Origin of the sequence: Demequina sp. TMPB413, from assembly GCF_020447105.2 — a bacterium.
Classification (GTDB): Bacteria; Actinomycetota; Actinomycetes; order Actinomycetales; family Demequinaceae; genus Demequina.
In genome coordinates, this window is record NZ_CP096184.1 from 1,246,732 (window position 1) to 1,472,300 (window position 225,569).

A 225,569-nucleotide genomic window follows, 5' to 3' on the forward strand; every position below is an offset into this window, starting at 1 on the left:
CGTCTCGGTCTGACGCTGGGACGTGATCGTGCCGTGCGCGTCGAGGACCTTGTCGAGCAGCGAGCGGAAGTTGTCGACCCTGTCGCCGACGCGGACGACGTGGCCTTGCAGGTCCCGAAAGAGTCGCTTCAGTTCGAGGTCCTCGTCGCTTTCGTCGAGGTTGTCCCGCACCTCTTGGAGCACGTCAACGAGCGGGCTCACTGTGCGCTGAAAGGCGATGATCTGACGGTGCAGTTCGTAGATGCGCCGCGAAACTTCTACAGCGGGCTGGTACGAGAAGACCTCGGCCTCGATCTCGTCGATGTCGTTCTCGAGTCCGTCGAGGACCGGATCGTAGGTCTGAACCACATGGTTGAGCACGGCCCATAACACTGCGCGGGATCCCCGTGCCAAGAGCTCCCTTCTGTCCTCAATCTCGCGGCGTACTTCGCCAAGGTCGGGCTCGTGGGTACGGCGCACGGTGAGCACGGCCTTGTCGCTGACGACGATATAGACGCTGTCGAATTCGACCGTCTCTTTTTCCTCGTTGTAGTGAGCAGCATGCACCACCAGCACCAAATCTTCGCCGAACTCTTCGACTTTGGTGCGCGCCCTGCGCCTGCCCATGGCGTCGACAACGAGGTGGTGGACGCCAAACTGGTCCCCGATGCGCTGAAGCTCGTCAGCGTCTGGCCGCTCGAGGTCGATCCACGCAAAGGAGGGGCCTCGCTTGGAAGCGCGGCTCAAGGCCTGCTCCACGGTCAGGTCATCACTAACACGCTCGCCCTTGACGTAATACGCGGAGTCCACAACGCTCATTCACTCAGCGTATGCCGACTCGGCTCCCGGCCGCATCGCCTGGAGCAGCGCCCAGTATCAGGCGAGCGCGGCCGTCACGTAGTCGGTGGTCTCCGCAACGGAGGGCACGCGTCCGCTGACCACGACGGCGCCGTCAATTACGAGCCCCGGCGTCGACATGATGCCGTACGCCGCAATGTCGGCATAGTCGGTGACCTTGACGACGGTGGCGTCGGCGATGCCTGTTGCGGCGAGCGCCTCCTTGACGTTCGCTTCGAGGCGGGTGCAGTTGGCGCAGCCTGGGCCAAGAACCTTGATTTCCATGATGTCTCTCCCTTTACGTGAGGATGGCGTTGAACAAGTAACCGACGGCGACGATGCCCACGGCTACGACGCCCACGAAGGCGCCCAGCAGCGGCAGTTTGAGCACGCGCTTGAGCAGCACCATCTCTGGCAGCGACAGCGCGACGACGCTCATCATGAATGCGAGCAGGGTGCCCATGGGCACGCCCTTGTCCGCGAGCGCCTCGACGAGCGGCAGTGCGCCGGCGGCGTTCGAGTACAGCGGCACACCGAGCACGACGGCCACGAGCACGCCAACGGGGTTCTCTGGGCCAGCATGCTCAGCGAAGAAGTCCGAGGGAACCCAGCCGTGGATGACGGCGCCGATGCCGACGCCGACGAGCAGGTATGGCCACACCTTGCCGAGGATGTCTCTCACCTCTTGGATCCCGATGCGCACCCTCAGGCGCGGCGATGGGCGGGTGTCGACGCCTGCCGCACCGGCGCCGGGGGTGCCTGGGCCGGGCGACCCGGCGGCGCTCGTCGCGCTGACGAGCAGGTTCTGCTTGAGCACGAACGGCTCGACCCAGCGCTCGACGCCCATGCGTCCTAGCACCCAGCCGGCGGTGATCGCGATGAGCAGCCCCGCCGCGACGTAAAGCAGCGCGATCTGCCAGCCGAACGCGGTCCACAAGAGGCCGACGGCAATCTCGTTGACCAGGGGCGAAGCGATCAGGAAGCTGAGCGTCACACCGATGGGCACCCCAGCCCCCACGAAGCCGATGAAGGCCGGCACCGCCGAGCACGAACAAAATGGCGTGGCGACGCCGAGCCCGGCCGCCATCACGTTTCCGACGCCCTCGCGCCTGCCGCCCAACAGAGCGCGAGTGCGCTCGATCGTGATGAAGGTGCGCAGCACGCCCACCGCGAAGATGATCCCGGTGAGCAGCAGCGCGATCTTGACGGTGTCGTAGAGGAAGAAGTGCAGCGCCGACGCTGGACGGGCGTCCGGATCGAGGCCAAGGCCGTCGAACAGAAGCCAGTCCCACATGCGTTCGTTGAGTTGGTACGCGCCGAGCCACACGAGCGCAGCGCCGACGCTGACGGCGCCGATGCCGCGCTTGGTCTCCGGCAAGTGGCCAACGAGCGTCATGGCGTCGCCTCTGCGGACGCGCCTGGCAGCGCGGTGGGAAGCGCACGAGCGAGACGGGAGGCCGCGTCGTCCGCCAGGGTGTAGTCGATCCACCGGCCGCGGCGCTTGCCCGTGACGAGGCCAGCCTCCTTGAGCGCCTTCAGGTGGTAGCTGAGCACGTTCGCCGCGACGCCCGCGACGGGCTCAAGTTCGCAAGCGCACTGCGTGCCTGCTGAGGCGAGGCTGGCGAGCACGCGCCAGCGCGCAGGCTCGGCCACGACGGCAAGGAGCGCCACGGCGTCAGCGTCCACCTGCGGCGCCCAGCGAGGCATCGTCATTTCGATCACCATCGAAGTATCAGTCTGCAAGAGCGGCTCGGCAAAGGACCGAAGTCCCTGGCGATTCGGCCGCAAGGCGCCGCCTTGCGCGGAATGCGCGCATTGAGGCTCGCTCAGTCACATCACGCCACGCTGCATCATGACACGCTATATCGCACTGTGATACATTGCCGGCATGGCAGACCTCAGGGAAGAACTCAGCGAGACGATGTATTGCATCTTGCTCGCGCTGCGCGAAGAGCGACACGGGTATGGCGTGATTCAGCACGTCACCGACTTCACTGCCGGCTACGTGCAGTTGGGTGCCGGGACGGTGTACACGAGCCTCAAGAAGCTTGAACGGGCGGGCTGGATCGACCGCACTCGCACTGAGGATCGCCGCCACTACTACGTGCTGACCGAGCGCGGGCGTCAGGCGCTCGCCGACCAGACGCGCCGCATCGAGCGCCTCCACGCCTACGGAAAGGGCATCGCATGACCATCAAGAATGCCTGGCTTGCACCATTCACCCACCCAACACCCGCGCGGCTTGAGGCGTGGCTGGAACGAGAGGCCGCCCAAGGCTGGGAGCCGCGAGAGCTTGGCGACATGAGCGCGATCCGGCTGCGCCTGCACAGCACCAAGGCCGTCACCATGCGCTACGTGGTCGACCCGCAGCGCAGCATTGACGCCGATTACCTCGAGACCTATAGAGACGCCGGCTGGGACTACGTGGGCGAACTGTCGAGCCTGCACGTATGGCGTCGCCGGTACCGCGGGGACCGCCCCGAAGCCTTTACGGACGGCGCGAGCCGACATGCGCGGGACCGGCGCCTCGCGTGGGTCACCGGGGCCGTTGCGGCCCTCGCACTCATCGGGATGACGATCCGAGTGGGACTCGGCCTCACGGGCACGGGCGCATCCTCAGAGGACTGGGTGCTGGAGGCGGGAGTCCTCGCACTGATCGGTATCCCCTTGGCCGCCGTGACGGCAGTGCTCTTGCGACGTGGGAGCGCCCGCTAGCCAGCTCCGGGCGACTGCGCGACGCGCGCCGCCCGATTGCCCGCCGCACCCCACCGTGATATTGTCTCAATCGTGGTTGAGATAACTCGAGCCGATGTACACGCCGCCCTGGCAGAGCCGCACCGGCTCGCGATCATCGACGCCCTCGCACTCGAGGACCTTTCCCCTGGCGAACTCGGCGAGCGAACTGGCCAAACCTCCAACTTGCTCGCCCACCACCTTGGCGCACTCGCACAGGCCGGCGTGATCCACCGGAGGCGCTCAGACGCTGACGGCCGACGCTCGTACCTCACGCTCAACTGGGACAATCCCGTGGTCGCCGCGACGGCCCTCGCTGGCCCCGCACCCACCGGCAGCCGCGTCGTCTTCGTGTGTTCAGCCAATTCCGCCAGGTCCCAATTCGCGGCCAGCCTCTTGGCAGGTCACAGCGTCGGCGAGGTGGCCTCGGCCGGAACAGAGCCTGCCTCGGCCATTCACCCGCTCGCCCTCGCGGAGCTGCACGCGCGAGGTCTGGAACCCATCGCACCGCGCCCCACGTCGGCGCTGGAGGTCCTGCGTCCCCACGACGTAGTGGTCGCCGTGTGCGACAACGCCTTCGAGGGACTCGGTCGCGATCGCGTCGATCTCCACTGGTCCATCCCGGACCCCGCCGCCGGCGACGCCGACGACTTCCGCCACGCCTTTGACAACCTCACCCCCCGCGTCGGCCGCTTGGCCGAGGCCCTCAGCAAGGGATAGCACCATGGAAGAAAACCTGCACAGGGAACACACCCTCACGATCGACCAGACGGTCGCTCTTCAGACAACGGCCGCGCGCCTCGAGGGTGAGTTCGAAGGAGTCTTCGGCCGGGAGACCATCGAGCACTTCTTGGTGAGTTCTTACGACCAGTTCGCGGCCAAGGCGACCGTGACGACGTTCCTGCCGCTGCTGGCGGAACGCTTCGCGCGCCAGCGACTGCACGCCTTCAGCCGTGTCGAAGGCTTCGTGGCCGACGGCAAGCCGGTGGTGCTCTTCCTGTGCGTCCACAACGCTGGCAAGTCGCAAATGGCGCTCGGCCTTTTCGACAAGCTGGCCGCGGGCCGTGCCGTCGCCTGGTCCGGCGGCTCGGAACCGGGAACGTCGCTCAACCGCTACTCCGTCGAGGCGATGGCGGAGATCGGGATCGACATCACTCAGGAGTTCCCCAAGCCGTGGACGGAAGAAACGCTGCGCGCGGCGGACGTCATTGTCACCATGGGATGCGGAGACTCGTGCCCCGTCTACCCCGGCAAGCGCTACCTCGACTGGACGTTCGACGCCCCTCCGGGGGACTCGCTTGAGAACGTCCGCCCCGTACGGGACGCGATCGAGGCGAAGGTTCGTGGACTACTCGCCGAGTTGGGCGTCGAGGTCGACGAAGGCGCACTGGCGTCGCAGGCCTAAGCTCGCGAGTGCCAGCGGCCGCGCGGTCGGTCGGCCTCAGCGGACCCGCCTCAGGCGGCGGCCACGAGGGAATCAAACGCATCCGTAGCCGCGTCGGGACCCATCGGTAGGCCAGCGTCAAGCCACCAACTCACGAAGGTCATGAGCGAACCCGCCAAGAACGCTGCTCTCATGTCCGCACTCACCGGATGGTGAATGCCCGCCGCCTCGCGCTCCCTGATCGTCTGCAAGGCGCGATCGGCGAGCATCTCCCGCGCCGCTCGCGTCACCAGATCGATGCCGCTCGTTCCGAACAGTGCCCCGAACACCGGGTGATGCTCGGCCACGTGATGGAACAATCCCCGTACCGGAAGGACCGGACCCTCAAGCCCCGACTCGTCCTCTAAGAACCTGTCGATGTCAGCGGTGAGCCGCTCCATCGACGACAACAAGAGGTCATCCTTCGTGTCGTAATGCGCGTAAAACGTCGAGCGCCCCACGTCCGCGCGGTCGATGATGTCTTGGACAGTGACCTTGTCGTAGCGCTTGGTCTGAATGAGACCAAACAGCGCCTGTTGAAGCGACCGCTGGGTACGCGCCACTCGCCTGTCGTGCACTTGAGACATCAGACTCCTTGGTGATCCCTCGCCCACGCGGACTACGCGCCGCTTCCGGGCAATCTGGCGATTCTGTGCGGTTGCGCACATTGCTGAGTTTCTGTCGATTGAAGCGGCGGCCTGAGTGGGCTTTCCTTGAGTGAAAGCAATCGAACACCCTGTTCGGTATCGAACTCACTGTAGGGGAAACACCTCATGACTGTCACCTCTCTTGACACAGCCGTCGTCGCCCTCGACGGTGCCGCTCGCCGCTACCCCACGCCGGACGGCAGCCTCGCGGGGATCACGGACGCCAGCCTCACCATCTACCCAGGGCAGTTCGTAGGAGTGGTCGGAACGTCAGGCTCAGGCAAGTCGACCCTGCTGAACCTGGTCACTGGCATCGACCGTCCAACGTCAGGACGCGTCCACGTCGCCGGGCGCGACGTGACGGAACTTGACGAAGACCAACTGGCCAGGTGGCGCGGCGCGCACATCGGCGTCGTCTTCCAGTTCCCTCAACTCATTCCGACGCTCACCGTGGCGGAGAACGTCATGCTTCCCATGGATTTCCTAGGGGCCGTCCCCCGCAAAGAACGGCTCGACACCGCGCGCGACCTGCTCGACTCCGTCGGCCTGGCCGATCACACGCACAAGCCACCTGGCGCCCTCTCCGGGGGGCAGCAGCAACGCGTGGCCGTAGCCAGAGCCCTCGCCAATGGGCCAGCGCTCATCGCGGCGGACGAGCCGACAGGCAACCTCGACAGTCACACCGGCGAGATGATCCTTCAACTTCTCAAGGACCTCACCGGCACTGGTACGTCGGTTTTGATGGTCACCCACGAGCGCGGGCTCTCCCACGTCCTGGACCGCGTCGTCACCATCGCCGATGGCCGGATTGCGAGTGACGCGTGAGCGCGCGTACGGCGCTGATCAGAGGCATCCTGCGGTCGCAAGCCGGACGCACGAGGCTCATGATCGCCGCCGTCGCCTTGGGCGTGGGCGCGGTGGGCGCAATTCTCGGCTCCTACACGGTGATCGACCGAACGATCGATCAGAGCTACGAGTCGACACGGCCCGCCTCAGCGACACTTGCGCTCGCAGGCGACGCGACCTCCGCTGAGGGAATCGCCACCAGCGTGCCGGGGGTGACTGATGCCGAGGCACGCCGCGAGGTCGTCGTACGCATGGCCTCGGCCGACGGTTGGCAGCCGCTGACTCTGGTGGCAGTTCGCGACTTCGCAGCGTGGAACGTTGGCATTGCTCTTGCAGAAAGCGGCGACTGGCCGCCGCGAGACGGCGAGGTGGTCATCGAGCGCGCGTCGCTCCGTGAGATTGACGTTGCGGTGGGAGACGTGATCACGGCGGAGTCGGCAGGCGGCAGCGCCGAACTTGCCGTGGTGGGGCTAGCCCATGATCCCGGGCGCACCCCTGCATGGATGAACGGGGTCGTCATCGGATTCGTTAGCCCTGCCACGCTCGCCGACATTGGCGTGGGCGACGAACTGAGCAGCCTGGCATTGCGCACCGAGCCGGGCCTCGACAGGGATGCCAACAGGGACATCGCCGACGCCGTAGCGCTGGCTCTGGCCGACCAAGGCTTTGCCGTCACGCACATCGCCGTGCCAGAACCGGGCGAGCATCCCGCGGCGGGAGTCATGGGCACGCTGCTGTACCTCTTGCAGGCATTCGGCGTGGTCGCCTTCATCGCCGCAGTAGCGCTGGTGTCCACCCTGGTGGTCGCAGAAGTGAAGCGCTCGACTGGCGCGATCGCCGTGATGAAGACTGGCGGCGCCACGTCGGGCCAGGTCACCGGCGTGTACCTGGCGGCCCTCGCGGTCGTGGCCGGCGCCGGGCTTGTGCTTGGCATCGGCGCGTCCATGGCGGGGACATGGGCGCTGAGCAGCTTTGCCTTCATGCTTCTGAATCTCGACGCATCGTCAATGTGGGCGGCGTGGTGGGTGATTCCGGTGCAGGCCGCGGTTGCCCTTGCCGTACCTCTGGTCGCAGTGGGGCTACCTGTACGCAGGCTGAGTCGCATCCCCGTGCGCGAGTCCATCATCACGGGCTCCACGGCACCCGCTCGAGCACCCAGAAGAACAGTCGTGGGGCCGCGCTGGGGTCGCGCCGCCTCCATGGGCGCGCGCAACGCACTGCGTCAGCCCTCTCGCCTCGCCCTGACCGCTGCATCTCTCGGTGTCGGCGCGGCGGCCGTCATCACGGCACTCAACACCGGCGCCGCATGGGACCGCATTGTCAGCGATGAGTTTCGGGCCCAAGACTTCGACGTGCAGGCCACTTTGACCGAACCGATTCCGCGCGGCTCGCTCGACGCAGCGGCGGCTCGGGAGGGTCTTGACCGGATCGAGTACTGGAACGTTGCCGTGGCGACGGCAACAAGCGCCGACGGCCAGGTCGGGGACGCGGTCACGGTGCTCGCGCCTCCCGCTGACTCAACGAGCGCCTCCTTTCCACTCGTGGAAGGCCGCCGCATCGCAGACGGCGACCGTCACACCGTGGTGATCACGCAATCGCTGACTGACCCCTCGGTCACCGTGGGCGATTCCCTGACGCTGGAGGGCGACGACTCCACGTGGCGCGTGGTCGGGGTGGTGCGCGAGTTGAGCGGCGGCCAGGACGGCGCCGTGTGGGTCTCGCAGCCACTCGCCACGATGGATCCTGGCTCCGCCAACGTGGTAAAGGTCTCCGGCCTCGGAGAAGCCGCGTCCCTCGCGGCACTCGAACGCATCGTGAGCGACGCCGGAGCGAGCATCGCCAACGCGAGCACGGCGACCGATGCCAAACAGGCGCTTGACGATCACCTCTACATCATCACTGGGCTGCTGTTGGTCATGTCGCTTGGACTAGGCGCGGTGGGACTGCTCGCACTGGTGGAGGCGATGTCGACCGCAGTCGGAGAGCGGCGGGGCGAGATCGGTCTGATGAAGTCAGTTGGCGCCGCATCGTCAACGGTGATTCGCATGGTGGTGGTGGAGGCGCTGGTGGTGGTCGTTCTGGCCGTCGCCACTGGTGTGGTCCTCGCGCTTGCCCTCACAGGAGTCGTGGAAGCCGCCGTCGGCTCGATCTTTGTGGGCGCGGCGCTGCCATACACCTGGTGGCTGCCAGGGATCGGTATCACTGCGCTCGTCATGGCTGCCGTAGCGGCGGCCTCCAGCATCGTCCCTGCATTTGAAGCAGCGGATATGCCCATTCGCGAAGCTCTCGCGAGGGCCTGAACACAAAGAAAGGAACACAACCATGGCAGAGAGGACGCAGCGAGCCAGGCGACTCATGAGCATCGCGACAACAGCGCTGATTTCCATCGCAGTGGTGGGACTCGGGGTACTCGCGGTGGTGATGCACACATGACCAGGACGGCCTTGAGGAATCACCTATTGGTGGTAGGCGGGGTGCTCTTGGTGCTGGCGTTGGTGGGCACGCACCTCGGGCTCAACGAGGGAACATGGTGGCTCTTCGCGGCGGTGATGGTGACGCTGCACCTCGGCGTCTTCGCCGCGCTGGCCACCTGGGTGATCAGGCGGGTGCGAAGGCACGGGAGAGGCGGGGAAAACGGCGTGACGGTGAGTGAGGCGGCGCCAACCAACGAGTCGGGAAGCTAGCGCGACGGTGGTCTCCATTCGGTGACAGGCCGCCGTGGTGACGGGCCAACCGAGCGGCTGGGCGCGTAGCCTCTGCTCATGGCAGGCGAAGAACCCCTGATGTTGCGCACTCAACGACCGCTGTCCCCGCCCGAACTCGCTGAGGTGTTGGCGCCACTCGGCACCGTGACTGCTCACCGTGCCCTAGCGGGAGGAACCTTCAGCGCGGTGCAGGCTGCCGACCTTGCCGACGGCTCGACCGTGGTCATCAAGACATCAGTGCCTGACCATGCACTCGCAGACGGGCGTGTTCCGCTCCTCACCTATGAGCGGGACATGCTCGCGACTGAGCGCGACGTGCTGGAGATCCTTACCCGCGTGGACGGAGTCCCGAGCCCCCGGGTACTCCTGAGCGACTTCACGCGGTCGATCGCTGGTGTGGACATTCTGGTGATGGAGTTCCTCACCGGAGTGCCGTGGGACACCGTCGAGGCGTCGATGTCGCCCGCCGCGAACGCCTACGCGTGGGAGCAGGTCGGCGCCATCATGGCTGCCGTCCAATCCGTCGAAGGCGCCCTCTTCGGATATCCGGCTCAAGACTTTGCCCTGGCTGCGGCCACGTGGCCCGCGTTCTTCGCCCGCCTGATCGACGCCACGATCGACGATGCGGACCGGTGGGGTGTCGACATCGAGGCAGACCGCATGGTCGACGCGCTCGCCGTATGCGCGCAAGGCCTCGCCGGTGTCTCGCAGCCCGCCCTGGTTCACAACGACTTGTGGCCAGGGAACGTGTTGCTCGACCCCGCTACGGGAACGGTGCGAGGGGTGGTCGACTTTGAGCGAGCCCTGTTCGGGGATCCGCTCCAGGACTTCTGCGGCTCACAGTCCATGAACACCGGGCGGGTCACCCCCGAACTGTTGCGCGGTTACGAGGGTGCCCGCTCGGCGTTGCGGCATGACGCGACGCCCACGGGACTGGAGGAGGACGCAAACCTCCGCCTCACGCTGTACCGCCTGTGGAGCCTCGCGGTACAACTCATCGAAATCGTGCCGCGCGGGTTTAGCGGAGACTGGGTGACGCGACACCAAGCCACTATCAACACGAACCGCGCCGCGCTCTTCGCTCAACTAGGCGTGTAGCGGCGCGAACCCGCTCCCGCCTAGAACAGGGCGGGAATCGGCCCGGCCCCGGCGTCGGCCGTACTCGCCACTGACTTTCGCCACTCGCCGTTCGCATCGCGGGCCTCCGCCCTGGTGGTGGCGCTGCCCGTCGCCTCGTCGGTAGCGGCCTTGGTCAGCCCGTGGGCTTCCATCAGCGGCCGCATCGTGTCAGCCAGCCGACGCCGATACGACTTGGGGGCGTAGGCGCCGTCGCCGTAGAGCGCGCGATACCTCGGCACCAGATCGGGCCGGTGCCGATGCAGCCACGCCGCGTACCACTCCTTGACGCCAGGGCGGAGGTGAAGACCCGTGTAACTCACCTGGGTAGCGCCAGCCTCCTTGATGCGCCCCAAAGCGGCATCGAGATGCTCAGGACTGTCGGTCAGAAAGGGCAGGATCGGCATCATAAACACGGCGACCTCAAAGCCTGCCTCTGAGGCCGCAGCGACCGTCGCTAGCCGTGCCGCCGTGGTGGGAGTGCCCGGCTCCATGGTCGACTGCAGATCGTCGTCAAAGATCGCGATCGACATCGCGAGTTGCACGTCAACCACCGTGGCCGCGTCAGCAAGGAGCGGCAGATCCCGCCGCATGAGGGTTCCCTTGGTCAGAATCGAGAACGGCGTGTGCGCCTGTGCCAAGGCTTCGATGATGCCTGGCATGAGCCGGTACTTGCCCTCCGCCCGCTGATAGGGATCGGTGTTGGTGCCAAGCGCGACGTGTTCGCCCGTCCATGACGGGCGTGCGAGGTCGCGCCGCAGCGCCTCTGCCACATTGACCTTCACGATCACCTGGGAATCGAAATCGCGCCCCGCGTCCAGCTCCAGGTAGCGATGACTTGGCCGCGCGAAGCAGTACACACACGCGTGTGAGCAGCCGCGATAGGGGTTGATGGTCCAGCCAAAAGGAACGGCGCTGCCCGGACCTACCCGATTCAACGCGCTCTTGGCTGCCACTTCGTGAAACGTCACGCCCGCGAATTCGGGCGTGCGAACGGAGCGGATGAGGTTGCTGATCTTGGCGAGGCCGGGCAGGGCGTCACCGGCCTCCGATTCGAGCTTCTGTCCCTGCCAGCGCATGGCCTCATTCGAACACGTGTTCGATGCGGGGTCAAGCGAGCCCCGCTAGCGGCACATACAAGCTACGGGCGCCCTTACCGACCCTTGGCGTCGTCGACGTCGTCAGAACCAGGGGCGTCGTGACTATCCGTGGCGCCCAGGGCGTCGTCCGCATCCTTGGAGGCGGGGGCTTCCTCGTCCTTCTCGATGGAAGGCGTTTGCCCTGCGTCGCGTCCCGCGCGGGCGGCGCCATACAGCTGCCAGCCGAAGTACCCCACGGCAAGAAGAGCGGCGCAGAACAGGAAGATGCCAGTAGGCGTCAGGTCAATGGTTCCGAGGATGGGCAGGTCCATGACTTCAGTATGTCAGCGCAGTCCCGGTCGTCACGTCAGCGGGCCCCCACTCGACCCGCGTCCTTATCCGCGCTATTATCTGAACATCTGCTCAGATATTCAGGAGTGACATGACAGAGCCCCACCTTCACAGCCCGCTCCCCCGCGGCATTGACGCCGATCAAGCGGAAAGCCTCGCCGCGCCGTTTGCGTTGCTCGCGGATCCGTCTCGGTTGCGCATCGTCTACGCGCTCGTGGAAGGCGGGCCCATGTGCGTGTCGGACATCGCGGCGGTCGCTGGCAGCGGCGATTCCGCCACGAGCCACCAACTGGCGAAGCTCAAGGCGGCAGGAGTGGTGCGCGCTGAGCGCAAGGGCCGGGAGATCTGGTACCAAGTCGCCGACGCTCACATTCGCCTCTTGCTCGACGTCGCAGCGCAGCACTACTTGGCCGAGCGGCGGGAAGGCCCGGTCTCATGAGCGCAAGCCACGACCAAGCGTCTGCTTCAGCTGGTGGAAAGCACCGCCGCGCCCTGGCATGGGTACTCGGGCTCGTTCTCGCGTTTGTCGGAGTCGAAGTGGTCGCGGGATTGCTCACCGGCTCTCTCACCCTGTTGGCCGACGCCGGCCACATGGCAACCGACGCCCTGGGCGTCGGCATGGCGCTCGCCGCAGTGACCGCGGCCCGGCGTGCCGCCCGCAACCCCCGCCACACTTTCGGCCACTACCGCTGGGAGGTGCTGGCCGCACTTGCCAATGCCGCGCTTCTGCTCGGCGTGGCCGTCTACGTCGCTGTCGAGGGCGTCGGCCGCTTGCGCGAACCTGTCGACGTGGACGCGTGGCCGGTCCTTGTGGTCGCCATCGGCGGGCTCGCCGTGAACCTGGTGAGCTTCCGGCTGCTCCACGCTGGTTCCAAGGAAAGCCTCAACGTGCGCGGCGCCTACCTGGAGGTGATGGCCGATGCCATCGGCTCGGTGGGCGTCATGGTGTCGGCGATCGTGATTCTTACCACCGGGTGGCCCTACACGGACGCGGTCGTGGCACTTGCCCTCGCCGCATTCATCGTGCCGCGCGCCGTGTCGCTGGGAAGGGAGGCACTACGGATCGTGGTGCAGTCGGCGCCTGCCTCTGTCGACGTCGATGCGCTCACCGGAGAACTGGCGACGCTGGCGTCCGTCACGGATGTGCATGACGTCCACGTCTGGACCCTAACATCAGGTATGGACGTGGCGAGCGTGCACCTGGTGAGCGAGGAGGCGCACACGGCCGAGGTGGTGCGGGCCGCGCAGTCGGTACTGCGGGAGCACGGCCTCGCCCACGCGACCGTGCAGGTTGAGGACGGCGCGGGGCAGCGGTGCGGGTCGGAGTGGTGACGCCAGCGGGGGGCTACCCAAACAGGTCGACAGCTCACCGGGACCAGCGTCGTCCCCCACGGCCCGCGGCGTGGGCGAGGATAGGGGTAGCGACCGTGAGAAAGGCCCTCCCATGACCGACGCCATCTGGCGCGAGCGCAAGAACGAGCGCCCCCAGGAAGACCCGACCAGGACGGAACTCGAAAAACTCCGCGCCGACGAATGGTTCAAGTACCGCGCCGGACCAGAGTTGCCTGAACTCCAACGAGAGACACTCGAGGTCTGCCGCGAGGTGTCTACGAAGTACTTCGCGGACCCGGCCGCCATGACAGACGCGTTCGCGGGCGCAATCGACTCCTGCGGACCGGGCCTAGACATCCGCCCGCCCATCTCCGTCGAGTACGGCGAGCGCGTCTCGATCGGTGCGAACGTCTTCATCAATAGTGACTTCATGGTGATCGGCTCTGGCCGCATCACCATTGGCAATAACGTCCTCATCGGGCCCGGTACACGCCTTTACACGCCCAACCACTCCTTGGACGTCGAGTTGCGCAGGCAGGGATGGGAGATCGGCCTGCCCATCACCATCGAGGACGACGCGTGGCTGGGCGGTTCGGTCGTGGTGTGCCCCGGCGTGACCATCGGCGCGCGCGCCGTCGTGGGGGCCGGTTCCGTTGTCACCAAGGACGTCCCGCCCGACGTCGTGGTTGCGGGCAACCCCGCGCGGGTGGTGCGCGAGCTCTAGTCGGGTTGTGCCGGCGTCGGCTTTGACTGCGTCGTCTCCCCCTGCGTCGTCTCCCCCGGCGTCAGCTGGCCCGGCATCGGCGTCGTCTCCCCCACCGCCGCCGTCGGCGACGTTGCTTTGCCGAGCCGACGCGTCCCACTCCAAGCCGCGATCCATGCGCCGAGCACGATCAGCACGTCCCCCACACTGAACGTGTTCGCGAGCGGGAGCGGTGCCGGCCAGGCGAAAACGTCGCCGAGCCACGGAAGCACGGGGCTGTCGAGCACGGCCGAGTTGGCAAACGCGCCATCGGTGTCGATGCCCGCGGCCTCGCTCGCCGATCGACTCGCAGGGAGCGTGCCACCGTTGAGTGCAATGACGATGCCATTGAGGGCGGCGCCGGAGCCCACCCACCACACACCGGGTGCGCTCCTGTTGAACCAGAGGAACGTGACGGCCACGGCGTAGGTGAGGATGTGCAGCACGGACGCGAGCGTGTGCGGCATGGGCACCTCGAGCGCCACGAGTTGCAGCGCGAGGGCCGCCCAAATGAGGAGCGGCCACCGCCACCGCCTCAGCAGAAGCCCGGCAGGCCAGCGCCACAAGATCAAGGGCGACACCACGGCCAGGGCGCACAAGACGAGAACGAGCATTGTTAGCGGGCCGCCTGCCTGGCCGCTGCCGCCGTCTGCGCCTCGCCGCGCAAGCGCGCCTCCATCTGCTCGGCGGAGTTCGGTTCGCCAAGGTGATAGCCCTGACCGATGACGCGGCCCATGGCTCGCAGCGTCGTCGCGGTGGGCTCATCCTCGATGCCCTCGGCGACCACACGCAGGCCGAGCGCGAGGGCGAGTTCGATCGTGGAGCGCACGATGATGAGGTCGTGATCGTCGCTGCGGATATCGCACACAAAGGAACGGTCGATCTTGAGCTCGTCGATCTCGAGCCGCTTGAGGTAACTGAGGGACGCATTGCCAGTGCCGTAGTCGTCGATCGAGATCTCGACGCCCATAGCGCGCAGTGCGCGGATCACCACATCGGCGCGAGCGGGGTCGGACAGAATGCCGGTCTCCGTCACCTCGAGCACCAGGGAGTTCAGCGGCACGCCGTGCAGTTTCGCGGCCTGGGCGACCTGATCGGGCAGGCCGAGATCGGACAGGTGGCGCGCGGACAGGTTGACGGCGAGGCGAAGCTTGTAGCCGAGGGCTCGCCATGAGGCGAGTTGGCCAAGCGCGGTGTCGAGCACGAACGCCGTCAAGGGGAAGATCAGGCCGGAGTTCTCCGCCAAGGGGACAAACTCGTCAGGCGCCACCAGCCCGCGGCGCGGGTGGTACCAGCGCACAAGGACCTCGACGCCGACCGTGCGGTGGTCCATCAGGTCAACTTGCGGCTGGTACGCGACGTGAAGTTCGCGCTTGTCGATCGCGGTGCGGAGGTCGGCGAGCAGTTGGAGGCGCTCGACGGTGTTGACGTCCAGGTCGGGCGAGTAGGTGCTGATGCGGTCGCGCTCGAGTTTGGCGTGGTACAGCGCGATATCGGCGTTCTTCATGAGGGTCTCGCCGTCCTCGCCGTGTTCGGGGGCGACGGCAACGCCGACGCTGGCACGCACCAGCAGTTCGAGTTCGCCGACGGGCACGGCGTTGTCGAAGGACGCGAGGAGTTCGCGGGCCATCTGGCGAGCTTCGAGCAGTCCGCCGCGGACAACGACTGCGAACTCGTCGCCACCCAAGCGGTGGACAGAGGCGTTGTCTGGTGCGGCGGCCACGAGTTGTCCCGCGACGTGGCGCAGGATCTGGTCGCCGACGGGGTGGCCAAGAGTGTCGTTGATGTCCTTGAAGTGGTCGAGGTCGAACAGGACGAGGCTGGGGCCGGCGGTGTCCGTGTCGTCAGCGGCCTCAAATCCTCTCTCGAGTTCACGGTGGAGTTGTCCCCTGTTACCTAGCCCCGTGAGTGAATCATGCGTTGCGTCGTATGCGTGACGGGCCGACGCGGAGACGAAAAGATGCGCTGCGATCACAGGGGCACCCAAGAGGGCCAAGGCACCCACGCCATCGTCCGCGACGATCGCGGCGATGCCACCGACGCAAAGCAACACGACGTTGCTCACCAGAAGGTCTCGCAAGTCGTCTCGCAACACGAGTTGCAGGGACTGACCTGTGGAGAGAGAAATCACGCCAGCAACGAGTATCCAGTTGACGAGAAACATGCACGCACCCGCGATAACCAACGGAACTATCTGGCCCGGCGAAACCGTCGATGGTCCACCAAAAATGGGGACGCCAGCCAGCCAGGAGTAGATCGCTCGGCCAGCGACGACGCTCAGCGCGTACTGCGCAGTGTTGAACAGCGACTTGGTCCACGCTCGGCGCTGGTGCAGGTCGTCGACGACGCTGGCGACAGCTTGCACCACAACCGCAATCCCCAAGCCCCCGACCGCGATGAGCGCCAGCACGAACGGAGCAGATGTCGAAAGGGTGCGCTCCTGCGCTCTCGATCCGATCAACAGGGGCTTCACCTCGCCCGCGACGGCCGCAACGACGAGAAATAGCGTGGGCCACAAAAGCAGTTCGGGGAGCACTTGCGACCATGGTGTGAACACCACGGCCGCGGCGATGACTGCAAGCCCCGACAACCCCACAGTCGCGAGATATGCGAAAAGACGCGAGGGTGGCGCGGGCGAGAACCTCGCCGCGCCACCCTCGCTAATGGATGGTGTCAATTCCACTTCCAGCCGGCACCAACCGTCGCGGCAACTGCGATGAGCGTGCCAGCGCTCACGCTGATCTGCGCGATCTTGCTGTCCTTGATGATCTTCCACTTGTCCATGAGGACTCCTCGTACTTGAGGGGCGCAGACGAGCCTCGCCTCCGGACCTGGCGCGCTGAGTGCGTCAGGACGATCCGGTTACGTGGATCTCGCCTCTCGTCCCTAGTCATATCGGCCGCCGGTCGGCGTCCGTAACTCATCCTGTCGCAATTCCGGTAATGATGCGCAGTGCGAAACGCAGCACAAGAGTTTTCGATACGCGGAACATGCGCCGACGCGGCACGGCGGAGATGTGGTTTCGCGTCGCCCTTCGCTACCAGGAGCGTCGGCGGCACGGACGAACGAGGCCGTGTGCCAACGAGCATAAGTAGTTGCTCCGCTAGTAATCAGTCGTCGCTCGCGTCGAGTGGCACCAAAGGGATATCCGAATGAGCCCGCTCAAATGACCTCACATGCCAGATGTCGCGGAACAGCGCCAGCCACGCGCCGTCGCGTCGGCGCACGATCTCAATCGCGGACGACGCGCCCACGGCAGCAAGATCGGCAGGCCTGACCACCCGCGCGAGCGAAAAGCCCATCCGGTCGAGCCGAATGGGTGCGGAGAACTCGTGCTCCATGCGGAACTCGGCCACCTCGAATTGCAGCGGTCCCACGGCCGCGAGGATCGGGTTCGCGTCGCCACGATTCTCAGAAATGAGCACCTGCACCACGCCCTCTTGCTCGAGCTGTGCAATCGCCTTGCGGAACTGCTTCGACCGCCCAGGGTCACGCACGGAAGCCACCGCGAAGTGCTCCGGCGCAAAGGCAGGCATAGGGGGAAAGCACACGACCGCGCCGGCGGGATCAAAGATCGTATCGCCAACGCTCAGATTGCTGGCGTTGACCAGGCCGACGACGTCGCCAGGAAACGCCTCTTCCATCGTCTCGCGTTCGCGCCCAAACACCGACAGGGCGTACTTGGTCGCGAAGGGTCGCCCTGAAGGCTCGTGCGTGACGACCATGCCGCGTTCAAACCGCCCAGAGCACACGCGGATGTAGGCCAGGTGGTCGCGGTGTTGGCGGTCCATGCCCGCCTGGATCTTGAAGACGAAACCACTGAATGGCTCGTCGATCTGCCTGGCGGCTGACCCTGCGCCGGCCGCTGGCCGTGCGCGCGGCGGCGGCGCCAGGGCGACGACGGCGTCGAGAAGCTGCCTCACGCCGATGTTGGCGAGCGCCGCTCCAAAAAGCATGGGGGTGGTCTTTCCTTGGAGGAAGGACTCTCGGTCGACCGATTCGAGCAAGTGAGCCTCGTCGTACGCGACCTCGTACGCGTCGCCCAACTGCTGCACAGCGTCGGCCGCTGGAAGGTAGTGCTCTTCGGCAACGTCGGCGCCACCGGGGCTCTTGACGTAGGTGCGGACGCTCAGGTCCTCGCGGTCGAGCAGTCCCTCGAAGCGACCCGCCTCGCCAACGGGCCACGTGATGGGCGTGGCGCGCAGGCCGATGCGCTGTTCGAGTTCGTCGCACAGGTCAAGCACGGCGCGGCCCGGCCTGTCCCACTTATTGACGAACGTGATGACGGGCACTCCGCGCCTGCGACACACGTCGAACAGCTTGAGGGTCTGCGGCTCAAGACCCTTGGCGGCGTCGAGAAGCATCACTGCGGCGTCGACGGCGGTGAGCACGCGGTAGGTGTCCTCGGAGAAGTCCGCGTGGCCTGGGGTGTCCAGGAGGTTGATGATGTGGTCGCCGTATTCGAACTGCAACGCTGCGGAGGTGATGGAGATGCCGCGCTTGCGCTCCACCTCAAGCCAGTCGGACACGGTGCCGGAGCGCCCGCCCTTTCCGTGCACGGCGCCGGCGCGGTCGATCGCGTGGGCGTGCAGCGCTAATGCTTCGGTGAGGGTCGACTTGCCAGCGTCGGGGTGGGAGATGACGGCGATGCTGCGGCGACGCGCGGCCTCTTTGGTCACTGTCGCGGCCAGTGCTGGGCGCGGTGGTGCGTCGGTCACTTCTTCTCCCGTGTCGCGGCTCTCGAAAACGGCCGGCGGTGCGGCAGAGGCTTCACTTCTAGCCTACCTGGGCCGCAGTGAGAGTTCTCCCCTGCGCGTGAGCGGGACTAGGGCTGGCCATCCTCGGCAAATACCTCCGCGAAGAAGGGCAGCATCACGTCCGGCAGGCGCTGCGCGAAGAGGCTCGTGTGGTTTCCCTCGTGCAGCGTGTACACGTGAGGTACCTCGAGCTCGGTCAGCTCTGCATCGATGAACTCGCAGCCCTCCACGATCCACGTCAGTTCGTCGTTGACCCCGCAGTCCAGCCCCAGTGCGACGAGCGACTGGAGGTCATCGCGGTGCCGCGCAAGCTCGACCTCCGTGTTGCCAAAGCCTGCCTGCCACTGGGCCCACACCGCGTCGTCGCGCACAATCTCGCCGTTTGCCAGGGAGTATGGGTACCGAAAGTAGGGAGGCTCTGGCGAGGGCGCGAAAGCCGTGCCATACGAGAACTCGAAGTTGGCCTGTGACGTCACCATCTCGTCAAGCAGCGCCTCGCCGTCGAGCCCGTCAAGCGACTCCATGGACGCCAGCACGGACCGCGCCCGCGACTCAGACCCGAACAGTTGGGGCACGTCGATCCCCTGTTCCCCCGCCATGGCTGGCGCAAGCGCGAAGACCGAACCGAAAACGTCGGCGTGCTTCATCCCGATCGTCAAGGCGCCGTAGCCGCCCATTGAGTGACCCGCAAGACCGCGCGCCTCGCGAGACTCGACCGTTCGATAGTGGTCGTCGATGTACGGCACGATCTCCGCGACCAACGCCTGCTCCCAACGGCCGGTCGCGCTCGAGTCGGTGTACCAGCCACCCCCAAGTTCATTGGCTCCCGTCACGGTGACGACGATCATGGGCTCGGTCGCGTTCAGGGCCTCGCCGATGACGTCGGGCATGTCGGCGGCCGTCTGGGTGGCGGTGTACCCGGGCAGGAAGTACAGCACGGGAAGCGGGTCGTCTGACTCGAAGTAGGCATCCGGCAGCAACACTCCTACCGTGATCTGGGAGGAGACTCCCAAATCATTGCCCGCCAACTCCTCTGACTCGAACTGGAACACGGTGTTCGTCACGGACGGCCGTGCCGCCGCGGTCTCCGTGGGACTCGCCGACTCAAAGGCGGACTCCGTGGCCGGCGGAGTGGTCGACGTGCAACCCCCGACCGCCAGCGTCGTCGCCGCCACCGTGAGCAACCATGCGCGCCGCGCTCTTCGATTCCGTCCCATCAGGCGGCCACGTCGAAGACCACGAGGCGCTCTGCCCACCGCCCGATGACCTCGGCCACGGGAGTGTGGGCCGGGTGGTCGAGATAGCCGTCGCGAGCGCCGACGCTGGCAAAGGTCACCACGAGCGCCCACTCAAAGCCAGCCTCGAGCCCTTCGACGCTCGCGCTCGAACCCTCGACCACGTCAACGACACCCGGGATTTCGCCTACAAAACGGCCGACGTCGGCGCGCATCTTTTCGAGAACCTCGGCAGGGGCGTCGTCGCGCCATTCGGTCAGGACAACGTGGACGATGCTTCCGGGAGCGCTCATGCATCGATCCTGGCACGCGGGTCCATGACGCGACAGTCAGCCGGGCCGTCAGGCGTGCTGAATGTCGATCACCACACTCTTGCCGTCCACTGTTCTGAACACCCGGAACGGCTGATCGGAGGAGAGCCCGATGTAGATCTCGGCTTGACCCTCGAACACGCCGCCATAGACGACTTCCTCGATGATGCTTGCGGAGGAGGGCTGGAACCGTTCCTGCCCCACGTACTCGATGGCGCCAGGCTCGGTCGGGTAGACCACACCGTCGACGCTGACCTGCAGGAAAGCATCGCCCGCGATATCCACGGGGTTCCCGGAGCCAGCCATGCGGGGATCACTCACGTACTCGCCGAGCCAGCCCGGCTCGCCAGTGCCCCTGAGATCCAGCACCACGCGGTCGTAGCCGTCGTGGGCGCCAAAGCGCAGGATCTCTGGGCTCAGACTCGCGTTGGCGCTCGCTTGCCCCCTGTCTGCGGCACGGTCCGCAGGGAAGGGGGCCTCTTCACCCGGCGGCTCTTCGTCGGTGGGTGGCGATGCGGTGATCGTGGGAGTCACCGTCGATTCCGCCGTGGCGGTCGTCGTGGTGGTCGGTTCGACGGTGGTGGTGGGTTCAATCGTGGTCTCCGTGGCCTCCACGGTCACATCAGGGGCCTCGGTGTTGCAACCCGCAAGCAACAGCGCACCTGCGGCGGCACTGGCCGATACTCGGGTGGGGGAAAGTCGCATGGCATCGCTCCTTACGTTGAAGGGGCCGACGTCGCAACGCCGGCATGGGCGTGCGCTTCCATGGTCACTCAGACGCTTGGATCATGCAAAACGTGGGCCTGCTAGGACTGCGTGTCGGGCTCCTCAGGGTCGGCCAGCGCCTCAATGGGCTCCCACACGGTCGCGGCCTGTTGCACCACCTGCGTAGCGACCACCTCGACCCCCGCGGCCTCGAGCCGCCGGTGGATGCGTCGCGTGATCTGATCCTTCACCGTGCGGGCACTGCGCACCGGCACCACAAAGCGCACAGCCAGGCGCATGTAGGTCTCGTCGGCGGCGGCGAACACGCGGGGCTCCACCTCGGTATCCGGTACAGGGAAGCGCTGGCGCACGGTCGCCATGGCCTCGCGGGCGCCCTCCGCCGTCGCCTGCCGCCTCGCCTCCTCTTCCAACACGAGCGAGGCGCCCCGCCAATCCTCGTGATGCGGAATGGCCACCTCGATCTCTTCCCAGATGTATTCGAAGAAGCTGCTGTAGTTGTAGACGGGTTCGGTGAACGTGGCCTTGTTGGACACCGTTACCACGCGCCCGGTGTACTGCCTGCCGCCCACCCAAGTGGTCTCGGCGTCGTCGCCTATCTCCATCAGCCTCGTCTTCAGCAGCGAGATGTCGATGACGTCGCCTTGGACGCCGCCCATCTGCACCCTGTCGCCCACCCGGAAGATCGACCCGAAGGTGATGTTGAACCACCCAGCGATCGCGCCAATCGCCTCCTGCATGGCGAAGGCGAGACCCGCGGTCGCCAGGCCCAGCGTCGGCGCGAGGCTGCCGCCCAGCGGCTGCCAAATCACGATGAGCCCAAACACCGCAACAAACCAGATGATCGCGCGCACGATGCGCCGCACGTTGAAGCGCTGATCCGTGTCGCCGAAGACGCGCGTGGCCACGCGGTTGACGATGAGCGACACCACCACCAGGCCGACGAACAGGATCGCCGTGCGCGCCGCCCCTCCCACGCTCGAGTCCCATTCGAAGTCCGCCACGAGCGTCATCATCTCTCCAGGTTACGTGGCCTCCGCTGTGGTCGCCCTCGTGCCGCCCTGGCTTTGCGGGACGCGTGCGCTACGTTCTGTCACATGGACGAGTACGCGTACGGCAGCACCCGCGACGCCGCTGCCAGGGCTTTGGGACAGGAAGCTGCTCGCTCGTTCGCGAGCAACCCCGTCGAGGGCGCCACGATGGAATCCTTCGTACTTGGCGACGTGACGGCCGACGTGATTCGCCTCACGCGCGAGTTTCAACAGACGCAGCAGAGCAAGATCAAGGCGTGGCGCAGACGGCATTTCTTGGCGCCCATCGGCCTCGCCGTGGCCGGCCTGGTCATCGCCATCACGACCACGCCGCGCCAAGGCACCGATGACTCTTCACTGGTTCCGGGCCTCGGCGCCGTGGGCATGCTCGCCGGTGTCATTTGGTTCATTGTGATCGCGGTGCGCGCGAGTTCTCGATTTGCCGACGCTCAGCGTGCTCGGGAGGTCGAGACGGGGCGGCTCTTGGAGATTGCACGCCACGCCGCCGCGGAGACGTACGCAGATGCGGGCACTACCCCCGTGGCAAAGGCCGACGCGGACACGGAGGATCACGCCGACGCGCCGACCGCCCCGAGCGCCCCGAGCGCGGACGCAGCCTCCCCCACCGCCGCTGCCCGCGCTCCACTGGCCACCGCCAGCCACTTCACGGGCGCCCCCGCGCCGGCCGGCCAACCCTTCGGCGTCACGCAAGGCGGCGCGGGTCAGCTCGTGGCGGCCTGGATGCGCCACCTGGGCGAGGCCGACGCTGCGGCCGCTCCTCACTCGCCCGGTGCGGTGGTCGGTGCCATGGGCGCACGGCATGTGGCGCGAGTCGTCAACGATGACGGCACTGTCGATGCGGAAGCCGTGCGTGAACTGGCGGCGCTTGCGGCGGCCGACGGGCGCGGAGGCTTGTTCTTCACCGCGGGTTCGTACGACGCGGAGGCGCTTGAGGTCGCTGAGCAATCGCGGGTGGCCCTCTTCACGTACGACGCGGTGGCTGGCACTCTTCAGGGCGCAAACCCGCTCGGCGAGACGGCGATGACGGACGGGCTGTAGCGAAGCCCGTCTCCCAGGCGTTGCACGTCTTTCCTCGGCGCGCCCATCGCCGATTGGATATCGTTATCGCACCGGGCCAACGGAGGCCTCCCCCGCGCGTCGTCTGTGTCGAGCGCGACGGCCTCTTCTGACCACCTCACTCAAGGAGAAGCGCATGTCCCCCGACCAGCTCACCTTTGACAACCCCGTCGAGCGCCACTCGCACATCGTGCCCCACGCCTCCTGGCAGCCAGTGCCAGGGTTGGACGCAAAGCTCGATCCCAAGGCAGACCACGGCGAAACCTCCTACCGCGGCACCGGCAGGCTCATCGGCCGCAAGGCACTCATCACGGGCGGCGACTCCGGCATCGGCGCTGCCGTGGCCATCGCGTTTGCGCGCGAAGGTGCCGACGTGGCCATCAACTACTTGCCGGAGGAGCAGGTGGACGCCGACGCCATTGCGGAGGTGGTCCGCGCTGAGGGTCGGCAGATCGTTCTCCTACCAGGTGATATTCGCGACAGGGAGTTCTGCCGCACCCTGGTGGCCGACGCGGTGGAGGGGCTCGGAGGGCTCGACATCCTGATCAACAACGCCGCTCACCAGGTGTATCACCAGTCCTTCGACGACCTGGACGAGGATGACCTGGAGCGCACCATCAAGACCAACTTGTACGCGATGAACTGGATCACCAAGGACGCTCTCCCCCACCTGGGCCCTGGCTCCACGATCATCAACAGCACCTCGGTGCAGGGCTACAACCCGTCGCCGATGATCATCAACTACGCGTCCACCAAGTTCGCCATCAACGGCTTCACGAAGGCGCTGGCTCAAGACTTGGCACCGCGCGGTATTCGCGTGAACGCGGTCGCGCCCGGCCCGGTGTGGACTCCCCTGCAGGTGTCCGACGGTCAGCCGGAGGAGAAGCTCAACGGCTTTGGCGACAGTTCGTGGCTGGGCCGCACCAGCCAACCGGTGGAGCAGGCGCCCGCGTACGTGTTCCTCGCCTCACCTGAGTCGAGCTTTGTGGTGGGCGAGGTCATCAACGTCAACGGCGGGGCCAACGTGCCGTAACAGTCGCCTCGCCGACGGTGGGGATGGGTGCGCGGAATTGCGCGCTTGGGGGCGGTGCGCTGCGTCAAAGCCGAGGGTCCATCGGTTCGCTCTCCAAGGCGAGCACGGCGAAGGCGCACTCGTGGACGCGCCACAACGGCTCCCCCGCGGCTGCGCGACGCAGGCCCTCGATACCCAGCGCGTACTCGCGCGAGGCAAGGGAGCGCTTGCGCCCCACCGTTCGCCTCTTGAGCGTCGCGAGATGGTCCGCTTCGAGGTAGTCGGGACCGTAAATGATGCGCAAGTACTCGGGCCCGCGCACCTTGAGTCCCGGCTGCGTCGGCTGGGCTCGTGACGTGTCAAGGTTGAGCGCGGGCTTGACCACCATGCCCTCTCCCCCGGCGCCTGTCAGTTCTTCCCACCACGCCGTCGCCGCCGCGCACTCCTCCTCGGAGTCGAGCGAGGCGTAGGTGCGGCGCGTGGTGCGGAAGAGCTCTCCGTTCGCGGCCACCAGACGGTCCGCGACGTCCATGTGCCAGGCGTGTTCCCGTTCCCCGAAGGTTCTGCCCTCGGAAGCGAGCACCTGGAACACGGCCAACTGCGCGCCGTCCAGGCCGTCGACCGGCCAGCAGTAGCGACGGTAGGCGTCCACGAAGCGCTGGGCGTTAGCGTCGCGCGAGGCGAACCGCTCCCGCAGCGCGGCCACGTCCACTCCCCGCGCCGATGCCGCATCCAAGGCGTTGAGCGCGACGGGCATCGATGCGCGCGCTGCGGCGCCCACCTGGGCGTACTGGGCGCGCAACAGCCCTTGCGCCTTGGCGCTCCAGGGCAATAGCTCCGCGTCGAGAGCAAGCCAGTCCGTGCCGAGCTCGTCAAAGAGCCCTGCGCGCTCCACGGCGGTCGTGATGCGCCGCACAAGCTCAGCGCCCAGCTCCCCCGCGAAGAACTCGCGGCCCGTGCGCGTATAGACCACTCCCGTGCGCTCACCCCGCTCATCAAAGCGACGCCTCGCGGCCTCCAGGTCGCGCGCGATCACCACGACCGCGCGGGAACCCATGTGCTTCTCTTCGCACACCACTCGCTCGACCTTGTGCTTGCGGAACGCGGCAAAGGCTTCCGCCGGGTGTTCCAAGACCCCGTCGACGGCCGACGCTTCCACCGGCGCCATCGTGGGCGGCAGGTACATGAGCCACGAGGGGGCGACGGCGAACCTGCTCATGACTTCGAGGGCAGGCGCGGCGTTTTCCGGGCGTACCGAGACCCGGCCTGCGAGCGCGGTGTCGACGCCGGAGGTACCCAGCACGTCGTCGATGTCCAGCAAGCCTGGCTCGCGCTCGTCGACCGGCTCCACCAAGGGGCGGGCGGGCTCGTAGTACATCCGCTCGGCGGGGACGGACACGACCTCGCGTTCGGGATAGCGCAGGGCGGTGAGCGACCCGCCGAACACACAACCGGTGTCCAGGCACATCGTGTTGTTGATCCATTCGGCGGTGGGCACCGGCGTGTGGCCGTAGAGCACCATCGCCTTGCCGCGGTACTCGTTGGCCCACGGGTAGCGCACGGGAAGCCCGTACTCGTCGGTCTCGCCCGTGGTGTCGCCGTAGAGGCAGAACGCCCTCACCCGTCCCGATGCCCGACCGTGGTACTTCTCAATCAGGCCCGCGTGCGAGACCACCAGGCGCCCGCCGTCCAGCACGTAGTGAGAGATGAGCCCGTCCATCCACTCGCGCACTTCGGCCACGAACTCCTCTGGCTGCTGCGCGAGCTGGTCGAGCGAGCCCTGCAGCCCGTGAGAGACAGTCACGTCCTTGCGCGACAGCGCGCGCACCAGCTTGGCCTCGTGGTTGCCGGAGACCACCAAAGCGTGGCCCGCGCGCACCATCCCCATGGCGAGCCGGAGCACCCCAGGCGTGTCTGGCCCGCGGTCCACGAGGTCGCCCACCAGGATGGCACGCCTTCCGTCGGGGTGCGCCGCATCGATCGCGCGGCCCTCGCCGTCCCTGCTGATGGCGTAACCGAGCGTCTCCAGCAGCGTCTCGAGCTCTGCGCGGCAGCCGTGCACGTCGCCGATCACGTCAAACGGACCCGACTCGTGGCGCAAGTCGTTGTAGAGCTTGGTGCGCACCACCTCGACGTCGTCGATCTCGCCAGCCGTGAGGGTGTGCGTAACCCTGATGCCCTCGCGGCCCAGCCCCTTGAGGTGTCGGCGCATCGTCGCCGCCTGACGCTTGATGACCTCGGCGCCAAAGTCGCGGTCTTCGCGCACTTGGTTGCGTTCCACGCAGGTCTTTTCTGGCACGTCGAAGATGATCGCGACTGGTAGCACGTCGTGCTCGCGCGCGACTGCCACGAGGGACTGGCGCGCTGCCGGTTGGATGTTGGTGGCGTCGATCACGGCGATCTTGCCTCGCGCCAGGCGCTTGCCCGCGAGGTAGTGCACCACGTCGAAAGCATCGGCGGTGGCGCTCTGGTCGTTCTCATCGTCGCTCACCAGGCCGCGGGCGGTGTCCGAACTGATCACCTCGGTGCCCAAGAAGTGGCGCGTGGCGAACGTGGACTTGCCCGAGCCGGAAATGCCGATCAGCAACACAAGCGCGAGCTCCGGGATCTCGATGCGGCGCGTCATGCTGCCACCCCATCCTGAGCGTCGTCCGCTGAATCGACCCTGCTAAAGACCGCCATCTGCGTGGGTGAACCCAGTACAGCGTCGGCGTCGCCGATGCCGCTGATACTGACGCGGTAACCATAGTTTTGCCACACCGACGTGGCCCACGTGGTGAACTCGTCTCGCGTGAACTCCCACCGGTGGTCGGGGTGCCGCAGCACGCCCTCGGCCATCCCGTCGTAGCGGACGTTGAACTCGCGATTGGGGGTGCTCACGATCACGTGATGCGGCCGCGCGTGTCCAAAGATCGCGGACTCGAGCGCGGGCAGCCTGTCGATGTCGAGGTGCTCGATGACCTCCATCAGCACCACCGCGTCCAGGCCTTCGAGTCGCTTGTCCCGGTAGGTCGCACTCGACTGGATCAACGCGAGGCGCTGGGCTTGACGTTCGCTCATGCCGTCAACGTGGAGCCTGCGGGCCCCACGCGCGAGCGCGGTTGCGGACACGTCGGTGCCGATGACGCGGTTGAAGGACGGGTCGGCAAGCAGTGGGCGCAGCAGCGCACCGTCGCCACAGCCGACGTCGGCCACGCTGCGTACTCCCAGGGCTTTGAGTTCGGCCACGATCGCGTCCCTGCGGGTCCACGCGAGCCGCGCCCGGGGCTGCGGCAGTTCCTCTGCGGGAGTGGATTCCGGGGGCAGAGCGTCGGGGTCCTCCCCTCCCGACTCCACGAGCCGGTCGAGTGCTTGGTTAACGAGCCCCTTCTGGTGGGCCAAATACCGCCGCGCGATGGCGTCGCGCAACGGGTGCTCGCCCAGCCAACCCTCGCCGTGTCGCACCAACTTGTCGATCTCGTCGTCGCCTACCCAGTAGTGCTTGGCGTCGTCAAGCACGGGCAGCAGCACGTAGAGCTGGCGCAGAGCGTCGGCGAGGCGAAGGGTGCCACTCAGCGTGAGGTCCAGGTAGCGCGAATCGCCCCACTCGGGGAACTCGGGGTCGAGTTGCACGGCGTGCGCCGCGACGTCCCAGCCGAGCGGCTCAAACAGTTCGCGCGCGAACTCACTGCTACCCCGGCATGGGAGCGCGGGGATGCGAATCTCGAGCGGGATGGCGGAGTCCGCGAGCGCCTGGTTGGACTTCAGGGTGCCGGCGGCGGCGGTGGAGAACACCCGCTTCATGGCCGACGCGAGCAGGGACGACGCCGCATAGGGGCGGTCGTTGACGTACTGGCCGAGCGTGAACTCGTCCATGGTGGTGCGGCCCGAGTTGCGGGCGAGTTCCAGCGCGTCGACCTCCAGCAGGAGCACCACGGTGCAACGTTCGTCGGTGGCCTCTGGGTAGAACACGTGGGCCGTGCCTACGGAGAGGTCAAAGGACTGCGCTCGCTCGGGGTGCTTGTGCAGCAGGAAGCCCAGGTCCGTGGCCGGCGTGTGCGTGGTGGTGATGGTGAGGATCACGTTGCGAGCCTAGCTGGGGCGTCGGGAAGGGTTGGAGGCGCGGCCCGCGTTCAGCCGCCCCAGCAGTCGCCGCTTGAGAGAGACACGAGGCCACCTCGACGCAGCACGATCGACCTGATCAACAGCCCCGCCTGGACAGCAATCAGCAGACCCGCCTCGGACCAGTACTGCCTGATATCCGAAGAGGTGATCCCTGACTCTCCCCAGCCGCTATTCGCGAAAGCGGACACAAGGAGGAGGTGGAGGGCAAAGAAGAGACTGAGCAGCGCCGCCCCCAATGTGAGCCAATCGAAGTGCCCTTTGCGGCTGATGGGTTCGCTCATCACGACCGCACGATCGACATCGTTCCGGTGTACGCCATTATCGGAACACCTGCCTTGCTCGGCCAGGCAAGCTCATCCGAGACAGTTACGGCCTCGACAGTTGCCGCAACTCCTCAAGACTGATGCGCGTCACCGTTCCTGAAGCGCCCGTTGCAGACGAGACCGCCTCATCACCGCGCAAGACCAACACACCTTGGTCTGGATTCAGCGCCGTGTAGTGCCCCTCAGGCCACCTGTCCAGCAACAGCACCAGTTGATCTACACGTCGCTCCTTGACAATATCGCCGAGAAGCGGCGCGCCGACCTCAACAACCATCACTCCGTTGTCGGGGCCGCCCAGTTGCTGCACTTCGAGCGTCTGCCCCACCTCAACCTTGCCAGAGAACACCTCCGTGACAACCACCTGAGAGACAACCACCGGAACGCCCATGGCCGTCAGGTCAATGTCGTCTTGGTCGATCCCGGCCTGCGGGTTGCGCGCAGGGTCTTTGATGGAAGTATCGACGTCAGGGTAGAGCGTGTCGAACCAGGAATCCACGTACTCGACGGCCACTACCGCCTCGGCGGCGTCGAGAGCCTTCGCGGACGTCTCATAGGTTGGGTAGTCCGCGTTTACATATGCGACGGGCAGGGCGGAAGCCGTGCCGCCCAGCGGAATCCGCGGAACGACAATTGCTGCCACAAGCAAGATCAAGACGACCAGCGCCACGAAGGTGAGTGGGTGCCGACCTATCATCCGCAGGCGAGTCTTCATCGCACATCCTCTCTGTGTCAGTCGAAGCACGCGATCGTGTACGCCTTGTCGTAGGACGTGGGCGATACCACGGTGTCGCGGTTGCGGCTGTAGTTCATGAGCGAGCCGTTGGGGTTCGACGTCAGCGGGTTGTCCTTCAACATGCGCGCGTGGCCGAACTCGTGAGTTGTGGTCCCCTTTGCCCACGTGGCCAGTTGCGCGGTCGACGAGGTGTTCTCGTCAAGCACTCGTGCATTCACCTGGATGCGATATCGGTTGCTGTACCGCGTGTAGTACCCGTACCACGACGAACTGTAGCGGCCCGCGGTGACGTAGGGCTTTGTCGAAGTGGGCAGTGTTGTGAGCTGTATGTTTGCGCCGACGCCAGCGTTGTTCCACCGCGAACGAGCGGTGTCGAAGTAGCCGGACCAGGTTGAGTTCACACCTTCGTAGTAGACAACGTGGGACTCGTGGGGCCAACCATAGGCATAGCAAGAGTAGGTCACTGCTTTCGCTTGGACGTTACCCGTGAATGCCAGGACCAGTGCGACCGCAACCGTCAGGTACGCCAGCGTCCACCGAGCTCCCGTGTTCGATCTGGTGCTCATCCCGCTTCACTTCCCCTCTTTGCCCGATGAAGGACGTGTACTCACGGGGTGAGGAGCGTGTTCTCAGCCCGTGAGACGCCTCGAATCCTATGACCATGTGCGTGACGTCGAAAGCCCCCAATCGGGTGGCCCCAGAAGTGGTCTCGCACGGAAGGAATGTCGGCCGGGACGAAGAGCGGGACGTAGACTGGAGCCTCTCGGTGCGATCCTGCCAGTCGAGATCCTCCAGCTCGCCGTCGAGAGCGGCGTCTCGGGTGACGCGGAGGCGCGCACGCCGCCGCGTCACCACGAGCCCCAGCCACCGGTGGCGCCAAAGCCATTCACCGGCGTCGGCGCTTCGCGCTTGGGGGTGCGGCTCGCCTCGGAGACGTCGCCGACAGCGTCGGCCGTCTTGCGAGGCACACCGCGTTTGGGGGGTCCCGCGCCGGGGGCGTAGAAGCCCTCGTCGGAGCCCCTGGCCAGTAAGGCCTTGAGGTTGAGCGTGAACATGATCCTTTTCTTTCTGTGATCCGGGACAGGGGTTCCTGGCCCGGGGTGGGATGTGGGTGGTGCATGGAAGGTGAGCGAGCAGGCGGGGGCGGACGCCCTTGGAGGGCGCGCGAAGCCGCGAAACGGTCGGCGACAGGGGTCGCCGACGCAGTTTCGGCTCGCTTTGAGGCCTTGGCTCCTGGACGGGGCCGGGAGCGAAGGAATGCCGCGTGGCGGGCGTGTCGCCCTACCTCGAGGCAGGCTGGGTGGCGCGGCTAGGAGCGCGCGGTCGGCTGGCCCTCAGGCCCGCCGAGGCAGTCACCGCGGACGGACGTGAGGTGCTCCGACGCAATGGCTGTGAAGCCGCGCCGCAAGGTCATCTGATCTACCAAGGTGCACCCCTTTCTGTCGTCTCGTCGGTGGCCGATGCTGTGCCCATCGGTGGGCACAAGCGACGACGTTAGGGCTGGCACCAGGGGCGGCGCAAGGGTCTTTGCCAAACCGTGATGTGCGGGGCGTTGGCTGGCTCACGCGTGTCAGCGATGCCCAGGTGCCGTTTCGGAACCGTTCACAATCCTGGAAAGCCCGGCCCCAAAGTCGTCAAGGTCTCGTTCCACGGTCGCCGCGATGACGTCGCGGCTGACGAAGGCGTACCCGTGCGTGATGCGGTTCCGAGTCGACCACATCGCGGGCCACTTTGCGCCAAACACCCGAAGCCTGGCCGTCTCGCCGATACGCGATGCATCTTCGATAGCAGCCGCGAGTCGCATGCAGATCGCATCGAACTGGAGGGTCTCCTCGGCGCCCGCGGAGGCCGCGTGACTCTTCAGAACTGCCAAGTGCTCGAGCGCCGCCAGAGCGTAACTTGCGTCGTCCTTACTCACAGAGCAACTGCTTCGGCGAGAATCTGGTCACGCGAGTGGGGTCGCAGGCCGTCGTCGGGGACGAGGTCGATCCTCTCCCCCAGCAACGCGGCGAGTTCCCCCTCCAGGACCCCGATGTCGAACAGCGAGGCATCGCGAGGAAAAGTCACAAGGAGGTCGATGTCGGACCCGGGCCCGTCCTCGCCGCGAGCGACCGAACCGAACACGCGCACGTTGCGGAAGCCGTGCTGTTCGGCGAGATCGATCACCTCGCGCCGATGCTTGGCGAGTGCCCTCCCCCGCTCGCTCGTGGGGAAGAAGCGCAACAGACGAGCGACCTCGGGCTGGCTGCGATTCACCGCGCGGGCGATCTCGCGCTGGCTCATGCCCGCAGCCGCGCCTCGCCTGACAGCACCCACGAGCTTGGCGCGCGCCTCGATGCGCAACCGCTCGGCCGCAAGCGCGTCCGCGAACATCTGCTCCGCAAGCGATTCAGACATGGCCACCTCCACTGATAGGTCATGCTATCAGCGACGTCCGACATGCGGCTGCGTCTCCTAGAACGCGAGCACTCGCCTACCCTCCGAGGCAGTCCCCCGAACCGCTGTAACACACCGGTCGATGCTGCTCGGGAGCCTCACGGTCGGCTGGCGCAGCGGACTCGTGGAACGGCGAGATCAGCACAGACGTCATCACGATCGCCGCGAGCAACGCAAACGATCCGATCACTCCCACTGGCGCGGACCGGAACTTCCACGCCACCGCGAGCAAGCCCAGTTGGATGCCCCACAGCACTACTGCGGCCGTCCAGAAGTGTCTCTGCTCCGAGCCCGTCATCTCGGGAGGCCCTTCGTCCCAAGGCCCCCGAATCGTGGGCATCACCATCATCGATGTCGCGATCACCGACGCAATCACGCCGCCGATCACCAGCAGTGTGGCGCGGAGTCCACCAAGCCGTTTTCGCTCCCCCTCGTTCATGCTCCTCATCCTGCCCCATGCGTCGGATGGGTGCGGAATACGCGTCGATTGGCAACTCAGCCGATCCCCGAGTGACCCAACACTTCCGTCACCGCGACGTACAGCGCTCTGCTTTGCTTCTCGATGTCGGCGAGGCTGTAGGACTCCCCTAGCCACGCCACCGCATCGGGGGAGGTCCGGAGTGACTCGATATCGCTGCGATTGATCAACTTGCCGGTGACTGGGTCCGTGTTGCGCCGCGAGTCATTTGCGAGCGCGTAGTTGTCGTAATGCATCAACACATCGCGAAGATTCTTCAGCCTGGGGAAGGCCGTGTCGTAGGTGGCGAGAGCCTCAACGATGCGCTCATCGTTGCTGCTGAGCGTGGCGCACATTCCAGCGGCCATGCGGAGTCGCCATAGAGCAACTACCAGGTATTGGGCGTCGGCCTCGCGCTGGGCATTCACGAACGCATCGTGCATGTCGAATATCCGGAGTCGTTTGAGTTGAACGTCGACACCGTAGGCGGTGTCGAACGCGAACCGGGCGCAACTGCGGCGTTGCGCCTCAACCAACTGCTTATCCGCCACGGAAACACTGTGGCGCACCGGGGCACAGTCCGCAACGGCCCGTGCATGGCGTGCAACCCGGTTGCTGTTCCACTCAGCACCTGTTCCACATCGCGCGGAACAGCGGCCTAAACGGAACGGTTGCCCACAGCCACCAGCTCCAGCCGCGAGCCTGTCGCCGCCGCGATGCGCGCCAGCGTGGCCACCGTCGGATTGGCGTGGCCGCGCTCGATGCGGCTGACCTCGGCCTGCTGGACGGATGCGGCCTGCGCGAGTTGCACCTGCGTGAGTCCGGAGGCCTTGCGGGCTCGCGCGACGGCGGCGCCGACGGCCCGGCGCGCGGCCACCTCGGCGGCGAACTCGCGCGAGACAGCCTCGTGGACGCGGCGAGCATCCTCGCTCCAGCCCTGCCGCAACTCGGCAGAGAGCGACTCGTACGAGCGGGTCATGTCAACCTCCTTGAGAACTCAGTATGTGCTTTGTGACATACTCCGTCAAGGCCCCTGCTTTCGGTTCTATTCAGCGAGCACGCGGCGCGCAGCGGCAATCTCGCGTTGTTGACGGCTCCCCGACGAGTCCTTGTCCTTGTCGTACCAGCCCAGCAGGAGCACCACCCGCCCTCTCTCAAAGGCACAGAACACGCGCAGGAGTACCGGCCGCTTCCCGCCTCGCGCCTGCGCCACGCCACGGGCCTGCAGAATCGCGTCGAGGCTCTTGCGAATGCGGAACTCGTACAGCCCGCGGCCAAGAGCCTTGCCCCATTCCGACTCGCAGATGGCGGGGCCTTCGACGGCGAGCACTTTGGTGATGGCCGCATCAAGGACTACTTGCTCGTACTCGCGGAGGGAACGTGCGAAGCGCGCGAAGTCGCCGCTCGCCGCCTCGACCTGCCAAGGGGCCTCCATCCTGCCGATGCTTGCACAAGCCGACGTGGTGGTCGGCGTTCTCCACAATTTGGCGCTTCGCGATCAGTCCTCCACCGTGTCATACCTGGCAATCTGACGGATTCGGCCGACGATGGGCGCGTTGAATTCCTCAAGCTCCTCCGCAGGTACCCACAGTTCGAGCACGTCTCGGCCACCCACCCGCTGCACAGGGAAGCGCTCCAGGTACGCAGCATCCACGTCGAACTCCATCACGTACCCCACCCCCGCGTGCGGCACGTTCCACTCACGCGCGATCTTGGTGGCGTACCACTCATTCGGCACGGGGTAGAAGATCGGCTGCTCCGGCAGACGCGGCGGCCACGCACGCCAGCCTGACTCCTCCACGAATGCCAACTCCGCAGGCCTCGTGGGAGGTACAAACGGACGACGCTCGGGTCGGATTCGGTGGTCGTGGCACGAGGGTAGCGGGCACGCAACGCCCTAGCATGTCGCTATGGCGCAGCTCATTTTCGACCTTGCGGGCCACATCGAGGGAGTCGATCCGGATGCCACGCTCCTCGCGCGGTCGTTGGGTGCCGACTCCGTGGTCACGACGCTTTGGGCTCAACCTCGGGATGTGGCGGCAGACACCTCCACCACCGCGCATCCAGACGAGGCCATCTTCCCCACAACGTCGACGACAGAACCCCTGAGAGTCACCGCCCACGTCTGGACACCGAGGGCCCAAGAAGTCAGCATCCTCGGCGCCTGCTTCGCGACGTTTCCCCAGGTCGCTCGATTCGCCGATACGGGCGAGATCCTTGTGGTGGGGTCGCGATGCACGTTCACCGAAGGGGTCGCTGAGCAGAACGCCTACCTCTACGCGCCGGACGGCTCGCTCGTCCGACGCGGCGTTATCGGCGATGGGATTGAACATATCCAGATCGACGACGACGGCAATGTGTGGGTCGGGTACTTTGACGAGGGAGTGTTCGGCAACCTCGGTTGGGGCCTCCGCAACGTTCCGATCGGAGCTCCTGGAATCGTCTGCTTTGACCGCGACTTCGAGGTCACGTGGGCCATGACCGAGTCCACCGACTATGCCATCGCCGACTGCTACGCGCTCACCACGGACGGCTCCGATGTGTACGCCTGCACCTATACCGACTTCCCGATCCTCAGAATTCGCGAAGGCTTGGTCACCGCCTTTCGCGGCCTGGGCTCGTCGACCGACGCAATCCTCGTTCGAGATGGCAAGGTCGCCGTACTCGGGACTGACGTGCAGCACGCGCGGAGTCCCTACGTGGTCAACCTCAACAACGGCGCGCGGGAGCCTCTGAACCTGCGAATCGGCGACAACCCCATCGCAAGGCTTCCTGGTGTTGCCAACCGTGGCGACACCGCATTGTTACTCCAGGATCGCGACGTGCTCCTTGCGCGGCTCCAGGCACGGTAGCGGGCCGACGTGCTGCGCGCCGCGCGAGACGAGTCGCCGGTCGCGGTGATCGCGCCAGACTCGTGCTATCCGAGGGCACCGTGCGCAATCACTTGCCATCCGCGATCGGCAAGACCGGCGCCGCCAACCGCGAGGGGGCTGTCGTGGTCGCCCCGAACAACGGGTGGTTGTAGGACGGGCAGTAAGGCGACAAGATGAACGCATGAGACGTGCGGTTGTCGCGGCGGCAGCGCTGGTGGCACTCACCACGGGCTGCAGTACCGATGGAGCCAACGGAACGGTCAACCTTGATGTCGCGACGTGGGTGAATACCGATGAGAGCGGCATGTTCAGTTCAGCCTTACTCGAGGGCACCTTCGTCATCGAGAAGAACTGCCTGGTCTTTGAGTCCGATGGCGAGCGGTTCATTCCCGTATTCCCCCGTACCCCGGTGGATATCCGGGCCTTTGCCAGGGACGATGACTACGGCCTAGGCGGCATGGGAGGACTCCCCTCCGCGGCCGAGTACGACGTTCCGGCCTCGTGCAAGCAACTCGGATACGACTACTGGCTCGTCGGCCCGTAGGTAGCGCAGCTGTTTGCTGACGGAGGGTCGACGGACGCGCATGCCTCGGCAGCGAACGAGGCCCTGAACTCAGCGGTGCCCACGCGGGTTGTGGACGGCTCCTCGAGCTCCTCCGCAGGAACCCACAGTTCGAGCACGTCTCGACCGCCCACCTGCTGCACGGCAAAGCGCTCCAGGTACGCGGCATCCACGTCGAACTCCATCACGCACCCCACCCCCGCGTGCGGCACGTTCCACTCACGCGCGATCTTGGTGGCGTACCACTCATTCAGCACCGGGTAGAAGATCGGCTGCTCCGGCAGACGCGGCGGCCACGCCAGCCAGCCCGACGCTTGCACCAGGTCGCATTCCGCCGAGCCCGTGGGGCGGTAGAGACGGACGACGCTCGGGTCGGGTTCGACGGTCATGGAACGAGGCTAGCGGGAGCCGTGCGCATGGACCGAGAAAGACGACTGATCGTCCCGGATAGTCGGGGCGAACTAGCAGCGTGGTACTTTGCGGTGGAAGCAGAGCCTTCCTGCGGATCGAGGGCGAACTCTTGCGGAGAAGCGGGACTCAGCCCCGGGAAGCGAGACGGAGGGGGATCACGAAGATGCCACGAGACTCAGATGCCGAAGGCGTCGATAGTCCACTAAGCGCCGAACGCCCCCTCCGGTGGGAGGTGAGCGAACCGGGTTTTCCAGACCACAGGCGATCCGACGATCCGTTCGAGATCTTGATGCCGCGACGAGTCTCAGGAGCATCAGCGCGAACCCAGACGGCCCAGAGTCCCGACCTCGCGACCCACTTGGCACGCACCGAGAAGAACTGGATGGCAGTTGTTGCTCTGGTGTGCTCGCTGCTCGTCGCCGCCCCGTTGGGTATCTTGTTCGGACACCTTGCACTGAATGCCTCATCCCGCGGCCAGGCGCAGAATGATGGGGTCGCCCTCGCGGCACTCGCGATCGGCTACCTCACTCTAGTGTTCGGCGTCGCCTGGGTTCTCTTCTCCTAGTGAGTCGGCGCGTTGGCCCTCTGAGTACTCTCCGCGGCCAACTTCGTGGCGATCTTGGGTGCAAGCGACGCTCGCAGACGGTGGGCACGGCACCGGAAGTCAAGATGGCGGACCACCCAACGCCTACGACGACAGTCAGTACATGCGCGAGACGGCCCGCGAAACTCCGCAGGAGACGGCTGATGGAAGAATGCCGCTGTGACACTGCCTCCGGAAGTTGCCAACCGCTCGAGACGAAGACTTCGCAAGTTTCTTGCCCGCTCTGGGTCGGAACTCGGCCAGCCAATCGTCGCCCTCCGGCATGAGGACGGAGATATTCCATTAGCCGAGCTCACGTGGACCGCTACTGACGGCGACAACTGGAAGCTCACCGGGATCGAGTCGATGGTCCTGGACAAGCGCATGGTGGACTCCACTATCGTCGAATGCCGAGTATTCTTCGCGGAGAGAGAGGACTGCTACCTGCCCGGCGTCGTCGACGCGTTGCGAACACTGCTCACAGACGAACAGCGGGGGGCTCGCCAACCGCTGAAGGACCTAGTCGCGTCCGTCGTGACCGGAGGTCGTATCGGTGCGTCGGGGCCCATCTTCCACGCGGGTCGCCTGGAGATGGACAATGGGTTCGGCCCAGGCAAGTTACTCGGAAGCGACGTCATCGCGATGGACTACATCTACGGCGTCGCACTCCACGAAGATGACGACAGGCTTGCGCGTGTCAAGAACGTCGGCATGGAGACCGCGCTCCAGGCAGTTGTGTACCACTTCAACGACCTGCTCCATGCAGTGACCTACGTGAGAGAACAACTCGTCCACGATCTCGCGCAGGGCTACCTTGCGATCGAGGCGGAGTGATTGGCGATCCAGCGGCTCGTCCCGCGATTGCTCGCTGAACGCCTCGCCTTAGGTCAACGCTTCGACCCAGTCGTTCATGTCAGTACGCGCGACGTCGCCCTGGTAGACCGCATCCAGACCCGTGGCATTGCGCTGCGTCAGGAGGCGCGTGTTGTCGTCCTTCAGGTTCTGGCCGGAGACGCCGTCGACGAAACTCGGCGGAGTCCAATTCCGGCCTGCCTCATGCGCCAAGTGCGCCGCTCGATTGACGACGTCGCCCATGTAGATCACGTCATTGATCCAGCTACGACTGTAGCCAGCCTTGATCATAAGGACACGACCGTATTCAACGCCACTACCGACTCAGACGCTTGACCCCCATTGAGTACGAGGCCATCGTGAACACACCAATGGCGCTCGCGGCCCAAACCCGAACTGACCAGTTCATGCATCAGCCCCCCACTCGTCACAACGTCGGGTAGCGCGCCAGACCCGTAGTGGTTCGGCACGGGTCTTTGACTAACAGCGTGCCTGGCCCTCGCCCCTGACCGCCTCCAGATGCTGGGTCCCAGCGACATTCAGACCGACTACTTGGCCCGTTTCGACGTTGTACTGCACGACGGCCACCGGAGCCACGTCGGCGAACTCCGAGCCCGCAGCGGTGAGGGTTCCAGAGGTCCACAACACCGCGGCCTTCCCGTCCACCGCAGCAACCGCGAAGATCTCTCGGACTTCCTCCACGGGTACGAAATGGGCGTAGTGCTTCACTGACACCAAGAAGTCATCGCACACCACGTCTACGCCACCGTCATCGGTTTGCTGGGTCGCCTCGGCCTCAACTGCCCCAAGATGCCGCAGGAAGTCCCGTACCCAGAGTTCCGCGCCTCGGGGAGATACCCCATACGCGTGTACGCCGGGATGTGGAAAGCCCACCTCCGCTCGCAACTGTCGTCTCTCGGCAGCCTCTTGTGCTTCGGCTTCAGCAATCTCCTGGTTCGCGTCGTCCACGAGGGTGTTGGCAGCTTCCACGATCGGGTCGATCAGGATCGCTATCGCCGCAGCAGCACGATGAGTTGCGTGAGCCTGGACCGTCGCCCGCCTTTCTATCTCGACCGCGCGCTCTGCTAGCCCATCCGGCAGCGGTGCACCCAGAGCCTTCGCTGCAAGGTACTTGGGCTGAGTGACTGTTGCGCTCTGTCGCAGGCGCTCACCGCACGCGGCAGCGAGGTCAATGCTCCACAACGGTCGGAATTGGGAGAGACGAACGTCGAATGCGGTATTGGAGTGCAAGAGGACAGAGAGGGAGTGAGTCAAGTCGTCGATGGACCGCAATATTCTTTCAGGCAGTTCTGTCGGGAAACCCGACGGCGCGAGCGGCACCCCTAGCCGACCGATGTCCGCATAGAGGCACTTGAGTTCGTCTTCTGTTGTTGCCGCTGCCCCGCCATCGCTGACACGGTCGACGAATCTGCGTACCGCCAACGAGGGCTGGAACCACCTATCGTCAGCAGCGTCGGTCGTGTCGGCGACGTCGGCTGTCGCCTCGCGGATGCGTGCCTGGACGAGATGCGTGTCAAGCTGCTCCGTGCTTGCTCCTTGACCAAAGACGGCCCGATTGCCCTCAACAGCGCGGTCGTACTCCGCAATCAGTGATTCGATCTCGGACGCGTCTTGGTCGACGAGTAGCGTCGCGACTTCGTCGAGAAAAACCTGTCTGTGAGCAACGAGTGCCCCGGGCATGACCGGGTCGTAGTCGTACCAGCAAGACCCGACAAGAGATCCCTCTTGAGCAAACAGCGACTCAAGCTCGTCCAACGTCAACAATCCCATGGCGCGCCTTTCTGAACCGTCTCCGGTTTCTTGCCGCTTCTATGCGGGTGCCAGCACCGGTGGTGTTGGCGTGGTGATGTCAGCGTAGTAGGCGGCCTCGAACTCGTCTGGCGGGGTGTCTCCGAGGCGGGAGTGCAGGCGGTGTTGGTTGTACCAATCGACCCAGGCCATCGTGACCCACTCGACGTCCTCGAGACGCTTCAGTGGGCCATCCCGAAACGGCGAGTCGTCACGGATTGCTTCGTTCTTGAACAGCCCGATGGTGGACTCCGCCAGGGCATTGTCATACGCGTCCCCGATAGAACCGATCGATGCTGCGACGCCCTCGAGCGCGAGGGTTTCGGCGAACGCCACGGAGGTGAACTGGCTGCCTGCGTCCGAATGGTGCACGAGGCCGTCGCCGACGGGGTGGTCGGCATGGTTGCGTCGCCATAGTCCCATCCGTAGCGCGGTCGTTACCAGCGGCGTGGTCTTCGTCATTGATGCGTGCCAGCCGACGATGGCGCGCGAGTAGCAGTCGATGACGAACGACACGTAGGCGAAGCCGGCCCAGGTCCTGACATAGGTGAAGTCCGCGACCCACCGCCGGTTTGGTGCAGGGGCGGTGAAGTCACGATCCAGCAGATCCGGAGCACGGGTGGCGTTCTTGTCGGGCACGGTGGTGCGGATCCCACGACCGCGGGTCCGACCGTTCATGCCCAGTTCACGCATCAGCCTGTCGACTTGCCGGGCGCCGACGTCGAGCCCGTTGCGACGCAGATGCGAGACCATCTTGCGCCGCCCATACATCCCCTCCGGAGTCCCCGTGAGTTCGAGCAGCATGTCGATCACGACCGCGTCGCCGCGATCACGCAGCGACGCGTCACGGCTTTTCATGGCCCGATATGTTCGTGCGGCAACCTGTACGCCCTGCTCACGCAGGACGGCACAGATCGACCCGACCGCACGACCCTTGGCCCGCTGCTCATCGATGAACGCGACAATCAACGGCGTCGGGGGTCGAGTTCCCCGGCGAAGAAAACCGCAGCGTCCTTGAGAATCGCGTTGGCCTCACGGAGTTCACGGTTCTCTCGCTGGAGCGCACGAATGCGTTCCGACTCGCTTGAGCTGACACCGTGACGCTCGCCGGCATCGACCTGCGCTTGGCGCACCCAACGACGCAACGACTCAGCACCGAAGCCGAGCCGACCAGCGACGCTCTGACATGCGACGGTGAGATTCGGATACTCATCGAGGTGGTCAAGGACCAACCGCACAGCACGCTGCTTGGTGTCCTCTGGGATCCTCTTGGGCATGGTGTCTATCTTCCTTCCAGACTCGAAAGGAAGCGGCATCAAACCGGGGACGGTTCATTCTCTCTGGTGAAGCATAGGGGGCTGGTGCAGTGATTGGTGACAACTGACTTCTGGGATCCGGGCGGGTCCTGGTGGAAGGATGTTGTCATGTCTAGAGCTTTTCCTGAGGAGTTTCGCCGTGACGTGGTCGCGGTCGCGCGGCGCCGTGAGGCGCCGCAGAAACAGATCGCCGAGGACTTCGGGATCTCTCATGCGACGTTGTCGAACTGGTTGCGTCAAGCCGATGTCGAAGACGGTGAGAAGCCAGGGGTGACCCGTGAGCAGGCGCAAGAGGTGCGGGAGCTGCGTCGGCGGAACCGGCTTCTCGAGCAAGAGAATGAGGTGTTGCGTCGTGCGGCAGCGTACTTGTCGCAGGCCAACCTCAGGCTCGGTGGCCACCCAAAATGATCTACCCGCTCGTCCGCGAGTTGGCCGTGGACGGCGTGCCCGTCACGGTGACGTGCCGGGTGCTCAAGATCGCACGTCAACCGTACTACCGGTGGCTCAGTGACCCGGTGACAGCGCTGGAGTGGGTGCAGGCGCATCGGATGAATGCGCTCGTTGATGCTCACCGCGAGGACCCTGAGTTTGGTTACCGGTTCCTTGGCGACGAGGCCGAGGTCGCGGGGTGGCCGATGGCGCGCAGAACCGCGTGGTCACTGTCCGCTCAGGCGGGCCTGGTGTCGGCCACACAGCGACGCAAACGGGGCAAGGCCACCAAGGCCGGCCCGCCCGTGTTCGACGACTTCGTGAGGCGCATCTTCAGGGCCGACCGCCCGAACCAGGTGTGGCTCACGGACATCACGGAACACCAAACGGGTGAAGGCAAGCTCTACCTTTGCGCGGTCAAAGACCTGTATTCCAACCGCATCGTGGGCTACTCGATCGGTGACCGCATGCCAGCCCAGTTGGCCGTGAGCGCCCTGAACAACGCCGTCGCTTCCCGCGGCGACGTCACCGGATGCGTCCTGCATGCCGACCGTGGATCCCAATTCAGGTCCCGGAAGATGGGCCACGCACTGAACCGTCACCACATGGTCGGATCCATGGGTCGCGTCGGCGCTGCCGGGGATAACGCCGCAATGGAATCGTTCTTCAGCCTGCTCCAAAAGAACGTGCTGAACAGGCAACGGTGGGACACCCGCCAAGAGCTCCGCATCGCGATCGTGACCTGGATCGAACGGACCTACCACCGGCGCCGCCGCCAAGACCGGCTCGGACGCTTGACCCCCATCGAGTACGAGACCATCATGAACACACCACTGGCCCTCGCGGCCTAAACCGAACTGTCACCAGTTCCTGCACCAGCCCCTAGTGACAACAACCGGGCCAATCTGTGCGATTTTGGCCACACCTCCTCGGGGTTGATGCCGTGGACTGGGGTGAGCCTGCAGCGGGCGAGGACTTCGAGTCCGAGGCAGCGTTTGGTCTCTGCCCATTCGTCTGATTGCTCGGCGAGGACTGCTCCGACGAGACGGATGATGGCATCCCTGTTGGGGAAGATCCCGAAGGCGTCGGTGCAACGTCGGATCACTTTCTTCAGTCGCTCAGCGGGTTGTGGACCAAATCTGGGACCAGACGTCCTTGGCGAGTCCGGCGAAGGCAAGGAGGTCGTCGCAGGCGGTCTCGAGGTGCTCGGCGACGGCGGGCAGCCGTTCGGCCACATCGTCCAGGAGGCGGTCGAACTGGGCGCGCACTGACGGCCCGTCGGGTTGGTCGTAGACGGAGTGGAGCATAGAGCCTTGACGGCTGGCCACATCGCTCTCGGTGTAATGGACATCAGGTTCGCTGCGTAGTGGGTGCGGCAGCGTTGCCAGGCAGCTCCTGGCAGGTTCGCTGCGATCGCCTCGACCAGACCGGCGTCAGCGTCGCTGGTGACGAGGCGAACACCGGGCAGGCCGCGGGCCACCAGGTCCGCTAGAAACATGTTCCGGGCACTCTTGGTTTCACTGGAGGCGACCTGGAGGCCGGTCACTTCGCGATGCCCATCACCGTTCACGCCCGTCGCGACGAGCACGACAGCGTTGATGACGACGCGTCTTGCTTCGCGGACGTTCATCGCCAGCGCGTCGGCGGCGACGAGCGTGAACTGACCAGCCTCGCCGAGCGGTCGGTGACGGGACGCGGCGACGTGCTCAGCAAGCTCTTCAGCCATGCGGGACACCTGGGACTTCGCTAGGCGGTCGATCCCGAGGGTCTTGACCAACTCCTCCGTGCGATCGGTCGACACCCCGGCGAGGTAACAATCCGCAACCACGGTGATCAACACAGACTCGGCCCGTTCGCGTCGCTCTAGGAGCCACTGCGAGGCGGCCCTGCAATGAGCCACAGTCCTGGGGCTAGGCAAGCTTCTGATCAAGCCATCGCGGCGATCGGGTCGGCGCTGACCCGACGCTTGAACGGGCACGCCACAGATAAGACACCCCGCGGTCGCGGACGTCAGGGGCACTTTGAGCCACGCTCAAGGGTCGGGACCAGCATCCTCCCGACGGCCGACCACTGGCCTGCCGATCACCACACTTGCAGGGGCATAACTGCCCGGAAGGCGGTGTCGAGTGCCAGACAGATTATGCGACGCTTTGACAGTTGAGGTCGGCGAGATCGTTCGGGTTGCCTCATCCGAGGGGTGTCGCTCGGTTCAGTAGCAGTTGGCCTCAGTAAGGGAGAAAGAGTCGCCTGACGCGGTCACCATCTCAAATACGCCAGCAGCGGTACCTCCCGGCGCGAGCCCCGCGAAGGAGTCGTTGGTCCATCCGACTTGGGTGCTGCCCGACATGATTGCTGCTTCGAGGTAGATGCCGCTCGGGCAGCCATCTGCGGCGACCACAGAAAAGCCAGCGCAATCCCAGTTGCCACACGAGTATTCGCTCGACTCAAGCCAGCGAAAGTAGACATTGTTTCCAACGTTTTCGAAGCCCTCGTCGGCGAAGTATGAGTCCTGCCAGGCCTGTGCTTCGCGTTCTACCTCTCTCTTCCGTTCCTCACGAGCGCGAGCATCTGCTGCCTCACGCTCGGCTTTGACACGGTCGTCGTAACCCGCCTGCGCCCCGTCTCGCGCTTCTTGTGCCTGCGCTAGGCCCTCTTTCGCGGAAGCGTAGGAAGCCTCTGAGTCGCCCGAGTAGACGAAGGCCCACGCAGCGAACGCTCCCGCCCCAAGCGCCAACAAGACGGCCGAGCCGATCACCATAGACGCCCGGGCCGCTGACCAACGCTTAGCTGGCATCGAGCTCATCGGTTTCCTCCTGGAGGGTGCCGGTCTGGTTGTTGACCACCGTCGTCCTGTCCTGGAACTTCTGGGCAACCGAGAGATTCCATATCCCCAAGCCGGATGTGGCCGCAGCGACAGCGACGGCGATTCCAGCGATCCACAACACAAGGGATCTGCGCATTCCCGGTGGCCTACTTGGAGTTGGTTTCAGAGATGTCGCAGCTGTCTTCTCAGTCCACTCGGAGCCGCCCCAATACCGGAGCGCAGCCCCGGTCCGGTTCTGCGGGTCCGCGTACCATCCGGCAGGCAGAGGAGTCGGCGGGGCTTCTGGAAGCCCGTCGTTGGCCTCGGTGCTATCGCTCTGCTCGTTCATCGTCTTCTCAACCTATCGGGCACGGGTGACAATGGCCGACGCGGGACTCGACCCCCGACGCGGACAGCGCGGCCGAATCACGCTCCGGGCAGCGCTGCGGCAGTAGCGTCAATGATCGGACTTCTTCGCTTGGCACTCGTCAGCGGAAGCCCCCCGCTTTTCCCGGACGGGGTTTGTGTTGATCATGTCGCGTCAGCGGCGCCTGCTAAGAATAGGCTCATGAAAACAAAGGGAACCGAGAGCCCCTTCACAGATGTGTTGGCGCAAGCCCGGCACCTGCTCGCATTCGCGGTCGTCGAGTCTTTGGCCGAGGGCCTTCGCAAGGGATTTCACGACCCGGTGACGCTGAAGGAAGTGTTTCCAAGTGGTCCAATCGCGATCAGCGCCTCCGACGCTGATCTGGTACTACTCGCCGACTTGTGCCAGGCGGACCTAGGGCAGATCAAGCGTCGGCTAGAGGCCTGCATGGAAGATACTCCTGAGAACCAAGTGGCCCTACCAAGCGCCTTCGAGAACGAGGTTGCTAACCGCGCCATGCGGATCGTGCGTGGGACGTCAACGGTGACCTCGGCGACACGGGGTCTGGCATCCAAGTTCGACCAGTCGCCAGTCGTCGTCAAGACATTGCTCGAGCGCAAGGTCGCGGCAGTTGGTCTCTCTGTACTCGCTGCGCGCGTGCGCGCTCACGCCCAAGATAGCCAAGTTTTGTATTGGTCGACGGTCGACGAGAGCCGCGAAACCGTCCAAGATTTGGCTTCCGAGTTCGCCGCTGTCGCGGAGGAATACAAGAAGGCGCTGACTCGTGTGGAGCCCCTCGTTGACGCCCTGAACAACAGTCGTGCCCGCAAGTACTTCACTGACTCAAGTGCGCTGGGAGCCATCCTCTGGGGCGTGAACGTTCAGGAGGTGATCGACTCCGGCGCATCGCGTCTCGCATCCGCCGCTGACTCGCTTTCCGATGTGACTCAAGGGTCTTCCGGAAATGCCATTCCGTCGATCCGCCGCAAGCACTTGATCAGCGACTCAGCTCGGATGGTTCGTTTCCTGATGGCGCAAGACGAGATCTATCGCGGTGCTGGCGTACGAGTCCGATCCTGCAAGAAGGCTCTTGATACTGCAAGAGGCGACATCCGGGACCTTCATGAACTCTGCGATCAGTTTGCAGCGGCGCTCAACGCGATCGCGCACCTAGATGAGGCCCACGCGCGGTTTGCGATGGCTCAGATGACGAGGAGCCCCACAACCGGCAGTCCCGCACCAGTCGCGTCTTTGGACACACCGTTCCGACTCGATCGCGTTGAGAACGAAACTGAGACCGCCGTAGTCAAGGTGGCAATCACCATTCCGTCGATCGAGGAAGTGAGGAGCGCGGCCGCAGGTGTAAGTTCCGACGCATCCGTCAAGGCCCCCAGCGTTCAAGCCCTCAACTCCGCCTATGCCTCAGGCATCGCATCACTGGCCGTAGTAGCTCTCGCGCAGCTCGCGGAACACCATGCCGATAGTGAGATAGTGCTGAATCTATGGGTGGACAGCGTTGATCCCAAGAATGGCCACGACCATCGTGTGTGTCTACTGAGCGTCGTCGTTGAAAGCAAGGAAGTCTCGACATGGCGCCTCGAACGCCTCGATGCGATCTCCTGCATCAGAGCGATTGGCGCCACAGTTTCAAGGGCCCCCGGCGAGAAGCGTCCCGTCAAGCCACTGGTGGACTTCGACAAGACTGACAAGAGATTCATCGACGGGCACCGCTTGATTGAATCCCTGGACAGCCGCACGAACCTCTTGGAACTCAATCCCACCGAGTTCGAGCAACTCATCGAAAACCTCTTCGGCTCCATGGGACTCGACACCCACCTCACTCGCGCATCCCGTGATGGCGGCGTCGACTGCGTTGCATACGACCACCGCCCAGTGCTCGGCGGCAAGATCGTGATCCAGGCCAAGCGCTACGCAAAAATCGTCGGAGTCTCCGCCGTCCGCGACCTATATGGCGCGACCCACAATGAAGGCGCAACCAAGGGGATACTGGTCACGACGTCGCACTACGGCAAGGGCTCGTATGAGTTCGCATCGGGCAAACCGCTGGAGTTGATCGACGGATCACAACTGCTCTACCTACTCCGAGAGCACCTCCACCTAGACGCCCGAATCCAGGTCCCGGAGTCGTGGATTGAGCCCGGGGAACAGTAGTGACCGCTATCGCAGCACCGCCCCGAGCTCACTTTCCGCCACCGCGATCACGGATTCTCGTACCGACAGCACTTCCTCGGTCGTCAGAGTGTGATCGGCCGCCCGCATTCGCACGTTCACGGCGACCGACTTCAGGCCCTCGCCCACCTGGGCGCCCGCGTACACGTCGAACACCCGCACGTCCTCCACCAGGTCGCCCCCAGCAGAACGCACCACGGCAACCAGCGCACCAGCCGTCACGGCATCCGGCACCACGAACGCGAAGTCCTCCTTCGCCAGCACCTGGCCTGACACGGCCTCCGCGGCCACAATCTGACCCTCGGTGAACGCGATGATGGGGTCCAGCAGCACCTGGAACGCGACCGACCTGGCCGGCAGGCCCAGCGTCTCGCAAACCTTGGGGTGCAGCTCGCCCGCGTGCGCGCACGGCGTGCCGTCCGGCAAAGCAAACACAGCCGCACGGCCGGGGTGCCACGGCGCATAAGAGTCGGCACTGCGCGTCAGGGACACCCCTGCAGCAGCCGCGACCGTCTCCACCAGCGCCAGAGCGTCGGACCACTCCCACGCCGCCGCAGGTTGGTTCCAACCGGCAGGCACACGCGAACCACACAGCACACCAGCGACCATCCGCAGCTGCTCCGGCAGCGCGGCGTCCAGTTCCTTGAGCTCGACGTCAGTGACAGAGCCATCGACGGCAGGCAACCCCGCCACGCCAGTCCCGGTGTCCAGGTACCCGCGGCCCACCTCGAACACGGCCACATCCTGCGCGCCGCGCCCCAGGTTGACGCGCACGGCGTCAAACAGCGTGAACAGCACGCGCGGGCGCAGCACCGGCTTCTCCCCCGCCAACGGATTCGCCAGCCGCACCAGCTTGCGCCGCTTGTCGTCGGCAGGCACCAGGCACTCGTCCAGCCGCTCGGGCGCCATGAACGGGTACGTCAGCACCTCGGTGAGCCCAGCGTCGGCGAGCGACCTTGCCACCGAGCGGCGCACCTTCTGGCTGTGCGTCAGGCCGCGCCCAGGCGGGGCGACCGGCAGCACCGACGGCATCTCGGCGTAGCCCCGCAGCCGCGCCACCTCCTCGGCAAGGGTCACGGGCGCGTCAAGGTCAGGGCGCCACGTGGGCGGCGTCACGGTGAGTTCAGCGCCGGCTTCAAGCACAGCACAGCCGACGGCGCGCAGGGACTCCACCACCTCGCTGGCTGGGAAGTCCATGCCCACAATGCGCGACGGGAAGTCCACGTCCATGGTGATGGCAGTGCGCTCTGGCACGTCCACCACGTCCGTGTAGACGTCCTCGATCTCGCCCCCGCCGAACTCCTTCATGAGCCCCAGCGCGCGCTCGATTGCCACGGGCGCGAGCGCCGTGTCCACGCCTCGCTCGTAGCGCCGCGACGCCTCCGAGCCCAGCTTGTGACGCCGCGCCGTGCGCGCGATCGTGATGGGGTCCCAGTGCGCCGCCTCCAGCAGCACATCGGTGGTGGTCGCGGAGATCTCCGTCTCCAGCCCACCCATCACGCCGCCCATGCCCACCGGCCGCGCGCCGTGCCCGCCCAGCGAGTCGCACACCAGCAGGTCTTCCGGCGATAGCTCGCGCGTGACGTCGTCAAGAGTCACCAGAGTTTCACCGGCCGACGCCCTACGCACCACGATCGGCGCGTGCAGCGTGGCGAGGTCGTAGGCGTGCAGGGGGTGGCCCAGTTCCAGCATCACGTAGTTGGTGACGTCCACCGCGAGCGAGATGGAGCGCATTCCCGACTGCTCCAGGCGGCGCTTCATCCACGCGGGGCTGGGCGCGCCGGGGTTGAAGCCGCGCAGCACGCGCGCCGCGAAGCGGTCGCAGCCCGCCGTGCCGCGAATGGGCGCCTCGTCCTCAATCGAGACGGGGTAGGCGGACGACGCCGCGAAGGCCGAGTCGGCCGGGTCAAGTCCCGTACCGGTGACCTCAAGGGCGGCAGGATCGCGGAACGCGGCACCCGTCGAGTGCGAGTACTCGCGCGCAATCCCCCTGATGGAGAAGCAATAGCCGCGATCGGGCGTGATAGTGACCTCGATGGTCTTCTCATCCAGCCCCAGCAACGCGATGGCGTCCTGCCCTGGCGCCAGGGCGTCGGCGTCGTACCCCAAGTCCTCGGAGGCACCAGAAGGCGACGCGAGCACGATGATCCCCGCGTGGTCCTCCCCCAGGCCCAGCTCCTTGGCGGAACAGATCATGCCGTCGGACCAGTGGCCGTACGTCTTGCGCCCGCCGATGGGGAACGGGCCTGGCAGCACGCCACCAGGGAGGATGCACACCACGTAGTCGCCCTCGACAAAGTTGTGGGCGCCACAGACGATGCCGCGGGATGCGGGCCAGTCCGTGCCGTGGTCGGGCTTGTGGCCGGGACCCGCAGGATCGTTGTGCTCGCCGACGTCCACGCGGCAGTAGTTGATGGTCTTGCCGTTGGACTGCTCCTCCTTGACGAGCGACAGCACGCGGCCCACCACCAGCGGACCGGTCACGGCGCCGCCGTGAATGCCCTCCTCCTCGAGCCCCACCTTCACCAGGGCGGCGGCAACCGCCTCGGGTGCGGGGTCAACAAGGTCGACGTACTCGGCCAGCCAATTCAGCGGAATCTTGGGCATGACTCAGACCTCCATTCCGAACTGCTGCGAGAAGCGCACATCGCCCTCGACCATGTCGCGCATGTCCTTGACCCCGTGGCGGAACATCAGCGTCCGCTCGATGCCCATGCCAAAGGCGAAGGCGGTGTACTCGTCGGGGTCGATCCCGGCGGCGCGCAGCACGTTCGGGTGCGTCATGCCGCAGCCTCCCCACTCGATCCAGCCGGTGCCCCTGCACGTGCGGCACGAGGTGTCGCCGCCGTTGCAAATGAAGCAGCGCAGGTCCATCTCCGCACTCGGCTCCGTGAACGGGAAGTACGACGGGCGCAGGCGCGTCACGGCGTCGGGCCCAAAGAGGGCGCGCGCCAAGTGGTCGAGCGTGCCCTTGAGGTTGGCCATGGTGAGCCCCTTATCCACGGCCAGGCCCTCGATCTGGTGGAACACGGGCGTGTGCGTGGCGTCCAGCTCGTCCGTGCGGAACGTCTTGCCTGGACAGATCACGTAGATGCCGCGGCCCTCGTTCACCAGGGCGTCCTTGCGCTCCAACGCGGCGCGCACCTGCACCGGCGAGGTGTGGGTGCGCAGCACGATGCCTGACGAGTCGTCTGCCGCTTCGGATCCAGCCTCGCCGCCGTCGCGCGGAGCCACAAAGAACGTGTCCTGCATGGCCCGCGCCGGGTGATCCGGGTCGAAGTTGAGGGCGTCAAAGTTGAACCACTCGGCCTCGACCTCAGGCCCCTCTGCCACCTCCCAGCCCATCGCCACGAAGATGTCGCACATGGTGTCCTGGAGCGTCTCCAGGGGGTGCCTGGCGCCCAGGGGCGCGCGCAGCACGGGAAGCGTGACGTCCACGGCCTCCTCGACCAGCACGCGCGCGTCGCGCTCCGCCTCCAGCACCTCGGTGCGGGCGGCCAGTGCCCGGCCAATCGACGCGCGTGCCCCGCCCAGCAGCTTGCCCGCCGCGACCTTGTCGGGCCCGTCCAGGGCGCCGATGCCCCTGTTGGCGAGCGTCAGCGCGGCCTTGTCGCCCGTGTGGGCCAGGCGCGCCTCCTTGAGCTCGTCCAGGGTGGTTGCGGCGTCGAACGCGCTGATGGCAGCGGCGACGGCCGCCTCAACGCCAGCGGCGTCGAGCGGATGAAGATCAGACATGGGAAAACCCCTCGATGGGTAGGCTCGGCCAGAAGTCTATCGACGGCGCGGGGCGGGGCGGTCACGGCTCACACGGAGCGGACGCACTCGGGGCTGCGGCGCGCGGGATCAGGCCCGGCGGTCCTCGCCGGGCCTACAGAAAGTAGCGGGCCGTGCTCACAGGCACCATGGTAGCCGCTACGTGTTGTTCGACAACAGCGCGATGACGGCCAGCAGGGCGATGAACGCCGCCACCGTGTTCACGATCGGCAGCGCGATGCGCAGCGCGCGCGGCATCTTGGGGTTCTTGGCCACAGGAATTCCCGTGAAGAACAGCACGAGCGACACGGGCACCATGAACCACGCAAACACGAAGAGCACGAACGGCGCGAACAGCACGATGCGCTCCGGCAGGCCCACGTGGCCGCCCAGCTTGTAGACCTCTTCGCCTTGCCACTCGAAGCGCTGGAAACCGGGCAGGTAGCCCCTCAGGGCCAGCCAGCCGTCGCCACCTTTACGCAGCGGAATTCGCCACCCGCCACGCTCGGGCCTGGCCCGCTGCCCGTTGATGAGCACCTTGGCGACGATGCCGAGCGCGCCGTCAACCTCGACCTTCGGCTTGGCGCCAGGGAGGTTGAGCACCACACGGTTGCTGGGAGTGTCCGTCACGGCGTTGAGGCTACCAGTGCCGCCGCGCGCCAGCGCTCACGCTCATATCGGGGACGTCGTGAGCGCGTAGGTATAGCCCTTCGCCACGGCCTTGCCGCGCACCAGCGCCCTGTCGGCCGACGCGATGAGCACGCCGACGTCGTCCCCCACCATGTCGGTAGTCGCGTAGCCGGCCGTGACGCCCAGGTCCGGCCGCCCCGGGAACACGTCCGCGAGCGCTTCCGATACTGCCGTGCGGATGCGCTCCACCATCTGCTCAGCCTCGTCGTCTTGTGCTAGCAACAGCACCAGCAGAAACTCGTCGCCACCCCAGCGTGCGGCCAGGTCCCCCGCACGAATCTCCTGCAGCACTCGCGCGCCGACGGTCTGCAGAGCGCGATCCCCCTCGCCATGCCCCAAATCGTCATTGACGCTCTTGAAGTCATCGAGGTCCAACATGACAAACGCCGCGCCCGACTCGGTCCGGTCAGCGAACCTCAGCATCGATTCCGCCGCGGCGTCCACGTGTCGCCTGTTGTACAGCCCCGTGAGGGCGTCGCGCTCGGCCCCGTTGCGCATCGCGATCATCGGGCTCCACAAGCGCGCCAACAAATAGCCCAGCGCGACCGTGAGGATCATCAGCCCTCCCATGACCCCGTCTAGGGTGTCCCGCAAACGGCCGTAGCCCTCGTTGAGTCCCTCCGCGGACGCGCGCACCTCCACCACCCAGTCGACGCCGTATTCGCTCATGTCGCGATACACGGTGGCGAAGCCGCGTTCGAGGCCCATGGCGTCGGCGCCCTCCGGCGAAACGTCGGCGGCCGCAGAACCCGACCCGCGAGAAGCCACGATCGTTCCGTCGCCAGACGTCACCGCGATGGCTCCGTCGGCGCCGGCAGGAAGCGTGGACAGCGAGACGCGCAAGGGAGCGAGGGCGAGATCCGCCGAGACCACGGCCCCGACCGTGCCTTCAGGGTCGCGCAGCGCTAGCGACGCCCGCACCACGTCGGCGTCGGAGACGGGGTCGAAGACGGGGCCCGTCCACGCCAACTGCGCCGATGTGACGGCGGCCAGGTAGGTCTCCGTGCGCGTCGGGCCGAAGGTGAGGAGAGATGCCCCCGAGGAGATGATCTTGTGGTTCTCGTCGTACACGGACGTGGTCCGCGTCGCCACCGTGCCGTCGCCGTAGGTCACGACGTAGCTCACATACTCGCCGTACCGGCCCTCCGACCGCCTCAACTCGACGAAGTTGCCGTTGGCGTACGTCACCGACAGTGCGTCGGCAGCGACGATGTTGTCGAGTTCGGCGCTCAACATCGCGAGCAGTTCCTCGGTGTCTGGCTGGGAGACGCGCACATAGCGCGCCGTGTCCCCGACCGCATGGCCGACGCTCCTCATGGCGTTGACGACGCGCTCCTGGGAGATGTCCGCCAGATACTCGATCGAGTCGCGTGCCGCATGGCTCGCTCCCCGATCTGCCGCGGCGCTACCCGCAATGAGCAGCACAAACTGGCCGACGACGAGCGCGACAACAAGCCCTGCCACTGTTGCGAGTCGCGTGGCGGGCTGAGATAGCCTGCGCTTCCACGCCGCCCTGCGCATGCCCCCCATTGTGGGGGGTCCTGGGTGAGTTTTCCACGGAATGTGACAAGGTCCACGGGCTTACGCTCCGCGTCGAGACCCCCACGCCGACGCGTACAAACACACCGCTGCGGCCGTGCCGAGGTTGAGGCTTTCAGCCAGCCCAAAGATGGGGATTCTCACCACGTGATCTGCCAGGGACAACTCGTCGGCGCTGAGCCCCCACGCCTCGTTACCGAACACCCACGCTGTCGGTCCGCCAAGGTCGGGCGCGCCGGGCGAACCCAACTCGCTCTCACCAGAGACATCGGCGGCCAAGACGGCCAAGCCTGCCTCACGCGTCAGGCTGATGGCTGCGGCGAGGGACTCGGCCCGCACCACGGGAAGGTGGAAGAGGCTGCCTGCAGTGGCCCTCACCACCTTGGGGTTGGTCGGGTCGACGCTGTCGCCGGCAAGCACGACGGCGTCGGCGCCTGCCGCGTCGGCAACCCGAATGGCGGCACCGGCATTGCCTGGATCGCGCACTTGGGACAAGATCGCGACGAGCCGCGCAGTGGCGGGGAATTCGGCCAGCACGACGCTCGACGAGGCCACGGCGACAATGCCCTGGGCGTCGGGCGACAAGGCGTGCGCGACGTCGGAGGTGACAGGGTGCACGTAGAGGCCAGCGTCGAGGGCGGCGTCGGCGATCGCCGCGAGCGGTCCGCGAGTGGCGAGCGCGTCCTCAAGGACGTACACGTCCCTCACGTGTGCGGCACGGTGCGCCACGAGTTCGCGCACCGCCTGGGGCCCCTCCACGAGCACCTGGCCTGCACGCCGGCGTGCAGAACGCCCCGCCAGGGCTGCCACCTGCTTGACACGATCGGCCCGCGGATTCGCGAGTGTCGCTGAGAGGAGGCGCCCGACGGGGCGTTCTGTCATGCCTGGTATCGCCTTACGCTGCGGGAGCGTTGACGTCGGCCGGCAGCGCCTTCTTGGCGATGTCGACCAGCTGCGCGAACGCAGCCTCGTCGCTCACGGCGAGCTCGGCGAGCATGCGACGGTCAACCTCAACCTCAGCGGCCTTGAGGCCCTGGATCAGACGGTTGTACGTCATGCCGTTCGCGCGGGCCGCAGCGTTGATGCGCTGGATCCACAGCTTGCGGAACTCGCCCTTGCGGGCACGACGGTCCCGGTACGAGTACATGAGCGAGTGGGTGACCTGCTCCTTTGCCTTGCGGTAAAGGCGTGAGCGCTGGCCCCGGTAACCGGATGCGCGCTCGAGGGTAGTGCGGCGCTTCTTCTGGGCGTTAACAGCCCGCTTGACGCGTGCCATGGGGTACTCCTTGGTGTCTTAGGGGGCTACTTGCCCAGCAGCTTCTTGATCTTCTTGGCGTCGGCGCCCGGCAGGATGCCGTCGAGCGAGACGCGACGCTTGCGCGCTGACGTCTTCTCTTCAAACTTGTGCACGTTCATTGCCGAAGCGTGCTTCACCTTGCCGGTGCCGGTCAGCTTGAATCGCTTCTTGGCACCCGAGTGGGTCTTGTTCTTGGGCACGTTTGCCCTCCTTCACTTGAGCGTCTGGCCGCGCTGGTGAGCGCGACACACATTCCCCGGGCACGGTGACCCGGACATCTGATGCGAGGTTTACGCCTCGGCTGGAGCCTCTTTGCTAGCGGGCGCCTTTGGCTTTGCTGGTGCCTTGGCCTTCGCAGGAGCCTTCGGCTTTGCTGGGGCCTTCGCCTTCGCGGGGGCTTCGGCTGCTGCCGGTGCTTCCGCTTCTGCGTCTGCCGCAGCCGGTGCTTCAGCCTCGGTCGCAGCGTCGGTCTGAACCTCTGCCTCGGTCACGGCCTCCGACTCCTTTGCGGGAGCCTCGGCCTTGGCGGGAGCCTTAACCTCCGCGGGAGCGTCGGCTTCCTTCACCGACTCGCGCTCCGCACGCTCGGCGTCGTCAGCCTTCTTCTTGGCCTCGCGTGCCTTGCGCTGCTCTTCCTTGGCTTCCGCCTTCTTCTTCAGCGGACCAAGCACGAGCGACATGTTGCGTCCCTCTTGGCTAGGAAGGTTCTCGACCACAGCGAATTCCGCGACCTCGTCTGCCAGCTTCAGCAGGAGGCGCCTACCCATCTCGGGACGGGACTGCTCGCGACCACGGAACATGATGGTGACCTTGACCTTGTCGCCGCCCTTGAGGAAGCGAACAACGTGGCCCTTCTTGGTCTCGTAGTCATGCTCGTCGATTTTGAGACGGAACCGCATCTCTTTGATCTCGGTGTTGGCTTGGTTACGACGCGCCTCGCGCGCCTTCACCGCCGCTTCATACTTGAACTTGCCGTAGTCCATAAGCTTCACGACGGGCGGACGCGAATTAGGAGCCACCTCGACCAGGTCGAGGTCTGACTCCTGAGCAAGCCGCATGGCATCCTCAATCCTGACGATGCCTACCTGCTCGCCCTGGGGGCCTACCAGTCGGACCTCGGGGACTCGGATGCGTTCGTTGATGCGGGGCTCGTTGATAATCGCTCCTTCGTTGACGTCAATGGGTTTCTGGCAAAGAAAAAGGCCCCTGCCAGAACGCGAGCAGGGGCCACCAAGGACGAGACAAACGCGAGCGCTCATCTAGACCAAACCCTGGCCCACTGCTGTGGCCCTGAGGGTGGGAGGTGACCTCCACTTGCGAGCCGTGGAACACCCACGGCCGGTCGACGTACAAGAATAGCACCATGACCTCCCCCACGCCCAGTCCTGATTCCTCGACCACCCCGCCCAGCGTCGGCGACCCCCTTGCCGCCGCTCGCGATATTGCCGACGTCTCGGCCGTGGAACTGATCACGACGGTGAGCGTCCACCTCATGTCTGCCGCCGCCGTGCGCTGTGGACTTGCAGAAGAAGGCGAAGAGTTTCAGGACCTGTCAGAGGCCCGCATGCTGATCAACGCGCTCGCCGCCTTGGTCACCGGAGCGGCGCCGGACCTAGGAAACACGCACGCGCGCGCCCTCAGAGACGGCCTAAGGAGCGTACAGTTAGCCTTTCGAGAGGCGTCCGCGGTGCCCGACGCACCTGGTGAGGGGCCCGGCGAGAAATATACCGGAGCAGTGACTAGATGAGCAGTACCCCGCCACGCAGCGCGAACAAGCCCGCGCGCACAGCAGCGAACGAGGAGACCACCGTCCTCACGCCTGTCACTGACGGCACCGCGCCCATCGATCGGATCCCCGTCAGGCGCCAGCGCCTGTGGATCGCCGTCACATCGCTCCTGGTCATTCTGCTGGGTGTTGCCGGCTACCTCATCTACCACCTGTCCGACGTGGCCAACCAGTGGGAAACCCAGGTCGAAGACATCAAGGCCCAGAACTACGACCTCGGCCAACGCCTCGCCGACGAACAAACCCAGGTGATCGAGCTCCAAGGCCAGGTGGACACCGTCTCCGAGCAGCTTCGCACCGTGCAGCAACGCATCCTCGAGCTCGCCGACGACGTTGCCCAGCGGGACGACAACGCCGAGTTCTACGCACGCCAGATCACCGACCTGACCGGAGTCCTCACCACAGCGTCGGCCGTTGCCAACTCGCTCAACAAGTGCGTCGAGTACAAGGAACAGCTGATCGGCTACCTCAAAGAGCCCGACAACTACGACCCAGCAGAGGTCGAGGCATTCGAGACGGGCGTGGACAAGGTGTGCACGGCGGCCACCTCGGCGAACGTGGACTTGCAAACGGTCCTCGCGCAATGACCTCGCGTGTTGCGATAGCTGCGGCCTGCGCCGCGGCGGTGGTGCTGGCAGGGTGCGCGGCCATTCCCGACGCCCCCAGCCCGCTGCCGTCCGACTACGTCCCCTCCGTGTCAGTCGAAGACGTCGAAAAGCCAGGAAACCTCGCGCCCGACGGCTTCAGCGCAGCCCAGCGCATGACCGTACGCGTCCGCAACGTCACCTGCAGGGACCTCCAGACCGGCACCGGCTTCGCCTACGACGCTCACACCCTGGTGACCAACCGCCACGTCGTCGAGAACACGCGCAAGTTGGAGGTCACCACCTACGATGGCCGCACCATCTCGGTCACGGCCGCATCAGTGGCGGCCGTCGCGGACCTCGCGGTCATCACCACCGAAGAAGCCATGAGCGCAGGCGCCGTCCTCGCTCAAGAGGACCCGATCGAGGGAGACGCCATCACCGTGGTCGGCTACCCCAACGGCGGCAAGCTCACCACCGTCTCCGGCGTGGTGCTCGGATCCACAGCAGACCCGCTTGGAACGGCGCTCGGCCAGGTGCTCGCCACCACCGCGCCCGTGCAGCCAGGCTCCTCCGGTTCACCCGTTCTGAACGAGCGCGGCGAGGTGGTGGGAGTGATCTACGCCAAGAACGAGGCGGAGCAGTCCTTCATGGTGCCGGTGTCGATGCTCCGCACCCTGCTCGACGAGGAGCAACTCCTGGTACCTCAGCAACAGTCCTGCGACAACTCCTAGCCTCTTGTGATGTTTCCCGCACCCGGGCCCCGAAGCATTCCGCATCGGCCACGCCTGAGGTAATGTCCGACCCGCGAGCCTGAGGGAGAGTCATGTCGGAACAGCCTGGCGCAAGTGCGCCCACACCCCCCTTTGAGCCAGAGGCTCGCCCCGAGCCGCTTGGTGCGCCGCCCGTCGGCCCTGCTGCTTCCGTGGCCCTCCCGCCCGTCGGCCCTGCTGCTTCCGTGGCGTACCCAACCCCGCCCGTCGGCGACGCCTTCCCACTGGCGACCCCACCCGTCGGCGACGCTCCCAACCCGCCCCGCCGCAAGCGTCGTCTCCTGCGATGGCTCGGGTGGAGCACCGCGGGCCTTGGCGTGCTCGCCCTCGTGGGCCTGAGCGCCTACCTGGTGGTGGTCTCGCAGCAATGGAGCGACAGGGTAGACGAACTCACCGCGATCTCGGAGGACCTCGGACAATCCGTCGCCGACGCGCGCGCCGCACAGGCCGACGCGGAGGCCAGGATGGACACCGCACGCGTGGAGCTCGAGAACGCGACCGCACGCATCAGCGACCTCGCGAACGAGGAGGCGCAAGCGAAGGACCGGGAATCCGTGCTGATCGGGTACGTGGACGCCGCACTCAGTTGCGCCGACTCCAGGCAAGAGGTCATCGACGTGCTGACGGACCCTGGTCTGATCTTCCAAGGCAAGTCCAACGCGCAGGTGGAGCGCGAGGTCACCGCCTACTGCAATGAAGTCACCTCAGGCTTCGCCACGTTCAAGGAAGAGATCGGCCAGTGACTCGACCTGGACGGGCGGTCGTGGGGCTCGGCACCGCGTTCGCCCTGACCGCGTGCGGCGTGATTCCCGCACCGCCGCCAGCGCTCGATGCCAACTTCATCCCCGACGTCGTCTCCCCCACGATCGACCCCTCGGCGGCGGCATCGGACGGGTTCTCCACCGAGCAACACCTCGCCGTCCGCATCCGCGTCGAAACGTGCGAGGGCTGGGCGACGGGCTCCGGCTGGATCCTCGCCGACAACCAGGTGGTCACCAACCGGCACGTCATCGAAGGCGGCACGCGCATCGAGGTCACCACGTATGACGGGCGCGACTACCCGGTGATCTCATCGCAGGTGGCGCCCGTGGCGGACCTTGGCCTGCTGACGCTCGACAGCGTCTTCACCGAGACCGCCGAGTACGAGATCAGCGGCGCGACGTTCCTCGACCCTCTCACCATCATCGGGTACCCCTCTGGCTCCCTCCTCACCGTCGAGGAAGGCCACTACCTGGGCACAGGGCTCGACGAGGTGGGCGACACCGGGGAACTCGTGTGGTCGCTGCGCGGACCCGTCCAGCCTGGCAGCTCCGGCTCCGCGGTCTTCAACCCTGACGGCAAAGTGGTGGCCGTTGTCTACGCGGGCGACGAATTCCAGACGGCCATCGCGTGGCCCGTGGTGTGGCTCGACAGGCTGATCAAGGACCCCGCTGGCTGGGAAGCCAACCCGCCCGCCTGCTGACCCCTCACAAGTGGCTCAATCCGTACCGGATTTCGCCGCTTCGTGGCACAAGTGGCTCAATCCGTACCGGATTTCGCGGCTACGGGGCACAAGTGGCTCAATCCGTATCGGATTTCGCCGCTTTGTGGCGTGAATGGCTAGATCCGTACCGCGAGCCCGGATTCAGCCGGACCAGGGCGCCAGCCGCAACTCCATGCTGTCCACCCTGTCCGCCACCACCGGAGAGGCCGCTAACGCCTCGTGGACCCTGCGCACAGCGTCGTCAACGGCGTTTCGCTGAAGGCCGGGCACGAGCATCACCACCACCGCCACCTCGGCCCGCTTGCCTGGTGTCGCGTCGATGCGGCGCACCTCGTCATCCAAGGGCACTGCTTCGATGATGGCCTCGCGAACGTCCTCGACCACGCGGTCGTCCATCACCGCCGGCCGCCACTGCTCACCCTGACCAAGAGCCCACACCGCGGGCCGCGGGATCAGGACGGACTCCATGGACGGGTTCAGCACCATCACGTTCCAGCCCTCGGCGGCGGCCGCCAGCGCGGCGCGAGGTCCCTCTGCTGGGACGGGGCGGGCATCGGCGTTCCATGTGCGCATCGCGTCCACGTCGGTGAAGATCGGTAGCGCCGCCCTGCCATCCGGCATGTGCACCGCAACTACGCCCGCGGACGCCACGTGATCCTGCTCGACGCCGTGCTTGCCCATCACTCGCTGCTCGCCATCGGCCAGCACCGGCACCAATACGCGCGCATACTGCAGCGCGTCCACCACCTCGGCAAGAGTTGCCTTGCCCCGCGAGAAGCGAATCAGGGCTTGAGCCAAGCGAGCGTCGGCCGTGCCGTCGTCGTCCGCGAAGAGCGATGACGGAATCTCTTTGAGCGAATCCGGCAGGGGTTGCTCTTCGTTGTCGCTCACCATGCCAGCCTAGTAAACGCCGCCGACAACTAATTGACCCCAGCAGCCGACTTGAGTTCATCAACGATTCCTGGCGGCGATCCAAGGGCGCCCCGCACCAGCTTCTCCTCGCTGGAGAAGCCTGGCGCCACCGTGAACGGGTCGTCGGTCAGGCGAACCTCGTGACAGCCGTAGCTGTCCACCGTCGCGCCCCACAACTCATCGTCAACTTGGAAGGCGACGAGCCACCGTGGCCCGAAGTCGAGGGTGCACACCACGTCGTCAGGGAGCGTCACCAAGCCGCGCAGGACGCCGTCCACCGCGCCCATCTTGTCCGACGGAATGGCGGCAGGCTCACCCACACGCGTCCACACACGCTGCTGCTCGGCATCGGCTCCCGGCACGCCTTCCGTGTCGGCCGTGTATTGACACAACCATGCCGCCTCGGGCTTGGCAATGTCTGGCAACTGGTCGGCGTACTCGGTGCCAACGTCCGCCCCAGTCGGCGGAACCGGCAGGGTCTGGGGACAGATCCTGGTCGCGTCGCTAGCGTCGTCTTGGTTGCTTGCGCAGGCCGCGCCGCTCAGGGCCACGAGCGCCGCTGCCGTCATCGCGAACTGCTTCGCTCTTGTCACGCTGCACCTCCTGATCGGACGTGTCCTGTCGCCGTGCTCTCCATCCACCTTAAGACGGACGGCGCTGGCGCGCGTCGCTACGGTCGGCCTGCGGCCTTGAGCGCCTGCGGCAGCGTGAAGTTGCCGTTGTACAGCGCCTTGCCAACAATCGCGCCCTCGACCCCCACTGGGGTGAGCGTGCGAATGGCCTCGATGTCCGCGAGTGAACTCACGCCGCCGGACGCGACCACCGGGGCCTTGGTGGCGGCGCACATCTGCGCGAGCAACTCAAGGTTTGGCCCGTTCAGCATGCCGTCCTTGTTGACGTCGGTCACCACGTAGCGGGAGCAGCCAGCGGCGTCGAGCCGTGCGAGCACCTCCCACAGGTCGCCGCCGTCCTTGGTCCAACCACGTGCGGCCAGGGTGGTGCCCCGCACGTCCAGGCCCACGGCGACCCTGTCTCCGTACCGATCAATCGCCGACGCCGTCCATTCGGGGTTTTCTAAGGCGGCGGTGCCGAGGTTGACGCGGGTGCAACCGGTCGCCATGGCGCGCTCCAAGGACTCGTCGTCGCGGATGCCGCCGCTCATCTCGACCTTGACGTCGACGGCCTTGACTACCTCTGCGAGAAGTTCTGCATTGGACCCTCTGCCGAACGCCGCGTCGAGGTCGACCAAGTGAATCCACTCTGCTCCACCCTTAACCCAATCGAGCGCCGCGCTCAGCGGGTCGCCGTAACCAGTCTCGGAGCCAGCGGCGCCCTGAGTGAGCCGCACGGCCTGGCCGTCGGCAACGTCGACGGCTGGCAGGAGTTCGAGGCGGGGCAGGTCGGTCATCGCGGTCGCTTTCTCGAGTGCGTGTGGGCCGCGGACCAGAGTACCCGTAGCGGGGCCTGGCTCCTGGCGGCGCGACCGCGCGCGCGTCTGTTCCCGCCTCCGTGCACGCTGCGCCGCAGAAGAGAACTCACTACCCAACTCACGTGAGAACCCGCGCCGCAACGGTGACCCAGCTCCCCGTGTCGGGCGTGTAGTGAGTTCTTGACAAGCGGTGCACGCACCGGCGCCGGGGAGAACCGCCGCCGTGTGGCACTCGAGGTTCGTGCTAGAGCGTCGCCACCCAGTTGCGCAGCAACTGCAGCCCTGCCTCGCCGGACTTCTCGGGGTGGAACTGGGTAGCACTCAGCGGCCCATTCTCCACGGCGGCCACAAAGCGGTCGGCGTCGTCGCCCTCCCCCGCCTCCGACCACGTCACGAGCGGCGGCGCGAAACGGCCGGTGTCCTCGGACGTCCCCAACGGAAAGTCGCGCACCCCATACGAGTGCACAAAGTAGAAGCGCGCGTCCGCCACGCCGGCGAACAACCGGCTCTCGGCAGGAGGAGACACGTGGGCCCACCCCATGTTGGGAACGATGGTGGTGCGCAATTGCTCCACGGTCCCCGGCCACTGATCGAGGCCTGCGGCGGCGTCTCCGTGCTCCACGCCTTGCTCAAACATGATCTGCATGCCCACGCAGATGCCGAGCACCGGGCGCCCGCCTGCCAGGCGACGCCCCACGATCTGGTCCCCGCGCACCGTGCGCAGCCCTTCCATGCATGCGGCAAAGGCGCCCACGCCCGGCACCAGCAGTCCGTCGGCATTCTCGGCGGCGTCACGGGCAGCCGTCAGCGTCACGTCCGCGCCCACGTGCTCGAGCGCGCGTACAGCGGATCGCACGTTGCCAAAGCCGTAGTCGAGCACAGTCACCGTAGGCATACGGCGATTCTAACGTTCGGCCCGATTCCGTTGCGCTTCCCGCTTGGCCTGCTTGGACAGCTTGCGCAGCGTCCTGAAGGCCGCGAACCTGCTCATGTGGGCGTCAAAAACCTTGTCTTGGTGACTGTCTGAGAGGTCGTCGATACTCTGCGCGCCCGTCATGAGCGTGGTCACCACGCCGGGGGCGTCATTGAGGGCAAGCCCAGGAGGCAACGTGTCTCCCCGCTGACCCGCGAGGTATCGCCACACGGTGATCTGGCCGTCCCTACGCTCCATCGCCAACAGCGGGCGCTCCTTGGCGAAGCTCGACACCGAGTGAGCGGCGGCGTGCATGCTGGCGGGGCGAGCGTCGTCGAGCACCGCAATGGCCCCTGCAGAGGTTTCGAGGATGGTGGCCTTCACGCCATTGAGAGAGCACAGCGCGGCCAGCACCTTCCCGTTCGGAATGGGGGTGAAGACCGCCGCAATTTGCGCCGGAGTGCCGTCGAGCGCTTCCTCTGTCACAGCGCCCCCTTGGTCGAGGGGATCCCCTTCACCCTGGCGTCCGCCGCAACCGCCGCACGCAGCGCGCGGGCAAGCGCCTTGAACTGTGCCTCCACGATGTGGTGAGGGTCCCTGCCAGCGAGCACGCGCATGTGCACGCAGATCCCTGCGTGGTGCGCGATGGATTCGAGGGCGTGCGCTGTGAGCGAGCCTGCGAAGTTGCCGCCGATGAGGTGAGTTGCCTGGCCGGCTGGCTCGCCCGTGTGCACAAAGTAGGGACGGCCAGACACGTCGACGACGCATTGAGCGAGGGCCTCGTCAAGCGGCACCATGGCGTCGCCAAAGCGGGAAATACCAGCCTTGTCGCCCAATGCTTGCTTCAAGGCCTCGCCGATGCAGATCGCCACGTCTTCCACAGTGTGGTGACTGTCGATGTGGACGTCACCGGTGGCTTGAACCCGCAAGTCCATGAGCGAGTGCTTGCCGAGTGCCGTCAGCATGTGGTCGTAGAACGGAACGCCGGTGCTGATCTCGGTGACCCCAGAGCCGTCGAGGTCGAGCTCGACGAGCACGCTCGACTCGCTCGTGGCCCTCTCGATGCGCCCGGTGCGTGCGGGGGTCGTGTCGCTCGATGCGGTGCTGGTCATGTGGTGACCTCCAAGAGTCCATTGCGGAACATTGCCATCTCGCGCGCGGTGCCGATCGAGACCCGCAGCCAGCCCTCGGGGCCCACCACGCGGATCAATACCCCGCGCTGAAGAAGACCCTCAAAGACCGCGTCCCTGTCAGGCACCGGCCCAAAGAGAACAAAGTTGGCGTCGGTGTCGGGAACCGTGTAGCCCTGGGCGCGCAACCAATCCACCGTGTCGTCACGCTCGGCACGAATCTCGTCGACCTGGGCCTGCAACTCGCGGTGGTGAGCAAGGGCCGCGCGCGCTGCCGCCTGGGTGATCGCGCTCAAGTGATAGGGCAGGCGGACGATGCGCAATGCATTGACGACCTCGCGGCTCGCGGCCAAGTAGCCCAGCCTGCCGCCGGCGAGCGCGAAGGCCTTCGACATCGTCCGCGTCACCACGAGGTGAGGGGTCTCCGGCAACAGCGTTGCCGCGCTCGGAACGCCCCTGCGACGGAACTCCGCGTAGGCCTCATCCACCACGAGGATGCTGCCGCCTGGAACGTCGGCACAAGCGTCGGCAAGGCGGCGGACGTCGTCCAAGCTGACGGCCGTCCCCGTGGGGTTGTTGGGGCTCGCCACCAGCACGATCGTGGGCTGGATCGTCGCGATCGCCTCGACGGCGGCATCGATGTCGAGGCCGAAATCGTCGCGGCGCGGCAGGGTCACGTAGTCGGTGACGGTGTCGCGGCTGTACTCGGGGTACATCGAGTACGTGGGCGCGAAGCTGAGCACCTTGCGCCCTGGACCGGCAAACGCCTGGTGCAAGTGCAACATGATCTCATTGGAGCCGTTTGCCGCCCAGATGTTGTGGGGCTCGAGGAAGTCGACGTGGCTCTCGTTCGCCAGGTAGTGCGCAAGGTCGGCGCGTAGCGCCATGAACTCGCGGTCGGGGTAGCGGTTGAGGGTCTCGGCCGCGCTGCGCACGGCTTGCGCGATCGCGTCGACCACGCTGGGCGGTGGCGCATAAGGGTTCTCATTGACGTTGAGCATGGCGGCAACGTCAAGCTGCGGGGCTCCATATGGCGTGAGACCCAGGAGTTCTGGGCGAAGCGGCAACGTCATGCGGAGAGTCTAGTGGCGGGGCGGCGCCTCGCCGATGCGTGGGGCGCGACTGGGGATGCCAACGCCCAGCCTGCCGCCAGAGGTGCCGCCAGGCATGACGTCAGCCGCGACGATCGAGCCTGGCCGCGATGGCCTCGCCGTGGGCCGGGAGGTCCTCCGCGTTGGCGAGCGCAATCACCTTGTCGCCTACCGCCGCCAGGGCGTCCGCGTCGTACTCGATCACGGACACGGCGCGCAGAAAACTCGTGACGTTCAGGCCGCTCGCAAACCGCGAGGTGCCGCCGGTGGGCAGCACGTGGTTCGAGCCGGCCAAGTAGTCCCCCAGCGGCACGGGGCTGTGAGGACCCACGAAGATCGCGCCTGCGTTCCTAATGCGACCGGCCACGGCGGCGGCATCGCGCGTGTGGATCTCAAGGTGCTCGGCGCCGTAAGCGTCGGCCACCGCAATCGACTGGTCCAGATTTCCCGTGAGGATGACGGCGCTCTGGATGCCGTTCAACGCTTCCTTCGCCCGAACGTCGTGCCTGGTACTGCCGACGATGTTGGTGAGGCGTTCGTCGACGGCCTGAGCCAGCGACTCACTATCGGTGATGAGCACCGAACCCGCCATGGGGTCGTGCTCTGCCTGGCTCAAGAGATCGTAAGCGATGAAGGTCGGGTCGGCAGCGTCGTCGGCAATCACGGCGATCTCCGTGGGACCGGCCTCCGAATCGATGCCCACGGTGCCGTTGACTGCGCGCTTGGCGGCCGCCACGTAGACGTTGCCAGGCCCGGTGATGACATCGACCGGGTCGCACAGGGTGCCACCAGCGGTCGCCTCGGCGCCATAGGCGAGCATCGCGATGGCCTGAGCGCCGCCCACGGCGTACACCTCGCTGACGCCCAAGAGCGCGCACGCGGCCAGGATGGTCGGGTGCGGCGCTCCGCCGAAGGCCCGCTGCGGCGGCGTCGTCACGGCGATCTCGGTAACTCCGGCGGCCTGCGCCGCCACCACGTTCATCACGACAGAGCTCGGGTACACCGCCAGCCCGCCGGGAACGTAGAGGCCCACGCGGCTCACGGGAACCCACCGCTGGCTGACTCGGGCCCCCGGAGCGAGGTCCACAGCCACGGGCGGCGGAACCGTCGCCTCGTGGAACGCGCGCACCCTGGTGATCGCCTCGTTCAAGCCGTCAAGCACCGCGGGATCGAGCGTGTCGAGCGCGGCCGCGATCTGGTCGGGCGCGACCCTCAGGTTCTCGGGGCTGCCGCCGTCAAAGCGTTCGCCGTACTCCCGCAAGGCGGCCTCGCCGCGTTCCCGCACGTCGGCGAGGATCGGCAGCACCGTGGCAAGCGCAGCGTCGATGTCGATCTCGGCACGCGGCACCACTGCCAAGAGTTCCCTGGTGGACAGTTCTTGACCGCGAAGGTCGATGCGCCTCAACACGCCCGCCAGCCTACCGGCGTCGTCTCCCCCGGCGCTCCCTGCACCACCCGACCCAGGCTCGCGGCGTCGTCTCCCCCGTAAGAGTGACGGGACGTACGCCCCGCTTACCTACGGTTGCGTAAGTTACGCTCGCTGAAACGACGGGAGAGCCCTATGACGACCGACGACGCGGCATCATTGCGGGCTCCATCGAGCCCAGGAACGCCACTACCGACCATCATCCAAGGCGGCATGGGGGCGGCCGTATCCTCGTGGCGCCTTGCCTCCCAAGTAGCCCAGGCGGGTCAACTGGGCGTCGTGTCAGGCATCGGCCTCGACATGGTGCTTGCTCGACGGCTCCAAGACGGCGACGCTGGCGGGCATATGCGTCGCGCTCTCGCCGCCTTCCCCGTGCAGGCCATGGCCGTGCGGGTCTTGGACGAGTATTTCCTGCCAGAGGGCCGCGCCGGCGCGCAGCCGTACGCCGCGGTGCCCAAGCTCGAGATCGACCAGACCCGCGAGGCACAAGAGCTCGCCGTGCTCGGCAACTTTGTCGAGGTATGGCTGGCCAAGGAAGGCCACGACGGCCTCGTGGGGGTGAACTACCTCGAAAAGGTCCAGATGGCGACGCCTGCGGCCGCCTATGGTGCAATGCTCGCCAGCGTCGACTTCGTCCTCATGGGAGCCGGGCTTCCCCGCGAGATTCCTCGCCTGCTCAACCAGCTCGCCACCCACGGCTCGGTGAAGTTCCCCGTTGACGTGGTCGGGGCTGAGCAAGGCACCTACTCGGTCTCGCTCGACCCTGTCGACCTCCTCGGCACCCAGTTGCCGCCCCTCACCCGACCTCGCTTTCTTGCGATCGTGTCCGCGCACGTGCTGGCTGAGTACCTTGCCCGCGACGAGGGCATTCGCCCGGATGGCTTCGTGGTCGAGGGGCCGCGTGCCGGCGGGCACAACGCGCCCCCGCGCGGCAAAGTCGTGCTCGATGAAGCTGGCGAGCCGCAGTTCGGACCCCGCGACTACGCGGACCTCGACAAGGTCGCCGCGACTGGAATGCCCTTCTGGCTCGCTGGCACTTACGGCACTCCAGAGGGCCTCGTCGCGGCCAAGGCCGCTGGCGCCGTCGGAGTACAGGTGGGCACCCTGTTCGCGCTGAGCAGCGATGCGGGTTTCGCGCCCGAGATCCGGGATGAGCTTGTCGCGCAGGTGGCCGCCGGCACGCTCGCCGTGTCGACCGACCTGCGCGCTTCGCCAACGGGCTTTCCCTTCAAGGTCGCCTCGCTGGAGGGCTCCATGTCGGACGCCGACGTGGTGGCGGCCCGGCCGCGCCTGTGCGATCTCGGCTTCTTGGGTGTCCCCGTCATCCGCGACAACGGCGCACTCGGCTATCGCTGTCCCGCCGAACCCGAGCGTCCCTTCGCCCGCAAGGGGGGAAAGCCGGAGGACACCGCAGGCCGCCTGTGCCTGTGCAACGGCCTGATGGCCAACGTCGGCTTGGGGCAGACGCGGGCGACCGGCTACGTCGAAAGGCCGCTGATTACCCTGGGAGCCGACCTGGACGGGCCGCGCAGGCTTGCCGAGCAGTATCCGGCCGGGTGGACGGCACACGAGGCCCTCGACTGGCTACTCGGGACCGTCGCCCCCGCGGCCTAGACCGCCAAGCAGTTGGGCCCGAGCGCCGCCTTCAAGTCTCCGTAGAGCGCCGACGACTTCGCCACCCTGAACTCGTCTCCCAGGCGCATCGTCAAGGGCTTGTCTCCGCCAGTGAGCACCATCCGCACCTCGACCGTGCCGGGGTGCGAACGCAGGATGCCCTTGACCTCTTCGACCAGCGGCGGGGTCACCCGCGCGGCTGGCACGTTGATGGCCACCGGCGCGTTGTCTACCACGTTGACGTTGGGGATGCGCAGTTCCATGGCCGAGAATTGCAGGCCGCCGTCGCCGCGCTCCCGCGAGCGCGCCTTGATGGTCACCACTGAGTCCTCGGTGAGGTCTCGCGCGTACGTGTCGTAAGTCTTGGCAAAGAACGAGACCTCGACCTCGCCGGTCATGTCCTCCAGCACCACGATCGCGTAGGCGTTGCCTGAGCGCGCGATGCGCCTGTCAACGCGCGTGATGAGGCCAGCGAATACGACCTGCTCGCCGTCGCCCAAACCGTTGGCCGGCGTGGCGTTGAGAATCTGGTGAGTCGCCTCGGCGCGCAACACGTGGTCGAGTCCCGACAGCGGGTGATCCGACACGTACAACCCGAGCATCTCGCGCTCCAGGTTGAGCAGGGTCTTCTTGTCCCACTCGGGGATGTTGGGCACCTCGACGCGCACCCCGCCGCTGAGGTCCACATCCCCGCCAAACAGGTCAAACTGTCCCGTCGCCTCCTGGCGCTTGACGCCGACCACGGAATCCACCGCCTGCTCGTGGATGAGCGACAGCGACTTGCGGGTGTGGCCCAGCGAGTCGAAGGCACCAGCCTTCACGAGCGAGTCGATCGTGCGCTTGTTGCAGACCGACGCCGTCACCTTGTCGAGGAAGTCGGGGAAGGATTCGTAGGCGCCTTTGGCCTCGCGTGCCTTCTGGATTTCCGCGACGACGTTGGCGCCCACGTTGCGCACGGCCGTGAGGCCAAAGCGAATGTCGTTGCCGACGGCGGAGAAGTTCGCCTTGGAGTCGTTGACGTCCGGCGGAAGCACCGTGATGCCCATGCGCCGGCATTCGGCCAGGTAGAGGGCCATCTTGTCTTTGTCGGTGCCCACCGACGTGAGCAGCGCCGCCATGAACTCAGTGGGATAGTGCGCCTTGAGGTAGGCGGTCCAGAACGAGAGAACCCCGTAGGCCGCCGTGTGCGCCTTGTTGAAGGCGTAGTCGGCGAATGGGACCAGCGTGTCCCACAGCTTCTTGATGGCCGCATCGGAGAAGCCATTCGCCTTCATGCCCGCGCTGAAGGGCTCGAACTCCTTGGCGAGCACCTCTGGCTTCTTCTTGCCCATGGCGCGACGCAGCAAGTCTGCGGCACCCAGCGTGTAGCCAGCAACGATCTGGGCAATGCGCTGGACTTGCTCTTGATAGACGATCAGCCCATACGTGACCTCGAGGACTTCTTTGAGGGGTTCCTCGAGTTCTGGGTGGATGTAGTCCACCACCTGGCGGCCGTTCTTACGTTCGGCGTAGTTGGTGTGCGAGTTCGCGCCCATGGGGCCAGGGCGGTACAACGCGAGCACGGCGGAGATGTCCTCAAACGTGTCGGGCTTCATTTGGCGCAGCAGCGACCGCATGGCCACGCCATCGAGCTGGAACACGCCAAGGGTGTCGCCGCGGCCCAGGAGTTTGAAGGCCTCCTCGTCCTCGAGCGGCAAGTCCTCCAAAATGAGGGGTTCCTTGCCGTTATCGACGATGTTGTCCAGGGCGTCGTCAAGAATCGTGAGGTTGCGAAGCCCCAAGAAGTCCATCTTGACAAGGCCGAGGCCCTCGCACGTGGGGTAGTCAAACTGGGTGATGATCACGCCGTCTTGCTCGCGGCGCATGATCGGGATGATGTCGATGAGCGGTTCAGACGACATGATGACGCCGGCCGCGTGCACCCCCCATTGGCGCTTCAGGCCCTCCAAGCCGAGCGCCATGTCGACCACTTCGCGAGCCTCAGGGTCTGCCTCGACGGCCGCCCTGAAGTCCCCGCCCTCGTTGTAGCGCTCGTTCTTCTCGTCGAACACCGCAGCGAGCGGCATGTCGCGGCCCTGTTGCGGGTCGGGGTAGGCCTTGGTGAGCAGCTCGCCTAGCGCGTAGGGCTTGCCGAGCACGCGAGCCGAGTCCTTGAGCGCCTGCTTGGCCTTGATGGTGCCGTACGTGACGATCTGGGCGACCTTGTCCTCGCCGTACTTGTCCGTCACGTACCGAATCACTTCGCCGCGACGACGCTCGTCAAAGTCGATATCGAAGTCGGGCTTTGACTCTCGTTCAGGGTTGAGGAACCGCTCAAAGTAGAGCTGGTGGGTGATGGGGTCCAGGTCGGTGATCTTCATGGCGTAGGCGGCCATTGAGCCTGCACCAGAGCCACGCCCTGGCCCCACGCGGATGCCGTTGTCCTTCGACCACTTCACGAAGTCGGCAACCACCAGGAAGTACCCCGGGTAGCCCTTGTCGGCAATGACCTCGATCTCGAAGTTCGCGCGCTCTTGCACGTTCGCGGGGATCTGCTCGCCGAACCTCTCGTGGAGTCCGCGCTGGACCTCCTTCACAAACCAGGAGTGCTCGTCCTCTCCCGGCGGACACTCGTAGCGCGGCATGTAGTCGGCCTTGGTGTTGAAGGCCACCTCGCACTGCTCCGCGATCGCAAGGGTGTTAGTGAGGGCGTCGGGGTGGCGGTCGCCCCACAGATCCCACATCTCCTCAGCGGTCTTGACGTAGTAGCCGTCGCCGCTGAAGGCAAAGCGCTTGCCGCCCTGGTCGTACGTAGGCTCGTCGAGCGTGGAGCCCGACTGGATACACAGCAGCGCCTCGTGCGTCTTGGCATCGTCCTTTGACGAGTAGTGGAGGTCGTTCGTGGCCACGAGCGGCGCGCCCAGGTCCTTCGACAGGCGCACCAAGTCGTCGTAGACCCGCGTCTCGATCTCCAGGTTGTGGTCCATGAGTTCCACGTAGTAGTTCTCGCGCCCGAAGATGTCCTGGAACTCCCCCGCCGCCTTGAGGGCTTCGTCGTACTGGCCAAGGCGGAGCCTCGTCTGCACCTCGCCTGAGGGGCAACCGGTGGTCGCGATGATGCCCTTGGAGTAGCGCTGCAGGAGGTCGCGGTCCATACGGGCCTTGTAGAAGTGCCCCTCCAACGACGCGTATGAAGCGAGCCTGAACAGGTTGTGCATGCCTGCCGTGTCCTTGGCCCACATCGTGGCGTGGGTGTACGCGCCACCCGAGCTGACGTCGTCCCCCGCCTGGCCCTCTTGGCCCCACTTCACGCGCGTGCGATCGGACCGCGCAGTGCCGGGAGTGAGGTACGCCTCGAGCCCGATGATGGGCTTCACGCCGGCCGCGGTGGCCTTTGACCAGAACTCATAGGCGCCGAACATGTAGCCGTGGTCGGTGGTGGCGATCGCCTTCTGGCCGAGCTCATTTGCACGCTTCATGAGGTCAGTGATGCGGGCGGCGCCGTCGAGCATCGAGTACTCCGTGTGCACATGGAGGTGAACGAACTCGGGCGACGGCATGGTGACGATTCTAGGCTCGGTGGCTGACAGCGAGTGCCCTCGACGCGCGACGCTGGCCGGGTGCACGGGCGCGCCGCCGCGACGTGTTTCGGCGACGCCTGGTGTCGCCCTCTGTGTACCGTCCCTGACACCACGGGCGGCGGGTCAGTCGCTCCTCGGGCGTGTCGCCCGGCGTGTCGCGCTGGCCGGTGTCAGGGACGGTACAGGGCGCCCAGCCACCGGACCGCCCTGCGGCGGGCACGGTACGTCTCGCGCCGCCTCGACGGGCGCGACAATGGGTGCATGGCCTCCTCTCGACGCGCAGACAACCGCGCGCCCGCACGCGCTCAGGTGGGGGCCACCTCAGCAAAGTCGTCCGCTTCCAGGGCCAAGGCAGCCGCCGCGCGCGCCGCCGTCGAGGTCCCTCCGATCATCTATCCCGAGGAACTGCCGGTCAGCGCCAGGCGCGACGACATCGCCGCTGCCCTCCGGGATCACCAAGTGGTGATCGTCGCGGGCGAGACCGGCTCCGGCAAGACGACCCAGATCCCCAAGATCGCCCTCGACCTCGGCCGCGGCCGCGCCGGGCAGATCGGCCACACGCAGCCGCGCCGCATCGCCGCACGCTCCGTCGCGGATCGCATCGCCGAGGAACTGGGCACCACACTCGGCGATATCATCGGTTACCAGGTGCGATTCACCGACACGTCCTCCGAGCGCACGCTCGTCAAGGTCATGACCGACGGCATCCTGCTGGCCCAGATCCAGCGCGACCCCGACCTGCTGGCCTACGACACCCTCATCATCGACGAGGCCCACGAGCGCTCCCTCAACATCGACGTGCTGCTGGGCTACCTCACCAACCTGCTCCCCCGCCGCCCTGACCTCAAACTCATCATCACCTCGGCGACGATCGACTCCGAGCGCTTCGCGAGGCACTTCGCGCCTGGCGGCCCCATCCCGGACGACGCGGGGGTTGGGGACGACGCAGGGGCCCGCGGCGCAGACGCCGTCACCAGTGCGGACCTCGCCGACGCCCGCCCCACCGCCCCCGTCATCCAGGTCACGGGCCGCACGTACCCGGTAGAGATGCGCTACCGCCCGCTCGCAGGCGAGACGCGGGGCGAGGAACGCGACCTCATGACGGGCATCACCGACGCGTGCGACGAGCTCATGCGCGAGGGGCCAGGCGACATCCTCGTCTTCCTATCAGGGGAGCGCGAGATCCGCGATGCCGTGGAGGCCCTCGAGGGGCACCTGGGGCCGCGCGTGCGCGACGCCAAGCATCCGCAGGCCTTAGAACTGCTACCCCTCTACAGTCGCCTGAGCGCCGCGGAGCAGCACCGGGTCTTCGCCAGCCACAGCCGCCGCCGCATCGTGCTCGCCACCAACGTCGCAGAGACGTCGCTCACCGTCCCCGGCATTCACTACGTGGTAGACCCCGGCACGGCCCGCATCAGCCGCTACTCCAAGGCCACCAAGGTGCAGCGCCTACCCATCGAGCCCATCAGCAAGGCGAGCGCCAATCAGCGCGCAGGTCGCGCTGGCCGCCTCGCCGACGGGATCGCGATCCGCCTCTACAGCGAGGATGACTTCGCAGCGAGACCCGACTTCACCGAGCCCGAGATCCTGCGCACCTCGCTCGCGTCGGTGCTCCTCCAGATGATCTCGGTGGGCGTCGTCTCCACGCCCGACGAGGTGGCCGCCTTCCCCTTCGTCGAACCTCCCGACACCCGCGCCATCAAGGACGGCATCCAACTGCTGTCCGACCTGGGGGCCGTCACCACGAACCGCGGCGGCAAGGCGCGGCTTACCGACGTGGGCCGGAAACTCGCGCGCCTGCCCATCGACCCGCGCCAAGCGCGCATGATCGTCGAGGGCGAGCGCCACGGGGTGGCCTACGAGGCCGCGGTGATCGCCGCGGCGTTGTCGATTCAGGACCCGCGCGAGCGCCCCAGCGACAAGCGCGCCGAGGCGGACCTCCAGCATCGGCGCTTCTCCACCCCCACATCGGACCTGTTGGGCTACCTCAACCTGTGGGCGTACCTCAGAGACCGCCAGCACGAGCTATCCGGCAGCGCTTTCAGGCGCATGTGCCGGTCTGAGTTCCTCAACTACCTGCGCGTGCGCGAGTGGCAGGACCTGGTGCAGCAGCTCCGCCAGGCCGCCAAGCCACTGGGCATCCACGTGAAGGCCAGGGCGGCCAAGCCCATCGCTGCGGACGACGCCGAGGGGGCCAAGGGCACCACAGACACCGCCGGCACCGCCGCATTCCTGCACGCATGGGACGAGGACGCGATCCACCGCTCGGTGCTCGCTGGCCTCCTCACCCAGATCGGCATGCAAGACGAGGGCAAGGTCACCGCGTCCACCTTCTCGCATCTCAGAGGCGAGGCGAAGGCGATCGCCATGAAGCGCGCCCGCAAGCGCGCCACCAACGAGTACCTCGGCACGCGCGGCGCCCGCTTCGCGATCCAGCCAAGCTCCCCGCTGTCCAAGAAGCCGCCAGCCTTCGTCATGGCGGCAGAACTCGTCGAGACCAACAGGCTGTGGGCGCGAGACGTCGCCCGCATCGACCCCGCTTGGGCAGAGGAACTTGCTGGCGACCTGGCCAAACACACCTATTCAGAGCCGCACTGGTCCACCAAGCGGGGCGCGGCGATGGCCCACGAGAAGGTGCTGCTGTACGGCGTGCCCATCGTCGCCGAGCGCCGCATCCTGTGGGGAAAGGTCAACCCTCACGAGGCCCGCGAACTGTTCATCAGGCACGCTCTTGTGCAGGGCGAGTGGACCACGCACCACGAGTTCTGGCATGCCAACCAAAGCGCGCTCGCCGACGCCGCCGAGGTCGAGGCCCGCACGCGCACCTTCGGGCTCGTGGCAGGCGAAGATGAGCTCTTCGACTTCTACGACGAGCGCATCCCCGACCACGTCGTCTCCGCCGCGCACTTCGACAAGTGGTGGAAGGGTGCGCAGCGCACGATGCCGAACCTCCTCACCTACACGAGCGAACTGCTCATGCCGGACGCGGCGGACGTTGACCCCGCGCGGTTCCCCGACGCCTGGCCGCAAGGCGAACTCACTTTGCCGCTCACGTATCAGTTTGAGCCGGGCGCCGACGCTGATGGCGTCACCGTGCACATCCCCCTCGCAGTCCTCCCGCGGGTCACGCCGGACGGCTTCGACTGGCTCGTGCCTGGCATGCTTGCCGAGCTCACCACCGCGACCATCAGGGCATTGCCCAAGCCCGTGCGGCGCCTGCTGGTGCCCGCTCCAGATGTCGCCCGCGACGTCGTCACGTGGTTGGAGGCCCACACTCCCGCATGGGAGGACCTCGCTCGTGCCGGCGACATGGCCGAGTCCTATCGCGACGCCTTCACGAAGGCGACGCGAGCGCTCCGCGACGTCACGATCCCTGCCGACGCATGGCAGGAGGTCGACGAGCGCCTTCCTTCCCACCTCAAGATGACGTTCAGGATCGTGGAATACGCAGGGGGACGCGAACGCGTAGTCGACGAATCGGCTCACTTGCTCGCCCTCAAGCGCTCCCTCGCGCCGCAGACGGCCGACGCCGTACGCAAGGCCGTGGGCGCGTCGTCCGACACCAGGCAGGGGGCAAAGGTCGCCGCTGCAGCCAAGCCCACCCCAGCGTCGTTCGCTGGAGGGCCGGTGGCCGAGAAGGGTGACCTGCAGACATGGCCGGCCGGGCTTCCCGCGGGTGCGCTGCCAGACGTGATCGAGTCCGACGTGGGTGGCGGCGTCGTGGTGCGTGGCTACCCGGGCATTGTGGCTGAGAAGGGCGGCGCCGCGCTGCGGATCGCGCCCGATGCGCGCACGCGCGATGCCGCTCACCCAGACGGCATCAGACGGCTCCTGCTCAACGAGTGTGCGCTGCCTGCTAAACGAGTGACGTCGCGCTGGACGAGCGCGGAGTCCCTGGCTCTCGCGGCGTCTGGCTACCGGAACACCGACGCCTTGGTGGCCGATCTCCAGTGGGCAGCGGTCACGGCCCTGACCTCCCCCGGCACGGACGACGCCGCGGCCGGGGTGCGCTCGGCCGACGCCTACGCAGCAGTGCGGGAACGGGTGCGGATGGCGCTTGAGGACGAGATTCACCGCTTGGTGGCCCTGGTGGTGCCGATCGCGGAGGCGTCCCGCACGCTCGATGCCAAGATCCGCTCCACGACCTCGATGGCGCTGCTTTCTACCCTTGCGGAGGTGCGCGCGCTCGCTGCCGACCTCGCGGGCGATGGCTTCGTCTCGCGCACACCGCCGGACAGGCTGCGCCACCTCCCTCGCTACCTCAAGGCCGCAAGCCACCGCATCGACAAGGCGCAGTCCAACCCTGCTCGCGATAACGAGCTCGCGTGGAAAGTGCGCGAGATGGTGGAGGAACTCGACCGCGCGCGCGACGCCGCGACCGCCGCCGGCCTGGACGCAGCACGTGACGCTCGCATCGAGAAGGCGAGGTGGATGATCGAGGAGTTCAGGGTCTCCCTGTTCGCCCAACAACTGGGCACCGACGGGCCGGTGAGCGAAAAGCGCATCCGCGCAGCGCTCGCTACGGCCCCGTGACGACCTTGAAGGCGTCGTGGTGTGAAATGCCCTCGTCGAGGTAGGCCTCGCCAAAGACGGTGTAGCCAAGCTTCTCGTAGAACGGCATGGCCTGATCCTGCGCGCTGAGTTCGACCCTCACGCTTCCGTCTGCGCCGAACCGTTCGAGCGCCTTGGCTTCCAGCTGCTGCATGAGGGTGCTACCAGCGCCGGTGTTGCGCGCGACCTTGCGCACGGCGACCCTGCCGATGTGGGGCACCGAGGGATCCATGGCACCAAAGCCTGCCTCGCCGTGAAACACATCGCTGTGCGGGGCAAGGAGCCGTCCCGTGGCCAAGGGGATACCTTCGTCGTCAACAACCAGGCAGTGATGGGTCCTCGGGTCCGGGTCCAGGACGTCGCGCTCGGCCGTTGGGTCGACGCCTTGCTCGTCCACGAACACCTCAAAGCGAATGGCGAGGGCAACCTCGAGTTGTTCGGGAGTCGTCACCGCGACTACTTGCATGAACTCAACCTCTCAGTTGCGCGAGGGCCGCCGCAAGATCCATTGGATACTCGGACACTACCCGTATGGGCTCGCCCCTGGTGGGGTGTTCGAACGCGAGTTCCTTCGCGTGCAGCCACTGCCTCGTCAGGCCAAGTTTTTTGGCCTGCACTGGGTCTGCCCCGTACGTCAGGTCGCCCACGAGAGGGTGCCGCATGGCCGCCATGTGAACCCTGATCTGATGAGTGCGGCCCGTCTCGAGGTGCACCTCGACGAGAGACGCCGCCGGGAACATCTCCAGCACCTCGTAATGCGTGATGGAGTCCCGCCCGCCCTCGACCACCGCGAACTTGTAGTCGGAACTTGGATGCCTGCCAATGGGGGCGTCGATGGTCCCTTGAGTGGGTTCCAGGTGGCCCTGCGCGACGGCGTGGTACACCTTTTCAATGGTGCGTTCCTTGAAGGCCCGCTTGAGAGCCGAGTAGGCGGGGCCAGACTTCGCGACCACCATCAGGCCCGACGTGCCGACGTCCAGCCTGTGGACGATTCCTTGGCGCTCGGCCGCTCCTTCGGAGGCAAGGGTCACGCCGGCGTCGGCAAGCGCGCCGGTCACCGTCGGCCCCTCCCACCCGGGCGAGGGGTGGGCGGCTACGCCCACGGGCTTGTCGATGACGGCGATGTCCGAATCCTCGTAGACCACGGTCAGACCGCCGGGGATGGCTGGCTCTGGCATCGCGGCGCGTGGCTGCGGAAGATCGACGGCGAGAATGCCCTCGCGCACCGTGTCCGACCTGCCCACGGTTGAGCCCTCAAGGCTGACGCCGCCACCATCGAGAAGGTCGGCGGCCTTGGTTCTGCTCATGCCGAGCATTCGCGCGATCGCGACATCCGCGCGCTCGCCAACCAGTGCATCGGGCACGGGCAAATAGCGGGTGTCGCTCACGGCGCTGTGTCGTTCCTAGGCGCAATGTCGTTCCTAGACGCAGTGTCGCTACTGGGCGCGGCATCGGTGCTGCCCGTTGAGTCCTCGGTCGTGTCCGCCGCTGCCACGTGTCGCGACTCGCCTTGAGCCGGTTCGAGCAAGCGGTGACCGAAAAGGCTCGCCAGCATGAAGACGGCCGCGGCACCAACGATGGCGATGTCGGCAACATTGCCGACGAAGACGTCGTTGTAGTTGATCATGTCCACCACGTGGCCCCGACCAAAGCCTGGCTCACGGAACAGCCTGTCGATGAGGTTTCCGACGGCGCCCCCGAGCGCGACGCCAAAGAGGCCGACGGCGAGTGGACTCGCTGCGCGCCTTGCGTAGTAGACGATTCCCGCAGTGACCACGATGGCAACCACCGTCAGAATCCACGTGTAGCCCTCGCCAAGCGAGAACGCCGCACCGGAGTTGAACACCAACTGCAAGGACAGCACGTCTCCAAGCAACGGATGCTGACTACCGGGCTCCAGAGCCGACAACGCCCACTGCTTCGTAAAAACATCAATCGCGATCACCAGGATCGCGGCCAACCAGACGGCAGGCCGAACGCTCAACGGCGCTCCTCGCGCTGCTTACACGTCACGCAGTACTTGGCACGCGGGAAGGCCTGCAGACGCGCCTTGCCGATTCCTTGGCTACACGACAGGCACGAGCCGAAGGTGTGGTTCTGGATGCGCCTCAGGGCGTCAACAGACTCTTCGAGCATCTCGCGGGTGTTGTTGACGATCGACATTTCCTGCTCACGCTCGAGAGCGGTCGAGCCTGCATCTGCCTGGTCGTCGCCGGAACCTTCGGAGGTGTGGAGAAGGTCGTCGAGGTCGTGTTCGTTGGCCTTGAACTCCTCCGCGAGTCGCTCCACGTCTGCGTTCAGCGTGATCACGATGTCGCGCAGGTCGCCAACCTTCCACGGCTCGTCGCCCTCGCGCACGGCAAGCGCCTTGGCGTCGGCGGCCTTAAGGTCCGCGGGGTCCACCTTCACGATGGGAACTTCGGTGCTTGTCATGAGGTCCTCACTTGGGTAACGCAGTGAGAGTAGTCGCACTGCGGGGGGAAGGCAAAGCGCCGCGCCGGACCTTGCGGGCCGACGCGGCGCTGGAAGCGTGTTTTGCTAGAAGTTCCAGCGAGGGGCGTCGGGCTGGTTTTCACCAGACTCGTCGTCCTTGCCAGTGGCCGGAGGGAATTCGAAGTCCTGAACCGGAACGAACGGCGAGGGATCCTGAGCCGAGGGTTCGGGCGTTCCGAACGGGTTCGGCTCTCCCTGTGGCTCAGGCGATCCAAACGCGCTTGGCTCGCCTTGCGGCTGAGCCAGCTCGCCGAAAGGTGACGGCGCCTCCGGGAAAGGCGGGAGCGGTGCGGGAGAGACGTGAGGCACGCTGTCGACCACGCCAGTGAAGTCTTCGTTCACCGGCGCCTCTGGCTGGTTGGACGAAACTGACTCCCCTGCCTGCTCCGACCCGCCCTCGGCATCTGCCGTGGCGATCGACTCAGACTCGGAGCTCGGCTCGTCCTGCGCCGCCGCGCCGAAGCCGGCTCCCGCGAGGCCAGCGCCCACTGGGCCAGCGCTCGCCTTGGACGCATTGTGCTCGAGGTCGCCCAACAGGTTCTCGAGGTAATTGCGCAGGTGTCCGCGGTAATCGCGTTCGAAGCGACGCAAGTCATCGATGCGGCGCTCGAGGTCGGCGCGTTCGCCTTCGAGGTCTTCCATGCGCGAGCGTGCATCCTTCTCGGCTTGCTCGACGATCGACTCGGCCTTGACCTTGCCCTCGTCAATCAGGCGGTCACGGGCCTCTTCGCCTGCCTGGACGTACTCGTCGTGCAGCTTCTGGGCCATCGCCAGCATGGTGGTGGCCGAGGGCGGGTTCGGGTCGGTCGCGGCCTGCAAGAAGGTCTCGGAGCGCGACTGCTGTGCTGCGGCATCCGGCGCAGGAGCGGGCGCGGCTGCGGGAATGACCGCGCCGCCCGCCTGCGCCTGAGCCAGGCGCTGCTGGAGTTCGTCACGCTCGGCGGTCAAGGCAGCGATCGAGTTCGCTACCTCGTCAAGAAAGTCGTCAACCTCGTCCTGATCGAAGCCCTCGCGGTACTTGGTCTTCGAAAATGCCTTATTCAGGACGTCTTCGGCGGTGAGCAGAGCCATGCGCGTCCATCCTCACGTCTAGGGCGGCGCTCAGCGTCCGCCAGTTGGTCAATATTCACGTACTCCCCTTACGTATCGGAAAGCACTTGAGTTCCTTGTCGCTAACCTACGAGGTCTGCCCGCACCTGCATGAGGATCGAGCGCATCACAATCACGCCAAAGAAGACAATCAAGAATGCTACGTCCAGCCGGATCATGCCAATCGTGAGCGGCGGCAGCACGCGACGAAGCGGCTTGATCAATGGGTCCGTGACAACGTAGACGGATTCCACCGCCAGGGCGGAAACGCCCCGCGGTCGCCAGTCACGTGCAAAGACGAAGACCCACGACAAGGCAATCCTCGCAAGCAGCATCAGCATGAGCATGAGCAGCGCAAAGAGCGCAACGTCGATAGCGAAGATCACGTGTCAAGGGTAACGGAGCGCCAGGGCATCGCCTGGCATCGCCCGCTGCTAGTTGCTGAAGAAGCCTGTGTCTCGGGCCGGCGGCTCGGTGTCGACGGCAATCTCGACGTGAGCGGGTGAAAGCAAGAAGACCGCGGTGGTCACGCGCTCAATGTTGCCGTGCAAGCCGAACGACAAGCCTGCGGAGAAGTCCACAAGTCGCTTCGCCTCAGCATCTGTCATCTCCGTCAAGTTCATGATGACGGGGACGCCTTGACGGAACGCCTCGCCGATCAGTCGCGCGTCGCTGTACGAGCGCGGCTTGATGGTCTGAATGCGGCGTAGGTCGGCGTGGTCGACGGCCTGCGGGCGCTGCTGGCGCACGGTCGACGTCCGCGGACGCGCGTCGTGCTGCTCACGCACGTGGGAGACGTCGTGCAGGTTGGTCACGGGCGCGAGTTCTTCGTCGGCGTACTCGTAGTCGTAGTCGTCACGATCCGCGACTTCGAAACCGAAGTACTGCATCGCCTTGCGCATAGCGCTCATGGTTTCGCTCCGCTCTTGCTTGCTGATTCCTGCTTTGTCAACGGTAAGTTGTTTAGGTGTCGCTGCTCCGCATCGACACGCCGGACGTATGCGGCCCTCACTCCGCCGCCCCCTCGCACGTGACCACTCCCGACTGTCGCCCCGTGACGTGTTCGCGTCGATAGGAGAACAGTCGCCGCTCCTCGAAAGTGCAATAGCGGTGACGCACCACCCGATCGAAGCCGAGTTCGGCAAGGCGCCCAGCGACGGCTCTCGGCAAGTCAAGCGCCGGAGTGTTCCATCCTGTCGTGGAGAAGGCGAGAGGGTGCCGCTGTGCCACCTCGGCGCGCACCTCGCTCGACACTTCGTAGCACTTGCCGCAAATCGCCGGGCCGAGACTGAAAGTCACCGCTTGCGGCCTCGCCCATCCGCGACGGAGGTCAACGATCGCCGCTACCGCCGCGTCGACCGCGCCCTTGCGCAGGCCCTCTCGGCCGATGTGCGCGACGAGCACCGCGCCGGAGGCTGCGTCGTGAGCAAGCAGCGGCACGCAATCAGCGGCGAGCGTCGCGAGCGACAGCCCCTTGACCGTCGTGAGCAAGACATCGGCGACCGGCGGCTCGTGAAGACCGTCAAGGTACGACTCGTCGAGCCGTGCCACCTTGGCGCCGTGCTCCGGCCTGAGAAAGACCACCGGCCCGCCGGCGAGTTCCTCGACGACGCCGCGGTTGAGGTCAACGACTGAGTCGCTATCGCCCACGTGTTCGGCGAGGTTCAACGTGTCGTAGGGCGCCTCGCCGACGCCGCCATGACGATCGGTAAAGAACGCCCTGACCGGAAGCCGGGCATCCATCGCTACTTGAGGAACTCAGGAACATCCAGCGCGTCGTCGTCTGACCAGGATGGGTGAACGTGAATCGCGTCGGTGCGAGGCTCTGGCTCACGCCTCCTGACCGGCTCGTGCTCTGACAGCGACGTGGGAACTGCGTCCACTTCGACGGGGGCATCGACCGGTTCCAGCTCTTCCGCCGATGGCGTCGGTGCGGCGCCTTCCACGGTACCGAGGGCTCCTTGGTGGCGTCGTACAGGCGGAGCCCCTCCGTCGAAGCCTGCGGCGATGACCGTGATGCGCAGCTCGTCGCCGAGAGCGTCGTCGATCACCGTTCCGAAGATGATGTTGGCCTCAGGGTGGGCCGCTTCGCGCACCAGCTTGGCAGCAGTCTCGACCTCCTTGATGCCCAGGTTCGACCCGCCAGCGATGCTCAGCAGCACGCCGTGGGCGCCCTCGATCGAGGCCTCAAGCAACGGGCTCGCGATGGCACCCTCCGCGGCAGCGAGCGAGCGGTTCTCTCCGCGAGCGCTCGACACGCCCATCAGTGCGGTCCCTGCGCCCTTCATCACGGACTTCACGTCGTTAAAGTCCACGTTGATCAGGCCGGGGGTGGTGATGAGGTCGGTGATGCCTTGCACGCCGCCTTGCAGCACCTGGTCGGCCGCCGCAAAAGCGCCGAGCACCGAGAGGTTCTCGTCCTGGATGTCCAAGAGCCTGTCGTTGGGGATCACGATCAGCGTGTCCACCTCATCACGCAGACGCTCGATGCCTGCCTCTGCCTGGTCGTAGCGCCGCCTGCCCTCGAAACTGAACGGGCGCGTCACCACGCCAACCGTGAGCGCCCCAAGCGCCCTCGCAATCCTGGCAACGACGGGCGCGCCACCGGTGCCGGTACCGCCACCTTCTCCTGCCGTCACGAACACCATGTCGGCATCGCGCAGGGCCTCTGCGATCTCTTCCTCGTGGTCTTCTGCCGCCTTACGGCCGACCTCGGGGTCCGCTCCTGCTCCGAGCCCGCGCGTCATTTCGCGGCCGATGTCGAGCTTCACGTCCGCGTCGGACATCAGCAGTGCCTGGGCGTCAGTATTGATGGCGATGAACTCGGCGCCCTTGAGGCCAACCTCGATCATGCGGTTGACGGCGTTCACTCCGCCGCCGCCGACGCCGACGACCTTAATCGCCGTGATGTAGTTCTGCGGTGCGGCCATGGCCTTCCCTTCAACATTAAGGTTCAACTTGAGGGTTATGGTTATGTCAAGTCGATCTGCAATGACGGTACGTTGACGGCGCCCTTGTTCGCCGAATTGGCGCGCGTGTCGCGCCAGAAAGCAACTAGCCGTCTTGGCGAGTGATCGGCAGAGTGGGGGCGGAGACGTCGATCACGCCCGCGGCAGATGCGGCCCCTGACGTCAGCATGAGCTCGAGCACTTGAGCCTTCAAAGCGGAGTCCTGAGCGCTCCCCCACTCCACTCGAGGACCATCCCTTAGCGTGAAGGCCACGGTGTCTTCGGTTTGGGCCCCGAGCGACTCCACCCTGTCAAGCACCGGTTGAGGCAAGTTGCGCAGCACTTCGAGCACCGCATCCAGGATGCGATCGTTGTCGGCGCCCACGGGGATGTCAAGCAACGGCAAGCCTGCTGGCACCGCGTCGACCTCGCCGACTTTCACCGCATCGGCGTCGAGCAACACAAACAGCTCGCCACTTGCGATGGCTGCCACCGGATGGCGAGGCGTGATCGTCACGCGCAATCCGGACGGCCAGACCCGCTCGACGGACGCGTCGCGCACTCCCACCAGGTCGCGCAACTGGTCCGCGACGTGCGGCACGTTGAGCAGCGCCAGTGACGAGCCGTCGTACTTAGCGAGCACCGCGTCGATTCCTGCGCCATCGACCTCTGGCGTCACGCCGAGCACCTCGACCTTGGCGGGGTCGAGCGAAAACAGCGGTGAACTGAGGAAGAGCCACAAGACGAGTGCCACCGCGCCAGCCGCGAGCGCGTACTTGCCCCATTTCACCGTCGCCCGGCGGCGTTCGGTGCGACGTCGCTCGGCGAGCCGCTCGCGCATGCGGTGCGTCACGGTGTCGACCTTTTCGCGCTGCTTGACCGGTTGCCACGCCGGCGGTTGCGCTGCGCGTGTCTTCACCTGAGTCGAGGCTGGCTGCTTCCGGCCCTCGGTGACCTTGGCGTCAGTGCGTGACGAGGCTTGACCGCGCTTCGCAGGCGTCCGTTGCGGACTGCGCGTCTGTTGCCGCCCTGGCACCCGCGGCGCGGGCTGCTGCCGCTGTTCGTCCGCCCCTTCGCGCCGTCTCGGTGGCGCGGCACTGGGTGGCCTGCGCTCAGCCATCGGACCTGCGCCATTCGTCGAGGATCCAACCTGCTGCTTGCGTGACGGTTCCCGAGCCGACGGTCATGACGGTGTCGCCAGGGCGAGCGACGGCGGCGGCGCGCGCGGCAGCGTCTTCCAGGCTGGCGGCGAGTTCAACCGTGGAGTGCTCACCAACAACGATCGTGTCCGCGATCAGTTGCGACGTCACCCCCTCGATCGGATCCTCTCGGTCCCCGTGGACTGGCGCGAGAATGATCACGGCATTGTCGATCGACAATGCACGCCCAAACTCCTCGCCCAATGCCTGTGTGCGGCTAAAGAGCGCAGGCTGGAACAGCACGACGAGGCGACCTGCCCCGTCGGCCCGTGCAGCGGCCAACACGGCGGCCACCTCGGTCGGGTGGTGCGCGTAGTCGTCAATGACCCGCATCCCTCGCGACTCACCACGGAGCTCGAAGCGCCTGCCAGTGCCAGCGAACGACGCGACAGCCTCGGCAGCCACCACCGGCTCCACTCCAGCCTCCACCACCGCGCACCACGCCGCCGCGGCGTTGAGGCGTTGATGGACTCCTGGAATAGGAACCGACAGCGGGACGGTGCGCTCAGCCCACGTCACGTCGCGCGGCCCCACGACAACGTCGGCAGCGCCCGCGCCGGCAGGGCGCGGCGACACCCCGTACCGAACGACGCGCACGCCAGCCGCAGCCGCGGCATCGGCCACGCGTGCGGCGCCGGGATCATCGACGCATGCAACGAGCACACGAGCGGCAGCGGCGAACTTCACGAAGGCCGATTCCACCGCCTCAAAGGAGCCATAAAAGTCGAGGTGGTCCGGCTCCACATTGAGCAGGATCGCGATCTCCGTGGCGTACTTCAGAAAGGAACCGTCGGACTCGTCGGCCTCCACTACTGCGAGGTCGGCGGTCCCGCCGTACCCCCCAGCGACCGCACCCTCGACCCCAAAGACGCGCGCGCCGACGGCGTAGCTGGCGTCGACTCCACATGCGTGCAGGATGTGCGCAGTCAGCGCGGAGGTGGTGGTCTTGCCGTGAGAGCCCGCCACGGCGATCAGCCGCCGGCCCTCAAGTGCCCACGCGAGGGCCTCCGACCGGTGCCACACGTCGATCCCCAGTTCACGCGCCCTGGCGAGTTCCTCGTTGGTCTCGCGGACCGCCGTCGAGATCACCACCACGTCGGCGCCAGCGACGGCATTCGCGTCGTGCCCCACTCTGACATCAGCTCCCGCTGCCTCGAGAGCAGCGAAGTACGCGCTGCGACCCTTGTCGCTTCCCGTGACGTCGACTCCCTTGGCGGCAACGAGGCGCGCCACGGCCGACATCCCGGAACCGCCGACGCCAATGAAGTGGAACCTCATGCGCCAGCCACCCGCTCAATGATCTTGGCGAGTCGATCGGCGCCATCGACGATCCCAATCGAGGCGGCCGCTTTGCGGGCCGCGTCTCGTGACCGCGGGTCGAGCACGAGCGGTTCTGCGAGAATCTCGAGCGCTGCGGCCGTCAATTCACTATCCCTGACGATGTTCGCGGCGCCCGCATCGACTGCCCCCTTGGCGTTGAGTGCCTGCTCGCCATTGCCGTGCGGCAGCGGCACGTACACGGCCGGAAGGCCCAAGGCCGAGACCTCGCACACCATTCCAGCCCCCGCCCGGCACACCACCGCGTCGGCCGCTGCAAAGGCGGTCTCCATGTTGGTGACGTACTCCCTCACCACGTACATTCCCCGATGGCGGGCAGGCAAGTCGCCGTGTGCCCGCTCTGCACCATCCGACTTTCCCTTGCCGGTCAAGTGCAGGACGTGAATGCCGTGCTGAACGAGCCTTTCCACGACTTCAGCGGTGACGGCATTGAGACTTGCGGCACCCGTGGAGCCACCGGTGATGAGCAGCGTCGGGGCGTCAGGTGCCCACCCCCACTCGGCACGTGCCTCACCCCGCAGGCGTTCGGCAACGGCGGGATTGCGCAACTGTTGTGCCAGCGCCGTGATCGAGGGCCGCAAGGGCAATCCCGTCACCACTGCCCCTTTGAGAGGCGTGCCGTCGAAAGTGACAGCCACTGCAGCCGCCGAACGCGCTCCGAGCCGGTTGGCTAGGCCGGGTCGTGCGTTGCCTTCGTGGACGACGACGGGCACGCGTCTCTTGCGTGCGGCGAGATACGCAGGAGTCGACACGTAGCCGCCAAAGCCCACCACGGCATCGGCCTCGATGGCATCGATGGCGCGGCCAGCCGCCTGCACCGCCGTGCGAAGCCGCAGCGGCAAGCGGACCAGGTCGAGCGAGGGACGGCGTGGCAGAGGCACGCGCGGCACCACATGCAGATCGATGCCAGCGTCGGGGACGAGTTGAGCCTCGAGACCTCGCTCCGTGCCAAGCGCCGCGACGTCGTGGCCCCTGGCCAGGAGCGCGTCAGCGGTGGCGAGCAAGGGGTTCACGTGCCCGGCGGTACCGCCGCCGGCGAGCAAGACTCTAGCCACGGCGGCCTCCCGAGAGTACGGCCATCGACCGGCGCATGACGGACGGTCGCGCCCTAAAGGCCTCTGGGGCGCCGGGCTCGCTGCGCGCGAAGGCCATCAGCACGCCAAGTCCTGTCAGGGACATCACGAGAGACGATCCGCCGGAGGACACGAGCGGAAGAGGCACGCCCGTCACGGGAAGCAACTCGAGCACGACCGCGATATTGATGAAGGCCTGGCCCACGACCCACGCACCGATGGCCGCGGCGGAAATTTGCGCAAAGGGGTCGCGGTGGCGGCGGACGATGCGGCTGACCGCGATGACGATCATCGCCAGCGCCACCAAGACGAGAAGCGTTCCGATCAGGCCGAACTCCTCGCCAAGGATGGCGAAGATGAAGTCGTTGTCGGCAGCCGGCAGGTATCCCCACTTCTCCCTGCTCATCCCCGGCCCGAGGCCCCACAAGCCGCCGGAAGCGAGCGCCCACGTGCCGTGGGTGGTCTGCAGGCAGTTGTCCTGGACATCGCACGTCGATGGGTCAAGCCACACATTGATACGGGCCGAACGCGTGGTGCCATCAGCGATGAGGGCCAGTCCCCCCGCCACGAGCGCCGCGGCCCCCAGGGCGAAGAACCTCACCGGCAGGCCCGCGACCCAATACGCGGCCGAAATCACGAGACACACCACCACAGCGGTGCCCAAGTCTCGGCCAGCGAGGATCAGCACGAGCACGATCCCCGAGGCGATCCCGCCGGGGACGAGGATCCTTCTCAAGGTCGTCAATTCATGACGGAACGTCGCCAAGACCATGCCGAGGTACAAGGCGAGGCCCAGTTTGGCGATCTCCGAGGGCTGCAGAGTGACGGAGCCAACGCGCACCCAGTTGCGGTTTCCTCCCGTCGACTCGCCAGCCAGAATCACGACGAGCAGCAGCACCACGGCGCCTGTCAGGATGATCGGGGTCATGCGCTTCCACCACGTGACGCTTTGTCTTGAGCCAATGGCGAGCGCGGCGAGGCCGACGGCAAGGGCCGCGACTTGGATGAGGAACAACGTCCAGGGGTTGCCACCCTCTTGCCTAATCGAGAACACCGAGGACGACGACAACACGACGGCCAGGCCGACGAGCAAGAGGATCGCGGTGGCCGCGGCCAAGAGGTAGTAGGTCGTCGCAGGAGAGTTCCAGGTATTGGTCGGACGAACGCGCTCAGTCGTCACGTCATCCTCCCTGCAAGGCCCTCACTTCCTCAGTGAAGGCTTCTCCTCTGTCCGCGTAGCTGCGGAATTGATCCATGGATGCGCATGCTGGCGACAAGAGCACGGTGTCGCCTTGCTGCGCAAAGCCGCGTGCCGCGGCGACGGCGTCACGCATCACAGTGTCACCCGGGCCGATGCGCTTCACAGGGATATCGGCGGCGTGTTCGGCCAGGGCGGTGGCAAGCGGTTCCGGATCGACACCGATGAGCACCACTGCCCTCAACCGGTCACGCACCTGACCGACCAAGGCGTCGAAGTCCTGGCCCTTGGCCAGGCCCCCAGCGATCCACACCACCGAGGAAAGCTTCTTCCCTCCGAAGGCTGCAAGCGCTGCATGCGCGTTGGTCGCCTTCGAGTCATCGACGTAGGCGACCGTGTCGATCGTCGCGACAAACGCCGTGCGATGGCTGTCCAGGGCGAAGCCCCGCAGCCCGTCCCTGATCGCCTCGCGTGGAACGTCCACGGCGCGTGCCAGGGCGGCGGCGCTCAGCGCGTTCGTCACCACGTACGTCGGCACGTCTCCCGCAACGAGGTGGGCGAGGTCGTCCACGTGTCCCAACTCGAGGGCTTCTGTGCGCCGCTGCGGCGTGAACGCCCTGTCGACCAAGTAGCCGTCGACGACGCCAAGCTGCGATACCGCAGGCGAGCCAGCGGTGACGCCGATCGCGCGACAGCCTTCCACCACGTCGGCGTCCTCGACCATGGCCTCCACCATGCGATCGTGAGCTGGGTAGACGGCAGCAACTCTGACGCCGCGGTAGACCCTCGCCTTGTCGGCGCGATACGCCTCGACAGAGCCGTGCCAGTCGAGGTGGTCGGTGTCGGCATTGAGGCACACGGCGGCCGCTGGCGACACCGTGTGAGTGAAGTGCAACTGAAGGCTTGCGATCTCGACAGCGAGCAACGCGTGCCCCTCCCGTGCGGCGTCGATCACCGAGACGCCCATGTTGCCGCAGGCCTTCACGTCAACGCCCGCCGCCGCGGCCATGGCCGCGACCATCTGCGTCGTCGTCGTCTTGCCGTTGGTGCCCGTCACGAGTACCCACGGAGCATCATTGGAGCGCACCCGCCACGCGAACTCCATCTCCGACCACACCTCGAGGCCAGCGGCGAGACATGCGCTGATCGCATCCGAACTCGGCGAGAAGGCTGCGGAAGCGACCACCACGTCAAAGGCTCCCAGGTCGAGGCCCTCAACACTCTCGTGGTCGGCGGCGCCGTTCGCGTCGACGCTTACGCACACCGCGCCCAAATCCTTCAACGCCGCAGTTGCGGAGCGGCCCGCCACTCCCATGCCCAGCACAAGCACGGTGGCGCCTGCCAGGTGAGCGCCGCCGTCAGGCGCCTGCGGTACGTCGGGGGCTGCCATCAGCCGCCTGGTCCAAGGTTCGCGACCCATTCGGCATAGAAGACGCCCATGCCCGCACCGGTGAATAGACCGGCGATGATCCAGAACCTCGTCACAATCGTCACCTCACCCCACCCGAGCAACTCGAAGTGGTGATGGAGAGGAGCCATCTTGAAGATGCGCTTGCCACCAGAAAGCTTGAAGAATCCGATTTGCAGCACAGAGCTGAGCACGATGATGACGAACAGTCCGCCGATGATCCCGCCGAGCACCTCGGTGCGCGTCACGATGGTCATGCCGGCGATCGCGCCGCCAAGCGCCAACGAACCCGTGTCGCCCATGAAGATCTTCGCTGGCGAAGCGTTCCACCACAGGAAGCCCAGACAAGCACCAGCCAACGCCGCGGCCAGGATGGCAATGTCGCGGGGGTCTCGCACGGCGTAGCAGGTCGCGGCATCGGCATTGTTGACCCCGCACAGCTGATTGAACTGCCAGATTCCCACGAGCACGTAGGCGCCAAAGAAGATGAGGGCGGCACCGGTAGCGAGTCCATCGAGACCATCGGTCAAGTTGACTGCGTTTGACCACGCCGTGATGAGGAAGTTCGACCACACCACAAATCCGATGATGCCGATCGCAGGGCCAAAGACGGCGAAGTCGAGCGCGGTGTCGCGCAAGAACGAGATCGCTGTCGACGCCGGGTACACGCCCTGGTCGTCGGGGAACTGGAGTACGAGCACGGAGAAGATGATGCCGATGAGTGCCTGCAGCAGGATCTTCCAGCGGGCGTTCAGCCCGAGCGAGCGTTCCCTTGAGATTTTGATGCCGTCATCGAGGAAGCCGACGAGGCCGAGACCCACCATCAGGAACACGACCAGCACCGACGACACGCTCGGCGTGTGTGACGTGATCAGATTGCCGCCCAGCCAGCCGACGAGCGTCGCAGCAATGATGACGACGCCGCCCATGGTGGGAGTGCCACGCTTGGTGTGGTGGGAGGCGGGACCGTCGTGCCTGATGAACTGGCCGAACTGCTTGCGAGTGAGGTATCGAATCACCCATGGCGTTCCCAAGAGAGAGATCACCAAGGCGATCGCCGCCGCAAGGACTACGGCCCTCATGAAGTCTCCCTGGTCAGTTCTTCAGCAAGACGCCACAGCCCGGTTCCGTGTGAGCCCTTCACGAGCACAGTGTCACCGGCCGTCACGCGATCCCTCACGAGTGCAAGGGCCTCGTCAATGGTAGCGACGAACGCGGCCTCGTCCCCCCACGAGCCCTCGCGGACGGCTGAGACGTACGCCGGGCGGGCACCAGCGCCGACGACCACCAGGTGCGAGATGCCGAGCCGCACCGCATCGATCCCGAGGTCGTCGTGGGCCTGGATGGACGCGTCGCCCATCTCAAGCATTTCGCCGATGATCGCCCATGTCCTTCCGCCCTCGGCAACGGCGCGCAAGGCCCTGAAGGCGGCTCGCATCGACTCGGGCGAGGCGTTGTAGGCGTCGTCCAGGATCCGCACACCGTCGGACCGCTCGGTGAGCGCCATGCGGTGTGGGCTGGCGGGCTTGGCGGCGCTCACGGCCGTGGCCGCTTCGGAGGTGCTGAGTCCGCACTCCCGCGCGACGGCGATGGCCGCGAGCGCATTGATGGCGTGGTGGTCGCCGAGGATGCGCAGGCGAACCGGATGCCCTTCGACTGTGAAGGTTGCGCGCCCAGCCTCCACCCCCCTGTGCTCGCCGACGACGTCGGCTGATCCGAAGCCAAACGTGACGGTCCTCGGCGCCTTCCCGGTCATCTCAGCAACGTAGGGATCGTCTGCGTTGATGATTCCGACGCCGCCGGGGACGACGCCATCAAGGATCGTCGCCTTCTCTGCGGCGAGCCCTGCCCTCGAGCCATAGCCCGCGGAATGCGCGCTACCCACCATGAGCACGACCGCCATGTCGAGCGGCGCGATGCGAGTCAGGTAGGCGATGTCGCCGGGGGCTGATGCACCCATCTCCAGAACGAGGTAGCGCGTGTCGGGGCCAGCGCTCAATACCGTGAGCGGCAGCCCTATCTCGTTGTTGAAACTGCCTACCGGCGCGACGACCTGGGGCAACGTTTGCGCAAGTAGGTCCTTCGTGGTTGTCTTGCCGTTCGATCCGGTAATGCCCACCACGGTGATGTCGCCCTCCGTGCGCAGCAGCGCGAGATAGGCGGCAGCGAGCGCCCCGATCGCGGCGGTGACATCGGGAACCAGGATGTGTGGCGCGTCGACGGGCTGCGACACCAGACATACGGTCGCGCCAGCCTCGAGCGCTTGGTGCGCGAAGTCGTGGCCGTCGACGTGCTCTCCCACGAAGGCGACGTAGAGAGAGCCTGGACGCACCTCTCGCGAGTCCTTCACCACGGAGGAGACGACGGCCTCGACGTCTGCCGCGAGCTCTCCGCCCACAGCGTTGGCCACCCACTGGGCGGTGACAGGCCTCACGACGCGGCCCCTCGCGACGCCAATTCCTCCAAGACGACAGCCCTATCCGTATACGGGTAATGCACGCCGTCGATCTCTTGCGTTGTCTCGTGGCCCTTGCCTGTGGTGATGATGGTGTCGGCTGGTCCCGCCATGCGCATCGCGGTCAGGACAGCCTCCGAGCGCGGCGCGACCTCGAGCACGTTTTCCAAACGCGGGCGTACCTCGACCACGCCCTCCATCAGGCGCGAACGGATGAACTCTGGCGGCTCAGTCTTGGGGTTCTCGTCGGTCACGATGACGACGTCGGAGTGGGTGGCGGCCGCGCGCCCAAGCCCCGGGCGCTTGGAGTCGTCGCGCAGTCCGTCGCAGCCGAACACGACGAAAAGCCTCCCTGGGGTGACCCCCCGCATGGCGTCGAGCACAGCAGCAACGCCGTCGGGTGTGTGTGCGTAGTCGACGACGATCAAGGGCGTGGTAGCGGTGCGCTGAGTGACCACCTCGGTGCGCCCGGGCACCTGACGCGCGTGGGCGACTCCCTCGATGGCCGCCTCAACCGGCACGCCGATCACGTGGGAAGCCACGATGGCGGCGGCGGCATTGGACACATTGATGTGGCCTGGAAGCGCCACCGTCGCGACGTGGGAGGCACCGTTAGGCCCCCGCAAGTCGAACTCCATGCCGCCAGAGGCAGCGAGCCGCTCCCCCGTGACCACCCAGTCGGCGTCTGGTGAGCCGGGCCTCGTCGCCACAGTGGTCACGGGCACGCTCGCCTCGGCGGCCAGCCTGCGGCCCCACTCATCATCAACCAGCACTACTGCACGCTCGCTGAGTTCAGGCGTGAACAGGCGCCGCTTTACCGCGAAGTACTCCTCCATGGTGTGGTGGTAGTCCATGTGTTCATAGCTGAGATTGGTGAACACGGCGACGGCAAACCGCGTGCCGGTGACGCGCTCAAGGTCGATCGCCTGAGAACTCGCCTCGGTCACCACGGCGCCGACGCCCTTCTCGAGTGCGCGAGCGAGCAACGCCTGGAGCGCAGGAGCCTCGACGGTCGTACGCTCCGACAGGCGGTGCTCGTCGGCAATGCGCGCCTCGATGGTTCCGAGCAGGGCCGTGTGCTCGTAGGCACGCGCCAGCGCACCCTCGATGAGGAACGAGGTGGTGGTCTTGCCGTTCGTGCCGGTGATTCCGATCACCGGCAATCGGCGTGAGGGGTCGGAGTAGATCGCGCAGGAGGCGAGTGCCATCGCTCGCCGGGGCGCATCGGCAACAACGATCGGAATCGACACTCCCGCCGCCCTGGCGACGGCCACGCCTTCCTCGTCGGTGAGAATGGCGGAGGCGCCAGCCTCCTGAGCGTCGGCCGCGAAGCGTGCGCCATGAGTGGCGAAGCCAGGGAAAGCGCCGAACAGGTCGCCTTCGCGCACCTCGCGCGAGTCGACCGTCGCGCCCGTCAACGCCACTGCGGCCGGACCATCTACGCGAACGGCTCGAGCCCTGTCGGCAACGACGTCGAGGCTCACCGGAGGCACGTGCGTTGGCCGCAATGCCATAGTCATGTCACTCCCAGGTGATCGGGTAGCGCGTCACATCGCCTTTGGTCGGCGGCACGCGCAACGTCTGCAACGCAAAGGTTGCCACGTCCTTGAACACAGGAGCCGCCGTTTCTCCTCCCCAGATCGACGACGCCGGGTCGTACAACACGACCGAGACCACGATCCTAGGGTCATCTGCCGGCGCAATACCGACGAATGAGGCGACGATGTTGTTGAGCGCCCCCGACTCGTCTGGAGCCTGCGCCGTTCCGGTCTTGCCAGCGACCAGGTAGCCGTCGATTCTTGCCTTGGGCGCGGTACCTGACTCGGTGACTTCAACGAGCATTCCCATGATCGCGTCGGCCGTTGACTCTGAGACCACCCGGACCGGCTCGGCGTTGTCGCGCTCGGTGAAGGCGCCGTCTGCGCTCTCGAATCCCTTGACGATCGTGGGCGATACTCGCATGCCGTCGTTGGCAATGACGCCATAGACCTGTGCCGTCTGGACCGCTGTCACAGCAACGCCCTGTCCGTACATCGTGGCGTACCTGGTGATGCCGTCCCAGTCGTCCCATTCGCCGAGCAGTCCCGCCGATTCGTTGGGCAGGCCAAGGTTGGTGGGCTCGCCGAGGCCGAAGGCCCTCATGTACTCGTACCGGGTCTCATCGCTCATCTGCTGACCCACTTGGATGGTTCCCGTGTTGGAGGAGTTCACCAGGATCCCCGCGAGCGTCAACTTCAGGTCAGGGTGCTCGTGCGAGTCGCGAAACACGCGATATTCGGTTTCGTAAGCGTAGGGCGCGACAAATTGCGATGTGGGCGTCGCAACGCCCTCCTCCAGCGCGGCCGCCATGGTGATGGTCTTGGCGGTCGACCCTGGCTCAAACACGTCGGAGACGGCGCGTGAGCCGCGCTGGTTCGACGGCGTGGCGCCCGGGTCATTCGGGTCCACCGAACCCGAGTCTGCAAGCGCGAGAATCTCGCCCGTGCGACTATCCATGACGACCACTGTGCCCGCGCGCGAGCCCGTCTCGGCGAGCGCTTGGTCGAGCACTTCCTGCGTGTAGTACTGGATGTCGCGATCGATCGTCAGGACGACCGTGGAGCCGTCGACGGCGGGTGTCTCGCTGTGCAGGCCCGTGGGAATCATGGTGCCGTAGCGGCTGCGCTCGTAGGTTTGGGAACCTGCCGTGCCGGTCAGTTCTTGCTCGTACAGCAACTCCGCGCCTGCCATGCCGACGGCGTTCAGGTTCTCCCCGTCCTCGGCCATAAAGCCAATGACGTTCCCAGCGATATCGCCGTTCGGGTAAAGCCGCTCTGGCGTCGCCTCCCACGTGATGCCGGAGATGCGCTCGGCCCTCACCAAGGCCAGTTCCTCGGCGGTGACGCCCTTCGCGAGGTACACGAACGTCTTGTCTCCCACCAGATCGGCCGCGAGTTCGGACTCGTTCAGGTTCAGGATCGGCGCGAGAATGCGGGCAGCATCGAGCGGCCCCTCCGCGAGAACCTTTCCCTGTTCCTTGCGCTCCCAGTCTGCAATCTGGACCTGGTTGACTGAAATGTTGTAGCGCTCGACGGAGGTCGCGAGCACTACCCCGTTGCGGTCGACAATGTCGGCACGCGCTGGCGCCACTTGCGCAGTGACGAGGCGTTGCGCGAGAGCCTCCTCCGCCAACGGCGCCGCATTGATCAATTGCACGTCGACAAGTCGCGCCACAAAGACGCCGAGGAGCAACAACGACGCGACCGACAGAACGGACTGCCTGCGTCCAGGGTCGCCGACGCGCGGCGCGAAGGGACTGCGCCGCTCTGGGGGGCGAACTGGAGCGCGGCGCGCGCGTTGAGCTCTCGCGCCGTCACGAGGAGCGGGACGCGGGGTCGCGCCCTGCCGGGGCGTCGTGCCCTGCCGTGGCACGCGATTGCCCGTGGCACGTGGACGCTGCGGTGACGGTGGGCGCGGCCCTCTGGGGCTGTCTGGAGGCGCCACTATTGACCGCCAGCCTCGAGCACCTTGCCCGATTCGAGGGTGACAAATCCCAGCCGCCCTGCGGGTTGCATCCCGAGGTCGGTGGCGCGCTGAGCGAGCGCCTCTGGCGCGGCGTTTGCCTCGAGTTGAATCAGGGCGGCCGCGCGCTGCTGGTGCAGTTGTGCAATCTCGATTTGGATGTCACGTGCCTCGTACGAGCCTTCTGCCATGGCCGTGTTCAGTACCAGCACCGCAGACAACGCCGCGATGACGATGCCGACGCACAGCCAGGCAAAAGGCGCGATGCTACGTGCGTGGTCAGGAGTCGCGACCGCGCGCAAGTGCGGTGCGCGCGGAGTGCTCGCAGGAGCCTGTGCGGGGCGTGCCTGGGACCGGAGTGGTGCTGCGCTCATGCGGCCCTCCTGGGTGTCGCCCTCGTGCGTTCGACCGCACGCAGGCGCACCGGCTTGGCGCGCGAGTTGACGTCGATCTCCGACTCGGTGGCCTTCTCCGCTCCTCTCGTGAGCAGCCGAAGGTACGGCTGCGCCTCGTCAGGAACGACTGGCATGCCAGGCGGAGCGGTGATCTCGGTGCCGGCAGCGAAGGCGTGCTTGACGATGCGGTCTTCCAGGGAGTGATAGCTCAACACCACGATGCGGCCGCCGACCCTGACGGCGTCAATCGCGGCCGTGAGGGCGCTTTCGAGCACGTCAAGCTCGCTGTTCACGGCGATGCGCAACGCTTGGAAGGTGCGCTTGGCTGGGTTGCTGCCAGGTGTGCGCGTCGCGGCGGGGATGCAGGCACGCACCAGGTCGACGAGTTGCTCGGAGCGCTCGATGGGGTCGCTCTCGCGCCTGCGCACGATGGAACGCGCGATCTTGCGGGCGAACCTTTCCTCGCCGTACACGTGCAAGATGCGCGTGAGTTCGTCCTCGCTCGCGGTTGCCAGGAGTGAGGCTGCCGTCACGGGGTCTTCGCGATTCATGCGCATGTCGAGAGGCGCGTCTTGAGCGTAGGAGAAGCCTCGGTCGGCCTCGTCGATTTGCAGGGAGCTGACGCCGAGGTCGAAAAGGATCGCGTCCGCACGTGTCGCACCCGTCAGCGCCAAAGCGCCCGCGATGTCGTCATACGTCGCGTGGTGCGCGAAGAAACGATCGCCTGCGGCGCTCAGACGCTCGCTCGCGAGGCCAATCGCCTGGGCGTCGCGGTCGATGCCGACGACGCGGGCTTGGGGGTTCGTCGCCAGCAGCGCCTCGGTGTGGCCGCCCATGCCGAGCGTCGCGTCGATCGCGACCGCGCCTGGTTGTTCGAGGGCGGGTGACAGCAGCTCGACGCAACGGTCGAGCAAGACCGGCGTGTGCCGGAAGCTCGCTGTACCCATGTGCCCTTTCCCGTCCCGATACCGTCTCGATGCCGCGTCCTGGGGTCTCCCTCCGAACCTCTGACGGGGGGAAGTCCGTCAGAGCGTTTCGGGAGGAGGCCTCACGACGCGGCGCTACATGTCGTTCAGCAGCGACTCGGCCGTTGCCGAGTACGCCTCCTCGCCCTCTGCGAGGTAGTTCTCCCACGTGGCCGCGTCCCACACTTCGACACGCGATCCCATGCCCACCACCGCCACGTCCCTATTGAGCGCGGCATACTCCCGCAAAGGCGCGCTGAGCAAGATGCGCCCTTGCTTGTCTGGCACGTCGTCCTGGGCATGGCCCAGGAAGTTGCGCAAGTAGTCGCGCGCCTGCTTGTTCTCGAGCGGAGCCTTGCGCAGGCGGTCGTGAACCTGCATGAACTCGTCGACGGGGAACAAGAAGACGCAACGGTCGAGGCCACGAGTGGCCACGAGGCCGGACGCAAGCCTTCCCCTGAACTTCGAGGGAAGGATCAGCCGGCCCTTGTCATCGAGTCGAGGCGTGAACGTGCCAAGGAAGACCCCTGTAGGTCCCAGGCCGTGCGTCAATTCCGACACCACGGCTCACCTCCTCGCGCCACGACTCGCCAGTTCGCCCCACATTACTCCACTTCTCTCCACAATTCTGATGGATGTGGCGAATTTCTCATCCAGACGCAACGTTTAGGCAGGTAGACACGTCGACACGCGGTGGAGGGACATTCTTCAAACATCTTCGTTTAGGCTCATGGGAGACACCAAAGGAGCGTTCATGAGCCAGTCCCTGCCCACCGAGGCCGAACTCGCCGAAGTCGCCGAGGTCACCACCCGCATGCGCCAGTCGATCGGTACGGTGCTGTCGGGACTCGATCAGGCGGTCACCGCGACGCTGGCGGTGGTTCTCGCCGAGGGTCACTTGCTCATGGAAGACGTGCCTGGCGTCGGAAAGACGACCCTCGCGCGGGCGCTCGCGCTGAGCCTGGACTGCAGCGTCGGCAGGCTGCAATTCACTCCGGACCTCTTGCCGTCAGATGTCACGGGCGTGAGCATCTTCCGTTCCGACGACCACCGCTTCGAGTTTCGCCCAGGCCCGATCTTTGCCAACGTGGTGATCGCCGACGAGATCAACAGGGCGAGCCCCAAGACTCAGGCCGCGCTGCTCGAGTCCATGCAAGAGCGCGCCGTCACGGTCGACGGGCAGACGCGCGCCCTGCCCCGCCCCTTCGTCGTGGTCGCGACCCAGAACCCGATCGAGATGGAGGGCACCTACCCGTTGCCAGAGGCCCAGCGCGACCGCTTCATGGCGCAAGTGTCGATCGGATACCCATCCGCACGCGATGAGATGGTGATGCTCGACAGCCACGATGGCGTCGACCCGCTGACACAGGTCCGACCGGTGACCGACACCGAGACCCTCGCACGCCTGATTGCGGTCGCGCGCAAGATCTACGCCGCACCGGCGATCAAGCAATACATCGTCGACCTTGTGTCAGCAACGCGCAACGATTCCAGCTTGCGGCTCGGAGCCTCACCCCGAGCGGCGCTACAGCTGCTCGCCGCGTGCAAGGCCCGGGCGGCGATGGCCGGTCGCAACCACGTGTTGCCTGACGACGTCAAGGCGCTCGTGGTCTCTGTCCTCGCCCACAGGCTCATTCCGAGCACCGAGGCGCGGCTCGCAGGGCGCACTCCCGCGAAGATCCTCAGCGAAGTCGTGGCGCGCACTGCGGTGCCCACCGAGGCCCGCGACCTTCCTCCCCGGCGTGAGCAGGCAGTGTTCCCCGGAACCCGCGTGACTGCGGTCTAGTCATGGCACCGCGGCCCTCGTCCGACACCGTCCTCACACCGCGAGGCATCGGCCTCGCCGCGGCGGGCGTCGTGGTCGGCGGGCTCGGCGTGGGACTCGCCACTCCGCCCCTCGTGTACGTCGGGGTGACGATGGTCGCTTCGGTGGCCGTTGGCGGTTTGTGGCTGTTGCTCTCGATCAACGGGTTCTTGAGCAGATTTCCTTTCGCCCGCCGCGAGGTCGTGCCACATCCGCTGACGGTCGGCGTGCCAGGACGAGTCACCGTCACGATCAGTTCCACCGCCGGCCGAAGGGGCGGAGCCCTGAGGCGTGCACTTGCGGAGTCGCTAGATATTCGGGAGCAAGCGGCCGCGGAACTCACCGGCGGCCTGAGCACCAAGGCCACGGTGAGCCGCACCTCCGAATCCTTCTCCTTGACCTACTCACTCCTGCCTTCTCGCCGGGGCCGGTGGCCGCTCGGACCAGCGTTGATTCACTCGGCCGACCCGCTCGGGATGATGCATGCAGATACCTCGGTCGGCGGCGAGGAGCTCATCCCCGTCTGGCCCTTCGTCGTCGACCTGACGGCGACCGCAGGCGTCCTCATGGGCCAGGCCGACAGAGTCGTGCTCGGTGCGCGCAGTCCGTCACCTGACGACGCAGCTCTTCGCGACTACCGCGAAGGCGACGATATGAGGCGCGTCCACTGGCCGTCGAGCGCCCGCAAAGGCACCATGCTCGTCAGGTCAGACGAGCGCGCCGGCAAGCGTCCGGCAACGGTGCTCCTGGACCTTCCGCGCGAGTCCGCTGCGCTAGAATGGTCCATCTCTGCGGCGGCCTCCATCGGCCTGTCTGTGCTCGATTCTGGGCACCCCGTGCGCTTCTTTGGCGGTCCGCTTGGCCCGGAGCACATCAACCACATCGGCAGAGAACACCCCCAGAGCGGGCGCTCTGACCTGCTCAACAAGACGGTTGATCTCACCAGACCGCCATCAGCGGCCATGGGGACTGCGTGGTTGCTTGCTGCCATCAGGCGCACGTCTGAGGGCGTCACCAACGGCGAGGTCATCGTCGGGGTCTTCGAACCGCTGAACGCCGAGTGCCTCGAGGCTCTCGTACCGCTTGGCGACGCGGGTCGAGCCTGGGCGATCGTGCGCGGCGACAGCGACGACGATGAGGCTGCCCAAGAGACGGCCGCCTCGCTTCGGCGCGCAGGTTGGCGCGCAACGACGGCCCACTCGCGCTCCGACATCGACGCCGTGTGGAGCACGCTCCTGACTGCCGGAGACATCGCATGACCCCCCGCGCGACCGCCGCCAGGTCGCCGTGGTACGCCACGCCCGTCGTCGCCATCGGGATCTTGCTCGGACTCAACGGTTTCTCAACGATGGTGACGTGGGGTTCGTGGTTCCCCACGGTCGTCGGCCTCGTGAGCATCGTCGCTGTCCTGATCGTCGTGACCAGACTAATCTCACGGTCGCGCTTCTTGCCGACGCTCGTGGGGGCCACAGTCGCGCTCTTGGTCAGCATGCCAACTTTCGCGAGAGACGACGTTGGCAACCCCCGGCTCCTGCCCACGCCGTCGGCGCTGCGGAACCTTGCGACAACGGTGGGCGACGGCGTCCACGAGGCGGCAACGACGGTGGCGCCAGCGGAGATGACACGGCCTCTCGTGGCACTGTTCATGGTCGGCATCTTCGCGGCGTTCCTCCTCGCCGAACACCTGGCGGTGTCCTGGCGCTCCGCCGCGCTTGCAGGCCTCGTGTTGCTCGCACCGTGGATGCCAGCCGTCGTGCTTCAACACAGGGTGTCAACCTCCGCGCTGTTGGGGGCTATCGCAGCATGGGTACTCCTCTTGGCACTGACGACCCGCCACACGGGGTCCTTCACGTCCTTTTCCCCGTGGGCGGCCGGTTCCGCCACGATTGCGACCGTCGCCCTTGTTGCCGTCGTCGCTCCCACCGCGCTCGGCGCCAACGGATGGGGCTCGATCCCCCGCTTCGCCACGCCCGAACAGTTCGACACCACGTCCCGTCTCAACCTGGCGCTCGACCTGCGCAACTCCCTCACCGCGAATAGCTCCTCTCCCAAAATCGTCTACTTCACCGAGGGAAGACGGCCCGACGCCTTCCGCCTGTACAGCCTGATCGACTTTGACGGCACGGCCTGGAGCCGGCCTGACGCGGACACGCTCCAGCGAGTGCCGCTCGACGAGGGCGTCCAGTGGCCGACACCCGTCGACAATTGGGGCACCACGGAACTCGACCGCGTGAGCGTTCAGGTGCTCTCCCAGGCCGAGAGCAGCCTGCCGCTGCCGACAGCCCCTCGCTCAGTGATCGTGAACGACGACTGGCAGTACGTCCCGGCACTCGACGAGGTGAGGTCAGACAACGCCACGACGCGTGACCTTGGCTACGAGTTCGTGGCCGACCTCGACTACTTCACCATCGACGGTCTCAAGGGCCTCGGCGATGCATCGAGCCAAGACAGCGAGCTCGATCCCGGTCACCTGGCGCTCGCAGACAGCATTGACGTCGAAGGCGTCCGTGAGGCGGCCCTTGAGGTCGTGGGCGGAGCCTCCACACGCTACGACAAGGCTCTTGCGCTCCAGGAGTTCTTTAGGAACACCCAGGACTTCACCTACGACACCTCAGTGCTCCCTTCTGGAGACGACTCCATCTCCCGCTTTTTGGAGGATCGATCGGGGTATTGCGTCCAGTTCGCCTCTGCCATGGTGATCATGGCCCGCACCTTGGACATCCCCGCCCGCCTCGCCATCGGCTTCTTGCCAGGCGAGCGCGGCGCCGACGGCGAGTCGATCATTACCGGCGCCAATGCGCACGCGTGGCCTGAGTTGTATTTTGCGGGAGCCGGCTGGGTGCGGTTCGAGCCGACTCCCGCCGTTCAGACAGGCGCGCGACCCGCCTATGCGGACCCCGCCGGAGCGAATCCGCTCAACACCATTGACGAGTTCCCCATCCCTGGCGGGCTGCCAACAACTGCTCCCAGCTCGGCCCCTGAGCCCGTCGACACTCCGGGCGCGGGCGCTGAACCGGACGAGTCCTCCGCCCCTGCCTGGTGGTTGTGGCTCGCGGTCGCAGCAGTGATCCTGAGCGCCGTCGTCGCATGGCAACTACTCCGTTCGAGGCGAGTCAGTGCCGAACGGGTCGATGACCCCGAACGTGTCTGGGCCTGGCTCCTTGCGCGACTGCCGCAAGGGCTCGCATGGCCGAACACTATGACGCCGCACGAGAGCGAAGCACACCTGCGCGCGAACCTCCTCAAAGAGGAGGTGTTCCTGTCATCGAACGCCGATCACGCCTTCTCGCGTCTGGTCGTTGCGGTGTCCGACCACCGCTATGCGCCCCATGGGGCTACGGCCTCCATCGAGAGTCTCTCGGAGGATGCCCGTATCGTCGCCGACGAAGTTGCCGCCTCAAAAGACGGGAACGCTACAGGTCGCCGCTCTCGCGTCGGCGCGCCAGGCGCTCCTCGACTCGACGCATGAACGGCTCCTTTGCCGCACGCTTCTTGCCCGCCTGACCTGCGACGCCGCGAGGCTTCGCGGAGGCCGGCTGGCGGCGGGGGGTGAAGATCGCCCACATCGCTGCCGCAATCATCAGGGCAAAACCTGCGATGCCGACCGGCACGATTTGAGCCACCGCGCCCACGAGCACCACTCCGAGGCCTGCTATCACGCCGAGGGCACCCGCGACAATGCGACCGCGCTGGTGAGGCGCACGCGCCATCGTGCGCCCCAATTTGGGGTCGGCACCGAGGTCGCGCTCAAGTTGATCGAGCACTCGCTGCTCGTACTCCGACAGCGGCATCATGACCTCCCTCGACCCTCGTCGTTACTCCTAGTGTAATTCCGAACGCAGCGGACGCCTACCCCACCGCGTACAACCTGCGTGTCTACGTAACGACTAGCCTCCCACGCTGTGTTCCCGCACTCTCACCGCGTCAGGACATGACAAAGCCGCCGCCCCCTTGACGGGAACGGCGGCTCGTCGCGATGCGACACCCTTAGAGGGCGCGAACCTGCTCTGCCTGCGGGCCCTTCGGACCCTGCGTCACCTCGAACTCGACGCGCTGCGCCTCGTTGAGGGACTTGAAGCCATCGGTGACGATCGCAGAGTAGTGAACGAAGACGTCAGCGCCTCCGCCATCCTGCGCGATGAAGCCGTAGCCCTTTTCCGCGTTGAACCACTTAACGGAACCTTGTGCCATGCCTGTAATTCCTTGCCTAGAGATGCCCGGGACGGGAAGCGGGGCGCTTTGCCCTGCTCGTCGCCGCAATGCCTTGTCCCGTGCCCCCTAAGAGGCAGGTCGTGCACACTACGTAATCGCAACCACGCTAAGCATGCCACGAATTAGTCATTCGGGGGGAAATCTCGGCGTTGTTGGGCAAGAAATCTTTCAAACTCGGCCCCGAGCTCGTCTGCGGTGGGCAACGGCCCGTCGACCTCGATGCCATCCCTGCGGGCCGCTTCGAGCGCTTCGTACTGCGTCTCGAGGGTCTCTACCAGGGCTTGGACCTCTTCGGATTCCGCCATCTGGCGCACGATTTCGCCGGTCGCCACTTGGGCGTCGTCGTCCAGCCGGGACGGCTCAAGGGACAGGCCCGTGAGCCCTTCCACCTGGGTCAGGGCATGCTGAGCCGCTTGCGGCAAGGAGGACTGTGCCAGGTAGTACGGCACATGCACGGCGACGTTGACGGCGTCGAGCCCCCACTGTCCAAAGCGGTACTCCAACAGGTTTTGAGCGGAACCAGGAACCGTGACAGTCCCAAACACGCCAGGAGAGTCGGGCAACAGGTCTTGACGAGTTCCGTGCGTCGTGGACCCGATCGGCTTGGTGTGCGGCACACCCATGGGGATACCGTGTGCTCCGACCGTCAGCCCCACCCCTAGGCGCTTGACGGCGTCGCGGACCGACGCGATGAATGCTTCCCAACGGATGTCTGGTTCGCTGCCGTGGAGCATCAAGAAGGGCCGATCCTCGACGTCGCGCACCATGTCGATCGCGAGATAGGGCTCGTCGTAGTCGGTCCACTCGTTAATCGAGAACGTCATCTCCGGGCGCCGCGAGCGGTAGTCGAGCAAGTCGTCGATGGCAAAGGTGACGATCCGAACGGGTTCGGCAGCGGCCATCACGTGGTCGCGAATCAGCAACCCCACCCTGCCAGCGTCGACGAAGCCGCGCAGCGATTGCAGCAGCACCGCTTGCGAGCCTGCAGCGGACGCCCACTGTTCCACTCCATCGTTGTCCCACGTCATCAGTGCCATGTGATCACTGTGGCATGCCCTCGCGCGCGAAGAGTGCGATATCGCGCCCCGCGAACGCTGAGGCTTTCTCAATCACTGACAGGCGTGGGATGATGGTCTACTGCCCGCGGGAGTCGCGGGCGAGGTGAAGGGGCTTTCATGCACGACGAGTCCACCGTCACGGCGGGACCCGGTCTGGACGCAGAACAGAGCGTCGTCGACACTCTCTATGCCAGGCTCGATGCACTCAGGGACGAGGCCAACGTCCGCCTTGTCGAGGTACGCCGCTCTGGGCCCTCAGGCTCGCCGCAGAACCGCTCCGAGCGCGACGCCTTCGCGACGCTCTATGAGGACCGCATCGCGCAACTCGACGCCGTCGAAGACCGTCTCTGTTTTGGCCGTCTCGACATGGCGTCACGTGAGCGGCTCTATGTAGGACGCATTGGCCTGTCAGACGAAGAACACGTGCCGCTCCTCACCGACTGGCGAGCCCCAGCCGCTACGCCCTTCTATGCCGCGACCGCCGCCCACCCCTCTGGCGTGATCAATCGCAGGCATCTGACGACTCGCGGACGCACCGTGATGGCGGTGGAAGACGACGTGCTCGACGTCGAGGCGCTGCGGGCGTCAGGCCAAGAGGAGTCGCTCGCGGGAGAGGGCGCGCTGCTGGCGGCCCTCGACGCGAAGCGCACAGGCCGGATGGGCGACATCGTCGCCACGATTCAGTCGGAGCAGGACGCCGTCATCAGGGCACCCATGCAAGGCGCGCTCGTGGTGCAAGGAGGACCTGGCACGGGCAAGACGGCCGTGGCGCTCCACCGCGCTGCCTACCTGCTCTATCACCACAGGGACTTGCTCGAAAGACGCGGCGTGCTCCTCATCGGGCCATCCACCTCGTTTCTTCGGTACATCGACCACGTCTTGCCATCGCTGGGAGAGACAGGCGCAGTCTCGACCACATTGGCTGGGCTCGTGCGCGGAATCGGGCCAACGGTTCGCGAGGCTGACGACATCGCGATGCTCAAGGGCCGCGCTGACATGGCGGGCGTCATCCGCGCTGCCGTCCGCGAGCGCCAACGCGTGCCTCGCAAGGATCAAGAGTTCCGTGTCGACGGGCGGCCGGTGGTGCTCAAGCGCTCGGACGTGCGCGAAGCGCAATCGCGCGCTCGCCGCGACGGCAAGCCTCACAACGAGGCTCGGGCTGCCTTTGCGAAGGAGATGATCTCTCGCCTCTCGCGCCAGGTCGCCGACTATTTGGGTCCCGAAGTCGAAGAAGCCGACCGCAAAGAGATCGCGCGAGACTTGCGCGACGACAGGGACATCCGCGTGGCGATCAACCTGTGTTGGATGCCGATCACGCCTGTCGCGCTGCTGAGGGACCTGCTATCCAAGCGTCACCTGCTCGACGCTTGCGCCTCGCGTCTGTCTGTCGTCGAGCGTGACCTGCTGTCCAGGGAAGCCGACGCCCCGCTCACCGATGCCGATATCCCGCTCCTTGACGAAGCGGCAGAACTCCTGGGCGAACTGCCTCAGGCAGCCGCGCCCAAGCAGGATCGCAAGGCGGAGATTCAGTACGCCAAGGAAGTACTCGAGTCTTTCGGCGCCTCAAGCATGATCAAGGTCAGCGCCGAGATGCTCGCCGACCGCATGCAGGCGCCCACGTTGCACCGCTCAGTGGCGGAACGTGCCGCGGAAGACAGGTCGTGGACATACGGCCACGTGGTCGTTGACGAAGCTCAGGAACTCTCCCCCATGGCCTGGCGGATGCTCTTGCGGCGCTGCCCCTCGCGCTCCTTCACGATCGTCGGCGACGTGGCCCAAACGTCGTCCCCTGCCGGCACCCGCTGGTGGCCGGAAACGATGGACCCCCAGTTCCAGTCCGGCTGGCACCTTCGCGAACTCACGGTCAGCTATCGGATTCCGGCGGCTGTCGCTCAGGCTGCGCAGAGTTTCGCCCGCGCGGCGGGGCTTCCCGTGAGCGAGATCAGCGCTGCGCGCGAAGTCGACGACGCCGTGATGATGGTTGCGGTGACGCATTCGTCGGGCGTGGTGGCGGGGGCGCTTCGTACGGCAGCAGATGAGGTGGACTCGCTCGCCAAGCGAGATGGAGGCTTGGTCGCGATCATCGCGCCGAACCATTTGGTCACCGCCTTGACCGACGGCGCGCCAGAGGGCGTCGAGGTGCTGACGGCGCGCGACGCCAAGGGACTTGAGTACGACGCCGTCGTGATCGCGAGCCCAGCCGACATCGCCGACGTCCCTGCCGACCTCTACGTCGCCCTCACGCGTCCCACGCGCAGACTGGTGCTCGTCCATGCGGGAGAACTGCCCTCGGGGCTCGTGGCGCTTTAGCCCGGCGTGCCCCGTGGCGCGACGATGAACGTTCGCGTTGCGGGGCGCTCTGTGCCGCTGATCAGCCCGGCAGGCTCAAGGCTTCTCGCACTGGCCGGCGCCTGCGGCCGCTAGCCCCGCCAGGTCGCCAGGTCCCCACGTGACAGTGGACGTCACCGCAGGGAACATCAGTTCGCTCTCATCGTTCACATGGTCGAGGCCGACCACGTGCGCGAGTTCGTGCATCACCAATGCCTTCGCTCGCGACCGATCCGCTTCGTCATTGAGGTCGGCCGGGAAGTCGTCAAGATCCAAGAGCACGGTTCCCGACCTCAGATACTCGTCGGTGCCGTACGCGCCTCGCGTCACCATGGGACCGCCCACGCCAGACGTACTGCCTGCCAGATCGGCGGACTCGGCCTCCGTGCTCCAGCCAACCATCACCGGTGCCCAGCGCCATCCGTCGTCGTTGACGAGCGGTTCGCGATCGAAAGTGGCAGGCGTCCCTGTCAAGCCACCGCCGTCCCACACCAAGCCGGTGTGGACTTCAATCTCGCCGACCGCTTCCCGCACCACGTCAGCGGCTCCGGCAGGCATACGATCCGTCGATATCACCCACCGGATGGGGATGCATGGGTCGTGGAGCACGTTGCCGTCAGCGGCAAGGTCGCGCAGCGCCCACTCGCCCGACGTCTGGGCAGTGACCACCGGCGCCAGTCGCTGAGGTTCTCCCGTGACGGGCGGAATCCTTACCGTCTGCCCATCCATGATCAGTGCGTTTCGATCCTCGCCCCAGTGAGCAAGGTCGGCAGGACGGACTCCGGCCGCATAGAGCCCGGCGATGCCGAGTCCCGCGGTGACGAGCGCGATGGCAACGAGTCTGGCTGCGGCTTTCACGTCTCAAGGTTCCCATGGTGGCGCCAAGTTGGTAAACGGGTCACAAGTGCGAGACCATGACCTCCGTGCGCGCACTTCTCCTTGAAACACTTCATCCCCAGGCCACCGAAATCCTCGAAGCAGCCGGCGTCGCGGTCGAAAACCGCGCTGGCGCTCTTGACGAAGACGAACTCATCGAGGCCCTCCAAGGAGTCCACCTTCTTGGCATCAGGTCTAAGACCCAGGTTACTGAGCGCGTCCTGAAGGAAGCCCCCGATTTGATCGCGGTGGGCGCCTTCTCGATCGGCACCAACCAGATCGATCTCGCTGCCGCGGCCAGGAGTGGCGTCGCTACCTTCAACGCGCCTTTTTCCAACACTCGCTCCGTGGTCGAGATGGCCGTGTCCGAGATGATCTCGCTGACGCGCCGCTTGCCAGATCACAACCGCCAGATGCACGCGGGCGTGTGGTCAAAGTCGGCGATCGGTGCTCACGAGATCCGCGGTCGCACACTGGGCATCGTCGGCTACGGCAACATCGGTTCGCAACTATCAGTCATCGCCGAAGCACTCGGCATGAACGTCATCTTCTTCGACAGCGCTGAGAAGCTCGCGCTAGGCAATGCCACCAAGATGCCGACTCTCGAGTCGCTCTTGCGCGAGGCTGACATCGTGACCCTCCACGTCGACGGCCGCTCGGGCAACTCCGGGTTCTTCGGGCGTGAGCAGTTCGAGGCCATGAAGCCTGGCGCTCTGTTTCTCAACCTGTCACGAGGCTTCATCGTCGATATCGAGGGCCTCAAAGACTGCCTCGAGTCCGGGCAGATCGGCGGAGCAGCCGTCGACGTCTACCCGGTGGAACCGAAGACAAAGGGCGACCCTTTCTCCTCCCCGCTGCAGGGCTTGGCCAACGTCATCTTGACGCCGCATATCGGCGGATCGACGGAAGAGGCCCAGCGCGACATCGGCATCTTCGTCTCCACGCGCCTGCGCGACTACGTGCACCATGGTTCGACGTCGCTCTCGGTGAACTTGCCGAACCTGTCCCTCGACCAGCAGCAGGGCTCGCACAGGATCGCGCACCTGCACGTCAACACACCGGGTGTGCTCGCCGCGGTCAACCAAGTCTTCGCCGAGCACGGCGTCAACATCGAGGCGCAGATGCTCGCCACCCGTGGAGAGTTGGGTTACGTGGTCACAGATGTGGCAGCAGGAATCACGGACGACGCTGTTGTCGCCTTGTCCGAGATGCAGGCGACTGTTCGTCTGCGGGTGTTGTCATAAACGCCAACGGAGTACCTTTCGCCAATCTTGCCCTGCCAGAAGAGTTGCTGAAGGCTCTTGCGCGGTTCGAACTGACCACGGCGTTCCCCATTCAGTCGGCGACCATCGCCGACGCGATGGCTGGGCGCGACGTGTTGGGCAAGGCGCGCACCGGCTCCGGCAAGACACTCGCTTTTGGCTTGCCGATGCTGGCACGACTTGCTGGCGTCGATAGGCCTGCACCGCGTCGTCCCCTTGCGCTCGTCTTGGTGCCCACCCGTGAACTGGCGATGCAAGTGGGGGACGCTCTCGAGCCCTACGCGCACGCGCTCGGCCTCTCGCACCGCCTGATCGCCGGCGGCCTGTCGATGTCAAAGCAGATCGTGTCGCTCGAACGCGGCGTTCACATGCTGGTCGCGACTCCTGGACGACTCAGCGATCTCATGCGGCGCGGCAATGTGGACCTCAGCGAAGTGATGATCACCGTCCTCGACGAGGCCGACCACATGGCGGAAATGGGCTTCGCCGAGGAGATCACAGAGATCCTGGACACCACCAGGCCCGACGCCCAGCGGCTCCTATTCTCGGCCACCCTCGATGGGGTGGTCGACACCCTGGTCGCGCGCTTCATGACCGACCCCGTGCTGCACGATGTGACCGACGGCAAGGATGCGCCCAGCCAGCGCCACGTGGTCCTGTCGGTGCCTCCTCATGAGAAGTACAGGATGGCAACCAGGATCGCGGCACGAGAAGGCCGCACGCTGTGCTTTGTCCGCACCAAGCTCGCCGCCGACAGGGTCGCGGCCGACATGCGTTCTCAAGGGGTGCTCGCCGTTGCGCTGCACGGCGACCGCGCTCAAAACGAACGCAACTTGGCGATGACCGAGTTCCGTGCGGGCCGGCTACCCGTGCTCGTGGCGACGGATGTCGCAGCGCGTGGCATTCACGTCGACGCCGTCGACTTGGTCTTGCAGATCGATCCGCCGGCCGACTACCGCGACTACACGCACAGGGCTGGGCGCACGGGTCGCGCTGGAGCTGACGGGCTTGCTGTGCTGCTCTCGCTCCCGCACCAGCGCAATGCCGTGCAGCGCATTCTCGACAATGCCGGGATCGACGCGGAGGAGGAGTCCTTCCGCACGATCGACGCCAAAGCGCTTGAACGCATCGACCAGCTCACCGGCGCCCAGGAGCCACACGGTGTTCCCGTGGACGAGCCGCTTCCCGCAGCGCGTTCGGAACGCCCCGGGAGGGGTCGCCGAGGTGAGCGGCCGAGCGCTCGCGGCGAGCGTGTGGGAGCGCGCAGCGATAGGTTCGCCTCGCGTCCTTCTTCGCGTCCGGCAGCCCGGCGCGACGACTCGAGCTTCGACCGCGAGCGGCTGACCGCCAAGGAGCGCGAACTCATTGCGCGCGAGCAGGCGCTCGCTGAACGAGAGCGACGTCTCGAGCAGGCAGAATCGCAAGGGAGCGGCTCACGCTCAGCTGCGACAGAGTCCTCGAACCGCAGCTCTTCCCCCCGCGCCTCTTCGCCACGCACCTCTTCCGCCAGCAGCTCTTCCACACAGCGCCCACCGCGCAGCGGGGCACCCACGCACCGTCAAGAGCCGACCCGTGAGTCCTACGGGGCGCCTACGCACCGTGATCCCCGCGGACCTGACCGCAAGCCCTACCGGGGCAAGCCGGACGACAACCGCTCAGATCGCGCGGCTCGCGACGACCGTGCCGAGCGCAAGCCCTACCGCGGCAAGCCGGACGACAACCGCCCCACTCGCGCGCCCCGCCCCGACCGCCCCAACCGCGCGCGACCACAGCGCGAAGGCTCGAACGACCGCGGACGCGACGGCGCCTCGAAACGGTGGACGGACAAGGCGGCGGATCGCCGCTCCCCTGGTCCGACGCGTGCTGAACGACGCGAGCGCGAGTTCGCCCCGCGCGACAACGAGGCTGCCGCACGCTTTGGCGACGATTTTGACCCCACCCGCACTCCGCGCAAGCCCCGCGCCAAGAAGAGCGCAGATGGCAAGAAGTCCAAGGGCTCAACAGGTAGCTCGAGCAGGCGCGGCAAGCCGCGCATCAAGGGCTCTGACAAGAAATCCGGTCCGAAGAAGCCCAAACGGAACTAGTCCGCTGCCGGCCCCCCTGAATCGAGGTTCTGGGCGTCGCCGGACGGCGCTGCTGCCGCACCGGGGCCTTCCGACCTCAAGTCGGCTATCGCCCTATCGAAGTCATCGAGGGTCGTGAAGGCCTGATAGACACTCGCGAATCGCAAGTAGGCGATCTCGTCGAGCTCCCTGAGCGGCGTCAAGATCTCAAGACCGATGTCGAGCGCGTCAATCTCTGCCTGCCCCGACTCCCTGATCGACTCCTCAACGCGTTGCGCGAGCAGCGCGAGATCATCGTCCGAAACGGGTCGGCCTTGGCAAGCCTTGCGAACCCCCGAGATGATCTTGCTACGCGAAAAGGGTTCGACAACGCCGGACCGCTTCACGACCGATAGCGAGAAGGTTTCCACCGTGGAGAACCTGCGACCGCAGCTGGGGCACTGACGCCTGCGGCGGATGGCGGAACCGTCGTCGGCCGTGCGGGAATCAATCACGCGGGAATCTGCGTGCCTGCAGAATGGGCAATGCATGGCACTACTGTGCCACGTCACGACCGATAGCCGCTTCAGCCAGGAACTTCGATCAGCGGTAAACGGGCTAACCGTAGATGGGAACGATCAGTTGATCGCCCTCGCGGATCGATGCCGACTCCATCACGTTCATGCTCTTGACGGTGGCAACGGTGTCCCGCACATTCCTGTCCGCGGGGGTGATCGACTGGGCAATGGACCACAACGTCTCACCCTGGGCAACGATGTGCGTATCAGTCGCGGCAGGCGCACCGGCCTCTTGGGCGAAGGCCTGTGGGGCCATGGCGAAGGCGATTCCTGCCAGAGTCGTCGCGACAACCCATCGGCGGACCCTCACTGCTGGGGTGTTCACCACGCGAATCGTCATGTCAACTCCTCCTTCGAACACTTGTTCGTAGAACGTGTGTTCTATTCTTAACACATGCGGCCGACACGCCGCAAGAAAAATCGAACATGTGTTTGATTTCCGGGGCCTCGTGCCCTAACGTCAAGACCAAGGCAATCACCGGGGTCTGACACACACTCCGGCGCACAGCACACCGGCCGGGAGGACCCCATGTCAGGCGAGGATCGCGACGCCACCATTCACGAGTTCCCCATGCCAGGTGGGGGCGTGACCGACCGTCAACGGCGGATTCTTGAGGCGATCAAGGAGTCGGTGGCCAACCGCGGCTATCCCCCGTCCATGCGGGAGATCGGCGAAGCGGTCGGGCTCAACTCCAGTTCCTCTGTCAAGCACCAGTTGAGCGCGCTCCAAGCAAAGGGCTACCTCCGTCAGGATCCTCACCGTCCGCGTGCACTTGAGGTGGTACTGCCGGAAGAGATCGCAGACGATGCGCCCTCATTGCCCGTCGTCCCATTGGCACCGCCATCCGCGACGGACGGCCGCGTGGTCGACGTGCCCCTCGTCGGACGCATTGCCGCTGGCGGTCCTGTCCTTGCCGACCAACAAGTCGAGGACGTCTTCGCGCTACCGCGCCAACTGACCGGCGACGGCGACCTCTTCATGCTCAACGTCTCGGGTGACTCGATGATCGATGCGGCCATCTGTGATGGCGACTGGGTCGTGGTGCGCCGGCAAAACACGGCCGAGAATGGCGACATCGTCGCGGCTCTCCTGGACGACGAGGCGACCGTCAAGACGCTGCGGCGCAAAGACGGCCAGGTGTGGCTCATGCCGCACAACCCTGCCTACACGCCTATCGACGGCACTCACGCCCGGATCATGGGCAAGGTTGTCTCGGTGATGCGCCGCCTCTAGGCGTCGCCGCCCGGGCCAATGCGCTGCCCGGTCCCTTCATGTCCAGGACAACGGCCTAGGAGGAGCGCCAACCGTCCTGCCAGTGGAAGGCTCCCTTGATCGCTTGGCCCATGGCCTGCATCGCGTTTGCGATCGTGGTCTGGTAGACGCGCGAGCTGTCGGTGGTGGCCGCCTCGGCCATCGCCCGGCTCGACTTCTCGAAGTGCGCGAGGTACTCGGCGAAGCGCTCGCGCTCGGCCAGTTGTCCGCGAACGAAGTCCGCTGAATCGGCCCGCGCGGCGTCGGCGTCACCCGAGTGCGCGTCGGGCGTTGTCACATCTGTCATGTCTCGACTACCTCCTGCTCAAGGGTACGAGACGCCTCGGCGTCGAGTCGACGCAAGGCCCCAAGCGCCGCCTCGCGATCCGTTGTCACCCACATGGGCGGCAGCGACCGCGTGAGAAAGCCGCGGTAGCCAGCCGTCGCGAGCCGGGGGTCCAAGACCGCCACGACCCCCCTGTCGCTCGCCGAGCGAATGAGCCGACCAGCTCCCTGCGCGAGCAGAAGCGCGGCATGAGTGGCGCTGATGGCGAGGAAGCCGTTGCCTCCCGACCGACCCACCGCCTCCGTGCGCGCCTGGGAAATGGGCTCGTCTGGGCGAGGAAAGGGGATCCTATCGATCACCACCAGGCTCGCCGTCGCGCCAGGCACGTCGACGCCCTGCCACAGCGTCGTCGATCCGAAGAGGCACGTGCGCGGGTCTTCTCTGAACTGGCGCACCAGCGTGGAAACTTGGTCATCCTTTTGGTACAGGACGGGCACGTCGAGGCGTTCTCGCATCGCCTCGGCCGCAGCCAAAGCCGCGCGATGGGAAGAGAACAGCCCCAACGTGCGCCCACCAGCGGCCTCGATGAGGGACTCTAGTTCGTCGAGCGCCTCGGGTGAGATCCCTCCCATGCCTGGGCGAGGGAGTTCGGACGCGACATACAGGATGCCTTGCGAGGCGTAGTCGAAGGGGCTACCCGCATCCAGGGTGACGGGATCGTGCACGCCTAGGTGGCGTGCGACCGTCTCAAAGCCTCCTCCGAGAGCCAGAGTGGCCGAAGTGAACACCGCCGGCTTTTCGCCCACGAGACGGTCGCCAATCACGCCCGCGACATCCAGCGGGGCCGCCAAGATGCGCTCCGGCGTAGTGGCGTCATAGTCCCCGTCGGCAGGAGCGAGCCACACGACGTAGTGGCCGGGGTCGGCCTGCAGTTCTTCGCACACGTCCATGACCTCGGTGAGCGCCGCCGACGCCATCTTGGCACCGGCACCCGCCTCCTTGGCACCACCGGAGTCTTTGGTGATCTTGGTGACAGCGCTGAGCGCCTCGCGGGCACCTGCGCGCACCAACTCGATCGCCGCAGCAAGCTCTTCCGAGGGGCCAAGACGCAGCCGTCCTACGGTCTCGCTCGCCAGTGCCGTCTCGAGCGCCCTCGCACCGGTGTCCATAGGTGCAGTGACAACACCGACGCGCCGTGCGCGCCGCCCAGCCCTGTCTATCGCGCGCACCGTGAGCTCGTGAGTCGCTGACGAGGTGATGCGGCTGACTAGCTCGTGGGCCTCGTCCACAATGAGGGCGTCGTGCTCCCCCAGGATGTCGTGGCTCGTGGCCTGGACTCCGAGCACGGCGTGATTGGTGACGACGATGTGGGCGCGTGCGGCCTCGTCGCGCGCCTTCTGCGAGAAGCATTCGGACGCCATGGGGCACTGGCTCTCGAGACACTCACGCCCCGTGACGGACACCTGAGCCCAGGCCCTTCCGCTGACTCCGGGGACGAGGTCGTCCCTGTCCCCCGTGTCGGTCTCGTCGGCCCACGCGTTGAGCCTCACCACCTCGCGACCAAGGTCCGAGGTCGGGCCCAAGGGAAGGGCGGCCTCGTCGTCGTCCCCTCCTTCGTAGCCTCCTGCCATCTTGTGCACGCATAGATAGTTGCTGCGCCCCTTGAACAAGGCTGATCGCGCACGCTCTCCCAGCACCGGCTCGAGTGCGTCGACCACGGCAGGTAGGTCCTTGGAGAACACCTGGCGCTGCAAGGCCAGCGTCGCGGTGGAGACGACGATGCGCTCACCCTCCGTGACGGCTCTTGCGACGGCAGGCACGAGGTAGGCAAGCGACTTGCCGGTACCTGTTCCCGCTTGGACCAGCAGGTGCTCGTCGCCAGCGAGGGCGGACTCCACAGCGGACGCCATCTGCTCTTGACCCTCGCGGCGTTCGCCACCCATGGTCGCTACAACGCTTGCCAAGAGGGGTGCAGCCCCCACGTCGGCCGCGACCGCCTTTGTCACCGTCACGACGCGGCCGAGGCGGCCTCGCGGATGCGTGCCGCGAGCGCGTCGGAAACGTCCGCAACCAAGTGGTAGCCGTCGCCGGCGTGATCCTCGCTGAGCACCTCGCCATCGCGATGCGCCTCGTTGACCAGATCGCCGCGCGAGTACGGCAGCGTCACATCCACGTGCACCGGCGGGCGCGGCAGCATGGCCCCGACCGTCTCGAGCAGCTCGTCGATCCCCTGACCCGTCAGCGCCGACACCTCGACGTGTGGCTCTCTGCGGCCGCGCAAGCGCAGCAGGGTCTCCTCGTCGGCGGCGTCAACCTTATTAAATACCAGGAGTTCCGCCACGTCGTGGGCGCCAGGGACGTCCGCCAAGACGGTGCGCACCGCCGTGATCTGACCCTCAGGATCGGGGTGCGAGGCATCCACGACGTGGAGCACGAGGTCCGCGTGTGTGACCTCCTCCAGCGTCGACTGGAAGGCCGCGACCAGTTGGTGTGGCAGGTCCTTCACGAAGCCGACGGTGTCCGACACGGTGATGTCGCGACCGTCTGGCGTGGTCATTCGGCGCACCGTCGGATCAAGGGTTGCGAAGAGTGCGTTCTGGACGAGCGCGCCAGCCCCTGTCAGGCGGTTGAGAAGGGAGGACTTGCCGGCGTTGGTGTAGCCGACGATGGCGACGTTTGGCATGGCCAGGCGCTTCTCGCGGCGCACGTTGCGCGCGGGCTCCATCAGTTTGATCTGGCGGCGCAATTGAGCCATCCGGGTGCGGATGCGGCGCCGGTCGAGTTCGATCTTGGTTTCACCTGGTCCGCGGGAGCCCATTCCGGCCGCCGCGCCACCCACCTGGCCGCCCGCTTGGCGGGACATCGACTCACCCCAACCTCGAAGCCTCGGCATGAGGTACTCGAGCTGCGCCAATTCCACTTGAGCCTTGCCCTCTTTTGACTTGGCGTGTTGCGCAAAGATGTCGAGGATCAGCGCGGTGCGGTCGATCACCTTGACCTTCACCACGTCCTCAAGGGCACGACGCTGGCTCGGTTGAAGTTCGTCGTTGACGATGACCGTGTCGGCACCTACTGCCTTGACCACGTCGCGCAGTTCGATTGCCTTGCCCTTGCCGATGTACGTGGCTGGATCGGGATGAGCGCGGCGTTGCAGCAACCCGTCGAGCACCTCGGAGCCCGCCGTCTCGGCGAGCGCTGCGAGCTCACGAAGCGACACTTCTGCCTCTGTGGCAGGCCCGCGCACCCACTGACCCACGAGCACGACCTTCTCCAGGAGCAACTGGCGGTACTCAACCTCGGTGATGTCCTCGAGTTCGGTGGACAGACCGGCGACGCGCCTCATCCCCTCGCGCTGCTCGCGCTCGAACTGGTCACCGTCGTAGTCGGTGCGGCCGGTTTCGCGCGCGCTCACGGCGGTCCCGGCGCGCGACAACACCCTGTCGATCACCGATTCGACAGAACTGTTCGCTTGTTGGGCCTCGAGGGGTTCGTCGTGAGGTGCATTCATGAGGTCTCTAGTGTCTCATTCGGGCGGACGCGGTGCGGGCGCGCACTACGCTTGGGCAACGTGGAGCACTACTTCTCGGCGCAACCGGCATCGGCCGACGAGCGGCGCCAGATCAGTGTGACCCTCCACGGGCGGTCTTACTCCCTTGAGACGGCTCCAGGCGTGTTCTCTCCCGCCCATGTGGACCTGGGGACGACGGTCTTGCTCGACACGGTGGACACTCCCCCAGCGGGCGAGGTGCTCGATCTTGGTTGCGGGTGGGGGCCCATCGCGCTCACGGCTGCGCTCATGGAGCCTCGCGCCAGGGTCACCGCAGTGGATGTCAACGAGCGGGCGCTCGACCTGTTGCGCCTCAATGAGGCCACGGTGCGGGCGTCTACACCGGAAATGGCCGCCGTTGAAGCCGTGACACCCGATGCGGTACCCGACACCGCGCGCTTCGATGCCATCTGGTCGAATCCCCCGATCCGCGTCGGCAAGCCCGCCCTGCACGCCCTGCTGGCGACGTGGCTTCCGCGGTTGAAGCCAGGAGGCGAGGCCTTGCTGGTGGTCCAGAAGAACCTGGGCGCCGACTCGCTCGCCCGGTGGATTACTGAGCAAACGGACGACGCTGGGTCGCGTTGGGGCGAGGTGGAGAAGGTGCGCTCGTCCAAGGGATTCAGAGTGCTGCGGTTGGTGCGAGGGTAGTTGGGCTCGCACAACGCGCCTACTAGTCCGCCCCGACGGTTAGGTGCCGCTGTCTATCGCGCCACCATCTCGCTCCTCGCGTCCCGCGAGCGACACCCTGACTATCGCGACGATTCCGACTAACTCAGCGCTCGTCCACGTTTGAGCGCCACGCGATCATCGGTTGTACTACATCGCGCCTCCAATGGACCTCGCCGTGTTCTTGCGCCGCCTCGACAAGTTCGGCGAGCCTCTGAAAGACCGACTCGGCAACAACGCCAACCCAGCGATCAGGATGGTCGGAAGCGTCGTCGCGTAGGTCCCAGAAGTTGTCCGCAAGCCCGTCTCTAGCCATGTGTCCACGCTAGTCCATCTGGGATTCCCCGTGTGGGCAAGAGCCGCTCGCGTCAGATGCACGGGTCGTTACAGCGAACGATTGACCTCGAGGGCGCCGTCGGCCACCAACACTGCTGGTCCTTCCAGAATGGTGCTGTCTTCCTTGATCCTCACGGTGACCATGCCTCCCGGAACTTCGACGTCCCAGACGCTCGGGGCTCCTGCGCCTGCCCAAGATCGCACCGCGAGCGCCACCGCGCACGCACCCGTCCCGCACGACATGGTCTCCCCCGAACCGCGCTCGTGGACCCGCATGCGCACACGGCCGTGGGGCTCGTCGCCCACCATCTCACCGCCGAGCGTCACAGCAAACTCGACGTTGGACCCATGCTCCAGTTGTGGCAGCACCGTCGGGGGCGTGGTCAGGTCGAGCGCTTCGAGCTCGTCTGGAGTGGCGAGCGCGACCACATGGTGCGGGTTACCCACATTGACGCTCAATGCAGGACGCGGCGGCGTCAGCCCACTGGCGTGCACCTCGGAGTCGAAACCGTCGGCCGCATCGCCCAGCGACCACTGCCCCATCCCGACCGCGTAGCGCCCGTTGCCCAGCGCCGTCACGGTGCGCGTGCCACCACGAGTCCCGATGGTCAGGCCGCCTCGCGCGTCCACGCCCGCTTCCCGCTCCAGAAACAGCGCAAAGACGCGCGCACCGTTGCCGCACATCTCCGACACCGTTCCGTCGGCATTCCAATAGTCCATGAACCACGTCGAGGCGTCGTAGCCCTTGCCAGCTTCCAGCCGTCCTGCACGAACGGCCCTAATCACGCCGTCGGCGCCGATGCCTGCGCGACGATTGCACAGGAAACGCACCAAATCAGGGGTGATTTCGATCTCGCCGTGCTCGTCAAAGAGCAGCACGAAGTCGTTCTGGGTGCCGTGCCCCTTAGTGAATCGCAAGGAAGCCATGGGCCCAGCGTACGCAACGGCGTGAGGGAGTCGTTCGCAACGGCGCGAGGGAGTCGTTCGCGAAGACTCCGTACCGTCCCTGACACTCGACGAGGGCTGCGCTCGGCGCGGCGGGCGCGACACGCCACCCGGAAGCCAACGCGGTGTCAGGGACGGCACGCGCGGCGACGGCCCGAGTGTGACGGTACGCGCGGCGGTGGCCGAGGTGTAAGGGTGCCCGGTGGAGCGCGAGTCAGCGCTCGACAGACGCGGCTTCCACCAAGGTGAGGGCGTCGCGGGCAGCGCGTGGCACATCCGCGGCATCGACTGGCGCCGCGACCCACTTCACGCGCGGGTCGGGACGGAACCATCGGTCCTGTTTGCGCGCCAGTCTGCGGGTATTGCGGGCAATGAGTTCTCGCGCCTGCTCCGCGTCGAACTCTCCGTCGAGGTGCGCGAGGGTTTCGGCGTAGCCAACCGCTCTGCGCGCCGTCACGCCTTCCCTCAGCCCCGCATCCACAAGCTTGCGAACCTCGTCCACGAGACCGTCAGCCCACATGCGCTCCACGCGAGCGTCAATCCGCTCGTCAAGTGCCGCGTATGGAAGCTCCAACGCAATCTGGACGGCGGGCGCCGCGTACTCATGGCGCGGAAGCGAGCTGGCGTAGTCTCCAGCCACTTCAATGATCTCGAGCGCCCTGACAATGCGCTTGGCATTGCGCGGGTGGATCTTGGCGGCGGCAGCAGCGTCCACCGCCGCGAGCTCTCGGTGAAGAATGCCGGGCCCCTCCGCCTCAGCGCGAGCCTCCAGACGCGCACGCACGTCGGGGTCGGTGCCAGGAAAGTCGAAGCGATCCAAGAGCGCCCTCAGGTACAGGCCGGAGCCGCCCACGACGATCGCGCGCAGGTCCCGCGCATGAATCGCCGCGACATCGGCCCGTGCGGACTCCTGAAAGCGCGCCACCGAGGCATCCTCGGTGACGTCGAGGGTGTCGAGTTGGTGATGCGTGACGCCGCGCCGTTCGGAAACGGGCAGCTTTGCGGTGCCGATGTCCATCCCTCGGTAGAACTGCATGGAATCGGCGTTGATGATCTCGGCGCCCGGTAGGCCTGCCCGAGTGCCTAGTAAGTGTGCGAGCTCGAGACTGACCGCTGACTTTCCCGTCGCGGTCGCGCCTACGATTGCGACGATCGGTCGGGTCACGCGGAGGGTACCCTCACCGCGGGCAAACCAAGTCCCACGGGTCCGTTCACCGCGGGCGTTCCGCACGAATCGTGTGCATGATCGGGGTTCGACCCTTCCTCCCAGGCATCACCCGCCCTGGTACGTCGCACCACATAGGCAGACGCCGCTTCTGGGCCGTCGGCGATGAGGTGGTAAGGCGCCCCATGGGACACGCGCACCGTCACCATGTCGCCGGGCCGTGGAACATCCGAGCCCTCTGGCACGCCAAAGTGAACGAGTCGGTTGCCTGGCTCGCGTCCGCTCAACCGCGAACCGTCACCCTTACCTTTGCGGCCACCTCCGTCGAGCACCATCAACTCGACTTCGCGACCCACCATGCCCTCGGCATCGCTCAGCGAGAGACGGTCCTGAAGAGCGAGCAAGCGTTCGAACCGCTCCTGCACCACGGCCTTAGGCAGCGGCTCACGGTCGAATGCAGGGGTCCCGGGACGCGGACTGTACTGGAAGGTATATGCGCTGGTAAACCGCGAAGCCTCCACAACTCGCATCGTCTCGAGGAAGTCCTCCTCTGTCTCGCCAGGGAATCCCACGATGATGTCCGTCGTGATCGATGCGTCCGGCATCGCTTCCCTGACCCTGTCGAGGATCCCCAAAAACTTGCTTGATCGATAGGAACGCCGCATGGCGCGCAGCACCGCATCGGAACCCGACTGGAGCGGCATGTGCAGACTAGGCATCACGTTGGGCGTCTCGGCCATTGCCACGATGACATCGTCGGTGAACGCCGCAGGGTGAGGTGACGTGAATCGGACCCTCTCGAGCCCGTCGATGTTGCCACAGGCTCTGAGCAGTTTCGCGAAAGCGCCGCGGTCCCCGAACTCAACCCCGTACGAGTTCACGTTCTGGCCCAGCAAGGTGACTTCAACGACTCCCTGCGCCACGAGCGCCTCGACCTCTGCCAGGATCTCGCCCGGGCGACGGTCGCGCTCTTTGCCACGCAGCGACGGGACAATGCAGAAGGTGCACGTGTTGTTGCAGCCCACCGAGATGGACACCCACGCGGACGCGTGAGAGTCCCGCCTGCTCGGCAGCGTTGACGGGAAGACCTTGAGTGACTCTTCAATCTCGACTTGAGCCGCCGCATTGTGCCGAGCGCGCTCCAACATGGCGGGGAGTACGTCGATGTTGTGAGTGCCAAAGACGACGTCAACCCAAGGTGCCTTGGTGACGATCTCGCCACGGTCCTTCTGCGCAAGGCAGCCGCCCACTGCGATCTGCATCCCGCCAGGACGCGCTGCCTTGATGGATGCGAGCTGGCCCAGATTGCCGTAGAGCTTGTTTGCCGCGTTCTCGCGCACGGCACACGTGTTGATGACCACAACGTCGGCCTCTTCTGAACCTGCAGGAGCGGCGCGATAGCCCGCACTTTCGAGCAAACCGGCCATGTGCTCAGAATCGTGCACGTTCATTTGGCAGCCGAGCGTCTTGACGACGTAGGTCCGCATTGCTGTTATGCCTGTCCGGCGACGAAGTCCGCGCGAGTCTCGCGGATCACCGTCACCTTGATCTCCCCAGCGAAGCTGAAGTCCTTCTCGATGTGCTCAGCAATGGTACGTGCTAGCGCCTTGGCTCCGTCATCATCGACGATCGCCGGCTCGACTGCGACCCGTAGTTCCCTGCCTGCCGCCATCGCATACACATGGGCCACACCCTCGTGTTCCTCCACCAGTCGCTCGAGCGATTCCATGCGCTCGACGTAGGAATCGACGTCCTCCCGTCGCGCACCAGGGCGTGACGCCGACACCGCGTCAGCAACTTGCACGATGACTGCTTCGATCGTTTCTTGGGGCACCTCGTCGTGGTGAGCCTCGATCGCGTTCACGACGTCGGCGTGCTCTCCCAACTCGCGCGCCACGCGGGCCCCAAGTTGTGCGTGCGTGCCCTCGTGGTTGCCCGTCATCGCCTTGCCGATGTCGTGGAGGAAGGCGGCTCGGCGGGCCAACGCTTCGTCGGCGCCCACAAGCTTGGCGATCTCGGCGGCCAGGTGTGCGCACTCCACCAGGTGAGCCAGGACGTTCTGGTTGTACGAGGTGCGCAGGCGCAACGCCCCAAGCAACTCAAGGATCCCTTGGGGAACCCCCACAACACCAGCCTGCTCCACCGCCTCAAGCGCAGCGTTGAGAGCCCGACGAGGGGCATCCGCTAGCGCCTTCGCATATGCCGCCTCGACGCGCTGTGGCTGGATCCGTCCATCCTCGATGAGGGCGGTGAGCGTCGCCTCGGCGACCTCCCGCCGCTCGACGTCAAATGACGACAGGTGCACTGCATTGACACCCTCATCCACGATGACATTGACGCCGGTCAGAGCCTCGAACGCCCGAATGTTGCGGCCCTCGCGTCCAATAATGCGCCCCTTCATCTCTTCTGAGGGCAGTTCAATCCGTGTGACCGCTCCTTGTGCGCTCGTCGACGCCGCTTGCCTCTGCATCGCTGAGACGAGGATCTGCTGTGCTTCTCGCTCAGCATTCTGGCGCGCGCGCTTCAGACGCCGGTGCGCCTCTTGGGCGATCTCGGACTCGGCCGCTGCTCGCACCCTCGCGATCAGTTGCTCCCGGGCGTCGTTCGCGCTGAGTCCGGCGAGGAAGGCTAGCTTCTCCTCGAAATCCGTAGCGAGCTGCTCACGCTCTCTGATCAAGCGCTTTTCGTCTCTAGCGATGACGTTGACGCGCTCTTCCAGACTTCGCGCGTACAGCTGAGCATTTCGTTGGTCTTCTGCCGCTTGCCTCTCGGTGAGCGCTACCCGTTCCTCTCGCCGCTGGGTATCTGCCAGTTGGTTTCGCGCTTCTTCGCGGATCGCCTCGGCCTCGAGGCGTGCCGACTCACGTTCCTCGTTCGCCTCTTTGCGGGCGCGATTGACGACGAGCAGCGACGCCAGCAGCAGGACGAGCGTCGCAAGGGTCACGATGGTCTGCACGACGCTCCCTCCTAGTTGCCGCCGGTCTCACTATCGGCACGTTGCAAGTCTCGCACGAGAGCAAAGGCAAGCGACGCCGCGTAACCCTTGCGGGCGAGGAAAGCCACCGTGCGCCGTACGCGCGCGTCCGGGCTCGCAGCGGAGTCCTTGTGCCAACGTTTGGCGGCCAGCTCGCGAGCCCGATCCTCTTGAACCTCGGCCGTCAAAGGCTCGAGTGCGGCTTGGATGTGTTCCTCCCCAAAGCCCTTGCGGCGCAGCTCTTGGGAAATGGCGCGCGGAGCAAGTCCTCGTTCAGCGTGCCGAGTGCGTGCGATCGTCGCCGCGAGAGACTCATCGTCGAGCAGTCCGACCTCGCGGTACCGTGCGATCACTTCGTCGGCCACGTCCGGTTCGATCTCTTTGGAGATGAGCCTCTCGCGAAGATCGGCGGAGCTGCGGGGCCCCCGGGTGAGCATGGCAAGGGCCAGCTCACGCGCGCGCTCGGCGGGAGCCGTCGTGGGGGCTTCCCGCCGAGCACGCGATGTCATGGTGTGAGAGTCTCCGCCTACAGAGCGGACTCCTCTTTGGCCAATGCGGCCTCAAGGGCCTTCGCGTCTGCCTCGACGTCGATCGCCGCCAGGTCAGCGGGAACAGGAACTCCAACGCCCAGCTTGTCCTTGACCTTCTTCTCGATCTCGTCACGAAGAGCAGGGTTGTCCTTCAGGAACTGGCGCGAGTTCTCCTTGCCCTGACCCAACTGATCACCTTCGTAGGTGTACCAAGCACCGGACTTCTTCACGAAACCGTGCTCGACGCCCATGTCGATGATCCCGCCCTCCTTCGAGATTCCAAGGCCGTACATGATGTCGAACTCGGCCTGCTTAAACGGCGGCGCCAACTTGTTCTTGACCACCTTGATGCGCGTGCGGTTGCCGACGGGCTCTGTGCCTTCCTTGAGCGTCTCGATTCGCCGTACATCGAGGCGAACGGAAGCATAGAACTTGAGAGCCTTACCGCCGGTGGTGGTCTCGGGCGAACCAAAGAAGACGCCGATCTTCTCTCGCAACTGGTTAATGAAGATGGCCGTGGTGCCCGTGTGCGAGATGGCGCCGGTGATCTTGCGTAGCGCCTGGGACATCAGGCGCGCCTGCAGACCGACGTGGCTGTCTCCCATCTCGCCTTCGATCTCGGCCTTCGGCACAAGTGCTGCCACTGAGTCGATGACCAGAATGTCAACGCCGCCGGAGCGGATCAAGATGTCAGCAATCTCAAGCGCCTGCTCACCTGTGTCCGGCTGTGACACGATCAGGTTGTCGATGTCCACGCCCAACTTCTTGGCGTACTCGGGATCAAGGGCGTGTTCGGCGTCGATGAAGGCCGCTACACCGCCAGCCGCCTGAGCATTTGCGACGGCGTGCAACGCCACCGTCGTCTTTCCGGAGGACTCAGGGCCGTAGATCTCCACGACACGACCTCGCGGGAGCCCGCCGATGCCGAGCGCGACGTCCAGAGCGATAGACCCCGTGGGGATCGTAGCGATCGCCACCCGCTCGGAGTCACCAAGGCGCATCGCCGAGCCCTTGCCGAACTGCCTATCAATCTGCCCCAGTGCGGCCTCGAGTGCCTTGGAGCGGTCCGCTGCCTGTGCCATATGACTGTCCTTCATCGCTCGTGCCGACTGTTGCCAGCTTCGGAACACCCTGACGGTGCCTTGTCCTTCACCACGACGTTACGTCCGGGGTCTGACAAGCCGCCGTCTCAACATCCCTTGCTGGGGAAAGGCGAGAAATGTGCGCCTTGGGTACGAGTCTAATCGAACGCATGTTCGATCGGTTGCGACACGCCGTTAGCGGCGGGGAGGAATGATCATCCGAGGGTCGCGGCCCGCGCGCACCGCGGCGTCAACGTCCATCTGGTCACACAGCGCATGCCATACGTCTCTAGGGGCGACGCCCCGCTCGAGCGCTTCCTGCGCCGTGAGCGAGTCAAGCGACGTGAGCGCCATCTCGCGGCACAAGGTGGGCGCATAGGACTCCCCGAACGCGGCAGCGACAGCGTCACGGAACTCGGAAAGACGCAAGCGAACCTACTGCTCGATGGAGTGCAGGAGCTCTGGAACAGTGTCGGGGATCGACGGCATCATCGGCATGCGGGAGAGCGACCGGGCGTCCATGAGGCCCTCCGCCATCTCGAAGCGTTCCGACACGTCGCGAAGAATGGCCGACATCGGCACGTCAAGGGCATCGCAAATGGACGCGAGCAGTTCGCTCGACGCTTCCTTCTGGCCGCGTTCAACCTCGCTCAAGTATCCGAGGGAGACGCGCGCCTGCGAGGAAATGTCGCGGAGCGTCTTGCCCTGCCCCAGACGGGCATCACGGAGCACATCGCCGAGTTCGTTGCGCAGGACAGGCATTCGTGCTCCTTTCATCGTGCTTGCATCGTGCATGTCTAGTCCAACGCAGACTACCGCAGGGGTGTTCCCGCCAACGCACGGGAATTCAGCGGTGTGGCAACCTCGACACCATTTTCTCGAGATGCATCAGCGCCACGCCCACTGTGGCATGGCGGACTTCGTCCCTGTCGCCGTCAAGGTGGACGGTGATGACGCGTTCGCCCTGGGGCCCCACCACCGCGACGACGACGGTACCGGGAGGCTTTCCTCCATGCGGTTCTGGCCCCGCGGCTCCCGTCGTCGCCACGGCGATATCGGCGCCCGTCTGCCGACGCGCTCCACGGGCCATGGAGGCCGCCACTGCTTGGCTCACGGGACCCTCGGTTTCAAGGAGCCTTCTGCTCACGCCTAGAAGATGGTGCTTAGCGTCGAGGTCATAGGTGATGATGCCTCCCTTGACTACTCCCGATGCTCCTGGCGCTTCGATGAGCGCAGAACACACGAGGCCGCCCGTGAGGGACTCGGCGGTCGCAAGCGTCACCCCTGCGTCACGCGCAAGAGCGACCGCTCGGGCCGCTTCAGCCCACATGTCCGCTCGGGTCGACGGTGTCGGCGATGACTGGGCTTTGCACCGTCGGCTTCGCACCATGCCGCCTGGCCACGCCGAAGATGCGCCACCCGTAATCCAGCCCGGTGACCACGGCAGCGACCACGGAGATGAGCAAGAGCCACCAGCCGAGGGTGTCGACCCAGGCAAACGGCGTCGGAAGCAGCAGGAAGAAGATTGCCGCTACCTGAAGCGCTGTCTTGGCCTTGCCACCGAACGAGGCGGGGATGACGACATCGCGAGCGACGGCCAGTCTCCCCAGCGTCACTCCAATTTCCCTGATGGCGATGATGATGAGCGGCCACCACGGGGTCTCGTGGTTGACCGCGAGGAAGCCAAGAGCTGCAAGGACGAGTGCCTTGTCGGCGAGCGGATCGGCCAACTTGCCAAAGGCAGTGACGGCCTGCCAGCGTCTCGCAAGGTACCCATCAAGCGCGTCGGTCGCGGCGGCGAAGACAAAGATCCCCCACCCGAGCCAGCGCCAGCCAGCCTCGGCGTCGCCTGCCTGCACCAGGCATGCGAGCATCACCGGCACCGCGATGAGCCGCAGCACGGTGAGCAGATTTGGGACCTCTCGCACCACGTCTCAACACTAGCGGTGGCTAGCTCGCGCGCGCGCCGTTACAGATGCGGCGTGTGCAACGGAGGAAGGTCGAAGGGGTTGTCGTGCTCTTGCGGGCGCGGGTCGATCAGGCTGGCCGTGAACTCCATCCCGAGTCCAAGCACTGCGGCGGCTGGCTGGGCAACGCCAAAGAGCCAGCCCTGGCCGTATCGCCAACCGCAGCGCACGAGGAACTCGGCTTGCGACTCGGTCTCAATACCTTCCGCGATCGTCGCGAGGCCGAGTTCGCGCGCCAACGCCCCGAGCGCTCTCGATACACGGGCGCCTGCGGGGTCCTCAGGAATGCCAGCAACGAAAGACATATCCAGCTTCACCCCTGACACCGGCAAATCGCGCAAGTAACTGAGCGGTGAGACGCCAGTGCCGAAGTCGTCGAGCAAGATGGGAACCCCTGCGTTGCGCAGTTCCGTCAGTTCGTGACGAATCCGCGTGTTGGGGGCGACGAGCGACGCTTCCGTCAGCTCCACCACGAGACGCTGAGGGCTCAAGTGATGGGCGGCGATCGCGCCGAGCACCGACGTGGCGAATTCGCTATCGCCCAACTGGTCGGCGGAGACGTTGAGCGAGACCCAGGTGGCTGGGGACGGGCACTGAGTGAGGAACACAGCCGCCTGCTCCACCAGCGCCGTTCCGAGCTGGGTGGCGAGTTTGCGGTCATCGAGCAGTCCAAGGAACGCCCCAGGCAACAGCAGTCCCCTCGTGGGGTGCTGCCAACGGACGAGCGCCTCGTAGCCGACCACCGTGCGGGTCTCGAGTTCCATCACTGGTTGGTAATGGAGCACCAGGTCGCCGCGTTCAATCGCCCGCGCGAGCTCTCCCGCGAGCGCGCTCTGGTTCTCGCTCGTCGCGCGCATTGAGGGTTCGTAGACTTCAGTGCGCGACTTGCCCAGCGCCTTCGCGCGATACATCGCGGCGTCTGCGGCGCTGAGCAGGCTCGGCGCTCCGCCCTCGATCGTGTCGTCGTCAGCAATAGCGATGCCCACCGAGGCATGCAAGTTCAGTTGGTGACGCTTCACCTGCAGCGGCCTCTTCAAACCCACGTGGATCGCCGAGGCGATCTCGTAGAGGGCCTTCGAGGCATCGGCATCCTGGACCACGATCACGAATTCGTCGCCGCCGATGCGTGCCACCGTGCCCCGCCCAGCCGTCGCCGAGCGCAGCACTCCTGCGACGTGAACCAGCGCGTTGTCGCCCGTGGCGTGACCGAAGCGGTCGTTGAGCCCTTTGAAACCGTCGAGGTCGACGGCAATGACGCCGACGCGTTGCGTCGCGTCTGGCTGCTCGAGGACGCGCTGCAACACGTCCTGCATGAGGGTCCTGTTGGCAAGCCCCGTCAGGGGGTCGTGCATCGCGCGGTGTGCCATCAGTTCGGAGTTCAGGCGGTCATCTGTTGAGTCCCGCACTTGGACGACGTAGTGGTCGGGGGCGCCGCCCGCGTAGCGCACGAGTGCCACGTCCACGACGGCCCACACCACGTTGCCGTCGGCACGCACGTAGCGCTTCTCCAGGGTGAAGCGGCTCTGAAGGCCCTCGTAAAGGCGCTGAAGCTGCTCTCTCTCCGCTTGCAGGTCATGGGGGTGCGACAGTGCACTGAAGGGGGTCCCGCGCAGCGCGGACACGGTGGAGCCCATGAGTTCGGCGAAGGCTCGGTTGACCTCCATGAGGCGCCACTCAAGGTCGACGAGCGCCATACCTACTGGCGCATTCTCCATGGCGCGGCGGAACTGCGTCTCTTCTCGACTGAGCGCCTCGGCCGCTTCTTGGAGACCTGTCGTATCCATGAGTGTCGTGACCGTGGCGGGAGCGCCGCCCACAGCGTCGGCGACGGTACGACAGCTGACCTGCAACCACCTCAAGTCGTCCTGCCCTCGTCGGCCAGGTACTCCAAGGATGCGCGGACGCACGTCGTCGCGACCGGGAGCGAAGGCCTCGTGCGCCAAGACGGGGCGCATGTGTTCGTCCACTCCCTTGAAGGGCAAGCGGCCCAACGGCTTACCGATCGCGGCGGCTCTGTCGACGCCGATCATCTGAGCCGCCATGTCGGTGAGCACCACGATCTCACCCGTCTGCGCGGTGATCAGCACGCCGTCGCGTGCGGAAGACAGGATGGCCTCAAACTGGCGGCGGAGGCTCCGTTCGCGCTTGACCGCCTCGTCCCTTGCGCGCCGTGCCTTGCCCGACCTCACGAATGAGAAGAAAGCGAGGGCAAAACCCACGAGGACAAGCGAAGCCGCACCAGCAGCCACGGTTGGCTGCTGGAGTAGCTCTACGAGTCCTCCCACGGTGGTTCCTCGGATTCGCTAGTGGTGGTGCCCCTCACCGTATCCGAGGAGGCGCCTCGCAGAATAGCCAGTGTGGAGGCCAATTCGTCTGGAGTGACGAAAACCTCACGCGCCTTTGAGCCTTGAGAGGGACCGACGATTTCGCGGCTTTCGAGAAGATCCATCAGGCGCCCCGCCTTGGCGAAGCCGACCCGCAGCTTGCGCTGCAGCATCGATGTGGAGCCGAGCTGCGTCGTAATGACCAGCTCGGCGGCTGCGAGCAGGTCGTCGAGGTCGTCGCCGATGTCTTCTGCCACCTTGGCCTGGTTGCCTGCCACCACCACGTCGTCCCTGAACTGCGGCTGGGCCTGCGTCTTGACGTGCTCGACCGCAGCGTGAATCTCCGACTCGGTGACCCAAGCCCCTTGGACGCGCATGGGCTTTGACTCTCCCATCGGCAGGAACAGGGCATCTCCCTGGCCAATCAACTTCTCCGCGCCGGGCATGTCGAGCACGACGCGCGAGTCGGCGAGCGACGACGTGGCGAACGCGAGCCGCGAAGGCACGTTGGCCTTGATGGTGCCTGTCACGATGTCGACGGACGGCCGCTGAGTGGCGAGCACCAAGTGGATGCCTGCGGCGCGCGCCAATTGCGTGATGCGCTGAATCGAGTCGTCGACGTCTCGGGGCGCGACCATCATGAGGTCTGCCAGTTCGTCGACAATGACCAAGAGGTATGGATAGGTCGTGATCCTGCGCTCGGAGCCTGGAAGCGGCTTAACCTTGCCAGCGCGCACAGCCTTGTTGAAGTCGTCGATGTGCTTGTAGCCGAACATCGCCAGGTCGTCGTACCTGGTATCCATCTCCTTCACGACCCACTCGAGGGCTTGAGCGGCCTTCTTGGGGTCGGTGATGATGGGCGTGATGAGGTGAGGGATGCCCTCGTAGATGCTCAGTTCCACCCGCTTGGGGTCCACGAGCACCATGCGCACCTCTTGAGGCGTGGCGCGCATGAGGATCGAGGTGATCATGGAGTTCACGAAGGACGACTTACCTGCACCCGTCGCTCCAGCGACGAGCAGGTGAGGCATCTTGGCGAGGTTCGCCATGACGTATCCGCCCTCGACGTCCTTGCCGATGCCGATCGCCATGGGGTGGTCATTCTTGAACGCCACAGGGGATCGCAGCACGTCGCCCAGCGACACCGTCTCGCGGTCGGTGTTGGGAATCTCGATGCCGATCGCCATCTTGCCGGGGATGGGCGACAGGATGCGGATGTCTGGGCTGGCCACGGCGTAAGCGATGTTCTTGGACAGTTGCGTGATCTTCTCGACCTTGACGCCCTGGCCCAACTCGACCTCGTAACGCGTCACTGTCGGACCACGCATGAACCCTGTCACGGTCGCGTCGACGCCAAACTGGTTGAGCACGCTCGTGAGCGACTCGACCACGCGATCGTTGGCGCTGGAACGGGTCTTGTGGGGCGCACCCTTCGCGAGCACCTCGAGCGCCGGCAACACGTAAGGGTTGGAGTTCTCCAACTGTCCTTGCTCCCCTACCGGCACCACGGTGGTGGGAGGAGCGGTGCGTTCAATCCTGGTGGTGACCTGCGCGTCGGCCGCGTCCAAGGCATCCAGTTCGGGATCCCCTGTGGGCGCGTACGGGGAGACGACGCCGTGGCTGGGCATCACGTGTCGAGGCGAACCATCGAGCGGCGTTGGCACGGTGGGATCCTCTTGAGTGGGTCCCTCCTCACGCAGCACTGTCGTCGGATTCACGAGGTTGTCGAACTCACTGTGTTCGCGGGACGCCGCAGAGGCGAAGGCCTCATCAGCCTCATAGCCGCCGTCAAGTCGCCGACGCTTCGCATCGGCTGCCCTTTGTCGCAGGCTTCCCCTCTTCTTTGGCTCGAGGGTGCCGTGCTCTGGAAGGTCAAGGTCTTGATCCTCGTCATCGTCGCCGACTGCGCGACCGGAAGCCAGCCGCCTAGCCAGTTGGACTGCGGCGGCCACGACCTCTCGTAGCGGCTTCCCAATGATGAACAACGTGAATGCGATGGCGAGCAGCACCAACACGGTGACGGCGAGCGGCGCCGTCAAGAGTTGCGCGAGCGGCGTGCCGACAAGGAATCCCAGGATGCCCCCCGCCTCTTGAACAGGAACCAGACCGTCGGACGGCGACGGCGCATCGTTGGCAATGTGAATGATGCCGCCGACCGCGAGCGCCAGGAGCACCGATCCGAATACGATCCTGTAGTTGGCGTCGCCCTCTTGAGGAGCGCGGAACAGGCGCACAGCCATCGCCACGAGCAACAGAGGTAGCACCAGCGCCATCACTCCGAAGGTGCCTGCGGCGACGCGGTGCAATGCGTGGCCAAACCAGTTGTCGAGTTGGAACCATTCACTCGCCGACACCAGGATCGCGAGGATGATGAGGAATAGGGCCAGCCCGTCACGCCGCACGTCTTGCGGGACGTCCCGAGCTCCCTGCCCCATGCGGCGAACGCCGCCGCCCACCATGCGCGCCGAGCCAGAGCCGAGGCCCTTGAGTGCGCGCACTGGCCACGGTGGTGGCTGTGGCTTGCGCGAGCGCGAGGCGGGGCGCGAATTGGATCGTGCTGGGGCGCGACCGCGCGACGTTGACTGCGAGCGGGTGCGCGTGGGACGAGACTGAGCCATAGTGCCCCCAGGCTACGTCGGCACACTCACATTGAGGTGGAGCCACGGCGGGCGGTGCTCACACCCGGCCCCCCGCGGGGCACTCACGCATCCATGCCCGCCCCGCTCTACACACTCGCGGTTGACTCCCTCGGCACCACGCGCACCGGCAAACGGTTCACTCCCGGATGGGAAGCGCCACCAATCGCGGTCGACAACGCCCTCGCGGCGGCCCTGCCCAGCTCCTGCAACTGCATGTCGATTGAACTGAGCGGAGGTCGCGCCGACTGAGCAAGGATGTCCCAGTTGTCCATCCCGATCACGGCGACGTCCTCTGGAACGCGCAGCCCTGCCTCGCGCAGGTAGTCAAGGACGCCTCGAGCGATCTGATCGCTCGCAGCGACGATGCCATCGAGGCGCCTGCCAGAAGCGAGCAGGGTCGCGGCGCACTGGCGGCCCCAACTCTCCGTCCACTGGCCATAGAGCCCGTCTGATCCCTCGAGGGTGAGGCCTCTATCGGCCATGGCGTCCCTCGCGCCCGCCGCCCTGTCTGTCGCCGCCGAGTAGGACGGCTCACCATTGATGAGGGCAATCGAGGTGCGCCCCCTATCGAGCAAATGCTCCACGGCGAGGCGCCCAGCCATGTAGTTGTCGGGGGTGAAAGACGTGTCGTCAGGGGAGTCGGAAGGAGCGTACGCGTACACGACGGGAACGGGTATGCCCGCCGTAATGGACGGCCGGGGGTTGGTCGTGCGCCCCAAGACAACGATGCCGTCGACTCGACGCGCAAGAAGCGTTCTCAGGTGGTGTTGCTCGCGGACAGCATCGCCTCTCGCGTCGCACAGCAAGACCGACGTGGCGCCAGCCCCAAAGGCGTCCTCAGCGCCCAGTAGCACCGGCAGCACGAAGCGGTTGTCCAGATCGCTCGACAGCATGCCAATGGTTCCGGTGCGGCGCTCGTTGAGTGCCTTAGCGAAGGGATTCGGAGTGAAGTTGAGAGTCTGCGCGGCTGCGAAGACGCGCTCGCGAGTCGACGCCCTGACCTGATCGCGCCCGTTAAGCGCCTTCGAGGCCGTCGCGATCGACACGCCTGCGAGCTTTGCCACATCGTTGAGCGTGACAGCCACGCGCATCACCTCTTTTCGTTTTCGGTGCGTTTCAGTCGGGAGTTACGCTCATATTGAAGCACGAAACGCCGAGAAAAGAAGTGTTTGACGAAAATACCGAAAGCGCTTAGCGTCGCTGTGCAACCTCGTTTGGTGGCGAGCGCTGCGCTTCGAAGGACAAGCGCAGCACCGCACACTGAAGTGCGTCGACGGACGAGGTGGCACCCCGAGCGCGGGTGCTAGACACAGCGATGCGCGACACGTTCAAGGAGGAACACAGTGACGACCAATCACCACCTGGCGACCCGCATCGGGATCGCCTTCACGGGCTTGACTCTTGTGGGAGTGCTGGCCGGCTGCTCCAGCGATCCTGCTGACCCAACGGTCACATCGGACGAAACGACCGCAGCAGAAACCGGGGGCACCTACACCCTGTGGGACCCGTACCCCGACCGCGACGACCAGAGCACGTGGGCACAAGCCATCGACGCTTGCGCCGCGGAACTCGGCATCACCATTGACCGCAACAGCGGCAACACCGGCGACACGGTCAAGGACCTCACCACCGCAGCTTCCAACCTCCCCGACATCGCAATGGTGGACAACCCCAAGGTGTCCACTCTTGCCGACGCAGGCCTGCTGACGACGGCGGGCGAGAACGGCCTGGATGTGTCAAACATCCAGGAGAACATTCTCAGTGCAGGCGAGATCGACGGTGAGGTGTACGGCGTGCCCGTCGGAGCGAACACGCTCGGGCTTTACTACAACCCCGAGGTACTGGCCGACGCTGGTGTAGACATCGCCTCGGTGACGGACTACGCGTCGCTCACTGCAGCCTTGCAGCAAGTCGTCGACGCAGGCCACAAGGGCATCACCTTCTCAGCCGTCGGCACCGAGGAGGGGACGTTCCAATTCCTTCCCTGGTTCTGGGGTGCAGGGGCGGACTTGCGCGAACTCGATGCGCCTGAGTCTGTGGCGGCCTTGACGTTGTGGACCGACTGGGTCTCCAGCGGTCTTGCTCCGCAATCGGTGCTGACGAACACGCAGGGCACCAGTTGGGACGAGTTCCTGACCGGCGAGTACGCCTTCGCGGAGAACGGTTCCTGGTTCCAGGGCGCGGCCGACGAGGCTGGCTACGACGTCATCCAGATCCCCGCGATGGACGGCGGCTCGGCCCCAGCTCCAACCGGCGGCGAGTTCATGTCCATCCCTGTCCAAAGCGACACGTCTCGGTACGCCACGTCGGCACAAATTGTGGAGTGCTTGGCCGACGGATCGGCCGGAGCCACCGCGCTTGGCTACGTCGCTCCGACGGCAGAGGGTTCCCAGGCGCAAGCGGCGGAGAACACTGCGGGAGCGACCGACTTCTGGGTCCAGGCAGTTGGGGACGCCAAGCCCCGCACGGCTGACAACCTTGGAGTTGCGTACCCGATCATCTCCGAGCAGTTGTATACCGCCATCCAGGTCGCACTGAGCGGCGGCGCTACGCCAGAAGAGGCTCTTGCGGAGGCACAGGCAGAGGCGGACTCGAGGATCAACTAACCTCCTCGCGTCCACATCACCAGCCTTACGTCCGTCAAGGAGCACGTCATGAAGACGAGTACGACTCACAGACACGGTGGTGTCGAGCGTCACGGCGTGCAGGAGGGGGCGGCCTCGGTCGCCCCCTCCCCCGCGCCGAAGGCGGCGCGCCGCGCCGCCGCCCGCCGACAAGTCACAGCGTGGGCCTTTCTCGCGCCGATCGTCATCTACTTGATTCTGTTCTACGCCTACCCGCTGTACACCAACCTTGACCTCAGCTTCCGCGACTACACCCTGCGGTCGTTCATCAGCGGCGAGGCGGAGTGGGCTGGCTGGGAGAACTACCGCCAAGTCCTGTCTGACAACACGTTCCGTACGGCTTTGTCGAACACCTTCGTGTTCACCGGGGTGTCGCTGCTTTTTCAGTACGCCATCGGTCTTGCGCTGGCGGTCTTCTTCTATCGCAAGTTCCCGTTATCGTCGACGCTTCGCGCGCTGTTCCTGGTCCCGTGGCTCTTGCCTTTGCTCGTGTCAGCCTCCACCTGGGCATGGATGCTCAACAGCGAGTCAGGCATCGTCAATGCGGCGTTGTCGTGGATCGGCGTCGACCCCGTCTTCTGGTTGACATCGCCCGACTGGTCGCTCGTCGCGGTGCTCATCACCAACATCTGGATCGGCATCCCGTTCAACCTCGTCTTGCTGTACGCCGGACTCCAGTCCATCCCCACCGAGTTGTATGAAGCATCGTCCATTGACGGTGCGGGACCGTGGCGCAACTTCTGGTCCATCACGTTCCCGCTCCTGCGGCCCGTGAGCGCGATCACATTGCTTCTTGGGCTCGTCTACACGCTCAAGGTGTTCGACATCATCTGGGTCATGACGCGTGGCGGACCAGGCGACTCGTCAGCGACCCTCGCGATCTGGTCATACCGGCTCGGGTTTGGCGGCGGCTCGCCCCAACTGAGCCCGGCGGCCGCCGTGGCGAACATCCTCATCCTTATTGCGTTCGCCTTCGGACTCTTCTACGTTCGCGCGCAACGAAAGGCCCTCAGCCAGTGAAAACGCCACGCAAGCTCGGCACCACCATCATCGGCGTCGTGTTGACAGCGATCATGCTTTTCCCGCTGTACTGGATGGTCAACGTGTCGCTCACGCCGCCCGACCGCCTGCGCGCGGACCCGCCGTCGCTCTTTCCGCTGCACCCGACGTTCAGCGGTTACTCGCAAGTGCTTGAGCAGCAGTTCCCCTACCTGGGAACGAGCCTCGTCGTGGGTCTTGGCACGGTGTTACTCACGCTCGTCATTGCCGCGCCTGCTGGGTATGCACTCGCACAATTGCGCCCCGCGGGCGGTGCAGCGCTGAACTTCGTGCTCCTGATCGCTCAGATGATCCCGGGGATCATCATGGCGATGGGCTTCTACATCCTGTTCAACAATTGGGGTGTCCTCGACACGATCCCCGGACTCATCGTCGCCGATTCGACCCTGGCCGTACCTTTCGGCGTCCTCATCTTCACGGCGTTCATGATCGGGATTCCTCGCGAACTGATCCAGGCCGCGCAGATCGATGGCGCGGGCGCATGGCGGACCTTCCGGTCGATCGTGCTGCCGATGAGCCGCAACTCGGTGGTGTCCGTCTCGCTCTTCACCTTCTTGTGGTCCTGGTCAGACTTCCTGTTCGCTTCGACGCTCAACAGGGGCGGCGAACACCAGCCGATCACCATCGGCATCTTCCGGTACATCGGCAACAACACTCAGGACTGGAACGCGATCATGGCGACCGCCGTCGTCGCGTCTGTGCCAGCCGCCGTCCTGCTCGTCATCGCTCAGCGCTACGTCGCTGCCGGTGTCACTTCTGGCGCCCTCAAAGACTGATATCGATCACCATGGCAAAGGATTCCTCCGTGACCCACCCCTCCGTCCTGCGCGACGCCCGCTCCGGATCGTCAGCACGCCAACTCGGCGGGCCCGTCGTGCCCCGCTCGGGTGCGCTGACGCCCCTATCGCCCAGCGAACTGACAATGACGGGCGGCTTTTGGTACGACCTGCAACGCCTCAACGCTGCAGCCATCATTCCCCATTGCCTCACGTGGGTGGAGAGCGCCGGATGGCTCAGCAACTTTGATCGCGCGGCTGACGGCACACTAGGCGGCGAACACGCCGGGATCGAGTTTGTCGATTCGGAGGTGTACAAGCTCCTTGAGGCGATGGCGTGGGAGATCGGTTCGAGGGGCGACAGCGAACTCGCTGAGACGTATCACTCTCTGGTTCGACGCGTGGCGGCCGCTCAGGAGCACGACGGCTATCTCCACACGTCATTTGGGCGTCCGGGGCAACCGGCCCGCTTCAGCAACCTGGAGTGGGGCCACGAGTTGTACTGCTTCGGCCACTTGCTCCAGGCGGCGGTCGCGAGGCTTCGTACCGGATACGACGACCAGCTGCCGGCCGTCGGGCGCCGCCTCGCCAACTTCCTCGTCGTCGAGTTTGGCGACGACGGTCGCAAGGCCATCGGCGGGCATCCCGAGATCGAGGTGGCGCTGGCGGAATTCGGCCGCGCCACCGGCACCGAGGCCTACATCGACTTGGCAGCGACGCTCGTCGAGCGACGCGGCCACGGACTCTTGAAGCCCATCGAGTATGGCCAGGACTACTTTCAAGATGACAGGCCGGTGAGGTCGGGGCACGTGCTCACCGGCCACGCAGTGCGCGCGCTGTACCTCGCCGCTGGCGCTCTCGATGTAGGACAGGAGCGCGGGGATGAAGAGCTGATCTTGGCGGTCGAGAGCCAATATGCGGCCACGCTCGCACGGCGCACCTACATCACTGGCGCAATGGGTTCCCACCACCGCGACGAGGCATTCGGAGAGGACTTCGAACTCCCTCATGACCGCGCCTATGCGGAGACGTGCGCCGCCATCGGTTCCGTGATGGTCAGTTGGCGACTCCTCCTGAAGTCAGGGGCCGCCCGGTACGGCGACGTAATGGAGCGCACGCTGTTCAACGCGGTACTCGCGAGTCCGCGGGCGGATGGCCGGGCGTTCTTCTACTCGAACACCCTGCATCAACGCGCTCCTGGCGTCCCGCCCCACGAGGACGTCACCAGCCCGCGCGCCCAATCGAGCATGCGCGCCCCATGGTTCGACGTCTCGTGCTGCCCCACAAATGTCGCCCGCACCCTCGCATCAGCGCACTTGTATTTTGTGACTCGCACCGGCACAGGAATGCAGATCCACCAGTTTGCGAACCTCTCGGCCAGGTGCGAGTTGGACGACGGTGTGCTCGCGGTCCAAGTGGACACCGCGTACCCCTACGAAGGCCGTGTCACCGTGACCGTGGCCGCAGCGCCGCCCACGCCCATCGAGCTCGCGCTGCGTATCCCCGCGTGGGCTCAGGATGGCGCCGCATGGTCCACGGACAATCCTGGTCTAGTTGCCGAGATAGAAGGCGGCTACGTGCGTCTGCGTGGCGTCGCCAATCCCGGCGATCGCGTCACCCTTGATCTGCCTGTCACGCCTCGCGTGGTCCGCCCTGACCCTCGCATTGACGACGTACGGGGCCAGGTTGCGATTGAGCGCGGGCCCCTCGTGCTCGCACTCGAGTCGGTCGACCTGCCGTCGGGTGCTGACACGGAGTCAGTCGAGGTCGACCTAGGGGTTCCCGTCGAACTCACTCCCACGGGCGCGAGGGTCGCTCTTCGTCGGCGCCGCGATGGGGATGAGCCCTGGCCCTACTCCGAGTCTGCAGCGACCGCTTCCGGCCATGACGAGACCTTCGTCGCCGACCTGATCCCCTACCGCGATTGGGCGAATAGGGGCCCCTCGACCATGCGGATCTTCATGCCGGTGACTTCGGAGTAACCCAGCCGCAACTCGAACCGATCGCGGGGCCGCTCGTCTTGTCAGCCCGCCTCTTCCTCGTGCCCGCCCGTGATTTCAAACTCCTCGCCCTCGAACTCGTACGTGAGCGTCAGGTCCTGCCATCGGAACAACCGGTCGCCACCGTTGGGCCACTGGTCGATGACGATGCCGTAGACGCCGTCGGCCTCGAAGGGGATTCCCGCCTCGTTGAGTTCCTTGACCGCGCCGTGGACGTTCATCCCTTCCACATCGGGAACCTCAACCGATCGACTCGCGTTCAGGAGCCACACCATCGCCACCAACAAGACCGCGATGCCCGCAAGGCGGAGCGCGACATCACGCCGGTCGCGCGTCCGATCCCAGGCGCGGCGGAATCGCTCCGCCCGCTCTTGGAGCGCAGTCCATTGCGGCATCCGTACTCCCCCTCAAGCTGCTTACGCGTCGATGACGATGGGCACGATCATCGGCCTGCGGCGCAACTTGGTGCCCACAAACCGACCCACCACCCTGCGCATGACCTGCTGCAACTGGTGGTTGTCCACCGAACCAGACTTCGCGGCCTCTTCCAGCGCCTTCTTCAGCTCTGGCATGATCGCTTCGAACACGCCGTCGTCTTCGGCGATACCCCTCGCGTGAATGTCGGGCCCCGACAACACGCGCCCATTCGACGAGTCCATCACCACAAAGACCGAGACAAACCCCTCGTCGGCGAGGATGCGGCGATCCTTGAGCTCAGCGTCGGTGACCTCGCCCACCGAGGAACCGTCGACGTACATGTTGTGGAACTCGACGGCGCCGACCACGTTGGCCTTGCCGTTCTTCATGTCGATCACCACGCCGTTCTCGGCGAACATGACCCGCTCGCGAGGCACGCCCGTCTTGATGGCGAGGTTGCCGTTCGCGAGCAGGTGACGCACCTCACCGTGAATCGGCATGACGTTCTTGGGGCGCAGGATGTTGTAGCAATACAGAAGCTCTCCAGCAGAGGCGTGCCCCGACACGTGAACCCGCGCGGCGCCTTGGTGAATCACCGTGGCGCCCCTGCGCATCAGGCCATTGATCACGCGGAACACCGCGTTCTCATTGCCAGGAATGAGCGACGACGCGAGGATCACCAGGTCGCCCTTGCCCACCTCAACCTTGTGGTCTCCATTGGCCATCCGGCTGAGCGCCGCCATGGGTTCGCCCTGGGAGCCGGTCGACATATAGACGACCTTCTCGGCAGGCATCTGGTCCGCCTTCTTGGGGTCGACCAGAATGCCATCGGGAACCGTGAGGTAGCCCATCTCGGCGGCGATGTTCATGTTGCGCACCATCGAGCGCCCCACAAAGGCGACGCGGCGTCCATGGCGATGCGCCGTGTCGATCACCTGCTGAACGCGGTGCACGTGGCTCGCGAAAGAAGCCACGACGACGCGGCCGGTTGCGCTCGCGAAGAGCCGGTCGAGCGTCGGCCCAATCTCCACCTCTGACGTGGTGAAGCCGGGGTTCTCGGCGTTGGTGGAGTCCACCTGGAACAGGTCGACGCCCTCCTCGCCAAAGCGCGCGAAGGCGCGCAGATCGGTGATGCGGCCGTCGAGCGGCAACTGGTCCATCTTGAAGTCGCCGGTGTTGAGAAGGGTGCCAGCTGACGTGCGCACAAACACGGCGAGACCGTCGGGAATCGAGTGGTTCACCGCGACGAACTCGAGATCGAAGGCGTTGAGTTGCTCTCGCTGTCCCTCCTTCACGGCAAGGGTGACTGGGGTGATCCTGTGCTCGGCGAGCTTCGCTTCAAGGAACGCCAGCGTCAATTGCGAACCGATGATCGGGATGTCTTGGCGCATACGCAGCAAGAACGGCACCGCGCCGATGTGGTCCTCGTGGCCGTGCGTGAGCACCACGGCCTCGATGTCGTCCAAGCGGTCCTCGAGGTAGCTGAGGTCGGGCAACACCAGGTCGACTCCTGGCTGGTTCTCCTCAGGGAAAAGCACGCCACAGTCGATGATGAGCAGCTTGCCGTTGAGCTCGATGACGTGCATGTTGCGGCCCACCTCTCCCAGTCCCCCGAGCGCGACCATGCGCAAGGTGTCGGGAGCAAGCGGCGGCGGGGTGGGAAGTTCGGGGTGAAAGTTCATGGAGTCATTCCTGCGGCCTCCAGGGCCACTGTCAGGGCAACGTATTCGGCGTCGCTGTCGGGCAGGAGCGGCAGGCGCATGGCCCTGCTCGGTATGACTCCTGCCCAGTGCATGGCGGACTTGGCGTGTGTAGCGCCAGGCCCATTGAAGATGGCGGCGTGCACGGGCAAGAGCGCCTCGTGGATGCGCTCGGCCTCGGCAGTGTCACCGGCGTTGAAGGCCGCGATCATGGCGGCAATCTCGCGTGATGCGATGTGCGAGGAGACGGAGACGACGCCGACCGCGCCTGCGCGCAAGAAGTCGAGAGTCAGGGGGTCGTCACCTGAATACCAGGCGAGTCCGGAACGCTCGATACGCTCTTTGGCGGCGTTGGCGTTGCCGGTGGCGTCCTTCACTGCCACGACGCGGTCGTGGCCCGACAATTCATCGAGCGCCCAGTCGGACATGGCGACGGCAGTGCGGCCGGGGATGTCGTAAATCATGACGGGCAGGCTGGTCGCGCCAAGAATGGCGCGGATGTGCGCGACCACCCCCGCCTGCGTCGGCTTGGAGTAGTACGGCGTCAAGGCAAGGATGCCGTCGGCGCCATTCTCTTCGCCCTGTTCTGCCATCCGCACGGCGTGGGCGGTGTCGTTCGAACCGGCGCCTGTCAGGATCGTGATGTCAGGTCCGACCGCCTCGCGGACCGCTCGCAGCAGGTCGACCTTTTCAGGAGCGTGCGTCGTGGGCGCCTCCCCCGTGGTGCCTGACAGCACGAGGCCGTCGCAACCGCGTGAGACGAGGTACTTGGCGAGGCGTTGAGAAGACGCGAGGTCGATGGCGCCGCCGTCGTGCATTGGCGTCACCATGGCTGTCAGCACGGTGCCAAAGGGCGTGGTCATACCGCCTAACCTACCGCGTCGGCGTGTCGCTGCGGTGTGTCTGGAGACCCATCGGCCCACGTTCACGGTGAGTGCACCGGTTCGATCGCGGTGGTCAGTTCTGACCGGGGAACCAGGCGGCACGCCGCACTGGCCGCCTCGCGACCGCGTGGTGCGCCCTCCCGCGGTCAGCACTGTTCACAGCGACGACGCTGTGGCCGGGCGTTGCCTGGCTGCTATGCCTTCGCGACCGACAGGATCACCACGGCATCGGTGAGCGCCGAAAGCCCGTGACGCAGCGGCGGGATCTCGATGAGGCTTCCTTCGGCCAGCGTCACCGACTCTCCGCCGGCATGAAACTCGATCTGGCCCTGGAGCACCATCAACGTCGCCTCGCCTGGGCTCTCGTGGTCCTGGAGCGTAGCGCCGGCCGCGAGCGCGATGAGATTCTTGCGAAGCGTGGTGGTGTGGTCACCAACGATGCTGGTGGAACTGCGTCCGTTGGAGGCCACATGGGCGGCGGCCAGGTGCTCGGTGGCCAAGGCATTGAGGTCGAGGGCTTGCATGTGGCTCCTTGTCGGGGGGACTGCGAGGTGGGCACAGCCGCGGGGACTGCGAGGTGGGCGCAGCCGCGGGGACTGCGAGAACTCCTTCTCCCACGCTACCGCTCGCTCGGGCAGGTAGGGCGGTCGGGCCCGCGCCGACCGACGCAGCAGTGCGCGCCTGTTCCGGCCCCGCCCGCCGACGCAGCAGTTCGCGCCAGTCCCACCCCACGCTCTGCCGACACTTCGAACCAGACCGCAGCGCGACACGCCGACGCGACCCTCCCCCAAGCGCCTCCCGCGGCGCGTCGTCCGGGAAGACGGTTCGTACTGTCCGCGCGGGTAGGGCGGTCGGGCCCGACGCCACCATTCCCACGCGAGCCGCACCCCGCGTCGGCGCCGCCGCGTCGTAGGCTGAGCCTTGTGACCGCGATCCCCACTCCGTACGAGGACCTGTTGCGCGACGTTCTCGAGAACGGCGCCGTGAAGAGCGACAGGACCGGCACCGGCACGCTGTCGGTGTTTGGACGCCAGTTGCGCTACGACCTCAGCGCGGGCTTTCCCCTCATCACCACCAAGCGGGTGCACGTGCGGTCGATCGTTGGCGAACTGTTGTGGTTCTTGCGCGGCGACACGAATGTGCGCTGGCTTCAGGATCGCGGGATCACCATTTGGGATGAATGGGCGGACGCCGACGGCGAGTTGGGTCCCGTCTACGGCTACCAGTGGCGCTCGTGGCCCGCTCCAGACGGCCGCCACATCGATCAGATCGCGAACGTGGTCGAGTCCATCAAGAGTCACCCCGATTCGCGCCGCCACATCGTGAGCGCCTGGAATCCCGCGCTGATCGACGAGATGGCGCTGCCGCCTTGTCACGCACTGTTCCAGTTCTACGTGGCGGACGGAAAGCTCAGCTGCCAGCTCTACCAGCGCAGCGCTGACCTGTTCCTTGGGGTGCCGTTCAACATCGCCTCCTACGCCCTGCTCACTCACATGATCGCGGCGCAGACTGGCCTCGCCGTCGGAGAGTTCGTGTGGACGGGCGGAGACTGTCACATCTACGCCAACCACATCGAGCAAGCGCGACTCCAACTCAGCAGGGACCCGTACCCCTACCCCGCTCTGCAGTTGGCGCAGCGGCCGACGCTGATGGACTACGACATCGACGACGTGGAGATCCTTGGCTACCAGCACCACCCGGGCATCAAGGCGCCCATTGCGGTCTAGGCGCCCATGATCAAGGCCATTTGGGCCCAGGCACGCGACGCCGCAGGCCGCCCCGTCATCGGCCTGGACGGTGGCATGCCGTGGCATCTCCCCGAGGACCTCGCCCACTTTCAGACGTCCACCACCGGCCACGCCGTCATCATGGGCCGACGCACATGGGAGTCCCTCCCGCCCCGGTTCCGGCCGCTGACTGGCAGGGAGAACATCGTGGTGTCGCGCTCACTTGGCTCGCTGGACGGCGCCACCATTGCCTCCTCCCTTGCCGACGCCATTGACGCTGCCGCTCGCATCTCGCCTGGGACAGACGCCTGGATCATTGGCGGCGCCGGGTTGTTTGAGGACGCGGCGGCCATCCTCGACGAGGTGGTGGTCACCGAAATCGACCTCGTGACGGACGGCGACACCTTCGCCCCTGAGCTCTCCGACGAGAACTGGCGCGCGACGTCGGCTTCCACACCCCTGGCATCTCGCACTGGCCTCGGCTACCGCATCGTGACATACCGTCGTCGCCAGGACGCGACGTAGTCAGGCCCACCGCAAGCACAAGCACGAGGTGCCACGGCGGCGAGAGCGGAACCACTGCTCCGTGCCAGAATCGGCGCATGCCTGAGACTGCGTGGCACGTGCCCCACCGCATCGACACCGAACGGCTCACCTTGCGCCGCTACAGGGCCGACGATGCGGAACAGATGTCCCGCGTCGCGCTCGCGAGCAAGCAACACCTCGCCACGTTCATGCCGTGGGCACGCGCGGAGCCCCTGCCGCCAGCCGACCGCGCGGAACTGCTCGAGAAGTTCATGAGCGACTTCGACGAGGGTCGCGACTTCGCCATGGGCATCTTTGCCCGCAACACCGGCGAATACATGGGCGGGGCCGGTTTTCACACCCGCCTGGGGCCTGGAGCGCTCGAGATCGGGTACTGGGTCGCCGTCGATCATGAAGGCAAGGGATACATCACCGAAGCGGTCCTCGCCCTGACGCACGTGGCGCTCACCCTCATGTCGGCCGAGCGGGTCGAAATCCATCACGTCCCCGAGAACGTGAAGTCGCGCGCGGTGCCGCAGCGCTGCGGCTACTCGTATGACGGCCGCGAACTCACGCTCATGCCCGGTGTCGAAGGCGTCGAGCCCACGGATATCTGGTCGGCGACTGCTGAGAACCTCACGCGGGAGCCGTTGGCGTCTGTGCAGCGCCCGCTCGCCTTTGATGCCGAGGACAACCTCATCGCATGGCCCGCCTGACACGCGGTCTGCCGGGGAGGTGGAGCGACCGAGTCGGTCCGGTCCGCCAGCAGGCCCTGTCGGTCTCTCTCGCGACCGGCGCCTATGGCCTCAGCCTCGGGGCCCTTGCAGTGGCCGCGGGATTGGACTTCTGGCAGACGATGGTGCTGTCGGTGCTCGTCTTCTCGGGAGGTTCGCAGTTCGCTTTCGTCGGCGTCATCGGTGCAGGCGGAACACCGTTGGCCGCTGTCGGAACGTCGGCGCTCTTGGGCGTGCGCAACGGCTTCTATGGCGTCGCGCTTGCCCCGATCTTGCGCCCGATGCGCGGCTGGCGCTTCGCCTGGGCTGCCCAGGTCACGATCGATGAGTCGACAGCGGTCGCCTTGGCGCAACCCGAAACGGACGACGCTCGCCGGCGTGTTGGCTTCTGGTGGGCTGGCGTCGGCGTCTTCGTTGCGTGGAACGTCCTCGTCGGCGTCGGCGCCATCGCTGGTGCGTACCTTGGAGAGCCGGAGGCCTGGGGGCTCGACGCTGCCGCAGCGGCCGCGTTCCTCGGCCTCGTGTGGCCGCGCCTCGCTGCGCGCAAAGCTCAAGCAGTGGCTGCGGCCGCCGCTGTGCTGGCCCTCGCTCTCACGCCTGTTCTGCCCGCAGGGCTGCCGATCCTCGCCGCCGCAATCATCGCCATCGCTGCGGGTTGGCGGGATCCGACGGAAAGGCCTGTGCCGACGGAGGTACAGCCATGAGCCCCTCCGCATGGCTGTGGGTAGCGATTATCGCCGCCGGACTGGTGTCGTGGCTCACGAAGGCCGCCGGCCACCTGGTTCCTGAGCGATGGCTCGACCATCCACGCGTGCTGCGCATCGCCAGCTATCTCACCGTGGCGCTACTCTTCGCACTCTTCGCAGTGCAAGCCTTCACCACCGGCCAGTCCCTCGCGCTCGACGCGCGCGCGGTCGCCGTGGCAGTCGCTGCAGTCCTCTTGTGGCGGCGCGCGCCCTTCATCGTGGTGGTGATCGCGGCCGCTGGCGTCGCTGCGGGACTCAGAGCGCTCGGCTGGGGCTGAGGCCAAGCTCTAGCTGAGGCTGAGGCCAAGCTCTAAAGGAGTTCAAACACTGTGAAGGCGGTGAGGAAGCCCGTCGACGCGATGAGGCCTGTCGCCCAATGGTCGACATTGACGGCTTCAGGAATCATCGAGTTCACCACCATGGCCATGAGCGCTCCAGCCGCGAAGGCGAGCGTGACGGCGCGCACTTCGCCGGAGGCTCCCGCCATGAGCGCCGCGCCTAGCACCGCGGCGATGACGGCAATACAAACGATCCCGGCCCACAAACCAAAGACCATCCTGGGCGGCCTGCCAGCCTTCTTGAGAGGCACGGTGCCCGCGAGTCCCTCGGCGACGTTGCTCAAGCCAATAGAGAGCACAGCGGCGGCAGGGAAGCCTCCGATGGCGGCGGAGATGCCGATCACGAGCGCCTCCGGCACCCCGTCGAGTACAGCGCCGACCGCGTACGCCACCCCTCCAGAGGAGCCCCCTCGCTTCGCGGTCGCGTTGCGCTCCTCAGGGCGGTGTTGCTCTCGCTTGGCCGCGAGGCGCTTCACCCAGGCATCGGCGCCCACATAGACCAGCGCGCCCGCCGCAAAACCTGCGACAACCGGCCAAATCCCGCCCACCTCATTCGACTGATGCACCAACTCGTAGGCGAGCGTCGCAATCAGGGCACCGGCACCAAAAGCCATCACTCCCGCCACGACGGGCGGCCTTAACTCCCAACGCCATCCTGCCGCTGCTCCGACAAGAAGAGTCCCCACGCCCAAGAATGCTGCCAGTGCGGCGATCGCGATCGTCATCACTCCACGTTAACCGGCAACCGATGAACTTGCGCCACCTCGACCCAGGTCCTGTCCAAGCGACCGCTTCACGGCGTAGTGTCGGGGATATGAGCGAGTCCGCCACGCCAGATGTTTCCGTCCGTCCCGCGCGCCTAGGCGACGAGCAAGAGATCGGCCGCATCCAGGTCGACGCTTGGGTGGCGTCCCTAGGGGAACGCCTTGGTAGGCGCAGGCACGAGGCCTTCGACCAAGCGGCGATTACTCAAGGGTGGGCAGAGGCGATCTCCCAACCGCCCACTCCAGGGCATCGAGTCTTTGTCGCGACGTGCGACGGGGACATCGTGGGCTTCACCGCGGTGGCCCCTCCGAACAGCATCGTTGCCCTTGAGGTCGACCCTGCGCGGCGCCGACGCGGCCATGGCTCGCGCTTGCTGGCCGCGGCCGCGGATCACTTGCGCAACAACGGGGGCAGCGAGATGAAGATCTGGGCGCTCGACCGTGACGTGGTGCGCGCCAACTTCCTCGCCGACGCAGGTTTCGGCGAGGCTGGCATGCGCCGTGAGCTCGACGGACCGGGGCTCACTATCCCAGAGAAGCTCTGGCATGCCTCTCTCGTCGACGCCTCCTGAAAGACCCTGCTGGGCGATGGGGCTAGAGCGCGCGCTGGTCTGACCGCTTTGCCCTGCGGTACAGGTCTCCTGCATGGCGCAGCGACTTGCGGGCCATGCCGCGATCCCCGCTGGCCTCGTAGGCGTAAGCGACGTGGAACCACGCAGCCCAATCGTCGGGGTGGTCATCCACATTCCTGCGCGCCACCTCGAAGACAGCGACTTGAGCCGCCTCCGTGAGTTTGCCGCGCGCATCGGTCTCGCCGTCGTGGATCGGTAACCGGTCTTGGCGCTCCAACTCATCGGCCATGCGCTGTACCACGGTGCCGGTGCGCCACTCGTGGATGAGCCACCACACGCCAATCGCAGGAAGCACCAGCATCGCCACGCCAAGGACCTGCGCCACCGCGTCGTCTTGGCGAATGAACATGAAAGCCCTGCCAGCGACCAACGCGAAGTACAGTGCGACGATCGCGCAGGTGGTCGCCGCGGCCAGGAAGGCCGGGCGTCGCAACAGCCCCACTACAGGTCCATGTAGTTGTCGAGCCCGACGGTCAGGCCAGGGTGGCGGTCGACATTGCGGATGGCGAGCACCACTCCTGGCATGAAGCTGGAACGGTCGAAGCTGTCGTGGCGGATGGTGAACTGCTCTCCAGGATTGCCCATGAGGATTTCCTCATGCGCGACCAGTCCGCGCAGGCGCACCGCGTGCACGCGCACGCCCTCAACGAGCGCTCCCCTGGCGCCGTGCGGATCCTGCGTCGTGGCGTCTGGCGACGGGGGCACACCTGCCTCTGCACGCGCGGCGGCGATTCCGGCCGCCGTGTGCGTCGCGGTACCGGACGGCGCGTCGGCCTTGTCGGGGTGGTGGAGTTCCACAATCTCGACCGACTCGAAGTACTTGGCGGCCGCGGCGCTCAGGCGCATCGCCAAGACCGCGCCCAGAGCGAAGTTCGGGGCGACGAGCACCCCTAACTCCGGGCGCTCCTTGAGGTGTTCACTCACGCGGTCGAGCGCGTCCGCGGTCCAGCCGCTGGTACCCACGACGGCGTGGAGTCCCAACTCGATGAGCGCGTGCACATTCGCTTCTGAGGCCTCCGGGACCGTGAAGTCGACGGCGACCTCCGCGTGGGCACGGGCTGCCTCCGCGAGGTCGTCGCCCGCGTCGAGTTGCGCGACGAGAGCGAGGTCCTCTGCCTCCTCGACGGCGGCCGCGACGGCCTTGCCCATGCGTCCAGATGCACCAATGACTGCGACGTTGATCATGTATCGAGACTACCCGGGACCGAGCCGTGCGCTACGACGCTGGGCCAACCCTGACCTCGCCGCGCGGGCGTGACGCAAGCTCTGCTGCGAGCCTGGAAACGTCGTCGGCCGTGACCGCCCGCACCTGCTCCAACGATTCGCCGATGCTCCACAACTCGCCGAAGGCCAACTCGGCCTTGCCAAGGCGCGACATGCGCGAATACGAGTCCTCGAGACGCAACACCGTGGCGCCGGCGATCTGGCCCTGCGCCCGCTCCAACTCGCCGGGAGTGATCCCCTCCGCCATGCGTTCCAACTCGTGGATCAGCAGGCCAGCCACCTCGTCGGCTTTGGCTGGACTGCAGGCCGCGTACATCCCAAAGAGCCCCGTCTCCGCGTGCGGCTGGCCGAAGGAGTAGACGGTGTACGCGAGGCCGCGCTTCTCGCGGATCTCTTGAAAGAGCCTCGAAGACATCCCGGAACCGAGAATCGTGCTCATGACGGCCAGGACATTGCGGCGTTCGTCTGCGACAGCGAGCCCGCGGTTGCCCAGCACAATGTGCGCCTGCTCAATGTCGCGAACGATCGTGAGGCGGGGCGTCAGAGTCGCCTCGACGGGCGCGGAGGCATCGCGCTTGCCCAATGGGACGACGTCCCCCGTCGTGTCCCAGCCGCCGCGATCGAGAGCCTCCAGTACCCATTCGCACAAAGCGTCGTGGTCGACGCCGCCTGCCGCCGTGACGATGAGCCCCTCCGGCCGGTAGTGCTCGCGGTAGTGCTCCAACACCGCTTCGCGATCCACCGCCCTGATGATGTCGGGCGTGCCGCCGATAGGGCGTCCGAGCGGGTGCCGCCCGAGGACGGCCTCTGCGAAGCGGTCGTGCGCGACGTCGGCAGGGTCGTCGTCAGCCATGGCGAGTTCCTCGAGGATGACGCCGCGCTCAAGGTCAAAATCTGCCTGCGTGAGCTTCGCGCCCGTGACCATGTCGAGGATGACCTCGACGGCCATGGGCAGGTCAACGTCGATGATCCGCGCGTAGTAGCAGGTGTACTCCTTGGCGGTCATGGCGTTCGACTCGCCGCCCACGCGGTCGAAGGCCTCGGCGATGTCGAGGGCGCCGCGCGTAGGTGTGCCCTTGAAGAGCAAGTGCTCTAGGAAGTGGGTCGATCCGGCGTGCTCTGGCGTCTCGTCGCGCGATCCCCTGCCGATCCACGCGCCAAAGGTCGCGGACCTCAGGCCGGGGATGTGCTCGGTGAAGACGCGGACACCACCGGGAAGGATGGATCGGCGAATGACAGCGCCGTGGTCTTGTTCGAAGGTAAGGCTCGATCCGGCAGCGGAAGCGGGAACGAGCGGAAGGTCGTGAGGCATGTGAGCGAGCCTAACCCGCGCCACGGGAGGCCGAGCACGCCACCCGCTCGCCCTCCGTACATATGGTTGTGGCGAGCGTTTCGGCTCGCCGAACGCCCGCCACAACCATATCGGCGCCGCCACGTGGGGCGGACGCAGCAAGGGCGGCCCTGGTTTCCCAAGACCGCCCTTGCTGGCGTTCAGTCTGTGACGCGTCGTTGCCGACGCTGGTGACTGCTACTCGTCGTCGCCCGACTCGTCGTTGTCTGACGAGGCGTTGGCGTCTTCGACGACCTCGAGCGACAGCTTGCCGCGGGGGTCGATCTCGCCGATCTGGACCTGGACCTTCTGGCCAACCGACAGGACGTCCTCAACGTTCTCCACACGCTTGCCACCCACGAGCTTGCGGATCTGCGAGATGTGCAGCAGTCCGTCCTTGCCTGGGCTGAGGGACACGAAGGCACCGAAGGCGACCGTCTTGACGACGGTGCCGACAAAGCGCTCGCCCACCTCTGGCATGTGGGGGTTGGCGATCGCGTTGATCGCCGCGCGCGCGGCCTCTGCCGAAGGACCGTCGACGGCGCCGATGAACACGGTGCCGTCGTCCTCGATCGAGATGTCCGCACCGGTGTCGTCTTGGATCTGGTTGATCATCTTGCCCTTCGGGCCAATGACCTCACCGATCTTGTCGACGGGCACGCGCACCGTGATGATGCGTGGGGCGAACTCGCTCATCTCATCGGGCTCCGAGATGGCCTGAGCCATCACGTCGAGGATGTGCAGGCGAGCAGCCTTGGCCTGGTCGAGAGCGCCAGCAAGCACGGAGGCAGGGATGCCGTCGAGCTTGGTGTCCAGCTGGATTGCGGTGACGAACTCCGACGTACCGGCGACCTTGAAGTCCATGTCGCCGAAGGCGTCTTCCGCACCGAGGATGTCGGTGAGCGCCGCGTAGCGGGTCTCTCCGTCAACGGTGTCGGACACGAGACCCATGGCAATACCCGCAACGGGTGCGCGCAGCGGCACACCAGCGTTGAGCATCGACAGGGTCGAGGCACACACGGAACCCATAGACGTCGAGCCGTTAGATCCGAGCGCCTCAGACACCTGGCGGATGGCGTAGGGGAAGTCCTCGCGGCTCGGGAGCACGGGCACCAGGGCACGCTCGGCGAGCGCACCGTGACCGATCTCGCGACGCTTGGGGGAACCCACACGACCCGTCTCGCCCGTCGAGAACGGCGGGAAGTTGTAGTGGTGCATGTAGCGCTTCTTCTTCTCCGGGTTAAAGGAGTCGATCTGCTGCTCCATCTTGAGCATGTTGAGCGTGGTGACACCCAGGATCTGGGTCTCGCCGCGCTCGAAGATGGCCGAGCCGTGCACGCGCGGGATCGAGGCGACCTCGGCGGACAGCGGACGGATGTCTTCCAGCCCACGACCGTCAATGCGGACGCCATCCCTCAGGATGCGCTGACGGACCTGCTTCTTGGTGATCGAGCGGATCGCAGCAGAGATCTCGGCCTCGCGGCCAGGAAGCTGCTCCACCAGACGACCGTGAGTGGCCGCCTTGATCTCATCGAGTCGGTTCTCGCGGTCTTGCTTGTCCGCAATACGCAGCGCCTCGACGATGTCGGCCTCGGCGGCGTCGGCAACAGCCGCAAGCGCGTCGTCCTGGTAGTCGAGGAAGCGGGGGAACTCCTTGGGCTCCTTGGCGGACTTGCCAGCGAGTTCGATCTGCGCCTCGCACAGCGCGCGCAGGAACGGCTTGGCGGCCTCAAGACCCTCGGCAACCACTGCCTCGGTGGGCGCCTGGGCACCCTCTGAGATGAGGTTGAAGGAGTCGTCGGTGGCCTCAGCCTCGACCATCATGATGGCGACGTCGTCACCAGCGATGCGTCCGGCAACGACCATGTCGAAGACGGCGCGCTCCTTCTGCGAGTACTTGGGGAAGGCGATCCACTGGCCGTCTACGAGCGCGATACGCACGCCTGCGATCGGGCCGGTGAAGGGCAGTCCCGACAGTTGAGTCGACGCGGAGGCCGCGTTGATCGCCAGCGTGTCGTACGAGTCTTCAGGGTTGATCGCGAGGACGGTGATGACCACCTGAACCTCGTTGCGCAGGCCCGACACAAAGGTGGGGCGCAGCGGACGATCGATCAGGCGGCACGTCAGGATCGCGTCGGTCGAGGGGCGACCCTCGCGACGGAAGAACGAACCGGGGATCTTGCCGGCCGCGTACGAACGCTCTTCCACGTCCACCGTGAGGGGGAAGAAGTCGAAGCCTTCGCGCGGGTGCTTGCCGGCCGTGGTGGCCGACAGCAGCATCGTGTCGTTGTCGAGGTAGGCGGCGACGGTGCCAGCAGCTTGCTGGGCCAGACGGCCGGTTTCGAAACGGACGGTGCGGGTGCCGTACTTGCCGTTGTCGATGACGGCTTCGGCAGATTGGATTTCGGGACCTTCCATTAAGGTCTCACGCTCCTTGTAATGAGGGAGCGAGCAGGCAGAACTGGGCTTTTCGGGAGCCCCGGCTGATCGTCAGTCGACATGCTCAGAACAGTTGAGGGGGGTTCTGAGAATCTCCACCGAGGACCAGCGTCCGGCCAACCCGCTCGGTATGCAGGTTGAACTCGCTCTTGCGAGTGCTTCCAGACTAGCAGAGGGCCTCTTAGCGCACCCCTGCTCCCCCCACAAATGGCTTGATATGTACCGCTCAGCGCCGGTTTCCACGGTTAGTGGCTCAATCCGTACCGCTCAGCACCGGTTTCCACGGTTAGTGGCTCAATCCGTACCGCTCAGCACCGACTTCAACCGCAAATGGCTCAATCCGTACCGCTCAGCACCGGCATCAACGACAAGTGGCCTAATCCGTACCGCCTAGCACCGGTTTCCACGGTTAGTGGCTCAATCCGTACCGTGCGAGCGAGCGGCTCGACACCGCAGCGGGGAGCTCCCATGCGCGGGACGGCCGGGTCACTTTCCAGACAGTGCGAACCGCACCCGCCTCCAACACTCCGCAGCACTCCGCGCGTCGGGCGTCCCCACCGGCGTGTCGAACGAAAGAACGGTTCGCACTGTCGGGAGGGGCGGGCAGCTGCGAGCTGCGTGCCCCGAACTCGTGGAGAACACTTCTGACCGCTCGAGGCTCCGACACGCGGACACGTGGACCTACCTCCAGCGTGTCGCCCGCGCCGACGGTCAGAACTGTTCGCGCCGGGCGGGTGCGACGCAACCCGGGATACGCCAACAAAGTGAAAGGCCCGGTCGCTCAGCCCCAAAGGGCGAGCTACCGGGCCTGAGCGCGGCTTGGCGCGTCGGTCCAGTGAAGGACTAGCGACGCAGGCCGAGGCGCTCAATCAACGAGCGGTAACGCTCGATGTCGACTTTCTGAAGGTAGCCAAGCAGGCGACGACGCTGGCCGACCAGCAGGAGCAGTCCACGACGCGAGTGGTGGTCGTGCTTGTGCTCCTTGAGGTGCTCGGTGAGGTCAAGGATGCGCTGCGTCAGCATCGCGATCTGAACCTCAGGCGAACCCGTGTCGCCCTCGGACGTGGCGTACTCGGTCATGATGGACTTCTTGGTAGCTGCATCGAGTGGCACAGGCTCTCCTTTTCACACATCGTTGCGCGGCGCACCCAGGCTTGTTCTCTGGAGCAGTGATATCCGCGGCCGTTCTACGGCGACGGTCAAGCATAGCGGAAGGAGCGGAGCAACGCGACGTGCCGCTTCGTCGCTCAGCGCCACATACGTGTCGCGGGCCCGCGCCGACGCTGGCAATGGCCGGGCGCGCAGCGTCGCGGCTCGATACCCGCCGTTGCCACGGGCCACTTACGTCGGCGTTCCCTAAGCGCGCGTGTTCGCTCCCGCCCCCGCCGCCATCACTCCCCCTGGCGGCGCCACCGGCACATCGCCAACCCCAGCCGACGTGCGCGTGCGGCTGAGACGGCCCTCCAGCCAGTGCGCGAGACGGCTCACCAGCATGTTGACGGCGATGTAGATGACGAACGCGACCGCCACGAACACGACGGTGGTCGGCTCCCCAAAGTAGTTGTAGTTGTTCTTGGTGACGGTGAGTAGTTCGGAGTACGCGATGATGAATCCAAGGGACGTGTCCTTGAGCAGCACCACGATCTGGCTCACGAGCGCAGGGAGCATGATGCGCACGGCTTGCGGCAACTGAATCCTGAGTAGCACCGACAGGGGTCGCAGCCCAAGGCTCAGTCCCGCCTCCCGCTGGCCACGTGGCAGCGCCGCGATGCCGGCGCGCAGGATTTCGGCCACGACCGCCGTGTTGTACACCACGAGTCCCAACACCACGGATACGAGCGGCGACAGCCCCAGCGCGAGCACACCGAAGTACATAGTGAGCAGCACGGGAATCCCGCGGAAGACGTGGGTGAACAGATACGCGAGCGCTCGCATGATCGCGTTGCCAGAAGCCCGCGCGATCACGAGGACCGTCGCGGTGAGGGCGACGATCGGCACGGCGATGACGACGGCCTTGAGTGTTCCCTCGAGAAGGCCTCGCACCAGCAACGCGTGCCACACATCCCCCGCGTTCTGACTTCCCTTTTGCGGGTCCCACAAGACCTGCCAGCGGTCGTCGAAGATGCCGCGTGTGTAGGCCGAGTAGACGAGCAGCGCGAGGAGCCCGACCATGACCACTGTGAAGACGGCCGTGAACACCTTGTCCCTCAGGATCGCCTTGGGCCCTGGGACGTCGTACAAGACTTGACGCGGCGCGCTCATCGGGCCACCGCCACTTTCTTCTCCAGTTGTTCGGCCGCTATCGACAGCGGCACCGTGATGACGAGGTAGGCCAGCCCGATGCCCATGAAGATTCCGAACACGTCACTGGGATTCGCGTTGGACAGACGGTTCGCGACGGCGACGAGCTCTGTCGCGGCGAAGCCTGCCGCAACGGAACTGTTCTTGATGTGCGCGACGAACACGTTGATGAGCGGCGGGATCACGGACCGGAACGCTTGAGGCAAGATCACTTGCGCAAGCGTCTGCCCGAACGTCAGTCCCAGACTGCGTCCGGCTTCGGCCTGGCCGACGCTGACAGAGTTGACGCCAGAGCGCACCACTTCGCACACAAAGGTAGCGGTGTAGAGGGTGAGCGCGACGATGGCGAAGATGATGCCGTTGTTGACGGTGACGCCAAAGTAGGTGTTTTTGGAAACGGGAATGACGATGCCCACGAGCGCAGACGTCGCGCCTCCAAGGAAGAGGAACATCAGCGTCAAGGGAGAGTTGCGCACGATATTGACGTAGGCGGCGCCAAAGGTGCGCAGTGGGCCGATGGGCGAGACCCTGAATCCCGCGAGCACGACGCCCCACACGAAGGCCAAGACGCCCGCGACCACGGAGATCAGCAGGGTCGCCGTGAAGCCCTGCCACAGCAGGTCGGCATTCTCGACGAGGGCACCCATCGTGTGCTCGCTCCGTTTCGGTGAGGTCGTACTGGGCGGAGGCGCCCCGGCCTTGGCCGGGGCGCCTCGCGCTCAGAGAGTGATCGGAATCCTAGTAGCGGTCAACGGTGGGAACGGCGGGGTCAGGAAGGACCGTTCCTGCGGTGTCCTGCCACGCGGTCAGCCAGCGGCCGTCCTCAAAGGCCTCCTCGAGCACATCGTTGATCCACATGCGGAACTCGGTGTCCTCCAGCGCGACGCCGATGCCATACGGCTCCTCCGTGAACGGCTCACCGACGACCTTGAACTCGCCGTTCGACTCGGCCACGTAGCCAGCGAGGATCACGTTGTCGGTCGTCACGACGTCCACTTCGCCGTTTCGCAGCGGCTCGAGGCAATCCGTGTAGGCGCCGTAGAGCACCAGGTTCGCCTCAGGGTAGTTCTCGGAGATGTTCGCGGCGGGCGTGGAGCCCTCGACTGAACAGACGTTCTTTCCAGCGAGGTCATCCGGCGACGTGATGTCATCAGTGGACGACAGCGTCATCAGCGCCTGACCGGCGTTGTAGTACGGTCCGGCAAACGAGACGATCTCTTTGCGCTTGTCGTTGATCGTGTAGGTAGCCACCACCATGTCGACCTGACCAGACTCGATGAAGGGCTCGCGGTTAGCCGAAACGGTCTCGACCCACTCGATGTCGCCTTCGTCGATGCCGAGTTCGCTGGCGATCATCTTGGCGATCTCGACGTCGAAGCCTTCCGGCGTGCCGCTCGGGGCTAGCAAGCCGAACAACGGCTGGTCGAACTTGGTGCCGACGGTGATGGTGCCAGCGTCGGCGAGCGCCGCCATGGTGGAGCCCTCTGGGAACTCTGCCATCGCGGCGTCGGTGGCGTCGGTCATGGCGTCGGTGGTGTCTGCGGGCTCGTCGCTGCCGCCACAGGCAGTCAGCGCGATTGCTGCGACGGCGCCGAGCGCCGCCCACTTCAGATTCTTCATTTCTTATCCTCTCGCCTGGCCAAGAATCTCTTGGCCCTGGGGTTGGCTAATGCGTCAAAATCTTGGACAGGAAGTCCTTTGCCCTGTCGGACTGGGGGTTGGTGAAGAACTCCTCCGGAGTCGCCTCTTCGACAATCACTCCCGCGTCCATGAAGACGACGCGGTCGGCTGCTCTGCGCGCGAATCCCATTTCGTGGGTGACCACGATCATCGTCATGCCTTCCGACGCCAGGTCGGTCATGACGTCAAGGACTTCGTTGATCATCTCGGGGTCGAGTGCCGACGTCGGCTCGTCGAACAGCATCACCTTTGGCTTCATCGCGAGCGCCCTCGCGATGGCGACGCGTTGCTGCTGCCCGCCCGAGAGTTGGGCCGGGTGTTTGTCCGCCTGGCTCTCGACACCCACGCGGGTCAACAGCTGCATGGCGAAATCCTTCGCTTCTGCCTTGGGCATCTTTCGTACCTTGAGCGGCCCGAGCATGACGTTTTCAAGCACCGTCATGTGAGCGAAAAGGTTGAAGGACTGGAAAACCATGCCGACGTCGGCGCGCAGGCGCGCGAGCGGCCTGCCCTCGGCCGGCAGATCGGTGCCATCAATCTGAATGGTGCCGTTGTCGATCGTCTCGAGCCGGTTGATTGCGCGGCACAGAGTCGACTTGCCGGAACCAGACGGACCGATCACCACCACGACCTCGCCGGATCCCACCGTCAGGTTGATGTCCTTGAGCACGTGAAGTTCGCCGAAGTGCTTATTGACCCCCGCAAGAACCACCAGTGGTTCGTAGTGCTGGCTGGTTCCCTGGCTGCTGTCCATCCTGGAAGAGTAGCCCGTGACTCAAGGCCGGTGCCTTGAGTTAACGCAGGTTTAACACGCCGCGACACCACACGACATCTTCTCTTAGCGCATCTATCAGGCCGTTCATAGATCCAAAGTCCAGCATCGGCCGACGCCATTCGATGAGGTCCAGAGCCACCTGGGCTCCATAGAGATCGAGGTCGTTCCGGTCGATCACGTGCGCCTCGATGCGCAGTCCGTCGCTGTCGACGGTGTAGTTGAAGCCAAGGCTGATCGCGGCGGGAAGCGGCGTCCCGACCCACTGCCTCGCAGCGTCGTTGTCCTTCGGGTCAGTGACGGTCAGGACACCCGCATAGACGCCGTGGCGTGGCACGTAGCCCGCGTACACGTCCAGATTGGCGGTCGGAAACCCGATCTGGCGCCCGCGCTTATCGCCGTGCACCACGGTGCCCCGCAAGCGGTGAGGGGCGCCGAGGATCTCGGCGGCGCCGCGCAGGTCGCCGTCCTCCAAGAGTTCGCGCACCCACGTGGAGGACCACCGGCGCGCACCCTCGGTGGAACCCGCTGCATCGCCCACGATGTCGACGGAGATACCCAGCCGCTCCCCCATGTCGCGCAACGTCTCCACGTCCCCCGCATTGCCTCGTCCGAAGCGGGTATCGCGGCCCACGACGATCGCGACGGCACCGAGACCTGCCACCAAGTAGTCGGCGACGAACTGCTCTGGCGTCGCCATCGCGAAATCAAGCGTGTAATGCTGGACCACGATCCCGTCGAGGCCAGCGGCGGCCATCCGCTCAATCCGGTCTTCGATCCCCGTGATGAGCTCGGGAGTGTGATCCGGGTCATGAACGGCCTTGGGATGAGGATCAAACGTCACGGCGACTGCCTTGGCATTCGCCCCGCGTGCTGCGGCGACCACCTCGGCCAACACAGCCTGATGTCCCAAGTGGACGCCATCAAAATTGCCCACGGTCACGACCGTCGGGCCAAGGTCGTGCGGTACATCGGCGAGTGAACGCCACACGGAGGTCATCCGGTCATTCTGCCGCACAGCAGGGGCTCTCCAACCCACGTGCCTACCACCGCCTGCTCCTTCCGCGTCCGTCCATCCACCTCAGACAGCGCCGGCGCTTTCGGTTACGGTGGTGAGAGAAACGAAGGGTCACCGCAGACTCGCAGGGGGAACCACCCATGGAAACGGTCTTCACCAGCTCGTCCGCCTCGCCAGACATCATGCTGATAGGCGGCCGCGAGCACGTGCTGTACCACGGGCTCTTCGAGCCCCTCAAGATCGTGGATCGACGTTTCTTGTGGGTCTACTCCGTCCTCGTGTGGATGGTCGCCCTGCTCACCGTGCTGTTCGTCTTGACACTCGACAAGGCCGGACCATGGGCCATCCTCTCAATCATCGGCACGGCGGCCGCAGCGATGGCCGTGGGCGGATGGGTCGACCGCCATTCGGGAGTGACGACGCCAGTAGCGATCAAGGAGAAGGACAGGAGCGATACGTGGTCCCGCCTGGTCGTCAACACGCGCCACCACGATCCGCTCACCGTCACTGCACACGTTGACATGGCCGACTTTCTCCAGGCCACCATGGCGGAAGGTCACACCGGCCGGTTCATGAATCGCCCGACGATTCCCGCCGAACTGAGGCATGCTGGCATACAACGACACGTGTGGATCGTCGCCGCTGGTATGGCGATCGGAGGGCCTGCCTACGCGGTGCTGCTGTTCGCGGCCATCGCGGCACTGGTCTAGATCAGGACGCCCCACCACTCGGCCGGAACACCATCACCGGCTTGGCAGCTCCGCGCACTCGCCGCACGATCGCGATGACGCTGCCGTCTGGCGCGACGGCCACGGCGTCGTGCGCGAAGTCGTCGTCGTGCGCGGGCTTGGTCAGTTCGCCCTTGCGTTCTTTGAGCGGTCGGCCGTACCCCACATTGATCGCCTCTTCCGCGCTCAACTCGATGGCAGGCAAGGCCGCCTTGGCCGCGTCGTCAAGAGGGATGAGCGGGAGCGGGCGGCCCGCGTCGGCCAGTTCACCCAGCGCATCGACCGTCAGCGCGGAGGCCACGGCAAAACGGCCGACGCTGGTACGGCGCAGCGCGGTCAGGTGCCCCCCGACGCCCAGCGCGGCGCCAACGTCGCGGGCGAGCGCGCGGATGTAGGTTCCAGACGACACGTCGATCGCGGCGTCGACGTCGACAAACCCGTCCGCCCGTCGCACGTCGAGCACCTCGAATCGCGAGACCGTCACCGGCCGGGCGGCCAGCGCCACGTCTTCGCCAGCGCGCACGCGAGCATAGGAACGTTCCCCGTTCACCTTGATCGCGCTCACCGAACTGGGGACTTGGGAAATGTCGCCCGTGAACTCGGCGACCGCCGCCGCAATGGCGTCGGCCGTCACGTGGGAAGCGTCTGTCGTCGCCGTGACCTCGCCCTCGGCGTCGTCCGTGATGGTGGACTGACCGAGGCGAATGGTCGCCGCATACGACTTGTCGTGGCCGGTGACGTAGGTGAGCAGGCGCGTCGCGCGGCCGACGCCCAACACGAGCAGGCCGGTCGCCATCGGATCAAGCGTGCCTGCGTGCCCTACCTTGCGGGTGCCGAGTAGGCGACGAGCGCGCGCGACCACATCATGAGAGGTCCACCCTGCGGGCTTGTCGACCAGCAGCAGGCCCGGCGTGGGCTCGTCGACTCGACGGGCCACTTGGGTCAGTCTTCCTGGTCGTCCTCGTCGGAGGGATGACGGTAGGGGTCTTCCTCTCCGGCGTAGGCCGCGCCTTCGCGCAACTTCGCGAGTTCTGCATCCCGAAGCGCGGCCTCGTGGAGAGCCTTCTCCAGCGTCGCCGCTGTCTCAGGCACCGCGTCGAGGTGGAACTCGAGGGAGGGGGTGAGCCGGATGCCCAGCTCACCTCCCACCATCGAACGCAGACGTCCCTTGGCCGACTGGAGGGCGGCGGCCGTATTGGCCCGTTCCTCTTCGCCGCCATAGACGGTGTAGAACACCGACGCTTGTTGCAGGTCGCCGGTGACACGCACGTCTGTCACGGTGACGAACCCCAAGCGCGGGTCCTTGATCTCGTTCTCCAGCGCGCGGGCGACGATCTTCTTGATCGTGCCCGCGAGCCGAAGTGCACGGGGTGAGTCGGCCATCAGGACCTCGGAATCTCCACCATCTCGAAGGTTTCAATCATGTCGCCTACCTGGATGTCGTTGAACTTGCCGAGGCCAATACCGCACTCGTAGCCGTCCCTGACCTCGGTGGCGTCGTCCTTGAACCGGCGCAGCGTGTCGATGGTCGGTTCGCCAAGCACGTTGCCGCCGCGCACGACGCGCGCCTTGGCGTTGCGCTTGATGACGCCCGAGCGCACCAAACAACCTGCGATGTTTCCGAACTTCGAGGAACGGAAGATCTCCATGATCTCGGCGGAGCCGACCTGCTTCTCTTCGAACTCGGGCTTCAGCATGCCGGTGAGCGACGCCTCGACGTCTTCGATGGCACGGTAGATGACCGAGTAGAAGCGCATGTCGACGCCTTCGCGATCGGCCAGTTCCTGCACCCGCTCGGCGGGACGCACATTGAAGCCGATGATGATGGCGTTGTCGACGGTGGCCAGGTTGACGTCGTTCTGCGTGACGGCACCCACACCACGGTGGATGACGCGCAGGTCCACGGAATCGCCCACATCGATCGCGAGCAGCGCGTCCTCGAGTGCCTCGACGGCACCGGACACATCGCCCTTGATGATGAGGTTGAGGGTGTCAACCTTGCCTTCCTCGATGGCCTTCGTGAAGTCTTCGAGGCTGATGCGCTTGCGACGCTTGGCCAACTGAGCGGCGCGCTCGGCTGCTTCGCGCTTCTCAGCGATCTGGCGTGCCGTGCGGTCGTCTTCTGCCACCAGGAACGTGTCTCCTGCGCGGGGAACCGACGTGAGTCCGATGACCATGACGGGACGTGCAGGCAGAGCCTCCGTCACCGCCTCGTCGTGCTCGTTGAACATGGCACGCACGCGACCGTAAGCCGTGCCGGCCACAATCGCGTCGCCCACCCGCAGCGTTCCGGACTGGACCAGCACCGTCGCCACAGGGCCGCGGCCCTTGTCGAGGTGAGCCTCGACTGCGACACCGCGCGCGTCCTTGTTCGGGTTCGCACGCAAGTCAAGACCAGCGTCGGCCGTCAGCAACACCGCATCGAGAAGCGCCTCGATGTTCTTGCCTTGGGTCGCGGAAACCTCGACGAACATCGTGTCGCCGCCGTATTCCTCTGCCACCAAGTTGTACTCAGTGAGCTGCTGGCGAATCTTGTCGGGGTTCGCGCCTTCCTTGTCGATCTTGTTGATCGCCACGACGATCGGCACGTTGGCCGCCTGTGCGTGGTTCAAGGCCTCCACCGTCTGCGGCATCACGCCGTCGTCGGCCGCGACCACAAGAATGGCAACGTCGGTCACCTGTGCACCACGCGCACGCATGGCGGTAAACGCCTCGTGACCTGGGGTGTCGATAAAGGTGATGGCCCGGGTGTCGCCCTCGTGATCGCGGTGAACCTGGTAGGCACCGATGTGCTGCGTGATGCCGCCGGCCTCACCCGACACGACGTCGGCCTTGCGGATCGAGTCGAGCAGGCGGGTCTTACCGTGGTCGACGTGACCCATGACGGTGACGACAGGGGGCCGCACCTCGAGGTCCTCATCGGTCTCCGCCTCGAGTTCTGCCTCAAGGTCGAGGCCGAAGTCCTCGAGAAGTTCGCGGTCCTCTTCTTCTGGCGACACAATCGTGATCTTGTAGCCGAGTTCTTCACCGAGAGCCTGGAACGTGTCCTCGTCGAGCGACTGCGTGGCGGTGGCCATCTCTCCCAAGTGGAAGAGCACCGTCACGAGCGAGGCGGGGTTGACGTCAATGCGGTCGGCAAAGTCGCTCAGCGTCGCGCCGCGGCGCAACTTCAGCGGGGTGTTGCCGTCGCCACGAGGGATCTGCACGCCACCGATCGAAGGAGCCTGCTGCTGCTCGTACTCCATCCGCTTCGCGCGCTTTGACTTGCGTCCGCGCGCTGGGCGGCCTCCTTGACGTCCAAAGGCACCGGCTGTGCCGCCGCCGCGTCCGCGACCGCCTGCAGCCGGACGGCTACCTGGAGGTCCGCCGAAGCCTGGTCGCTGCGCACCAGGAGCGCCACCTGGGGCGGCTCCTGGACGTGGCGCGAAGCCGCCGGGACGTGCACCGCCTGGAGCCGGACGGCCCCCTGCGGCTGGTGCGCCTGGACGGCCAGCGGGTGCGCCGCCTGGGGCGCCGCCCGGGCGAGGACGGGGTGCTCCCGCACGTGCCGCCTGGAACGGGTTGTTGCCGCCTGGCCGAGGACGCGGAGCGCCAGGACGAGCCTGGAACGGGTTGTTCCCCCCTGGACGCGGGCGCGGGCGCGGCATGTCGCTCGGGAGCGGCGCTGACGGCTTCTTGCTTGCATCCGCTGCGGGGGCAGCGTCGGAAGTGCCCTGAGACTGTGCTGGGGCTGCTGGCGCCTCGGGCGCGGCCTGAGAAGGCGCGCTCGGTGCTGGCGCGGCGGCCTGAGGCTCTGGTGCTGCCTCTGGCTCGGGTGCAGCAGGCTTGGGTGCAGCAGGCTTGGGGGCAGGCTTGGCGGCGGCGGGCTTGGTTGCCGGGGCCGCCTTGGCTGGTGCTGCCGATGCGGGGAAGGCCTCTTTGGCCTTGCGCACGACGGGTGCTTCAAGGGTCGAAGAAGGTCCCTTGACGTATTCGCCGAGCTCGTTCAGCTTGGCAATGAGGTCTTTGCTCGGTACTCCGAGCTCCTTCGCGATCTCGTGAACGCGGGGCTTAGCCACAATTCTCCTGTCTCGGTCCGACCAAGACAGGGTCGAACCATCGTTACTGCGGGGTACTCATTTACGGGTACTCATTGGATGACCATTGGCTTTCATCCTGTCCGGTCGATGGGTGGGCTACGGTCCGCTGTCTAGCGGAACGCCGGATGCTCGACGAGCCCCGACGCATCAATTGCTGCCGTGCGAAATGCGCGGCTAAATGCGTGGCGCTGTGTCGCGTGTGAGAGGCAACTTCTGTCCGGATGGAGCCATGCTCCCCGGCCAGGCGCGACTGCTGATTCGTCGACCACTAAGCGGCCGTCGGTCAGCGCCACTCGCACTAGAACCGACCGCGCGTCTTTCCTTCGACACCCGACGCACGTTCGCACAGGCACATGTCCTGCGGGGCGCGCGTCGAACTCAGGCTCGACGTTCGGCCCACCTAGTCTAGCGCGCTCGGTCAGTTCAGGTCACCCTGCTGCGTCGGCGCTTCGTCAGACTGGATATCGATACGCCAACCGGTGAGGCGCGCGGCGAGGCGCGCGTTCTGCCCCTCCTTGCCGATCGCGAGGGACAGGTGGTAGTCGGGGACGATCACGCGGGCGGAGCGGGACTCGGCGTCGACGACGGTCACCGACACCACGCGAGAAGGCGATAAGGCATTGCCGACGAACGTGGCCGGGTCATCGTCCCAGTCCACGATGTCGATCTTTTCCCCGCGTAGTTCGCTCATGACGGCACGCACGCGTGCGCCCATGGGACCGATGCAGGAACCCTTCGCGTTGACGCCTGGCACGGTGGCACGCACCGCCATCTTGGAGCGGTGGCCTGCCTCCCTGGCAAGGCTCATGATCTCGACGGTGCCGTCGGCAATCTCGGGCACCTCCATCTCGAAGAGCTTGCGCACCAGTCCTGGGTGCGTGCGGGACAGCGTGATCGATGGGCCCTTCGCGCCACGGGCCACCGTCAGAACGTAACCGCGGATGCGCTGGCCGTGCTCGTACGTCTCCGTTGGCACCTGCTCGTGGCCGGGCAGGAGGGCCTCGACGTCGCCGACGTCGACGTGCACGTTTCTCGGGTCCGCGCTTTGCTGAATGACACCCGAGACCAGCATGCCTTCTTTGTCAGCGTATTGGCCAAGAACGGCGTCGTCCCCTGCCTGGCGAAGCCTCTGCACGATGACCTGCCTGGCCGTTGCGGTGGCGATCCTGCCGAAGTCATGCGGCGTGTGCTCAAACTCTGGCCCTAGCAGTCCGTCTTCTGTCTCCTCGCGCGCCTGGATCGACACCTTGCCCGTCTCGCGGTCCACGATCGCGCGTGCGTGCGCGTAGGCCCCCGGCGTCTTGTGATAGGCGCTCAAGAGTGCCTGTTCGATCGCATCGATCAGGACATCGAGCTTGAGGTCGCGCTCCTTCTCGAGTCCCTTGAGGGTCATCATGTCGATGTCCACGTCGTGTTCCGTCCGTTCTGTCCACTGGGCCCGTTGGCCTCAGTCGAGTCGTTTCATCTCCACCTGCACGCGACCCTGCTTGACGTCGGCGAGCGCCACAGTGAGCTGCTCCCCGTCGCGGTCCAGCAGCAAGTCCGTGTCGGTGACATCGGTGAGGCGTCCCGAGATCGGGTCGCCGGTGTGCACGTCGAGGGCGACGAGCCGCGTGCGCGCGCGCATGAAGTGACGGCGCAGCGTGAGAGGGCGGTCGACGCCGGGGGTCGACACCTCGAGGAGGTAGGCGCCTGACGGAACGTTGGCCTCATCGAGGGCCTCGCCGATGGCACGCGAGGCCGCGGCGACGGTGTCCAGGTCAGCGGAGCCGACGGCGTCCTCAGGGAGGTCGACGGTCACGAGCACCCTGGTGTGTTTGCCAGCGGCGCTCACCGTGACGGAGTCCACCACGAGGCCAGCGGCCTCAGCGGCCGGCGCTGCCAGGTCAGCAATGCGGTCGTCGAGTTTCATACGCTGCCTCCCTGCGCGCTCGCGCGCGTTCCGTTGCTTCACTTGTACTCGCCCATGATTCTACGGCCCCGCGGCGGCACATGGGAGACTACCCGCATGGCGGGTCTGGAAGAGGGCGGCGGCTCGAGGACGCGGCGGGCTCTAGCGGTAGCGTCGGCGGTGGCGATCGCCGTACTGCTGGCTGGCTGCGGCGTGCGCTGGGAGACCGAGCCTCCCGTGTTCCCTTCGCCCGATGCGGTCACACTCGAGCGGGACGCTCTCGCCCAGGCGGAGGCCGACGTCGCCGACGCCGCCGCGCGCGAAGGCGCAGCCGCTGATCCCGTCGTCGCTGGCGCGGCCGCCGCAGCCGAGGCCCACCTCGACGTCTTGGGGGGCGTCTACGTCGCCTACCCGTCGGCGAGCCCGTCCCCTGAGCCAGAGCCCACGGTCTCCCCCGCCCCGTTGCCGACGCTGGCCGAGACGATTGGCGCCGCGCGTCGCACTGCCGCAGGCGTCGCGGAGACGACGGCGGATGCCGACCTCGCTTTCCTCGCCAGATCTATCGATCTGGAGTGGGCGTTGAGGGAGTTGTGGGCAGAGCGCAAGTCAGAAGAGGAACAGCGAGAGGCGGAAGCGGCGGCCGACGCCGCGGCGGCAACTGCCTCCCCCGAACCCACGCCCACGCGCGAAGGCGAGCCAGCGGATGATTCGCCCAGCGAGGCCACGCCCGTGTGGTTTCCGCTCGCCGACGGCACGATCGACATCGACGCTGGGTTCGCCCCAGGGGCGGGCGAGGGCGTTGCGCCAACGGGGCTATCTGACGACGTGCTCACCGAGCTCGCCATCGCTGAGGACCAAGCACGATTCGCCTACGAGACGCTGGCCGCTCAAGAGTTCGGTCCTCGCAGGGAGGATGCCCTCGACAGGGCGGCGCTGCACGAGGAGCGGTCGGACGCCTTTGCGGTCTTTCTCGAGGAGGACCCGAGGACGCCGCTCTACCAGTTGCGCGACGTGGACCTGCTCGACCCCGAGGCGCGGCGCGCGCTCGAGCGCACACTCGAGACCGATCTCGCCTTGCGCTATGCGGCGCAGCTCGACAGTGCCGCACCAGTCGATGCCGCCTGGCTCCTCAACGCTGCCTTCGACGCCTACGCGAGGGCTGTCCGCACCGACGGCTTCGCTGCGGGCGACCTCCCGACGCTTCCTGGCGTCTTGGTGACCGCGAGTGACGAGGCTCGAGTTCCCGAGCCGTCCTCGACTACCGAGGCTTCGACCGTTTCTCCGACGCAAAGCTAGCCAGCCGCCGCCGGACACGCTCTGCCCCCTGGTGGCTTGATTCGTACCGTTTTTGCGGGGGTTCGGTCGCCTGGTGGCTCGATTCGTACCGGGTTTCGCTGTCCGGGGCCGACGGTGGGGTGGGTTTCGTGCCTGCCGGGCCGACGCTGGGTTGCGTTTGCGTGCCTGCCGGGCCGACGCCGGGGTGGGTTTGGTGGGTGGGCGGTGTCGTGCCCAGGCCGGGGTGATGGAGCTTGTCCACAGACCATCGTGCCTGGTAGGTGGTTGTCAGGGGGTGGTGGTTGACCGTTTGTCATGACCAACCAGACGGTGCTGGAGCGGGCGCAAGTGCAGCAAGTGGGCGCACTGTTGCGTGACCTGGTGCACTGTGACGTGTCCGGACTGGGTGAGGACGAGTTTCTTGCCGTGCTGGACGAGGTCGTAGCGGTCGCCCGTTTGTCCGACACGTTGCGGGCCCGGGTGGCAGGAGACCTGTCCAGGCGCTCGACCCCTGATCAGGTTGGTGGTGGATTGGCCAGGCGGCAGGGGTTTGGTAACGCAGGGTTGATGGTCGCTTCCGTCACCGGTAGCACCACGGCGGGAGCGATGCGGACCATCGAAGCCGGAAGGGCGTTACTGCCAGAACCCGTCCTGGTCGAGGGTGTGAGCGACACATCGAGCGCGGCCGCGCCCGACGGCGACGACGGTCCTGCCACCATGATGAGCTCCACCACACCCGTGCTTGCCCCACCCGCACCTCGGTTTCCTGCTGTTGCTCAAGCAGCCCTGGATGGGGTGTTGTCCACCGATGCGGTCGCGGTGATCACCACCGGTCTGGAACGCCTCAGCGACCGTTTAGCCGCCGTGGAGCTTCACGACTTGGAGCACCGTCTGGTGGCCAAAGCCGTCGGGTTGACACTCAAAGACGTCCGCCGGTTGGTTGAGCATGCTGTCGCCAGGGCCGACCTGCCAGGACACCAGGCCCGTGAGAGACGTCAACACGAAGACCGGTACCTCACCTGGTCGGAGGACCACACCGGGATGGTCACCCTCAACGCCGGGCTCGACGCCGTCACCGCAGCACCAATACGCACCGTCATTGAACAAATGGTCACCCACCAGTTCCGTGGACGCCGCGACCAAGACCCTTCCGAACGTGACCGGCGCACTCCAGGTCAAATGCGGGCCGACGCCCTACATGACCTCGCCCGCCACGCCCTGGGTTGCCAGGAGACAACAACCTCAGGGGTACGCACCACAATGGTGGTCCGCATGAAACTGTCCGACCTGAACTCGGGAACCGGACTTGGCAGCATCGATGGCACCACCCAACCCATCTCGGTCAGTGAACTACGGCGCCTGGCCGGCGACGCAGAGATCATCCCCCAAATCCTCAGCGGTGCCAGCGAGGTATTGGACCAAGGCCGCCGGGTCCGCATGTTCACCCCAGCCCAACGCCTCGCATTGTTGGAAAGAGACGGGGGCTGCGCAAAATGTCACGCACCACCCGAACACTGCGAAGCCCACCACATCGTCTGGTGGCGCCACGGCGGGCGAACAGACCTTTCCAACGGGATCATGCTGTGCACCAGATGCCACCACGACATCCACCGCCAACACTGGGGCATCCGCATCGACAACGGCCAACCCTTCTTCATCCCCCCACCCACCATCGACCCCACCCAACAACCACAACCAGGCGGACTCGCCGCCCTCACCCTCGACCAGGCGGCGACAGGACCCGCAGCCCCGGGGGAGAACTCCGTCCTGCGCCAAAACCCCGCCCCGCCAAAGAACCCCGCCTCCAAGGAGAACTCGGTGTTCAGCGAAGCCGCACGGGAGAACTCTGCCATCAGCCAGAACACGCGGGAGAGTTCCGCCTCCAAGTAGAAATCCGCCCCAACATGAAGGTCCGGGCGTCAGATGGGCAATCACGAAATGGCGTGGGGCACGCACCGAACCTGCCTAGATAGACAGCCAATCTAGATCGCGATACTTTCTAGGTGTGACCAACGAGGAACCATGGCCGAGGGACTGGCTGCGCGGAGTGCTTGAGTTGTGTGTCCTCAGAGCTATCGCCGAAGGCCCCACCTACGGATATGCCATCGCAACGAGCCTCGAAGACTCCGGCTTGGGGCATGTCAAGGGCGGCACCCTGTACCCCCTGCTAAGCCGTTTCGAGTCCGCGGGCCTCGTGTCAGTCGAGTGGCGCGCGGGTGAGGGTGGGCCCGGCCGCAAGTACTACCGGCTGACGGAAGCCGGCTACGCCGAGCTGCGCGACGGCGCCTCTCGCTGGACCCGTTTCACGCAACTGACGCGCAAGGCCATCGACACGACGACCACGGAGGACGCGATATGAGCACCAACCCACACGGGCAATGGTCGCGGCGAGCCCTGGAACGCAGCGTCGCCCCGCACATCGATCCAGACTGGGCCGAGGCGATGCTTCTCGAACTACGGCTACTCGGAGTGAGCGGACCCGCCATCGGTGCGGCGCTCGCGGAGGTCGACTCGCACTGCCTGGACAGCGGCCAGACAGCCCAGGAAGCCTTTGGTGATCCAGTCGCGTACGCCAAGAGCCTCGGGCTTGCTACCGAAAGTGAGGCATCACCGCACGCGCTCCTCCTGGCAGCCGCGCCCGTCCTTGTCCAAGTGCTAGGAATGCTCCTCTTGCTCCCCAGTTTCGCTGCGTGGCGCGCGGGCGCTCTCGCGCAGTTCTCGATCGGAACGCTCGTCAGCACCGGGCTGCTCTTCGCGTTCGTCGCAGTCGCGATCCGCTGGATGGACGTCTTGCTGCGCGCCGTGGCTCACTCACCGGTTGCCGCGTGGGCGATGTCACTGATACCTCTTGCGCTCTTCGCGGCCGCGCACGTGCTGTTCCCCGCGAACGCGCTCCAGTTGCCGCCTGCGTGGCCCATGACGCTCGCGCTCGCGCTCCTCGCGTGCGGCGCGGCGTGGTTTCTGGTCTCGCAACGAGACGACGCCGACGACCCGGTGACCGCGCCCCTTGCGCCAGCGAGCGGCACGGTGCAGGTGAGCGGCACGGTTCGAGTCATGACGGCGGGATTGGTACCCCTGGCGACCTTGGCGATGCTCGCGATCTTGTGGTGGACGACCGGGTGAGATGTCGAGTGCGCCGTCGTTCTAGCCGGCGAGCGCCTCGCGTACCGCCGTCGCCACCGCCGTCACCGCATCGCCGACGGGAATCTCCGCCGCGTCACCGGTCGCCCTGTTCTTAAACTCGACGGTGCCGTTCTCGAGCCCACGGCCAACCACCAAGATGTAGGGCGCACCCAAGAGCTCTGCGTCCTTGAACTTCACCCCAGGCGACACCTTGGGCCGATCGTCGTACAAGACCTCCACGCCAGCCGCCTCAAGACCCGCAGCCACCTCTTGAGCCGCCGCGAACACCGCGTCGTCCTTGCCGGTGGCCATCACATGCACGTGGTACGGCGACACGTGGATGGGCCACGCGAGGCCCAGTTCGTCGTGATAACGCTCCGCAATCAAGGCCACCGCGCGCGTCACACCGATGCCGTAAGACCCCATCGTGACGGTCACTTGCCTGCCGTTGACGTCGAGCACCTTGAGGTCGAGAGCCTCGGCGTACTTGCGGCCCAACTGGAAGATGTGACCGATCTCTACGCCACGCGCGAGTTCAAGCGGACCGGAGCCGTCTGGAGCGTCGTCGCCTGCACGCACCTCGGCGCCCTCAATCGTGCCGTCGGCGACGAAATCGCGACCCATCGTGAGGTCGAAGATGTGGCGACCGGGAGCGTCGGCGCCCGTGATCCAGCGCGTGCCGGGAACGATACGCGGGTCAACCAGGTAAGGAATCGCCGTGTCCCCATCGTCACCACGCGAAACGCCTGCCGGGCGGGCCTGCGGGCCGAGAGCGCCAGGGCCGATGTAGCCCTTGACCAGTTCGGGATGCGCCGCGAAATCGGCATCGTTCGCCGGCTCCACCACGGCGGGCGACAGTGCGGCCTCAAGTCGCGTCATGTCGGCCTCGCGGTCGCCAGGAATCCCGACAACCAGCAGCGAACGCTCGCCAGCGGGAGAGGTGAGCGCCAAGACCACGTTCTTGAGCGTGTCAGCAGCCGTCCACTCCCTGTCCGCGCGCGGGTGCGCTGCGTTGGCGACCGCGACGAGCGTCGCGATTGTGGGGGTATCGGGAGTGTCCTCGACGTGGGCGGCGGGAGCGTCGGCGATGTCCAAGTCTGGCGGCACCGGCGTCGTCACGGCTTCGACGTTTGCCGCGTAGCCGCCGGGAGAGCGCACGTACGTGTCCTCTCCGACTTCGGTGGGCGACAGGAACTCCTCCGACTGAGAGCCTCCCATCGCGCCCGACTGGGCCTGCACGATCACGTACTCGATGCCAAGGCGCTCAAAGATCCTGATGTACGCCTCGCGCTGGATCTGGTACGACCGCTCAAGACCCTCGTCATCGATGTCGAAGCTGTACGAGTCCTTCATGATGAACTCGCGGCCGCGCAGCAGCCCCGCGCGCGGCCTGGCCTCGTCTCGGTACTTCGTCTGAATTTGGTAGATCGTGAGAGGCAAGTCCTTGTACGACGAGTACAGATCCTTGACCAGCAGCGTGAACATCTCTTCATGCGTAGGCGCCAGGAGGTAGTCGCCGCCCTTGCGATCCGCCAGGCGGAACAGGTTGGGGCCGTACTCCGTCCACCGCCCCGTCAGTTCGTACGGCTCACGCGGTAGCAGCGCGGGGAAGTGGACCTCCTGGCCGCCCGCCGCGTCCATCTCTTCGCGCACCACCGCTTCGACCTTCGCGAGCACCTTGAGGCCCAACGGGAGCCAGGTGTAGATGCCGGGCGCCGCGCGACGGATGTAGCCCGCGCGCACCAGGAGGCGATGAGAGGCAACCTCTGCATCGGCGGGGTCTTCACGGAGCGTGCGGACAAAGAGCGTGGACATGCGCAACATGACGCCAAGCCTAGTTGCACGAACGACGGCGACGACGCGCCCGTGACCTCGGTCGCTGGTGACCGCACGTGGGCGCTCCTAGCGTGGTGATCACCTGGAGTGGTGAGGCGATGGGAGACGACGATGGTGCGCACGATGACGTGGCTAGGCAGGATCGCCGCTGTCTGGCTCCTGGGAAGCCTCCTAGGCGCCCTCGCGGCGCTCGGTCCCGCGCGATGGGCCGACGAGGTGACCGTTGGTTCCATCGGAGCTGGCGCGGGAATCGTGGTTCTCCTTGCCACTCTCGTCTGGCTGATACGGCAGGGTGTCCGCGGGCGGTCGCGGACGATCCTCGCTGCCATCGCAGGCACGATCTTGGTGGCCGTGGCGGCCATGCCAGTGGGTGTCGCCGTATGGGCGACACACCCGCCGCACGCTGACGTGGAGGGTCCCGCACCAGAAGGGGCCCTTGAGGTCGCGATCGACGTTGACGACACCGTGACCCTCGCCGGTTGGTACTTTCCCACTACGAGTGGCGCGGCCGTGGTCCTCAGTCACGGGGCCGGCTCAACTCGCGACGACGTGTTGCGCCAGGCTGAGGTTCTGGCCGACGCCGGCTACGGAGTGCTCGCCATCGACGCCAGGGGCCATGGGGAGTCCTCCGGCGAGGCGATGGACCTCGGTTGGTGGGGCGAGGCCGACATCTCGGCAGCCATCGACGCTCTCGTAGCGATCGACGGCGTTGACCCTGAGCGGATCGGTCTTGTGGGAATCTCCATGGGCGGCGAGGAGTCGCTCGGGGCAGCCGGGCAGGACCCGCGTGTCAAGGTCGTGGTGGCGGAGGGCGCTACACAACGCACCGCGCAAGACAAGTCCGGTTGGCTGCCCCGCCATCCGCTCGGCTGGCTACAGCGCGGGATGGATGCCGAGCGAGATGTCCTCGTGAGATGGCTCACCGAGGCGCCGCAGCCGCGCACTCTGCGCAGCTCGGCTGGGGCCAGTGACGTCCCAGTGCTGCTCATCACTGCTGGCACCGTGCCTGACGAGGCGGCGGCAGCGGCATGGATCGCGAAAGGCAACAGTCGAGTTGAGACCTGGGCTGTCGAGAACGCGCGCCACACCGGCGGCCTCGCGACGGCTCCCGAGCAGTGGCGAGAGCGCGTCGTCGGCTTCCTCGATGCGGCAATCGGCACTTAGCCGTGATCGGGAGACGCCTCCACACCGAAGTACTCCTGCAGCGTCGCCACGCCTGACTCATGCATGTCCATCGCGACCTCCTTGCCCACATACCGGACATGCCACGGCTCATAGACATAGCCCGTCACCGCCTGGGCACCATCGGGGTAGCTGACGATGAACCCGTACTCATGCGCGTGCTCACGGATCCAGGTCCCTGCTCCGGAGGCACCAAAGCTCGCCCTCAAGAGATTGGCGGGGGTGTCGTAGAGATCCGCGGCCAGTCCCGTCTGATGTTCCGAGTGCCCGGGCCTAGCAACCAAGCGATCCGCCGTGGCGACGCCTGATTCCCTCACCTCGCGCTGGTACAGGTACTGCTGGAACTCGAAGTCGCGATAGGCGGTGTTGATGCGAAAGGGAACCCCTGCTTCTGTAGCGGCGGCGGACATCTCCGTCATTGCGTCAGCAGCCTCAGCCTGCATCTGCTGATCGGCCCCACCGGGCACACCGCTCAGTGTCACGAGCTCAGCGGGGACGTATGACAGCGGCGAGAGAGGCCGACGCTTTGTCACGACCACGGTGATCGACGACGCGCTTGTGTAGTCGTGCGCGACGGTCACCTCGGGCGCCGCCGACGGCACGCTGACGGAAGGATCGGCGCTCACCTCCTCGACCACCGGCGCGGGAGGCTCGATGAGGCGTCGCTCAGGCGGCCCGGGTTCTGGGGCGCAAGAAACGAGCGCGATGAGCGCCACCAACGCGACGCCGATGGGCGCCAGGTTCACTGCGGCGAGTACTCCACGCATTCCTTCAGCCTACGGAGGTCCTCAAAACATCACGGTGGCAAAAGTGCCAACGCGTTCGAAGCCCGCGGACTCGTAGGCACCGATGGCCGCCTCATTGAAGTCGTTGACGTAGAGCGAGACCGCAGGTGCGTGGTCCTTGCGCACGCGCTCGACGAGCTGGGACATGCCGACACTTCCGTAGCCTTTCCCCCTCAGGCTCGGTTGCACCCACACTCCCTGGATCTGTGCCACTCCCCCGCCGACGACGCCCACCTCTGCCTTGAAGACGATGTCGCGCTTGCCTCCCACATCGCCGAACATGACGTAACTGCGGCCGGCCCTAATGAGGTGCGCCAAACGCTCTTCATACGCCTCCCGGCCATGCTCGAGAGGGTCATATCCCACCTCGCCAAGAAACATGTGTGCTGCGGCCGGTAGGAGTTGCGGGTAATCGGCCATGGACGCTCGCCGCAGCGGCTCGCCCTCCCCTAAGGGTTCCTTGACGGGCTCGGGGTCTCGGCGCATCACCATCGAGACCTGGCTAGGCCGCAACTGTCTGGCTGGCCCCCACCACTGCTCGATTCTTCCCCAGAGGTCGAGCGTCAGTTCCGCCTCGCCGACCAGCGCCGCTGGCCTGCTCAGACGACCGACGACGGCCGCGGCGACTTCCGCCCTGGCGTCGTCTTTGTGCTCCTCGGCCGTCGGAAGAACGGCCGTCAGGTTAGCCCCTGACCACAGCACGCCCGCAAGGTCCGACGAGATGCGCCCGCGCCGCCTCACTACCCACAGGCCCGTCGGCACGATTCCTGCACGCACTGCGGTCTCGAGGTGCATCGCCGGCACCACGTTCGCGACGGGGTCCGTCGCGCACAGTTCTCGTGCGGCGCCGACATCGCGGCGTTGCGCTGGAGCCAGCGAATACTGGCCCCTGCGCAACAGCGAGTCGGTCATCCCGCCGTAACCACCTGAGGTGCACCGCCCTCAACAGGTTCCATCGTGGCTGCGATCTTCATGGCCTCTTCAATGAGTACCTCGACAATGTCTTTCTCAGGGACGGTCTTGATGACCTCCCCCTTCACAAAGATTTGGCCCTTGCCGTTCCCCGAGGCGACTCCGAGGTCTGCTTCTCGTGCCTCGCCCGGACCATTCACCACGCAGCCCATGACGGCGACGCGCAGCGGCACCTCCATGCCTTCGAGCCCTGCCGTCACCTTTTCCGCAAGTTCGTAGACGTCCACTTGCGCGCGTCCGCACGATGGGCACGAGACGATCTCGAGTTTGCGCGGGCGCAGGTTGAGGCTCTGGAGGATCTGAATGCCCACCTTCACCTCTTCAACTGGGGGTGCGGACAGAGACACGCGAATGGTGTCGCCGATGCCCTTACTCAGCAGCGCTCCAAAGGCGGTGGCTGACTTGATCGTGCCCTGGAATGCGGGGCCTGCCTCGGTGACGCCGAGGTGCAAGGGCCAGTCGCCGCGTTCCGACAGCATCTCGTAGGCGCGCACCATCACGACGGGGTCGTTGTGCTTGACCGAGATCTTGAAGTCGTGGAAGTCATGCTCCTCGAACAGGCTCGCTTCCCATACCGCCGACTCCACGAGGGCTTCTGGTGTGGCCTTGCCGTACTTCTTGAGCAGCCGCGGGTCGAGGGATCCTGCGTTCACGCCGATCCGAATCGACGTCCCGTGATCTTTCGCTGCTTGAGCGATTTCCTTCACCTGGTCGTCGAACTTCTTGATGTTGCCAGGGTTCACACGTACCGCGGCACAGCCTGCTTCGATCGCCGCAAAGACGTACTTGGGTTGAAAGTGGATGTCGGCTATGACGGGGATATTCGACTTCTTCGCGATGGCGGGCAGCGCGTCGGCGTCGTCCTGCGTCGGACAGGCCACCCGCACGATGTCGCAACCAGACGCGGTGAGCTCGGCAATTTGCTGGAGCGTGGAGTTGATGTCCTCTGTCTTGGTGGTCGTCATCGACTGCACTGAGATCGGCGCGTCCCCACCCACGTAGAGGTCGCCGACTTTGATTTTGCGGGTCTTGCGGCGCGGCGCGAGGGTGGGCGCAGGCATTGCCGGCATTCCGAGTCCGATTGACGTCATGGTTCTAGTATCACAAACCGCGGGGCAACTTCATTCCAGGCGCTACGTGAGACGCACCGGAGCGACGATGTCAGCGAAGACCAGAACCAGGCTCATCACGATGAGCACTCCGAACACCGAATAGGCCAGAGGCATCATGCGGGCCACGTCGACAGGAGCTGGGTGGGCAAGGTGTCGGGAGCGCGCCCACGCGTTCTTGATGGCCTGCCAGAATGCCGACGCGATGTGGCCACCATCGAGCGGGACCAGCGGAATCATGTTGAAAACGAACAGAGCGAGGTTCAGGCCGCCGAGTAGCAACAGCAGTTGCGCGACCTTGTCGAGGTTGGTCACGCCCTCGTTGTCGTTCGCGCCGACGTCTCCGGCCACCCGGCCGACGCCGACCAGACCCATCACCGACTCTTGAGACCTCTCCTCGAGACGGAGCGCCGCTCGCGAGATGTGCCACAACTGCTGTGGCAACTGCGTGATCACGACCGCTGTCTGAGCGATATAGTCGCCCGTCACTTCGATGCCCGATGTGAGCGGCTGCCGCTCGCGCTGCGTCTGCGAGTACACGCCCATGTATCCGACGGTGTCGACCGCCGCAGAGCCGTCTCCAGCAACTACCTGTCGTGGCGCTGGCGTGAGCGACAGTTCCACGGTTTCGCCGCCCCTGCTCATGGTCAGTTCGACGGGCTCGCCTGGTCGCTGGGAGACGTAGTCTGCGACGTCGGCCCAGGACTCGGTAGGGATACCGTCAACCGCGACAAAGACATCGCCCGGCTGGATCCCAGCGGTCACCGCTGGAGACTCCTCATCTCCGGGCGCGCAGTCGACGGTGCCTGCTGGCGGGACGCAAGCCACCGTGTCGCGCACGGTCAGCGTCTGCACGTGGGACCCGATTCCCGAGAAGACGACCGTGAAGAGCAGCGCGGCGAGCACAAGGTTCACCACGGGCCCGCCCGCCATGACGATCGCCTTCTTCCACCACGACAAGCGGTAGAAGGCGCGGTCTCGGTCCGCACCGATCTCTGCCTCTGAGGCGGTCCTCGCGTCATCGATGAGGTCACGCATCCAGCCGCGCACCTTGACGGGCTTGACCGCGTCCCCCGGCGGCACCATGCCCACCAAGCGCACGTACCCACCTAGAGGGAAGGCCTTGATGCCGTAGGTGGTTTCGCCTCGCTGGCGAGAGAACAAGGTCGAGCCGAAACCGACGAAGTACTCGCTGACCTTGACGCCGAAGCGCTTGGCAGGGATGAGGTGGCCCAGTTCGTGGAGGGCGATCGAAAGCATGAGACCGACCGCGAACAGCACGATGAAGAGCACCTGGAGCATGGCACCACTGTAAGCCAGCGAGAGCACTACCTGGCAGCGATGAGGGCGTCGGCTCTCGCACGAGCCCAAGACTCGGCGGCATCGACGGCATCGAGCGACACCTCGCCGGGCCACACGTACTCCTCGACCACCGCGCGAACGGTGTCGACAATCGCCAGAAAAGGCAGTCTGCCAGCCACGAAGGCCGCGACGCACTGCTCGTTGGCCGCGTTGAAGACGGCGGGATGGAGGTCGGATTCCGCCGCAGCGCTACGGGCGAGGGCTATCGCGGGAAAGGCCTCGTCATCTACCGGCTCGAAGTGCCACGCCGACGCGGTGGTCCAGTCCAGTCCGGGCGCCGCCTCGGGGACGCGGTCGGGCCAGCCGAGGCCCCAGGCGATCGGTAGCCTCATGTCGGGCGGCGAGGCCTGCGCGATCGTGGAGCCATCGACGAACTCAACCATCGAGTGGACGATCGATTGCGGGTGAATCACCACGTCGATCTGGCTGTAGGGCATGTCGAAGAGCCAGTGTGCCTCGATGACCTCGAGCGCCTTGTTGACGAGGCTCGCCGAGTTGATGGTCACGACGGGCCCCATGTCCCAATTGGGGTGCTTGAGCGCCCGCTGGACCGTGACCCCGGCCAGTTCGGCGCGGCTGAGGCCCCTGAACGCACCCCCAGAGGCCGTGAGCACGAGCCGCTTCACCTCTGAGCGCGCGCCGCCGCGCATGGCCTGCGCGAGCGCAGAATGCTCGGAGTCGACCGGCACTATCTGATCGGGACGCTTCAACGCAGCCTTCACCAACGCACCGCCCGCCACGAGCGACTCCTTGTTGGCGAGCGCGAGCGAAGAGCCAGCCTCCAGTGCGGCGAGACTCGGGCGCAACCCCACGGAACCCGTGATGCCGTTGAGCACCACGTCGGCTCCATAGCCTGCCACTTCCACGACGGCCTGCGGCCCTCCCACCACCTGGATATCGGAGACGCCCGCCGCGGCCATCGCGTCCCGCACGTCGGCGACTGCGCCAGCGTCGGCCACTGCGACCATCCCCGGCCGCGTGGCGGCAACCTGGGCCGCGAGCGCCGCAGGATCACTGCCGCCAGCGGCAAGCGCGGTGACTTCAAAGCGGTCAGGATTGCGCCCGATCACGTCGAGCGCCTGAGTGCCGATGGAACCTGTCGATCCCAGCAGCGCCACAGTTCTCAGGGTCACTGAACACCCATCAAGACATCGACCGCGCGGGCCAAGAAGGCGTCAACCGTAGGTTCGTCATAGGCGCCTCGTTTGCCGCGGCGCTTGAATGTGACGTGGCGAAGATCCTCGGCCGTGAGGCTTGCGCCCGCGTCGAAGAAGGCGATGAGCCTCTCGATCAGTTCGTCGACCTCGCGAGCATCGTAACCGTGGCGGGACTTGACAGGAGGGCGGAAGCGCTGGCCTTTGGGGCGGCGCAAACGCGGGTACAGCACTTGCGCGCGTTGCGCGAGCTGGCCCATCCAGGCGTCTTGGCCGTTGGCACGGACATACTGCTCACGCGCCCTGGTGGCGAAGGCTGCCTCGAGCCTGTCGAGTGCGCCGTCGACGGCAGCGGTCTTGTAGCCTCCGCGCTTCAGGTCAAAGGCGGCGCGACGCACGTCGAGGGCCGTGAGCCCGCCGTCGTCGAGCATCGGCCGCTCGTAAGCACTGCGCGCCTTGTCAAAGAACTCGTCCACCTGGCCGCGGTGGTACCCGGTCCGCAAGAATCCGGCGTGCGGAAACAGGTCCCTCATGTGTCCTCCTTGATGGCCAACTGGCCGCATGCACCATCGATATCACTGCCACGAGTATCGCGGATGGTGACGGGTATTCCGTGAGCGGCGAGCGTGTCGACGAAAGCCTGTTCGACCTTGGGGTCGGACGCCGTCCACTTGCTACCAGGGGTGGGGTTCAGCGGGATGGGGTTGACGTGGACCCAACCGGTGCCACGCGCGAGGAGCTTTCGACCCAACAGGTCAGCGCGGTGAGCTTGATCGTTGATGTCTCTGATCAGCGCGTACTCGATGCTCACGCGCCTGCCGGTGGCGTCGAAGTAGCGCCGCGCAGCGTCGAGTGCCTCGTCCACGCTCCAGCGGGTGTTGATTGGCACCAGTTCGCTGCGAAGTTCGTCGTCTGGCGCGTGGAGGGACAGCGCAAGCGTGACGGGGATGCCTTCCCTCGTGAGACGGTCCATCGCGGGAACAAGACCGACGGTCGAGACGGTCACATGGCGGGCTGACAGGCCGAAGCCTTGAGGCTGTGGTGCCACGAGCGCACGCACGGTGGCGAGCACTGCCTTATAGTTCGCGAGCGGCTCGCCCATACCCATGAAGACGACGTTCGACAGCCGCACCTCCTCGCCAAGCGCGCCATCCCGTGCGGCTCTCGCCGCAAGACGGACCTGCTCGACGATCTCGGCGGTGGACAAGTTGCGGGTCAATCCCATTTGGCCCGTCGCGCAGAACGGGCAAGCCATCCCGCATCCCGCTTGACTTGTGACGCAGAGCGTCGCGCGGCCGGGGTACTTCATCAGGACCGATTCGACCTTGACGCCGTCGTGAAGGCTCCACAGCGTCTTGACCGTGGCGCCCTTGTCGGCCTCAAGAGTGCGCACCTGTGTCATGAGGGGAGGGAACAGTGACGCCGCCATCGTGTCGCGGGCGGCCGCTGGCAAGTCGCTCATCTCGTCGGGGTCGACGGTGAGGTGCGTGAAGTAGTGCGTAGTCAGCTGCGACGCCCTGAAGGCAGGCTGCCCCAGCTCCTTGACGGCAGCGGTGCGCTCTTCAGGTACGAGATCGGCGAAGTGGGCGGGAGGCTTCCCGCGCTTGGGCGCTGCCATTTGGATGACCGGCACGGTCGGTTCGCCCGTCACAGTCCGCCACCGCCTAGGGTGCCAAGGAAGATCGCGAACACGACGTAGCCCACCGGGGCGGCAAACAGCAGCGAGTCGATCCTGTCGAGGATTCCGCCATGACCCGGCAGCGCATGCGACATGTCCTTGACCCGAATGTCGCGCTTGAGCGAGCTCTCGGCGAGGTCACCGATGACGGCGGCAACAGCCGACGCTGCACCCACCGCGGCGCCGATGTACCAGCGCCCTTCAAAGAAGTACCACGCGGCGCCGGACGCGACGAGGGTGCCAAGAAGTACCCCTCCGATGGCGCCCTCCCATGTCTTGGCTGGGCTCACGCGCTCGAGAAGCTTGTGTCTGCCGAGCCACATACCCGAGACGAGAGCGCCCGTGTCATTGCCCACGACCGCGAGCACCACGATGAAGACGCGCTGCCAGCCGTCGTCGGCAAGCTCTAGCAAGTAAAGGAACGACGCAAGGAAGGGCACCCACAACAGGGTCAAGACGCCGGCGAGGGAATCTGCCAGGGTGTTCTCGACCCGTTCATCGCCGATGCGCCACGCCACGATCCCTGCACAACCCACCAGCAGCGCCACGACGAGGCCTTCTGGTTTCGCGTAATGCGTGGCGATCCCTAGCCCCATCGTCGCCGCGATGAGCGGAACAATAGGCACCCGGCGCCCATGCCTCTCAAGCGCCCTCTTCCATTCGATCACCGCGGCGATGCAGAAGCCGTACAGCAGCACGGCGAAGGCGACCGGGTGGTACCACGCTGACACCAGTGTCACGGCGAAGAGCAACAGGCCGACGCCGGTCGCCACGACGAAGTTCCGTGAGGCCGCGACGGGCGCGACGTCGGGGATGACGCCTGCAGAGTCGTCTTGGAAGGCGGCTTCGTGTTGCGGGGCATAAGCAGAACCCTCGAGCACCTCGGTCGAGTAGCCGTCGACGACGTCGTCCACCGAGCCCGTTTGCTCCGATCCTGCCTCTGCCACAGTCCACCCGTCGCGAGCGAACTCGTCCCTGGCGCCGTCGGCATCCTCGCCGACAGTGTCAGCCTCGAGCTCGCCTGGCAAGAAGGGGACGGGCGCGAGCATGCTGCCGTAGTCGTCATGAACTGTTCCAGGAACGACCTCTCGCGCTGCTCGCGCTGCCGGCGCGTCCGACGTCAGCGGCGGATCGATGGCGTCGTCACCGGGTGCGTAGTCGGACACCTCTGGCACCCCACCGCCCTTTCGCCGCTCGAAGGCATTCAGTTGCAGGGCACGGTAACGGTGTGAAGAAAAGAGGTCGGCCGCGCGTTGCCGCTTACCGGGACGCGTCGGACCCGCCTCTGCATTCGAGTTCTCCTCGCCTGCGGGAAGCGTGGACTCGGCGTCGTCGCGAGCCATCAGACCTCGAGCAGCTCGCTCTCCTTGTGGGCAAGCAGAGCGTCGATCGCATCAACGTGCTTCTTGGTCAAGGAGTCAAGTTCCTTCTCTGCGCGAGAGCCCTCATCCTCGCCGATGTCTCCGTCTTTGACGGCGGCGTCGATCTGGTCCTTCGCCTTGCGGCGCATGTTGCGAACGGTCACCCGCGAGTCTTCCGCACGCTGCTTGGCGAGCTTGACGTAATCGCGACGCCGTTCCTCCGTGAGCGCCGGCATGTTGATGCGCAACACCTGACCATCATCTGACGGGTTCACTCCGAGGTCGGACTTGCGCAGAGCCGACTCGATGTCCTTCTTTGACGTGGCGTCGTAGGGACCAATCACCACCGTGCGCGGCTCGGGAATCGTGATCGACGCCAACTGCTGCAGCGGCGTGGGCGCCCCGTAGTACTCGACGGCGATGTTGGCGAACATGGCGGTCGAGGCATGACCAGTGCGAATGCCAGCCATGTTGTCCTTCGCGACTTCCACCGCGTTGTCCATGTTCTCCTCAGCGTCAAGGAGGATCTCGTCAATCACGTGTATTCCTTCCGGCCGGCGACCCTAGGGGGTGACCAGCGTGCCAATTCTCTCACCGGTCAGCGCCCGCGTGACATTGCCAGGCTCTTCAAGCCCGAACACCACCATCGGCAGACCGTTCTCCATCCCTAGGCTAAACGCCGCAGAATCCAGAACGTTCAAACGCTGTTGGAGCGCGTCCCGGTAGGTCACGTGCTCAAGTCGCACTGCGTTGGCGTCCTGACGCGGGTCGGCCGAGTACACGGCGTCCACGCCGTTCTTGCCCACAATCACTTCAGTGCAACCGGTCTCGAGCGCCCTTTGCACCGACACGGTGTCGGTCGAGAAGTACGGCATGCCCGCACCGGCTGCAAAAATCACGACGCGGCCCTTTTGCAGGTGCCTAATCGCGCGCAATGGGATGTAGGGCTCGGCGACTTGACCCATGGTGATGGCCGTCTGCACACGCGTGGCGACACCCGCTTGCTCCAAGAAGTCCTGGAGCGCGAGAGCGTTCATCACCGTGCCCAACATGCCCATGTAGTCGGCGCGCGCCCGTTCCATGCCGGAGGCGCTCAGCTCTGCGCCACGGAAGAAGTTTCCGCCGCCGACGACGATGGCGACTTCTACACCCTCGCGCACCGCGACAGCGATCTCTTCTGCAACACGTCGCACGACGATCGGGTCGAGACCGACTGCGCCGCCACCGAACATCTCGCCAGAGAGCTTCAGCAGAACGCGCCGCGCCGCGGGAGGGACGGAGCCCGACTCATCGGTGACATCGGGCATCAGAACCTCCTCGCGGCGTACGGGCTGTTGGCTGTGTTGAGTCTTAGGCTCCCACACGGAAACGGGCGAAGGCGACTACCTCGCCGCCCGCTGCCTCAACGACCTTACCGACCGTGGTCTTGGGGTCCTTGGCAAATGCCTGCTCAACAAGCACGTTCTCCTTGTAGAAGCCGTTCATGCGGCCCTCGACGATCTTAGGCAGAGCCGCCTCCGGCTTGCCCTCGTTCCGCGAGGTCTCTTCCGCGACACGGCGCTCGTTGTCCACGACGTCGCCGGGAACCTCGTCGCGCGTCAAGTAGAGCGGCGAGTACGCAGCGATGTGCATCGCAATGTCGCGTGCCACGTCGCCAGCCTTCGCGTCAGAGCCGACCAAGACGCCGACCTGCGCGGGAAGGTCCTTGTTGGTCTTGTGGAGATAGTCAACGACCACGGGAGCTTCGATGCGTGCCACGCGACGCAGCACGATCTTCTCGCCAAGCACGCCAGCGTTCTCGTCTACGAACTCCTTGACGGTCTTGCCATCGATCGGAGCCGCAAGAGCGGCATCAAGGTCGGCTGCGCCAGCGTCGACGACGGCCTTCAGCACGGCGTCCGCCAGCGACACGAACTTGTCGTTCTTGGCGACGAAGTCTGTCTCGGAGTTGATCTCGATGAGTGTCCCCACCTGGCCAGCACCGCCCTCTGCGATGTGGGTGGCGACCAAGCCCTCTGAGGCCGAACGCCCTTCGCGCTTGCTCACGCCCTTGAGGCCCTTGATGCGCAAGACGTCAACGGCGGCGTCGAGGTTGCCGTCAGCTTCGTCGAGCGCCTTCTTCACGTCGAGCATTCCAGCGCCAGTGCGCTCACGCAGGGTCTGGATGTCGGCAACGGTGTAGTTCGCCATGTCGATCCTTACTTCTCGTCGGCTTTGGCAGCCGCAGGCTTCTTGGTGGCCGGCTTGGCAGCAGCCTTCTTCTCGGTGTCAGGAACGTTCTCGGCCGCAGGCTTCTTGTCGGCGTCGGTGCTCACTGCTTCTTCAGCCTCAGGGTTCTTCGCTGCCTTGTCGGCGGCCGCTGCTGCCTTCTTGGCAGCGGCGGGCGCTGGCACGCCTTCGGCGGCCTTCTTCTGAGCGGGCTTGACGGTCTGGGCCGTGGTGTCGTCTCCGTCGACAGCGGCCAGGACTTCGGAGGTCTCTGCCTCGTCCATGATCGGCTGTGCCGTCTTGGCGACGATGTCCGTGTCGGAGACGCCTTCGGTCGGGGCGTCAGCGGTCTTCTCCTCGGCCTTTTCCGCTCCATCGAGCAGTTCCTGCTCCCACTCGGCGAGAGGCTCTGTTGCTGCGGTGGGCTCGGCTCCGTCGCCAGCCTTGACGGCGTGGCGCTGCTTGATGCCCTCGGCAATCGCGTCGGAGATCACACGGGTCAGCAGGCCGACAGAGCGGATCGCGTCGTCGTTACCGGGGATGCCGTACTGCACCGAGTCGGGGTCGCAGTTGGAGTCGAGGATGCCGACGATCGGGATGCCAAGCTTCTTGGCCTCGTCAACCGCGAGGTGCTCCTTGTTCGTGTCGACAATCCACACGATGGAAGGCGTCTTGGACATGTCGCGGATGCCACTAAGAACCTTGGACAACTTGTCCTTCTCACGACGAAGGATCAACAGTTCCTTCTTGGTGTGACCGGAGCCGGCGACGTCGTCGAAGTCGACCTCTTCAAGTTCCTTGAGGCGCGCGACGCGCTTGCTAACCGTCTGGAAGTTGGTCAGCATGCCGCCGAGCCAACGCTCGTTCACGTAGGGCATGCCGACGCGGGCCGCCTGCTCGGCGATGGTCGACTGCGCCTGACGCTTGGTGCCGACGAACAGCACCGTGCCACCGTGAGCGACGGTTTCGCGTACGAACTCATACGCGGCATCGATCTTCGCAAGCGACTGCTGCAGGTCAATGATGTAGTTGCCGTTGCGCTCGGTGAGGATGAATCGCTTCATCTTGGGGTTCCAGCGGCTGGTCTGGTGTCCAAAGTGCACACCGGCGTCCAGCATTTCGCGCATCGTGACGACTGCCATGGCAGATCCTTATTCCGCGCGCGGTGAGCGCGCATGTGTGTGGGGAGCGGGCGAGCCCGCTCCGAGTTTTCGGTTGATGGCCGCCTTGAAGCAGGTGGCCCCTAGCACCAACGCGGTTCAGCACCGGGTTTCCCCGGACCATCGCTGTCCCGGCGCCTTGACTCATCGGCTTGACGATGTGACAGGGCGAATGGCGCGCGTCGTCACCTTCGGCATGAAGGTGCGGGACTATGGTAGCCGATTCGGCCCACTCTTGGCGTCGTACCCAGGTCGGGCAAGCGAGCGAAGTCCCCGAGACCGTTGCGCCACATGGCGCGCCAGCCCGGCGCGTCATTGACTGAGGTCATGCCTCTACCGCACTCGAGTTTACGCCGGGCGGCCGTCTCCTTCTCCTTGACTCTCGCCGTGCTAGGGGCCGCGCCCGCGTCGGCCACCGCCACTGGGCCCGCGACCGCGCCCGTCACTGGTTCCCCTGAAGCGACGAGCGAGCGCACCACCGCACCGCTGCTCAATCCACCGGTCGAGCCGTTCACCGTGACCCACCTTGCCTCTTTGCCTCAGCACGATTGGCTGCCGGGGCATCGCGGCATCGACCTCGTCGCGTCGGTGGGCGAACCGGTCGGTGCGCCTGGCGCCGGGGAGGTGTCCTTCGTTGGAATCGTGGTCGACAGACCCATCGTGTCCGTTCGGCACCAAGGAGGGTTCGTCTCGTCTTTCGAGCCGGTGGATCCGACTGTCGCTGTCGGAGACGCCGTCGAGACGGGCACCCCTATCGGCACCGTCGCGGCCGCGCCAGGTCATTGTGCGCCAGACACGTGCGTGCACTGGGGCCTGCGGCGCGACGGTCGCTACGTCGATCCGCTCGACTACGTGCGCGGTTTCGGACGGATCCAACTGCTCCCGCTCGCTGGCGCGGGCTAGAGGTACTTCTCAGGCAAGGCGGCGCGGGCTAGAGGTCGCTCTAGGCAAAGGCGCCCGTCTGCTCGAGGCTTTCGCGCAGTTTCTTGACGGCAGCCGAGTGGATCTGGGAGACCCGAGACTCCGTCACGCCAAGGATCTGGCCGATCTGAGCGAGAGTCAGGTTCTCGTAGTAGTACAAGTGGAGTACCTGCTGCTCGCGGTCTCGAACGCCCTGCACTGCTGTCGCGAGGAGGGCGTGGGCTTCCCTCACCTCGACGGACGACGACGCCCCTGGAACCGCGAGCGCCGCGACGTTCTCGATCGAGGTGGTGTCGTCGCCCACGCCGAGTGAGTCGAGGGCGCCGATGTGGCTGAGCGCGACCTGCGCACGCACCGTACGTACCTCCGACGTGGCCCACCCCAGTTCTTCTGCCACGTCGCTGTCGGTCACCTGGCGTAGCAAGTGTTGTTCGAGGTTGCGGGTAGCCGTCTCTACCGCCCGCGCCTTCGATCGCACGGACCTCGGCACCCAGTCGGCGGCGCGCAACTCGTCGATGATCGAGCCGCGCACCCTCGTCGCCGCATAGGTCTCGAACTTGAAGCCTCTGCCCACCTCGAACTTCTCGATGGCATCGATCAGCCCGAACATTCCATAGGAGACGAGGTCGGCGAGTTCGACCGAGTCAGGCAGTCGGCCGATCATGCGGGTCGCGATCTGCGTCACGAGGGGGGCGTAGTGCGTGATGAGTTGATCGCGTGCGTCGAGGCGGGCTGCCGCGTCTCCCGTGGCCAGCACTTCCCAGGTAGCCGCCATCGGATGGACGACGACAAGCGTGTCGAGGTCTGCTTCTTGCGTGGTCATGGTCTTTCCCCTCAGGCCCTCGGATGAGCGAGTTGGTAGGCACTGCGAAGGCGATCAGCCGTCACGTGGGTATAGCGCTGCGTGGTCGTGAGCGAGGAGTGGCCCAACACCTCTTGTACGGTGCGCAAATCGGACCCCCCTTGCAGCAAGTGGGTTGCCGTGGTGTGTCGCAGTGCGTGCGGCGCGATATCGGGAACGCCTGCGAGCTTCGCCAAGGTGTGAATAGTCGCTCGCACCTGACGCTGGTCGACGCGGCCACCCCTGCGCCCCACGAAGACTGCTCGCGTGTCGCGTGGAGAGCAGGCGGGGCGTCCCGCATCCAGCCATGCAGTCAGGGCACGCATCGCAGGGACTCCGAACGGAATCACCCGTTCCTTGTCGCCCTTTCCCACGACCCTCACTGTCAGTTCTGCGAGGTCGATGTCCGCGATGTCTACTCCCGCGAGTTCCCCGACGCGGATTCCTGTCGCGTACAAGAGTTCTGCCATGGCCCAGTCACGCAGATCGAGGGGATCGCCGCTGTCCGCTCGCACGTGCGCAACGTCGAGGAGCAGGCTTGCATCCTCCACTCCAAGAACCTCGGGAAGCGTGCTTGCCTGCCGAGCGGAGGCGAGCCGAAGCGCAGGGTTGTGCTCCGTGACGCCCGTCCGGTGCGCCCACGCAAAAAACGTGCGGATGGCGGCACCTCGCCTAGCAATGGTGCTTCTGCTCTTGCCGTCCTGGGCCATGTGGGCCAACCAGGCGCGGATGTCAGCGAGTTGCACGTCGCCCCACGCCGAATCGTCGTCGAGTTCCAGGTGGGCGGCGAAGTGATCGAGATCGCCAAGATAGGCCCTGACCGTGTGGGCGGAGACTCCCTGGCCGTGGCGCAGCGCCGCCGAGTACCGCTCCCTCACGGTGCGCGCGTTGGCTGCCATGGGCTCACTGTGGCACCGTCACTCGCGTCAAATCAACCCCGTGTGTCACATTCGTCACATCGATCACGAGTTTCTGGGGTCTTTTGCGGTGTTATGTCCTACTTTGCGCTCCCGCCGGTGACGTTATGCCCGCCGCCATCCACCGCGGTGCCGCTCCGCCAGGCCCGTCATTTCGAGCGCACCGAGTGCGGCCCTCGCATCGTCGGAGGTCATTCCAGCAGCAGCCGCCGCCGCGTCACTCGCCTTGGCCCTCCTCGTCAACGCGTCGAACATCCGCCGCTCCCCCAGAGAACCGAACTCGAGTGGCCCGCTCTGCGAAGGGAGCGCCGGAGCGCCAACGTCCACGGCAACCTCTGTTAGCGATGCGGCGAGCTCAAGCACCTCCGATGCGTCGGTCACGAGCACCGCGACGCCATCCCTGATCAGTGCGTGGCAGCCAGCCGAGGAGGCAGACGTGACGGGGCCAGGCACTGCAGCGACCGGACGCACCAACTCGGCTGCGTGGCGCGCGGTGCTCAACGCCCCCGATCGGTGCGCTGCCTCGACGACGACGGTCACGCTCGCGCAAGCGATGAGCCTGTTTCTGCTCAAGAATCGCGAGCGATGAGGGGCGAAGCCAGGCGGCACCTCGCTGACAACCGCACCCGATCCCACAATCTCCTTCAGAAGTTCGTCATTGCCTGCCGGGTAGAGGCGGTCGATTCCGCCCGCCATCACGGCGATCGTCAGGCCCTGTTGGGAGAGCGCGGCGCGGTGTGCTGCGGCGTCGATCCCGTAGGCGCCACCCGACACGACGGCGCGGCCTGCGTCGGCGACGCCACCAGCGATCTCCCCGGCCATGTATGAGCCATACGAGGTGGCCGAACGCGAGCCGACAACGGCGACGGAGGCCTCCCACGCGCCTTCAATCGACGCGTCGCCGCGCACGTACAGCGCGAACGGCTGAACCTGCCCAAGACTCCCGAGCACCCCAGGCCACTCCGCGTCTTCTCGAGTCACCACACGAGCCCCGACGGCGCGTGCACGACGCTCGTGAGGCTCATCTCGCCTGTCGAGTCGCGCGGCCCACCGCTCGTGTGCGCGGGCCGCCGAACGAGCGAGTTCTGGCCCAGCACTCTCGGCCAACCGCGCTGCCTCGCTCGCAAGCCGGTCGCAACCCTGGATGACCCACTCGAGGGCCGCGCCTGGTCCCCACGATTCGACGAGCGCGCCGGCCACCGCGTCCCCTGGCTCCGCGATCGCACTCCACGCGATCAGTGCGTCGCGCGCGTCGAGGGTCATTGGCCACCGTCCCTTGATCGCAGCATCATGGCCCTCGCCACGTGGTCGCTCGTTGGCGCAGAGACCCTTTCAAGGTCGGCGAGCGTCCACGCCACGCGAAGGGCCCTGTCGGCACCACGAGCAGAGAGCCTCCCGCGCTCCATCGCCGCCTGGGCCACCGCGGCGGAAGACTGCGGTGTGTTCTCCCTCAGCCACCGGCTTGGAACTTGCGCGTTACCCGACCACGGCACATCGGTCCACCGACGTCGCGCGCGCTGGCGCGCTTCGTCGACTCGAACGGCGACTGACGCGGAGTCTTCTCCAGGCAATGATGGTGCCCTGCGTACAGGGAGTACCTCGACTTGAAGGTCGATCCTGTCGAGGAGCGGCCCGCTGAGTCTCGCGAAGTAGCGCCGGCGAGCCATCGGCGTGCACGAGCATTTGCCTCCCCCTCCGAAGTAGTGCCCGCACGGGCAGGGGTTGGCTGCGAGCACCAATTGGAAGCGAGCGGGATAGCGCGTCGCACCGTAGGCCCGGTGCAAGACGACTTCGCCGCTCTCGAGCGGCTGGCGCAGCGTCTGAAGGACGGCCGAAGGGAACTCAGGAGCCTCATCGAGAAACAGCACTCCCCCGTGCGCTCGAGAGATCGCGCCTGGCCTGGCAAGCCGCGCGCCGCCGCCCACAATCGCGGCCGCGGAGGCCGAGTGGTGTGGCGCCTCGAACGGGGGCCTCGTGAGCAGCCCCATCGACGCGTCGAGGGTACCGGCGACCGAGTGGATCGAGGTGGCCGCCAAAGCGTCAGCGGCAGCCATATTCGGCAGAATCCCTGGCAGGCGCGAGGCGAGCATCGTTTTGCCAGCCCCTGGCGGTCCGACCATCAGCAAGTGGTGACCGCCAGCCGCCGCCACCTCGAGGGCCCAGCGCGCATCGGTCTGGCCGCGCACGTCAGCGAGGTCAACGGCACTCGACGATGGCGTGGCCTCGACCGGTTTGACCGCCGCTGGCCCGCGCGCCATCGGCCGGGCGTCGTCATTGCCGTACAGCGCAGCGAGCTGCGCAAGGGAGTCGACAGCGATCACCTCTGCCCCAGGGACCAGGCTCGCTTCGTCGGCGTTGGCACTGGGCACCACCACGTGCGGGCAACCTGCTTCAACGGCGGCGATCACGGATGGAAGCACGCCACGGACGGGCCGCACTTGGCCGTCGAGGCTGAGTTCGCCGAGGTGTACCGCCCGAGCGGCCGAGGCCGGAACGATCATGCCCGCAGCCGCCATCACCGCCACGGCGATCGCGAGGTCGGTGACCGAGCCGGACTTGGGCAGGGACGCTGGTGACAGATTCACGGTGATCCGGCGCTGCGGCCACGCGAGAGCAGAAGAGGCGACCGCGGCCCGGACCCGATCGCGGGCCTCATGCAAGGACGCATCGGGCAGCCCCACGAGCGTGAAGGCTGGCAAGGATGCCGCGAGGTGCGCCTCGACGTCTATCACGTGGCCGCGCACCCCAGTCAGCACCACCGATCGGGTCCGGCCGATCATGCCGCGCCCCGCACGTGTTCAAGGCGTGCGGCGCCAGCGCCGGGCAGCGTCACGCCCACCACGTCGATGCGCATCTGCGCAAAAGTGCGTGGCTGGGAGGCTAGCCACGCCGCGAGGAGCTTCCGCAGTCGCGCGAGTTTGACCGGCGTCACCGCCTCGAGCGGAGAGCCAAACGTGGCGGTGCGCCTGGTCTTGACCTCGACGGCCACGATGCAGTCGCTGTCGACAGCAATGATGTCCAGTTCCCCAAGCGAGCAGCGCCAATTGCGCTCGAGAACGTCCCAACCGAGAGCGGCCAGCCTGTCGGCCACCACCCTCTCGCCGTGCCTGCCCACTGCGTCTTTCGCTGCCATCCGTGACCTCCACGGCAACAGTGGCGTTCGGAGGCAAAGGCGCGCAGAGGCGTCGGCGAAAACTGGGGAGACGAGGCGGGCCGCCGCCCTGGGGACGACGAGACTTCGGAGCTAGCGCCCGCCGCGCAACTGCCGGATGTCTGGCATCGCGTCGTCGTGGTCGAGCTCTTCGACATTGACGTCCTTGAACGTCACCACGCGTACGTTCTTGACCAGCCTTGCGGAGCGGTACACATCCCATACCCACGCATCGGCCATCGTGACCTCGAAGTAGATGTCCGCCCCCGCCGAGCGCACTTGCAGATCGACCTTGTTCGCCAAGTAGAAGCGACGCTCCGTCTCGACTACGTAGCGGAACAAACCGACCACGTCCCTGTACTCGCGGTACAGGGCCAACTCGGCCTCGGTCTCGTAGTTCTCCAGGTCTTCGCTGCTCACCTCACCATCATGACTGATGACCGGCCCAGAAGCGGCATTGCGACGCTCGCACGACACAAGGATTGACACCCGCTCCCACTTAGTTGTAGTTTTCCTTTAGTTGTAAACAAAGGAGTTCAACCGTGGCGACTTCCTCGGTCCGCACCGACACCAACAGGGCGGCCATCCTCGCTCACATCGGTGCGCATGGCGCGACGTCACGCGCCGATCTAGCTCGCGGACTGGGCCTCTCCCCCGCCCTCATCACTAAGCTCACGCGCGACCTCCTCGGCGACGGACTCCTCACCGAACTCGAGCACAGCCCTTCCCGCGGCGGACGGCCAGCTCAACTGCTCGGCCTCACGGCAGGCAGCTTTGGCGCCATTGGAGTCAAGGTCGCTCCCGATCACCTCACCCTCGTGGAGGTGGGCCTCGGCGGCGCAGTGACCCGCACAGCGACGGAACAATTCGACGCGACAGACACGATGGCGCTCGCCCAACTCGCGAGCGCCGTCAGCACCTTCTGCTCTCGCGCGACGCATGCCAACCTGCTCGGCGTCGGCGTCGGCCTGCCGGGAAACGTCCTTGAACAAAGCGAAGGCGTTGTCGACTCGACTCAACTGGGCTGGAGCCAACTTCCGCTAGGACTCGCGCTGCGCAACGCCACGGGCCTGCCGGTCCTGATTGACAACAACGTCAACGCACTCGCCCTCGCCGAAACGCTCTTCGGCACCGGCCGTGGGCACGAGAACTTCCTCGTGGTCACCATCGGAACCGGCATCGGCGCGGGAATTGTCGCTGGAGGCGCGGTGGTCAGGGGGCACTCTGGAAACGCTGGGGAGATCGGTCACCTTCCGATGGCAGAGAACGGACCAAGGTGCCAATGTGGCGCCCTTGGTTGCCTCGAAGCGATCATCGGCCAGTCAGCGCTGATCGAGGCGGCGCGTCGCGAAGGCGTGATTGGCGCCGACGCCGGTATCGCCGCGCTCGCGACAGTCGCCAGCGGCGGGGACCAGGGGGCTCAGCGCATCTTCGCCGAGGCGGGCCACCTGTTGGGTCGCGCTATCGCCGGCGTGGTCAACACTCTCGACCCAGAGTTGATCGTCATCCTTGGCGAGGGCGCCGAGTCGTGGAAGCACTGGTCCATGGGCTTTGAGCCTGCGCTACGCGCCTCCGTGATGCCTCGCAAGCGCGGCATCGAGGTCGCCGTGGAGGGCTGGCAGGACGACCGCTGGGCACAAGGCGCCGCCTCCCTCGTCCTGTCAACGCCTTTCGACGCCGACGGCGTTTCTGGCGAGCAGGGAAGGCTGGTTCGCGCTCGCCTCATCGATTCGGCGGCGGGTGATCCCTCGTGAACCGCGGCGCGACCGTCGGCACCGCGACCACAGCGTCGGCGCTCTCCCCCGCCGCCGGGCCACGGGACGCGCGCAAGGCTGGCCCCACCGCGCGCGCTCGCCGCGCGAAGACCACCACGATCGCGTACCTGTTCCTCGCCCCGTCAGCGATCCCGCTTGTCGCCTTCGTCGTCGTTCCCATGTTCAGGGCGGCGTGGGCGAGCCTCCACACGTGGAACCTCATCAGCCCGATGGAGTGGACCGGCCTCAGCAACTATCAAGAGCTATTCACCGACAAGGACACCCTCGTCGTGTTCGGCCACACGATGTACTACGTCGCAGGGACGCTGCCGCTGACCTTTGTGGGCGGCCTCGCGCTAGCGCTCGGCCTCAACCGCGCCTTCAAGGGCCGCAACCTGTTGCGCGGCGTGTACTTCTTGCCCGTCGTCACCTCCTGGATCGCCGTCGCTATCGTGTGGCGCTGGCTGCTCAACCCCTCCGTCGGCGTCGTCAATACCGTCTTGGCGAACGTTGGCATCGACGGGCCTGGCTGGTGGACGGACCCCGCATGGTCGATGCCGTCCATCATTCTCGCTTCGGCGTGGAAGGACCTCGGCTACGTGATGGTGCTCTTGCTCGCCGGCCTGCAAACCATCCCTACGGACGTCCAAGAGGCGGCCACTCTTGACGGCGTCGGCTGGTTCAGCAGACTGCGATCCGTCACGCTGCCGCTGCTATCGCCACAGATCTTCTTCGTCGTGATCATCTCCCTCATCAACGGCTTCCAGGTCTTTGACCAGGTGTACGCGATGACGGGCGGCGGTCCGAATGGCTCCTCCGAGGTAGTGGTCGAGCGGGTCTACGACCTCACGTTCCGCTACGGCCAAGCTGGCATGGCATCGGCGCTGTCCATGCTGCTCTTCGCCGTGATCCTGCTCATCACGCTGATCCAGATCCGCGGCGAACGCAAGTGGGTGAACTATGCCTAGGTCGAAGCGCAACTGGATCCTCGCGACCGTCCTGACGGTCGGGGCGATCGCGATGGTGTTCCCGTTTGTCTGGACCGTCATTACCTCCGTCACCTCCGGCGCTGGACTGTCCGCCACCCCGAGCCTCATCCCTGAGGACCCCTCCTTCGAGGCGTACCGCACCCTGTTCTCTTCGACCACCTTCGGTCGCTCCGTCGTCAACTCCGTGGGGCTTGCGATCGCCGTGACCGTCATCCAGGTCACCACCTCTGCCCTGGCCGCTTACGCGTTCAGCAGGTTCCAGTTCCCCGGCAAGCGCATCGCGTTCGCCCTGTACCTGGCGACCATGATGATCCCGATGCAGGTGCTCCTGGTTCCGTTGTTCGACCAGATGAAGTCGCTCGGCCTGGTCGACAGCTACTTGGGAGTGATCCTGCCTTCCATGGCGAGCGCCTTTGGCGTCTTCCTGCTCCGCCAGGCCATGTCCACGGTGCCGCGCGAGCTCGACGAGGCGGCGATGCTTGACGGCGCTGGCCACCTGCGCACCTTCGCGCAGATCGTCATGCCCAACGTCCGTCCCGCTATGGCCACGTTCGGCATCTTCGCCTTCATGAGCAGCTGGAACGCGTTCCTATGGCCACTCGTCATCCTGCGCTCAGACGAGCTCAAGACCTTGCCGCTCGCCCTGGCGTCCCTCCAAGGGCAGTTCACCACTCAGTGGGACGTCATGATGGCCGGCTCAGTGGTGAGCATCATTCCGATGCTTGCCCTCTACATCTTCGCCCAGAAGTACATCATTCAGGGCGTAGCAGGCTCGGGTATCAAATAGCCCGGGCACCACCCAGAAACCAAAGGAAATCCCATGCACAAGTCAGCAATCGCCGGGGTCGGCATCGTCGCCGCCCTCGCACTGACGCTCACCGCGTGCTCGTCGAGCGACGAGCCCGATGCGTCCCGAGGGGGCGCCACGTCAGACGCAGCCGAGCCCGTCACCATTACGTACTCGAACTTCATCTCCAATGGCGGCAATGAAGAGAACCTCGCCGCCATCGTCGACGCCTTCGAGGCGGAGAACCCCACCATCACCGTCGACGTGACGACGATGCCGTATGCCGACTACTTCACCGCCCTGCAGACCGACCTGGCGGCTGGTACCACTGCCGACGTCTTTGACATCGAGTACGCGACCTACCCGACGTACCAGTCGGCGGGAGCCTTCGCCCCCCTCGAGGGCGTCGACACCTCCGTGTACCGCGGCGACATCGCCGCCGCGTACCAAACCGATGGCGTCTCCTATGCGCTGCCCACCTCGTTCTCCACGGTGGTCCTGTACTTCAACAAGGACCTCTTCGACGCTGCAGGGCTTGACTACCCGACGTCCGATTGGACGTGGGAAGACGAGAAGGCGGCAGCCGAGGCGCTGACGGACGCGGACGCAGGGGTGTGGGGCGACTACCAGCCGATCTCCTACTACGAGTTCTACAAGGCGCTCGTGCAGGCAGGAGGCCAGTTCTTGAACGACGACGGCACCTCCGTCGCCTTCGACTCTCCTGAGGGAATCGCTGCGGCCGAATGGCTCGTAGGCAAGTCTGGTTCCACCATGCCGACGGCGGAGCAGGGTGCGGGAACGCCTGACTTCGATACCTCCTTGTGGGCCGACGGCAAGCTCGCCATGTGGCACTCAGGCATCTGGATGTTCGGCGCCGCCGCTGACAGTGGCTTCGCGTGGGACATTGCAGTCGAGCCGGGAGACGCTCAGAACGCGTCGGCCGTGTTCTCCAACGCGGTTGCCGTCTCTGCCAACTCCTCCCACAAGGAGGCCGCGCAGAAGTTCGCCGAGTACCTCACCGCGTCCCAAGTGATGGTGGACACGCGCCTGAGCGCTGGCTGGGAGCTGCCCGCTATCTCTGACGAGGCTTTGCTGGCCACGTACCTCGACCAGGGCGAGCCCGACAACCGTCAGGCAGTGTTCGACTCGCTCGACGGCATCGCCTTGCCGCCTGTCATTGGCGACAACCAGGCCGAGATGCAAGACATCGTCGGTGCAGAGTTGACGGAAGCCGCCGCCGGTCGCAAGTCGCTCGAGGACGCCATCGCCTCTGCCGCCTCCCAGATCAACGACCTCTTGGGCTAGAGCACACAAAGGGCCTGGTGGCGGCGCCCAGAATTCGCCGCCACCAGGCCCTGCGAGCCTACCCCGAAGCCTTTAGAAACGAGTGCCCTCATGACCCCGGCCGAACCCTCGTCCGATCGCGCCCTTCTCGACCACTCCCGCGCCCTCATCCGCTCCCTCCAGACGCGCGAGGGCGCCTACCCCGCCAGCCCCTCGTTCTCCGCCTACAAGGGATTCTGTTGGTTCCGCGACGGCGCCTTCATCGCCGACGGCATGTCAGCTGCTGGCGAGGTCGACTCCGTTGACGCCTTCTTCGCATGGTGCGCCAGCGTCGTGCGCCGCTACGGCGACAACATCCGCGCCGCGGTTGACGGGGCGGCGGCAGGCGCACCACTCGCCGACGCCGACATGCTCCCCGCTCGCTTTACGTTCGACGGCGGCCGCGACGGCGGCGACGACTGGTGGGACTTCCAACTCGACGGCTTTGGCACGTGGCTGTGGGCCCTCGACGCTCACGCGAAACGGCACGGCAGCGACATTCGCCCGCATGCCGACGCCGTCGCGCTCACGGTCGACTACCTCATCTCCTCGTGGGATCGCCCCTGCTTCGACTGGTGGGAGGAACACGACGAGCAGATTCACATCTCGACGCTCGGTTGCGTCGGGGCTGGCCTCGAAGCTGCGGCCCGCATGGGCGTCCTCGACGCGGCGCGCACAGAGGCCGCGGCCTCCGCCGCCGACGCGATTCGCCACGTCATCCTTTCCCAGGGCGTTGTCGACGGCCACTTGGTCAAATGGATCGGGACGACGGCGGTAGACGCCTCGCTCACGGCGCTGATCTCGCCACTCGGCTTCATTCCAGCGGATCACCCTGTTGCGAGATCAACCGTCGACGCTGTCGAGTCAGAGCTCGCGGTGGACGACGGAGTGCACCGATTCGCGGCCGACACCTTCTATGGCGGGGGCCAGTGGCCGCTGCTGAGTTGCTTCGTCGGCCTCGCGCGGTTCGCGCTTGGCGACGCCGACAAGGCCGCCGCGTACTTTGACTGGGCCGTATCGACGGCCACGCCCTCCCTCGACCTGCCTGAACAGGTCGATCGCCACTTGCTGGCGCCGGAGCGCCGCCAAGAGTGGATCGACAAATGGGGGGAAGTGGCCACCCCACTGCTGTGGTCGCACGCCATGGTGCTTCGACTCGCAAAGGAACTCGACCGATGATGATCAGGCACAGCCCACTGGGCTCAGGGCACCCGTACTCCCCCGACACTGACCAGCGCTGGCCGGTGCTCCCCGTGGCTGGCGAGGCGCTTCGCATCGGCTCACGCACGACCGCCGACGTCAGCGCCGTCACGCTCCACCTCACCGAGACGCGTGCTGACGGCTCCCGCTCCACACGAGAGATTCCTTGCGCGCCAGTGGCACGGTCTTCTCGCGGCCAGCAGGTCGACGGCGGTCATCTCGCGTCGGCGCAAGCCAAGCTCGCGCGCAAGGCCGATGGCTGGGAGGCCAGCATAGACGTCGCCGCCGACGCGGTGGCGTTGACGTACCGACTCAGCGCAACAGATGGCGAAACAACCCGCCGCACGAGCGCCTCCTCCACCGAGGTGGCGCGTTGGAGCGATGCCTCCGAAGGCTTGATCCGCGTCGAAGGCAAGCACGGCGTCGTCGCCGGTTCCGTCAAGGCGCTGCGAACCGCGACCCACATTGCCAAGGTGCGTTTCGCACTGCCTTTGGCCGACGGCGAGCACGTTGCAGGCTTCGGAGAGCGCTTTGATCGCCTCGATCACCGTGGCACGAGCCTCGATTCCGTGGTGTTCGAGCAGTACAAGTCCCAAGGCCAGCTGCGCCGCACCTACATGCCGATGCCTTTTGCCCACGTTGTGGGCGGCGTCGGGTGGGGGTTCCATGTCGACACGTCTCGCAGGGTCTGGTTCGACGTGGGCGAATCCGAACCGTCCCTGCTGATCGTCGAGGCGGAGACGGCCTCGCCTGCAGACGCGGACGTGGCGCTGACGCTCCGGACGTTTGACGGTTCCCCCACACGGGTCCTTGACGCGTTCCTCGAGGGCGTTGGCCGCCCAGAGGAGCTGCCCGAGTGGGTGCTGCGCTTGTGGGCCAGCGGCAACGAGTGGAACACCCAGTCGGAAGTGGAACGCCAAGCGGCTTTGCACGCGCAGCACGACATCCCGGTCGGCTCCATCGTGATCGAAGCGTGGAGCGACGAGAGCACCTTCACCGCGTGGCGTGACGCGAAATACGAGCCTCGCGAAGACGGTGGCCCCTTACGCCTCGAGGACTTCACGTTCCCCGCCGACGGGGCCTGGCCCGATCCCAAGGCCATGGTCGACGGGCTGCACGCTCAAGACACGCGACTGCTGCTGTGGCAGATTCCGCTCATCAAGATGAGGCCCCACCCCCACGGCCAGACGCAACACGACGCCGACGCCGCCATCAGGGAAGGCCACGTCATCAGGGCCAAGCATGCCGATGGCTCTCTGCGCCCTTATCGCAACCGCGGCTGGTGGTTCCCGCTGAGCCTCATGCCAGATCTGTCTGACGAAGAGGCCGCTCGCTGGTGGACCGAGAAGCGCCGCTACCTCGTGGATCAGATGGGCATCGACGGTTTCAAGACTGATGGCTCCGAGCACGCGTGGGGCGCCGACCTTGTGTACGTCGACGGCCGTTCTGGTGCGGAGGCGAATAACCTCAATCCGGTCGCCTACGCCAAGGCCTACGGCGACCTCATGCGGCGTTGCGGCAAGGCCCCTGTCACGTTCTCGCGCGCGGGCTTCACCGGTTCACAGGCGCACGGCGCCTTTTGGGCGGGCGACGAAAACTCGACGTGGGACGCGTTCAGGTGGTCGATGTGGGCGGGCCTCAATGCCGCCGCTTCCGGCATCGTCTACTGGGGCTGGGATATAGCTGGCTTCTCTGGGCCTGTTCCCGACGCTGAGCTCTACGTGCGCGCGTTTGCCGCGAGCGCCTTCGTCCCGATCATGCAATACCACTCGGAGTTCAACCACCACCGCACCCCATCGCGGGACCGCACCCCGTGGAACATCGCCGAGCAGACAGGCGAGCCGTCCGTGATTGACGAGGTGCGCGAGATTGTGGCGCTACGCGAGAGGCTGCTGCCCTACATCGCCGAGCAGGCACGCGCGGCGGTCGAGACGTCTCGCCCTCTCATGCGACCGCTGTTCTTCGACTACGGCGACGACGAGCACGTGTGGTCGGCACCCCCAGAGTGGACGCTTGGCGATGACATCCTGGTCGCCCCGGTGTTGGCGCCTGGCGATGATTGGGACGTGTACGTGCCGCGCGGTGATTGGCGGGACGCCTGGACCGGCGATACGGTTCGGGGCGGAAAGACCCTCGCCACCCGCACGCCGCGGCACCGGATTCCCGTGTATGTGCGGGAATCGGCGTGGGATCGCCTGGGATCAACATTTGGGAAGTAGTGATGACACCGGAACAGCATGCCGCCTGGCTCGAATCGCTCGTCGCCATTCTCTCCGACCGGGACGATGTGGTCGGAATCGTGGGGTCAAGTCCCGGGTAATGGTGTAACTGCGGATCCTTCGTTTGGATGCTGGCCGAATGTCACGCGGACATCGGGCCCTCCGATGGTGCGGTTGGTGCCGGGGTTTGAGTCAACTCGATCCGCTCGAACTGAGCGGGAGCAATGAAGGCGATTTGGTCTCCTCGGTATGTCGTCGCATAGGCGCGCAAGAAATCAAAGCGCCAAGACAACGCCAGTTGCGCAGCGCCGTCGATCGAGATCAAGACGGGCTCCCCACCCCCAATGTCAGCAGCAGGCACGTCGCGCGCCGTGCTCCACCGCTCAAGCGCAGGAGAGAGCGGAACCGGCACGAGAGACAGCAGGTAGCCGAGTCCTTCGACGTTGGCGCCGTAGTGGCTCAGGAGTTGGCTCGATTCTTCCCTCGAGTCGGGGGAGGACGGACCGCGGACGAGGACGGCGAACAACCCGTCTGGGCTTTGGGTGTAGAGCGCAGTGCCAGTGCGTGACGGCTCTGCGCCGACTACGCCCGCGAACCACAGGTCTACCATTGTTCCGATATTAGGCCCCGGTTCCCGACGTGGCCTTGAGTTTGGTCGTGCTCGCGGCGCTCGTCGTATCCCAACCGCGGAACTTCGTGCTGACGGTGACGCCATTGCTGAACTGGGTCGTGGCCGTCACCATCGGGAAGACCGTGATGCCATTGGTGGAGCCCCAAGGCTTGTTCACGAGAGAGTTCACCGTCATCGACACACCGCTCGGTGCCGCGCCGTTTGTGCACAGAGTGTCGCTCCCGCCCGAGACATTTACACCGCACCAGTAGGAACCCCAATAGGTCCACGTCAAGCCTCCGGCGTTTGAGTACTTCGACATGTTTAACGTCAGTTGCCAAGTGTGAGAACTCCCGCCGATCGCGACCTGGTGGAGTTGCACCTTGACCTCGGCCTTGACCTGGCAGGTGCTAGTGCAGACCGACGTCCCCTGGTAGACGGCATCAGAGTCGTAGACGTAGTCGGTGCGCCGGAGTCCGGGGTGTTGAAGAATGAACCCATTCGGCGTAACTGCCGCTACGGAGACGAGATTCGCGTTGGTGCCATCGAGTCCAGCGATCTGAGCGTCTCCGCCCGCTTGCAAGCGCTGCATGTCGGCGACCGTAGACACGGCGGGAATCGGCACCTCTGACGTCCAACTGATGGTGTACGGCGCAACCTCCGTTGGTGTCGAAACTGCGGTCCCCTGCCCGGAAGCGGGCGCAGAAGGACTCGCGGCGGTAACGGGTGAGAACGCCGAAATGGAGACCAGGGCGATGAGCCCCACGCCGGAGAGAGCAACGCGTCGCGCCACTCGTCCTCGCCGGACTCGGTTCTCGATTGACAGGCTTCCTCCCGGGGACACTCGTGGCGCAGCGTTTGCTGCAAACGAAGTATCGGTCTCGGGCGGCAAAACCGCAATATCTGCGACGGAACTTCTTCGCGGTGGTACGACTACCTCCAGCGCGGCGCGCTGTACGGACGGTCAGGCCCCAGGTAGGGGCCCAGCAGTTTCCTTCATCAGGCGGTGAGGGCGAGGGGTTCGGTGTCCACCTCCCCGGGGTTGCGGTTGGGGACGGTGGTGAGTCGGCAGCGGGCCAGGATCTCGAGTCCAAGGTAGCGTTTCGACTCGGTCCACTCGTCGGTCTGCTCGGCGAGGACGGCTCCGACGAGGCGGATGATCGCTTCGCGGTTGGGGAAGATGCCGACGGCGTCAGTGCGCCGTCGGATTTCCTTATTCAGGCGCTCGGCGGGGTTGTTGGACCAGATCTGGGACCAGACGTCCTTGGGGAAACCTGTGAACGCGAGCAGGTCCTCCCGGGCACCCTCGAGGTGCTCGGCAACAGCGGGCAGACGCTCGCTGACGTAGTCAAGCAAGCGGTCGAACTGGGCGTGCACTGCGGGCCCGTCGGGTTGGTCATAGACGCTGTGGAGCATGGCCTTCACGGCTGGCCACATCGCTTTGGGTGTGATGGCCATCAGGTTTGCGGCGTAATGGGTGCGGCAGCGTTGCCAGACAGCTTCTGGAAGGTTCGCTGCGATCGCTTCCACGAGCCCTGCGTGAGCATCAGAGGTGATCAGGCGCACTCCACCAAGGCCACGGGCCACGAGGTCCGCGAAGAACATGTTCCACGCCGCTTTGGTCTCACTGGTGGCGACCTGCAGACCCAAGACCTCGCGGTGACCGTCACCGTTGACGCCCGTGGCGACGAGGCAGACGGCATTGATCACCCGTCCTGCTTCACGGACCTTCATGGTCAGGGCGTCTGCGGCCACGAACGTGAACGGACCGGCTTCACCCAGGGGGCGGTGTCTGAATGCGGCGACGTGCTCATCGAGTTCCTCAGCCATGCGTGACACCTGGGACTTCGATAGCCCGTCGATGCCGAGAGTCTTGACCAGTTTGTCCATCCGTCTCGTGGAGACGCCTGCGAGGTAGCAGTCAGCGACCACGGTGACCAACGCGGACTCGGCCCGTTTGCGCCTCTCCAGGAGCCAATCGGGGAAGTAGGTGCCAGAACGCAGTTTCGGGACCGCCACGTCGATCGTGCCGGCCCTCGTGTCCAGCGGGCGGTGACGATACCCATTGCGCTGCGCGGTCCGCTCCAGTGAGGCCTGACCCCACTCGGCACCGATCACGGCGTCCGCGTCAGCGCTGAGCAACGCGTTGATCATGGTCTGCAACAACTGACGCATCATGTCCGGCGAAGCGTCCGAAAGCAGGTTGCCCAACACGCGGGCGGGGTCGACAATATGAGGTGCGGTCATCGTGATGTTCCGTTCGAGAGAGCTTTGAAGGGTGAACTCGAAGGTCCTCACGGTGGCCGCTTTCACATCTTCAACGACAGCGACCACCCCGAGGGCTACACCACCTTAGGGGGCACTACTAATCGTGGGAATGGGGTCCACCGCCGATCAGTCTCGGGTGGACGAATGGTCCGACCACGACTTCGCCGTCGTCGTGATTCCCGGCGCTGAAGTGCGCTATCGCGGCACCACCGACTGGATGCCTCAGCCGGAGCGCGTCGTGCTTGTCCTGGGGGAGCATCACGGTGGCGGTAAGGCCATGTATGACGACGGCCACTTCATCGAATGGGGAGTTGCCACGCTGGACTCGCTCGCGACCTGGGCTGCGGAAGACTATGCCGTGCTGTTTGATCGGGGCGGCGTCGCACAGGTCATGGAACGCGTCGCCTCGACACCGTTCCCCTCGAACGTCCCGCACCTGAGGCGGGATTCGGCTCTGTTTCTCACCGCTTTGCTCCACGGGGTGGGTAGGGCGCGACGCGGCGAAATTCTGAGCGCGGGTTCCATTATTCGCGGCGACGGGGTCCAGACGCTCTTGCGCGCAGTGCGAGCGCGGTCGGCAGACGCCTCACCAGCGCTCGATCGACTCGACGGGCTGCGCCGCGTCGAGCAAGCCTTTTCCGACCTGGCACGTGAGATCGCCGACGCCGTCGCGCAGGCGCCCGAACCCGCCGCACGCGCACTGCTCGCCGTGGCGGATCGCTACCTCGGCGTCGGGCCTGAAGGACTCAACCCAGCCGGCAGGGAGGCTGTCGTGCGACGCCTCGGGTGGTCGACGGAGCACTAGGACGCCGTCGCGGCCCGCTCCGGGAGCTTCCACGACACCCTGTGTAGCGGGCTCGGCCCGAGCCCCCTGAGCGCATCAAGGTGACGCGCCGCGCCATATCCCTTGTTGCCGTCCCACCCGTACTCCGGATGTGCGTGGTGGGCGTCGCGCATGATCTGATCGCGTTCCACCTTGGCGATGATCGAGGCTGCGGCGATGGAGGCGCACAGCGAGTCGCCCTTCGTCACCATCGTGACGGGAGCAAGGCTCCCTGCTCCCTCGATCACTGGGGCGCTGGCTGCGAAGAGATCAACTGCTGGAGGGGTCAACCAATCGTGAGTGCCGTCGAGAAGGATCGCGTCGGGGACGACGCCGTCGGCCTCAAGCGTGGCGAGAGCGCGGTGACCCGCGAGCCGGAGCGCAGCGACAATCCCGTGAGCGTCGATCTCGCCAGGGCTCGCGTGGCCGACTGCCCGGCCGACGCCAAAGTGGCCGAGCACGGCATCGAGCGTCTCTCGCGCCGTGCGGCTGAGTTCCTTGGAGTCCGCTAGGCCAGCTGGCCACGTCGAGCAGCGTTCGAGGACGGCGACGCCCACCGTCACTGGACCTGCGAGTGCGCCCCTGCCGACCTCGTCGATGCCAGCAACCAAGCGCATGCCTGCGTCCCAGTGGGCGGTCTCATGATCAAGAGTGACTGCCATGACTCGACCTTAAGCGGACTGGTGTCCCTTAGTAGGGATTGCCGAACGTCTTCCAGTGATCAAAAGGCCACGCGGTCACAAAAGCAGTGCCGACGATGTTGTCGACTGGCACCATGCCGCCACCGGGCTCACCCAAGTGGGCGCGAGAATCCGCAGAGTTCGAGCGGTTGTCCCCCAAGACCCAGACGCGGCCCTCTGGCACCGTGACCTCCCACCCGTTGGTGCACGTGGTGGTTCCAGGCTTGATGTAGTCCTCAACAAGATCGACGCCGTTGATCGAGACGGTGTCCGTGGCGGGGTCGCAAGCGACGGTCTCGCCCGGCAGGCCGATGACGCGCTTGACCAGGTGTTCGCCGGCGTCTTGAGGCAACAGGCCGACGAAGGTGGCGAAGTCATTCCAGCCCTTGGCGAGGCCAGTAGGTTCCGGCTCGTTCGAAGGGCCGAGCCATCCGCCAGGGTCCTTGAACACGACGACGTCACCGCGCCGGACGTCCAGTGGGCCCGGCCGCCACAGCGACACGAGGATGCGGTCCTTCACTTCAAGCGTGTTCTCCATGGACCCCGAAGGGATCCAGAACGACTGGAAGACGAAGGTCTTGAGCAGCAGTGACAACACCAGCGCGCTGGCAAGCACGATGAGGATCTCGCGCAGCCACGCGGTCACACGACGACCGGCGGAGAGGTTGGACCTCTCCGCCGGTGCGGCGTGCGAAGGAGTAATGGTCAGTTCTCGCGCTTCTCGCGGATGCGAGCAGCCTTACCGCGCAGTCCGCGCAGGTAGTACAACTTGGCGCGGCGAACGTCGCCGCGGCGGTCGACCTCGATCTTGTCGATGGTCGGGGCGTGCAGGGGGAACATGCGCTCCACACCCACTCCGAAGGAAACCTTGCGCACCGTGAAGGTCTCGCCGACGCCAGAACCCTGGCGTGCGATCACGATGCCCTGGAACACCTGGACGCGAGAGCGCGTGCCCTCGACGACCTTGACGTGAACCTTGAGCGTGTCACCGGCGCGGAACGCCGGAATGTCTTCACGAAGCTGGCTTGCGGTAACGCCGTCAAGCTTGTGCATGTCTCACTCCTCGCAGCTGCCACAGGTCATCCACGATCTCTTGCCTTGCGGCACTCGATAAAGGACGTTGCGCCGCGGGAAGGGCTGAACCCCCTGTGGCAGGTCTCAGCTCCGCGCGCACCAACAGGCTATTGTGCCACACCGTCGTCGTGGCCTGCGAGCAAGTCGGGGCGCCGTTCACGCGTGCGAATGATCTGCTGCTCACGCCGCCATGCCTCGATCTTGCCGTGGTGCCCGCTCAGGAGCACCTCTGGCACGTCGAGACCACGCCACGACGCTGGCCTGGTGTACGAAGGGTACTCAAGCAAGCCGTCGGCATGGCTTTCCTCGACGATGCTCTCCGCGTTGCCCATGAAGCCAGGGATCAGCCGGGTGATCGCCTCGATCATCGCGACCGCAGCCACTTCTCCCCCGTTGAGCACGTAGTCACCGAGCGACAGTTCGACGACGCGGAAGCCTTGCGCTTCATAGTGCTCGGCGACCCTCGCGTCGATGCCCTCATAGCGTCCGCAAGCGAAGGCGAGCTGGCCTGCCTGCGCCAGTTCGGCCGCGAGGGCTTGAGTGAAGGGGATTCCCGCTGGGCTGGGAATGACAAGCACCCCGCCTGGCTCCAGCACGTCGTCAAGAGCGCGTCCCCACACGTCGGGCTTCATTACCATGCCCGCACCGCCACCGAACGGGGCGTCGTCGACGGTGCGGTGAACGTCGGGGCTTCCATCGGCCTTGACCGCGGCCCACTCGCGCAGGTCGTGAACGGCAACCTGGACAAGTTCAGACTGGCGGGCTTTGCCCAACAGCGACACGTCGAGCACGGAGAAGAACTCAGGGAAGATCGAGACAACGTCAATCCGCACTAGTGCGTCTCCCCCGTGTCCACTTGCTCCTCGCCTGCGAGCAGCCCATAGGGCGGCGTGACGATCACCCGACCGCCGTCGATGTCTACCTCGGGAACGAACTCCTCAACAAACGGAATCATGGCGCGATGACCAGAGGGCTCCTTGACCACGAGCAGGTCTTGGGCGGGCATGTCCATCAGGTCGACCACCTCGCCCACGAGAGTGCCGTCGGGCCGCTCGGCCCTGAGCCCCACGAGTTCGTGGACGTACCAGGCTCCGTCCTCCTCGTCTTCGTCGGCCTCGACAACGAGTTCGACGCCGCGAAGCGAGTCCGCGGCCTCACGGGTGTCGATGTCTTCGATCCTGAGGTACCACCTGTCCGACTGAATGCGCGTCGAGACAATCGTGAGGGGGCCAGCGACAGCAGGCTCTGTCTCGAGCGTCGCTCCCGGCTTCAGCCGTTCCTCGGGGATGTCGGTCCTTAGTTCGACCGTCACCTCGCCCTTCAGTCCATGGGCGCGGCCGATGCGCGCAACAGTCACCTTCATGGGTGCAAGCCTAGGGCGCGGAGGGCGCCGCGACGACGCCAAGGGACCGCGAACGCGCATCTGTCGCACCGCCTGCGGCCGCACGGCCGCCAACCAGGACGCTCCCCTCCAGGACGCTCCGAACCGATCTCGTGCGCGGCGCGCCCTGCCGCGCAGCGCATGAAGGAGTTTTGCGGCGTGTCGCGCACCGATCCGGTTCTAAGTGTCTGCGTCTGCACGTCACCACGCGGTGGTCTGGAGACTTGTGACCGCGAACCGCCCCGACTCACCATGGCGGCAGTTCGACCGGCGCGTGTCGCCTTCCGCCACGGTCAGAAGTGACCAACCTGGGCGAGCGACTGCCGAGAAGGCGCGACTCGCTGTTGCGAGCCAGAATTCGGCAACGCGAAGGGCCCGACCCCACAAGGAACCGAGCCTCGTGGACGTCACAAGAGTTGAACGAAGTCGCCGATACCGACGCGGGCCCCTACGCGGGAAACCGCGTCGAGGACGGTGCGCAATGAGTTCGCCGTGCGAAAGTGACGGCCGATGACCCGCGGAAGGTCTCGTGCGTTCGCAGCGTTGCCCAAGGTACGAGCCAAGTCAACCCGCGGTCGACGCTACGACCGCGCATGAGGAGGAGCGCCATGGCGTCCAGGGAATCGTCCACCGAAGACCAGAATGCCCGTCCGGACCGGCCCACACGCGTGAGCGTCGCGATCGCGCTGTCGTGGTTAGCGGGAGTGCTCGACATCACCGCAGGTATCGTCTTCCTGCTCGTCTCGAGCGACGAGCCCCTGCTTGCTGAGCTGTCCGTCGGCTCCTCGGGAGCCCTCGCCACCGGCGTGGGTCTGCTCGTCGTGGGTGCCATCACGTTGGCCGTCGGAGCGATGCTGAGTTCCGGCGCGAACGGTGCGCGCGGCTTCATCTCCGCGCTGATGGGGGCGCGCATCATCGTGCATGCGTGGGCCTTCGTCGCGCTGATGCTCATCGCCGCCACAGAGTCCGTACTCGGCATCGTGATCGCGATAGCCGTGCTGGCGGCGTTGTGGAGCCCCAAGTCGAACGGCTTCTTTACAGACTAGCCGCGAGGGCTTCCTGGACCTCGCGTTAGGGAACGCAAGAGGCCCGGCCCCCCAACGGGGACCGGGCCTCTCGCGTTGCTTGCGAGTCAGGCGACGTCGACGATGTTGACGCGAACGTCGTCGCGGGCGACCGCGTCAATCACGGTACGCAGCGAGTTCGCCGTACGGCCGTGACGGCCGATGACCCGCGGCAGGTCGTCAGGGTGGACGACCACGTTGAGGGTGACGCCGCGACGCCCGGAACGCTCAGTGACGCGCACGTCGTCCGGGTTGCGGACGATCGAGCGCACCAGGAACTCCAGCGCCTCGAGGACCATGCCCTACTTCTCCTCGTCGGAGGGTGCGGGCTCGGCGGGGCCGGTTGCCTCGTCGGCCGCTGGGGCTGCAGGAGCTGCGTCTTCTGCGGGTGCAGCGTCAGCCACGGCGTCGGCCACGTCAACGGCGTCTGCCGCCTCCGCGTCCTCCACTGGTGCGTCAGCTTCTGCGGCTTCCTTCTCGGCTGCTGCGGCCTTCGCGGCCTCGTCAGCTTCCTTGGCGGCCTTCTCCTTGGCGGCGGACTTCTCGGCCTTGAGCTTCTCTGCCTGGTCTGCGTGCGCCTTGATGGCGTCCTCAGCGTTGGCCTTGCCCTCGGCAAACTTAACGGTGCTCTTCGCGTCCTTGTCGCCCTTGAACTTGCCCCAGTCGCCCGTGAGCTTCAGGAGCGCGCGCACCTGGTCGGAAGGCTGAGCGCCGACAGAGAGCCAGTACTGGGCGCGCTCTGAATCGATCACGATGACCGAGGGCTCTTCGGTGGGGTGGTACTTACCGATCTCTTCGATCGCCCGACCGTCGCGCTTGGCGCGGGAGTCAATGACGACGACGCGGTAATAAGGGGCGCGCTTCTTGCCGAAGCGCTTGAGGCGGATCTTTGCTGCCATTTTGGTGATGCTCCTTGGGATTCGGTGTGAGTCGGGCTGAGCCGATCCGGGAAATGAACCGGGTTGCCTGACAAGACGAATAGTCACCCACGGGTAGAGGGCCGTGAGCGCCAACGGATAAGTATGCCAGAGGGTGAGCCTGTGCGGCGAACGCTAGGCGGCCAGGACCGACGGCCAACCGGACGACGCGTACGCGCCGTAGGTGCCATCGTCACGGACGTTCGTGATCGCCATCGCCTCGACGCCTGCGTCCAGGGCGGCAGAAAGGACCCTTTCGCCGCCTGCGGCGATCGCGGTGGCCCAAGCGTCGGCGTCCATCATGGTGCCGGCCATCACCGAGACTTGCAGGTAGTGCTGGGCCCCTTCACCGGTCGACGGGTCCCAAATGTGAAGTCCCTTTTGAGCGCTGCCCGAGGTAGCGAGGGCTCTCAGTTCGCCGCCAAGCATCACGACGTCGACCACGGGGCTGCCATTCGGGTCGCCGCTCACCCGCGGGTCCGCGATGCCAATCCGCCACTCGCGCCCCTCTCCCGACACGAGCACGTCTCCGCTCGCGCCAATCATCCACGCCGCGGTACTGATCGCGTCGAGTGCTGTCGAGCCGCGGGCGACAGCCCAGCCCTTGACGATGCCGCTCGGGTCGAGGTGGTCTGGTCGCCGCGCGTCAAAACCGCCGAGGGTCTTGGATCGGTACCACTCGCACGCGTTGAGGATCTCGAACATCTCTGGAGGGCAGTCGTCAATGGAAATCTCTCCCCTGTTCAGGCGCGATAGGTAGGAATCGTCCTTGAAGAGCGAGAAAACTTCATCGGCCCACAACAGTTCGTGGTGGAAGCGCTCGACCGCGTACGAGGCGACGGCGTCAGACGGAGGCATCTCCAGCTGCACCACAAACGGCATCCCCATGGCTGTCACGGTGGAAGAAAAGGGAGGGACCACCGTCATGGAGCGGCCTCCTGCGGTTCAGCAGGTGCTGATACCGGTGTGACGAGTTCGAGCGCCGGGACGGGCTCGGGTGCGAGGGCGTAGCCGGTAGCCAGCACCGCCGCACACACTGCGGTCACTACCAGCACCCGAGACGCCCTCATGGTTACGCGGCCGCCTCGTTAAGTGCTCCTTCGATGGACTCGATGAAGGCGGGCGAGGTGAACGAGGACCCAGAGACGTGCTCGACGTCAGCGCTCTGCGCCTCGAGAACTCGCTCGACAATCGTGGGGACGGCAAAGGCGTTGACCTTGACGGACTCGGGGTCGCTCGTCCCTGCCTCCACAGGGTCGACGGCAGTGATGACGCCGTTCTCGATGGTGACCTGAGCCTGGTAGCCGCCCTTGATGTTTTCGACCCTTGGACCGAGGTACACACCGTCCTCATAGGTGACATCGCCCACGGGCTGCGCGGCATCGGTCGCGGGTGCGGTGGTGTTGTCAGTCTCCGTTTCCGCGGCGGCGCCAGAGGAGCAGGCCGCCAGGAGCGATGCCGACGCACCGGCCCACATCAAGGTCTTCATCGTGGTCATTTCTTGTCTCCGCTCCATGCGAACGCTTCCCTGTGGACACTATCTCGACCGACGCCGGCGGCGCGGGCCTCCTGCTCGACGGCCTTGGCCCAGGGACCAGGACCACAGATGAAGACGTCGCGATCGCTGACGTCGGGAACGAGGTCGGCGAGCCCCGCATGCTGCTCCCGCGACGACCAGTTGTCGCCTCGAGGGCCAAGTACGACGTGCACTGCAACGCCCTTCGCGGCCGCGATCTGCTCGACTTCGTCAAGCAGCGGCGCCTCCGCCCTGGAGCGCGCGCGCACAATGACGTCGACCGGACCATGTGCGGGATCGAGTTGCTCCAGCATGGCGCGGATCGGCGTGATGCCGATGCCAGCAGCGATCAACACGATCCCCCGGTGGGTACGGGCCGCAGCGGTGAACACGCCGAACGGCCCCTCAACCATCACCCGTGTGCCAGGCGCTACGCCCGCGAGGCGCGAAGAACCGTCGCCACTCGGCTTGACGGTGATCCGCAAGACATCGCGTGTCGCGACACGAGACAGCGAGAACGGATGAGAGTCCCGCCAACGCTCTCGATCGAGAAAGCGCCACAACATGAACTGTCCAGGCTTGGCGCCCAGCCGATCCAGGTCGCGCCCGCTCATCTCAATGGACGTCGAGCCGTCGCCCAGGGTCGTCACGTTGGTCACCCGCACGTCGTGCCGCGCGAACCGCAGCAGTGGGGCGACGACCCTGAAAAGCACGAGCGATCCCCACGCCACCACGTAGAGCGTCAGCCAGAACCACCAGGCGACCCCTCCGTCGCGGAACGTGGAGCCCTCAAGAAACTGGTGAGGGATGGCGAGCGCGACGCCCACGTACGTGAGCAGGTGCACCGCGTGCCAGTTTTCATAGCGCCACCGCGAGCGCACCATCACCAGCGACGTCACAAAGATGACGGCGAAGACGCCGAGCCCGATCTGCGCCATCGCGAGATACCACTGGCTGGTGAAGAATCGCGTTGACTGGGCGATCACGCTGATATCCGCGTAGTACGCGCTCATGACGCTGATGATTCCCGCGTGCGCGGCCATGAGGACGATCGCGGCCTTCCCCGTGCGCGAGTGCAATGCCGCCGCACGGTCGTGTCCCATGCCACGCTCGATGAAGGGCGCGCGCGAGATCAGCAGCACTTGGAACAACATGAACACGGCGGCGACGATGCCGAGCGCACGGCCGAGGGAGTAGACATAGTCGATCGTCGCGAAGGTCTGCAGGCCACCGTCGGCCAAGAAGAAGGCCACGCCGACGGCCGCGACGACATAGGTGGCGGCTTGGGCCATGTCTGCCCACCAGGAGCGCGCAGCGACGACGCGCGGGCCAGGAATGGCTGGCGATGTCATCGGCGTTCCTCCCTCGAGCCAGCTCGCCGCTCGCGGCTACTGGCTGACGTCGCCAACACGCAGTGCCCCCGCCGCATTCCCGCTTGCGCGCGCAAACTCCGGTGGCGCGCTCCCCTCTGTCGCGAGAACGACAGCGCGACGGACTCGTCAGATCACTCGGACGCCATCCAACATGACGGCGCGTGGTGCAACGAGCACCCCGATCTCCTCGCGGGGATCGCGGTCGAGGACTACCAGGTCAGCAGGATCGCCTTCAGCCAATACTGGTGCGCCAAGAAAGCGCCGCGCCCTCCATGTCGCCCCAGCCACGACGTCGGCCGCTGGAATGCACCTCGCCAACTCGGCGGCTTCCCGTGCGAGGTCGCCGTGGGCGATCGACGTGCCCGCATCCGTGCCCACCAGCAACGTGACTCCCGCCTCCCACATCTTGGTGACGTGCTCGTGCCTGCGGTCGTACATGCGCTGCATCCGTTCGGCGAACAGCGGGAAGCGATCGCCAGCCTGGGCGGCAAAGGATGCGAAGTTGCCGATCTGGAGCAGCGTGGGGACCACCGGCGTGCCCGCGCCTGCTGCGCGCTCAAGGTGGGCGTCCGTCATGCCTGTACCGTGCTCAATGCAATCGAAACCCGCGTCGAGCAAAGCGTCGAGCGACTCGGTCGCGAACGTGTGCGCGGTCACCCTGGCGCCTTCCGTGTGAACGGCGGCCACAGCGTCGGCGAGTTGCGCGGCCGACCACAGCGGAGTGAGGTCTGCCGCTTCTCCCAGGTCGCGGTCGATCCAATCGGCGATGATTTTCACCCAGGACCCGGAGGCGCGCGCCTGCCGAGCGGCCTCGTCAGCCAAAGCCGCTGGCTCCACCTCGACCGCGTAGTCCTTGAGGTAGCGCTTGGGGCGAGCGATGAACCTGCCGGAACGGTACACCTTGGGTAGGTCGCCGCGGCCGTCGAGGATGTCGAGGGACGTTGCAGATCCCGTGTCCCTCACCATCAGCACGCCAGCGTCGCGCTCTGTCAGCGCCTGCTTGACCACAAGTTCGCCGTCGACGGGGCCAGAGGGGCCCACTGCCAGATGGCAGTGCATGTCGACGAGACCAGGAATCACCCAGCCGTCGACCCGAACGGTGTCCGCGTGCCGCGGCCTTTCGTACGTGATCCTGCCGCCGACGACCCACGCCTTGCCAACTGTCCGATCCTCATCGGCGAGGATCGGTCCCGTCAGCTCGTAGGCGCTCATCCGCGCAGGTACTTGTCCAGGCTCGGCAACTGCGTGGGATCGAAGGCTGGCTCTTCCGGCGCAGGCTTGCTTAGACCGAAGGCGCTACCAGCAGGGGACGACGACGCGCCGTGTTCCCGTAGCGCCTTCTCCTGGGCCGCGCGCTTGGCGGGATTGCCTGACTTGCCCTTGACCTTGCGTTGCGGCGCCTGCTTGCCCTTCGACTTCTTGCCGCCCGGGAGGCCACCTGGTCCCATAGCTGGCAGTCCGCCCATCCCTGGGATGCCGCCACCGCCAGCCATCGCCTTCATCATGCGCTGCGCATCCTCAAAACGCTTCACGAGCGAATTGATCTGCGCCACGGTGGTGCCTGAGCCCGCCGCGATGCGGGAGCGGCGCGAGCCGTTGAGCACCTTCGGGTTGTCACGCTCGAGCGGCGTCATCGACTGAATGATGGCCTCGGTGCGCGTCAACTCGCGCTCGTCGAGGTTGTCGATCTGGTCCCTCATCTGACCCATGCCGGGAAGCATGGTCAGCATCTTCTTCATGGAGCCCATGTTCTTGAGTTGCTGCATTTGGCTCAAGAAGTCGGTGAGCGTGAAGTCCTCACCCTTCGACATCTTGTCGGCCATGCGTTGGGCTTCCGCCTGGTCGAACGTGGCCTCCGCCTTCTCAATGAGCGACAACACGTCGCCCATATCGAGGATGCGTCCCGCCATGCGCTCCGGGTGGAAGACCTCGAACTCGTCGAGCTTCTCGCCCGTGGAGGCGAAGAGGATGGGTACTCCGGTGACTTCACGTACCGATAGCGCCGCGCCGCCGCGTGCATCGCCGTCGAGCTTGGTGAGCACCACGCCCGTCATCGCGACGCCTGCCTGGAAGGCCTGCGCCGTCGCCACGGCGTCCTGGCCAATCATCGCGTCGATGACGAACAGGACCTCATCAGGGTTGATCGCCTTGCGAATGTCGCCGGCCTGCTTCATCAACTCCTGGTCGACGCCGAGCCGGCCTGCCGTGTCGACGATGACCACGGAGTGCTGGCGCCGCGAGGCTTCCTTGATGGCGTTTGACGCCACCTTGACGGGGTTCCCCTTCGCCTTCTGGTCCTCGCGCGTGACGCCGCGCTCGGGTGCGAAGACGGGCACGCCAGCGCGCTCGCCCACGACCTCGAGCTGGGTGACGGCGTTAGGGCGCTGGAGGTCGGCCGCCACCAGCAGCGGGGTGTGGCCCTGAGCCTTCAGGTGGTGAGCCAGTTTTCCCGCGAACGTGGTCTTACCCGCGCCCTGGAGTCCCGCGAGCATGATGACCGTGGGGCCCGTCTTGGCGATGTGCAGCGGCCTGGCGCTGCCGCCGAGGATCTCGATGAGCTCCTCGTGAACGATCTTGACGACTTGCTGTCCGGGATTGAGTGCTCCTGAGACTTCCGCCCCCACTGCGCGCTCGCGGATGCGGTCGGTGAACGCCGTGACCGCCTGAAGGGCGACGTCGGCGTCAAGCAGGGCGCGTCTGATCTCGCGCACGGTGCCGTCGATGTCGGCTTCTGTGAGCCTTCCCTTTCCGCGGAGGTTGCGGAAGGTGGCTGTCAGGCGGTCGGACAAGCTGGCGAACACGGCTCTCCCTTCGGCTGTGGCGGTGTCGACTAGCCTACCTGGGGCCCGGCGGCAAGGGTCGCCCTCACTCTCGCAGTCAAGGTGTCGATCAACTGTTCACGCCATGCGGTCCACGCCTTGGGGCTGGCGGCCTTGGCATCGGCCTCCGTCAGTGCCCGCAACGCTTCGAACAGGTCGCTGCTGCCCCCGAGGCGCTCCACGAGTTCGGCCGCTACTGCGTTGTCCTCGACGTCGCGAGTCGTGGCAAAGCTCGCGAGCGTCAAGTGCTCGCACACCAGCACCTGGATGGCGTCTCTGTGTGAGTCCGACAGCCCCATCCTGGCTGCAATTCCAGGGATGAGGCTCGCGCCGTACTCGGAATGGTCCGCCACCCCAGCCTGCTTGCCGATGTCGTGAAACAGGGCCGCGTACAGCAACAGATCGGGATCGGGTACGTGCTTGCGGAACTTGCCCGCGAGCACCACCGCCTCGATCTGGTGACGATCAACCGTGTACAAGTGGAAGGGGTTTCGCTGCGGCCGATTGCGCACGGGCGCCCACTCCGGCAACCAGGAGACGATTTGGCCTGCCACGTCGAGCGCTTCCCACACGCCCAACAGATGATGCGAGTGGCGCAGCAGTTCGGTGAACCGATCGAGCGCCTCGTGCGGCCACGGGCTGCCTAGTTCAGGACAGCGCGAGAACGTCTCGAGAAGACTCGGGGTGAACGTGAGGCCGGTGGAGGCGGCGGCAGCGGCCGCACGCAGCGGGAGCACCGCGTCGTCTTCTGCGGCGTAACCGGGGGCGAGAGCGAGCTCGCCATCGACATCGATCAAGCCGCGAGCAACGGGGACGTGACGAGGAGCAGCGCCGCGGCGCTTGGCGAGGAAGGCGCGCGATCCCACCCCCGACTTCTCGAGGGCTCTGCGGGCGCCGCGCTCGGTACTGTCCACGGCGTAGGCGATGGTCCTGCCAGCCTCGGCAATGGACGCGAGCAGGGCGTCCGTGTCCTCCATGTGAAGAGCGTCGGCTACCTCTTGGGCCACGTGCCTGCCCACGATATGCGCGGCCCTCCCTGACACCGTGTGCACAGCGTCGCGCACGTCGAGCAGATGCTGTGCGGCGTCGTCGACCGCGCCGTGAGGGCGGTCGGTGAGCCACGTAGCGGCAAGGGCAGTGAGGCTCACGTAATCGCGCAAGCCACCGCGCGACTCCTTGATGTTTGGTTCGATCAGGTAGGCGAGCTCACCGCAGCGTTCGGCGCGTGCTCGCGAGGCCGCCAAGAGATCGGGCAGTCGCTTGCGTGCGGCCGATCGCCAATCGGCGAGAATCGCCGACCGCGCCTGCTGCGCCAGCGACTCATCGCCCGCAACGTGACGCAGGTCGAGCAGACCCGCGGCGGCGGCCAAGTCCTTCGATGCCACCTGGCGGCACTCGGTGAGCGACCTGGTGGAGTGGTCCAGTTGCAATCCCGCGTCCCAAATGGGGTACCACAAGCGGGCTGCCACCTCGGAGGCGGCTGCCTTTCCGCTCGTCGTGCCGTCGTGTAGCAGGACGAGGTCAAGGTCTGAGTGGGGTCCTGCCTCCCCACGGCCGACGCTGCCGACGGCGGCGAGGGTCAATCCCCCGATGTCGCCTGTGACGGCGGTGAAGTGCTCTGCGAGTCGCGTGAAGACCAGTTGTGCGAGCGCCTGCCTGCGCTCGCGCCCGTCGACGCCCGCAAGAGCAAGCGCGAGCGCCTGCCTGTCACGCTTGAGGTCCCGCACCCCATGGGGGTGCGGGACCTCAGCGTGTGAGCCGTCACGGACGATGCCGGATCGGCCCATCGTGAAAAGGCTGTTCTACAGCGCGTCGGCGCCGTGCTCGCCAGTGCGAACTCGAGCGACGTCGTCAACAGGAACAACCCAGACCTTGCCGTCACCGATCTTGCCTGTCTGAGCGGCGGACACGATGGCGTCCGTCACCGCAACAGCGTCGGTGTCTTCGACGAGGATCTCAAGACGGGTCTTGGGAACCAGGTCGACCGTGTACTCGGCACCGCGGTAGACCTCGGTGTGACCCTTCTGACGTCCGTAGCCGGCTGCCTCCGACACGGTGACACCCTTGACGCCGACCGCCTCGATGGCGGCGCGGACCTCGTCAACGCGGTGTGGCTGAATGATCGCAGTGACCAGTTTCATCGTTGGTTCGCCTCCTCGTATGCGGTTTCACCGTGCTCGGCGAAGTCAATGCCCGCCACTTCTACATCCTCGCTCACGCGAAGACCGATCGTGTACTTCAGGGCCAGTCCGATGACCAGCGTGACCGCAGCCGAGTACGCGATGACGATGATCGCCGCGAGGAACTGGGCCAGCAACAGGCCTGCGCCACCGCCGTAGAACAGACCGGCGTCGCCGAAGGCGTTGACATCGGTCGCGAAGAGGCCAACGGCCAGGGTTCCGACCATGCCGGACACCAGGTGCACTCCGACCACGTCGAGCGAGTCGTCGTAGCCCAGCTTGTACTTGAGTCCGATCGCGAGGGCCGATGCGACACCCGCGAGCAGGCCGATCACGATGGCGCCTAGAGGCGAAACCGACAAACCTGCAGGCGTGATGGCCACGAGGCCTGCGACGACTCCGGAGGCTGCACCAAGGGAGGTCGCCTTGCCGTCGCGAATCTTCTCAACGAGCAGCCAGGAGAGCATCGCTGCGGCGGGAGCCACGAGCGTGTTCAGCCATATCTGTGCCGCGAAGACGTCGGCTTCCCACCACGAGCCGGCGTTGAAGCCGAACCAGCCGAACCACAGCAGGGCGGAGCCCAGCATGACGAACGGAAGGTTGTGGGGACGCATCGCTTCCTTGCCGAAGCCCTTGCGCTTGCCCAGCAGGAGGATGAGGACGAGCGCTGCGGCACCCGCATTGATGTGCACCACCGTTCCACCTGCGATGTCCTGAGGAGCGGTCATGTCGGCAAACAGGTAGTCGGAAGACAGCAAGCCGCCGCCCCACACCCAGTGCGACACCGGCGAGTACACCAGCACGGCCCACAGGCCGGAGAAGATGATCCACGCGCTGAACTTCATGCGGTCTGCCACCGCACCAGAGATAAGAGCCACCGTGATGATGGCGAAGGTCGCGCCGAAGGCGGCCAGAATCAGGCCGGTTTCATCGCCAGCGACAGGCTCTGTTTCCGTGCCGACTTGGAAGATGTTCTGCATGCCAAAGTCGGAACTCGGGTTTCCGAACCAGCCACCGACGGTGTCCCCCGCTGACACCGAGAAGCCGACAAGGACCCAGAGAACGCCGACGACGCCAATGGCACTGAACGACATCATCATCATGTTGAGGACCGACTTGCCCCGCGCCATACCACCGTAGAACAACGCCAAGCCGGGCGTCATCAGCAGAACGAGCGATGCAGAAGTCAGGAGCCACGCAACGTTTGGGCTATCCATGTTTCTGTCTCTCCTTTTCGCTAACCGTGTGGCTAGTCAAGAGTCACCCTTCCGCACGACGGTTTCCCCTGAACGGCTCGAACGTTTCCGTACCGTTACGAAATGGCGGGCCAGGTAAAAGTCATGTTGCCGCGGTCGATTTCAGGAGGCGAAAGCTCAGAAATCGGATTATGCGTCTTCATAGGCCGCCTCGCCGTGCTCGGCAATGTCGATGCTGTTGCGCTCCACGTCAGCGTCGACACGGAAGCCAACCGTGTACTTGATGAGGAGCGCAATGATCGCCGTTCCTGCGAAGGACACCGCGAGGGCGAGTACGGCCACGAGTGCTTGGGAAACCAGTTGCGTGACGTCCCCTCCGTACAGCAGCCCGTTCAGCGCCCCTTCAGGCGCCCACGTGGTGCCTTCGTCGAGGTTGGCGAAGAAGCCGATCATGAGCGTGCCGACGAGTCCACCGACCAGGTGGACGCCCACGACGTCAAGCGAGTCGTCGTAACCCAAGCGGTACTTCAGGGTCACCGCGAGCGCGCAGAGGGTTCCGGCGACGACGCCGATAGCGAGCGCACCGTACGTGTCGACGGCGGCCGCGGCAGGGGTGATCGCAACTAATCCGCCGACGACGCCAGAGGCGGCACCTAGCGACGTGGGCTTTCCATCACGCAGGCGCTCGACGAGGCACCACGCGAGCATGGCGGCGGCCGGCGCCACGAGGGTGTTGAGGAACGCGCGCCCAGCCGTGGCATCTGCCGCGAATTCGGAACCTGCGTTGAAGCCGAACCATCCAAACCACAGGAGCGCGGAGCCCATGAGCACAAAGGGCATGTTGTGCGGCTTGAACGCGATCCTGCCAAATCCCAGCCGGGGGCCAAGAATGAGCGCGAGCGCCAAGGCGGCCGCGCCGGCGTTGATGTGCACCACCGTCCCGCCAGCGAAGTCGATAGGGGTCGACAGTGCGCCGGCGATCCATCCGTCGGCGGAGGCAAAACCGCCTCCCCACACCGCGTGGGCGATGGTCGCGTAGACGACGGTGAGCCAAAGGCCTACGAAGACCAGCCAGGGGCCGAACCTGGTGCGGTCAGCGACCGCGCCGGAAATGAGTGCGACCGTGATGATGGCGAACGTCGCCTGGAAGGCGACCATCACCAAGAAGGGGACGCCGGTGCCTGCGCCGAGACTGTCAGTGTCTGATACCCCGTTGAGACCGAAATAGGTGCTGGGATCTCCCACGAGGCCACCCGCCCAACTGGGCCCGAATGTGAGGCTGTAGCCCCAAAGACTCCACGCCACGGCGACCACTCCCATGGCGCCGAAGTTCAGCATCATCATGTTGAGCACCGACTTGGCGCTCACCATGCCCCCATAGAACAGTGCAAGTCCAGGCGTCATGAGCAGCACGAGTGCCGTCGCCATGATCATCCAAGCCGTATTGCCCGCATCAACCACCACGGTGTCCTCCCAGTCACGGATTCCTCAGCGCCGACGCAGCTGTCGACTGCGCCTAGCGTGACGCGTCCGCGTTACGGCACGGAGTCGGTCGTGTGTGGTGGGTGGAAACTTTTGCGGGGCAGTGGCGCTACGCGCTCATGCGCGCGGGAAGGGAGACGTTAGTCGTCGAGGAGCCCGTCGACAAAGGCTTCGACGTCAAAGGGTGCGAGGTCGTCGACGCCTTCGCCGAGACCAACGAACTTCACGGGGACGCCGAGGAGGTTCTGCACGGCGATGACCACTCCCCCCTTGGCGGTGCCGTCCATCTTGGTGAGCACCACTCCTGTCAGGGGCACGGCCTCCGCGAACACCTTCGCTTGGACGAGGCCGTTTTGGCCCGTCGTAGCGTCGAGCACGAGCAAAGCCTCGCGCACGGGAGCGACCTTTTCGACCACTCGAGCGACCTTGCCCAGTTGATCCATGAGGCCAGCCTTGTTCTGGAGCCTGCCTGCTGTATCGACCAACACCACGTCAACTCCGCGCTCTCGCGCCGTCTGCGCGGCCTGGAAAGCGACAGAAGCCGGATCGGCACCCTCCTTGTCGGCACGCACCGTGTCGACTCCGACGCGCGACCCCCACGTCTCCAGCTGATCGGCGGCGGCCGCCCTAAACGTGTCAGCTGCGCCAAACAGGACGGAGTAGCCATCGGCGACGAGAACGCGTGCGAGCTTGCCGACGGTCGTGGTCTTGCCGACGCCGTTGACGCCGACCATCAGGACGGGTGCGAGTTCTCCTGCCCCTGGGTTACCGAGGAGAAGGTCCCGCTGGGCGTCCGGCTCCATGGCCTCAATGAGCGCCTCGCGGACCGCATCTCGTGCGGATGACTCTCCCGCGTCAACCCGTCCGCGCACGGACAGGAGGATTCTCTCCGTCATGGTCGTTCCGACGTCTGCGGTGAGCAACGCCTCCTCGAGCTCGTCCCAAGCATCGTCGTCATAGTCACTGCGACCGAAGAATCCGCTCAAGCGTGCGCCGAAGGCACCGCCGATGCGTGAGGTCCTGCGCGCGAAGCGCGTCGAGGGTTCTTCCGGCAGCTCGGCGACGGCCGTGCCGATCGGGGCTTCCGCTTCAGGCGAGGCACTCGGCCGCTCGCCGCCGAGCGTGGCGCTGCGATCCGTGTCAGAGGGCGGTGACTGGCGGCGCGAACGCCAACCGAACCACCCGCCGCCAAGGGCGAGCGCTGCCGCGATGCCGACGACGAGTGCGTCGGCGCTTCCGGGAATCCACGAGACGTCCATGGTGCAAGTCTCGCAAACGAAAGGGGCTCGCGCTTACGCTGGCACGCCGCTTCGTGGGCTGGCGTCGCTCGGCACTGTCGCCTCCGAGAATGAAGTCCTGCGAGGGAACTCCGGCTCTTCGAGCGCTGCGATGACGCGCCAGTCGCCATCGTCGCGCGGCACTGACTCGAAGGCCTCGAGCCCATGCTTGCGCGGGGCGAGGCCCAGCAGGACGCGCATGAGATGCGCGCCGCGCCCTTCGGCGGCAAAAGCGAGGATGAATGCGAGGAAGGAGAAGGTCACCGCCCACGCGATGACATCGATCATGTAGCGGAACATACTCGACCCTTCATAACGGACATTTCAGACATACTACTCTCGCCGTTGAGAGGATCCAGAGTGGGGACGCGGCACGCGCGCCCACTCGATAACACGGGCGGCAAGCCCGATTGTTGCCAGCCGGGAGCTACAAGTGCTCGCCCATCCGCTGGCTCACAACGGTCGTGACCCCGTCGCCGCGCATCGTGACCCCATAGAGGGCGTCGGCCACTTCCATGGTGCGCTTCTGATGCGTGATGACAATCAACTGCGAGTCATCGCGAAGCTCGGTGAAGATTTCCAAGAGCCTGCCGAGGTTGGCATCATCGAGAGCGGCCTCGACCTCGTCCATGACGTAGAACGGGCTGGGCCGCGCCTTGAAGATGGACACGAGCATCGCGACCGCCGTGAGCGACCTTTCGCCTCCCGACAACAGCGACAAGCGCTTGACCTTCTTGCCTGCGGGGCGGGCCTCGACCTCGATGCCGGTCTCCAGCATGTTCTTGGGGTCGGTCAGCACGAGCCTGCCTTCGCCACCAGGGAACAGGCGCGGGAAGATGCGTTCGAACTGCTCCGCAGTGTCCGCGAAGGCCTCCGCGAAGATCTTCTCGACGCGCTGGTCGATCTCCTTCACGATGTCCAAGAGGTCGTCGCGAGACGACTTGATGTCCGACACCTGGTCCTGAAGGAACTTGTGGCGCTCCTCAAGCGCGGCGAACTCCTCGAGCGCGAGCGGATTGACCCTGCCCAACTGGCCCATGGCTCTCTGGGCGGTGCGCAGCCGTTTCTCGACGGCCTCCCTCACGAAGGGCTCGAACTGTTCCTCGCCGTGTTCACCAAGCATCGGCACATCGTGTTGAGGGCCAAACTCCTCGACGAGTTGTTCGGGGTCGAGCCCCAGCTCGTCAACGGCACGCATCTGAAGCTGTTCCAGTCGGACCTGCTGCTGAGCTCGCGCCACTTCGTCGCGGTGTGACTCGTCGGTCAGTCGCGCATACTCCCCTGCCAGCTGGTCCACTTGGACACGCACCTCAGTGAGCGCAGACGTGCGTTCCGCACGACTCGCCTCGACCTGCGCCCGCGCGTCATCGGCCCTCGCGACTGCCGAGTCGATGTGCGGCATCGTCGCAAGCACCCCGGCGATGACCTCGCGGGCGGCAAGAGACTGACGCTCGCGGCGCTGAGCCGCCTCCTCTGCCCTCGCTCGCGCATCCCGTTCTGCCGTGACCGTCCGTTCGAGGCTCTCCGCGCGTGCGGCGAGCGCGCGCGACCGCTCCTCTCCTGTGCGCAGAGCGAGGCGAGCCTCCGTCTCCTTGGCCCGCGCCTGCTGGGCCGCCACGGCGTCGGCGTCGCGTTGGCGCTGCGCGTCGGCCGTGTCGGCTTCCGTCTGCTCCGGCTCCGCTTGCGCGGCGCCCAGCCTTTGCACCAGGCCCTCGAGGTCTTCTTCGTCGCTCGCGATACGCGCACTCGCTTGCTCCACTTGGGAAGCGAGTCTCTCAGCGTCGGCCCTGGCCGATCGCGCAGTAGCCGACAGGTGCCCAAGTTGTTCGGCGACGGCGGACATGCGGGCGTCTGACTCATTGAGCCGCGCAAGCGTCGCGTCGTGGTCCTCGCGTGCCTGCTCCTCAGTCTGTTCGGCCGCGCGCTGCTCGAAAAGTGCGCTCTCGATGAGGCGAGCGGCGTCATCGCGATGCGCGACGGCATCGTCGTAAGCGGCCTGGAGGTGCATGATGCTCGGCGCGTCGCCTGCGCCCCCAGAAGCATTGCGTGAGCCGAGCAGGTCGCCACGCCTCGTCACCGCCACCACGTCGGGGTGATCGTTGACGAGCGATCGGGCGGATGCGAGATCGTCAACCACCGCGACGCCGGCGACAAACGACCTCACCGTCGCGGCAAAAGCGTCGGAGCCGGAAATCAGCTCGGAAGCCCACTGCGCTCCGTCAGGTAGCGCAAGAGGCGGGTTGACCGCCGTGGCGCTTGGATCGGCCACGACAAAGCGTGCGCGGCCGGCATCCTCGTCCCTGAGCCAGCGGATCGCGTCGACGGCATCTCCGACGGAGTCGACAGCCGCGGCCTCTGCGAGAGGCCCAAGGGCAGCGGCGATGGCGTCTTCCGCGCCATCGGTCACCTCGATCAGCGACGCCACCGTGCCTCGCACCGACCGCACTCCCGCGGCGAGAAGCTCTCCCACTCCGTCCTTGCGCGCGAGTGACAGGTTGAGCGCCTCGACCTTTGCCGACCACGTGTCCCGCTGGCGTTCGGCGTCCCTCAGGCGCTGCTTGACGTCTTCGAGTTTCTCCTTCGCGGCGTCCCACGCCTCCACGGCCGCCTCGTGGGCGGAGTCGAGGTCTTCTTCTCCGCGCTCGACGTCGGCCACCGTTGTCTCGAGGCGCTGGAACTCCGTGTTGGCCTCATGCGCGCGCTTGTCCGCCTGGGCCTGCGCCTCGCGCAGGCGGCCGATCTCGGCCTCCATCGCCTCAATGCGAGAACGCCTGGCAGCCACGTCACCCGCCAACCGCGCAACGCCTTCACGGCGGTCAGCGACGGAGCGGAGCAGATTCGCCAAGTGCTTCTCGCTTGACTCCGCGGTGCGCTCGGCCTCCGCTCGCACCGCCTCTGCCTGCTCGAGCGCCACCGCCGCCTCGCGCACCTCTGCATCGAGCTCCTCACGAGCCACGTGAGCGCGCTCAAGCTGCTCGGCCAGATCGACCAGGTCGGTCGGGGGAGTCGAATCGATCGACGAACCGAGCATCCTCACGCGTTCCTCGGCGAGAGCCCCGAGATTGCGCAAGCGCTCGCGAATCGATGACAAGCGGTAGTACGTGTCGTTGGCGCGAGTGAGCGCAGGCGTTGCCTCCGCCGACGCACGTTCAAGTTCCGCCAATGCGCCGCGGTGCTCCGCGAGGGCCTTCTCCACCTGAGCGCGCCGTTCGAGAAGCGCCGATTCGTCCGCACGCTCCTCCGCGATCGCCGACGCGAGCGTGGCGATGTCGTCGGCGAGGAGTCTCGCGGTGGAGTCGCGCACTTGGGACTGAATCGACTGTGCTTGGCGAGCCACCTCCGCCTGCTTGCCCAACGGGCCTAGCTGGCGGCGAATCTCGGCGGTGAGGTCCTGCACGCGCGTGAGGTTTCCCTGCATCGCGTCGAGTTTGCGCAGCGCCTTGTCCTTGCGCCGCCTGTGCTTCAGAATCCCCGCGGCCTCTTCAATGAAGTGCCTGCGTTCTTCTGGAGTGGCCCTGAGCACCGCGTCGAGCTGGCCCTGGCCAACGATCACGTGCATCTCGCGGCCCAGGCCGGAATCCGACAGCAAGTCCTGGATGTCGAGCAAGCGGCACGAGGAGCCATTGATCGCGTACTCAGAACCGCCCGAGCGGAACAGCGTGCGGGTGATCGTCACTTCGCTGTACTCGATCGGAAGCGCACCGTCGGTGTTGTCGATCGTGAGCGAAACCTCGGCGCGCCCGAGCGGCGGGCGTCCTGACGTGCCCGCGAAAATGACGTCGGCCATGTTCCCGCCGCGCAGCGTCTTGGCGCCTTGCTCGCCCATCACCCAGGCGAGGGCATCCACCACATTGGACTTGCCGGAACCGTTCGGGCCCACGACACAGGTGATGCCTGTCTCGAACTCGAGGGTGGTCGCCGATGCGAAGGACTTGAATCCTCTCAGCGTCAGCGTCTTCAGATGCACGGGCTCAGCCTAGTGAAGCGTGAGCGCACCGCGGCACGGCGCCACGGCACGTCACCGAAGCTCTGGAAACCAGACGCCCATCTCATGCGCGGCGCTGGCTTGGCTGTCAGAGCCGTGCACCAGGTTCTGGATGACCTTGGTCGGCCACTGCCTGCCCAGGTCACCCCGAATGGTTCCTGGCGGAGCCGTCGTCGGGTCTGTGGGACCGGCTAGTGAACGGAAACCCTCGATGACCCTGTCGCCCTCCGCCACGATCGCGAGCGAGGGGCCGGACATCATGAACTCGACGAGCGGCTCGTAGAAGGGCTTTCCCACATGCTCTTCGTAGTGCTTCGCGAGAATTTCGGGAGTCGCTGTCCGCAGTTCAACGGCGACGAGCGTGTAGCCCTTCGCCTCGATGCGGCGCAGGATCTCCCCTGCCAGTGCGCGCTTCACTCCGTCGGGCTTGATGAGAATCAGGGTGCGTTCTGTCATGCCAGCGAGCCTAACGCCTTGGCCGCTCTGCCAGGATGGCACCATGATCACGCTCGCCGACTTCGCCACCTACCCCGACTTCCCCGTGAAGGGGGTGCTGTTCTATGACATCGCTCCTATCCTTGCGAGTCCAGAGCGCTTCAGGGCGGCGTGCGATGCCCTCACTCCTCCTGCCGGCGAAGGGGTTGACCTGATCGCAGGCGTCGACGCGCGTGGCTTCATCTTCGCCCCTGTGATTGCCCAGGACCTCGGCGTGGGGCTCACGATGGTCCGCAAGAAGGGCAAGCTGCCAGGAGAACTGCTGGAGGCCGACGCCACGATCGAATACGGGGCGTCGGAACTATCGCTCAACCCGACTGGCATCGAGGGCAAGCGGGTGCTCGTGATCGACGACGTTTTGGCCACGGGCGGCACGGCCGGGGCGGTGGCCGACCTCCTCACGCGCGGCGGCGCCGCGTCCGTGTCCTTTGCGTTCCTGATGGAGATTGCGGCGCTGTCAGGGCGCGAGGTGCTGTCTGCCTATGAGGTGCACTCCGCACTCACCGTGTGAGGGTGTCGCGGTGCGAGGGCACAGCGCCCTTCGCTGTTACGCAGCGTGGACGGGCTGGTGCTTGTAGCCAGGTGACCAGCGGGCACCGAGCAACACCAAGGGAACGAGCACTAGCATCGCGGCGACCACTTGGAAAGCGATGTATCCCCAATGCACGCTCAGTGGCACCTCATCGAGGGTACGCAGCCAGCCAGCGTGCGTCGCGAGCGCCCAGACCGTAGCCGCGCCGCCCACCAAGAGCAGGGTGAGCAGAAACCAGACGGGCGCCTGCGGCGTCCTCGGGTACTCCCGTAGATAGTTTGCCCACCGAAAGAGCGCGAAGAACGCCGACAGATTGAGCAGCGCTAGCCCCACAAAGAGCGATGCCTGCACGGTCCCGGGCGCCCTACCGTCTCCCTGGTCGAGGGTGTGCGCCAACTGCACAAGCGACAAGCGCTCGAACGAGTAGAACATCATGCTCAGGCCGACAGCTGCGACAGCCATAGCCAGACCCATCCTCGTGAGAAAGCGGCTCACGTCGTTCCTTCCTGCGCGGTGTCACTCGCGGCGCGCTCGGCCCGCTCTGCGTCGATGCGCGTGCCGAGCCTGACCCCTAGCGCGTAAATCCCTAGGAACATGATGCCCACAAATGCGATTGCTGGCACCCATACTGCCCCTGCGATGAGCGGCGCGTGCAGCGCCCAGCCGAGTATCCGACCCCACTTCGTGTTCGCACGACCGGAGGCGAAGGCGAAACCCGCAGCCAAGGCCGAGCCAGAGAACCACACTGCGCCTGCCGAGACGTCGACCACCTCTGCCCTGCCAAGGCCCCACGTCACCAAGGTCGCGAAGAACGTCGCGAGCGACTCCAAGAGCAACGTGGTCTGAGTGAAAACCACCAGCGCCGAGCGCTGAGCCCTGCCCGCTTCTTGAGAGGTCACGAGCGCCTGCCGTGGCGCGGCGGAGCGTCGGCGCCCAAGAGGACCCGCGCGTCGGCGACCAGCGTGATCGAACCGACCACGAGTACCCCTCCGCCCATATCGTCGTCGCGCTCCGCACGCTGAACGGCAACGTCAAGCGCGGTGGGCACATCTGGCGCCGTCACGACGCGGTCTTCGCCGAAGTGGACGATCGCCATGCGGGCCAACTGATCAGGATCGATCGCTCGTGGCGAGCTCGACCTGGTCACGACGATGCTGTCCAAGAGCGATTCGAGACCAGCAAGAATGCTGTCGGCGTCCTTATCGTCGAGCACAGCAACCACGCCCACGAGCGTCGAGAACGCGAAGGACTCGTCCATCGCCTCGGCAAGCGCCCCCACTCCGTGCGGGTTGTGAGCGGCGTCAACGATGATCGTTGGCGACGTGCGCACGATCTCGAGTCGGCCGGGAGACGTCACGGCCGCGAAGCCAGCCTCGACCGTGTCGCCAGCAAGCGAGGAAGGCTCCCCTCCGTCGGCCAACAGCGCCTCGACGGCAGCGAGAGCCATGCTGGCATTGCGGGCCTGGTGGGCGCCGAGCAGCGGCACGTAGATTCCCTCGTACGTCGCCGACGAGGTGCGCAGCGTGAGCAATTGCCCACCCACAGCGGCGGCGCGATCGACCACCTCGAGGTCCTCTCCCTCTCTCAACACAAAGCGCGCCTGGGGCAACGTTGCCGCGATGACCTCCATCGCGACGTCGGCTTGCTCGGCGACGACGGCGACAGAATTCGGCTTGACGATGCCTGCCTTCTCCCTCGCGATTTCTGCAAGGGTCGATCCGAGCCAGCGCTCGTGGTCCAAGGCGATCGGGCCGATCACCGCGACGTCGGCGTCGGCGACGTTCGTGGCGTCCCACACTCCGCCCATGCCCACCTCGATCACCGCGACATCAACGGGAGCGTCGGCAAACGCCGCGAAGGCGAGAACGGTCAGCACCTCGAAGAAGCTCATGCGCGGCCCGCCTGCGTCTGCGGAGCGCGCATCGACGATCCTGATGAAAGGCGCGACCTCCGCCCACAGGCGAACAAAGCTCTCTTGACTGATCGGTTCGCCGTCGATCGCGATGCGCTCGCGTACCGAACTGAGGTGCGGCGAGGTGAAGAGACCGGTGCGTAGCCCATGGGCGCGCACGAGTGATTCCGTCATCCGCGCCGTGGACGTCTTGCCGTTTGTCCCCGTCAGGTGAATCACCTTGTATGCGCGTTGAGGGTCCCCCAGTAGGGTGCACGCCTCAAGCACACGATCGAGTTTTGGCTCGAAGTCGTGTTCAGGATTGCGGGAAAGTATGTGGGCGTAAATCTCGCGCTCGGCCTGCTCCAGGCTGAGACCGCCGAGGTCGGCATCGCTCATGGGCACTACTCTCCCACGTGGCGCGGTGGGGCGCGCACTTCCTGAGCGAGCACGCGTGCGTGTCCGTCGCTACAGTGGTGCGGTGCGCCGACGCCGAAATGTCCTGTTCGTTGCAGTTGCGTGTGCCGCGGTGGGCATCACGGCCGCTTGCGCGACTGCCCCCGTTGACGCCGACGTCACTCCCCCTGTGGATCCAGATCAAGCGGTCGTCGTGGCCGACGTGGGCGCTACCTACCCCTTTGATACACCGATAGAGCTCGCCTCTTCCATCGTGTACACGCGCACCGGCAACCCTTCCGGCGGTGCGACCGTACCTACCGCGGCCCTCGAGGAGGACGTGTCGTCTCCTGACCACGTGGTAGGTGACGGCAGTGCCGCGTCGTGCACGCCCGCGGCGCTCGCGTCGGCCGTACGCGGCGGCGGCGTGATCGTGTTCAACTGTGGCCCGGCGCCGCTCACGATCACTCTCGATCGCACTCTTTACACGTGCAATACCCACAACTGCGCTCATCCTTGGCAAGGCGGCGTCCCCGTTCAAAAGATGGTGCTCGACGGTGGTGGGCTGATCACGCTCAGCGGAGCCGATGCTCGCGGCATCTTCTACGCGAACGCTTGCGAGGAGGAGTTTGGCTGGCTCACGTCGAACTGCAACAACCACACGACGCCGCTGATCGTGTTCCAGAACATCACCTTGACGCAGGGAAATGCCACCAACGGCCCTGCCGGTTTCGACGGTGTTGGCGGCGGCGGCGGGGGCGGAGCGATTGCGATGAGAGGCGGGCAGTTCAAGGCCGTCAACGTGGCCTTCACGAACAATCGTTGCATCACGCAACACTCCGATGCTGGCGGCGGCGCCGTTCGCCTGACTCTGAGCGCCGCCACCCACTACATCGTGAACTCGACGTTCGAGGGGAACTCTTGCGCCAACGGCGGTGCCGTTTCGGGGTTGCACTCCTCGATCCAGGTGCTCAACTCGATCGTCGCCGACAACCGCGCCACCGGGACTGGAGCCTCGTCAGGGCTCGGCGGCAATGGCGGCGGCATCTATGGCGACGGCAACACGTTCCACTTCCTCGTTGCAGGCACCGAGATCTCAGGGAACTACGCCGACGAGGGCGGTCCCGGGATCTTCTACGTCTCCAACGACCGCACCGGGACTCTCACCATCCGCGACTCGCAGGTCGTGGACAACACCGGCGAGGACTTCTACACCGCGCCCTATCGGGACATCTTCTTCTTGGGCGCCTCGCTGTCGGTGACCGGCTCGACCGTCGAGTAGGTGGGCTGCCAGCCTTCATCGCCGCTGATCGCCCGCGCGATGCGCCGACTGATCTCGCGCAACTGCCTCTTCTGGGCCTGAGTCAACTGATCGAGCACGATGGCGCGGACGGTCTGCACGTGGCCTGGTGTCGCGTCATCGACTTTGCCGCGACCCGCATCCGTGAGGACCGCTAGCGTGTAGCGCCCGTCTGCTGGGTCGGTGACTCTGCTCATCCAGTCCCTCGACTCGAGCCGGGTCGCTGCGCGCGACAGACGTGAGAGCGAGCTGTTGGCGTAGCCCGCCAACACGCTCATTCTGAGAGTACGATCTGGCGCGCTCGCCAAGGCAAACAAGATGCCGTACTCGAAGTGAGTGAGGCCAGCGTCTGCCAGCAATTGAGCGTCCAGAGCGGATGGCAGTTGCTCGAGAACGGTGGCGAGGGCCGCCCAGGTCTCCAGGTCGTCACCCATGAGCGACGCGGAATCGACCGTGTCTGACATGGCCACAGTCTAGGCGAAGGGACGCGCCGCCCGGTCGCCTATGGCTTGACTGGGAAAGTGATCCCGCCTATCTTTCACTTGATCAAGCAAGTGACCACCGGGTGGCAGCGGCTGCCAGAGAACGTGAGGACCCCATGGATTTGCACATGTCTGGCAAGAGGGCATTCATCAGCGGTTCCACTCAAGGAATCGGGTTTGCGATCGCAGAGGCACTCGCCCGCGAGGGAGCGTCGGTCGTCATCAACGGCAGAAACCAACGGGGTGTTGAGTCGGCTGTCGCGCGGCTGCAAGAGGCCGTCCCCCACGCCAACGTTTCGGGAATCGCGGCGGATTTCGGAAACGATGCGGACGTCGAACGCCTCCTCGCCTCGCTGGGCGAGGTGGACATCCTGGTCAACAACGTCGGCGTCTTTGAGGTCGCGCCCTTCGCCTCGATCACGGATGAGGACTGGCAGCGCTACCTGACGGTGAACCTGATGAGCGCTGTACGCCTCTCGCGGCACGCTCTGCCACACATGATCACGAAGGGCTCTGGCCGCGTGATCTTCATCGCGAGCGAGTCCGGGGTCAACGTGCCCGCCGACATGATCCACTACGGCGTCACCAAAGCTGCCATGCTCGCCCTCAGCAACGGGCTCGCGAAACTGACAAGGGGCACCGCGGTGACGGTCAACTCGATTCTCGGCGGGCCGACGCTCTCCGACGGCGTCGCCGACGCGATCGGCCAGATCGCTCAAGCGCAGGGGGTGCCATCCGAGGCCCTCGCGTCCGCCATCATCGCCGAAAACCGCACGTCGCTGCTCGAGCGCTTCATCGAGCCACAAGAGATCGCGAGCCTCGCACTGTACTTGGCTAGTCCGCTCTCTTCCGCGACCAATGGCGCAGCGATTCGGGCCGATGGCGGCGTGCTCACGAGCGTGACCTGAGGCGTGCTCGCGTGGGCGCCACGGCCCAAAGAGTCAGCCGACGCTCGCCACGACCGCGCCGGCTGCCTCCTGTTGCCGCGGACTACGCCTTCGCCACCGCCACCGCTTCGTCTCCAGCAGTGACGGAGAGGGACGTGGCGAGCACCTCGCGGGCGATGAGCTCGCGGTGCGCCTCGACAGCACTCACCCGCTCTTCTGGCACCGTCACGGTCAGCGCGATCCTGTCGCCGACGTTCAGGCCCTCAGCCTTGCGCTTGTCCTGGATCGTGCGGATCAGATCGCGCGCATAACCCTCGGCCTCCAAGGCGGGAGTGAGCGTCGTGTCGAGAGCGACGAAACCGCCACCAGGCAACACCGACGCCACCAGTGCGTCGTCTCCCCCTGCGCCGATCACGGTGGTGAGCTCGTACTCCCCCGGCTCGAGGGCGATGCCGCCCGACGTCACCACTCCGTCGACTTCCGACCACGCGCCCGTCTTGGAACCCTTGATGGCGTCTTGCACGGCCTTGCCGATGCGCGGCCCCGCCGCCCTCGCGTTCACAGTGAGCCGTCGCTCGACCGGGTTGGCCTTGACG

The 225,569-nt window shown here is 65.9% G+C and carries 224 protein-coding genes and 5 pseudogenes (2 of these 229 only partly in view); 64 read left to right on the plus strand and 165 right to left on the minus strand.

Features of this window, described 5'->3' with window-relative positions:
- The 4 genes in view from LGT36_RS06005 to LGT36_RS06020 are tightly spaced (at most 57 nt apart) and all read right to left on the minus strand, a layout consistent with a single transcriptional unit that may run on beyond the window.
- Positions 1-798: the 5' portion of a magnesium and cobalt transport protein CorA gene (locus tag LGT36_RS06005; RefSeq protein ID WP_226097180.1), read on the minus strand. 207 nt of this gene lie to the left of the window's left edge; the window shows 798 of its 1,005 coding nt (coding positions 1-798); it begins with the start codon at positions 796-798; the stop codon falls past the left edge of the window.
- 57 nt (positions 799-855) lie between these two features.
- Complete coding sequence (locus LGT36_RS06010; RefSeq protein WP_226097181.1) at positions 856-1,101, minus strand: thioredoxin family protein; 246 nt, start codon at positions 1,099-1,101, stop codon at positions 856-858.
- Between the two features lie 13 nt (positions 1,102-1,114).
- The gene (locus LGT36_RS06015; protein ID WP_226097182.1) at positions 1,115-2,212 is read right to left on the minus strand and encodes a permease; all 1,098 of its coding nucleotides are present in this window, start codon (positions 2,210-2,212) and stop codon (positions 1,115-1,117) included.
- On the minus strand, positions 2,209-2,541 hold the full coding sequence (locus tag LGT36_RS06020; RefSeq protein ID WP_226264535.1) for a helix-turn-helix transcriptional regulator: 333 nt from the start codon (positions 2,539-2,541) through the stop codon (positions 2,209-2,211). The genes LGT36_RS06015 and LGT36_RS06020 overlap by 4 nt, the downstream gene beginning before the upstream one ends.
- 163 nt (positions 2,542-2,704) lie before the next feature.
- On the opposite strand from LGT36_RS06020, the gene LGT36_RS06025 reads away from it, so the two are divergent.
- From LGT36_RS06025 to LGT36_RS06040, 4 genes are all read left to right on the plus strand, one after another.
- Complete coding sequence (locus LGT36_RS06025; protein ID WP_226097184.1) at positions 2,705-3,007, plus strand: PadR family transcriptional regulator; 303 nt, start codon at positions 2,705-2,707, stop codon at positions 3,005-3,007.
- Positions 3,004-3,531, plus strand: coding sequence for a DUF2812 domain-containing protein (locus LGT36_RS06030; RefSeq protein WP_226097185.1), 528 nt, complete (start codon positions 3,004-3,006; stop codon positions 3,529-3,531). Before LGT36_RS06025 ends, LGT36_RS06030 begins: the two co-directional genes overlap by 4 nt.
- A gap of 72 nt (positions 3,532-3,603) precedes the next feature.
- The gene (locus tag LGT36_RS06035) at positions 3,604-4,269 is read left to right on the plus strand and encodes a helix-turn-helix domain-containing protein (RefSeq protein ID WP_226097186.1); all 666 of its coding nucleotides are present in this window, start codon (positions 3,604-3,606) and stop codon (positions 4,267-4,269) included.
- 4 nt (positions 4,270-4,273) lie between these two features.
- The gene (locus LGT36_RS06040; RefSeq protein ID WP_226097187.1) at positions 4,274-4,954 is read left to right on the plus strand and encodes an arsenate reductase ArsC; all 681 of its coding nucleotides are present in this window, start codon (positions 4,274-4,276) and stop codon (positions 4,952-4,954) included.
- 50 nt (positions 4,955-5,004) lie between these two features.
- Here the strand turns inward: LGT36_RS06040 and LGT36_RS06045 are convergent, their stop codons facing one another.
- Entirely contained in the window at positions 5,005-5,559 is a 555-nt protein-coding gene (locus LGT36_RS06045) for a TetR/AcrR family transcriptional regulator (protein WP_226097188.1), read from the minus strand.
- A gap of 186 nt (positions 5,560-5,745) precedes the next feature.
- Here LGT36_RS06045 and LGT36_RS06050 point away from each other — a divergent pair, with 186 nt between their 5' ends.
- The 4 genes from LGT36_RS06050 to LGT36_RS06065 all read left to right on the plus strand — a co-directional run bounded on the left by LGT36_RS06050 (position 5,746) and on the right by LGT36_RS06065 (position 10,268).
- On the plus strand, positions 5,746-6,444 hold the full coding sequence (locus LGT36_RS06050) for an ABC transporter ATP-binding protein (RefSeq protein ID WP_226097189.1): 699 nt from the start codon (positions 5,746-5,748) through the stop codon (positions 6,442-6,444).
- The gene (locus LGT36_RS06055) at positions 6,441-8,765 is read left to right on the plus strand and encodes an ABC transporter permease (protein ID WP_226097190.1); all 2,325 of its coding nucleotides are present in this window, start codon (positions 6,441-6,443) and stop codon (positions 8,763-8,765) included. Before LGT36_RS06050 ends, LGT36_RS06055 begins: the two co-directional genes overlap by 4 nt.
- A gap of 129 nt (positions 8,766-8,894) precedes the next feature.
- The gene (locus LGT36_RS06060; protein ID WP_226097191.1) at positions 8,895-9,149 is read left to right on the plus strand and encodes a hypothetical protein; all 255 of its coding nucleotides are present in this window, start codon (positions 8,895-8,897) and stop codon (positions 9,147-9,149) included.
- A gap of 78 nt (positions 9,150-9,227) precedes the next feature.
- The gene (locus tag LGT36_RS06065; protein ID WP_226097192.1) at positions 9,228-10,268 is read left to right on the plus strand and encodes a phosphotransferase family protein; all 1,041 of its coding nucleotides are present in this window, start codon (positions 9,228-9,230) and stop codon (positions 10,266-10,268) included.
- A gap of 20 nt (positions 10,269-10,288) precedes the next feature.
- Here LGT36_RS06065 and LGT36_RS06070 read toward each other — a convergent pair whose 3' ends face one another.
- On the minus strand, positions 10,289-11,365 hold the full coding sequence (locus LGT36_RS06070; protein WP_226097193.1) for an Rv2578c family radical SAM protein: 1,077 nt from the start codon (positions 11,363-11,365) through the stop codon (positions 10,289-10,291).
- 74 nt (positions 11,366-11,439) lie between these two features.
- Complete coding sequence (locus LGT36_RS06075; protein WP_226097194.1) at positions 11,440-11,697, minus strand: hypothetical protein; 258 nt, start codon at positions 11,695-11,697, stop codon at positions 11,440-11,442.
- 110 nt (positions 11,698-11,807) lie between these two features.
- On the opposite strand from LGT36_RS06075, the gene LGT36_RS06080 reads away from it, so the two are divergent.
- The 3 genes from LGT36_RS06080 to LGT36_RS14185 all read left to right on the plus strand — a co-directional run bounded on the left by LGT36_RS06080 (position 11,808) and on the right by LGT36_RS14185 (position 13,772).
- Entirely contained in the window at positions 11,808-12,155 is a 348-nt protein-coding gene (locus tag LGT36_RS06080; protein WP_226097195.1) for a helix-turn-helix transcriptional regulator, read from the plus strand.
- The gene (locus LGT36_RS06085) at positions 12,152-13,048 is read left to right on the plus strand and encodes a cation diffusion facilitator family transporter (protein WP_226097196.1); all 897 of its coding nucleotides are present in this window, start codon (positions 12,152-12,154) and stop codon (positions 13,046-13,048) included. The genes LGT36_RS06080 and LGT36_RS06085 overlap by 4 nt, the downstream gene beginning before the upstream one ends.
- 112 nt (positions 13,049-13,160) lie before the next feature.
- Entirely contained in the window at positions 13,161-13,772 is a 612-nt protein-coding gene (locus LGT36_RS14185; protein ID WP_304515554.1) for a sugar O-acetyltransferase, read from the plus strand.
- Here the strand turns inward: LGT36_RS14185 and LGT36_RS06095 are convergent.
- From LGT36_RS06095 to LGT36_RS06125, 7 genes are all read right to left on the minus strand, one after another.
- Positions 13,769-14,404 carry a DUF5317 domain-containing protein gene (locus tag LGT36_RS06095; RefSeq protein ID WP_226097197.1) on the minus strand — a complete coding sequence of 212 codons (636 nt, stop codon included), beginning with the start codon at positions 14,402-14,404 and terminating at the stop codon, positions 13,769-13,771. The genes LGT36_RS14185 and LGT36_RS06095 overlap by 4 nt on opposite strands.
- Before the next feature lie 2 nt (positions 14,405-14,406).
- Positions 14,407-16,386 (minus strand): bifunctional diguanylate cyclase/phosphodiesterase, encoded by a 1,980-nt coding sequence (locus LGT36_RS06100; protein ID WP_226097198.1) that lies wholly within the window; start codon positions 16,384-16,386, stop codon positions 14,407-14,409.
- Between the two features lie 514 nt (positions 16,387-16,900).
- Positions 16,901-18,508, minus strand: a complete 1,608-nt coding sequence (locus tag LGT36_RS06105; protein ID WP_226097199.1) for a peptide chain release factor 3 — start codon at positions 18,506-18,508, stop codon at positions 16,901-16,903.
- Positions 18,509-18,615: 107 nt separating this feature from the next.
- Entirely contained in the window at positions 18,616-19,722 is a 1,107-nt protein-coding gene (locus LGT36_RS06110; RefSeq protein WP_226097200.1) for an alpha/beta hydrolase family protein, read from the minus strand.
- A gap of 41 nt (positions 19,723-19,763) precedes the next feature.
- Positions 19,764-20,075, minus strand: coding sequence for a Dabb family protein (locus LGT36_RS06115; protein WP_226097201.1), 312 nt, complete (start codon positions 20,073-20,075; stop codon positions 19,764-19,766).
- 48 nt (positions 20,076-20,123) lie between these two features.
- Positions 20,124-20,798 (minus strand): hypothetical protein, encoded by a 675-nt coding sequence (locus tag LGT36_RS06120; protein WP_226097202.1) that lies wholly within the window; start codon positions 20,796-20,798, stop codon positions 20,124-20,126.
- A 101-nt stretch (positions 20,799-20,899) separates the two neighbouring features.
- Entirely contained in the window at positions 20,900-21,832 is a 933-nt protein-coding gene (locus tag LGT36_RS06125; RefSeq protein ID WP_226097203.1) for a mechanosensitive ion channel family protein, read from the minus strand.
- An 81-nt stretch (positions 21,833-21,913) separates the two neighbouring features.
- On the opposite strand from LGT36_RS06125, the gene LGT36_RS06130 reads away from it, so the two are divergent.
- Together LGT36_RS06130 and LGT36_RS06135 are read left to right on the plus strand one after the other, a co-directional pair.
- Positions 21,914-22,906 (plus strand): restriction endonuclease, encoded by a 993-nt coding sequence (locus LGT36_RS06130; protein WP_226097204.1) that lies wholly within the window; start codon positions 21,914-21,916, stop codon positions 22,904-22,906.
- 154 nt (positions 22,907-23,060) lie between these two features.
- A complete protein-coding gene (locus LGT36_RS06135) occupies positions 23,061-23,957 on the plus strand; it encodes an SDR family oxidoreductase (RefSeq protein WP_226097205.1) in 897 nt (298 codons plus the stop codon).
- 64 nt (positions 23,958-24,021) lie between these two features.
- Here the strand turns inward: LGT36_RS06135 and LGT36_RS06140 are convergent, their stop codons facing one another.
- The 6 genes from LGT36_RS06140 to LGT36_RS06165 all read right to left on the minus strand — a co-directional run bounded on the left by LGT36_RS06140 (position 24,022) and on the right by LGT36_RS06165 (position 30,151).
- Positions 24,022-26,562: a polynucleotide kinase-phosphatase gene (locus tag LGT36_RS06140; RefSeq protein ID WP_226097206.1), complete on the minus strand. Its 2,541-nt coding sequence runs from the start codon at positions 26,560-26,562 to the stop codon at positions 24,022-24,024.
- Positions 26,559-27,998: a 3' terminal RNA ribose 2'-O-methyltransferase Hen1 gene (locus LGT36_RS06145; protein WP_226097207.1), complete on the minus strand. Its 1,440-nt coding sequence runs from the start codon at positions 27,996-27,998 to the stop codon at positions 26,559-26,561. The genes LGT36_RS06140 and LGT36_RS06145 overlap by 4 nt, the downstream gene beginning before the upstream one ends.
- Positions 27,999-28,048: 50 nt before the next feature.
- Positions 28,049-28,321 carry a hypothetical protein gene (locus tag LGT36_RS06150; protein ID WP_226097208.1) on the minus strand — a complete coding sequence of 91 codons (273 nt, stop codon included), beginning with the start codon at positions 28,319-28,321 and terminating at the stop codon, positions 28,049-28,051.
- 85 nt (positions 28,322-28,406) lie between these two features.
- Positions 28,407-29,075, minus strand: coding sequence for a hypothetical protein (locus LGT36_RS06155; RefSeq protein WP_226097209.1), 669 nt, complete (start codon positions 29,073-29,075; stop codon positions 28,407-28,409).
- A gap of 17 nt (positions 29,076-29,092) precedes the next feature.
- Positions 29,093-29,662, minus strand: a complete 570-nt coding sequence (locus LGT36_RS06160) for a hypothetical protein (RefSeq protein WP_226097210.1) — start codon at positions 29,660-29,662, stop codon at positions 29,093-29,095.
- 282 nt (positions 29,663-29,944) lie between these two features.
- Positions 29,945-30,151 (minus strand): hypothetical protein, encoded by a 207-nt coding sequence (locus tag LGT36_RS06165; RefSeq protein WP_226264541.1) that lies wholly within the window; start codon positions 30,149-30,151, stop codon positions 29,945-29,947.
- 209 nt (positions 30,152-30,360) lie between these two features.
- Between LGT36_RS06165 and LGT36_RS06170 the strand changes: the two genes are divergently transcribed.
- Entirely contained in the window at positions 30,361-30,594 is a 234-nt protein-coding gene (locus LGT36_RS06170) for a hypothetical protein (RefSeq protein WP_226095414.1), read from the plus strand.
- A gap of 72 nt (positions 30,595-30,666) precedes the next feature.
- Here the strand turns inward: LGT36_RS06170 and LGT36_RS06175 are convergent, their stop codons facing one another.
- The 7 genes from LGT36_RS06175 to LGT36_RS06205 all read right to left on the minus strand — a co-directional run bounded on the left by LGT36_RS06175 (position 30,667) and on the right by LGT36_RS06205 (position 33,790).
- Positions 30,667-31,014 (minus strand): HepT-like ribonuclease domain-containing protein, encoded by a 348-nt coding sequence (locus LGT36_RS06175; RefSeq protein ID WP_226095413.1) that lies wholly within the window; start codon positions 31,012-31,014, stop codon positions 30,667-30,669.
- Entirely contained in the window at positions 31,011-31,493 is a 483-nt protein-coding gene (locus LGT36_RS06180) for a nucleotidyltransferase family protein (protein ID WP_226095412.1), read from the minus strand. The genes LGT36_RS06175 and LGT36_RS06180 overlap by 4 nt, the downstream gene beginning before the upstream one ends.
- A gap of 76 nt (positions 31,494-31,569) precedes the next feature.
- The gene (locus tag LGT36_RS06185) at positions 31,570-31,971 is read right to left on the minus strand and encodes a hypothetical protein (RefSeq protein ID WP_226095411.1); all 402 of its coding nucleotides are present in this window, start codon (positions 31,969-31,971) and stop codon (positions 31,570-31,572) included.
- Between the two features lie 56 nt (positions 31,972-32,027).
- On the minus strand, positions 32,028-32,540 hold the full coding sequence (locus LGT36_RS06190; protein ID WP_226095410.1) for a hypothetical protein: 513 nt from the start codon (positions 32,538-32,540) through the stop codon (positions 32,028-32,030).
- Positions 32,541-32,647: 107 nt separating this feature from the next.
- Entirely contained in the window at positions 32,648-32,968 is a 321-nt protein-coding gene (locus tag LGT36_RS06195) for a helix-turn-helix domain-containing protein (RefSeq protein WP_226095409.1), read from the minus strand.
- A gap of 66 nt (positions 32,969-33,034) precedes the next feature.
- The gene (locus LGT36_RS06200; RefSeq protein WP_226095408.1) at positions 33,035-33,424 is read right to left on the minus strand and encodes a hypothetical protein; all 390 of its coding nucleotides are present in this window, start codon (positions 33,422-33,424) and stop codon (positions 33,035-33,037) included.
- A 63-nt stretch (positions 33,425-33,487) separates the two neighbouring features.
- Positions 33,488-33,790 (minus strand): hypothetical protein, encoded by a 303-nt coding sequence (locus LGT36_RS06205; protein WP_226095407.1) that lies wholly within the window; start codon positions 33,788-33,790, stop codon positions 33,488-33,490.
- Positions 33,791-33,899: 109 nt separating this feature from the next.
- Here LGT36_RS06205 and LGT36_RS06210 point away from each other — a divergent pair, with 109 nt between their 5' ends.
- From LGT36_RS06210 to LGT36_RS06220, 3 genes and pseudogenes are all read left to right on the plus strand, one after another.
- Positions 33,900-34,841, plus strand: coding sequence for a hypothetical protein (locus LGT36_RS06210; RefSeq protein ID WP_226095406.1), 942 nt, complete (start codon positions 33,900-33,902; stop codon positions 34,839-34,841).
- Between the two features lie 6 nt (positions 34,842-34,847).
- Positions 34,848-35,014, plus strand: a pseudogene (locus tag LGT36_RS06215) (LuxR C-terminal-related transcriptional regulator); the annotation flags it as partial.
- Between the two features lie 29 nt (positions 35,015-35,043).
- A complete protein-coding gene (locus LGT36_RS06220) occupies positions 35,044-35,406 on the plus strand; it encodes a hypothetical protein (RefSeq protein ID WP_226095405.1) in 363 nt (120 codons plus the stop codon).
- Here the strand turns inward: LGT36_RS06220 and LGT36_RS06225 are convergent.
- Positions 35,385-35,813, minus strand: a complete 429-nt coding sequence (locus LGT36_RS06225; protein ID WP_226095404.1) for a hypothetical protein — start codon at positions 35,811-35,813, stop codon at positions 35,385-35,387. The genes LGT36_RS06220 and LGT36_RS06225 overlap by 22 nt on opposite strands.
- A 404-nt stretch (positions 35,814-36,217) precedes the next feature.
- Here LGT36_RS06225 and LGT36_RS06230 point away from each other — a divergent pair, with 404 nt between their 5' ends.
- Entirely contained in the window at positions 36,218-36,400 is a 183-nt protein-coding gene (locus LGT36_RS06230) for a DUF4190 domain-containing protein (protein WP_226095403.1), read from the plus strand.
- 198 nt (positions 36,401-36,598) lie between these two features.
- Positions 36,599-37,252, plus strand: a complete 654-nt coding sequence (locus LGT36_RS06235) for a hypothetical protein (protein ID WP_226095402.1) — start codon at positions 36,599-36,601, stop codon at positions 37,250-37,252.
- A gap of 48 nt (positions 37,253-37,300) precedes the next feature.
- Here the strand turns inward: LGT36_RS06235 and LGT36_RS06240 are convergent, their stop codons facing one another.
- The 3 genes from LGT36_RS06240 to LGT36_RS06250 all read right to left on the minus strand — a co-directional run bounded on the left by LGT36_RS06240 (position 37,301) and on the right by LGT36_RS06250 (position 40,356).
- Positions 37,301-37,561 (minus strand): hypothetical protein, encoded by a 261-nt coding sequence (locus tag LGT36_RS06240; RefSeq protein WP_226095401.1) that lies wholly within the window; start codon positions 37,559-37,561, stop codon positions 37,301-37,303.
- Positions 37,562-37,750: 189 nt separating this feature from the next.
- Positions 37,751-39,061, minus strand: a complete 1,311-nt coding sequence (locus tag LGT36_RS06245; RefSeq protein ID WP_226095400.1) for a restriction endonuclease — start codon at positions 39,059-39,061, stop codon at positions 37,751-37,753.
- Between the two features lie 39 nt (positions 39,062-39,100).
- A protein-coding gene (locus tag LGT36_RS06250; protein WP_248642184.1) for an IS3 family transposase occupies positions 39,101-40,356 on the minus strand; the annotation gives its coding sequence in 2 pieces (ribosomal slippage) (positions 39,101-40,086 and positions 40,086-40,356; 1,257 coding nt in all).
- A 147-nt stretch (positions 40,357-40,503) separates the two neighbouring features.
- Here LGT36_RS06250 and LGT36_RS06255 point away from each other — a divergent pair.
- Positions 40,504-41,675: pseudogene (locus LGT36_RS06255) on the plus strand (IS3 family transposase).
- Here the strand turns inward: LGT36_RS06255 and LGT36_RS06260 are convergent.
- The 4 genes and pseudogenes from LGT36_RS06260 to LGT36_RS14210 form a co-directional block, all read right to left on the minus strand.
- A pseudogene (locus LGT36_RS06260) lies at positions 41,672-42,700 on the minus strand (IS256 family transposase); the annotation flags it as partial. The pseudogenes LGT36_RS06255 and LGT36_RS06260 overlap by 4 nt on opposite strands.
- 333 nt (positions 42,701-43,033) lie before the next feature.
- Positions 43,034-43,627 (minus strand): hypothetical protein, encoded by a 594-nt coding sequence (locus tag LGT36_RS06265; protein ID WP_226097557.1) that lies wholly within the window; start codon positions 43,625-43,627, stop codon positions 43,034-43,036.
- Positions 43,608-43,784 carry a hypothetical protein gene (locus LGT36_RS06270; RefSeq protein ID WP_226097603.1) on the minus strand — a complete coding sequence of 59 codons (177 nt, stop codon included), beginning with the start codon at positions 43,782-43,784 and terminating at the stop codon, positions 43,608-43,610. Before LGT36_RS06270 ends, LGT36_RS06265 begins: the two co-directional genes overlap by 20 nt.
- A 45-nt stretch (positions 43,785-43,829) precedes the next feature.
- Positions 43,830-43,976 (minus strand): annotated as a pseudogene (locus tag LGT36_RS14210) (DUF2510 domain-containing protein); the annotation flags it as partial.
- A gap of 219 nt (positions 43,977-44,195) precedes the next feature.
- Between LGT36_RS14210 and LGT36_RS06275 the strand changes: the two are divergent.
- On the plus strand, positions 44,196-46,166 hold the full coding sequence (locus LGT36_RS06275; RefSeq protein ID WP_226097558.1) for a restriction endonuclease: 1,971 nt from the start codon (positions 44,196-44,198) through the stop codon (positions 46,164-46,166).
- 6 nt (positions 46,167-46,172) lie between these two features.
- On the opposite strand, the gene pheT is transcribed toward LGT36_RS06275, so the two are convergent.
- From pheT to infC, 8 genes are all read right to left on the minus strand, one after another.
- Positions 46,173-48,791, minus strand: a complete 2,619-nt coding sequence (gene pheT / locus LGT36_RS06280; RefSeq protein ID WP_226097559.1) for a phenylalanine--tRNA ligase subunit beta — start codon at positions 48,789-48,791, stop codon at positions 46,173-46,175.
- Between the two features lie 3 nt (positions 48,792-48,794).
- A complete protein-coding gene (pheS, locus tag LGT36_RS06285) occupies positions 48,795-49,919 on the minus strand; it encodes a phenylalanine--tRNA ligase subunit alpha (RefSeq protein ID WP_226097560.1) in 1,125 nt (374 codons plus the stop codon).
- Positions 49,920-50,096: 177 nt separating this feature from the next.
- On the minus strand, positions 50,097-50,567 hold the full coding sequence (locus LGT36_RS06290) for a hypothetical protein (RefSeq protein WP_226097561.1): 471 nt from the start codon (positions 50,565-50,567) through the stop codon (positions 50,097-50,099).
- Positions 50,568-50,609: 42 nt separating this feature from the next.
- Complete coding sequence (locus LGT36_RS06295; RefSeq protein WP_226097563.1) at positions 50,610-52,148, minus strand: diguanylate cyclase domain-containing protein; 1,539 nt, start codon at positions 52,146-52,148, stop codon at positions 50,610-50,612.
- A gap of 60 nt (positions 52,149-52,208) precedes the next feature.
- The gene (locus LGT36_RS06300; RefSeq protein WP_226097564.1) at positions 52,209-53,048 is read right to left on the minus strand and encodes an RNA methyltransferase; all 840 of its coding nucleotides are present in this window, start codon (positions 53,046-53,048) and stop codon (positions 52,209-52,211) included.
- Positions 53,049-53,061: 13 nt separating this feature from the next.
- On the minus strand, positions 53,062-53,442 hold the full coding sequence (rplT, locus tag LGT36_RS06305) for a 50S ribosomal protein L20 (RefSeq protein WP_226097565.1): 381 nt from the start codon (positions 53,440-53,442) through the stop codon (positions 53,062-53,064).
- A gap of 26 nt (positions 53,443-53,468) precedes the next feature.
- Positions 53,469-53,663, minus strand: a complete 195-nt coding sequence (gene rpmI / locus LGT36_RS06310) for a 50S ribosomal protein L35 (protein WP_226097566.1) — start codon at positions 53,661-53,663, stop codon at positions 53,469-53,471.
- A gap of 90 nt (positions 53,664-53,753) precedes the next feature.
- A complete protein-coding gene (gene infC, locus LGT36_RS06315) occupies positions 53,754-54,722 on the minus strand; it encodes a translation initiation factor IF-3 (RefSeq protein WP_226097567.1) in 969 nt (322 codons plus the stop codon).
- Between the two features lie 104 nt (positions 54,723-54,826).
- Here infC and LGT36_RS06320 point away from each other — a divergent pair, with 104 nt between their 5' ends.
- The 5 genes from LGT36_RS06320 to LGT36_RS06340 all read left to right on the plus strand — a co-directional run bounded on the left by LGT36_RS06320 (position 54,827) and on the right by LGT36_RS06340 (position 58,068).
- Positions 54,827-55,210 (plus strand): DUF1844 domain-containing protein, encoded by a 384-nt coding sequence (locus LGT36_RS06320; protein WP_226097568.1) that lies wholly within the window; start codon positions 54,827-54,829, stop codon positions 55,208-55,210.
- A complete protein-coding gene (locus LGT36_RS06325; protein ID WP_226097569.1) occupies positions 55,207-55,836 on the plus strand; it encodes a hypothetical protein in 630 nt (209 codons plus the stop codon). The genes LGT36_RS06320 and LGT36_RS06325 overlap by 4 nt, the downstream gene beginning before the upstream one ends.
- A complete protein-coding gene (locus LGT36_RS06330; protein WP_226097570.1) occupies positions 55,833-56,567 on the plus strand; it encodes a serine protease in 735 nt (244 codons plus the stop codon). The genes LGT36_RS06325 and LGT36_RS06330 overlap by 4 nt, the downstream gene beginning before the upstream one ends.
- Positions 56,568-56,659: 92 nt before the next feature.
- Positions 56,660-57,349 (plus strand): hypothetical protein, encoded by a 690-nt coding sequence (locus LGT36_RS06335; RefSeq protein ID WP_226097571.1) that lies wholly within the window; start codon positions 56,660-56,662, stop codon positions 57,347-57,349.
- Entirely contained in the window at positions 57,346-58,068 is a 723-nt protein-coding gene (locus tag LGT36_RS06340; RefSeq protein WP_226097572.1) for a serine protease, read from the plus strand. Before LGT36_RS06335 ends, LGT36_RS06340 begins: the two co-directional genes overlap by 4 nt.
- Positions 58,069-58,230: 162 nt before the next feature.
- Here LGT36_RS06340 and LGT36_RS06345 read toward each other — a convergent pair whose 3' ends face one another.
- The 8 genes from LGT36_RS06345 to hisD form a co-directional block, all read right to left on the minus strand.
- Positions 58,231-58,980 carry an SseB family protein gene (locus LGT36_RS06345; RefSeq protein ID WP_226097573.1) on the minus strand — a complete coding sequence of 250 codons (750 nt, stop codon included), beginning with the start codon at positions 58,978-58,980 and terminating at the stop codon, positions 58,231-58,233.
- A gap of 29 nt (positions 58,981-59,009) precedes the next feature.
- On the minus strand, positions 59,010-59,594 hold the full coding sequence (locus LGT36_RS06350) for a hypothetical protein (RefSeq protein ID WP_226097574.1): 585 nt from the start codon (positions 59,592-59,594) through the stop codon (positions 59,010-59,012).
- Positions 59,595-59,671: 77 nt separating this feature from the next.
- Entirely contained in the window at positions 59,672-60,409 is a 738-nt protein-coding gene (priA, locus tag LGT36_RS06355; RefSeq protein ID WP_226097575.1) for a bifunctional 1-(5-phosphoribosyl)-5-((5-phosphoribosylamino)methylideneamino)imidazole-4-carboxamide isomerase/phosphoribosylanthranilate isomerase PriA, read from the minus strand.
- A 265-nt stretch (positions 60,410-60,674) separates the two neighbouring features.
- Positions 60,675-61,325, minus strand: a complete 651-nt coding sequence (hisH, locus tag LGT36_RS06360; protein ID WP_226097576.1) for an imidazole glycerol phosphate synthase subunit HisH — start codon at positions 61,323-61,325, stop codon at positions 60,675-60,677.
- Between the two features lie 9 nt (positions 61,326-61,334).
- Positions 61,335-61,829, minus strand: a complete 495-nt coding sequence (locus tag LGT36_RS06365) for a hypothetical protein (protein WP_226097577.1) — start codon at positions 61,827-61,829, stop codon at positions 61,335-61,337.
- Positions 61,826-62,455, minus strand: a complete 630-nt coding sequence (hisB, locus tag LGT36_RS06370; RefSeq protein ID WP_226097578.1) for an imidazoleglycerol-phosphate dehydratase HisB — start codon at positions 62,453-62,455, stop codon at positions 61,826-61,828. The genes LGT36_RS06365 and hisB overlap by 4 nt, the downstream gene beginning before the upstream one ends.
- Complete coding sequence (locus LGT36_RS06375; RefSeq protein WP_226097579.1) at positions 62,452-63,546, minus strand: histidinol-phosphate transaminase; 1,095 nt, start codon at positions 63,544-63,546, stop codon at positions 62,452-62,454. The genes hisB and LGT36_RS06375 overlap by 4 nt, the downstream gene beginning before the upstream one ends.
- A 100-nt stretch (positions 63,547-63,646) precedes the next feature.
- The gene (gene hisD, locus LGT36_RS06380; protein ID WP_226097580.1) at positions 63,647-64,972 is read right to left on the minus strand and encodes a histidinol dehydrogenase; all 1,326 of its coding nucleotides are present in this window, start codon (positions 64,970-64,972) and stop codon (positions 63,647-63,649) included.
- Between the two features lie 153 nt (positions 64,973-65,125).
- On the opposite strand from hisD, the gene LGT36_RS06385 reads away from it, so the two are divergent.
- Entirely contained in the window at positions 65,126-66,604 is a 1,479-nt protein-coding gene (locus LGT36_RS06385) for a nitronate monooxygenase (protein WP_226097581.1), read from the plus strand.
- On the opposite strand, the gene dnaE is transcribed toward LGT36_RS06385, so the two are convergent.
- On the minus strand, positions 66,601-70,143 hold the full coding sequence (dnaE, locus tag LGT36_RS06390) for a DNA polymerase III subunit alpha (protein WP_226097583.1): 3,543 nt from the start codon (positions 70,141-70,143) through the stop codon (positions 66,601-66,603). The two genes, LGT36_RS06385 and dnaE, sit on opposite strands and share 4 nt — an antisense overlap.
- A gap of 282 nt (positions 70,144-70,425) precedes the next feature.
- On the opposite strand from dnaE, the gene hrpA reads away from it, so the two are divergent.
- Complete coding sequence (gene hrpA, locus LGT36_RS06395) at positions 70,426-74,697, plus strand: ATP-dependent RNA helicase HrpA (protein ID WP_226097584.1); 4,272 nt, start codon at positions 70,426-70,428, stop codon at positions 74,695-74,697.
- Here the strand turns inward: hrpA and LGT36_RS06400 are convergent.
- The 21 genes from LGT36_RS06400 to mraZ form a co-directional block, all read right to left on the minus strand.
- The gene (locus LGT36_RS06400) at positions 74,684-75,181 is read right to left on the minus strand and encodes a GNAT family N-acetyltransferase (protein ID WP_226097585.1); all 498 of its coding nucleotides are present in this window, start codon (positions 75,179-75,181) and stop codon (positions 74,684-74,686) included. The two genes, hrpA and LGT36_RS06400, sit on opposite strands and share 14 nt — an antisense overlap.
- 4 nt (positions 75,182-75,185) lie before the next feature.
- Positions 75,186-76,103 carry an RluA family pseudouridine synthase gene (locus LGT36_RS06405; protein WP_226097586.1) on the minus strand — a complete coding sequence of 306 codons (918 nt, stop codon included), beginning with the start codon at positions 76,101-76,103 and terminating at the stop codon, positions 75,186-75,188.
- Positions 76,100-76,699 carry a signal peptidase II gene (gene lspA / locus LGT36_RS06410; RefSeq protein ID WP_226097587.1) on the minus strand — a complete coding sequence of 200 codons (600 nt, stop codon included), beginning with the start codon at positions 76,697-76,699 and terminating at the stop codon, positions 76,100-76,102. Before lspA ends, LGT36_RS06405 begins: the two co-directional genes overlap by 4 nt.
- Positions 76,696-77,148 (minus strand): TraR/DksA C4-type zinc finger protein, encoded by a 453-nt coding sequence (locus tag LGT36_RS06415; protein WP_226097588.1) that lies wholly within the window; start codon positions 77,146-77,148, stop codon positions 76,696-76,698. Before LGT36_RS06415 ends, lspA begins: the two co-directional genes overlap by 4 nt.
- 105 nt (positions 77,149-77,253) lie before the next feature.
- Positions 77,254-78,279 carry a DivIVA domain-containing protein gene (locus tag LGT36_RS06420; protein WP_226097589.1) on the minus strand — a complete coding sequence of 342 codons (1,026 nt, stop codon included), beginning with the start codon at positions 78,277-78,279 and terminating at the stop codon, positions 77,254-77,256.
- 101 nt (positions 78,280-78,380) lie between these two features.
- On the minus strand, positions 78,381-78,683 hold the full coding sequence (locus tag LGT36_RS06425) for a YggT family protein (RefSeq protein ID WP_226097590.1): 303 nt from the start codon (positions 78,681-78,683) through the stop codon (positions 78,381-78,383).
- Between the two features lie 48 nt (positions 78,684-78,731).
- A complete protein-coding gene (locus LGT36_RS06430; RefSeq protein WP_226097591.1) occupies positions 78,732-79,208 on the minus strand; it encodes a cell division protein SepF in 477 nt (158 codons plus the stop codon).
- A 97-nt stretch (positions 79,209-79,305) separates the two neighbouring features.
- Positions 79,306-80,040 carry a polyphenol oxidase family protein gene (locus LGT36_RS06435; protein WP_226097592.1) on the minus strand — a complete coding sequence of 245 codons (735 nt, stop codon included), beginning with the start codon at positions 80,038-80,040 and terminating at the stop codon, positions 79,306-79,308.
- Positions 80,041-80,042: 2 nt separating this feature from the next.
- Complete coding sequence (gene ftsZ, locus LGT36_RS06440; protein ID WP_226097593.1) at positions 80,043-81,227, minus strand: cell division protein FtsZ; 1,185 nt, start codon at positions 81,225-81,227, stop codon at positions 80,043-80,045.
- Between the two features lie 124 nt (positions 81,228-81,351).
- Positions 81,352-82,164, minus strand: coding sequence for a cell division protein FtsQ/DivIB (locus LGT36_RS06445; RefSeq protein ID WP_226097594.1), 813 nt, complete (start codon positions 82,162-82,164; stop codon positions 81,352-81,354).
- A gap of 193 nt (positions 82,165-82,357) precedes the next feature.
- Positions 82,358-83,722 (minus strand): UDP-N-acetylmuramate--L-alanine ligase, encoded by a 1,365-nt coding sequence (gene murC / locus LGT36_RS06450; protein WP_226097595.1) that lies wholly within the window; start codon positions 83,720-83,722, stop codon positions 82,358-82,360.
- Positions 83,719-84,837, minus strand: coding sequence for an undecaprenyldiphospho-muramoylpentapeptide beta-N-acetylglucosaminyltransferase (gene murG / locus LGT36_RS06455; RefSeq protein WP_226097596.1), 1,119 nt, complete (start codon positions 84,835-84,837; stop codon positions 83,719-83,721). The genes murC and murG overlap by 4 nt, the downstream gene beginning before the upstream one ends.
- Complete coding sequence (locus LGT36_RS06460) at positions 84,830-86,035, minus strand: FtsW/RodA/SpoVE family cell cycle protein (protein ID WP_226097597.1); 1,206 nt, start codon at positions 86,033-86,035, stop codon at positions 84,830-84,832. The genes murG and LGT36_RS06460 overlap by 8 nt, the downstream gene beginning before the upstream one ends.
- Position 86,036: 1 nt before the next feature.
- On the minus strand, positions 86,037-87,443 hold the full coding sequence (gene murD, locus LGT36_RS06465; protein ID WP_226097598.1) for a UDP-N-acetylmuramoyl-L-alanine--D-glutamate ligase: 1,407 nt from the start codon (positions 87,441-87,443) through the stop codon (positions 86,037-86,039).
- Positions 87,443-88,543, minus strand: a complete 1,101-nt coding sequence (mraY, locus tag LGT36_RS06470) for a phospho-N-acetylmuramoyl-pentapeptide-transferase (RefSeq protein ID WP_226097599.1) — start codon at positions 88,541-88,543, stop codon at positions 87,443-87,445. The genes murD and mraY overlap by 1 nt, the downstream gene beginning before the upstream one ends.
- Complete coding sequence (murF, locus tag LGT36_RS06475) at positions 88,540-89,895, minus strand: UDP-N-acetylmuramoyl-tripeptide--D-alanyl-D-alanine ligase (RefSeq protein WP_226097600.1); 1,356 nt, start codon at positions 89,893-89,895, stop codon at positions 88,540-88,542. Before murF ends, mraY begins: the two co-directional genes overlap by 4 nt.
- Positions 89,892-91,436, minus strand: a complete 1,545-nt coding sequence (locus LGT36_RS06480; protein WP_226097601.1) for a UDP-N-acetylmuramoyl-L-alanyl-D-glutamate--2,6-diaminopimelate ligase — start codon at positions 91,434-91,436, stop codon at positions 89,892-89,894. Before LGT36_RS06480 ends, murF begins: the two co-directional genes overlap by 4 nt.
- A gap of 1 nt (position 91,437) precedes the next feature.
- A complete protein-coding gene (locus tag LGT36_RS06485) occupies positions 91,438-93,111 on the minus strand; it encodes a penicillin-binding protein 2 (protein ID WP_248642186.1) in 1,674 nt (557 codons plus the stop codon).
- 287 nt (positions 93,112-93,398) lie between these two features.
- Positions 93,399-93,791 carry a hypothetical protein gene (locus LGT36_RS06490; RefSeq protein ID WP_226095666.1) on the minus strand — a complete coding sequence of 131 codons (393 nt, stop codon included), beginning with the start codon at positions 93,789-93,791 and terminating at the stop codon, positions 93,399-93,401.
- Entirely contained in the window at positions 93,788-94,759 is a 972-nt protein-coding gene (rsmH, locus tag LGT36_RS06495) for a 16S rRNA (cytosine(1402)-N(4))-methyltransferase RsmH (RefSeq protein ID WP_226095665.1), read from the minus strand. The genes LGT36_RS06490 and rsmH overlap by 4 nt, the downstream gene beginning before the upstream one ends.
- A 114-nt stretch (positions 94,760-94,873) precedes the next feature.
- Complete coding sequence (gene mraZ, locus LGT36_RS06500) at positions 94,874-95,338, minus strand: division/cell wall cluster transcriptional repressor MraZ (protein WP_226095667.1); 465 nt, start codon at positions 95,336-95,338, stop codon at positions 94,874-94,876.
- A gap of 193 nt (positions 95,339-95,531) precedes the next feature.
- Between mraZ and LGT36_RS06505 the strand changes: the two genes are divergently transcribed.
- From LGT36_RS06505 to LGT36_RS06515, 3 genes are read left to right on the plus strand one after another with little or no spacing between them, the layout of a single operon-like run.
- Positions 95,532-96,563: a MoxR family ATPase gene (locus LGT36_RS06505; RefSeq protein WP_226095664.1), complete on the plus strand. Its 1,032-nt coding sequence runs from the start codon at positions 95,532-95,534 to the stop codon at positions 96,561-96,563.
- A gap of 2 nt (positions 96,564-96,565) precedes the next feature.
- The gene (locus LGT36_RS06510) at positions 96,566-97,840 is read left to right on the plus strand and encodes a DUF58 domain-containing protein (protein WP_226095663.1); all 1,275 of its coding nucleotides are present in this window, start codon (positions 96,566-96,568) and stop codon (positions 97,838-97,840) included.
- The gene (locus tag LGT36_RS06515; protein ID WP_226095662.1) at positions 97,837-100,050 is read left to right on the plus strand and encodes a transglutaminase domain-containing protein; all 2,214 of its coding nucleotides are present in this window, start codon (positions 97,837-97,839) and stop codon (positions 100,048-100,050) included. The genes LGT36_RS06510 and LGT36_RS06515 overlap by 4 nt, the downstream gene beginning before the upstream one ends.
- On the opposite strand, the gene LGT36_RS06520 is transcribed toward LGT36_RS06515, so the two are convergent.
- The 3 genes from LGT36_RS06520 to LGT36_RS06530 form a co-directional block, all read right to left on the minus strand.
- A complete protein-coding gene (locus LGT36_RS06520; protein WP_226095661.1) occupies positions 99,995-100,375 on the minus strand; it encodes a DUF3040 domain-containing protein in 381 nt (126 codons plus the stop codon). The two genes, LGT36_RS06515 and LGT36_RS06520, sit on opposite strands and share 56 nt — an antisense overlap.
- 193 nt (positions 100,376-100,568) lie before the next feature.
- The gene (locus LGT36_RS06525) at positions 100,569-100,772 is read right to left on the minus strand and encodes a cold-shock protein (RefSeq protein WP_226095660.1); all 204 of its coding nucleotides are present in this window, start codon (positions 100,770-100,772) and stop codon (positions 100,569-100,571) included.
- A 143-nt stretch (positions 100,773-100,915) separates the two neighbouring features.
- Entirely contained in the window at positions 100,916-101,830 is a 915-nt protein-coding gene (locus LGT36_RS06530) for a PAC2 family protein (protein ID WP_226095659.1), read from the minus strand.
- Between the two features lie 138 nt (positions 101,831-101,968).
- Here LGT36_RS06530 and LGT36_RS06535 point away from each other — a divergent pair, with 138 nt between their 5' ends.
- Complete coding sequence (locus tag LGT36_RS06535) at positions 101,969-104,161, plus strand: AAA family ATPase (protein WP_226095658.1); 2,193 nt, start codon at positions 101,969-101,971, stop codon at positions 104,159-104,161.
- Between the two features lie 75 nt (positions 104,162-104,236).
- Here the strand turns inward: LGT36_RS06535 and LGT36_RS06540 are convergent, their stop codons facing one another.
- Positions 104,237-105,037, minus strand: coding sequence for a matrixin family metalloprotease (locus LGT36_RS06540; protein WP_226264683.1), 801 nt, complete (start codon positions 105,035-105,037; stop codon positions 104,237-104,239).
- A gap of 56 nt (positions 105,038-105,093) precedes the next feature.
- Between LGT36_RS06540 and serA the strand changes: the two genes are divergently transcribed.
- The gene (serA, locus tag LGT36_RS06545; RefSeq protein ID WP_226094816.1) at positions 105,094-106,299 is read left to right on the plus strand and encodes a phosphoglycerate dehydrogenase; all 1,206 of its coding nucleotides are present in this window, start codon (positions 105,094-105,096) and stop codon (positions 106,297-106,299) included.
- Positions 106,300-106,343: 44 nt separating this feature from the next.
- On the plus strand, positions 106,344-108,401 hold the full coding sequence (locus tag LGT36_RS06550) for a DEAD/DEAH box helicase (protein WP_226264682.1): 2,058 nt from the start codon (positions 106,344-106,346) through the stop codon (positions 108,399-108,401).
- On the opposite strand, the gene nrdR is transcribed toward LGT36_RS06550, so the two are convergent.
- Positions 108,398-108,910: a transcriptional regulator NrdR gene (gene nrdR, locus LGT36_RS06555; RefSeq protein WP_226094648.1), complete on the minus strand. Its 513-nt coding sequence runs from the start codon at positions 108,908-108,910 to the stop codon at positions 108,398-108,400. The genes LGT36_RS06550 and nrdR overlap by 4 nt on opposite strands.
- A gap of 67 nt (positions 108,911-108,977) precedes the next feature.
- On the minus strand, positions 108,978-109,277 hold the full coding sequence (locus LGT36_RS06560; protein WP_226094649.1) for a LysM peptidoglycan-binding domain-containing protein: 300 nt from the start codon (positions 109,275-109,277) through the stop codon (positions 108,978-108,980).
- 189 nt (positions 109,278-109,466) lie between these two features.
- On the opposite strand from LGT36_RS06560, the gene lexA reads away from it, so the two are divergent.
- Positions 109,467-110,171 (plus strand): transcriptional repressor LexA, encoded by a 705-nt coding sequence (gene lexA / locus LGT36_RS06565; RefSeq protein ID WP_226094650.1) that lies wholly within the window; start codon positions 109,467-109,469, stop codon positions 110,169-110,171.
- Positions 110,172-110,226: 55 nt separating this feature from the next.
- Here the strand turns inward: lexA and LGT36_RS06570 are convergent, their stop codons facing one another.
- The 3 genes from LGT36_RS06570 to hflX are packed head-to-tail and all read right to left on the minus strand — an operon-like array spanning position 110,227 to position 113,983.
- On the minus strand, positions 110,227-110,496 hold the full coding sequence (locus LGT36_RS06570) for a hypothetical protein (RefSeq protein ID WP_226264681.1): 270 nt from the start codon (positions 110,494-110,496) through the stop codon (positions 110,227-110,229).
- Positions 110,493-112,487 (minus strand): ATP-dependent DNA helicase, encoded by a 1,995-nt coding sequence (locus tag LGT36_RS06575; RefSeq protein WP_226096633.1) that lies wholly within the window; start codon positions 112,485-112,487, stop codon positions 110,493-110,495. Before LGT36_RS06575 ends, LGT36_RS06570 begins: the two co-directional genes overlap by 4 nt.
- A complete protein-coding gene (hflX, locus tag LGT36_RS06580; RefSeq protein WP_226096632.1) occupies positions 112,484-113,983 on the minus strand; it encodes a GTPase HflX in 1,500 nt (499 codons plus the stop codon). Before hflX ends, LGT36_RS06575 begins: the two co-directional genes overlap by 4 nt.
- 51 nt (positions 113,984-114,034) lie before the next feature.
- On the opposite strand from hflX, the gene LGT36_RS06585 reads away from it, so the two are divergent.
- Complete coding sequence (locus tag LGT36_RS06585; RefSeq protein WP_226096631.1) at positions 114,035-114,670, plus strand: class I SAM-dependent methyltransferase; 636 nt, start codon at positions 114,035-114,037, stop codon at positions 114,668-114,670.
- A gap of 124 nt (positions 114,671-114,794) precedes the next feature.
- On the opposite strand, the gene LGT36_RS06590 is transcribed toward LGT36_RS06585, so the two are convergent.
- The 14 genes from LGT36_RS06590 to LGT36_RS06655 all read right to left on the minus strand — a co-directional run bounded on the left by LGT36_RS06590 (position 114,795) and on the right by LGT36_RS06655 (position 129,741).
- Positions 114,795-115,004, minus strand: a complete 210-nt coding sequence (locus LGT36_RS06590; RefSeq protein ID WP_226096630.1) for a hypothetical protein — start codon at positions 115,002-115,004, stop codon at positions 114,795-114,797.
- Positions 115,005-115,072: 68 nt separating this feature from the next.
- A complete protein-coding gene (gene dapF, locus LGT36_RS06595) occupies positions 115,073-115,951 on the minus strand; it encodes a diaminopimelate epimerase (protein WP_226096629.1) in 879 nt (292 codons plus the stop codon).
- A 232-nt stretch (positions 115,952-116,183) separates the two neighbouring features.
- On the minus strand, positions 116,184-117,134 hold the full coding sequence (miaA, locus tag LGT36_RS06600) for a tRNA (adenosine(37)-N6)-dimethylallyltransferase MiaA (RefSeq protein WP_226096628.1): 951 nt from the start codon (positions 117,132-117,134) through the stop codon (positions 116,184-116,186).
- Positions 117,131-118,621, minus strand: coding sequence for a tRNA (N6-isopentenyl adenosine(37)-C2)-methylthiotransferase MiaB (miaB, locus tag LGT36_RS06605; protein WP_226096627.1), 1,491 nt, complete (start codon positions 118,619-118,621; stop codon positions 117,131-117,133). Before miaB ends, miaA begins: the two co-directional genes overlap by 4 nt.
- Positions 118,622-118,626: 5 nt before the next feature.
- A complete protein-coding gene (rny, locus tag LGT36_RS06610) occupies positions 118,627-120,090 on the minus strand; it encodes a ribonuclease Y (protein ID WP_226096626.1) in 1,464 nt (487 codons plus the stop codon).
- 11 nt (positions 120,091-120,101) lie between these two features.
- A complete protein-coding gene (locus LGT36_RS06615; protein WP_226096625.1) occupies positions 120,102-120,617 on the minus strand; it encodes a regulatory protein RecX in 516 nt (171 codons plus the stop codon).
- Between the two features lie 17 nt (positions 120,618-120,634).
- On the minus strand, positions 120,635-121,720 hold the full coding sequence (gene recA, locus LGT36_RS06620) for a recombinase RecA (RefSeq protein WP_226096624.1): 1,086 nt from the start codon (positions 121,718-121,720) through the stop codon (positions 120,635-120,637).
- Between the two features lie 195 nt (positions 121,721-121,915).
- Positions 121,916-122,149 carry a DUF3046 domain-containing protein gene (locus LGT36_RS06625; RefSeq protein WP_226096623.1) on the minus strand — a complete coding sequence of 78 codons (234 nt, stop codon included), beginning with the start codon at positions 122,147-122,149 and terminating at the stop codon, positions 121,916-121,918.
- A gap of 6 nt (positions 122,150-122,155) precedes the next feature.
- Positions 122,156-122,482, minus strand: coding sequence for a helix-turn-helix domain-containing protein (locus LGT36_RS06630; protein ID WP_226096622.1), 327 nt, complete (start codon positions 122,480-122,482; stop codon positions 122,156-122,158).
- 85 nt (positions 122,483-122,567) lie between these two features.
- The gene (locus LGT36_RS06635; RefSeq protein ID WP_226096621.1) at positions 122,568-123,050 is read right to left on the minus strand and encodes a CinA family protein; all 483 of its coding nucleotides are present in this window, start codon (positions 123,048-123,050) and stop codon (positions 122,568-122,570) included.
- The gene (gene pgsA / locus LGT36_RS06640; RefSeq protein WP_226096620.1) at positions 123,040-123,651 is read right to left on the minus strand and encodes a CDP-diacylglycerol--glycerol-3-phosphate 3-phosphatidyltransferase; all 612 of its coding nucleotides are present in this window, start codon (positions 123,649-123,651) and stop codon (positions 123,040-123,042) included. Before pgsA ends, LGT36_RS06635 begins: the two co-directional genes overlap by 11 nt.
- 38 nt (positions 123,652-123,689) lie before the next feature.
- Positions 123,690-125,972: a bifunctional diguanylate cyclase/phosphodiesterase gene (locus tag LGT36_RS06645; RefSeq protein WP_226096619.1), complete on the minus strand. Its 2,283-nt coding sequence runs from the start codon at positions 125,970-125,972 to the stop codon at positions 123,690-123,692.
- Positions 125,957-128,509: a DNA translocase FtsK gene (locus LGT36_RS06650; RefSeq protein WP_226096618.1), complete on the minus strand. Its 2,553-nt coding sequence runs from the start codon at positions 128,507-128,509 to the stop codon at positions 125,957-125,959. Before LGT36_RS06650 ends, LGT36_RS06645 begins: the two co-directional genes overlap by 16 nt.
- A gap of 227 nt (positions 128,510-128,736) precedes the next feature.
- Positions 128,737-129,741, minus strand: a complete 1,005-nt coding sequence (locus LGT36_RS06655) for a LacI family DNA-binding transcriptional regulator (RefSeq protein ID WP_226096635.1) — start codon at positions 129,739-129,741, stop codon at positions 128,737-128,739.
- A 252-nt stretch (positions 129,742-129,993) separates the two neighbouring features.
- Between LGT36_RS06655 and LGT36_RS06660 the strand changes: the two genes are divergently transcribed.
- Genes LGT36_RS06660 through LGT36_RS06675 form a run of 4 tightly spaced genes read left to right on the plus strand, consistent with a single transcriptional unit; the run spans position 129,994 to position 135,091 of the window.
- Complete coding sequence (locus tag LGT36_RS06660) at positions 129,994-131,256, plus strand: extracellular solute-binding protein (protein WP_226096617.1); 1,263 nt, start codon at positions 129,994-129,996, stop codon at positions 131,254-131,256.
- A gap of 48 nt (positions 131,257-131,304) precedes the next feature.
- Complete coding sequence (locus LGT36_RS06665) at positions 131,305-132,294, plus strand: carbohydrate ABC transporter permease (RefSeq protein ID WP_226096616.1); 990 nt, start codon at positions 131,305-131,307, stop codon at positions 132,292-132,294.
- 53 nt (positions 132,295-132,347) lie between these two features.
- On the plus strand, positions 132,348-133,109 hold the full coding sequence (locus LGT36_RS06670; protein WP_226096634.1) for a carbohydrate ABC transporter permease: 762 nt from the start codon (positions 132,348-132,350) through the stop codon (positions 133,107-133,109).
- Between the two features lie 29 nt (positions 133,110-133,138).
- Complete coding sequence (locus LGT36_RS06675; RefSeq protein ID WP_370634338.1) at positions 133,139-135,091, plus strand: glycoside hydrolase family 127 protein; 1,953 nt, start codon at positions 133,139-133,141, stop codon at positions 135,089-135,091.
- Positions 135,092-135,132: 41 nt separating this feature from the next.
- On the opposite strand, the gene LGT36_RS06680 is transcribed toward LGT36_RS06675, so the two are convergent.
- From LGT36_RS06680 to LGT36_RS06695, 4 genes are all read right to left on the minus strand, one after another.
- Complete coding sequence (locus LGT36_RS06680; protein WP_226094852.1) at positions 135,133-135,504, minus strand: PASTA domain-containing protein; 372 nt, start codon at positions 135,502-135,504, stop codon at positions 135,133-135,135.
- 21 nt (positions 135,505-135,525) lie between these two features.
- The gene (locus LGT36_RS06685) at positions 135,526-137,208 is read right to left on the minus strand and encodes a ribonuclease J (RefSeq protein WP_226094854.1); all 1,683 of its coding nucleotides are present in this window, start codon (positions 137,206-137,208) and stop codon (positions 135,526-135,528) included.
- Positions 137,205-138,089: a 4-hydroxy-tetrahydrodipicolinate synthase gene (gene dapA, locus LGT36_RS06690; RefSeq protein WP_226094858.1), complete on the minus strand. Its 885-nt coding sequence runs from the start codon at positions 138,087-138,089 to the stop codon at positions 137,205-137,207. The genes LGT36_RS06685 and dapA overlap by 4 nt, the downstream gene beginning before the upstream one ends.
- Before the next feature lie 215 nt (positions 138,090-138,304).
- Positions 138,305-138,634, minus strand: a complete 330-nt coding sequence (locus LGT36_RS06695; RefSeq protein WP_226094637.1) for a cupin domain-containing protein — start codon at positions 138,632-138,634, stop codon at positions 138,305-138,307.
- Between the two features lie 399 nt (positions 138,635-139,033).
- Here LGT36_RS06695 and LGT36_RS06700 point away from each other — a divergent pair, with 399 nt between their 5' ends.
- From LGT36_RS06700 to LGT36_RS06720, 5 genes are all read left to right on the plus strand, one after another.
- Positions 139,034-139,837: a thymidylate synthase gene (locus LGT36_RS06700; protein ID WP_226094636.1), complete on the plus strand. Its 804-nt coding sequence runs from the start codon at positions 139,034-139,036 to the stop codon at positions 139,835-139,837.
- 6 nt (positions 139,838-139,843) lie between these two features.
- A complete protein-coding gene (locus LGT36_RS06705) occupies positions 139,844-140,362 on the plus strand; it encodes a dihydrofolate reductase (protein WP_226094635.1) in 519 nt (172 codons plus the stop codon).
- 77 nt (positions 140,363-140,439) lie between these two features.
- The gene (locus tag LGT36_RS06710; RefSeq protein ID WP_226264680.1) at positions 140,440-141,078 is read left to right on the plus strand and encodes a GNAT family N-acetyltransferase; all 639 of its coding nucleotides are present in this window, start codon (positions 140,440-140,442) and stop codon (positions 141,076-141,078) included.
- Entirely contained in the window at positions 141,066-141,800 is a 735-nt protein-coding gene (locus tag LGT36_RS06715; RefSeq protein ID WP_226094868.1) for an AzlC family ABC transporter permease, read from the plus strand. Before LGT36_RS06710 ends, LGT36_RS06715 begins: the two co-directional genes overlap by 13 nt.
- Positions 141,797-142,120, plus strand: a complete 324-nt coding sequence (locus tag LGT36_RS06720) for an AzlD domain-containing protein (protein ID WP_226094866.1) — start codon at positions 141,797-141,799, stop codon at positions 142,118-142,120. Before LGT36_RS06715 ends, LGT36_RS06720 begins: the two co-directional genes overlap by 4 nt.
- A 32-nt stretch (positions 142,121-142,152) precedes the next feature.
- Here the strand turns inward: LGT36_RS06720 and LGT36_RS06725 are convergent, their stop codons facing one another.
- Positions 142,153-142,905, minus strand: a complete 753-nt coding sequence (locus LGT36_RS06725) for a ZIP family metal transporter (RefSeq protein WP_226094864.1) — start codon at positions 142,903-142,905, stop codon at positions 142,153-142,155.
- 89 nt (positions 142,906-142,994) lie between these two features.
- Here LGT36_RS06725 and LGT36_RS06730 point away from each other — a divergent pair, with 89 nt between their 5' ends.
- Complete coding sequence (locus LGT36_RS06730) at positions 142,995-143,516, plus strand: GNAT family N-acetyltransferase (RefSeq protein WP_226094862.1); 522 nt, start codon at positions 142,995-142,997, stop codon at positions 143,514-143,516.
- A gap of 22 nt (positions 143,517-143,538) precedes the next feature.
- Here LGT36_RS06730 and LGT36_RS06735 read toward each other — a convergent pair whose 3' ends face one another.
- The 10 genes from LGT36_RS06735 to LGT36_RS06780 form a co-directional block, all read right to left on the minus strand.
- Positions 143,539-144,018, minus strand: coding sequence for a hypothetical protein (locus LGT36_RS06735; RefSeq protein WP_226094860.1), 480 nt, complete (start codon positions 144,016-144,018; stop codon positions 143,539-143,541).
- Entirely contained in the window at positions 144,018-144,761 is a 744-nt protein-coding gene (gene dapB / locus LGT36_RS06740) for a 4-hydroxy-tetrahydrodipicolinate reductase (RefSeq protein WP_226264679.1), read from the minus strand. Before dapB ends, LGT36_RS06735 begins: the two co-directional genes overlap by 1 nt.
- Positions 144,762-144,792: 31 nt before the next feature.
- On the minus strand, positions 144,793-146,112 hold the full coding sequence (locus LGT36_RS06745; protein ID WP_226095202.1) for a pitrilysin family protein: 1,320 nt from the start codon (positions 146,110-146,112) through the stop codon (positions 144,793-144,795).
- Between the two features lie 216 nt (positions 146,113-146,328).
- Positions 146,329-148,548: a polyribonucleotide nucleotidyltransferase gene (locus tag LGT36_RS06750; protein ID WP_226095201.1), complete on the minus strand. Its 2,220-nt coding sequence runs from the start codon at positions 148,546-148,548 to the stop codon at positions 146,329-146,331.
- 864 nt (positions 148,549-149,412) lie between these two features.
- Positions 149,413-149,682 (minus strand): 30S ribosomal protein S15, encoded by a 270-nt coding sequence (gene rpsO, locus LGT36_RS06755; RefSeq protein WP_226095200.1) that lies wholly within the window; start codon positions 149,680-149,682, stop codon positions 149,413-149,415.
- Positions 149,683-149,925: 243 nt separating this feature from the next.
- Positions 149,926-150,831 carry an amino acid ABC transporter permease gene (locus tag LGT36_RS06760; RefSeq protein WP_226095199.1) on the minus strand — a complete coding sequence of 302 codons (906 nt, stop codon included), beginning with the start codon at positions 150,829-150,831 and terminating at the stop codon, positions 149,926-149,928.
- On the minus strand, positions 150,828-151,517 hold the full coding sequence (locus tag LGT36_RS06765) for an amino acid ABC transporter permease (RefSeq protein WP_248642188.1): 690 nt from the start codon (positions 151,515-151,517) through the stop codon (positions 150,828-150,830). The genes LGT36_RS06760 and LGT36_RS06765 overlap by 4 nt, the downstream gene beginning before the upstream one ends.
- Positions 151,518-151,608: 91 nt before the next feature.
- Positions 151,609-152,490: a glutamate ABC transporter substrate-binding protein gene (locus tag LGT36_RS06770; protein WP_226095446.1), complete on the minus strand. Its 882-nt coding sequence runs from the start codon at positions 152,488-152,490 to the stop codon at positions 151,609-151,611.
- 46 nt (positions 152,491-152,536) lie between these two features.
- Entirely contained in the window at positions 152,537-153,304 is a 768-nt protein-coding gene (locus LGT36_RS06775) for an amino acid ABC transporter ATP-binding protein (RefSeq protein ID WP_370634262.1), read from the minus strand.
- 40 nt (positions 153,305-153,344) lie between these two features.
- A complete protein-coding gene (locus tag LGT36_RS06780) occupies positions 153,345-154,322 on the minus strand; it encodes a bifunctional riboflavin kinase/FAD synthetase (RefSeq protein WP_226095445.1) in 978 nt (325 codons plus the stop codon).
- A 158-nt stretch (positions 154,323-154,480) separates the two neighbouring features.
- On the opposite strand from LGT36_RS06780, the gene LGT36_RS06785 reads away from it, so the two are divergent.
- On the plus strand, positions 154,481-155,050 hold the full coding sequence (locus LGT36_RS06785) for a hypothetical protein (protein WP_226095444.1): 570 nt from the start codon (positions 154,481-154,483) through the stop codon (positions 155,048-155,050).
- 1 nt (position 155,051) lies between these two features.
- On the opposite strand, the gene truB is transcribed toward LGT36_RS06785, so the two are convergent.
- The 6 genes from truB to rimP all read right to left on the minus strand — a co-directional run bounded on the left by truB (position 155,052) and on the right by rimP (position 161,059).
- Entirely contained in the window at positions 155,052-156,005 is a 954-nt protein-coding gene (truB, locus tag LGT36_RS06790) for a tRNA pseudouridine(55) synthase TruB (protein ID WP_226095443.1), read from the minus strand.
- A gap of 5 nt (positions 156,006-156,010) precedes the next feature.
- Positions 156,011-156,451: a 30S ribosome-binding factor RbfA gene (gene rbfA / locus LGT36_RS06795; protein WP_226095442.1), complete on the minus strand. Its 441-nt coding sequence runs from the start codon at positions 156,449-156,451 to the stop codon at positions 156,011-156,013.
- Positions 156,451-159,126 (minus strand): translation initiation factor IF-2, encoded by a 2,676-nt coding sequence (gene infB, locus LGT36_RS06800; RefSeq protein WP_226095441.1) that lies wholly within the window; start codon positions 159,124-159,126, stop codon positions 156,451-156,453. Before infB ends, rbfA begins: the two co-directional genes overlap by 1 nt.
- A gap of 131 nt (positions 159,127-159,257) precedes the next feature.
- Positions 159,258-159,500, minus strand: a complete 243-nt coding sequence (locus LGT36_RS06805; protein WP_370634263.1) for a YlxR family protein — start codon at positions 159,498-159,500, stop codon at positions 159,258-159,260.
- 65 nt (positions 159,501-159,565) lie between these two features.
- The gene (nusA, locus tag LGT36_RS06810) at positions 159,566-160,555 is read right to left on the minus strand and encodes a transcription termination factor NusA (RefSeq protein WP_226095439.1); all 990 of its coding nucleotides are present in this window, start codon (positions 160,553-160,555) and stop codon (positions 159,566-159,568) included.
- Positions 160,556-160,594: 39 nt separating this feature from the next.
- Positions 160,595-161,059: a ribosome maturation factor RimP gene (rimP, locus tag LGT36_RS06815; RefSeq protein ID WP_226095438.1), complete on the minus strand. Its 465-nt coding sequence runs from the start codon at positions 161,057-161,059 to the stop codon at positions 160,595-160,597.
- Positions 161,060-161,155: 96 nt separating this feature from the next.
- Between rimP and LGT36_RS06820 the strand changes: the two genes are divergently transcribed.
- From LGT36_RS06820 to LGT36_RS06835, 4 genes are all read left to right on the plus strand, one after another.
- The gene (locus tag LGT36_RS06820) at positions 161,156-162,334 is read left to right on the plus strand and encodes a hypothetical protein (RefSeq protein ID WP_226264368.1); all 1,179 of its coding nucleotides are present in this window, start codon (positions 161,156-161,158) and stop codon (positions 162,332-162,334) included.
- Between the two features lie 294 nt (positions 162,335-162,628).
- Positions 162,629-164,203, plus strand: coding sequence for an HNH endonuclease signature motif containing protein (locus tag LGT36_RS06825; protein WP_248642192.1), 1,575 nt, complete (start codon positions 162,629-162,631; stop codon positions 164,201-164,203).
- Positions 164,204-164,318: 115 nt separating this feature from the next.
- Positions 164,319-164,672, plus strand: a complete 354-nt coding sequence (locus LGT36_RS06830; protein WP_226096377.1) for a PadR family transcriptional regulator — start codon at positions 164,319-164,321, stop codon at positions 164,670-164,672.
- Positions 164,669-165,436 (plus strand): hypothetical protein, encoded by a 768-nt coding sequence (locus LGT36_RS06835; protein ID WP_226096376.1) that lies wholly within the window; start codon positions 164,669-164,671, stop codon positions 165,434-165,436. Before LGT36_RS06830 ends, LGT36_RS06835 begins: the two co-directional genes overlap by 4 nt.
- A 21-nt stretch (positions 165,437-165,457) precedes the next feature.
- Here LGT36_RS06835 and LGT36_RS06840 read toward each other — a convergent pair whose 3' ends face one another.
- Complete coding sequence (locus LGT36_RS06840; RefSeq protein WP_226096378.1) at positions 165,458-167,251, minus strand: proline--tRNA ligase; 1,794 nt, start codon at positions 167,249-167,251, stop codon at positions 165,458-165,460.
- A 132-nt stretch (positions 167,252-167,383) separates the two neighbouring features.
- Here LGT36_RS06840 and LGT36_RS06845 point away from each other — a divergent pair, with 132 nt between their 5' ends.
- Complete coding sequence (locus LGT36_RS06845) at positions 167,384-168,436, plus strand: alpha/beta hydrolase (protein ID WP_226096375.1); 1,053 nt, start codon at positions 167,384-167,386, stop codon at positions 168,434-168,436.
- On the opposite strand, the gene LGT36_RS06850 is transcribed toward LGT36_RS06845, so the two are convergent.
- The 12 genes from LGT36_RS06850 to rpsB are packed head-to-tail and all read right to left on the minus strand — an operon-like array spanning position 168,433 to position 180,225.
- Positions 168,433-169,221, minus strand: coding sequence for a D-alanyl-D-alanine carboxypeptidase family protein (locus LGT36_RS06850; RefSeq protein WP_226096374.1), 789 nt, complete (start codon positions 169,219-169,221; stop codon positions 168,433-168,435). The two genes, LGT36_RS06845 and LGT36_RS06850, sit on opposite strands and share 4 nt — an antisense overlap.
- A 21-nt stretch (positions 169,222-169,242) precedes the next feature.
- Positions 169,243-170,151 carry a GNAT family N-acetyltransferase gene (locus LGT36_RS06855; RefSeq protein WP_226096373.1) on the minus strand — a complete coding sequence of 303 codons (909 nt, stop codon included), beginning with the start codon at positions 170,149-170,151 and terminating at the stop codon, positions 169,243-169,245.
- The gene (gene ispG / locus LGT36_RS06860) at positions 170,148-171,302 is read right to left on the minus strand and encodes a flavodoxin-dependent (E)-4-hydroxy-3-methylbut-2-enyl-diphosphate synthase (protein ID WP_226096371.1); all 1,155 of its coding nucleotides are present in this window, start codon (positions 171,300-171,302) and stop codon (positions 170,148-170,150) included. The genes LGT36_RS06855 and ispG overlap by 4 nt, the downstream gene beginning before the upstream one ends.
- Positions 171,303-171,344: 42 nt before the next feature.
- Positions 171,345-172,622 carry an RIP metalloprotease gene (locus LGT36_RS06865; RefSeq protein ID WP_226096369.1) on the minus strand — a complete coding sequence of 426 codons (1,278 nt, stop codon included), beginning with the start codon at positions 172,620-172,622 and terminating at the stop codon, positions 171,345-171,347.
- Between the two features lie 26 nt (positions 172,623-172,648).
- A complete protein-coding gene (gene dxr / locus LGT36_RS06870; RefSeq protein WP_226096367.1) occupies positions 172,649-173,815 on the minus strand; it encodes a 1-deoxy-D-xylulose-5-phosphate reductoisomerase in 1,167 nt (388 codons plus the stop codon).
- Positions 173,812-174,369, minus strand: coding sequence for a DivIVA domain-containing protein (locus LGT36_RS06875; protein WP_226096365.1), 558 nt, complete (start codon positions 174,367-174,369; stop codon positions 173,812-173,814). The genes dxr and LGT36_RS06875 overlap by 4 nt, the downstream gene beginning before the upstream one ends.
- On the minus strand, positions 174,366-175,454 hold the full coding sequence (gene rlmN, locus LGT36_RS06880; RefSeq protein ID WP_226096363.1) for a 23S rRNA (adenine(2503)-C(2))-methyltransferase RlmN: 1,089 nt from the start codon (positions 175,452-175,454) through the stop codon (positions 174,366-174,368). The genes LGT36_RS06875 and rlmN overlap by 4 nt, the downstream gene beginning before the upstream one ends.
- A gap of 29 nt (positions 175,455-175,483) precedes the next feature.
- Entirely contained in the window at positions 175,484-176,857 is a 1,374-nt protein-coding gene (locus LGT36_RS06885) for a phosphatidate cytidylyltransferase (RefSeq protein ID WP_226096361.1), read from the minus strand.
- Positions 176,857-177,414 (minus strand): ribosome recycling factor, encoded by a 558-nt coding sequence (gene frr, locus LGT36_RS06890; RefSeq protein ID WP_226096359.1) that lies wholly within the window; start codon positions 177,412-177,414, stop codon positions 176,857-176,859. The genes LGT36_RS06885 and frr overlap by 1 nt, the downstream gene beginning before the upstream one ends.
- Before the next feature lie 24 nt (positions 177,415-177,438).
- The gene (pyrH, locus tag LGT36_RS06895; RefSeq protein ID WP_226096357.1) at positions 177,439-178,182 is read right to left on the minus strand and encodes a UMP kinase; all 744 of its coding nucleotides are present in this window, start codon (positions 178,180-178,182) and stop codon (positions 177,439-177,441) included.
- Between the two features lie 43 nt (positions 178,183-178,225).
- Complete coding sequence (gene tsf / locus LGT36_RS06900) at positions 178,226-179,065, minus strand: translation elongation factor Ts (RefSeq protein ID WP_226096355.1); 840 nt, start codon at positions 179,063-179,065, stop codon at positions 178,226-178,228.
- 8 nt (positions 179,066-179,073) lie between these two features.
- Positions 179,074-180,225 carry a 30S ribosomal protein S2 gene (gene rpsB / locus LGT36_RS06905; RefSeq protein WP_226096353.1) on the minus strand — a complete coding sequence of 384 codons (1,152 nt, stop codon included), beginning with the start codon at positions 180,223-180,225 and terminating at the stop codon, positions 179,074-179,076.
- 345 nt (positions 180,226-180,570) lie between these two features.
- Here rpsB and LGT36_RS06910 point away from each other — a divergent pair, with 345 nt between their 5' ends.
- Complete coding sequence (locus LGT36_RS06910; RefSeq protein WP_226096351.1) at positions 180,571-181,146, plus strand: M23 family metallopeptidase; 576 nt, start codon at positions 180,571-180,573, stop codon at positions 181,144-181,146.
- A gap of 40 nt (positions 181,147-181,186) precedes the next feature.
- On the opposite strand, the gene LGT36_RS06915 is transcribed toward LGT36_RS06910, so the two are convergent.
- The 6 genes from LGT36_RS06915 to LGT36_RS06940 all read right to left on the minus strand — a co-directional run bounded on the left by LGT36_RS06915 (position 181,187) and on the right by LGT36_RS06940 (position 186,493).
- Complete coding sequence (locus LGT36_RS06915; RefSeq protein WP_226264622.1) at positions 181,187-181,987, minus strand: FliA/WhiG family RNA polymerase sigma factor; 801 nt, start codon at positions 181,985-181,987, stop codon at positions 181,187-181,189.
- 11 nt (positions 181,988-181,998) lie between these two features.
- Complete coding sequence (locus LGT36_RS06920) at positions 181,999-182,904, minus strand: tyrosine recombinase XerC (protein WP_226097042.1); 906 nt, start codon at positions 182,902-182,904, stop codon at positions 181,999-182,001.
- A 123-nt stretch (positions 182,905-183,027) separates the two neighbouring features.
- Positions 183,028-184,185 carry a DNA-processing protein DprA gene (gene dprA, locus LGT36_RS06925; RefSeq protein WP_226097043.1) on the minus strand — a complete coding sequence of 386 codons (1,158 nt, stop codon included), beginning with the start codon at positions 184,183-184,185 and terminating at the stop codon, positions 183,028-183,030.
- Positions 184,182-185,702, minus strand: a complete 1,521-nt coding sequence (locus LGT36_RS06930; RefSeq protein WP_226097044.1) for a YifB family Mg chelatase-like AAA ATPase — start codon at positions 185,700-185,702, stop codon at positions 184,182-184,184. The genes dprA and LGT36_RS06930 overlap by 4 nt, the downstream gene beginning before the upstream one ends.
- On the minus strand, positions 185,699-186,055 hold the full coding sequence (locus LGT36_RS06935) for a YraN family protein (protein ID WP_226097045.1): 357 nt from the start codon (positions 186,053-186,055) through the stop codon (positions 185,699-185,701). The genes LGT36_RS06930 and LGT36_RS06935 overlap by 4 nt, the downstream gene beginning before the upstream one ends.
- A gap of 111 nt (positions 186,056-186,166) precedes the next feature.
- Positions 186,167-186,493, minus strand: coding sequence for a DUF2469 domain-containing protein (locus tag LGT36_RS06940; protein WP_226097046.1), 327 nt, complete (start codon positions 186,491-186,493; stop codon positions 186,167-186,169).
- Between the two features lie 122 nt (positions 186,494-186,615).
- Between LGT36_RS06940 and LGT36_RS06945 the strand changes: the two genes are divergently transcribed.
- From LGT36_RS06945 to LGT36_RS06970, 6 genes are all read left to right on the plus strand, one after another.
- Positions 186,616-187,827: an ROK family transcriptional regulator gene (locus LGT36_RS06945; protein ID WP_226097047.1), complete on the plus strand. Its 1,212-nt coding sequence runs from the start codon at positions 186,616-186,618 to the stop codon at positions 187,825-187,827.
- A complete protein-coding gene (locus LGT36_RS06950; RefSeq protein ID WP_226097048.1) occupies positions 187,824-188,795 on the plus strand; it encodes a carbohydrate ABC transporter permease in 972 nt (323 codons plus the stop codon). The genes LGT36_RS06945 and LGT36_RS06950 overlap by 4 nt, the downstream gene beginning before the upstream one ends.
- On the plus strand, positions 188,788-189,603 hold the full coding sequence (locus LGT36_RS06955; RefSeq protein ID WP_226097049.1) for a carbohydrate ABC transporter permease: 816 nt from the start codon (positions 188,788-188,790) through the stop codon (positions 189,601-189,603). The genes LGT36_RS06950 and LGT36_RS06955 overlap by 8 nt, the downstream gene beginning before the upstream one ends.
- A gap of 33 nt (positions 189,604-189,636) precedes the next feature.
- Positions 189,637-190,908: a sugar ABC transporter substrate-binding protein gene (locus LGT36_RS06960; RefSeq protein WP_226097050.1), complete on the plus strand. Its 1,272-nt coding sequence runs from the start codon at positions 189,637-189,639 to the stop codon at positions 190,906-190,908.
- A 90-nt stretch (positions 190,909-190,998) separates the two neighbouring features.
- A complete protein-coding gene (locus tag LGT36_RS06965) occupies positions 190,999-192,105 on the plus strand; it encodes a glycoside hydrolase family 15 protein (protein WP_226097051.1) in 1,107 nt (368 codons plus the stop codon).
- On the plus strand, positions 192,102-194,345 hold the full coding sequence (locus LGT36_RS06970) for a TIM-barrel domain-containing protein (protein ID WP_226097052.1): 2,244 nt from the start codon (positions 192,102-192,104) through the stop codon (positions 194,343-194,345). Before LGT36_RS06965 ends, LGT36_RS06970 begins: the two co-directional genes overlap by 4 nt.
- A 142-nt stretch (positions 194,346-194,487) precedes the next feature.
- Here LGT36_RS06970 and LGT36_RS06975 read toward each other — a convergent pair whose 3' ends face one another.
- The 3 genes from LGT36_RS06975 to LGT36_RS06985 all read right to left on the minus strand — a co-directional run bounded on the left by LGT36_RS06975 (position 194,488) and on the right by LGT36_RS06985 (position 197,202).
- Positions 194,488-194,955, minus strand: coding sequence for a hypothetical protein (locus LGT36_RS06975; protein WP_226097053.1), 468 nt, complete (start codon positions 194,953-194,955; stop codon positions 194,488-194,490).
- A 10-nt stretch (positions 194,956-194,965) separates the two neighbouring features.
- A complete protein-coding gene (locus tag LGT36_RS06980) occupies positions 194,966-195,748 on the minus strand; it encodes a hypothetical protein (RefSeq protein ID WP_226097054.1) in 783 nt (260 codons plus the stop codon).
- Positions 195,749-195,954: 206 nt separating this feature from the next.
- On the minus strand, positions 195,955-197,202 hold the full coding sequence (locus LGT36_RS06985) for an IS256 family transposase (protein WP_226097055.1): 1,248 nt from the start codon (positions 197,200-197,202) through the stop codon (positions 195,955-195,957).
- A 157-nt stretch (positions 197,203-197,359) separates the two neighbouring features.
- Here LGT36_RS06985 and LGT36_RS06990 point away from each other — a divergent pair, with 157 nt between their 5' ends.
- On the plus strand, positions 197,360-198,028 hold the full coding sequence (locus LGT36_RS06990) for a hypothetical protein (RefSeq protein WP_226097056.1): 669 nt from the start codon (positions 197,360-197,362) through the stop codon (positions 198,026-198,028).
- Here the strand turns inward: LGT36_RS06990 and LGT36_RS06995 are convergent.
- The 5 genes from LGT36_RS06995 to rimM form a co-directional block, all read right to left on the minus strand.
- Complete coding sequence (locus LGT36_RS06995; protein ID WP_226097057.1) at positions 198,025-198,708, minus strand: ribonuclease HII; 684 nt, start codon at positions 198,706-198,708, stop codon at positions 198,025-198,027. The genes LGT36_RS06990 and LGT36_RS06995 overlap by 4 nt on opposite strands.
- A gap of 28 nt (positions 198,709-198,736) precedes the next feature.
- On the minus strand, positions 198,737-199,372 hold the full coding sequence (lepB, locus tag LGT36_RS07000) for a signal peptidase I (RefSeq protein ID WP_226097058.1): 636 nt from the start codon (positions 199,370-199,372) through the stop codon (positions 198,737-198,739).
- A gap of 59 nt (positions 199,373-199,431) precedes the next feature.
- On the minus strand, positions 199,432-199,779 hold the full coding sequence (rplS, locus tag LGT36_RS07005) for a 50S ribosomal protein L19 (RefSeq protein ID WP_226097059.1): 348 nt from the start codon (positions 199,777-199,779) through the stop codon (positions 199,432-199,434).
- 128 nt (positions 199,780-199,907) lie between these two features.
- Complete coding sequence (trmD, locus tag LGT36_RS07010; RefSeq protein ID WP_226097060.1) at positions 199,908-200,633, minus strand: tRNA (guanosine(37)-N1)-methyltransferase TrmD; 726 nt, start codon at positions 200,631-200,633, stop codon at positions 199,908-199,910.
- On the minus strand, positions 200,633-201,163 hold the full coding sequence (gene rimM / locus LGT36_RS07015) for a ribosome maturation factor RimM (RefSeq protein ID WP_226097061.1): 531 nt from the start codon (positions 201,161-201,163) through the stop codon (positions 200,633-200,635). Before rimM ends, trmD begins: the two co-directional genes overlap by 1 nt.
- A gap of 626 nt (positions 201,164-201,789) precedes the next feature.
- Here rimM and LGT36_RS07020 point away from each other — a divergent pair.
- A complete protein-coding gene (locus LGT36_RS07020; RefSeq protein WP_226097062.1) occupies positions 201,790-202,227 on the plus strand; it encodes a hypothetical protein in 438 nt (145 codons plus the stop codon).
- An 86-nt stretch (positions 202,228-202,313) separates the two neighbouring features.
- Here the strand turns inward: LGT36_RS07020 and LGT36_RS07025 are convergent, their stop codons facing one another.
- From LGT36_RS07025 to ndk, 16 genes and pseudogenes are all read right to left on the minus strand, one after another.
- Positions 202,314-202,544 (minus strand): KH domain-containing protein, encoded by a 231-nt coding sequence (locus tag LGT36_RS07025; protein WP_226097063.1) that lies wholly within the window; start codon positions 202,542-202,544, stop codon positions 202,314-202,316.
- Between the two features lie 135 nt (positions 202,545-202,679).
- Positions 202,680-203,144: pseudogene (gene rpsP, locus LGT36_RS07030) on the minus strand (30S ribosomal protein S16); the annotation flags it as partial.
- A 153-nt stretch (positions 203,145-203,297) separates the two neighbouring features.
- Entirely contained in the window at positions 203,298-204,089 is a 792-nt protein-coding gene (locus tag LGT36_RS07035) for an FAD:protein FMN transferase (protein WP_226097065.1), read from the minus strand.
- Positions 204,086-204,232 carry a hypothetical protein gene (locus LGT36_RS07040; protein WP_226097066.1) on the minus strand — a complete coding sequence of 49 codons (147 nt, stop codon included), beginning with the start codon at positions 204,230-204,232 and terminating at the stop codon, positions 204,086-204,088. Before LGT36_RS07040 ends, LGT36_RS07035 begins: the two co-directional genes overlap by 4 nt.
- A gap of 2 nt (positions 204,233-204,234) precedes the next feature.
- On the minus strand, positions 204,235-204,651 hold the full coding sequence (locus tag LGT36_RS07045; RefSeq protein ID WP_226264624.1) for a hypothetical protein: 417 nt from the start codon (positions 204,649-204,651) through the stop codon (positions 204,235-204,237).
- 5 nt (positions 204,652-204,656) lie between these two features.
- Positions 204,657-206,030 (minus strand): ferric reductase-like transmembrane domain-containing protein, encoded by a 1,374-nt coding sequence (locus LGT36_RS07050; protein ID WP_226097068.1) that lies wholly within the window; start codon positions 206,028-206,030, stop codon positions 204,657-204,659.
- A gap of 147 nt (positions 206,031-206,177) precedes the next feature.
- Positions 206,178-207,263: an amidohydrolase family protein gene (locus LGT36_RS07055; RefSeq protein ID WP_226097069.1), complete on the minus strand. Its 1,086-nt coding sequence runs from the start codon at positions 207,261-207,263 to the stop codon at positions 206,178-206,180.
- On the minus strand, positions 207,260-208,852 hold the full coding sequence (gene ffh, locus LGT36_RS07060; protein WP_226097070.1) for a signal recognition particle protein: 1,593 nt from the start codon (positions 208,850-208,852) through the stop codon (positions 207,260-207,262). Before ffh ends, LGT36_RS07055 begins: the two co-directional genes overlap by 4 nt.
- A 29-nt stretch (positions 208,853-208,881) precedes the next feature.
- On the minus strand, positions 208,882-210,657 hold the full coding sequence (locus LGT36_RS07065) for an HD domain-containing protein (RefSeq protein WP_226097071.1): 1,776 nt from the start codon (positions 210,655-210,657) through the stop codon (positions 208,882-208,884).
- Between the two features lie 15 nt (positions 210,658-210,672).
- Positions 210,673-211,011 (minus strand): P-II family nitrogen regulator, encoded by a 339-nt coding sequence (locus tag LGT36_RS07070; RefSeq protein WP_226097072.1) that lies wholly within the window; start codon positions 211,009-211,011, stop codon positions 210,673-210,675.
- Positions 211,008-212,267 carry an ammonium transporter gene (locus LGT36_RS07075; protein WP_226097073.1) on the minus strand — a complete coding sequence of 420 codons (1,260 nt, stop codon included), beginning with the start codon at positions 212,265-212,267 and terminating at the stop codon, positions 211,008-211,010. Before LGT36_RS07075 ends, LGT36_RS07070 begins: the two co-directional genes overlap by 4 nt.
- Positions 212,268-212,435: 168 nt before the next feature.
- On the minus strand, positions 212,436-213,680 hold the full coding sequence (locus LGT36_RS07080; protein ID WP_226097074.1) for an ammonium transporter: 1,245 nt from the start codon (positions 213,678-213,680) through the stop codon (positions 212,436-212,438).
- A 188-nt stretch (positions 213,681-213,868) separates the two neighbouring features.
- Positions 213,869-214,987, minus strand: a complete 1,119-nt coding sequence (gene ftsY, locus LGT36_RS07085) for a signal recognition particle-docking protein FtsY (RefSeq protein WP_226096485.1) — start codon at positions 214,985-214,987, stop codon at positions 213,869-213,871.
- Between the two features lie 33 nt (positions 214,988-215,020).
- A complete protein-coding gene (locus LGT36_RS07090; RefSeq protein WP_226096484.1) occupies positions 215,021-215,293 on the minus strand; it encodes a hypothetical protein in 273 nt (90 codons plus the stop codon).
- 139 nt (positions 215,294-215,432) lie between these two features.
- Positions 215,433-218,972 carry a chromosome segregation protein SMC gene (gene smc / locus LGT36_RS07095; RefSeq protein ID WP_226096483.1) on the minus strand — a complete coding sequence of 1,180 codons (3,540 nt, stop codon included), beginning with the start codon at positions 218,970-218,972 and terminating at the stop codon, positions 215,433-215,435.
- Positions 218,973-219,023: 51 nt separating this feature from the next.
- A complete protein-coding gene (gene ndk / locus LGT36_RS07100; protein ID WP_226096482.1) occupies positions 219,024-219,446 on the minus strand; it encodes a nucleoside-diphosphate kinase in 423 nt (140 codons plus the stop codon).
- A gap of 43 nt (positions 219,447-219,489) precedes the next feature.
- On the opposite strand from ndk, the gene LGT36_RS07105 reads away from it, so the two are divergent.
- Positions 219,490-219,996: an adenine phosphoribosyltransferase gene (locus LGT36_RS07105; RefSeq protein ID WP_226096481.1), complete on the plus strand. Its 507-nt coding sequence runs from the start codon at positions 219,490-219,492 to the stop codon at positions 219,994-219,996.
- A gap of 36 nt (positions 219,997-220,032) precedes the next feature.
- Here LGT36_RS07105 and LGT36_RS07110 read toward each other — a convergent pair whose 3' ends face one another.
- From LGT36_RS07110 to LGT36_RS07120, 3 genes are read right to left on the minus strand one after another with little or no spacing between them, the layout of a single operon-like run.
- A complete protein-coding gene (locus tag LGT36_RS07110) occupies positions 220,033-220,479 on the minus strand; it encodes a hypothetical protein (RefSeq protein WP_226096480.1) in 447 nt (148 codons plus the stop codon).
- Between the two features lie 29 nt (positions 220,480-220,508).
- The gene (locus LGT36_RS07115) at positions 220,509-220,916 is read right to left on the minus strand and encodes a DUF4233 domain-containing protein (protein ID WP_226096479.1); all 408 of its coding nucleotides are present in this window, start codon (positions 220,914-220,916) and stop codon (positions 220,509-220,511) included.
- Positions 220,913-222,307 carry a folylpolyglutamate synthase/dihydrofolate synthase family protein gene (locus LGT36_RS07120; RefSeq protein ID WP_226096478.1) on the minus strand — a complete coding sequence of 465 codons (1,395 nt, stop codon included), beginning with the start codon at positions 222,305-222,307 and terminating at the stop codon, positions 220,913-220,915. The genes LGT36_RS07115 and LGT36_RS07120 overlap by 4 nt, the downstream gene beginning before the upstream one ends.
- An 82-nt stretch (positions 222,308-222,389) precedes the next feature.
- On the opposite strand from LGT36_RS07120, the gene LGT36_RS07125 reads away from it, so the two are divergent.
- Positions 222,390-223,586, plus strand: coding sequence for a hypothetical protein (locus LGT36_RS07125; protein WP_226096477.1), 1,197 nt, complete (start codon positions 222,390-222,392; stop codon positions 223,584-223,586).
- Here LGT36_RS07125 and LGT36_RS07130 read toward each other — a convergent pair.
- On the minus strand, positions 223,526-224,068 hold the full coding sequence (locus LGT36_RS07130; protein WP_226096476.1) for a MarR family winged helix-turn-helix transcriptional regulator: 543 nt from the start codon (positions 224,066-224,068) through the stop codon (positions 223,526-223,528). The genes LGT36_RS07125 and LGT36_RS07130 overlap by 61 nt on opposite strands.
- Positions 224,069-224,214: 146 nt before the next feature.
- On the opposite strand from LGT36_RS07130, the gene LGT36_RS07135 reads away from it, so the two are divergent.
- Positions 224,215-224,994, plus strand: coding sequence for an SDR family NAD(P)-dependent oxidoreductase (locus tag LGT36_RS07135; protein ID WP_226096475.1), 780 nt, complete (start codon positions 224,215-224,217; stop codon positions 224,992-224,994).
- An 82-nt stretch (positions 224,995-225,076) separates the two neighbouring features.
- Here LGT36_RS07135 and ileS read toward each other — a convergent pair whose 3' ends face one another.
- Positions 225,077-225,569: the 3' end of an isoleucine--tRNA ligase gene (gene ileS, locus LGT36_RS07140; RefSeq protein WP_226096474.1), read on the minus strand. 2,675 nt of this gene lie beyond the right edge of the window; the window shows 493 of its 3,168 coding nt (coding positions 2,676-3,168); its start codon lies beyond the right edge, outside the window — the gene reads right to left on this strand; the stop codon is at positions 225,077-225,079.

What these genes read in the sequence shown, in the direction of transcription:
- LGT36_RS06075 (WP_226097194.1), bottom strand. Translation starts at nt 11,697, where the DNA reads ATGGACCTGCCCATCCTCGGAACCATTGACCTGACGCCTACTGGCATC.
- ftsY (WP_226096485.1), bottom strand. Translation starts at nt 214,987, where the DNA reads ATGGACGTCTCGTGGATTCCCGGAAGCGCCGACGCACTCGTCGTCGGC.
- LGT36_RS06320 (WP_226097568.1), top strand. Translation starts at nt 54,827, where the DNA reads ATGACCTCCCCCACGCCCAGTCCTGATTCCTCGACCACCCCGCCCAGC.
- rplT (WP_226097565.1), bottom strand. Translation starts at nt 53,442, where the DNA reads ATGGCACGCGTCAAGCGGGCTGTTAACGCCCAGAAGAAGCGCCGCACT.
- dnaE (WP_226097583.1), bottom strand. Translation starts at nt 70,143, where the DNA reads ATGCCGTCGCCCGAGTTCGTTCACCTCCATGTGCACACGGAGTACTCG.
- LGT36_RS06855 (WP_226096373.1), bottom strand. Translation starts at nt 170,151, where the DNA reads ATGACCGACTCGCTGTTGCGCAGGGGCCAGTATTCGCTGGCTCCAGCG.
- dapB (WP_226264679.1), bottom strand. Translation starts at nt 144,761, where the DNA reads ATGATCAACGTCGCAGTCATTGGTGCATCTGGACGCATGGGCAAGGCC.
- LGT36_RS06850 (WP_226096374.1), bottom strand. Translation starts at nt 169,221, where the DNA reads ATGCGTGGAGTACTCGCCGCAGTGAACCTGGCGCCCATCGGCGTCGCG.
- LGT36_RS06155 (WP_226097209.1), bottom strand. Translation starts at nt 29,075, where the DNA reads ATGAAGACTCGCCTGCGGATGATAGGTCGGCACCCACTCACCTTCGTG.
- LGT36_RS06635 (WP_226096621.1), bottom strand. Translation starts at nt 123,050, where the DNA reads ATGTGGGCTGAAGCGGCCCGAGCGGTCGCTCTTGCGCGTGACGCAGGG.
- LGT36_RS06695 (WP_226094637.1), bottom strand. Translation starts at nt 138,634, where the DNA reads ATGCAAGCCCTCGACCTCAATGCCTTGGCCACCGAGCACCTGGCCGCC.
- hrpA (WP_226097584.1), top strand. Translation starts at nt 70,426, where the DNA reads ATGGCCTCCTCTCGACGCGCAGACAACCGCGCGCCCGCACGCGCTCAG.
- LGT36_RS06230 (WP_226095403.1), top strand. Translation starts at nt 36,218, where the DNA reads ATGGCAGTTGTTGCTCTGGTGTGCTCGCTGCTCGTCGCCGCCCCGTTG.
- recA (WP_226096624.1), bottom strand. Translation starts at nt 121,720, where the DNA reads ATGGCACAGGCAGCGGACCGCTCCAAGGCACTCGAGGCCGCACTGGGG.
- LGT36_RS07080 (WP_226097074.1), bottom strand. Translation starts at nt 213,680, where the DNA reads ATGATCATGGCGACGGCACTCGTGCTGCTCATGACGCCTGGACTTGCA.
- LGT36_RS06975 (WP_226097053.1), bottom strand. Translation starts at nt 194,955, where the DNA reads ATGGTAGACCTGTGGTTCGCGGGCGTAGTCGGCGCAGAGCCGTCACGC.
- LGT36_RS06680 (WP_226094852.1), bottom strand. Translation starts at nt 135,504, where the DNA reads ATGCCGCAATGGACTGCGCTCCAAGAGCGGGCGGAGCGATTCCGCCGC.
- LGT36_RS06095 (WP_226097197.1), bottom strand. Translation starts at nt 14,404, where the DNA reads ATGCTCGTTCTCGTCTTGTGCGCCCTGGCCGTGGTGTCGCCCTTGATC.
- LGT36_RS06615 (WP_226096625.1), bottom strand. Translation starts at nt 120,617, where the DNA reads ATGACATCGCGTGCTCGGCGGGAAGCCCCCACGACGGCTCCCGCCGAG.
- LGT36_RS06730 (WP_226094862.1), top strand. Translation starts at nt 142,995, where the DNA reads ATGAGCGAGTCCGCCACGCCAGATGTTTCCGTCCGTCCCGCGCGCCTA.
- LGT36_RS06025 (WP_226097184.1), top strand. Translation starts at nt 2,705, where the DNA reads ATGGCAGACCTCAGGGAAGAACTCAGCGAGACGATGTATTGCATCTTG.
- ndk (WP_226096482.1), bottom strand. Translation starts at nt 219,446, where the DNA reads ATGACAGAACGCACCCTGATTCTCATCAAGCCCGACGGAGTGAAGCGC.
- LGT36_RS06020 (WP_226264535.1), bottom strand. Translation starts at nt 2,541, where the DNA reads ATGGTGATCGAAATGACGATGCCTCGCTGGGCGCCGCAGGTGGACGCT.
- LGT36_RS06275 (WP_226097558.1), top strand. Translation starts at nt 44,196, where the DNA reads ATGAAAACAAAGGGAACCGAGAGCCCCTTCACAGATGTGTTGGCGCAA.
- LGT36_RS06535 (WP_226095658.1), top strand. Translation starts at nt 101,969, where the DNA reads ATGCACGACGAGTCCACCGTCACGGCGGGACCCGGTCTGGACGCAGAA.
- LGT36_RS06415 (WP_226097588.1), bottom strand. Translation starts at nt 77,148, where the DNA reads ATGACAAGCACCGAAGTTCCCATCGTGAAGGTGGACCCCGCGGACCTT.
- LGT36_RS06225 (WP_226095404.1), bottom strand. Translation starts at nt 35,813, where the DNA reads ATGACCGTCGAACCCGACCCGAGCGTCGTCCGTCTCTACCGCCCCACG.
- LGT36_RS07025 (WP_226097063.1), bottom strand. Translation starts at nt 202,544, where the DNA reads ATGGTCCTCGAGGCGCTGGAGTTCCTGGTGCGCTCGATCGTCCGCAAC.
- murD (WP_226097598.1), bottom strand. Translation starts at nt 87,443, where the DNA reads ATGGCAGCCCCCGACGTACCGCAGGCGCCTGACGGCGGCGCTCACCTG.
- mraY (WP_226097599.1), bottom strand. Translation starts at nt 88,543, where the DNA reads ATGAGGGCCGTAGTCCTTGCGGCGGCGATCGCCTTGGTGATCTCTCTC.
- LGT36_RS06875 (WP_226096365.1), bottom strand. Translation starts at nt 174,369, where the DNA reads ATGAGGGACCTGTTTCCGCACGCCGGATTCTTGCGGACCGGGTACCAC.
- LGT36_RS06325 (WP_226097569.1), top strand. Translation starts at nt 55,207, where the DNA reads ATGAGCAGTACCCCGCCACGCAGCGCGAACAAGCCCGCGCGCACAGCA.
- LGT36_RS07105 (WP_226096481.1), top strand. Translation starts at nt 219,490, where the DNA reads ATGATCACGCTCGCCGACTTCGCCACCTACCCCGACTTCCCCGTGAAG.
- LGT36_RS06765 (WP_248642188.1), bottom strand. Translation starts at nt 151,517, where the DNA reads ATGGGTGCCCTCGTCGAGAATGCCGACCTGCTGTGGCAGGGCTTCACG.
- LGT36_RS06135 (WP_226097205.1), top strand. Translation starts at nt 23,061, where the DNA reads ATGTCCCCCGACCAGCTCACCTTTGACAACCCCGTCGAGCGCCACTCG.
- LGT36_RS06745 (WP_226095202.1), bottom strand. Translation starts at nt 146,112, where the DNA reads ATGCCTCACGACCTTCCGCTCGTTCCCGCTTCCGCTGCCGGATCGAGC.
- LGT36_RS06785 (WP_226095444.1), top strand. Translation starts at nt 154,481, where the DNA reads ATGGAAACGGTCTTCACCAGCTCGTCCGCCTCGCCAGACATCATGCTG.
- rimP (WP_226095438.1), bottom strand. Translation starts at nt 161,059, where the DNA reads ATGAAACTCGACGACCGCATTGCTGACCTGGCAGCGCCGGCCGCTGAG.
- LGT36_RS14185 (WP_304515554.1), top strand. Translation starts at nt 13,161, where the DNA reads ATGACCGACGCCATCTGGCGCGAGCGCAAGAACGAGCGCCCCCAGGAA.
- LGT36_RS06150 (WP_226097208.1), bottom strand. Translation starts at nt 28,321, where the DNA reads ATGAGCGAACCCATCAGCCGCAAAGGGCACTTCGATTGGCTCACATTG.
- pheT (WP_226097559.1), bottom strand. Translation starts at nt 48,791, where the DNA reads ATGCCCAAGATTCCGCTGAATTGGCTGGCCGAGTACGTCGACCTTGTT.
- LGT36_RS07130 (WP_226096476.1), bottom strand. Translation starts at nt 224,068, where the DNA reads ATGTCAGACACGGTCGATTCCGCGTCGCTCATGGGTGACGACCTGGAG.
- LGT36_RS06505 (WP_226095664.1), top strand. Translation starts at nt 95,532, where the DNA reads ATGAGCCAGTCCCTGCCCACCGAGGCCGAACTCGCCGAAGTCGCCGAG.
- LGT36_RS06685 (WP_226094854.1), bottom strand. Translation starts at nt 137,208, where the DNA reads ATGAACTTTCACCCCGAACTTCCCACCCCGCCGCCGCTTGCTCCCGAC.
- LGT36_RS06655 (WP_226096635.1), bottom strand. Translation starts at nt 129,741, where the DNA reads ATGCGCGTGGCTGTCACGCTCAACGATGTGGCAAAGCTCGCAGGCGTG.
- LGT36_RS06015 (WP_226097182.1), bottom strand. Translation starts at nt 2,212, where the DNA reads ATGACGCTCGTTGGCCACTTGCCGGAGACCAAGCGCGGCATCGGCGCC.
- LGT36_RS07065 (WP_226097071.1), bottom strand. Translation starts at nt 210,657, where the DNA reads ATGGGCCGATCCGGCATCGTCCGTGACGGCTCACACGCTGAGGTCCCG.
- LGT36_RS06050 (WP_226097189.1), top strand. Translation starts at nt 5,746, where the DNA reads ATGACTGTCACCTCTCTTGACACAGCCGTCGTCGCCCTCGACGGTGCC.
- LGT36_RS06400 (WP_226097585.1), bottom strand. Translation starts at nt 75,181, where the DNA reads ATGCAAGTAGTCGCGGTGACGACTCCCGAACAACTCGAGGTTGCCCTC.
- rimM (WP_226097061.1), bottom strand. Translation starts at nt 201,163, where the DNA reads ATGAAGGTGACTGTTGCGCGCATCGGCCGCGCCCATGGACTGAAGGGC.
- rbfA (WP_226095442.1), bottom strand. Translation starts at nt 156,451, where the DNA reads ATGGCCGACTCACCCCGTGCACTTCGGCTCGCGGGCACGATCAAGAAG.
- LGT36_RS06300 (WP_226097564.1), bottom strand. Translation starts at nt 53,048, where the DNA reads ATGACAGAACGCCCCGTCGGGCGCCTCCTCTCAGCGACACTCGCGAAT.
- LGT36_RS06120 (WP_226097202.1), bottom strand. Translation starts at nt 20,798, where the DNA reads ATGCGACTTTCCCCCACCCGAGTATCGGCCAGTGCCGCCGCAGGTGCG.
- LGT36_RS06520 (WP_226095661.1), bottom strand. Translation starts at nt 100,375, where the DNA reads ATGATGCCGCTGTCGGAGTACGAGCAGCGAGTGCTCGATCAACTTGAG.
- LGT36_RS07055 (WP_226097069.1), bottom strand. Translation starts at nt 207,263, where the DNA reads ATGAGCGCCTACGAGCTGACGGGACCGATCCTCGCCGATGAGGATCGG.
- rpsB (WP_226096353.1), bottom strand. Translation starts at nt 180,225, where the DNA reads ATGGCAGTCGTCACGATGCGCGAAATGCTGGACGCCGGTGTGCACTTT.
- hflX (WP_226096632.1), bottom strand. Translation starts at nt 113,983, where the DNA reads ATGAATGCACCTCACGACGAACCCCTCGAGGCCCAACAAGCGAACAGT.
- serA (WP_226094816.1), top strand. Translation starts at nt 105,094, where the DNA reads ATGACCTCCGTGCGCGCACTTCTCCTTGAAACACTTCATCCCCAGGCC.
- dapA (WP_226094858.1), bottom strand. Translation starts at nt 138,089, where the DNA reads ATGACCACGCCCTTTGGCACCGTGCTGACAGCCATGGTGACGCCAATG.
- LGT36_RS06330 (WP_226097570.1), top strand. Translation starts at nt 55,833, where the DNA reads ATGACCTCGCGTGTTGCGATAGCTGCGGCCTGCGCCGCGGCGGTGGTG.
- LGT36_RS06420 (WP_226097589.1), bottom strand. Translation starts at nt 78,279, where the DNA reads ATGGCTCTGCTCACCGCCGAAGACGTCCTGAATAAGGCATTTTCGAAG.
- LGT36_RS07035 (WP_226097065.1), bottom strand. Translation starts at nt 204,089, where the DNA reads ATGACGGTGGTCCCTCCCTTTTCTTCCACCGTGACAGCCATGGGGATG.
- LGT36_RS06510 (WP_226095663.1), top strand. Translation starts at nt 96,566, where the DNA reads ATGGCACCGCGGCCCTCGTCCGACACCGTCCTCACACCGCGAGGCATC.
- nrdR (WP_226094648.1), bottom strand. Translation starts at nt 108,910, where the DNA reads ATGCATTGCCCATTCTGCAGGCACGCAGATTCCCGCGTGATTGATTCC.
- LGT36_RS06970 (WP_226097052.1), top strand. Translation starts at nt 192,102, where the DNA reads ATGATGATCAGGCACAGCCCACTGGGCTCAGGGCACCCGTACTCCCCC.
- LGT36_RS06715 (WP_226094868.1), top strand. Translation starts at nt 141,066, where the DNA reads ATGGCCCGCCTGACACGCGGTCTGCCGGGGAGGTGGAGCGACCGAGTC.
- LGT36_RS06165 (WP_226264541.1), bottom strand. Translation starts at nt 30,151, where the DNA reads ATGTTCACGCTCAACCTCAAGGCCTTACTGGCCAGGGGCTCCGACGAG.
- LGT36_RS06705 (WP_226094635.1), top strand. Translation starts at nt 139,844, where the DNA reads ATGATCAAGGCCATTTGGGCCCAGGCACGCGACGCCGCAGGCCGCCCC.
- LGT36_RS07020 (WP_226097062.1), top strand. Translation starts at nt 201,790, where the DNA reads ATGGCGTCCAGGGAATCGTCCACCGAAGACCAGAATGCCCGTCCGGAC.
- LGT36_RS06430 (WP_226097591.1), bottom strand. Translation starts at nt 79,208, where the DNA reads ATGAGCGCTATGCGCAAGGCGATGCAGTACTTCGGTTTCGAAGTCGCG.
- LGT36_RS06115 (WP_226097201.1), bottom strand. Translation starts at nt 20,075, where the DNA reads ATGAGCGCTCCCGGAAGCATCGTCCACGTTGTCCTGACCGAATGGCGC.
- LGT36_RS06010 (WP_226097181.1), bottom strand. Translation starts at nt 1,101, where the DNA reads ATGGAAATCAAGGTTCTTGGCCCAGGCTGCGCCAACTGCACCCGCCTC.
- LGT36_RS06720 (WP_226094866.1), top strand. Translation starts at nt 141,797, where the DNA reads ATGAGCCCCTCCGCATGGCTGTGGGTAGCGATTATCGCCGCCGGACTG.
- pheS (WP_226097560.1), bottom strand. Translation starts at nt 49,919, where the DNA reads ATGTCTGATCTTCATCCGCTCGACGCCGCTGGCGTTGAGGCGGCCGTC.
- LGT36_RS06995 (WP_226097057.1), bottom strand. Translation starts at nt 198,708, where the DNA reads ATGGCAGTCACTCTTGATCATGAGACCGCCCACTGGGACGCAGGCATG.
- LGT36_RS06775 (WP_370634262.1), bottom strand. Translation starts at nt 153,304, where the DNA reads ATGGACAGCAGCCAGGGAACCAGCCAGCACTACGAACCACTGGTGGTT.
- LGT36_RS06530 (WP_226095659.1), bottom strand. Translation starts at nt 101,830, where the DNA reads ATGGCACTGATGACGTGGGACAACGATGGAGTGGAACAGTGGGCGTCC.
- LGT36_RS07090 (WP_226096484.1), bottom strand. Translation starts at nt 215,293, where the DNA reads ATGATCGATGTCATCGCGTGGGCGGTGACCTTCTCCTTCCTCGCATTC.
- LGT36_RS06180 (WP_226095412.1), bottom strand. Translation starts at nt 31,493, where the DNA reads ATGTCTGAATCGCTTGCGGAGCAGATGTTCGCGGACGCGCTTGCGGCC.
- hisH (WP_226097576.1), bottom strand. Translation starts at nt 61,325, where the DNA reads ATGCCTACGGTGACTGTGCTCGACTACGGCTTTGGCAACGTGCGATCC.
- LGT36_RS06200 (WP_226095408.1), bottom strand. Translation starts at nt 33,424, where the DNA reads ATGGAGGCCCCTTGGCAGGTCGAGGCGGCGAGCGGCGACTTCGCGCGC.
- LGT36_RS06835 (WP_226096376.1), top strand. Translation starts at nt 164,669, where the DNA reads ATGAGCACCAACCCACACGGGCAATGGTCGCGGCGAGCCCTGGAACGC.
- rplS (WP_226097059.1), bottom strand. Translation starts at nt 199,779, where the DNA reads ATGCACAAGCTTGACGGCGTTACCGCAAGCCAGCTTCGTGAAGACATT.
- LGT36_RS06240 (WP_226095401.1), bottom strand. Translation starts at nt 37,561, where the DNA reads ATGATCAAGGCTGGCTACAGTCGTAGCTGGATCAATGACGTGATCTAC.
- LGT36_RS06750 (WP_226095201.1), bottom strand. Translation starts at nt 148,548, where the DNA reads ATGGAAGGTCCCGAAATCCAATCTGCCGAAGCCGTCATCGACAACGGC.
- LGT36_RS07070 (WP_226097072.1), bottom strand. Translation starts at nt 211,011, where the DNA reads ATGAAACTGGTCACTGCGATCATTCAGCCACACCGCGTTGACGAGGTC.
- priA (WP_226097575.1), bottom strand. Translation starts at nt 60,409, where the DNA reads ATGACCGACCTGCCCCGCCTCGAACTCCTGCCAGCCGTCGACGTTGCC.
- LGT36_RS06865 (WP_226096369.1), bottom strand. Translation starts at nt 172,622, where the DNA reads ATGCTCCAGGTGCTCTTCATCGTGCTGTTCGCGGTCGGTCTCATGCTT.
- LGT36_RS07045 (WP_226264624.1), bottom strand. Translation starts at nt 204,651, where the DNA reads ATGAAGACCTTGATGTGGGCCGGTGCGTCGGCATCGCTCCTGGCGGCC.
- LGT36_RS06375 (WP_226097579.1), bottom strand. Translation starts at nt 63,546, where the DNA reads ATGACGTTGCCGCTTCGCCCAGAACTCCTGGGTCTCACGCCATATGGA.
- LGT36_RS06570 (WP_226264681.1), bottom strand. Translation starts at nt 110,496, where the DNA reads ATGACAGATGTGACAACGCCCGACGCGCACTCGGGTGACGCCGACGCC.
- murC (WP_226097595.1), bottom strand. Translation starts at nt 83,722, where the DNA reads ATGAGGTTCCACTTCATTGGCGTCGGCGGTTCCGGGATGTCGGCCGTG.
- LGT36_RS06220 (WP_226095405.1), top strand. Translation starts at nt 35,044, where the DNA reads ATGAGACGTGCGGTTGTCGCGGCGGCAGCGCTGGTGGCACTCACCACG.
- LGT36_RS06930 (WP_226097044.1), bottom strand. Translation starts at nt 185,702, where the DNA reads ATGATCGGCCGGACCCGATCGGTGGTGCTGACTGGGGTGCGCGGCCAC.
- LGT36_RS06060 (WP_226097191.1), top strand. Translation starts at nt 8,895, where the DNA reads ATGACCAGGACGGCCTTGAGGAATCACCTATTGGTGGTAGGCGGGGTG.
- LGT36_RS06295 (WP_226097563.1), bottom strand. Translation starts at nt 52,148, where the DNA reads ATGCGCAGGGCGGCGTGGAAGCGCAGGCTATCTCAGCCCGCCACGCGA.
- rlmN (WP_226096363.1), bottom strand. Translation starts at nt 175,454, where the DNA reads ATGGCAGCGCCCAAGCGCGGGAAGCCTCCCGCCCACTTCGCCGATCTC.
- LGT36_RS06125 (WP_226097203.1), bottom strand. Translation starts at nt 21,832, where the DNA reads ATGATGACGCTCGTGGCGGACTTCGAATGGGACTCGAGCGTGGGAGGG.
- LGT36_RS06130 (WP_226097204.1), top strand. Translation starts at nt 21,914, where the DNA reads ATGGACGAGTACGCGTACGGCAGCACCCGCGACGCCGCTGCCAGGGCT.
- LGT36_RS07110 (WP_226096480.1), bottom strand. Translation starts at nt 220,479, where the DNA reads ATGGCTGTCGCAGCTGTCGGCCTGAGCATGATGTTCTACTCGTTCGAG.
- ispG (WP_226096371.1), bottom strand. Translation starts at nt 171,302, where the DNA reads ATGACGTCAATCGGACTCGGAATGCCGGCAATGCCTGCGCCCACCCTC.
- LGT36_RS06820 (WP_226264368.1), top strand. Translation starts at nt 161,156, where the DNA reads ATGGCGGGTCTGGAAGAGGGCGGCGGCTCGAGGACGCGGCGGGCTCTA.
- LGT36_RS06525 (WP_226095660.1), bottom strand. Translation starts at nt 100,772, where the DNA reads ATGGCACAAGGTTCCGTTAAGTGGTTCAACGCGGAAAAGGGCTACGGC.
- LGT36_RS06665 (WP_226096616.1), top strand. Translation starts at nt 131,305, where the DNA reads ATGAAGACGAGTACGACTCACAGACACGGTGGTGTCGAGCGTCACGGC.
- LGT36_RS06965 (WP_226097051.1), top strand. Translation starts at nt 190,999, where the DNA reads ATGACCCCGGCCGAACCCTCGTCCGATCGCGCCCTTCTCGACCACTCC.
- LGT36_RS06160 (WP_226097210.1), bottom strand. Translation starts at nt 29,662, where the DNA reads ATGAGCACCAGATCGAACACGGGAGCTCGGTGGACGCTGGCGTACCTG.
- LGT36_RS06185 (WP_226095411.1), bottom strand. Translation starts at nt 31,971, where the DNA reads ATGAACGAGGGGGAGCGAAAACGGCTTGGTGGACTCCGCGCCACACTG.
- dprA (WP_226097043.1), bottom strand. Translation starts at nt 184,185, where the DNA reads ATGACCCTCGACGCGCGCGACGCACTGATCGCGTGGAGTGCGATCGCG.
- LGT36_RS06560 (WP_226094649.1), bottom strand. Translation starts at nt 109,277, where the DNA reads ATGACGATTCGCGTGGTGAACACCCCAGCAGTGAGGGTCCGCCGATGG.
- LGT36_RS06840 (WP_226096378.1), bottom strand. Translation starts at nt 167,251, where the DNA reads ATGTCCACGCTCTTTGTCCGCACGCTCCGTGAAGACCCCGCCGATGCA.
- LGT36_RS06385 (WP_226097581.1), top strand. Translation starts at nt 65,126, where the DNA reads ATGACGACCGACGACGCGGCATCATTGCGGGCTCCATCGAGCCCAGGA.
- LGT36_RS07135 (WP_226096475.1), top strand. Translation starts at nt 224,215, where the DNA reads ATGTCTGGCAAGAGGGCATTCATCAGCGGTTCCACTCAAGGAATCGGG.
- infC (WP_226097567.1), bottom strand. Translation starts at nt 54,722, where the DNA reads ATGAGCGCTCGCGTTTGTCTCGTCCTTGGTGGCCCCTGCTCGCGTTCT.
- dapF (WP_226096629.1), bottom strand. Translation starts at nt 115,951, where the DNA reads ATGGCTTCCTTGCGATTCACTAAGGGGCACGGCACCCAGAACGACTTC.
- LGT36_RS06140 (WP_226097206.1), bottom strand. Translation starts at nt 26,562, where the DNA reads ATGACGCGCCGCATCGAGATCCCGGAGCTCGCGCTTGTGTTGCTGATC.
- pyrH (WP_226096357.1), bottom strand. Translation starts at nt 178,182, where the DNA reads ATGCCCGATGTCACCGATGAGTCGGGCTCCGTCCCTCCCGCGGCGCGG.
- LGT36_RS06920 (WP_226097042.1), bottom strand. Translation starts at nt 182,904, where the DNA reads ATGGCAGCCAACGCGCGCACCGTGAGGGAGCGGTACTCGGCGGCGCTG.
- LGT36_RS06245 (WP_226095400.1), bottom strand. Translation starts at nt 39,061, where the DNA reads ATGGGATTGTTGACGTTGGACGAGCTTGAGTCGCTGTTTGCTCAAGAG.
- LGT36_RS06770 (WP_226095446.1), bottom strand. Translation starts at nt 152,490, where the DNA reads ATGAAGAATCTGAAGTGGGCGGCGCTCGGCGCCGTCGCAGCAATCGCG.
- LGT36_RS06335 (WP_226097571.1), top strand. Translation starts at nt 56,660, where the DNA reads ATGTCGGAACAGCCTGGCGCAAGTGCGCCCACACCCCCCTTTGAGCCA.
- LGT36_RS06085 (WP_226097196.1), top strand. Translation starts at nt 12,152, where the DNA reads ATGAGCGCAAGCCACGACCAAGCGTCTGCTTCAGCTGGTGGAAAGCAC.
- LGT36_RS06725 (WP_226094864.1), bottom strand. Translation starts at nt 142,905, where the DNA reads ATGACGATCGCGATCGCCGCACTGGCAGCATTCTTGGGCGTGGGGACT.
- LGT36_RS06040 (WP_226097187.1), top strand. Translation starts at nt 4,274, where the DNA reads ATGGAAGAAAACCTGCACAGGGAACACACCCTCACGATCGACCAGACG.
- tsf (WP_226096355.1), bottom strand. Translation starts at nt 179,065, where the DNA reads ATGGCGAACTACACCGTTGCCGACATCCAGACCCTGCGTGAGCGCACT.
- LGT36_RS06670 (WP_226096634.1), top strand. Translation starts at nt 132,348, where the DNA reads ATGCTTTTCCCGCTGTACTGGATGGTCAACGTGTCGCTCACGCCGCCC.
- rsmH (WP_226095665.1), bottom strand. Translation starts at nt 94,759, where the DNA reads ATGGGTACAGCGAGCTTCCGGCACACGCCGGTCTTGCTCGACCGTTGC.
- LGT36_RS07050 (WP_226097068.1), bottom strand. Translation starts at nt 206,030, where the DNA reads ATGACATCGCCAGCCATTCCTGGCCCGCGCGTCGTCGCTGCGCGCTCC.
- LGT36_RS07075 (WP_226097073.1), bottom strand. Translation starts at nt 212,267, where the DNA reads ATGGATAGCCCAAACGTTGCGTGGCTCCTGACTTCTGCATCGCTCGTT.
- LGT36_RS06825 (WP_248642192.1), top strand. Translation starts at nt 162,629, where the DNA reads ATGACCAACCAGACGGTGCTGGAGCGGGCGCAAGTGCAGCAAGTGGGC.
- LGT36_RS07040 (WP_226097066.1), bottom strand. Translation starts at nt 204,232, where the DNA reads ATGAGGGCGTCTCGGGTGCTGGTAGTGACCGCAGTGTGTGCGGCGGTG.
- LGT36_RS06760 (WP_226095199.1), bottom strand. Translation starts at nt 150,831, where the DNA reads ATGAGCGCGCCGCGTCAAGTCTTGTACGACGTCCCAGGGCCCAAGGCG.
- LGT36_RS06270 (WP_226097603.1), bottom strand. Translation starts at nt 43,784, where the DNA reads ATGCGCAGATCCCTTGTGTTGTGGATCGCTGGAATCGCCGTCGCTGTC.
- lexA (WP_226094650.1), top strand. Translation starts at nt 109,467, where the DNA reads ATGTCAGGCGAGGATCGCGACGCCACCATTCACGAGTTCCCCATGCCA.
- LGT36_RS06590 (WP_226096630.1), bottom strand. Translation starts at nt 115,004, where the DNA reads ATGGCTAGAGACGGGCTTGCGGACAACTTCTGGGACCTACGCGACGAC.
- miaB (WP_226096627.1), bottom strand. Translation starts at nt 118,621, where the DNA reads ATGCGGACCTACGTCGTCAAGACGCTCGGCTGCCAAATGAACGTGCAC.
- LGT36_RS06070 (WP_226097193.1), bottom strand. Translation starts at nt 11,365, where the DNA reads ATGCGCTGGCAGGGACAGAAGCTCGAATCGGAGGCCGGTGACGCCCTG.
- LGT36_RS06985 (WP_226097055.1), bottom strand. Translation starts at nt 197,202, where the DNA reads ATGACCGCACCTCATATTGTCGACCCCGCCCGCGTGTTGGGCAACCTG.
- LGT36_RS06780 (WP_226095445.1), bottom strand. Translation starts at nt 154,322, where the DNA reads ATGACCTCCGTGTGGCGTTCACTCGCCGATGTACCGCACGACCTTGGC.
- LGT36_RS06710 (WP_226264680.1), top strand. Translation starts at nt 140,440, where the DNA reads ATGCCTGAGACTGCGTGGCACGTGCCCCACCGCATCGACACCGAACGG.
- LGT36_RS06630 (WP_226096622.1), bottom strand. Translation starts at nt 122,482, where the DNA reads ATGCCTGTCCTGCGCAACGAACTCGGCGATGTGCTCCGTGATGCCCGT.
- LGT36_RS06435 (WP_226097592.1), bottom strand. Translation starts at nt 80,040, where the DNA reads ATGGATGCCCGGCTTCCGGTCAGGGCGTTCTTTACCGATCGTCATGGC.
- LGT36_RS06030 (WP_226097185.1), top strand. Translation starts at nt 3,004, where the DNA reads ATGACCATCAAGAATGCCTGGCTTGCACCATTCACCCACCCAACACCC.
- LGT36_RS07120 (WP_226096478.1), bottom strand. Translation starts at nt 222,307, where the DNA reads ATGAGCGATGCCGACCTCGGCGGTCTCAGCCTGGAGCAGGCCGAGCGC.
- LGT36_RS06955 (WP_226097049.1), top strand. Translation starts at nt 188,788, where the DNA reads ATGCCTAGGTCGAAGCGCAACTGGATCCTCGCGACCGTCCTGACGGTC.
- LGT36_RS06210 (WP_226095406.1), top strand. Translation starts at nt 33,900, where the DNA reads ATGGCGCAGCTCATTTTCGACCTTGCGGGCCACATCGAGGGAGTCGAT.
- hisB (WP_226097578.1), bottom strand. Translation starts at nt 62,455, where the DNA reads ATGACCAGCACCGCATCGAGCGACACGACCCCCGCACGCACCGGGCGC.
- LGT36_RS06195 (WP_226095409.1), bottom strand. Translation starts at nt 32,968, where the DNA reads ATGACCCGCTCGTACGAGTCGCTCTCTGCCGAGTTGCGGCAGGGCTGG.
- ftsZ (WP_226097593.1), bottom strand. Translation starts at nt 81,227, where the DNA reads ATGGCCGCACCGCAGAACTACATCACGGCGATTAAGGTCGTCGGCGTC.
- LGT36_RS06480 (WP_226097601.1), bottom strand. Translation starts at nt 91,436, where the DNA reads ATGACTATGGCATTGCGGCCAACGCACGTGCCTCCGGTGAGCCTCGAC.
- LGT36_RS06490 (WP_226095666.1), bottom strand. Translation starts at nt 93,791, where the DNA reads ATGAGCGCAGCACCACTCCGGTCCCAGGCACGCCCCGCACAGGCTCCT.
- LGT36_RS06960 (WP_226097050.1), top strand. Translation starts at nt 189,637, where the DNA reads ATGCACAAGTCAGCAATCGCCGGGGTCGGCATCGTCGCCGCCCTCGCA.
- LGT36_RS06845 (WP_226096375.1), top strand. Translation starts at nt 167,384, where the DNA reads ATGGTGCGCACGATGACGTGGCTAGGCAGGATCGCCGCTGTCTGGCTC.
- LGT36_RS06080 (WP_226097195.1), top strand. Translation starts at nt 11,808, where the DNA reads ATGACAGAGCCCCACCTTCACAGCCCGCTCCCCCGCGGCATTGACGCC.
- LGT36_RS06045 (WP_226097188.1), bottom strand. Translation starts at nt 5,559, where the DNA reads ATGTCTCAAGTGCACGACAGGCGAGTGGCGCGTACCCAGCGGTCGCTT.
- LGT36_RS06910 (WP_226096351.1), top strand. Translation starts at nt 180,571, where the DNA reads ATGCCTCTACCGCACTCGAGTTTACGCCGGGCGGCCGTCTCCTTCTCC.
- LGT36_RS06885 (WP_226096361.1), bottom strand. Translation starts at nt 176,857, where the DNA reads ATGGCTCGCGACGACGCCGAGTCCACGCTTCCCGCAGGCGAGGAGAAC.
- LGT36_RS06265 (WP_226097557.1), bottom strand. Translation starts at nt 43,627, where the DNA reads ATGAGCTCGATGCCAGCTAAGCGTTGGTCAGCGGCCCGGGCGTCTATG.
- LGT36_RS06065 (WP_226097192.1), top strand. Translation starts at nt 9,228, where the DNA reads ATGGCAGGCGAAGAACCCCTGATGTTGCGCACTCAACGACCGCTGTCC.
- LGT36_RS06515 (WP_226095662.1), top strand. Translation starts at nt 97,837, where the DNA reads ATGACCCCCCGCGCGACCGCCGCCAGGTCGCCGTGGTACGCCACGCCC.
- LGT36_RS06935 (WP_226097045.1), bottom strand. Translation starts at nt 186,055, where the DNA reads ATGGCAGCGAAAGACGCAGTGGGCAGGCACGGCGAGAGGGTGGTGGCC.
- LGT36_RS06915 (WP_226264622.1), bottom strand. Translation starts at nt 181,987, where the DNA reads ATGACCACGCAAGAAGCAGACCTCGACACGCTTGTCGTCGTCCATCCG.